Origin of the sequence: Micromonospora sp. WMMD980 (assembly GCF_029626035.1) — a bacterium.
GTDB lineage: Bacteria > Actinomycetota > Actinomycetes > Mycobacteriales > Micromonosporaceae > Micromonospora.
In genome coordinates, this window is the sequence record NZ_JARUBE010000003.1 from 1,601,899 (window position 1) to 1,827,512 (window position 225,614).

At 73.6% G+C, this 225,614-nt stretch carries 214 protein-coding genes, 5 pseudogenes and 1 riboswitch (2 of these 220 only partly in view); of the genes and pseudogenes, 127 read left to right on the plus strand and 92 right to left on the minus strand.

Going from position 1 to position 225,614, the window contains the following annotated elements:
• Positions 1-822 carry the 3' portion of an ABC transporter substrate-binding protein gene (locus O7618_RS07735; RefSeq protein WP_278105298.1) on the plus strand. 453 nt of this gene lie to the left of the window's left edge, so 822 of the gene's 1,275 nt are visible here — the last part of the coding sequence; its start codon lies off the left edge, out of view; the stop codon is at positions 820-822.
• A gap of 92 nt (positions 823-914) precedes the next feature.
• A complete protein-coding gene (locus O7618_RS07740) occupies positions 915-1,529 on the plus strand; it encodes a TetR/AcrR family transcriptional regulator (RefSeq protein WP_278105299.1) in 615 nt (204 codons plus the stop codon).
• A gap of 10 nt (positions 1,530-1,539) precedes the next feature.
• Here O7618_RS07740 and O7618_RS07745 read toward each other — a convergent pair whose 3' ends face one another.
• Entirely contained in the window at positions 1,540-1,959 is a 420-nt protein-coding gene (locus O7618_RS07745) for a MarR family transcriptional regulator (protein WP_278105300.1), read from the minus strand.
• Positions 1,960-2,039: 80 nt separating this feature from the next.
• Between O7618_RS07745 and O7618_RS07750 the strand changes: the two are divergent.
• Positions 2,040-3,831: pseudogene (locus O7618_RS07750) on the plus strand (ABC transporter ATP-binding protein).
• Positions 3,832-3,912: 81 nt separating this feature from the next.
• Here O7618_RS07750 and O7618_RS07755 read toward each other — a convergent pair.
• Positions 3,913-4,743, minus strand: coding sequence for a hypothetical protein (locus O7618_RS07755; protein WP_278105301.1), 831 nt, complete (start codon positions 4,741-4,743; stop codon positions 3,913-3,915).
• Between the two features lie 400 nt (positions 4,744-5,143).
• Here O7618_RS07755 and O7618_RS07760 point away from each other — a divergent pair, with 400 nt between their 5' ends.
• Positions 5,144-5,782, plus strand: a complete 639-nt coding sequence (locus O7618_RS07760; RefSeq protein ID WP_278105302.1) for a hypothetical protein — start codon at positions 5,144-5,146, stop codon at positions 5,780-5,782.
• Positions 5,783-5,786: 4 nt separating this feature from the next.
• Positions 5,787-6,332, plus strand: a complete 546-nt coding sequence (locus O7618_RS07765) for a hypothetical protein (protein WP_278105303.1) — start codon at positions 5,787-5,789, stop codon at positions 6,330-6,332.
• On the opposite strand, the gene O7618_RS07770 is transcribed toward O7618_RS07765, so the two are convergent.
• Both O7618_RS07770 and O7618_RS07775 read right to left on the minus strand, forming a co-directional pair.
• Positions 6,260-6,583 carry a hypothetical protein gene (locus tag O7618_RS07770; protein WP_278105304.1) on the minus strand — a complete coding sequence of 108 codons (324 nt, stop codon included), beginning with the start codon at positions 6,581-6,583 and terminating at the stop codon, positions 6,260-6,262. The two genes, O7618_RS07765 and O7618_RS07770, sit on opposite strands and share 73 nt — an antisense overlap.
• Positions 6,584-6,585: 2 nt before the next feature.
• On the minus strand, positions 6,586-6,864 hold the full coding sequence (locus tag O7618_RS07775) for a cell division protein DivIVA (RefSeq protein ID WP_278105305.1): 279 nt from the start codon (positions 6,862-6,864) through the stop codon (positions 6,586-6,588).
• Between the two features lie 210 nt (positions 6,865-7,074).
• On the opposite strand from O7618_RS07775, the gene O7618_RS07780 reads away from it, so the two are divergent.
• From O7618_RS07780 to O7618_RS07810, 7 genes are all read left to right on the plus strand, one after another.
• Positions 7,075-7,314, plus strand: a complete 240-nt coding sequence (locus O7618_RS07780; RefSeq protein ID WP_278105306.1) for a winged helix-turn-helix domain-containing protein — start codon at positions 7,075-7,077, stop codon at positions 7,312-7,314.
• A gap of 103 nt (positions 7,315-7,417) precedes the next feature.
• Positions 7,418-7,747 carry a hypothetical protein gene (locus O7618_RS07785; RefSeq protein WP_278105307.1) on the plus strand — a complete coding sequence of 110 codons (330 nt, stop codon included), beginning with the start codon at positions 7,418-7,420 and terminating at the stop codon, positions 7,745-7,747.
• The gene (locus O7618_RS07790; RefSeq protein ID WP_278105308.1) at positions 7,747-8,607 is read left to right on the plus strand and encodes an alpha/beta hydrolase; all 861 of its coding nucleotides are present in this window, start codon (positions 7,747-7,749) and stop codon (positions 8,605-8,607) included. The genes O7618_RS07785 and O7618_RS07790 overlap by 1 nt, the downstream gene beginning before the upstream one ends.
• Complete coding sequence (locus O7618_RS07795; RefSeq protein ID WP_278105309.1) at positions 8,604-9,218, plus strand: hypothetical protein; 615 nt, start codon at positions 8,604-8,606, stop codon at positions 9,216-9,218. The genes O7618_RS07790 and O7618_RS07795 overlap by 4 nt, the downstream gene beginning before the upstream one ends.
• A 129-nt stretch (positions 9,219-9,347) precedes the next feature.
• Entirely contained in the window at positions 9,348-12,257 is a 2,910-nt protein-coding gene (locus O7618_RS07800) for a M36 family metallopeptidase (protein WP_278105310.1), read from the plus strand.
• A 177-nt stretch (positions 12,258-12,434) separates the two neighbouring features.
• Positions 12,435-12,875, plus strand: a complete 441-nt coding sequence (locus tag O7618_RS07805) for a ribonuclease domain-containing protein (RefSeq protein WP_278105311.1) — start codon at positions 12,435-12,437, stop codon at positions 12,873-12,875.
• A 27-nt stretch (positions 12,876-12,902) separates the two neighbouring features.
• Entirely contained in the window at positions 12,903-13,328 is a 426-nt protein-coding gene (locus O7618_RS07810) for a barstar family protein (protein WP_278105312.1), read from the plus strand.
• Between the two features lie 121 nt (positions 13,329-13,449).
• Here O7618_RS07810 and O7618_RS07815 read toward each other — a convergent pair whose 3' ends face one another.
• The 8 genes from O7618_RS07815 to O7618_RS07850 all read right to left on the minus strand — a co-directional run bounded on the left by O7618_RS07815 (position 13,450) and on the right by O7618_RS07850 (position 23,044).
• A complete protein-coding gene (locus tag O7618_RS07815) occupies positions 13,450-14,175 on the minus strand; it encodes an HD domain-containing protein (RefSeq protein WP_278105313.1) in 726 nt (241 codons plus the stop codon).
• Between the two features lie 7 nt (positions 14,176-14,182).
• Entirely contained in the window at positions 14,183-14,698 is a 516-nt protein-coding gene (locus O7618_RS07820; protein ID WP_278105314.1) for an ATP-binding protein, read from the minus strand.
• Between the two features lie 176 nt (positions 14,699-14,874).
• Positions 14,875-16,242 carry a pectate lyase gene (locus tag O7618_RS07825; RefSeq protein WP_278105315.1) on the minus strand — a complete coding sequence of 456 codons (1,368 nt, stop codon included), beginning with the start codon at positions 16,240-16,242 and terminating at the stop codon, positions 14,875-14,877.
• Between the two features lie 20 nt (positions 16,243-16,262).
• On the minus strand, positions 16,263-17,441 hold the full coding sequence (locus tag O7618_RS07830; RefSeq protein ID WP_278105316.1) for a Gfo/Idh/MocA family oxidoreductase: 1,179 nt from the start codon (positions 17,439-17,441) through the stop codon (positions 16,263-16,265).
• A gap of 44 nt (positions 17,442-17,485) precedes the next feature.
• Positions 17,486-18,976, minus strand: coding sequence for a mannitol dehydrogenase family protein (locus O7618_RS07835; RefSeq protein ID WP_278105317.1), 1,491 nt, complete (start codon positions 18,974-18,976; stop codon positions 17,486-17,488).
• The gene (locus O7618_RS07840; RefSeq protein WP_278105318.1) at positions 18,967-20,268 is read right to left on the minus strand and encodes an enolase C-terminal domain-like protein; all 1,302 of its coding nucleotides are present in this window, start codon (positions 20,266-20,268) and stop codon (positions 18,967-18,969) included. Before O7618_RS07840 ends, O7618_RS07835 begins: the two co-directional genes overlap by 10 nt.
• A complete protein-coding gene (gene uxaC, locus O7618_RS07845; protein ID WP_278105319.1) occupies positions 20,265-21,698 on the minus strand; it encodes a glucuronate isomerase in 1,434 nt (477 codons plus the stop codon). Before uxaC ends, O7618_RS07840 begins: the two co-directional genes overlap by 4 nt.
• Positions 21,699-21,715: 17 nt before the next feature.
• On the minus strand, positions 21,716-23,044 hold the full coding sequence (locus O7618_RS07850; RefSeq protein WP_278105320.1) for a Gfo/Idh/MocA family oxidoreductase: 1,329 nt from the start codon (positions 23,042-23,044) through the stop codon (positions 21,716-21,718).
• Positions 23,045-23,283: 239 nt separating this feature from the next.
• On the opposite strand from O7618_RS07850, the gene O7618_RS07855 reads away from it, so the two are divergent.
• The 8 genes from O7618_RS07855 to O7618_RS07890 all read left to right on the plus strand — a co-directional run bounded on the left by O7618_RS07855 (position 23,284) and on the right by O7618_RS07890 (position 30,963).
• On the plus strand, positions 23,284-24,330 hold the full coding sequence (locus O7618_RS07855; RefSeq protein ID WP_278105321.1) for a LacI family DNA-binding transcriptional regulator: 1,047 nt from the start codon (positions 23,284-23,286) through the stop codon (positions 24,328-24,330).
• A 97-nt stretch (positions 24,331-24,427) separates the two neighbouring features.
• A complete protein-coding gene (locus O7618_RS07860) occupies positions 24,428-25,777 on the plus strand; it encodes an extracellular solute-binding protein (RefSeq protein ID WP_278105322.1) in 1,350 nt (449 codons plus the stop codon).
• Between the two features lie 30 nt (positions 25,778-25,807).
• Complete coding sequence (locus tag O7618_RS07865; RefSeq protein WP_278105323.1) at positions 25,808-26,788, plus strand: sugar ABC transporter permease; 981 nt, start codon at positions 25,808-25,810, stop codon at positions 26,786-26,788.
• On the plus strand, positions 26,785-27,657 hold the full coding sequence (locus O7618_RS07870; RefSeq protein ID WP_278105324.1) for a carbohydrate ABC transporter permease: 873 nt from the start codon (positions 26,785-26,787) through the stop codon (positions 27,655-27,657). The genes O7618_RS07865 and O7618_RS07870 overlap by 4 nt, the downstream gene beginning before the upstream one ends.
• The gene (locus O7618_RS07875; RefSeq protein WP_278105325.1) at positions 27,654-28,295 is read left to right on the plus strand and encodes a hypothetical protein; all 642 of its coding nucleotides are present in this window, start codon (positions 27,654-27,656) and stop codon (positions 28,293-28,295) included. The genes O7618_RS07870 and O7618_RS07875 overlap by 4 nt, the downstream gene beginning before the upstream one ends.
• Positions 28,292-29,254: a PmoA family protein gene (locus tag O7618_RS07880; protein WP_278105326.1), complete on the plus strand. Its 963-nt coding sequence runs from the start codon at positions 28,292-28,294 to the stop codon at positions 29,252-29,254. Before O7618_RS07875 ends, O7618_RS07880 begins: the two co-directional genes overlap by 4 nt.
• A gap of 114 nt (positions 29,255-29,368) precedes the next feature.
• Positions 29,369-30,352 (plus strand): sugar kinase, encoded by a 984-nt coding sequence (locus O7618_RS07885; protein WP_278105327.1) that lies wholly within the window; start codon positions 29,369-29,371, stop codon positions 30,350-30,352.
• Entirely contained in the window at positions 30,349-30,963 is a 615-nt protein-coding gene (locus O7618_RS07890) for a bifunctional 4-hydroxy-2-oxoglutarate aldolase/2-dehydro-3-deoxy-phosphogluconate aldolase (RefSeq protein WP_278105328.1), read from the plus strand. The genes O7618_RS07885 and O7618_RS07890 overlap by 4 nt, the downstream gene beginning before the upstream one ends.
• Here O7618_RS07890 and O7618_RS07895 read toward each other — a convergent pair.
• From O7618_RS07895 to O7618_RS07940, 10 genes are all read right to left on the minus strand, one after another.
• Positions 30,956-31,720: a hypothetical protein gene (locus O7618_RS07895; protein ID WP_278105329.1), complete on the minus strand. Its 765-nt coding sequence runs from the start codon at positions 31,718-31,720 to the stop codon at positions 30,956-30,958. The genes O7618_RS07890 and O7618_RS07895 overlap by 8 nt on opposite strands.
• A gap of 27 nt (positions 31,721-31,747) precedes the next feature.
• Positions 31,748-32,224 carry a hypothetical protein gene (locus O7618_RS07900; protein WP_278105330.1) on the minus strand — a complete coding sequence of 159 codons (477 nt, stop codon included), beginning with the start codon at positions 32,222-32,224 and terminating at the stop codon, positions 31,748-31,750.
• Between the two features lie 114 nt (positions 32,225-32,338).
• The gene (locus O7618_RS07905) at positions 32,339-33,259 is read right to left on the minus strand and encodes a hypothetical protein (protein ID WP_278105331.1); all 921 of its coding nucleotides are present in this window, start codon (positions 33,257-33,259) and stop codon (positions 32,339-32,341) included.
• Positions 33,256-33,996 (minus strand): phage tail protein, encoded by a 741-nt coding sequence (locus tag O7618_RS07910; RefSeq protein WP_278105332.1) that lies wholly within the window; start codon positions 33,994-33,996, stop codon positions 33,256-33,258. Before O7618_RS07910 ends, O7618_RS07905 begins: the two co-directional genes overlap by 4 nt.
• Entirely contained in the window at positions 33,977-36,616 is a 2,640-nt protein-coding gene (locus O7618_RS07915; protein ID WP_278105333.1) for a putative baseplate assembly protein, read from the minus strand. The genes O7618_RS07910 and O7618_RS07915 overlap by 20 nt, the downstream gene beginning before the upstream one ends.
• On the minus strand, positions 36,613-37,062 hold the full coding sequence (locus tag O7618_RS07920; protein ID WP_278105334.1) for a GPW/gp25 family protein: 450 nt from the start codon (positions 37,060-37,062) through the stop codon (positions 36,613-36,615). Before O7618_RS07920 ends, O7618_RS07915 begins: the two co-directional genes overlap by 4 nt.
• The gene (locus tag O7618_RS07925; RefSeq protein WP_278105335.1) at positions 37,059-37,397 is read right to left on the minus strand and encodes a hypothetical protein; all 339 of its coding nucleotides are present in this window, start codon (positions 37,395-37,397) and stop codon (positions 37,059-37,061) included. The genes O7618_RS07920 and O7618_RS07925 overlap by 4 nt, the downstream gene beginning before the upstream one ends.
• Positions 37,397-38,968 (minus strand): phage baseplate assembly protein V, encoded by a 1,572-nt coding sequence (locus O7618_RS07930; RefSeq protein ID WP_278105336.1) that lies wholly within the window; start codon positions 38,966-38,968, stop codon positions 37,397-37,399. Before O7618_RS07930 ends, O7618_RS07925 begins: the two co-directional genes overlap by 1 nt.
• A 106-nt stretch (positions 38,969-39,074) precedes the next feature.
• Positions 39,075-39,836 (minus strand): hypothetical protein, encoded by a 762-nt coding sequence (locus tag O7618_RS07935; protein WP_278105337.1) that lies wholly within the window; start codon positions 39,834-39,836, stop codon positions 39,075-39,077.
• Positions 39,836-40,039, minus strand: coding sequence for a hypothetical protein (locus tag O7618_RS07940; RefSeq protein ID WP_278105338.1), 204 nt, complete (start codon positions 40,037-40,039; stop codon positions 39,836-39,838). Before O7618_RS07940 ends, O7618_RS07935 begins: the two co-directional genes overlap by 1 nt.
• A gap of 316 nt (positions 40,040-40,355) precedes the next feature.
• Between O7618_RS07940 and O7618_RS07945 the strand changes: the two genes are divergently transcribed.
• On the plus strand, positions 40,356-41,015 hold the full coding sequence (locus tag O7618_RS07945) for a hypothetical protein (protein ID WP_278105339.1): 660 nt from the start codon (positions 40,356-40,358) through the stop codon (positions 41,013-41,015).
• Between the two features lie 369 nt (positions 41,016-41,384).
• Here the strand turns inward: O7618_RS07945 and O7618_RS07950 are convergent, their stop codons facing one another.
• The 8 genes and pseudogenes from O7618_RS07950 to O7618_RS07985 form a co-directional block, all read right to left on the minus strand.
• Positions 41,385-41,867 (minus strand): phage tail protein, encoded by a 483-nt coding sequence (locus O7618_RS07950; protein WP_091055932.1) that lies wholly within the window; start codon positions 41,865-41,867, stop codon positions 41,385-41,387.
• 1 nt (position 41,868) lies between these two features.
• Entirely contained in the window at positions 41,869-43,113 is a 1,245-nt protein-coding gene (locus O7618_RS07955; RefSeq protein WP_278105340.1) for a phage tail sheath subtilisin-like domain-containing protein, read from the minus strand.
• Positions 43,114-43,129: 16 nt separating this feature from the next.
• A complete protein-coding gene (locus tag O7618_RS07960; protein ID WP_278105341.1) occupies positions 43,130-43,813 on the minus strand; it encodes a carboxypeptidase-like regulatory domain-containing protein in 684 nt (227 codons plus the stop codon).
• A complete protein-coding gene (locus O7618_RS07965; protein WP_278105342.1) occupies positions 43,810-44,418 on the minus strand; it encodes a glycine zipper family protein in 609 nt (202 codons plus the stop codon). Before O7618_RS07965 ends, O7618_RS07960 begins: the two co-directional genes overlap by 4 nt.
• 14 nt (positions 44,419-44,432) lie before the next feature.
• Positions 44,433-44,777 carry a hypothetical protein gene (locus O7618_RS07970; RefSeq protein WP_278105343.1) on the minus strand — a complete coding sequence of 115 codons (345 nt, stop codon included), beginning with the start codon at positions 44,775-44,777 and terminating at the stop codon, positions 44,433-44,435.
• A 175-nt stretch (positions 44,778-44,952) separates the two neighbouring features.
• On the minus strand, positions 44,953-45,762 hold the full coding sequence (locus O7618_RS07975) for a DUF3153 domain-containing protein (protein ID WP_278105344.1): 810 nt from the start codon (positions 45,760-45,762) through the stop codon (positions 44,953-44,955).
• A 182-nt stretch (positions 45,763-45,944) separates the two neighbouring features.
• Positions 45,945-46,115 (minus strand): hypothetical protein, encoded by a 171-nt coding sequence (locus tag O7618_RS07980; RefSeq protein WP_278105346.1) that lies wholly within the window; start codon positions 46,113-46,115, stop codon positions 45,945-45,947.
• Between the two features lie 100 nt (positions 46,116-46,215).
• Positions 46,216-46,466: pseudogene (locus O7618_RS07985) on the minus strand (hypothetical protein).
• A 185-nt stretch (positions 46,467-46,651) separates the two neighbouring features.
• Between O7618_RS07985 and O7618_RS07990 the strand changes: the two are divergent.
• Positions 46,652-47,047, plus strand: a pseudogene (locus O7618_RS07990) (DUF5753 domain-containing protein); the annotation flags it as partial.
• A 62-nt stretch (positions 47,048-47,109) separates the two neighbouring features.
• Complete coding sequence (locus O7618_RS07995; RefSeq protein ID WP_278105348.1) at positions 47,110-48,672, plus strand: recombinase family protein; 1,563 nt, start codon at positions 47,110-47,112, stop codon at positions 48,670-48,672.
• 538 nt (positions 48,673-49,210) lie between these two features.
• Here the strand turns inward: O7618_RS07995 and O7618_RS08000 are convergent.
• On the minus strand, positions 49,211-50,575 hold the full coding sequence (locus O7618_RS08000; RefSeq protein WP_278105349.1) for a hypothetical protein: 1,365 nt from the start codon (positions 50,573-50,575) through the stop codon (positions 49,211-49,213).
• A 104-nt stretch (positions 50,576-50,679) separates the two neighbouring features.
• Here O7618_RS08000 and O7618_RS08005 point away from each other — a divergent pair, with 104 nt between their 5' ends.
• Together O7618_RS08005 and tcmP (O7618_RS08010) are read left to right on the plus strand one after the other, a co-directional pair.
• Positions 50,680-51,432 (plus strand): phage Gp37/Gp68 family protein, encoded by a 753-nt coding sequence (locus tag O7618_RS08005; RefSeq protein WP_278105350.1) that lies wholly within the window; start codon positions 50,680-50,682, stop codon positions 51,430-51,432.
• Positions 51,433-51,580: 148 nt separating this feature from the next.
• Positions 51,581-52,057 carry a three-Cys-motif partner protein TcmP gene (gene tcmP, locus O7618_RS08010; RefSeq protein WP_278105351.1) on the plus strand — a complete coding sequence of 159 codons (477 nt, stop codon included), beginning with the start codon at positions 51,581-51,583 and terminating at the stop codon, positions 52,055-52,057.
• Here the strand turns inward: tcmP (O7618_RS08010) and O7618_RS08015 are convergent.
• Both O7618_RS08015 and O7618_RS08020 read right to left on the minus strand, forming a co-directional pair.
• The gene (locus tag O7618_RS08015; protein ID WP_347405411.1) at positions 52,054-53,079 is read right to left on the minus strand and encodes an IS3 family transposase; all 1,026 of its coding nucleotides are present in this window, start codon (positions 53,077-53,079) and stop codon (positions 52,054-52,056) included. The genes tcmP (O7618_RS08010) and O7618_RS08015 overlap by 4 nt on opposite strands.
• The gene (locus O7618_RS08020) at positions 53,076-53,300 is read right to left on the minus strand and encodes a hypothetical protein (RefSeq protein ID WP_278104785.1); all 225 of its coding nucleotides are present in this window, start codon (positions 53,298-53,300) and stop codon (positions 53,076-53,078) included. Before O7618_RS08020 ends, O7618_RS08015 begins: the two co-directional genes overlap by 4 nt.
• A gap of 291 nt (positions 53,301-53,591) precedes the next feature.
• Here O7618_RS08020 and tcmP (O7618_RS08025) point away from each other — a divergent pair, with 291 nt between their 5' ends.
• The 4 genes from tcmP (O7618_RS08025) (at position 53,592) to O7618_RS08040 (ending at position 58,186) form a co-directional block, all read left to right on the plus strand.
• Positions 53,592-54,248 carry a three-Cys-motif partner protein TcmP gene (gene tcmP / locus O7618_RS08025; protein WP_278109946.1) on the plus strand — a complete coding sequence of 219 codons (657 nt, stop codon included), beginning with the start codon at positions 53,592-53,594 and terminating at the stop codon, positions 54,246-54,248.
• 1,075 nt (positions 54,249-55,323) lie between these two features.
• On the plus strand, positions 55,324-56,067 hold the full coding sequence (locus tag O7618_RS08030; protein WP_278109948.1) for a DUF2637 domain-containing protein: 744 nt from the start codon (positions 55,324-55,326) through the stop codon (positions 56,065-56,067).
• Positions 56,068-56,508: 441 nt separating this feature from the next.
• Entirely contained in the window at positions 56,509-57,450 is a 942-nt protein-coding gene (locus tag O7618_RS08035) for a replication-relaxation family protein (RefSeq protein ID WP_278105352.1), read from the plus strand.
• Between the two features lie 592 nt (positions 57,451-58,042).
• Positions 58,043-58,186 (plus strand): hypothetical protein, encoded by a 144-nt coding sequence (locus tag O7618_RS08040; RefSeq protein ID WP_228543157.1) that lies wholly within the window; start codon positions 58,043-58,045, stop codon positions 58,184-58,186.
• Positions 58,187-58,283: 97 nt separating this feature from the next.
• Here O7618_RS08040 and O7618_RS08045 read toward each other — a convergent pair whose 3' ends face one another.
• A complete protein-coding gene (locus tag O7618_RS08045; protein ID WP_278105353.1) occupies positions 58,284-58,763 on the minus strand; it encodes a GNAT family N-acetyltransferase in 480 nt (159 codons plus the stop codon).
• On the minus strand, positions 58,760-61,879 hold the full coding sequence (locus O7618_RS08050) for an orotidine 5'-phosphate decarboxylase / HUMPS family protein (RefSeq protein WP_278105355.1): 3,120 nt from the start codon (positions 61,877-61,879) through the stop codon (positions 58,760-58,762). Before O7618_RS08050 ends, O7618_RS08045 begins: the two co-directional genes overlap by 4 nt.
• A gap of 251 nt (positions 61,880-62,130) precedes the next feature.
• Between O7618_RS08050 and O7618_RS08055 the strand changes: the two genes are divergently transcribed.
• The 10 genes from O7618_RS08055 to O7618_RS08100 all read left to right on the plus strand — a co-directional run bounded on the left by O7618_RS08055 (position 62,131) and on the right by O7618_RS08100 (position 70,994).
• A complete protein-coding gene (locus O7618_RS08055; protein ID WP_278105356.1) occupies positions 62,131-62,520 on the plus strand; it encodes a zinc ribbon domain-containing protein in 390 nt (129 codons plus the stop codon).
• Between the two features lie 116 nt (positions 62,521-62,636).
• Positions 62,637-64,070 carry an APC family permease gene (locus tag O7618_RS08060; RefSeq protein WP_278105357.1) on the plus strand — a complete coding sequence of 478 codons (1,434 nt, stop codon included), beginning with the start codon at positions 62,637-62,639 and terminating at the stop codon, positions 64,068-64,070.
• Positions 64,067-65,065 (plus strand): acetamidase/formamidase family protein, encoded by a 999-nt coding sequence (locus O7618_RS08065; protein ID WP_278105359.1) that lies wholly within the window; start codon positions 64,067-64,069, stop codon positions 65,063-65,065. The genes O7618_RS08060 and O7618_RS08065 overlap by 4 nt, the downstream gene beginning before the upstream one ends.
• A gap of 6 nt (positions 65,066-65,071) precedes the next feature.
• Positions 65,072-65,746 carry a GPP34 family phosphoprotein gene (locus tag O7618_RS08070; RefSeq protein WP_278105360.1) on the plus strand — a complete coding sequence of 225 codons (675 nt, stop codon included), beginning with the start codon at positions 65,072-65,074 and terminating at the stop codon, positions 65,744-65,746.
• Between the two features lie 86 nt (positions 65,747-65,832).
• Positions 65,833-66,702 carry an SAM-dependent methyltransferase gene (locus O7618_RS08075; protein ID WP_278105361.1) on the plus strand — a complete coding sequence of 290 codons (870 nt, stop codon included), beginning with the start codon at positions 65,833-65,835 and terminating at the stop codon, positions 66,700-66,702.
• 169 nt (positions 66,703-66,871) lie between these two features.
• Positions 66,872-67,741, plus strand: a complete 870-nt coding sequence (locus O7618_RS08080) for a hypothetical protein (RefSeq protein ID WP_278105362.1) — start codon at positions 66,872-66,874, stop codon at positions 67,739-67,741.
• Entirely contained in the window at positions 67,741-68,346 is a 606-nt protein-coding gene (locus tag O7618_RS08085; protein ID WP_278105363.1) for a deoxynucleoside kinase, read from the plus strand. Before O7618_RS08080 ends, O7618_RS08085 begins: the two co-directional genes overlap by 1 nt.
• Positions 68,343-69,431 (plus strand): zinc-binding alcohol dehydrogenase, encoded by a 1,089-nt coding sequence (locus O7618_RS08090; RefSeq protein WP_278105364.1) that lies wholly within the window; start codon positions 68,343-68,345, stop codon positions 69,429-69,431. Before O7618_RS08085 ends, O7618_RS08090 begins: the two co-directional genes overlap by 4 nt.
• Entirely contained in the window at positions 69,421-70,542 is a 1,122-nt protein-coding gene (locus O7618_RS08095) for a DegT/DnrJ/EryC1/StrS family aminotransferase (RefSeq protein WP_278105365.1), read from the plus strand. Before O7618_RS08090 ends, O7618_RS08095 begins: the two co-directional genes overlap by 11 nt.
• Positions 70,539-70,994, plus strand: coding sequence for an NUDIX domain-containing protein (locus O7618_RS08100; RefSeq protein ID WP_278105367.1), 456 nt, complete (start codon positions 70,539-70,541; stop codon positions 70,992-70,994). The genes O7618_RS08095 and O7618_RS08100 overlap by 4 nt, the downstream gene beginning before the upstream one ends.
• A gap of 127 nt (positions 70,995-71,121) precedes the next feature.
• Here O7618_RS08100 and O7618_RS08105 read toward each other — a convergent pair whose 3' ends face one another.
• The 6 genes from O7618_RS08105 to O7618_RS08130 form a co-directional block, all read right to left on the minus strand.
• A complete protein-coding gene (locus O7618_RS08105) occupies positions 71,122-71,568 on the minus strand; it encodes an NUDIX domain-containing protein (protein ID WP_278105369.1) in 447 nt (148 codons plus the stop codon).
• A 269-nt stretch (positions 71,569-71,837) separates the two neighbouring features.
• Entirely contained in the window at positions 71,838-74,717 is a 2,880-nt protein-coding gene (locus O7618_RS08110; RefSeq protein ID WP_278105371.1) for a DUF3962 domain-containing protein, read from the minus strand.
• A 35-nt stretch (positions 74,718-74,752) separates the two neighbouring features.
• On the minus strand, positions 74,753-78,268 hold the full coding sequence (locus O7618_RS08115; RefSeq protein WP_278105373.1) for a signal recognition particle: 3,516 nt from the start codon (positions 78,266-78,268) through the stop codon (positions 74,753-74,755).
• Positions 78,261-79,418 carry a hypothetical protein gene (locus O7618_RS08120; protein ID WP_278105374.1) on the minus strand — a complete coding sequence of 386 codons (1,158 nt, stop codon included), beginning with the start codon at positions 79,416-79,418 and terminating at the stop codon, positions 78,261-78,263. The genes O7618_RS08115 and O7618_RS08120 overlap by 8 nt, the downstream gene beginning before the upstream one ends.
• Positions 79,390-80,766: a PD-(D/E)XK nuclease family protein gene (locus tag O7618_RS08125; RefSeq protein ID WP_278105375.1), complete on the minus strand. Its 1,377-nt coding sequence runs from the start codon at positions 80,764-80,766 to the stop codon at positions 79,390-79,392. Before O7618_RS08125 ends, O7618_RS08120 begins: the two co-directional genes overlap by 29 nt.
• 6 nt (positions 80,767-80,772) lie before the next feature.
• The gene (locus tag O7618_RS08130; protein ID WP_278103967.1) at positions 80,773-82,053 is read right to left on the minus strand and encodes an IS701 family transposase; all 1,281 of its coding nucleotides are present in this window, start codon (positions 82,051-82,053) and stop codon (positions 80,773-80,775) included.
• An 849-nt stretch (positions 82,054-82,902) separates the two neighbouring features.
• On the opposite strand from O7618_RS08130, the pseudogene O7618_RS08135 reads away from it, so the two are divergent.
• The 3 genes and pseudogenes from O7618_RS08135 to O7618_RS08145 form a co-directional block, all read left to right on the plus strand.
• Positions 82,903-83,043: pseudogene (locus tag O7618_RS08135) on the plus strand (XRE family transcriptional regulator); the annotation flags it as partial.
• Positions 83,034-83,225: a DUF397 domain-containing protein gene (locus O7618_RS08140; protein WP_278105376.1), complete on the plus strand. Its 192-nt coding sequence runs from the start codon at positions 83,034-83,036 to the stop codon at positions 83,223-83,225. The pseudogene O7618_RS08135 and the gene O7618_RS08140, both read left to right, overlap by 10 nt.
• A 441-nt stretch (positions 83,226-83,666) precedes the next feature.
• Entirely contained in the window at positions 83,667-84,806 is a 1,140-nt protein-coding gene (locus O7618_RS08145; RefSeq protein ID WP_278105377.1) for an FUSC family protein, read from the plus strand.
• An 11-nt stretch (positions 84,807-84,817) separates the two neighbouring features.
• Here O7618_RS08145 and O7618_RS08150 read toward each other — a convergent pair whose 3' ends face one another.
• The gene (locus O7618_RS08150) at positions 84,818-85,807 is read right to left on the minus strand and encodes a LacI family DNA-binding transcriptional regulator (RefSeq protein ID WP_278105378.1); all 990 of its coding nucleotides are present in this window, start codon (positions 85,805-85,807) and stop codon (positions 84,818-84,820) included.
• A 117-nt stretch (positions 85,808-85,924) separates the two neighbouring features.
• On the opposite strand from O7618_RS08150, the gene O7618_RS08155 reads away from it, so the two are divergent.
• Positions 85,925-87,160 carry an MFS transporter gene (locus O7618_RS08155; RefSeq protein WP_278105379.1) on the plus strand — a complete coding sequence of 412 codons (1,236 nt, stop codon included), beginning with the start codon at positions 85,925-85,927 and terminating at the stop codon, positions 87,158-87,160.
• Between the two features lie 89 nt (positions 87,161-87,249).
• Positions 87,250-87,582 carry a hypothetical protein gene (locus O7618_RS08160; RefSeq protein ID WP_269691438.1) on the plus strand — a complete coding sequence of 111 codons (333 nt, stop codon included), beginning with the start codon at positions 87,250-87,252 and terminating at the stop codon, positions 87,580-87,582.
• A 13-nt stretch (positions 87,583-87,595) separates the two neighbouring features.
• Here O7618_RS08160 and O7618_RS08165 read toward each other — a convergent pair whose 3' ends face one another.
• From O7618_RS08165 to O7618_RS08175, 3 genes are all read right to left on the minus strand, one after another.
• Entirely contained in the window at positions 87,596-88,300 is a 705-nt protein-coding gene (locus O7618_RS08165) for an MBL fold metallo-hydrolase (protein WP_278105380.1), read from the minus strand.
• A gap of 62 nt (positions 88,301-88,362) precedes the next feature.
• Entirely contained in the window at positions 88,363-88,725 is a 363-nt protein-coding gene (locus tag O7618_RS08170; protein ID WP_278105382.1) for a CrcB family protein, read from the minus strand.
• Positions 88,722-89,213, minus strand: coding sequence for a CrcB family protein (locus O7618_RS08175; protein ID WP_278105383.1), 492 nt, complete (start codon positions 89,211-89,213; stop codon positions 88,722-88,724). Before O7618_RS08175 ends, O7618_RS08170 begins: the two co-directional genes overlap by 4 nt.
• A 331-nt stretch (positions 89,214-89,544) precedes the next feature.
• Here O7618_RS08175 and paaK point away from each other — a divergent pair, with 331 nt between their 5' ends.
• Entirely contained in the window at positions 89,545-90,852 is a 1,308-nt protein-coding gene (gene paaK, locus O7618_RS08180; RefSeq protein ID WP_278105384.1) for a phenylacetate--CoA ligase PaaK, read from the plus strand.
• Between the two features lies 1 nt (position 90,853).
• Positions 90,854-91,273 carry a hydroxyphenylacetyl-CoA thioesterase PaaI gene (gene paaI / locus O7618_RS08185; protein WP_278105386.1) on the plus strand — a complete coding sequence of 140 codons (420 nt, stop codon included), beginning with the start codon at positions 90,854-90,856 and terminating at the stop codon, positions 91,271-91,273.
• A gap of 89 nt (positions 91,274-91,362) precedes the next feature.
• Here the strand turns inward: paaI and O7618_RS08190 are convergent, their stop codons facing one another.
• Positions 91,363-93,792, minus strand: a complete 2,430-nt coding sequence (locus tag O7618_RS08190; protein WP_278105388.1) for an adenylate/guanylate cyclase domain-containing protein — start codon at positions 93,790-93,792, stop codon at positions 91,363-91,365.
• A gap of 188 nt (positions 93,793-93,980) precedes the next feature.
• Between O7618_RS08190 and O7618_RS08195 the strand changes: the two genes are divergently transcribed.
• From O7618_RS08195 to O7618_RS08205, 3 genes are all read left to right on the plus strand, one after another.
• Entirely contained in the window at positions 93,981-96,923 is a 2,943-nt protein-coding gene (locus tag O7618_RS08195) for a LuxR family transcriptional regulator (RefSeq protein WP_278105390.1), read from the plus strand.
• Between the two features lie 112 nt (positions 96,924-97,035).
• On the plus strand, positions 97,036-97,806 hold the full coding sequence (locus O7618_RS08200; RefSeq protein ID WP_091055989.1) for a DUF5995 family protein: 771 nt from the start codon (positions 97,036-97,038) through the stop codon (positions 97,804-97,806).
• 123 nt (positions 97,807-97,929) lie between these two features.
• A complete protein-coding gene (locus tag O7618_RS08205; protein WP_278105391.1) occupies positions 97,930-100,026 on the plus strand; it encodes an amino acid transporter in 2,097 nt (698 codons plus the stop codon).
• A gap of 180 nt (positions 100,027-100,206) precedes the next feature.
• Here the strand turns inward: O7618_RS08205 and O7618_RS08210 are convergent, their stop codons facing one another.
• From O7618_RS08210 to O7618_RS08230, 5 genes are all read right to left on the minus strand, one after another.
• The gene (locus O7618_RS08210; RefSeq protein ID WP_091055994.1) at positions 100,207-100,413 is read right to left on the minus strand and encodes a hypothetical protein; all 207 of its coding nucleotides are present in this window, start codon (positions 100,411-100,413) and stop codon (positions 100,207-100,209) included.
• Between the two features lie 119 nt (positions 100,414-100,532).
• Complete coding sequence (locus O7618_RS08215) at positions 100,533-101,735, minus strand: low temperature requirement protein A (RefSeq protein ID WP_278105392.1); 1,203 nt, start codon at positions 101,733-101,735, stop codon at positions 100,533-100,535.
• A 207-nt stretch (positions 101,736-101,942) separates the two neighbouring features.
• Complete coding sequence (locus O7618_RS08220; RefSeq protein ID WP_278105393.1) at positions 101,943-102,902, minus strand: helix-hairpin-helix domain-containing protein; 960 nt, start codon at positions 102,900-102,902, stop codon at positions 101,943-101,945.
• Between the two features lie 220 nt (positions 102,903-103,122).
• A complete protein-coding gene (locus O7618_RS08225; RefSeq protein WP_278105394.1) occupies positions 103,123-103,470 on the minus strand; it encodes a TcmI family type II polyketide cyclase in 348 nt (115 codons plus the stop codon).
• 98 nt (positions 103,471-103,568) lie between these two features.
• Positions 103,569-104,429 (minus strand): BTAD domain-containing putative transcriptional regulator, encoded by an 861-nt coding sequence (locus O7618_RS08230; RefSeq protein ID WP_278105395.1) that lies wholly within the window; start codon positions 104,427-104,429, stop codon positions 103,569-103,571.
• 418 nt (positions 104,430-104,847) lie between these two features.
• Here O7618_RS08230 and O7618_RS08235 point away from each other — a divergent pair, with 418 nt between their 5' ends.
• From O7618_RS08235 to O7618_RS08270, 8 genes are read left to right on the plus strand one after another with little or no spacing between them, the layout of a single operon-like run.
• Positions 104,848-105,177, plus strand: coding sequence for a TcmI family type II polyketide cyclase (locus O7618_RS08235; RefSeq protein ID WP_278105396.1), 330 nt, complete (start codon positions 104,848-104,850; stop codon positions 105,175-105,177).
• Positions 105,174-106,907, plus strand: coding sequence for an acetyl-CoA carboxylase carboxyltransferase subunit alpha (locus O7618_RS08240; RefSeq protein ID WP_278105397.1), 1,734 nt, complete (start codon positions 105,174-105,176; stop codon positions 106,905-106,907). The genes O7618_RS08235 and O7618_RS08240 overlap by 4 nt, the downstream gene beginning before the upstream one ends.
• Positions 106,907-107,383 carry an acetyl-CoA carboxylase biotin carboxyl carrier protein gene (gene accB, locus O7618_RS08245; RefSeq protein WP_278105398.1) on the plus strand — a complete coding sequence of 159 codons (477 nt, stop codon included), beginning with the start codon at positions 106,907-106,909 and terminating at the stop codon, positions 107,381-107,383. The genes O7618_RS08240 and accB overlap by 1 nt, the downstream gene beginning before the upstream one ends.
• Entirely contained in the window at positions 107,383-108,951 is a 1,569-nt protein-coding gene (locus tag O7618_RS08250) for an acetyl-CoA carboxylase biotin carboxylase subunit (RefSeq protein WP_278105399.1), read from the plus strand. The genes accB and O7618_RS08250 overlap by 1 nt, the downstream gene beginning before the upstream one ends.
• Positions 108,948-109,658 (plus strand): SRPBCC family protein, encoded by a 711-nt coding sequence (locus tag O7618_RS08255; RefSeq protein WP_278105400.1) that lies wholly within the window; start codon positions 108,948-108,950, stop codon positions 109,656-109,658. The genes O7618_RS08250 and O7618_RS08255 overlap by 4 nt, the downstream gene beginning before the upstream one ends.
• On the plus strand, positions 109,655-110,065 hold the full coding sequence (locus O7618_RS08260; protein ID WP_278105401.1) for a cupin domain-containing protein: 411 nt from the start codon (positions 109,655-109,657) through the stop codon (positions 110,063-110,065). The genes O7618_RS08255 and O7618_RS08260 overlap by 4 nt, the downstream gene beginning before the upstream one ends.
• On the plus strand, positions 110,062-111,333 hold the full coding sequence (locus O7618_RS08265) for a beta-ketoacyl-[acyl-carrier-protein] synthase family protein (RefSeq protein ID WP_278105402.1): 1,272 nt from the start codon (positions 110,062-110,064) through the stop codon (positions 111,331-111,333). The genes O7618_RS08260 and O7618_RS08265 overlap by 4 nt, the downstream gene beginning before the upstream one ends.
• The gene (locus O7618_RS08270) at positions 111,330-112,577 is read left to right on the plus strand and encodes a beta-ketoacyl synthase N-terminal-like domain-containing protein (RefSeq protein ID WP_278105404.1); all 1,248 of its coding nucleotides are present in this window, start codon (positions 111,330-111,332) and stop codon (positions 112,575-112,577) included. Before O7618_RS08265 ends, O7618_RS08270 begins: the two co-directional genes overlap by 4 nt.
• Before the next feature lie 145 nt (positions 112,578-112,722).
• On the opposite strand, the gene O7618_RS08275 is transcribed toward O7618_RS08270, so the two are convergent.
• Positions 112,723-112,935 carry a hypothetical protein gene (locus tag O7618_RS08275; RefSeq protein ID WP_278105405.1) on the minus strand — a complete coding sequence of 71 codons (213 nt, stop codon included), beginning with the start codon at positions 112,933-112,935 and terminating at the stop codon, positions 112,723-112,725.
• A 202-nt stretch (positions 112,936-113,137) separates the two neighbouring features.
• On the opposite strand from O7618_RS08275, the gene O7618_RS08280 reads away from it, so the two are divergent.
• From O7618_RS08280 to O7618_RS08340, 13 genes are all read left to right on the plus strand, one after another.
• Positions 113,138-114,523, plus strand: coding sequence for a class I adenylate-forming enzyme family protein (locus O7618_RS08280; protein WP_278105406.1), 1,386 nt, complete (start codon positions 113,138-113,140; stop codon positions 114,521-114,523).
• A 217-nt stretch (positions 114,524-114,740) separates the two neighbouring features.
• Positions 114,741-115,004, plus strand: a complete 264-nt coding sequence (locus O7618_RS08285; RefSeq protein ID WP_091056030.1) for an acyl carrier protein — start codon at positions 114,741-114,743, stop codon at positions 115,002-115,004.
• Entirely contained in the window at positions 115,004-115,249 is a 246-nt protein-coding gene (locus O7618_RS08290; protein WP_181568697.1) for an acyl carrier protein, read from the plus strand. The genes O7618_RS08285 and O7618_RS08290 overlap by 1 nt, the downstream gene beginning before the upstream one ends.
• Positions 115,242-116,372, plus strand: coding sequence for a beta-ketoacyl synthase N-terminal-like domain-containing protein (locus tag O7618_RS08295; protein WP_278105409.1), 1,131 nt, complete (start codon positions 115,242-115,244; stop codon positions 116,370-116,372). Before O7618_RS08290 ends, O7618_RS08295 begins: the two co-directional genes overlap by 8 nt.
• Before the next feature lie 107 nt (positions 116,373-116,479).
• Positions 116,480-116,971 (plus strand): hypothetical protein, encoded by a 492-nt coding sequence (locus tag O7618_RS08300; RefSeq protein WP_278105410.1) that lies wholly within the window; start codon positions 116,480-116,482, stop codon positions 116,969-116,971.
• A complete protein-coding gene (locus O7618_RS08305; RefSeq protein ID WP_278105411.1) occupies positions 116,968-118,587 on the plus strand; it encodes a class I adenylate-forming enzyme family protein in 1,620 nt (539 codons plus the stop codon). Before O7618_RS08300 ends, O7618_RS08305 begins: the two co-directional genes overlap by 4 nt.
• Positions 118,584-119,825, plus strand: a complete 1,242-nt coding sequence (locus O7618_RS08310; protein WP_278105412.1) for a beta-ketoacyl-[acyl-carrier-protein] synthase family protein — start codon at positions 118,584-118,586, stop codon at positions 119,823-119,825. Before O7618_RS08305 ends, O7618_RS08310 begins: the two co-directional genes overlap by 4 nt.
• Positions 119,826-119,885: 60 nt before the next feature.
• Complete coding sequence (gene hppD / locus O7618_RS08315) at positions 119,886-120,989, plus strand: 4-hydroxyphenylpyruvate dioxygenase (RefSeq protein ID WP_278105413.1); 1,104 nt, start codon at positions 119,886-119,888, stop codon at positions 120,987-120,989.
• Positions 120,986-121,909, plus strand: coding sequence for a phytanoyl-CoA dioxygenase family protein (locus O7618_RS08320; RefSeq protein ID WP_278105414.1), 924 nt, complete (start codon positions 120,986-120,988; stop codon positions 121,907-121,909). Before hppD ends, O7618_RS08320 begins: the two co-directional genes overlap by 4 nt.
• A gap of 2 nt (positions 121,910-121,911) precedes the next feature.
• Entirely contained in the window at positions 121,912-122,709 is a 798-nt protein-coding gene (locus tag O7618_RS08325) for a DUF3050 domain-containing protein (RefSeq protein ID WP_278105415.1), read from the plus strand.
• Positions 122,706-123,677, plus strand: a complete 972-nt coding sequence (locus tag O7618_RS08330; RefSeq protein WP_278105416.1) for a thiamine pyrophosphate-dependent dehydrogenase E1 component subunit alpha — start codon at positions 122,706-122,708, stop codon at positions 123,675-123,677. Before O7618_RS08325 ends, O7618_RS08330 begins: the two co-directional genes overlap by 4 nt.
• Positions 123,677-124,642, plus strand: coding sequence for a transketolase C-terminal domain-containing protein (locus tag O7618_RS08335; protein WP_278105417.1), 966 nt, complete (start codon positions 123,677-123,679; stop codon positions 124,640-124,642). Before O7618_RS08330 ends, O7618_RS08335 begins: the two co-directional genes overlap by 1 nt.
• Positions 124,643-124,645: 3 nt before the next feature.
• Entirely contained in the window at positions 124,646-125,995 is a 1,350-nt protein-coding gene (locus tag O7618_RS08340) for a hypothetical protein (protein ID WP_278105418.1), read from the plus strand.
• On the opposite strand, the gene O7618_RS08345 is transcribed toward O7618_RS08340, so the two are convergent.
• Complete coding sequence (locus O7618_RS08345) at positions 125,985-126,818, minus strand: alpha/beta hydrolase (protein ID WP_278105419.1); 834 nt, start codon at positions 126,816-126,818, stop codon at positions 125,985-125,987. The genes O7618_RS08340 and O7618_RS08345 overlap by 11 nt on opposite strands.
• 57 nt (positions 126,819-126,875) lie before the next feature.
• Between O7618_RS08345 and O7618_RS08350 the strand changes: the two genes are divergently transcribed.
• A complete protein-coding gene (locus O7618_RS08350) occupies positions 126,876-127,556 on the plus strand; it encodes a TetR/AcrR family transcriptional regulator (RefSeq protein WP_278105420.1) in 681 nt (226 codons plus the stop codon).
• Positions 127,557-128,292: 736 nt separating this feature from the next.
• Here the strand turns inward: O7618_RS08350 and O7618_RS08355 are convergent.
• Genes O7618_RS08355 through O7618_RS08370 form a run of 4 tightly spaced genes read right to left on the minus strand, consistent with a single transcriptional unit; the run spans position 128,293 to position 132,252 of the window.
• Positions 128,293-129,018 (minus strand): SGNH/GDSL hydrolase family protein, encoded by a 726-nt coding sequence (locus tag O7618_RS08355; protein ID WP_278105421.1) that lies wholly within the window; start codon positions 129,016-129,018, stop codon positions 128,293-128,295.
• 40 nt (positions 129,019-129,058) lie between these two features.
• Positions 129,059-129,448: an MmcQ/YjbR family DNA-binding protein gene (locus O7618_RS08360; RefSeq protein ID WP_278105422.1), complete on the minus strand. Its 390-nt coding sequence runs from the start codon at positions 129,446-129,448 to the stop codon at positions 129,059-129,061.
• Positions 129,449-129,484: 36 nt separating this feature from the next.
• Positions 129,485-130,711 carry an MFS transporter gene (locus tag O7618_RS08365; RefSeq protein ID WP_278105423.1) on the minus strand — a complete coding sequence of 409 codons (1,227 nt, stop codon included), beginning with the start codon at positions 130,709-130,711 and terminating at the stop codon, positions 129,485-129,487.
• On the minus strand, positions 130,708-132,252 hold the full coding sequence (locus O7618_RS08370) for an AMP-binding protein (protein WP_278105424.1): 1,545 nt from the start codon (positions 132,250-132,252) through the stop codon (positions 130,708-130,710). The genes O7618_RS08365 and O7618_RS08370 overlap by 4 nt, the downstream gene beginning before the upstream one ends.
• Positions 132,253-132,564: 312 nt before the next feature.
• On the opposite strand from O7618_RS08370, the gene O7618_RS08375 reads away from it, so the two are divergent.
• From O7618_RS08375 to O7618_RS08400, 6 genes and pseudogenes are all read left to right on the plus strand, one after another.
• A complete protein-coding gene (locus O7618_RS08375) occupies positions 132,565-133,848 on the plus strand; it encodes an SGNH/GDSL hydrolase family protein (protein ID WP_278109949.1) in 1,284 nt (427 codons plus the stop codon).
• 66 nt (positions 133,849-133,914) lie between these two features.
• Complete coding sequence (locus O7618_RS08380) at positions 133,915-135,138, plus strand: cytochrome P450 (RefSeq protein WP_278105425.1); 1,224 nt, start codon at positions 133,915-133,917, stop codon at positions 135,136-135,138.
• Positions 135,135-136,058 (plus strand): annotated as a pseudogene (locus tag O7618_RS08385) (alpha/beta hydrolase); the annotation flags it as partial. The gene O7618_RS08380 and the pseudogene O7618_RS08385, both read left to right, overlap by 4 nt.
• Before the next feature lie 238 nt (positions 136,059-136,296).
• Complete coding sequence (locus tag O7618_RS08390; protein ID WP_278105426.1) at positions 136,297-137,418, plus strand: alpha-hydroxy acid oxidase; 1,122 nt, start codon at positions 136,297-136,299, stop codon at positions 137,416-137,418.
• Position 137,419: 1 nt separating this feature from the next.
• Positions 137,420-138,733 (plus strand): PLP-dependent aminotransferase family protein, encoded by a 1,314-nt coding sequence (locus O7618_RS08395; protein ID WP_278105427.1) that lies wholly within the window; start codon positions 137,420-137,422, stop codon positions 138,731-138,733.
• Positions 138,734-138,802: 69 nt separating this feature from the next.
• The gene (locus O7618_RS08400; RefSeq protein ID WP_107160278.1) at positions 138,803-139,054 is read left to right on the plus strand and encodes a hypothetical protein; all 252 of its coding nucleotides are present in this window, start codon (positions 138,803-138,805) and stop codon (positions 139,052-139,054) included.
• A 48-nt stretch (positions 139,055-139,102) separates the two neighbouring features.
• On the opposite strand, the gene O7618_RS08405 is transcribed toward O7618_RS08400, so the two are convergent.
• From O7618_RS08405 to O7618_RS08415, 3 genes are all read right to left on the minus strand, one after another.
• Complete coding sequence (locus O7618_RS08405) at positions 139,103-140,539, minus strand: glycine hydroxymethyltransferase (RefSeq protein ID WP_278105428.1); 1,437 nt, start codon at positions 140,537-140,539, stop codon at positions 139,103-139,105.
• Positions 140,540-140,557: 18 nt separating this feature from the next.
• A riboswitch (ZMP/ZTP riboswitch) is annotated at positions 140,558-140,647 on the minus strand.
• Between the two features lie 111 nt (positions 140,648-140,758).
• Positions 140,759-141,259: a hemerythrin domain-containing protein gene (locus tag O7618_RS08410; RefSeq protein WP_278105429.1), complete on the minus strand. Its 501-nt coding sequence runs from the start codon at positions 141,257-141,259 to the stop codon at positions 140,759-140,761.
• 111 nt (positions 141,260-141,370) lie between these two features.
• Positions 141,371-142,846, minus strand: a complete 1,476-nt coding sequence (locus tag O7618_RS08415) for a S8 family serine peptidase (protein ID WP_278105430.1) — start codon at positions 142,844-142,846, stop codon at positions 141,371-141,373.
• Between the two features lie 250 nt (positions 142,847-143,096).
• On the opposite strand from O7618_RS08415, the gene O7618_RS08420 reads away from it, so the two are divergent.
• Complete coding sequence (locus O7618_RS08420) at positions 143,097-143,426, plus strand: hypothetical protein (protein ID WP_278105431.1); 330 nt, start codon at positions 143,097-143,099, stop codon at positions 143,424-143,426.
• A 35-nt stretch (positions 143,427-143,461) separates the two neighbouring features.
• Positions 143,462-144,445 carry a DNA primase small subunit domain-containing protein gene (locus tag O7618_RS08425; RefSeq protein WP_278105432.1) on the plus strand — a complete coding sequence of 328 codons (984 nt, stop codon included), beginning with the start codon at positions 143,462-143,464 and terminating at the stop codon, positions 144,443-144,445.
• 5 nt (positions 144,446-144,450) lie between these two features.
• Here O7618_RS08425 and O7618_RS08430 read toward each other — a convergent pair whose 3' ends face one another.
• On the minus strand, positions 144,451-144,957 hold the full coding sequence (locus O7618_RS08430; RefSeq protein ID WP_278105433.1) for an Lrp/AsnC family transcriptional regulator: 507 nt from the start codon (positions 144,955-144,957) through the stop codon (positions 144,451-144,453).
• 72 nt (positions 144,958-145,029) lie between these two features.
• Here O7618_RS08430 and pdhA point away from each other — a divergent pair, with 72 nt between their 5' ends.
• From pdhA to O7618_RS08450, 4 genes are all read left to right on the plus strand, one after another.
• Positions 145,030-146,235 carry a pyruvate dehydrogenase (acetyl-transferring) E1 component subunit alpha gene (gene pdhA, locus O7618_RS08435; RefSeq protein WP_278109950.1) on the plus strand — a complete coding sequence of 402 codons (1,206 nt, stop codon included), beginning with the start codon at positions 145,030-145,032 and terminating at the stop codon, positions 146,233-146,235.
• Positions 146,235-147,239 (plus strand): alpha-ketoacid dehydrogenase subunit beta, encoded by a 1,005-nt coding sequence (locus O7618_RS08440; protein WP_278105434.1) that lies wholly within the window; start codon positions 146,235-146,237, stop codon positions 147,237-147,239. The genes pdhA and O7618_RS08440 overlap by 1 nt, the downstream gene beginning before the upstream one ends.
• A 110-nt stretch (positions 147,240-147,349) precedes the next feature.
• Complete coding sequence (locus O7618_RS08445; protein WP_278109951.1) at positions 147,350-148,825, plus strand: dihydrolipoamide acetyltransferase family protein; 1,476 nt, start codon at positions 147,350-147,352, stop codon at positions 148,823-148,825.
• Between the two features lie 274 nt (positions 148,826-149,099).
• On the plus strand, positions 149,100-150,374 hold the full coding sequence (locus O7618_RS08450; protein WP_278105435.1) for an Ig-like domain-containing protein: 1,275 nt from the start codon (positions 149,100-149,102) through the stop codon (positions 150,372-150,374).
• Positions 150,375-150,433: 59 nt separating this feature from the next.
• Here O7618_RS08450 and O7618_RS08455 read toward each other — a convergent pair whose 3' ends face one another.
• Positions 150,434-151,453 (minus strand): SMP-30/gluconolactonase/LRE family protein, encoded by a 1,020-nt coding sequence (locus O7618_RS08455; protein ID WP_278105436.1) that lies wholly within the window; start codon positions 151,451-151,453, stop codon positions 150,434-150,436.
• A gap of 226 nt (positions 151,454-151,679) precedes the next feature.
• Between O7618_RS08455 and O7618_RS08460 the strand changes: the two genes are divergently transcribed.
• Positions 151,680-152,039: an anti-sigma factor antagonist gene (locus O7618_RS08460; RefSeq protein WP_278105437.1), complete on the plus strand. Its 360-nt coding sequence runs from the start codon at positions 151,680-151,682 to the stop codon at positions 152,037-152,039.
• Positions 152,040-152,093: 54 nt separating this feature from the next.
• On the opposite strand, the gene O7618_RS08465 is transcribed toward O7618_RS08460, so the two are convergent.
• Entirely contained in the window at positions 152,094-152,462 is a 369-nt protein-coding gene (locus tag O7618_RS08465; protein ID WP_278105438.1) for an FKBP-type peptidyl-prolyl cis-trans isomerase, read from the minus strand.
• Between the two features lie 163 nt (positions 152,463-152,625).
• Positions 152,626-153,174: a DoxX family protein gene (locus O7618_RS08470; RefSeq protein WP_278105440.1), complete on the minus strand. Its 549-nt coding sequence runs from the start codon at positions 153,172-153,174 to the stop codon at positions 152,626-152,628.
• A 225-nt stretch (positions 153,175-153,399) separates the two neighbouring features.
• Between O7618_RS08470 and O7618_RS08475 the strand changes: the two genes are divergently transcribed.
• Positions 153,400-153,882 carry a CBS domain-containing protein gene (locus tag O7618_RS08475; RefSeq protein WP_278105441.1) on the plus strand — a complete coding sequence of 161 codons (483 nt, stop codon included), beginning with the start codon at positions 153,400-153,402 and terminating at the stop codon, positions 153,880-153,882.
• 12 nt (positions 153,883-153,894) lie between these two features.
• Here O7618_RS08475 and O7618_RS08480 read toward each other — a convergent pair whose 3' ends face one another.
• On the minus strand, positions 153,895-154,611 hold the full coding sequence (locus O7618_RS08480; RefSeq protein ID WP_278105442.1) for a helical backbone metal receptor: 717 nt from the start codon (positions 154,609-154,611) through the stop codon (positions 153,895-153,897).
• Between the two features lie 90 nt (positions 154,612-154,701).
• On the opposite strand from O7618_RS08480, the gene O7618_RS08485 reads away from it, so the two are divergent.
• On the plus strand, positions 154,702-155,358 hold the full coding sequence (locus tag O7618_RS08485) for a nitroreductase family protein (protein ID WP_278105443.1): 657 nt from the start codon (positions 154,702-154,704) through the stop codon (positions 155,356-155,358).
• 4 nt (positions 155,359-155,362) lie between these two features.
• Here the strand turns inward: O7618_RS08485 and O7618_RS08490 are convergent, their stop codons facing one another.
• Positions 155,363-156,451: a DICT sensory domain-containing protein gene (locus tag O7618_RS08490; protein WP_278105444.1), complete on the minus strand. Its 1,089-nt coding sequence runs from the start codon at positions 156,449-156,451 to the stop codon at positions 155,363-155,365.
• A 137-nt stretch (positions 156,452-156,588) separates the two neighbouring features.
• Here O7618_RS08490 and O7618_RS08495 point away from each other — a divergent pair, with 137 nt between their 5' ends.
• Together O7618_RS08495 and O7618_RS08500 are read left to right on the plus strand one after the other, a co-directional pair.
• Positions 156,589-157,449, plus strand: coding sequence for a DUF2726 domain-containing protein (locus O7618_RS08495; protein ID WP_278105445.1), 861 nt, complete (start codon positions 156,589-156,591; stop codon positions 157,447-157,449).
• 246 nt (positions 157,450-157,695) lie between these two features.
• Entirely contained in the window at positions 157,696-159,024 is a 1,329-nt protein-coding gene (locus tag O7618_RS08500) for a hypothetical protein (protein WP_278105446.1), read from the plus strand.
• Positions 159,025-159,205: 181 nt separating this feature from the next.
• Here the strand turns inward: O7618_RS08500 and O7618_RS08505 are convergent, their stop codons facing one another.
• Positions 159,206-159,553, minus strand: coding sequence for an Lsr2 family protein (locus O7618_RS08505; protein ID WP_278109952.1), 348 nt, complete (start codon positions 159,551-159,553; stop codon positions 159,206-159,208).
• 233 nt (positions 159,554-159,786) lie between these two features.
• Here O7618_RS08505 and lon point away from each other — a divergent pair, with 233 nt between their 5' ends.
• Positions 159,787-162,123, plus strand: coding sequence for an endopeptidase La (lon, locus tag O7618_RS08510; protein WP_278105447.1), 2,337 nt, complete (start codon positions 159,787-159,789; stop codon positions 162,121-162,123).
• Positions 162,124-162,181: 58 nt separating this feature from the next.
• Here lon and O7618_RS08515 read toward each other — a convergent pair whose 3' ends face one another.
• Complete coding sequence (locus O7618_RS08515; protein WP_278105448.1) at positions 162,182-163,939, minus strand: DEAD/DEAH box helicase; 1,758 nt, start codon at positions 163,937-163,939, stop codon at positions 162,182-162,184.
• Positions 163,940-164,161: 222 nt separating this feature from the next.
• Between O7618_RS08515 and O7618_RS08520 the strand changes: the two genes are divergently transcribed.
• Positions 164,162-164,695, plus strand: coding sequence for a 2'-5' RNA ligase family protein (locus O7618_RS08520; RefSeq protein ID WP_278105449.1), 534 nt, complete (start codon positions 164,162-164,164; stop codon positions 164,693-164,695).
• Positions 164,696-164,733: 38 nt separating this feature from the next.
• On the opposite strand, the gene O7618_RS08525 is transcribed toward O7618_RS08520, so the two are convergent.
• Entirely contained in the window at positions 164,734-166,929 is a 2,196-nt protein-coding gene (locus O7618_RS08525; protein ID WP_278105450.1) for a family 43 glycosylhydrolase, read from the minus strand.
• 130 nt (positions 166,930-167,059) lie between these two features.
• Between O7618_RS08525 and O7618_RS08530 the strand changes: the two genes are divergently transcribed.
• The 5 genes from O7618_RS08530 (at position 167,060) to O7618_RS08550 (ending at position 171,898) form a co-directional block, all read left to right on the plus strand.
• Positions 167,060-167,800, plus strand: a complete 741-nt coding sequence (locus O7618_RS08530) for a winged helix-turn-helix domain-containing protein (protein ID WP_278105451.1) — start codon at positions 167,060-167,062, stop codon at positions 167,798-167,800.
• Between the two features lie 103 nt (positions 167,801-167,903).
• Positions 167,904-168,944, plus strand: a complete 1,041-nt coding sequence (locus O7618_RS08535; protein ID WP_278105452.1) for a cytochrome P450 — start codon at positions 167,904-167,906, stop codon at positions 168,942-168,944.
• The gene (locus O7618_RS08540) at positions 168,941-169,735 is read left to right on the plus strand and encodes an isocitrate lyase/phosphoenolpyruvate mutase family protein (protein WP_278105453.1); all 795 of its coding nucleotides are present in this window, start codon (positions 168,941-168,943) and stop codon (positions 169,733-169,735) included. Before O7618_RS08535 ends, O7618_RS08540 begins: the two co-directional genes overlap by 4 nt.
• Before the next feature lie 102 nt (positions 169,736-169,837).
• A complete protein-coding gene (locus O7618_RS08545; protein ID WP_278105454.1) occupies positions 169,838-170,800 on the plus strand; it encodes a DUF5715 family protein in 963 nt (320 codons plus the stop codon).
• A 105-nt stretch (positions 170,801-170,905) separates the two neighbouring features.
• Positions 170,906-171,898: a linear amide C-N hydrolase gene (locus O7618_RS08550; RefSeq protein WP_278105455.1), complete on the plus strand. Its 993-nt coding sequence runs from the start codon at positions 170,906-170,908 to the stop codon at positions 171,896-171,898.
• Here the strand turns inward: O7618_RS08550 and O7618_RS08555 are convergent, their stop codons facing one another.
• Together O7618_RS08555 and O7618_RS08560 are read right to left on the minus strand one after the other, a co-directional pair.
• Positions 171,899-172,513, minus strand: coding sequence for an HD domain-containing protein (locus O7618_RS08555; RefSeq protein ID WP_278105456.1), 615 nt, complete (start codon positions 172,511-172,513; stop codon positions 171,899-171,901).
• Positions 172,514-172,586: 73 nt separating this feature from the next.
• Positions 172,587-174,038 carry a hypothetical protein gene (locus O7618_RS08560; protein ID WP_278105457.1) on the minus strand — a complete coding sequence of 484 codons (1,452 nt, stop codon included), beginning with the start codon at positions 174,036-174,038 and terminating at the stop codon, positions 172,587-172,589.
• 139 nt (positions 174,039-174,177) lie between these two features.
• On the opposite strand from O7618_RS08560, the gene O7618_RS08565 reads away from it, so the two are divergent.
• The 3 genes from O7618_RS08565 to O7618_RS08575 are packed head-to-tail and all read left to right on the plus strand — an operon-like array spanning position 174,178 to position 176,811.
• On the plus strand, positions 174,178-174,888 hold the full coding sequence (locus tag O7618_RS08565) for a DUF305 domain-containing protein (RefSeq protein WP_278105458.1): 711 nt from the start codon (positions 174,178-174,180) through the stop codon (positions 174,886-174,888).
• Between the two features lie 37 nt (positions 174,889-174,925).
• Positions 174,926-176,149 carry a sensor histidine kinase gene (locus O7618_RS08570; protein ID WP_278105459.1) on the plus strand — a complete coding sequence of 408 codons (1,224 nt, stop codon included), beginning with the start codon at positions 174,926-174,928 and terminating at the stop codon, positions 176,147-176,149.
• Positions 176,146-176,811, plus strand: coding sequence for a response regulator transcription factor (locus tag O7618_RS08575; protein WP_278105460.1), 666 nt, complete (start codon positions 176,146-176,148; stop codon positions 176,809-176,811). Before O7618_RS08570 ends, O7618_RS08575 begins: the two co-directional genes overlap by 4 nt.
• A gap of 46 nt (positions 176,812-176,857) precedes the next feature.
• On the opposite strand, the gene O7618_RS08580 is transcribed toward O7618_RS08575, so the two are convergent.
• Positions 176,858-178,252, minus strand: coding sequence for a serine/threonine-protein kinase (locus tag O7618_RS08580; RefSeq protein ID WP_278105461.1), 1,395 nt, complete (start codon positions 178,250-178,252; stop codon positions 176,858-176,860).
• A gap of 515 nt (positions 178,253-178,767) precedes the next feature.
• Here O7618_RS08580 and O7618_RS08585 point away from each other — a divergent pair.
• The 8 genes from O7618_RS08585 (at position 178,768) to O7618_RS08620 (ending at position 185,786) form a co-directional block, all read left to right on the plus strand.
• Positions 178,768-179,424, plus strand: a complete 657-nt coding sequence (locus O7618_RS08585) for an RNA polymerase sigma factor (protein WP_278105462.1) — start codon at positions 178,768-178,770, stop codon at positions 179,422-179,424.
• 16 nt (positions 179,425-179,440) lie between these two features.
• Complete coding sequence (locus tag O7618_RS08590) at positions 179,441-180,205, plus strand: hypothetical protein (RefSeq protein ID WP_278105463.1); 765 nt, start codon at positions 179,441-179,443, stop codon at positions 180,203-180,205.
• Positions 180,206-180,361: 156 nt separating this feature from the next.
• Complete coding sequence (gene egtA / locus O7618_RS08595; protein ID WP_278105464.1) at positions 180,362-181,597, plus strand: ergothioneine biosynthesis glutamate--cysteine ligase EgtA; 1,236 nt, start codon at positions 180,362-180,364, stop codon at positions 181,595-181,597.
• Entirely contained in the window at positions 181,594-182,922 is a 1,329-nt protein-coding gene (gene egtB / locus O7618_RS08600; RefSeq protein ID WP_278105466.1) for an ergothioneine biosynthesis protein EgtB, read from the plus strand. Before egtA ends, egtB begins: the two co-directional genes overlap by 4 nt.
• Before the next feature lie 9 nt (positions 182,923-182,931).
• Positions 182,932-183,678, plus strand: a complete 747-nt coding sequence (gene egtC, locus O7618_RS08605; protein ID WP_278105468.1) for an ergothioneine biosynthesis protein EgtC — start codon at positions 182,932-182,934, stop codon at positions 183,676-183,678.
• Positions 183,679-183,712: 34 nt separating this feature from the next.
• Positions 183,713-184,684 (plus strand): L-histidine N(alpha)-methyltransferase, encoded by a 972-nt coding sequence (gene egtD, locus O7618_RS08610; RefSeq protein WP_278105470.1) that lies wholly within the window; start codon positions 183,713-183,715, stop codon positions 184,682-184,684.
• A gap of 225 nt (positions 184,685-184,909) precedes the next feature.
• Positions 184,910-185,497: a TMEM165/GDT1 family protein gene (locus tag O7618_RS08615; RefSeq protein ID WP_278109953.1), complete on the plus strand. Its 588-nt coding sequence runs from the start codon at positions 184,910-184,912 to the stop codon at positions 185,495-185,497.
• Positions 185,498-185,594: 97 nt separating this feature from the next.
• The gene (locus O7618_RS08620) at positions 185,595-185,786 is read left to right on the plus strand and encodes a hypothetical protein (RefSeq protein WP_278105471.1); all 192 of its coding nucleotides are present in this window, start codon (positions 185,595-185,597) and stop codon (positions 185,784-185,786) included.
• Between the two features lie 281 nt (positions 185,787-186,067).
• On the opposite strand, the gene O7618_RS08625 is transcribed toward O7618_RS08620, so the two are convergent.
• A complete protein-coding gene (locus tag O7618_RS08625; RefSeq protein WP_278105472.1) occupies positions 186,068-187,924 on the minus strand; it encodes a polysaccharide biosynthesis protein in 1,857 nt (618 codons plus the stop codon).
• A 185-nt stretch (positions 187,925-188,109) separates the two neighbouring features.
• On the opposite strand from O7618_RS08625, the gene O7618_RS08630 reads away from it, so the two are divergent.
• Entirely contained in the window at positions 188,110-189,564 is a 1,455-nt protein-coding gene (locus O7618_RS08630; RefSeq protein WP_278105473.1) for a polysaccharide biosynthesis tyrosine autokinase, read from the plus strand.
• On the opposite strand, the gene O7618_RS08635 is transcribed toward O7618_RS08630, so the two are convergent.
• Positions 189,545-190,096 (minus strand): low molecular weight phosphatase family protein, encoded by a 552-nt coding sequence (locus tag O7618_RS08635; RefSeq protein ID WP_278105474.1) that lies wholly within the window; start codon positions 190,094-190,096, stop codon positions 189,545-189,547. The genes O7618_RS08630 and O7618_RS08635 overlap by 20 nt on opposite strands.
• A gap of 144 nt (positions 190,097-190,240) precedes the next feature.
• Here O7618_RS08635 and O7618_RS08640 point away from each other — a divergent pair, with 144 nt between their 5' ends.
• From O7618_RS08640 to O7618_RS08670, 7 genes are all read left to right on the plus strand, one after another.
• The gene (locus tag O7618_RS08640) at positions 190,241-191,440 is read left to right on the plus strand and encodes a glycosyltransferase family 4 protein (protein WP_278105475.1); all 1,200 of its coding nucleotides are present in this window, start codon (positions 190,241-190,243) and stop codon (positions 191,438-191,440) included.
• A 118-nt stretch (positions 191,441-191,558) separates the two neighbouring features.
• Positions 191,559-193,343, plus strand: coding sequence for a DUF4012 domain-containing protein (locus O7618_RS08645; protein ID WP_278105476.1), 1,785 nt, complete (start codon positions 191,559-191,561; stop codon positions 193,341-193,343).
• Positions 193,344-193,356: 13 nt separating this feature from the next.
• The gene (locus tag O7618_RS08650; protein WP_278105477.1) at positions 193,357-193,986 is read left to right on the plus strand and encodes a hypothetical protein; all 630 of its coding nucleotides are present in this window, start codon (positions 193,357-193,359) and stop codon (positions 193,984-193,986) included.
• A gap of 98 nt (positions 193,987-194,084) precedes the next feature.
• Positions 194,085-194,504 carry a protein phosphatase gene (locus O7618_RS08655; protein ID WP_278105478.1) on the plus strand — a complete coding sequence of 140 codons (420 nt, stop codon included), beginning with the start codon at positions 194,085-194,087 and terminating at the stop codon, positions 194,502-194,504.
• Positions 194,505-194,608: 104 nt separating this feature from the next.
• The gene (locus O7618_RS08660; RefSeq protein WP_278105479.1) at positions 194,609-195,880 is read left to right on the plus strand and encodes a serine hydrolase; all 1,272 of its coding nucleotides are present in this window, start codon (positions 194,609-194,611) and stop codon (positions 195,878-195,880) included.
• 145 nt (positions 195,881-196,025) lie between these two features.
• On the plus strand, positions 196,026-196,652 hold the full coding sequence (locus O7618_RS08665; protein ID WP_278109954.1) for a polysaccharide deacetylase family protein: 627 nt from the start codon (positions 196,026-196,028) through the stop codon (positions 196,650-196,652).
• A 118-nt stretch (positions 196,653-196,770) separates the two neighbouring features.
• Entirely contained in the window at positions 196,771-198,069 is a 1,299-nt protein-coding gene (locus tag O7618_RS08670; protein ID WP_278105480.1) for a serine hydrolase, read from the plus strand.
• Positions 198,070-198,083: 14 nt separating this feature from the next.
• On the opposite strand, the gene O7618_RS08675 is transcribed toward O7618_RS08670, so the two are convergent.
• Positions 198,084-199,109 carry a substrate-binding domain-containing protein gene (locus tag O7618_RS08675; protein ID WP_278105481.1) on the minus strand — a complete coding sequence of 342 codons (1,026 nt, stop codon included), beginning with the start codon at positions 199,107-199,109 and terminating at the stop codon, positions 198,084-198,086.
• 201 nt (positions 199,110-199,310) lie between these two features.
• Between O7618_RS08675 and O7618_RS08680 the strand changes: the two genes are divergently transcribed.
• From O7618_RS08680 to O7618_RS08695, 4 genes are all read left to right on the plus strand, one after another.
• Positions 199,311-200,273 carry an acetylxylan esterase gene (locus O7618_RS08680; RefSeq protein ID WP_278105482.1) on the plus strand — a complete coding sequence of 321 codons (963 nt, stop codon included), beginning with the start codon at positions 199,311-199,313 and terminating at the stop codon, positions 200,271-200,273.
• Positions 200,274-200,343: 70 nt separating this feature from the next.
• Positions 200,344-201,147: a M15 family metallopeptidase gene (locus O7618_RS08685; protein ID WP_278105483.1), complete on the plus strand. Its 804-nt coding sequence runs from the start codon at positions 200,344-200,346 to the stop codon at positions 201,145-201,147.
• Positions 201,148-201,216: 69 nt separating this feature from the next.
• On the plus strand, positions 201,217-201,723 hold the full coding sequence (locus tag O7618_RS08690; protein ID WP_278105484.1) for a DinB family protein: 507 nt from the start codon (positions 201,217-201,219) through the stop codon (positions 201,721-201,723).
• Between the two features lie 162 nt (positions 201,724-201,885).
• A complete protein-coding gene (locus tag O7618_RS08695) occupies positions 201,886-202,923 on the plus strand; it encodes a zinc-dependent alcohol dehydrogenase family protein (RefSeq protein ID WP_278105485.1) in 1,038 nt (345 codons plus the stop codon).
• Between the two features lie 56 nt (positions 202,924-202,979).
• Here the strand turns inward: O7618_RS08695 and O7618_RS08700 are convergent, their stop codons facing one another.
• Entirely contained in the window at positions 202,980-203,759 is a 780-nt protein-coding gene (locus O7618_RS08700; protein WP_278105486.1) for an alpha/beta hydrolase family protein, read from the minus strand.
• A gap of 153 nt (positions 203,760-203,912) precedes the next feature.
• On the opposite strand from O7618_RS08700, the gene O7618_RS08705 reads away from it, so the two are divergent.
• Complete coding sequence (locus O7618_RS08705) at positions 203,913-204,305, plus strand: hypothetical protein (RefSeq protein WP_278105487.1); 393 nt, start codon at positions 203,913-203,915, stop codon at positions 204,303-204,305.
• 566 nt (positions 204,306-204,871) lie between these two features.
• A complete protein-coding gene (locus O7618_RS08710; RefSeq protein ID WP_278105488.1) occupies positions 204,872-206,071 on the plus strand; it encodes an RtcB family protein in 1,200 nt (399 codons plus the stop codon).
• Between the two features lie 76 nt (positions 206,072-206,147).
• On the opposite strand, the gene O7618_RS08715 is transcribed toward O7618_RS08710, so the two are convergent.
• From O7618_RS08715 to O7618_RS08750, 8 genes are all read right to left on the minus strand, one after another.
• On the minus strand, positions 206,148-206,366 hold the full coding sequence (locus tag O7618_RS08715; RefSeq protein ID WP_278105489.1) for a helix-turn-helix transcriptional regulator: 219 nt from the start codon (positions 206,364-206,366) through the stop codon (positions 206,148-206,150).
• Positions 206,366-206,842: a DUF2975 domain-containing protein gene (locus O7618_RS08720; protein WP_278105490.1), complete on the minus strand. Its 477-nt coding sequence runs from the start codon at positions 206,840-206,842 to the stop codon at positions 206,366-206,368. Before O7618_RS08720 ends, O7618_RS08715 begins: the two co-directional genes overlap by 1 nt.
• A 49-nt stretch (positions 206,843-206,891) precedes the next feature.
• The gene (locus tag O7618_RS08725) at positions 206,892-207,311 is read right to left on the minus strand and encodes a Gmad2 immunoglobulin-like domain-containing protein (RefSeq protein ID WP_278105491.1); all 420 of its coding nucleotides are present in this window, start codon (positions 207,309-207,311) and stop codon (positions 206,892-206,894) included.
• Between the two features lie 472 nt (positions 207,312-207,783).
• A complete protein-coding gene (locus O7618_RS08730; protein ID WP_278105492.1) occupies positions 207,784-208,221 on the minus strand; it encodes an ATP-binding protein in 438 nt (145 codons plus the stop codon).
• Positions 208,172-208,792 (minus strand): hypothetical protein, encoded by a 621-nt coding sequence (locus O7618_RS08735; RefSeq protein ID WP_278105493.1) that lies wholly within the window; start codon positions 208,790-208,792, stop codon positions 208,172-208,174. Before O7618_RS08735 ends, O7618_RS08730 begins: the two co-directional genes overlap by 50 nt.
• Positions 208,793-208,799: 7 nt before the next feature.
• Positions 208,800-209,480 carry a response regulator transcription factor gene (locus tag O7618_RS08740; protein ID WP_278105494.1) on the minus strand — a complete coding sequence of 227 codons (681 nt, stop codon included), beginning with the start codon at positions 209,478-209,480 and terminating at the stop codon, positions 208,800-208,802.
• 95 nt (positions 209,481-209,575) lie between these two features.
• Positions 209,576-210,130 (minus strand): hypothetical protein, encoded by a 555-nt coding sequence (locus O7618_RS08745; RefSeq protein ID WP_278105495.1) that lies wholly within the window; start codon positions 210,128-210,130, stop codon positions 209,576-209,578.
• Between the two features lie 108 nt (positions 210,131-210,238).
• Positions 210,239-211,468: an MFS transporter gene (locus O7618_RS08750; protein ID WP_278105496.1), complete on the minus strand. Its 1,230-nt coding sequence runs from the start codon at positions 211,466-211,468 to the stop codon at positions 210,239-210,241.
• A gap of 70 nt (positions 211,469-211,538) precedes the next feature.
• Between O7618_RS08750 and O7618_RS08755 the strand changes: the two genes are divergently transcribed.
• A complete protein-coding gene (locus tag O7618_RS08755) occupies positions 211,539-212,534 on the plus strand; it encodes a DUF5937 family protein (RefSeq protein WP_278105497.1) in 996 nt (331 codons plus the stop codon).
• 42 nt (positions 212,535-212,576) lie between these two features.
• On the opposite strand, the gene O7618_RS08760 is transcribed toward O7618_RS08755, so the two are convergent.
• Together O7618_RS08760 and O7618_RS08765 are read right to left on the minus strand one after the other, a co-directional pair.
• The gene (locus O7618_RS08760; protein ID WP_278103967.1) at positions 212,577-213,857 is read right to left on the minus strand and encodes an IS701 family transposase; all 1,281 of its coding nucleotides are present in this window, start codon (positions 213,855-213,857) and stop codon (positions 212,577-212,579) included.
• A 205-nt stretch (positions 213,858-214,062) separates the two neighbouring features.
• A complete protein-coding gene (locus O7618_RS08765) occupies positions 214,063-214,656 on the minus strand; it encodes an HD domain-containing protein (protein WP_278105498.1) in 594 nt (197 codons plus the stop codon).
• A 139-nt stretch (positions 214,657-214,795) separates the two neighbouring features.
• Here O7618_RS08765 and O7618_RS08770 point away from each other — a divergent pair, with 139 nt between their 5' ends.
• The 5 genes from O7618_RS08770 to O7618_RS08790 are packed head-to-tail and all read left to right on the plus strand — an operon-like array spanning position 214,796 to position 219,304.
• Positions 214,796-215,752 carry a hypothetical protein gene (locus tag O7618_RS08770; RefSeq protein WP_278105499.1) on the plus strand — a complete coding sequence of 319 codons (957 nt, stop codon included), beginning with the start codon at positions 214,796-214,798 and terminating at the stop codon, positions 215,750-215,752.
• Between the two features lie 59 nt (positions 215,753-215,811).
• A complete protein-coding gene (locus O7618_RS08775; RefSeq protein WP_278105500.1) occupies positions 215,812-216,669 on the plus strand; it encodes a class I SAM-dependent methyltransferase in 858 nt (285 codons plus the stop codon).
• Positions 216,670-216,725: 56 nt separating this feature from the next.
• On the plus strand, positions 216,726-217,736 hold the full coding sequence (locus tag O7618_RS08780) for a hypothetical protein (RefSeq protein ID WP_278105501.1): 1,011 nt from the start codon (positions 216,726-216,728) through the stop codon (positions 217,734-217,736).
• On the plus strand, positions 217,733-218,386 hold the full coding sequence (locus tag O7618_RS08785) for a hypothetical protein (protein ID WP_278105502.1): 654 nt from the start codon (positions 217,733-217,735) through the stop codon (positions 218,384-218,386). Before O7618_RS08780 ends, O7618_RS08785 begins: the two co-directional genes overlap by 4 nt.
• 15 nt (positions 218,387-218,401) lie before the next feature.
• The gene (locus tag O7618_RS08790; RefSeq protein ID WP_278105503.1) at positions 218,402-219,304 is read left to right on the plus strand and encodes an inositol monophosphatase family protein; all 903 of its coding nucleotides are present in this window, start codon (positions 218,402-218,404) and stop codon (positions 219,302-219,304) included.
• On the opposite strand, the gene O7618_RS08795 is transcribed toward O7618_RS08790, so the two are convergent.
• From O7618_RS08795 to O7618_RS08815, 5 genes are all read right to left on the minus strand, one after another.
• Entirely contained in the window at positions 219,279-219,722 is a 444-nt protein-coding gene (locus tag O7618_RS08795; protein WP_278105504.1) for a hypothetical protein, read from the minus strand. The two genes, O7618_RS08790 and O7618_RS08795, sit on opposite strands and share 26 nt — an antisense overlap.
• Before the next feature lie 85 nt (positions 219,723-219,807).
• Positions 219,808-220,701, minus strand: a complete 894-nt coding sequence (locus O7618_RS08800; RefSeq protein ID WP_278105505.1) for a GNAT family N-acetyltransferase — start codon at positions 220,699-220,701, stop codon at positions 219,808-219,810.
• 64 nt (positions 220,702-220,765) lie between these two features.
• Positions 220,766-221,335 (minus strand): methyltransferase domain-containing protein, encoded by a 570-nt coding sequence (locus O7618_RS08805; RefSeq protein WP_278105506.1) that lies wholly within the window; start codon positions 221,333-221,335, stop codon positions 220,766-220,768.
• A gap of 287 nt (positions 221,336-221,622) precedes the next feature.
• Positions 221,623-222,309, minus strand: coding sequence for a DUF2064 domain-containing protein (locus O7618_RS08810; RefSeq protein WP_278105507.1), 687 nt, complete (start codon positions 222,307-222,309; stop codon positions 221,623-221,625).
• Complete coding sequence (locus O7618_RS08815; RefSeq protein ID WP_278105508.1) at positions 222,306-222,980, minus strand: glycosyltransferase family 2 protein; 675 nt, start codon at positions 222,978-222,980, stop codon at positions 222,306-222,308. The genes O7618_RS08810 and O7618_RS08815 overlap by 4 nt, the downstream gene beginning before the upstream one ends.
• A gap of 145 nt (positions 222,981-223,125) precedes the next feature.
• Here O7618_RS08815 and O7618_RS08820 point away from each other — a divergent pair, with 145 nt between their 5' ends.
• Positions 223,126-224,532, plus strand: a complete 1,407-nt coding sequence (locus tag O7618_RS08820; protein ID WP_278105509.1) for a hypothetical protein — start codon at positions 223,126-223,128, stop codon at positions 224,530-224,532.
• Between the two features lie 76 nt (positions 224,533-224,608).
• Here the strand turns inward: O7618_RS08820 and O7618_RS08825 are convergent, their stop codons facing one another.
• Positions 224,609-225,614, minus strand: the 3' portion of a protein-coding gene (locus O7618_RS08825; protein WP_278105510.1) for an NAD-dependent epimerase/dehydratase family protein. The gene runs 68 nt beyond the window's last position; the window shows 1,006 of its 1,074 coding nt (coding positions 69-1,074); its start codon lies beyond the right edge, outside the window — the gene reads right to left on this strand; its stop codon occupies positions 224,609-224,611.

Consider the following 225,614-nt stretch of genomic DNA (forward strand, 5'->3'; position numbering starts at 1 on the left):
GAGAAGTACCCGACGACGTTCGGCTGGCAGCCCGACTACACGGTCGAGGGCAAGATCCTGGCCAGCTGGGTGAAGCGGGAGTTCCCCGGCGCGAAGGTCTGCCACTTCGGGCAGAACGACGACTTCGGCCGCGACTCCCTGGCCGGGGTGGAGCAGGTGCTCGGCCCGGTCGCCGCGAAGCAGACCTACACCACCACCAACCAGCAGGTCGGGCCGGCGATCGGGGCGCTGCGGGCGGCCGGCTGCCAGGTGGTGATCTCGGCGAGCATCCCCGGCTTCACCGCGCTGGCCATGGGACAGGCCGCCGGGCAGGGCTTCCGGGCACAGTGGGTGGTGTCCAACGTGGGCGCCGACTACACCACGCTCGCCGCCCAGCTCGGCGACAAGAAGGTGATCCTCGAAGGCATGGTCGCCGACAACTACCTGCCCATGGTGGGCGACACCGGCAATCCGTGGATCCAGGAGTTCACGAAGATCCACCAGCGGTTCAACGCGGGCAACCCGGTCGACGGCAATGCGGTCTACGGCTACTCGATGGCGTACACGTTCGTGCAGGCGCTGCTCGCCGCCGGGCCGGAGCCGACCCGGGAGAAGCTGGTCGCCGCCGTGCGCAAGGGCGGCTTCCGCGGGCCCGGGCTCACCCCCTTCCGGTACGCGGACACGGTGCACGCCGGCTACAGCGGGGTACGGCTGAGTCGGGTGAGCGGTGGCGCGCAGACCTACTTCGGCCCGACGTACACCACCGACGACGGTGACGCCGCGGTCACCGAGTTCACCGAACCGCCGACCACCCCGCCGGCGGACGCCGTACCGACCGCCTGAGCGGGCACGCGTACCGGGCGGCCGGGTGCCGGCCGCCCGGTGGCGCGCACGTAGAGTGGCCGCCGTCGGGCGAGCACAGGGGGAGTCGTCCCATGATCGAGGTGGAGACCGACCCGCCGGCCCGGGTGGACGGCCGGGTGGCGCGGGCCGAGCGGACCCGCGCCGCGATCGTCGAGGCGCACCTGGCGTTGATCGACGCCGGTGACCTGCGCCCGACCGGTGAACGGATCGCCGAGCGGGCCGGGGTGTCGCTGCGCACGCTCTGGACCAACTTCAAGGACATGGAGACGCTGTTCGCCGCCACCGGGCGTCGGGTCGGCGAGCGGCAGGCCGCCCTGCGGCGACCGGTCCCGCCGCAGCTGCCGCTGGCCGGGCGGATCGCCGCGTTCTGCGACCAGCGCGCCCGGCTGCTGGAGGTGCTGGCGCCGTCGGCCCGCGCCTCGGCGCTGCGGGAACCGTTCTCGCCGCAGTTGCGGCGCAACCGGGAGGTGGCGATCGCCCGGGTCCGGCAGGAGATCGAGGCGGTGTTCGGCGCCGAGTTGGCACACGCCGGGCCGGGTCGGGGGCAGTTGCTGGACGCGTTGACCGTGGCGTGCACCTGGGCCGCCTGGTCGATGATGCGCGACGCCATGGGGCTCGACGTCGAGGCCGCCCGGGCGGCCATGGCCCGTACGCTCGGCGCGCTGTTCGCTTCCGGCACGCGCTGACCCCGGCGGCCTACTCCTCGCGCAGCCGGCGCAGGATCCGGGTCAACTCCGCCCGGTCGCCCGGGTCGAGCGCGCCGAAGAAGCGCTCCGCCTCGGTGGCCCGGGCCTCGCGGATCGCGCTGCCCACCCGGTCGCCCTCGGCGGTCGGGGCGACCAGCGTGGCCCGCCGGTCGTCCGGGTCGGGCCGCCGCTCGACCAGCCCTCGCTCCTGGAGGCCGTCGACCACCTCGGTGGCCGAGCGGGGGGCGATGCGCAGGTGCTCGGCGAGCGCCCCGGGTCGCAGCGCGCCGTGCCGCATCAGCACGCCGAGCGCCCGCGCCTGCCCGGGGCTGATCTCCCACGGCTCCAGCGCGCCTTTGGTCTGGTGGCGCAGCCGCCGGGCCACCGCCCAGAACGTCTCGGCCAGGCCCTCCTCGTCGCTGCCGGTCACGGGAATACGGTAGCAGCATCTCCTGTTGTTTCCTCATGATGAGGTAACCTCAGCATTATTCCCGGACAGAGGAGAACCCCTTGGCACCCACCCCCGACGGCCGCGGAGCCGGCCGAACCGTGTCCGCCGCCGAGAAGGCCCAGGCCCGCGACGTGTCGCTACGCCGCATCGGCGGCCTCTTCACCGCCCACCGCGGCCCGCTCGCCGCCGTGGTGGCGATCATCGTGGCGTCCTCGATCATCGCGATGGCCTCGCCGTTCCTGCTGCGTACCGTCATCGACCGGGCCCTGCCCGAGCGCGACCTGACGCTGCTGGCCTGGCTGGTCGCGGCGATGGTCGCGGTCGCCGCCGTGACCGCCGTGCTCGGCGTCGTCCAGACCTGGATCTCCACCCGGGTCGGCCAGGAGGTCATGCACCGGCTGCGCACCGACGTCTTCGCCCACCTCCAACGCCAGTCGATCGGCTTCTTCGTGCGCACCCGCACCGGTGAGGTGCAGTCGCGCATCACCAACGACATCGGCGGCATGCAGTCGGTGGTCACCTCCACCGCCACCTCGATCGCCGCCAACCTCACCACCGTCGTCGCCACCACCGTCGCCATGCTGGCGCTGAGCTGGCGACTCACGCTCGTCTCGCTGGTCGTGCTGCCGCCCGCGCTCTGGCTCACCCGCCGGGTCGCCCGGCTGCGCCGGGAGATCACCGCGCGCCGCCAGCGGGAACTGGCCGACCTCACCGTCACCATCGAGGAGGGGCTGTCGGTCAGCGGCGTCCGGCTGGCCAAGACGCTCGGCACCGGCACGGCCCTGGTCGACCGGTTCACCGCCTCCTCGGCCCGCCTGGTCGACCTGGAGCTGCGCTCCGAGCTGGCCGGCCGCTGGCGGATGGCCGCCATGACCGTCGTCTTCGCCGCCATCCCCGCGGTGATCTACCTGGGCGCCGGCCTGCCCGGCACCGCCGGCACGCTCACCATCGGCACGCTGGTCGCGTTCACCGCGTTGCAGGGCAACCTGTTCCGCCCGCTGATGGGCCTGCTCAACGTCGGCGTCACGCTGACCGCCTCGCTGGCGCTGTTCGCCCGCATCTTCGAATACCTCGACCTGCCGGTGGAGGTCGCCGAGCCGGCCCCGCCCGGCGTCGCTCGACCCGGCCACGGTCCGCGGCCACCTGCGCGTCGAGGACGTGACCTTCAGCTACCCGGGCAGCGACACCGCCGCGCTGGCCGGCGTCAGCCTGGACGTCCCGGCCGGCACCAGCCTGGCCCTGGTGGGCGAGACCGGCTCCGGCAAGAGCACGCTCGCCGCCCTGATCAGCCGGCTGCACGACCCGGACGCCGGCCGGATCACCATCGACGGCGTCGACCTGCGCGACCTGCGCCTGGCCGACCTGGCCGCCGTGGTGGGCGTGGTCAGCCAGGAGACCTACCTGCTGCACGCCACCGTGCGGGAGAACCTCCGCTACGCCCGCCCGGACGCCACCGACGCCGACCTCGAGGCCGCCGCGCGCGCCGCCCGGATCCACGACCTGATCGCCGCGCTGCCCGACGGGTACGACACCATGGTCGGCTCCCGCGGCCACCGCTTCTCCGGCGGCGAGCAGCAGCGCCTGGCGATCGCCCGGACGCTGCTGCGCGACCCGCGGATCCTGGTCCTCGACGAGGCGACCAGCGCGCTGGACACCGAGACCGAGCGCGCCGTGCAGCGGGCCCTGGACGAGCTGGCCCGCGGCCGTACCGTGGTGACGATCGCGCACCGCCTCTCCACGGTCCGCGACGCCGACCGCATCGCCGTCCTGGACCACGGCCGCATCATCGAGTCCGGCACCCACCACACCCTCCTGAACCACCAGGGCCGTTACGCCACCCTGCTCGGCTGACCCCCGCCCCCGTGCACTTGCTGCCCCGGCATATCCCGCGGAACTCGACATTCGAGGGGGCCCGAGGGTGTCGAGGGGGGATCAAGGTGCCGAGGGCGGGGTGGGGTGGTCGGGGGGCGGGGGGCGCGGGGCGGGTGGGGGTAGCAGCGGCTCCAGCGGGGTGAACGTCTCCACCGGGGCGCCGGGGCGTGGTCCACGGCGGGTGCTCGCCGGGCGCTCGGTCGCCCGGGGCGGCCGGTCCGGGGCCACCGGGTCGGGTCGGGTGGGCTCGGGCGGCGTGGCACGGTCGCGCTCGTGCGCATACTCGGCGCGGCGGCGGGCCAGGTCACGCTCGCACTCCAGCGCGATGCGCTGCTCCCAGTACGGCTGGAGCAGCCGGCGGACCCGCTCGTCCAGGTGCACCGTCACGTCCGGCTCGCACGCGAACGTCACCTCCCCGCGCGCGTACGTCCAGGGCGGCGGGTCGTCGGCGGCCAGTGCCGCGGTCAGCGCGGTGAGCAGCTCACGCGGGCGGTGTGGCGGCACCTCGACCGCGCAGCGCCGCGCCAGGCGGTGCAGGCGCTGCGTCGCCTGCGGCTGGAAGTAGTCGACGTACCAGCCGAACAGCTCCGGCCGGGCGGTGTCGGACGACCAGGTGAACGTGGCGCGCACCAGGAAGACGTAGACCTGCCCCTGCGCCGGCACGGTCAGCGGCGCCGGGAACCGCCGGTCGACAGTGGTCACCGGCGTCGCCGGCTCCTCGGTCCACCACAGTTGCCGCAACGTCGGCTGCGCGCCGGCCCAGAACCTCCGGGTACGCGAGCGTGCCGCGCCGCCGAGCGTCCGGGCCCGGGCGGCCCAGCGGCCCCGCCACCCGTCGACCGGCGCGCCGGGTGTCGGCCGTGCGCCGGAGCTCTCCGGCTCTCCGCTCATCGCACCCCTCTTCTCCGCGGCCGGCAGCCGTCCGCCCGGGAGCCGGGGTCGGCGGCTGCCGGGCGGGCGAGGGGTGTACGGATCGACGCGCGCGGCGATCCGCGATCCAAACTAACAACTGACGCCGGCCGCGGCCGGCAGCCGCGCGGACGTGCGCCCCGACACGTGACCGGCCGTTCGGAGGACGGGTCGGCTAGTCCTATCGACGGGACGGAAGGCCGAGAGTCTGTTACCGTGCTCATGCGGTCGGTCCCGTTGACGGGACCGACCGTCCAGACAGAACGTTGATCTCAGGGTGATGTCTTGATTCCGCTAGGTGGTGCTTCGTAGCGTGAGGCTCCGCAATCCTTCCGGCGGTGGGGGCGCCGCCGGAAGGATTCGCCGTCACTGTGGGGTGTGCATGCTGATCGCCGGATCCGTACCGGTCGCGAGCGTCATGGCGGAACTCGGCGCCGAGCGGTCCCTGTTCCACTCCGAGGCCGACTTCCAGCACGCGTTCGCCTGGACGGTGCGCCAACTCGACGGTGCCCTCCGGGTCCGCCTCGCGGTGCGGCAGGAGCAGAACGAACACCTGGACCTGCTCTGCCACGGCCCGGACGGCCGGACGGCGGTCGAACTGACCTACGTCACCATCCGCTGGAACGGCGCCGATCCGCACACCGGCGAGGAGTACGCCCTGCGCAGCCACACCGCCGCGGAGATCGTGCGCAACCGGTTCGTCGCCGACGTCGAACGGCTGGAGCACCTCTGCCGCCCCGGCCCGGCCGACACGACCGGCCTCGCCCTCCTGCTCACCAACGACCACGCGCTGTGGCGGGCGCCCGCCGCCGACCAGCCCACCCGGGACCGCGAGTTCCGGCTCCACCACGGCCGGCGGCTCACCGGCGCCCTCAGGTGGGGCGTCGACGGGCGCTACTTCCCGCCCAACGAGCGCCACCTGAGCGGCGACTACCGGCTCGACTGGCAGGACTTCACCCAGCTGCCGGCGCGCCACGGCCAGTTCCGCTGGCTCGCCGTACCGGTCGCGGGGCGGGACTGACCGCATGGGCGTCGAGGCTCGCCGGGCCGCCGGCCGCACCGTCGAATTCCTCAGGTCGCTGGCCCAGCGGCGGTACGACCGGGTCTGGACCCCCGACTTCCTGCGTCGCGCGCCCGACGTGCAGGGCTTCGCCGTCTTCCACCGTGGCGGTCTGGCGCTGGTCCACGTGACGAGCACCCCCGGCGACCCGACCCGCTGCCTCGTCCGGGCGGCCTGCGCGGCCGGCGCGGACGTGACGGACGTCGCCGAGGCGACGGTCTGGGCGGACATCAGGAACCAGTTGACCGACGCCGGTCGCTACCGCTGCGTCGTCACGGCCGACCGGCACGCCTGCCACGTGGTGTTCACCCGGGACGTCCGCACGCCGCCGATGGCGGACCCGACCGCGCCCGACGCGGTGGTGACGCTCGACCTGCTCGACGGCGCGCTGGCGACCTGCGTGCACAACGCCACCGCCGACTTCCGCGACCTGTCCGCCTACCTCGCGGCCCGGCCGTTGGAGGCGACCGAGGCGGACGTGCGGACCCTGTTCGACTGCGCCTGGGGCTGAGCCACCCGGCCCGTCCGGCGGGGCGGCACCGGCTCCTCGGCCGGCCGCAGCCCGGTGAGCTGGACGAAGATCTCGCGCTTCGCGGTGGCGACGCCACGCTGGCCCAGGACGTAACCGGTCAGCCAGGTCCAACCGGTGTACGTCAGTTCGGGACCCACCGCCACGACCCGGAACGTCAGCGCGCGGTCGCCGCCGAACTGCACCGAGGCACGGCCGTCGACACGCAGCAGGTCACCCGGTCGTGGCCGCACCGCTACCAGTGGCCCTCGTTCGATGGACGGCACTCGCGGGCGTGCATCGCCTGCCAGTCGCGCAGTGCCCGCTTGAGCCGCTCGTTCCCCACGGTCAGCCGGCGGATTTGCCGGTGCAGGTCGGTCAGCTCGTCGGCGACCTCGGTCTGGAACGCGCGTACCTGAGCGCCGTCGACGCCCCGGCGGCGCGGGTCGAACGCGCGGGTGCGGGCCTCGTGCGGGGTGAGTCGGGCCGGCAGGCCGGTGCCGTAGGGCTGGCCGGAGCGGTACACCTCGGTCACGTCGGTCCTTTCCCCGGGCAGGCCAGGGTCGGAGCGGTGGGTCGGGACGGGCACACGCACCCGCCCCGACCGGGGGAAGCCTCCGATCCTTGTTGCCACGCAAGGGGAGAGGCGCTCCTCAACTTAGCTGCCCAAGTCACCTGAGTCAAACAGTGAGTTGTTGCTAGGTGTCGTTGCGTGATCGAATTGGCTCGCCACGCAGGGGGAGCCATGCCGATTACCGCGGACTACATCCGGATCGCCGACGAGATCGTCGCCGACGTCAGGGCCAAGAAGCTCAAGCCGGGCGACAAGCTGCCCTCGATCTCGCAACTCGCCGCGACCCACGCGGTCAGTCCGTCGACCGTCAAGCAGGTCTACGTCCGGCTCGAAGCCCTGCGGGTGATCCGGCGGCATCAGGGCAAGGGTGTCTTCGTGAACGATCCGAAGCTCTGGATGCGCGAGCCGTAGGAGCCGCGGTCAGTCCACGAGGGCGGTCAGCCATCGATCCGTGTGGTGCTCGGTGTACTCGGCGTCCGCGCGCCACGCGTCGCCGTGCCCGGTCCGCCAATGGGTGGCCCAGGGTTCGACCCCGAGCGCGGCCTGGTCCCGCGGGCGCTCCCCGCTCCAACGGCTCCGCGCGACCGTCACCGAGCGCCTCTCGCAGAGCGACGAGGACGGCGCGCTGCCCACCGTCTACGCGGACGTGCCGGGCGGAAGCTACGCCGGCCCGGCCGGCCTCCTGCAGGGACGCGGCGCCCCCACGCTGGTCGGCCGGTCGAGAACCGCCCGGGACAGCACGCTCGCCCGTCGGCTGTGGGTCCTCTCCGAGGAACTGACCGGCGTCACCTGCCCCCTGGACACGGCGCACACCCGCCCCGGCGGGCCGGCATACTGTCCCTGATGGCCGTGGTCGTGCGTACCGAGGACGACTGTCGCCTGTGGGCCGACCGGGCCGGCGCGGGACCGCCGCTGGTGTTCTGCCACGGCGGCCCGGGCCTCTGGGACCACCTCGAACCGGTCGCCCGGCTGCTCGAAGCCGACGCCCGCACCGTCCGGTGGGACCAGCGCGGCTGTGGTCGCTCGCAGCGGCGCGGGCCGTACACGATCGCGCGCTTCGTGGCCGACCTGAACGCGGTCCGCGAGCAACTCGGCGGCCCCCGGGTGGCGCTGCTGGGGCACTCGTGGGGCGCGCACCTGGCGCTGCGGTACGCCCTCGACCACCCGGACCGGGTCAGCCACCTGATCTACGTCTCCGGCACCGGAATCGACCCCGACCGCGGCTGGCACCCGCACTACGAGCGGAACTTGCGGCGGCGGCTCGGCGCGCACCGCGGCCGGTGGGAGGCGCTCGGCGCCCGCGACCGCACGCCCGCCGAGGAACGCGAGTGGGCGGTGCTGCAGTGGTCGGCCGACTTCGCCGACCCCGACACCGCCCTGCGGCACGCCGAAGCCACGGCCACGCCCTGGCGGGGCGTCAACCGGGAGTGCAACCGGGCCGTCAACGCCGAGGTGAAGCGGGAGTTGCGGGAGTCCGACCTCGCAGCGCGGTGCGAGGCGCTCGACCTGCCCGTGCTGATCGTCGACGGCGCCGAGGACATCCGCCCGCGCTGGGCTGTCGACTCGCTGCACCGGGCGTTGCCGAACTGTGCCCGGGTGAGCCTGGCCGGGGCCGCCCACCTGCCCTGGATCGAGGATCCGGAGGGCTTCCGCCACGCGGTGACCACGTTTCTGGCGGGCCACCGTCCTCAGGGGGTTCGATGAGCGTGCTGGGGAACCTCGCCACCCAACTGCCGGCCCTGCTCGGTGTCCTGGTCGGCACGGCGGGCACGATGCTCGCCACCGGCCTGAACGAGCGGACCCGGTGGCGTCGGAGCCAGACCGTCCGGTGGGACGAGCGGCGACTCGACGCGTACGTGGAGTTGACGAAGGCGGTCAAGGAGATCCACGCCGTGGCGACCCAGATGCTCAGCGAGCATCGTCCCGGGGCGAGGCGGCCGGCGTTCGACCACGACGAGGGTGTGGCCCGGCTCGCCGAGGCGGACGTCCGGCACACCCTGGCCTGGGAGGCGGTGCTCCTGCTCGGCGACGAGGCCACCGTGGGCGCCGCCGCCGAGTGGCGGCACGCGGTCCGCGACCTCGAGTCGGCGGCCCGGGCACTGCCCCACCCGCCCACCGACGTGTCGGGGATGATCCAGCGGGCCGACGTGGGCCGCGACCGGTTCTACCGGGCCGCCCGGGAGAGCCTGGGTGTTCGCGGGGGTTCGGTGGAGCAGGTGCGGCACCTGCTCGGGAAGCCCGGCGGGCCGCAGCCCGCGGCACTGGCTCCGGAGCAGAGCCGCGGGCGTCCGGCGGCGTCGGGGTCGGACACGTAACTCCATCGACGCATTGTCATTAATGGATGTTTGGCTGGTGTCGGCGGCCTGATCATCCTGGTCGGATGTCGGGACGGACATCGCCGTTCGACGATGACAGGAGGGACCGTGCGCACACCATCCCGTGCGTTGACGGGGACCACCGCGCTGCTCATGGCAGCCGGCATGGTCCTGACCGCCGCTGCCGGCGGTCAGGCGGCACCCCGGGAAGAGGCCCACACCCAGGCCGCACCCGACCACCTGCCGGGCGACCGGCACGACACCAAGGCCCGCGACAACCGCAAGGGCCGCGTCGCGGCCAGCGCACGGCAGCGGGACCGGGCCGCCGCGCTCGGCGCGCGGGTCCGGTGGACCGACTTCGGTACCCCGGCCACGCTCACCTCGACCGGCAAGCCGCTCGCCACCGGACTGCCCGCCGACCCGGCCGCCGCGGCCCGGGCCTACGTGGCGGCGAACCGTGACGTGCTGGGGTTGACCGCCGAGGGCGCCGCCGCGCTGGAGCAGTTGACCGTGGCGCCGATGGGGCAGGGCGCGACGGTGCTGTTCCGGCAGCGCTTCGGCGAGCTGCCGGCCGCCGTCGACGGCATCCTGGCGGTCGGCGTACGCCAGGGGTCGGTCTGGCACGTCAGCTCCTCGCTGGCGCGTGACGCCCAGGCGCCCGCGCCGGCCACGATCGACGCCGCGCAGGCGCGACGGGTCGCGGTCGCGGACTCCGGCCGCGCCGACGCGCGGGTGTCGCGTACCTCCTTGGTCGCGGTGCCCACCGCGGACCGGGGGCCGCGCGCGGCGTGGGAGGTCGTGCTCGGCGCGGATACCACCGGCGCGGACCCGGCCGCCTACGCGACCTACGTGGACGCCCGCGACGGCGCGGTGCTGGTCCGTGCGGACCTGATCGATCACGCGGCGGACAACCCGTCGTGGGACGTCTTCCCGAACTCGCCCCGGGTCGACCGGTCCCCGGTCGACACCCGGGTGCGCTGGTGCGCCGCGCCGGCCGCCGGCTGCCGCGAGGTGGTCGGGGTGCCGGGGCACCCGGCGTGGGACGTGGACCCGGCCACGGGTGCGTCCACCACCACGACGAAGGGCAACAACGCGATCGCGGTGCAGAACTGGTTCAGCAACGACCCGTTCAGCGTCGGCACGGAGACCGCCACGCCGCGCCCGGACCGCACCTACGCCTACCCGTGGACCAACCAGTGGCAGGAGCGGCGCTGCGACCCGGAGGTGTTCACCTCGCCGCAGGCCAACGACATCGACGCGGCCCGGGCCAACCTGTTCGGCATGCACAACCGGATGCACGACTGGACCTACCACCTGGGCTTCACCGAGGACACCTGGAACCTCCAGCAGGACAACCTCGGTCGCGGCGGCCTCGGCGGCGACGCCGAGCAGGGCAACGCGCAGGCCGGCGGTGTCAGCGGCGGCCCGCCGACGTTCCCGGCGCGCAACAACGCCAACCAGATCACCCCGCCGGACGGCGTCGCGCCGACCACCAACATGTACCTGTGGCAGCCGGTCGCCGGCTCGTTCTACGCGCCCTGCGTGGACGGCGACTTCGACATGTCGGTGATCGCCCACGAGTACGGTGACGCGGTCACCAACCGCATGATCGCCGGCCCGAGCGCCGGGGTCAGCTCCCCGCAGGGCATGAGCGAGAGCTGGTCCGACCAGCTCGCCATGGAGTACCTGTACGAGCACGGGTACGCCGCGCCCGGCCGGCGCGGGTTCACCATCGGCGAGTACACCACCCAGGACCCGAACGCGGGCATCCGCAACTACAACATGAGCGCCAGCCCGCTGAACTACTCGTCGGTCGACTACGACGTCATCGGCCTTCAGGTGCACGCCTCCGGCGAGGTGTGGAGTGCCACCAACACCGACATCCGCGCGGCGATGATGCGCCGCTGGGGCGCCGGCACGCCGGCCGTGCAGAAGGCCTGCGCGAACGGCCAGCGGCCGGTGACCGCCTGCCCGGGCAACCGGCGCTGGATCCAGCTCGTCGTGGACTCGTTCCTGCTGATGGCGGTCAGCCAGGTCAGCATGGTCGACGCCCGGGACGCGATGCTCGCCGCCGACCGGATCCGCTTCGGCGGGGCCAACCAGGACCTGCTCTGGAACGCGTTCGCCACGCGCGGCCTCGGGGAGACCGCGGCCAGCGTCGGCAACGCCGACCCCGACCCCACCCCGGGCTTCACCTCGCCGTACGCCCGGGAGGGCTCGGTGCGGCTGCTGCCGCTCGGTGAGCGCGGGCCGGTGCCGGGCGCACAGCTCTTCGTCGGGCGCTACCAGGCCCGGGCGGTGCCGGTCGCGGACACCGACGCGGCCACCCCGTTGACCGACCGGGTGGACCTGGTGCCCGGCACGTACGAGTTCGTGCTCCGGGCGCCCGGCTACGGGCACACCCGGATCGGCCCGGTGACGGTCAAGGCCGGGAAGAACCGCACGCTCGCGGTGGCGCTGCGGCCCAACCTGGCCTCGGCCGGCGCGGGCGCGACGGTTGTCGGCGACGGGATCAACCTGGCGTCGATCGTCGACGAGGACGAGGCCACCAACTGGGCGTCGCTGGGCGCGCCGGTGGCCGGGCGGCAGGTCACCGTCGACCTGGCCGGCGGCCTCCAGCAGGTACGCCGGGTGCAGGTCAGCGCGATGCTGCGGCCGCCGGTGGCCGGGGACGCGGACGCCGGCACCCAGAGCCGGTACTCGGCGGTGCGGCAGTTCCGGGTCCTGGCGTGCACCGCCAAGGGCGCGGTGACCTGCGCCGACGCGGCCGACTTCCGGCCGGTGTACACGAGCCGGCCGGACGCCTTCCCGGCGGTGGCGCCGCGGCCCCGGGCGCCGGAGCTGGTCCTGCGCTCGTTCGACATCCCGCGGACCTCGGCCACGCACCTGCGCGTCGAGGTGCTGACCAACCAGTGCACCGGCGCGCCGGCCTACGCCGGTGAGCAGGACGCCGACCCCCGGGCGGCGACCGACTGCGCGACGGCCAGCCCGCAGGCGCAGAACGTGCGGATCGCCGAGTTCCAGGCGTTCGCGCGCTGAGCGCGCGGCGGGTGCGGGCGGCTCGGTCCGTCCGCACCCGCCACCGCCTGTTCACCCGGGATTCGGAGCACGGTCGCCGGGTGAGGGCTGTACGCCGGGCAGGATCCTGGGCAGACTGAGCGCCGACCATCTAACGATGATGATCGATGTAATGTCGGCTCGCTCAAGGAGGATCCCTTGACCCCGTTCCGCGCCGCCGCCATCCGCGTCCGCCGCGCCCTGGCCGCATCCGCCCTGGTCACCGCCGTGGCCGCCGCCGCGCTCGTGGCCCCCGCCACGGTCTCCACCCGGCTCGCCGAGCCCGCCGAAGCCGCCGTCCACAGCTCCTGCACGCTGTCGCGCTGCGCGGATGCCCGCACCGCGCGCTCCGGGTGGTCGGCCAAGAGCTTCCCGACCACCCGGGGCTGGTACTCGTGGAGCGGCGGCACGTGCAACTTCGCCGGCGGGCAGTTCTACAACCGGGAGGGCCAACTGCCCACCAACGCCACCTACTACGAGTACGACGTCTACCCGCGCGCCTGCAACGCCTCGCGCGACGCGTACCGGATCGTGGTGAACAAGAGCACCGGGGCGACCTGGTTCTCGCCCGACCACTACGCCAACTTCTACCGGCTCTGAGTTCCGCCTCAAGGAAAGGGCAGTCCCATGGGCGCAGCGTCTCCGCAGCCGCCGGCCTGGCTCACCCTCGACGCCGGCTCGGCGCCCGAACCGGCCGGGGTGCCGGTGCCCGGCGCGGCCACCCGCACCCGGGCGGCGCTGCACGAGACGCTCGCCGGGGCCGTGCCGCTGCCCGACTGGTACGGCCACAACTGGGACGCGCTCGCCGACGTGCTCGCCGACCGGCTCGAGGACGGACCACTCACCCTGGTCGTGCGCGACGCGACGGACCTGCTCGCCGACGAGCCGCCCGCCCAGCTCGGCACGCTGCTCGACGTGCTGGGCGCGGCGGCCGCCGGCGGCCCCGCCACCCTGCGGGTGGTGCTGCGGGACCGCCCCGACCGGCTGCCCGCCCTGCGCGCCCGCATTGCCGCCGCGCTGGGTGGCCATGTGGGCGCCCCCGAAGCCGGCTGACCTGCCGCCCTCCAGCCCGGCTCTTCTCCGGCCTGGTTCGGCTGGTCCCTGGCCGGGTTCGGCTCGCCTTCGGCTCGGTGGGTCCGGTTCGGCCTCGGCTCGGCCCGACGGCGGCGCGGGGTCAGTTGGGGTGGTCGAGGATGGCGCTGAAGCGTTCCTCGGCCAGGTCGAGCTGGGCGAAGATGTGGCGCTTGACCGGGGCGGACAGTGGGGTGTCGGGTCGGGCCACCAGCTCGCGGAAGACCGGCACCAGCGGGCGGTACTTGGCGGCCGAGCGGGCCACCTTCGGGCCGACGGTGTGGATCACGCCGACTCCGTTGTCGGTGAAGTCCGACACCTTGATCACCCGGGCCCAGGGCTCCCGGTCCAGGCTGGCCGCCACGTGCTCCCGGTACTGCGTGTCCCGGTCCCGGGCCGGGTCGTAGACCGGGTTGGTGACCGCCGCGACGAGCCGCGCCACCCGTGGGCCGAACCGGTCGGCCAGCGCGGCCAGCGCCGCCCCGGTCACGTCGTCGTCGCCGGGCGATCCGGCGCCGGCCAACTCGGCCGGGTGGTCCTCCACCGCGTCGTGCAGCAGCCCGGCGACGATCACGTCCACGTCGCGCACCTGGTAGTGGTGCATCAGCCGGATCGCCACCCGCAGCAGGTGGTTCAGGTAGGGCTCGCGGACCCGGCGGTCGTCGCGGTGCAGGTCGGCGGCGAGATCCAGCGCCTCGGTCAGCCGGCCGCGCGCGGCCTCGTCGAACGCCTCGACCTCCAGCCGGAAGCGGGCCAGCAGGCCCGGCTCGCCATGGATCTCGGTGATCGCGTGCATCGGCATGGTGGCGAGGTACGCGGGAAACTCCATGCGTCCCTTATAGCTGATCTTCGCTGCCCGTGGATGTCGGCTGGCCGACGCGCGGAAGGTCCGCGCCGGTCAGCCGCTTGACGAGGCGGACGCAGGTGCCCTCCGGGGTGCCGACGATGGTCGCCTCGTCCATCACCCGGGCCATGATCAGCCGTCCTCGGCCCCGGTCGCCGGCGTCCTCGCCGTCGGTGGGCCGCCAGCCGCCGTGGTCGCGTACCTCGATTTCCAGCCGGTCGCCGCGCAGCTCGACCCGGAGCGTGGTGATCCCCTCGGGGGCGAAGCGGTAGCCGTGCTCGATGGCGTTGGCGCACGCCTCGCCGGTGGCGATCAGCACCGTCTCGACGTCCCACTCGCCGACGCCCTGGGCGTGCAGCCAGGCACGCAACCGCTCCCGGGTGGGCGCGAGCCGGCCGGGATCGGCCGGGAGGTCGATGGTGAGGACCCGACCCGACGTCCCACCCGTCACGTCCGGCCCTCCGTCCCGTGCCCGTTCCCGGGCCGGGGCGTCCTCTCGCGCTGCCACCTGATGTCTGTCACCCTCTTCTCCCCGGTGACCGCCGATTCATGCCACCGACGTCCGGTCCGTCAAAGGTGATCATCGCGCATCCCGGCCGGTGTGTCAGCCGACACCCCCGACACGCGACGCCCGGGCCGGCGACCCGGTGGGGGGACGCCGGCCCGGACCGGGGTGGGTACGGGTCAGAGCGGCAGCCGGCCGGCCCCCGCCCAGGCGTCCACCGCCAGCGGGACCAGCGGTGTCGGCAGCGGCGGCGCGGCACGCAGGGTGGGCGTCCAACCGGCGTCGCCGCCGAGGTCCGGGTCGTGGACCGCGTTGTACGCGGCGCGCAGGTCCACCGGCCGGGGCAGCCGGTCGCCCCGCCTGACCCAGCTCCCACGCTCGGTGAGCGCGGTGCCGCCCCAGTCGTGGATGAGATCCGCCGGGTCGACGTCGTCGGCCAAGGTGAAGAAGTTGTTCTCCGCGTGGATGGCGGACTGCACGCCGACGCCGAGGGCGTACTCGAAGCCGGCGCCGCCGAGCCGGTAGTGGTTCTCGTGCACGTCGACCTGGCCGAAGCGCACCCGGGGCAGCCGTTGCAGGTCCCCGTCGAAGAGGTTGTGACGCACGGTGACCCGGAGCCGTCCGACGTCCGGGCCGACCGTGTTCGAGGAGCCGATCAGCATCAGCTTGTCCCGGCCGACGAACCGGTTCCACGACGCGGTGACCAGGCTGGCGGTGTGCGTGACGTCGAGCGAACCGTCGTGCACCTGCCAGGGACGGCCGAAGTAGAGCGGCTGGGCGTCGTCCGGGTTGTCGCCGTCGGTGAACGTGTTGTGATCGACCCACACGTGCTCGCTGCGGCGTACCGAGATCTGGTCGTACTGGGAGTTCCAGTTGCCGGTGTCGCCGTCGGTGGGGGACCAGGCGGGGAAGCAGTCCCGCGCGTCGGAGAACTCCAGGTTGCGCACGATCACGTTGGCGACCCGGTCGATCATCAGGGTGAGCCCGGTGAGCTTCGCGCCGCGCAGCCCGACGATCGTGGTGTTGGACCCGACGTTGATCTGCGTCTGCGCGGTCTGGGTGGCCACCGAACGGACCCGGGCCGCCTCCAGCGGGCCGCTCGGGTTCACCCGCCCCCAGACCGCCGGGTCGTACGCGGCCAGGTAGGCCGGCAGCGAGTACTCCGGGTCGGCCAGGTCGGCGCAGCCCAGCGGCGTGCCGTCGGGCCCCTCGAAGCCGTCGATCGTGCCGGCCACGTACACGATCTTCGGGGTGGCGTCGGTGGCGTTCGTGGTGTTGTCGCCGCCCAACGCGGCGACCAGCTCGGCGCGGGTGCGCACCACGCGCACCCGGTCGGCGGTCGCGGTCGCGCCGCCGGTGATGCCGGCGCCCTCGGCGGCCCAGCCGTCGTTCGCCGCCAGCGCCTGGCGGCCGATCAGCTTCGCCGCGAGGGTCGGCTCCGACCCCGGCGACGGGCGCGGCGCGGCGGGCGCGGCCGGCGCGGGCGCGGCGATGGTGAGCGTGAGCGCCGCCGCGAGGGTGGCGGCGGCTGCGGTTCGTCTGCGCATGACTCGTTCCGTCCTGTCGGTCAGGGATGGTCGTTGCCGAGTTCCACCACGTACGGCCGGACCGCCCAGGGCACGCCGGCCTCGGACGGCAGGGTTCCGGTCTCCGCCGCCGCCCGCAGCGCCTCGTTGACGCCCCGGATCACCCGCACCCGCTCCGGGCCGTCGCCCACCGCGCGCACCACGTCGCCGCCGAGCAGCGTCGGCTCCGGCGCGTTCCGCAGCGCGTCGAGCACCACGGTGAACGGCCCGGTACGCGCCGGCGGCGCGATCAGTGGCACGCCGGTGGCCCGGTGGTCGAGCAGGTTCGCCAGCAGCCCCTGCCGGCCGGGCACGACACGCGGGTGGGCGTCCGAGGGCAGGCGCAGCCGGTCGGTCGGGTACTCCAGCACCGCCCGCCCCCGCTCGCCGGTGACCAGCACGTCCCCGGCGACGTGCTCCTCGGCGGCGAGGGTCAGCGCGGCCAGCACCGGCGGGCCGGCGTGCGGGGTGAGCCGCAGGATCGCGGTGTCGTCCACCTCGATCGGGCGCACCCGGTAGCGCTCCACCTCGATCCGGGCCGGGCGCGTCGGCGCGCCGGTCGCCGCCTCGGCCACCGCCAGGCACTGCATCAGCGCGTGCGCCAGCGGGTTCGCCAGCGCCCCGTCGAGCGCCGGCCGGCCGTCCACCGACCGTCGGCCGGCCCACGCCGAGCGGGCGTAGTAAGCGTCGGGGCGCTGCCAGGCGGCTATCGTGGCGATGCCGGTGACCGCGCCGAGCCGGCCGGCGGCGAGCGCGCCGGTCAGCTCGGTCAGCGCCGCCGAGCCCAGCGCCTGGAAGTTGACCTGCACCGCCCGCCCGGCGGCGGCGGACGCGGCCAGCAGCTCCCGGTGCTCGGCCAGGCCGAGCACCGGCGGCTTCTCCAGCAGCAGGTCGGCGCCGGCGGCGAGGACGTCCCGGGCGATCGGCAGGTGGGTGTGCGGCGGCGTGCAGACCACCACCGCGTCGGGGCGGGACGCGGCGAGCATCTCCCGGTGGTCGGTGAAGACGCCCGTGCCGGGCGGAGTGGGCGCGTCCGGTTCGGGTTCGAGCGGGCGCACGTCGACCAGGGCGACCAGCCGCAGCCGGCCGGCGGCGTGCAGCGCGGCGATCACCCGCCGGTGCCAGCGCCCGTGCCCGTTCGCGCCGACCAGCGCCACCCGGGGCGGCACGCCGCCGCTCACCGCCTGCCTCCCGGTGCGCCGCGGCCGGGCCGGCGCGCCGCCGGTCACCGGGCGGCCGCCAGGGTGGCGCGGACGCCGTGGCGTTCCAGCGCGGTCAGCCAGCCGGTCACGTCGGCGCGGAACTCGTCGTCGTCGGCCAGTTCGGCGGGGAAGACCTCGCGGACCGCGAACACCGCGTCGACCACGCCGGCCGGGTTCTGCCGGCCCCCGGCCAGCGCGGCGCGCAGCCGGTCGGCGAGCGGGTCGTCGAGCGGCAGCGGCTCGCCGTCGTCTGCGTGGCCGTGCAGGAACCGCAGCCAGGCCGCCACCACCAGCGCGCTCCACCGCGCCGACCGGCCGGCCGCGCGCAGGTCGGCGACCGTGTGCAGGACCCGCTGCGGCAGCTTCTGCGAGCCGTCCGAGGCGACCTGGAGAGTCCGGTGCCGGATCGCCGGATTGGCGAACCGGGCGAGTACCCGCTCCCCGTAGTCGGGCACCGAGACGCCCGGCGGCGGGGTGAAGCTCGGCGCGATCTCCTCGGCGACCAGCCGCCGCAGCACCGCGTCCAGGCGCGGCAGTGCCAGCGCGTCGAGCACCGTCTCCGCGCCCGCGAGGGCGCCCAGGTAGGCGGTGGCCGAGTGCACCCCGTTGAGCGCGCGCAGCTTCAACCGTTCCCACGGGCCGGCGTCGCCGGTGAGGACCGCGCCGGCCCGCTCCCAGGCGGGTCGGCCGCCGGGGAAGTCGTCCTCGATCACCCACTGCGACCACGGCTCGGCCGCGACCGCGGCCAGGTCGCTCACGCCGAGCGCCCGCCGGGCGGTATCCCGGGTCTCGTCGGTGCTGGCCGGCACGATCCGGTCGACCATGGTGCCGGGGCAGGTGAGCAGCGCCGCGACCCGGTCGAGCGTCGCGTCGGGCGTACGCGCCAGCGCCAGGCACTGGTCCACCAGGCTGCGCAGCCGGCGCCCGTTGGCCGGCAGGTTGTCGCAGCTGACCAGCGCCAGCGGCCCGGCGTCGGCGGCGGCCCGGGCGAGCAGCCCGCGCACCAGCAGCCCGGGCACCGTGCGCGGCGGCCGGTCGGTGGTGAGGTCGGCGGTCAGCTCGGCGTCGGCGGCGAGCCCGCCGGTCACCGGGTCGAGCTGGTACGCCTTCTCGGTCACGGTCAGCGTGACCAGCCGGATCGCCGGGTCGGCGAGCAGGCGGACCACCGCGTCCGGGTCGCTCGCGGCGTGTCGTACCCCGGCCAGCGCGCCGACCACCCGGGTCGACGCGCCCCCGGCGGCGAGCGTGGTGACGCTGAACAGCGCGTCCTGCGCGGCCAGCGCCTCGACCACGTCGGTGCTGCGCGGCGCGACGCCGACGATGCCCCAGTCGCCGCCGGCCGCGCCGACCGCGGCCTCGGTGTGCACGGCCTGGTGGGCCCGGTGGAACGCGCCGAGGCCGAGGTGGACGATGCCCGCCGGCACGGTGCCGGGGCGCACCAGCGGCCGGCACTCCTCGGGCAGCCGGCGCAGCGTGGCCAGGCCGAGCCGGTCGGTATCGACGGTCAGCGCCATGCCGGTCCCTCCGGGAAGCGGAACTCGGCGATCGACTCGGGCCGCATGGCGGCGCTGTAACCGGGCGCGGTGGGCAGCAGGTAACGTCCGCCCCGGGTGCGGACCGGGTCGACGAAGTGCTCGTGCAGGTGGTCCACGTACTCGACCATCCGGCCGTCCAGCCCGGTGCTCACCCGCAGGTGGTCGAAGACCGCGAGGTGCTGCACGTATTCACACAGCCCGACGCCACCGGCGTGCGGGCAGACCGGCACCCCGAACTTCGCCGCCAGCAGCAGCTCGGCGAGCACCTCGTCGACGCCGCCGACCCGGCACGCGTCGACCTGCATCACGCCGATCGCCTCGGCTTGGAGCAACTGCTTGAAGATGACCCGGTTGGCGGCGACCTCGCCGGTGGCGACCCGGCACCGGCCGCCGGACAGCTCGGTCACCGCGCGGGCGATCCGGGCGTGCCCGAGCACGTCGTCGGCGTGCGTGGGCTCCTCGATCCAGTACGGGTCGACCTCGACGAGCGTCGCCATCGCGGCGATCGCCTCGTCCACGTCCCACACCTGGTTGGCGTCCATCATGAGCAGCGCGTCCGGGCCGATCTCGGCGCGGATGATCCGCGCCCGGCGCAGGTCGTCGTCGAGCCGCCCGCCGACCTTCATCTTCATCGCGCGCCACCCGGCCGCGTACGCGTCGCGGGTCAGCGCGCGCACCTGCTCGTCCGGGTAACCGAGCCAGCCCACGGACGTGGTGTACGAGGGGAAGCCGTCGCGCTCCAGCGCGGCCAGCCGGTCGGCGAGGCCGTCGCGGCCCTTGTCGAGGATGGCCGCCGCCTCGTCCGGGGTGAGCGCGTCGGTGATGTGGTGGAAGTCGACGGTGCCCACCAGCTCGTCGGTGGGCAGCTCGGCGAGGTAGCGCCACATCGGCTTGCCGGCCAGCTTGGCGCGCAGGTCCCAGACCGCGTTGACCAGCGCGCCGGCGGCCATGTGGATGACCCCCTTCTCCGGCCCGAGCCACCGGAGCTGCACGTCGGCGGTGAGCGAGCGCCAGAACGCCACCGGCTCGGCGGCGATCTCGGCGACCGTGCGCCCGCGCACGTGGTGGGCGAGCGCGCGGACCGCCGCGCAGGTGATCTCGTTGCCCCGGCCGTTGGTGAACGTGAACCCGGCGCCGGTCGGCCCGCCGTCGGTGGTCAGCTCCACGTAGGTGGCCGAGTAGTCGCCCCGGTTGATCGCGTCCGACCCGTCGCCGCTGGCGGCGGTGGGGAAGCGCACGTCGTGCGCCGCGACGTCGACGATCCTGGTCATGACCGCTCACCTCCGAACTTGAAGACCTGCTTGGGCAGCCGGTAGGCCAGGTCGACGATGGTCTCGGCGGCCTCGTCCTCGGCCAGCCGGTGCTCGGCGACGAGGCGGGCCAGGAAGCCGGCGTCGACCCGGCGGGCCACGTCGTGGCGCACCGGGATGGAGCAGAACGCCCGGGTGTCGTCGACGAACCCGGCGGTGTTGTAGAAGCCGGCGGTATCGGTGACCGCCTCCCGGAACCGGCGCAGCACCTCCGGCGAGTCGAGGAACCACCACGGCGCGCCGAGGCGCAGCGCGGCGTAGCCGCCGGCCAGGGGCGCCAGCTCCCGGGTGAAGGTGTCCTCGTCGAGCGTGTAGAGCACCACGGTCAGCCGCGGGTCGTTGCCGTGCGCGTCCAGCAGCGGGGCGAGGCCGTGCACGTAGTCGGTGGCCTGCGGCACGTCGCCGCCGACGTCGCGGCCGTGCCGGGCGTGCAGCCAGCGGTTGTGGTTGCGCACCGCGCCCGGGTGCAACTGCATCACCAGGCCGTCGTCGAGCGACATCCGGGCGAACTCCAGCAGCATGTGCGCCCGGAACGCCTCCGCGTCGCCCGCGTCGGCAAGGCCGCGCCGCCCCTTGTCGTAGAGCGCCGCGGCCTGCGCCGGGTCGAGATCGAGGGTACGGGCGGTCGGGTGGCCGTGGTCCGACGAAGTGGCGCCGGCGGCGGCGAACGCGGCCCGCCGCCGCCGCAGCGCCGCCAGGTAGCCGGCGTACGTGCCGGTGTCCTCGCCGGAGACCTCGGCGAGCCGGTCCACGTTGGCCGCCCAGCCGTCGAACTCCATGTCCACCACGTCGTCCGGGCGGAACGTGGTGACCACCCGCCCGCCCGGCCCGCCCCAGCCGTCGGCGGTGAGCTTGGCGTGCCGGCCCAGGTCGTCCACTGGCGACTCGGTGGTGGCGAGCACCTCGATGCCGAAGCGGTTGAACAGCTCCCGGGGCCGGAACGCCGGCTCGGCGAGGCGGGCCGCGAGCGCGTCGTAGACGGTGTCGGCGGTGGCCGGGCTCAGCGGCGTGTCCACGCCGAACACGTTCCGGAACGTCTGCTCCAGCCAGAGTCGCGACGGGGTGCCCCGGAACAGGTGCCAGTGCGCGGCGAAGCGCCGCCAGATGGTCCGCCCGTCGGTCTCGACCGGGCTGCCGTCGACGCTCGGCACGCCCAGGTCGGCCGGCGGCACGCCCTGGCTGAGCAGCATCCGGGTCAGGTAGTGGTCGGGCACGATCAGCAGCCGGGCCGGGTCGGGGAACGGGCGGTCCTCGGCCAGCAGCGCCGGGTCGACGTGCCCGTGCGGGGAGATGATCGGCTGCTCGGCGGCGAGCGCGTACAGCTCGCGCGCCAGCCCGCGTCGGCCGGGCTCGGCGGGCAGCAGCAGGTCGCTGGGGGAGATGATCGGCACGGGGGAGGGCTCCTCGGTCAGGGCAGGGTGAGCAGGTCGGCGACCCGGACGGGCGCGCCGGTCTCCAGCGAGCGGTTCGCGGCCAGGCCGGTGAGCAGCGCGAGCGCCCCGTCGTGGGCGGTGGCGGCGCGGCCCAGCGGGTCGGTCTCGCCGCCGAGCAGCACCCCTGTCATCCGGGTGTCCGCGCCGCCGTGCCCGCCCCGGGTCCAGCCGGCCACGCCGATCTCGACCGGCGGCTGCCAGAACGGCCGCAGCGTGAGCCGGGCCGCGCCCCGCTCCACGGCCGCCTCGTCGCCGTGCAGCGCCGCGCCCTTGAGCGCGGACGCGCCGCCGGGGCTGACGTGGTCGCTCTCGGTCACCTCCAGTTCGAGGCGGCCCCGGCTGCCGTTGACCATCACCCGGTAGCCCTCCCAGGGGGCGTACGCGGTGAGGTGGTAGGTCATGGTGGCGCCGGTGGAGTAGCGGGCCAGCACCGCCAGGTCGTCCTCGATGGTCACGCCGGGGGCGAACACGTTGCGGTCCCGGTGGTAGCCGTCCTCGGCCTCCGCGTCGAGGTACAGCTCGCGCAGCCGGGGGTGCTCGGCCAGCCGCAGCGCGAACGGGTCGTCGGCGGCGGCGGGCGCGCCGTGTGCCCGGTCGTAGTCGCGGGCGTAGCCGTGCCGGCGGCCGTCGGAGCCGTAGAAGAACAGCTGGCCGGCGGCGTGCACCTCGACCGGTCGGGCGTCCAGCCACCAGTTGACCAGGTCGAAGTGGTGGCTGGCCTTGTGCACCAGCAGGCCGCCGGAGGTGGCCTTGTCGCGGTGCCAGCGACGGAAGTAGTCGGCGCCGTGGCGCACGTCGAGCAGCCACTCGAAGTGCACCGAGCCGATCTCGCCCACCGCGTCGTCGGCGAGCAACCGCCGGACCTGCTCGTGCAGCGGGTTGTAGCGGTAGTTGAACGCCACCGTCACCCGCCGGCCGGTCTCGGCGACCGCGTCCAGGATCCGCCGGCAGCGCGCCGCGTCGACGGTCATCGGCTTCTCGGTGACCACGTCGCAGCCGGCCCGCAGCGCCGCCACCACGTACTCGTCGTGGGTGACGTCGACGCTGGTGACCAGCACCACGTCGACGCGTTCCTTTGCCAGCATGGCGGCGAAGTCGGCGGCGGCGTAGGTGGGCACGGCCGGGTGACCCAGCTCGGCCAGCCAGCGGTTGTGCGCGTCCATCCGCCTCTGGTTGACGTCGGCCAGCGCGACCAGTTCGGCGGTGTCGGCGTGGTCGAGCGCGAGCGCCCGGACGAACATCTCGGCGCGTGCCCCGGCGCCGACCAGGGCGTGGCGGACCCGTTTCCGGGCCGGTGGTGACATGACGTCGGCCTCCCGCAGTCCTGCAAAGGTTTGCAGCCGAAGAAACCACGTCGGTCAACACGTCGTCAACGGTCGATGGCTATCCCGCCCTATGAATCCACGTTCGCGCGCTTTTATGCACCCACCGGGAGCGCCGCTGCAATCGAGCCGTAACAATGGACCGTTGACACCGGAGCAACCGTTTGCATTAATTGGCGGCACCCACGTGACCCCCACCACATCGGACGAGGGAGCCCACCGTGCCAGCCACCATCCGGGACGTCGCCCGGGCCTCCGGCGTGCACATCTCCACCGTCTCCCGCACGTTCTCCGCCCCGCACCTGGTCAACCCGGAGACCCGGGTCCGGGTGCTGGCCTGCGCGGAGGACCTCGGCTACCGGCCCAACCGGGCCGCCCGGGCCCTGATCACCGGCCGGACGCACAACATCGGCCTGATCGTGGCCGACATCGCCAACCCGTTCTTCCCGCCGCTGATCAAGGCGGCCGAGGGGCAGGCCCGGCACCGCGACTACCACGTGTTCGTGGCCGACACCAACGAGGACCCGGTCGCCGAGGAGGACCTGGTCCACGCGCTCGCCAAGCAGGTCGACGGCGTGCTGCTGTGCAGCCCCCGGATGAGCAACAGCCTGATCGAGCAGGTCAGCCGCGAGGTCCCGGTGGTGGTGATAAACCGCCAGGTCGCCGGCCTGCCCTGCGTGATGATGGACGTCGGGCAGGGCGCGCGGTCCGCGATCGAGCACCTGCTCGGCCTCGGTCACCGGCGGATCGCGCTGCTCGGCGGCCCGCGCGGCTCCTGGACCAACCGGGAGATGCGCCGGGCCGCGGCGGCGGCCGCCCGGGCCGGCGGCGCCGAACTCACCGTGCTCGGACCCAACCAACCCACCGAGACCGGCGGCGGCGCGACGGCCGAGGCGGTACGCCGCAGCGGCGTCACCGCCGTGCTCGCCTACAACGACCTGATGGCGCTCGGCCTGATCGAGGGGCTCGACGCGCTCGGGCTGCGGGTGCCGCAGGACGTCAGCGTGGTCGGCGTCGACGACATCGCGTTGAGCCGGCTCACCCGCCCCAAGTTGACGACGGTGGCCACGCCGACCGCGGCCGCCGGCCGGACGGCCGTCGACATGCTGCTGCAACACGACTCCGACGCGCCGCGCGGCGCGCGGGGCCGGGGCACGGCGGCCGGCGACCGTCGCACCACCGCACAGGTAATGCTCCAGACCGTACTGGTCGTCCGCGACTCGACCGGGCCCGTTCCCGAGCCCGGTCGAAACGGCGCCGGGGCCTGACGAGGTGGCCCGGGTCCGCATGGCGGTGCGGACCCGGGCGGCCCGTGGACGGCCGCCGGTGACGTCGTCGCCTCCCACAGCCGAGGAGTGAGCGCAGATGCACCCCGCAACGACCCCCACCGCCGGCGCACCCGCCGGGCGGGATCACCGTACCCTTCTGACCCGACGTCGATTCGTCCGCGGCCTGGCCGCGGTCGCGCTGGTCGCGCCGCTCGCCCTGGGCGCGGCCGGCTGCGGCGGCGACGACGACGCCGCCGGCGACGGCGGCGGCCCGATCAAGCTCTCCATCTTCTGGTGGGGTGGCGACGCCCGGGCGAAGCTCACCGAGGACGCCCTGGCGCTCTACACCAAGCAGCACCCGGACGTGACGTTCGAGAAGACCTGGCAGGCCAACCAGGGCTACTTCGACAAGCTCGCCACGCTGACCGCCGGCGGCAACCCGCCCGACCTGTTCCAGATCGACGACAACTACCTGGCCGAGTACGCCGGCCGCAGCACCACGCTCGACCTGGGCAGCTACCGCGACTCCGGCAAGCTCGACGTGTCGAAGTTCCCCAAAAGCCTGCTGGAGTACGGCGTGGTCGACGGCAAGCTCGCCGGCGTGGCCGCCGGGGAGAACACCCAGGGGCTGGTCTACAACAAGACGTTGCTGGTCAGGAACGGGCTGCCGGAGCCGACCACCGGGATGAGCTGGGAGGAGCACATCGCCTGGGCGGAGCAGGTGGCGAAGAAGACCAGGGTGCCCGGCACCCAGGACCCGAGCGCCGACTACAAGGCGCTCTGGGTCTGGCTGCGCCAGCAGGGCAAGGACCTCTACCAGGGCAAGGAGCTCGGCTTCACGGTCGAGGACGTGACGAGGTGGTTCGAGCTGTGGAAGGGCGCCCGCGACTCCGGCGCCACCCCGAAGCCGGACGTCATCCACGAGGGCAACTCCAGCGACGTCACCAAGCAGCTCGTGGTCACCGGCAAGTCGGCGACCTCCTGGGTCTGGGTCAACCAGATGCCGGACCTGAAGAAGAACACCAAGGACGAGTTGGGCGTGGTGGCGTACCCCGGCGACCCGAGCGCCCAGTGGGCCCGCGCCTCGATGTACTGGTCGGTGTTCAAGGGCAGCAAGCACCGTGACACCGCCGTCGACGTGATCAACTTCCTGAACAACGACCCGGAGGCGGTCGCGCTGCTCGGCACCGACCGGGGCCTGCCGTCCAACATGGACCTGCGGACCAAGGTCAGCGAGACCGCCACCGACCCGGCCATGAAGCAGTCCATCCAGGTCGAGTCCGAGCTGGCGCAGAAGTTCGGCCCGTCCCCGCAGGTGCCGATCAAGGGACACAGCAAGGTCAAGTCCGAGCTGGTCAAGGCCGCCGAGAACGCCCAGTACGGCCGGGCCACCCCGGCGCAGGCGGCGGAGCAGTTCGTCACCGCCTGCACGGCCGCGATCGGCTGACGCCGCCGACGAGAAGAAAGGAACCGGCCCGTGGCCCTCACCACGGCGCCCGGCCGGACCCCCCGGACCGGACCGGTCGGCCCCCGCCCCACGCGGCGCGGGGCCGGCCGGGCCCGGTACGGCGAGGGCCTGGCGGGGTACGTCTTCCTCTCGCCCTGGCTCATCGGACTGATGGGCATCACGGCGATCCCGATGCTGCTCTCCCTCTGGTTGAGCTTCACCGACTACGACATCCTCACCCCGCTGTCGGAGGTGCGCTGGGTCGGCCTGGACAACTACGAGCGGATGTTCACCGCCGACCCGTCGTACTGGCACGCGGTGCGGGTCACGCTGACGTTCGCGCTGGTCGCCGTGCCGCTGAAGTTGGCCGCCGCGCTCGGCGTCGCGCTGCTGCTCAACCGCACCTGGCGCGGCGTCGGGCTGTTCCGCGGCCTGTTCTACCTGCCGTCGCTGCTCGGCGGCAGCGTCGCGCTCGCCATCGTCTGGGTCAGCATGTTCAACCGGGACGGCGCGTTCAACTCGTTCCTCGCCCTCTTCGGCGTCGAGGGCCTGCCCTGGGTCAGCGACCCGGACTGGGCCCTGCAGACGCTGATGGTGCTGGCGATCTGGCAGTTCGGCGCGCCCATGGTGATCTTCCTGGCCGGGCTCAAGCAGGTCCCCACCGAGCTGTACGAGGCGGCGGCGGTGGACGGCGCCGGGGCCTGGCGGCGGTTCCGGGCGGTCACCCTGCCCATGCTCTCCCCGGTGATCTTCTTTAACCTGGTGCTGGAGACCATCCACGGCTTCCAGGGCTTCACCGCCGCGTTCGTGCTCAGCAACGGCACCGGCGGCCCGGTCGACTCCACCCTGATGTACACGCTCAAGCTCTACATCTCCGGCTTCACCGACCTGGAGATGGGCTACGCCTCGGCGATGGCCTGGGTGTTCCTGCTCGCCATCGCGCTCGTCACGGCCGTCTTCTTCAGCACCGGCCGGTTCTGGGTGCACTACTCGGACGGAGACGACTCATGACCGCCGTGCCCGCCGCGCGGGTCCGCCGTCGCCCGGGCAACCGGCAGGCGCTGCGGCTGCTGGTCCTCGTGGCGATCGTGGCGGTGGTGCTCTACCCGCTGATCTGGATGCTCGGCACCTCGGTCAAGTCGCAGGCCGAGATCGTCAACAACATCGGCCTGCTGCCGGAGGAGTTCACCCCCGGCAACTACGTGGAGGGCTGGACCAACTTCGACGTCGGCTTCGGCCGGTTCTTCCTGAACAGCGCCATGGTCAGCCTGCTCACCGTGGTCGGCAACGCGCTGTCCTGCCTGCTCGCCGCGTACGCTCTCGGCCGACTGCGGTTCCGGCTGCGCCGGATGTGGTTCATCATCATGATCGGCACCCTGCTGCTGCCCGGGCACGTGCTGATCGTGCCGCATTACATCCTGTTCCGCAGCCTCGGCCTGGTCGGCGGCGACTGGCCGTACCTGCCGCTGCTCATCCCGCACTTCCTCGCCACCGAGGCGTTCTTCGTCTTCCTGATGGTGCAGTTCATGCGCGGCATCCCGCGCGAGCTGGACGAGGCCGCCAAGATCGACGGCGCCACCCCGTACGGCGTCTTCCGGCACGTGATCCTGCCGCTGAGCCGTCCCGCGCTGGTCACCACCGCGATCTTCTCGTTCATCTGGACCTGGAACGACTTCTTCCGGCAGCTCGTCTTCCTGTCCACGCTGGAGGACTACACCGTGCCGGTGGCGCTGACCCTGTTCATCGACTCGACCAGCCAGAGCGCGGTCGGCCCGATGTTCGCCATGTCGGTGCTGTCGCTGCTGCCGGTGTTCCTGTTCTTCCTCGCCTTCCAGCGGATGCTCGTCGAGGGCATCAACACCAGCGGGTTGAAGGGATGACCGCCGAGCGCCCCCGCCGGGACTGGCGGGACACCGTGGCCGAGGCGGCCGACCTGGCGCTGCTCGGCCTCGTCGTGGCGGTGGCCGCGCTGCCGGTGCTCACGCTCGCCCCGGCCGTCGCCGCCGCGTCCGCCGCGCTGCACGACCGGTCGGTCACCGGGAGCTGGCCGCCGGCCCGGACCAGCCTGGCCCGGTTCGCCCGAGGGCTCCCGGCGGGAGCGGCGGTCAGCGCCGTCGCGCTCGCCGTCGCCGCGCTGCTCGCCGCCGACCTGCTCGCGCTGGCCACCGGCCGGGTGCCCGGCCGGTGGCCAGCGCTCGCGGTCACCGCCGTCGTGGTCGCGGCCCTGCTCGGGTACGCGGGCCTGGTCGCCGTCGCGGTCGGGCGCACCGAGGGCCGGGGCTGGCGGTCCGCCGCCCGGCACGTGACCGGCACCTGCCTGCACCGGCCCGGCGTCTGGGCCGCCGCCGCCGGGACCTGCGCCCTGGCCACGGTGCTGACCGCGCTGGTCACGCCGGTGGCGGTGCCGATCCTCGGCGGATACGCCCTGGCCGCGCTGCACGCGGTCGACGGCCGCCGCCTGTCGCGTGCCGCCGGACCGGCGGAGGTGCCGGCACCGCTGCGGCCGGAGGCGTCATGACCGGCCGTACCCGCGCCGCCGCCTCCGCTACCGGCCCCGTCGAGCCCGGTGACCGCGCGCCGGGTGGCGCCGCCGCTGCCGAACCCGGTGACCGCGCGCCGGATGGCGCCGCCGCTGCCGAGCCCGGCGAGGAGCGCCTGGTGGTGGCCGGCGTCGAGGTGGCCCGTTACGTGGTCCGGCCGGACCTGGACCCCCGGCACGGTCCCCGGCCCTACCTGCACCCGGTGCGGACCCGCGCCGGCATTCCGGTCACCGACGTGCTTCCCGCCGACCACGTCTGGCACCTCGGCGCGTCCCTGGCCGTGCCGGACGTCGACGGCGCGAACCTCTGGGGCGGCCGCACCTACGTGCGCGGCACCGGCTACACCTGGCGCGACGACCACGGCGTCATCGTCCACACCGGCTGGCGGGAACGGGCCGTCGACCGGCTCGACCACGACCTGGAATGGCGGGACACCGACGGCCGGCCGCTGCTGCGCGAACACCGCCGGCTCACCGCCTCCCCGGCCGGCGACGACGCCTGGTGGCTGACGCTGTCCAGCACGCTCGCGTCCGCCACCGGCGCCGACGTCCACCTGGGCAGCCCGGCCACCAACGGCCGCCCCGGCGGCGCCGGCTACGGCGGATTCTTCTGGCGAGCGGTCGCCGACGCCGAACCCCACGTCTGCACCGGCGAGGCGACCGGTGAGGAGGCGGTCAACGGCTCGGCCGCGCCGTGGCTGGCGCTCACCGGCACCGCGCCGGGCGGCGGCGCGTACACGTTGGTGTTCAGCGGCCTGGGTCCGGGCGACCGCTGGTTCGTCCGCACCGCCATGTACCCGGGCGTCTGCGTCGCGTACGCCTTCGACCGGCCGGCGGTGGTCGCCGCCGGCACGCCCCGCCGCAACCGGCACCGGGTGCTCGTCGTCGACGGCCACCTCGACCCGGCGGCCGTCCCGACCCGGCTGGCGTCGCCGTGAGCGCGAGGAGTGAGCCGGGTTTGCGAGCCCCGCAGTCGCGAACGAAGGGGTCGGCGTGAGCGCGAGGAGTGAGCCGGGTTTGCGAGCCCCGCAGTCGCGAACGAAGGGGTCGCCGTGACCGGGCCGGAGGTCGCCTGCGTGGGGGAGACCATGGTGGTGCTCACCCCCGACGGCGGCGGCCCGCTGCAACACGCCACCCGCCTCCTGGTCGGCGTCGGCGGCGCCGAGTCGAACGTGGCGATGGGACTGGCCCGGCTCGGCCACCGCGCCGCCTGGGTCAGCCGGGTCGGCGACGACCCGTTCGGCCGTCGGATGGTCGCCGAGATCGCCGCCGCCGGGGTCGACGTCGACCTGGTCACCGTCGACCCGTCCGCCCCGACCGGCGTCTACCTCAAGGATCCCGGTCCGGCCGGCACCCGGGTCCACTACCACCGGGCCGGGTCGGCGGCGAGCCGCCTCGGCGCGGCGGACCTCGCCGACGCGCGGCTGGCCGGGGTGCGGCTGATGCACCTGTCCGGGATCACCGCCGCGCTCTCCGACTCCTGCCGGGACCTGCTCGCGCACGCGCTGGGCGGGCGGGTGGCGCCCGGGGCCCGGGTCACCTTCGACGTGAACCACCGACCGGCGCTCTGGCCCGCCGACCGGGCCGGACCGGCGCTGCGGGAGCTGGCCGACCGCGCCGACGTGGTGCTCGTCGGGCAGGACGAGGCCGACACGCTGTGGGGCGCCGCCGATCCGATCGCCGTGCGCGACCTGCTGCCCGGGCCGGAACTGGTGGTGGTCAAGGACGGGGCGGTCGGCGCGACCGCGCTGGCGCGTACCGGGCCGGCGGTCTTCGTGCCGGCGCTGCCGCTGGACGTGGTGGAGTCGGTCGGCGCCGGGGACGCGTTCGCCGCCGGATTCCTCGGCGGTCTGCTGCGCCGGGTCGACCTGAGATCCTGTCTGCGCCTGGGTCACCTCACCGCGGCGCCGGTGCTGGCCGCGTCGGGCGACAACGCGCCACCGCCGGACCCGGCGCGGATCGCCCGGGCGCTGGCGCTGACCGACCGGGACTGGGCGGCGCCGGGACGGCGTCACGACGGAGGGAGCGGCACATGACCGGGCACGACTTCGCACCGCTGTTCGGCGACGCGCGGGTGATGGTGATCCTGCGTGACCTGCCGCCGGAGGAGACGGTCCGGCTCGCGGAGCTGGCCTGGGATCTCGGCATCGACGTGGTGGAGGTGCCCATCCGGACGCCGGGCGCGGTGCCCGCGCTGCGCGCCGCCGCCACGGCCGGACGGCGGCGGGACCGGCTCGTCGGCGCCGGCACGGTCCGCACCCCCGCCCAGGTCCGCCAGGCGGTCGGCGCCGGCGCGGCGTTCACCGTCGCGCCCGGCCTGGACCTGACGGTCGCCGACGCGGCGCGCAGCTACGGACTCCCGCACCTGCCCGGCGTGGCCACCCCCACCGAGGCGCAGCAGGCGCTCGACCACGGCCTGGTCTGGCTCAAGGCGTTCCCGGCGGTCAGCCTCGGCCCGGCCTGGTTCCGGGCGGTCGCCGGTCCGCTCCCGGAGGCCCGGTTCGTGGCCACCGGCGGCATCGACGCCGGCAACGCGGGCGACTTCCTGGCCGCCGGCGTGCGGGTGGTGGCGGTCGGCTCGGCGCTCACCGACCCGGCGCAACTGCCGCGCCTGGCCGAACTCGCCGGTGGTCGTCCGGTCAGGTGACCGTGCGACCGGACGTGGTCACCGTGGTGCGCACCGCCTTGACGATCGCCGGGATCGAACCGACCAGCAGCACCAGCGCCCAGATCAACGCCACCACGGCGAACACCACCGCGCCGAGGTCGTCGAGGATGCTGACCAGGATCACCGGCAGCAGGCCGTGCAGGAGCTGGAGCACCACCGTGCACAGCAGCGTGGTCAGCGCCAGCAGCACCAGGCCCTTGTTGCGCAGGAAACGCGGCTGGGCGGCCAGCAGCAGCCCGCCCCAGACCAGCTTGAGCAGCAGCACCAGGCCGAGCAGCACGGCCGCGTCACCGACCGGGAAGAACCCCCACACCGCCAGGTAGGCGAGCGTGCCGAACGGGGGCGCCAGGAACAGCGAGACCATGACGGTCAGCTCGACGAACGCGACGATCAGCAGGACCAGCGACACCAGCAGCAGCACGACCGAGAAGACCAGTGTGGCCACGCCCTGCACCCGGCCCTGCACCCGGTCGGGCAGCACCAGGCTCAACGCGAACAGCCCGGTGGTCCAGAGCGCCACCACGTCGATCAGCGCCAGGTAACCGGTGCCCCGCCCGGACGGCTCGGCCACCCCACCCACGTCGCCCAGTTCGACGCCGAGCTGGCCGGCGCTGTCGCGCAGCGCGGAGCCCGCGTCCCCGCCGCCGGTCAGCGCCGCCGCGCCCAGCTCCACGGCGACCACCAGCGCGATCGCGAACAACGCCAGCAGCAGGAACGGTTTCCGCAGCTCACCCATGTCGCGCCTCCATGTCGGCGGGCCCGGTCAGGACCGGGCGACCGTGACCGTGCACCCGCCACCTCCCGGGCACCGCAGGACCACCTCGGTCTCCCGGTCCACCGCCACCTTCGCCACCGTCGCGCCGTCCGGCCCGGCGGTGACCTCGTCGGTGACCGTGACGTCCGCGTCGCCGGGGGCGCGGGCCGTCACCTCGAACGGCGTCGTGCCGCGCAGCACCAGCGTGCGCAGCGTGCCCGGGTCGGCGACCCGCAGCCGGCAGGTGGCGCCGAAGCCGACCACCACGCCGTCGGCGGTGCTGGTCGGTGCGGCGGCCGGCGGCACGCACGCCACGGTCACCGTCGCCGGGTCCACCGCCCCGGCGCCGCGTCCGAGCCGGGCCAGCGGACCCGGCCCGGACGCCGGATCGCCCGGGTCGGCGCGCCGCCCGGCCACCGCCACCACCCAGAGCACCACCAGCAACACGGCCAGCGCGACCAGCAGCACCTTCTGCCGACCGCTCACGGTGCCCTCCTGGTTCGCGACTGCGGGGCTCGCCACACCGGCTCACTCCTCGCGCTCACGGTGCCCTCCTGGTTCGCGACTGCGGGGCTCGCAACACTGGCTCACTCCTCGCGCTCACGGCCGGTCGGCCGGGGTGAAGCGGACCAGGTCCACCCCGGCGAAGTAGGAGTCGGTGCCCTGGGTCTTGCTCACCGCCACCAGCGTCAGCTCGTGCGCGCCCCGGGTCAGCTCCAGCGTGGCCACCTCCGCCTCGTCCGTGGTGGCCACGGTCGGGCTGAAGCCGAGGAACGTGTCGCCGATCTGCCTGCCGTCGACCAGCCAGATGGTGTTCGCGTAGTCGGGCGCGGTGGTGCGCACCGTGGAGAACCGCCAGGTGCCGTCCGACGGCAGGTCCACCCGCACGGTCACCCGGTCGCCGACCGCCCGTCCGAGGAAGAAGAGCTGCCGGTCGCCGGACCAGGTCACGCCGCAGCAGTTGTCCTGCGCCACCACCGCCGCCTTGGCGGCGGTCTTCGAGGTGACCTCGGCGCCGGCGACGAGCGTCTCCGCCTCCACCGTCACCGGCCGGGCCTGCGGCGTCGGCGGGGTGTCCGGCCCGCGGGTCACCAGCCACACCACCACGCCGGTCACCACCAGCAGCAGCACCGCCGCGGCCGCCAACCACGGCCACGGCGAGCGCTTCGGCGCCACCACCGCCCGCACGTCGTAGGTGACCCGGCCACTGGAGCGGGAACTCTCCTCCGGAGCGGTGTTCGCCGAGTACGCGAACCCGGTCATGTCGTAGCGCCGGGGCGGGGTGCCGGGCGGTACGACGAGCCGGACCAGGACCGACACCGACCCCTGCCCGGGCACCACCCGCTGCGGCTCGGCCACCGTGAACCAGGCGCGTTGGCTGCCCTCGCCCGGCGCGACGTCGAACACCACGGTGTCCGGCGCCGCGCCGGGGTTCGACACGGTGAAGGTCAGCTCGCCGACGTTGCGGGCGTCCAGGGTGAACTGCTCGGCGGCGGCGACGACGGTCCATTCGGTGGTCATGACGGCTCCTCGGGCGGATCGTGGGGCGGGGGCACGTGCGCCCGGCCGACCGCGCGCACCGGCCCGGCCGGCGGCGGCGTCGGGTCGACCGGGGGCGGCGTCGGGTCGGCCGGCGACGGCGGCACGGGCTCGGCCGGGGTCGGCGGCACGGGCTCGGCGGGGGTCGGCGGCACCGGCTCGGCGGGGGTCGGCGTCGGCTCGGTCGGCGGCGGGGAATCGGCGGGCGGGTCGGCGTCGGCGGCGACCACCTCGACGGTGACCGCGGCCGGCTTCTCCGCCTCGACGATCCGGCTGACCAGCGCCAGCCGGTCCGCGGCGGCCGGCGGCACGCGGACCACCAGGTGGAACGGCCGATCGGCCGGCTCGTCGAGCACGAACCCGGTCGCCCCGGTGGCCAGCTCCAGCGCGGTGCGCATCCCGTACGGCGTGCCGCGCCAGCGGGCCAGCAGCGCGCCGTGCGCGACCAGGTCACGCAGTCGGCCCAGGGGCAGCGGCAGTGGCGCGTCCGCGCGCGGCGCGGCCACCACGTGGTCCATCGCCACCCAGCGGGTCAGGTACGCCACGAACCCGTCCGGCGTCCGGTACGGCCCGAACAACGCGTCGACGTCGGCGAGCACCGCCTCGTCCGGGGCGTGCAGCGCCTCCATCACGTCCAGCAGCGCGCCCAACACGCTGCCCGGGCCGGCGGCCCGCTGGTAGGCGGCCGGCAGCAGCCGCTCAATCGCCGTTCGGCGCATCCTGCCGCACCACCTCGATGTCGTGCTCGCCGGAGCAGAGCAGCCAGGTGCCGGGGACGGTGACCACGTCGGCGGTGGCCTGGTTGGCGCTGGCCGTCCAGTCCTCGCCGTCGCCGCTGCGGTAGACGCCACGCTCGCCGCCGGCCAGCACCAGCCGGTCGCCGGCCGCGGACGGCGCGGTCGCGGCGATCGCGTCCACCGGGGAGAACCGGGTCCGGTCGCGCAGCGGCAGGCCGCAGTTGACCATCACCGGCCGCCACTGCGGCTGCCCGGTGAGGGTGTCCAGCCGGACCACCCCGCCGCTCTGCGTGGCGGCCAGCGCCAGCGGACCGCTGAACGCCAGGTCCCGGCAGGTGCCGCCGATCCAGCCGGCGGCCATCGACTGCCACTGCACGTCCGACTCGAACAGCCGGGTCCGGTGGCAGCCCTGCCCGGGTTTCTTCGGGTCCGGCTCGCCCGCGCCGCACCACAGCAGCGTGGCCGGGCCGTCGTACTGCACGGCGAGGACCCGGTTGTCCACGTTGGCCAAGCCGACGTGGGCGAACGTGCCGGGGCGGCCGGCCGCGGTGGACAGGTAGACACCGAAGCCGGCCTGCGCGGCGACCGCCACCCCGGGCGCGCCGCGCTCGGAGACGAACGATCGCACCGCGTAGAAGCCCCGGTCGGCGTCGGCCGGGTCGACCAGGATCTGCAACGGCACCGCACCGGGCAGCAGCGGCACCTCGTAGAGGCCGGCGTCGGTGGCCAGCAGCAGCGCGCCGGTGCCGTCCCGGTCGATCCAGGCCAGGTCCCGCACGCCGGCCGCCAGGTCGGTGAGCAGCGTCCAGCTCTCGCCCAGGTCGGTGCTGAGCCGCACCCGGGAGCCGCCGGCGTCGCGGGCGGTCACCACCGCCACCGAGCCTGCCCGGGGCACCACGCCGGGGCGCACCGGAGCGGGCGCCGGCGCGACCCGCACCACCGTCTCGCCGGCGAACCGGCCGGCCGGCTCCCAGCCCGCCCCGGCGTCGGTCGAGCGGAACAGCACCGGCCCGCGCCCCGCGTACCAGGTGTCCGGCTGGTACTGGTCCACGGCGAGGGTGCGGACCTGCGCGTCCGGCGCCTCGTCCACCACGAAGCGCACCGACTCGACGTACCGCACGCCCGGCTCGGCGTGCTCCAGCATCCGGTAGACGTTGGAGGCGCGCAGCGGCTCGCCGAACGCCCAACCGGTCGGGTTGAGCGGGGTGGGCAGCGGGCTCAGCGTCTGGTGCAGCCGGTCGTGGATGCGGCGGCGGACCGCGTCCACGTCCTCCTCGCGGCGCACCACCACCCGGGCCCGCACCGAGACCGCCTTGTAGCGCGCCCAGCCGGCCCGCACCCCGGTGCCCAGCGCGCGCCGCCGCTCCAGGTCGGTCTCGACCCGGCGGCGCGCCTCCTCCACCTCGTGCTCGCGCAGCACCGCCACCGGCAGCCGTCCGCCGGGGCGGGCCGCCTCCGGCACGTACGGCACCAGCACCACCTCCACCTCGCCGGGGCGGGCGAAGCTGTAGACCGCGGCGCGGGTGAACGCGCGCGCCCGGGCCACCGCGCCGGAGCCGGTGGCGAGGATCTCGAAGTCCCGGGCGGTGACCGCGCGTTGCTGGGCGAAGAACTCGTACGGCCCGCGGGCCAGCACCGACTCCAGCGACTCCAGCTCCCGCCCACCGGTGGCCGGTAGCGGGTTGTCCACCTTCAACCCGGGCAGCGGGTCGCGCAGGCTGGTCAGCACGCCGGCGGCCACGTTCCCGGCCGGCCCCCCGCCGCACCGGTACCACAACCGCACCTGCCGCCCGGCCGGCGGGACCGCCGCCACCGTGGTCGCCCCGGCCGCCCCCTCGACGGCCGGCGCGCTCCCCGGCCCGGTGTCCGGCCCGTCCGCGACCGGGCGCAGATCCAGCGCCGGGGCGAACGTGACCACCCCGGACGCCCGGTCCACCAGGTAGACCTTGGCCTGCGGGCCCAGGCCGGCGAAGCTGTCCACCGGCCGCCAGATCTCGTACGTGCGGCCCTCGTACTCGCGGGCGGCGGCGCCCAGCTCCACCGAACCGGCCGGCACCTCCACCCCGAGCAGCAGGTCCAGCGCCTCGGTGGTGCGGGTCAACGGCGCGCGGGCCGCCCGGAACGTCTGCCCGGGCTGGCCGGTGCCGGCGCCCAGCAGCTCCGCCTCGACCGGCTCGCAGTGGTGCACCCGTACCGTCACCTCGGTCTCGCCGGCGGGCAGCACCACCGGCTCGGTGGTCACGAAGACGACCGGCCGGGGGTCGGCGCCGCGAGCCGCGGCGACCCGGGTTCCGGCCGGCACCCGCACCGCGCCGCGGTCCGCGCCGGCGCGGGTCAGGCGCACGTCCGCCCAGGCCGCCGCCGGTGGGTGCCGGACCGCGCCGAGCAGGTTCAGGAACGCCACGTACGCCTTCTCCGGCAACTGGTTCAGCCGGTAGATCATCACCTCGGTCAGGTAGGCGAACGCCTCGACCAGCGCCATCCCCGGATCGTGCGCGGACAGGTCAGTCCAGTCCGGGCAGGAGCGGCGGATGCGGTCCCGCGCCTCGGTCACCAGGTCGAGGAAGGCGCGGTCGTCCAGGTGCGGCACCGGCAACGTCATGGCGTGACCTCCTCGCCCGGCCGGTCGCCGGGGTCGTCGTCGGGCGGCAGCAGGTCGACGGAGAACACCAACTGGCCAGGGGAGAGGCTGGCCCGCACCCGGTAGTCCAGCCGGATCACCAGCCGCCACGGGTCGTCCGGGTCCGCCCCGGCGTCCACGTCGAGCACCTCGATCCGCGGCTCCCAGCGCCGGATCGCCTGCCGCACGTAGTGGATCGCCAGCCCGGCGGTGGTGTCGTCGTTCGGCGCGAAGACCAGCCGGTGCAGTCGGGAGCCGTAGCCGGGACGCATCAGCCGCTCGCCCGGGGTGGTGGAGAGCAGCAGGTACAGCGCCTGGCGTACCGTCTCGTCGCCCTCGGTCATGGCCAGGCCGCCGGCGGCGGTCAGCGCGAGCCCACCGGCGCGACCGGCGTCGAAGCCGGCGCCGACGAAGCGGAAGGCCCTCACCGGTCCGCCCCCAGGAACATCTGCCGTGGGTCGCGGACCTGGTGGTGCACGGTCCCCGGCGGGGTGCCGTCGGTCAGACCGTCCAGGTGCGACAGCACCACCGGTTGCCGGTCCACCCGCAACCAGGCGCTGCAGCCCACGGTCACGGTCATCGTGTGCAGGCAGGGTTTGATCGTCGGGCCGTAGTTCGGGCAGGCGGTGATGTCGCGTCCCTCCGGGTCGGGCCGCACCAGCACCGGCACCCCCCGTACGGTGACCCACCGCTGCGACGGACGGTTCGCCACCCGCCCGTCGTGGCCGCAGGTGATCAACGAGTCGCGGTGGATCCAGCGCATCAGCCACCTCCGGAGGAACGGGCGAGGGTACGGGCCTGGGCGGCGGCGGTCTCGGCGTCCTCGGCCGCCGGGGCGTGCAGGAAGTCGACGGTCTTCGCGCGCACCACCATGGCCCGCCCCGGCGCGGAGAGCACCAGGTCGCCGGCGGCGTGCACGGTGGTCAGCTCGGGGCGCAGCTCGACGAAGCTGCCCACGTCGGTGGCCAGTCGCAGCGTGCGCCCGTCGTCGTCGATGACGATCGACTGGCCGGTGCCGGTGCGCATCGACCACCGCCGGGACCGGCCGGAGACGATCCCCGCGTCGTACGGCTCCACCGCGCCGAACAGCGAGCCGAGCACCACGCCCGACGCCGGTTCGCCGCCGGGCAGCGCCACCAGCACGGTGTCGTCCGGGTCGGGCAGCGCGACGATCCCCTTGCCCCGGCCGGCCCCCGGGCAGACCACGGCGAGCCAGCCGGCGTCCAGGTCCCCGTATGCGGGCAGCGTCACCCGGGCCCGGCCCAGCCCGTCGGGGTCGTCGATGTCGGTGACCGTGCCGAGCGTGACCGTCGCGGCCGGGGGCACGGCCACCGGGGGCGGCTCGGGCGGGGCGGTGGAGAACCGGGTCAGGTGGCCGTCGGCGTCCACCGTGTGCACCACCTCGGTGAGCACGTACACACCGGCCACCGGCTCCGGGACGCCGGCCAGCGTGATCCGCCGGCCCGGCCGCAACGCCGGATCCCCCTCGGCGGTGCCCTCGGCGGTGACCAGCGCGGCGACCCGCGCGTCCAGCCCGGCCTGGGCCAGCGCGGCCAGCTCGTCGTCGCTGCGCGCCGGCTGGTCCACCGCGGTGCGCACCCCGTCCGCGCCGACGTCGCCCGGCTCCGGGCGCAGCGGGATCCGCCGCCCGCTGCGTGCCTCGCCGGCCCGCTGGCCGAGCGGCTCGGCGCGTTGCGGGTGCCAGCCCAACGCGGCGCACTCCGCGCCGGCCCGGTCCAGGTTCTCGGTGATCCGTAGCGCGTGCACGGTCTCGCCGAGGGTCAGCGGCACCGGCTCGCCGTGCCCGTCGAGGGTGAGCAGCCGCAGCCGGTCGCCGTCCACACTCAGGTGCAGACCGGCCCGGCCGGCCACCTCGCGGAGCAGCTCCAGGTCGGTGTGCCGGTGCTGGAGCAGCCGGTCCAGGCGTGGCCCGTCGGTCTCGGCGGCCACGCTCAGGCCCAGCCCGGCGCACAGCTCGCCGGCCAGCTCGGCGGCCGTCACCGACTCGAACACCCGCAGCTCCTGCCGCTTGCGCAGCCGGTGCAGCGGGTCGTACGCCCGGATCCGCAGCAGCGCCGCGCCGTCACCGGCGTACGCCACCTCCACGGCGGTCACCTCGCCGGCGAACAGGGCCTCCGGGTGGCCGTCCAGGCGCACGTCGAGGTCGGCGCCGGGGCGTACCGGCGGGTCGAGGGCGCCCGCGCCGGGCGCGGTGGCGAGGGCCAGCTCGCACTGCGTCGGCAGGTCCAGCCGGGCGGCGACCCGGATCCCGCGCAGCCGGGTCGGGTCGGCCAGCGACCGGCCGTCCAGGGTCACCGTCGCGGCCCGGGTCATCGCCCGCCCCCGGGGGCGGCGCTCTGTCGTGCGGTCGGTGCGTGTGCGGTCAGCGCGTGCGCGGTCAGCGCGTGCGCGGTCGTCGTGCGGCGGGCGTCGGGGCGGTTCACGGCGTGCCTCCCGTCGTGGTGGCGGCCTCGGGTGGTGGCGCGGCGCCGCCGATCGCCGGCACCGCCAGCGCGGTGCCGGCCGGCACCGCCAGCGGGTCGGTGATCCGGTTGTGCTCGGCGAGCAGCCGCCAGCGCAGCGGCGACCCCAGTGCGTCGTGCGCGAGCAGGTCGAAGCGGACCCCGGACCAGCCCGGCTCGGTCGCGCCATCGGCGGCGGCGACCACCGCCGAGCCGGGCGCCACGGTCGGCGTGCTCGCCGCGGCCAGTTCCTCCTCGAAGCCGGCCTGGGCCGCGTCGGCGGTCTCCGCCACCCGGACCAGCCGCAACCGCAGCCAGGAACGGCGCGGCGTGCCGGTGATCGTGAACGCGTCGAACCGTTCCGCGATCGCCGCGATCACGCCCGGCACGTTCCAGGTCTTGCCCCAGACCAGCCGGACCAGCGGCGGGCGGGGCCAGCCGTGCTCGACAGTCGAGTTCTCGGCGAGCATCCACAGCGGCCGGGTCAGCGCCCGGACGTCCTCGGGGCGGGCCGGCGACTCCACGAAGTCGACGTCGAAGAGCAGGTCCAGCACCAGTTCGGTGCGCCCGCCCCCGGTGAAGACCAGCGGGTCGTCGGCCAGGCCGGCGCCGGTCAACGGCCCGTCCGGGCCGCCGCGGGGCCGGACCCCGGCCAGCCGGGTGACCTGCACGGTCTCCGGGTTGAGCAGGCAGTCGACCCGGGTGCCGGACTCGTCCACGAGGAAGGCGACGCGTTCCATCAGCCACCCGCCTGTTCCCGGTCCAGCACCGTGTCGCGCCATCCGGCGGCCCACACCGTCGACGGTCGGGGCGTCGGCTCGTCCGGCAGGGCCGGCCACCGGTCCCGGCGTACCGCGCCGGCCCCCGTCGGCCGGTGCGCGCCGGTCTCGTCCGGCAGGGCCGGCCACGGCTGGTGAAAGCCCCGACGGTCCCGGTCGTCCACAGTGGCCGTCGTCGGACGACCCCATGGCCGCTGCCACGCCGGCGCCGGCGCCGGCGTGGCAGCGCGCGCTCGGCCGGGGCCGGCGGTCCCGTGCGCGCCGTCGGCCACCATGGACCCGCGCCGGGCGGGCGCGAAGGAGAACGGGCGTACGCGGTCCCGCTCCGGCCGGCCGTCGGCTCCGGTGCCCGTCGGTCCGACCGTGGTGTCGGACCGGCCGTCGTGGCGGGGATGAACGTCGGGTGTGCCCGACCGATCACGGTCCCGGTCGAGCGGTGCCGGGCGGCGGGCCGGCCGCCCGGGCCGGGTGGTGTCGGCCGTGTCGATCGATCCGGCCCCGCCGGCCGACCCGGTCGCGCTCACGGGCCCGGTCGTGCTCACGGACCGGGTCGCACGGGCCCGGCCCGTGGCAGCGCGCGATCCTGCGGTGCCCGGTCCTGCGGTGCCGCTCGGTGCGGTGATGTCGCCGGGCCCCGATGCGCTGCCCGATCGCGACGTGCTGCCGGGTCCCCAGGTGTCGCCTGGGCTTGGCGTGCCGGCCGGTCTCGATGTGCTGCCTGGTCCGGTGCCGCCGCCCGGTCCTGTGGTGCCGCCTGCTGCTGTGATGCCGCCTGTTGCTGTGGTGCCGCCTGTTGCTGTGGTGCCGCCCGGCCTGGTGGTGCCGCCCCGCCTCGGCATGCGGCGGCGGGTCGCGGGGTCGCGCCCGGATGCCGCCGCGTCCGGAGCGGCGGCATCCGATCCGCCCCCCGCCGTGGTCCCGGACCACGCCGCCCTGAGCGCCCGACGCGCAGGGCCAGCCCACGCCCACGGCGGGTCTCGCCTCGCCGGCCCGGTCGACGTGCCGTCGAGCCACGCCGCCACGTCGTCCACCTCGCCGCGATCCGTCGGCGTCGCGGCCGTCGCGCCGGCGTCCCACCCCCCGTCCGGAGGAACCACACCACTCGACGGGAAACCTGTTCCATCCATCGGGTGGAGCTGAAGATCTTGGTGAGAATCCGCCCCCAGGGGGGTCATGTCGTACCAAGATCTCGGGCCGCGCGCGCCCCCGAACGGCCAGCGCCACCACCGCCACCCCGCCCCACCCCGTCCCGCACCGGTTCCCGTGGACCGTCCGGTGATCGAGGGTTTCGCGTCGGTCCCGGGGTCGGACCGGACGTCGACTCCGTGATCGACGCCGGCGGGGAGGTCGTGCAGGAGGCCGGGGGCGTGCGCGGCGACCAGGCGGAGCCAGTGCTCGGGCGGCTCGCCCGGCCGGCGTGGCGGCCCGGCCGGTGGAGCCGGGTGGAGAGGCGGGGCCGGCCGGTCGGAGAGGCGGTCGGCGGTGGCCCGCAGGGCGCGGGCCAGCCGGTCACGCGGTCGCCGGGGCGGCCGCACTGCCGGACTCCAGCTCCAGTCCCTCGTACGCCAGGGTCAGCGCCTCGATCGCGATCTCCTGGGAGAGGGTGTTCAGGTGGGCGCCCCGCCACCGCGTCGGCCACGCGTTGATCATGTTCCAGCGCAGCACCTCGGCGGTGCCGGCGGGGTCGAGCAGCACCACCGACACGTTGCGTCGGTTGACCGTGCCCTTCGCCGCCGCGTTCACCCAGTCCCACAGCTCGCGGGCGTTGGTCAGGCCGAAGTGCAGCGTCACCGGCGCGTACTCGACCTGCCCGGGCACGGCCCGGATGCGCTCGTTGCCGGCCTCCCGGTAGGCGAGCGACGGTATCGCCACCTCGAAGCCGCTGACCTCGGTGAAGTGTCCGTTGGTGACGCCGTTGATGAGCAGCTTGAAGTGGTACGCCCGGTACGGGTCGACGGGCGCGCCCGGCTGCGGGGTGGCCGTGGTCGGCATGTCAGCCTCCGATCGTCTCGGTCTCGGTGCCGCCGGCCCACTGGCTCAGCTTGAACACCACGAACTCCGCGGGCTTGACCACCGCGATGCCGATGTGCGCGACCACCATTCCGGCGTCGCGGACGTCGGCCGGGTTGGTCTCCTCGTCGCACTTGACGAAGAACGCCTCCTCCGGCGTGCGGCCGAGCAGCGCGCCGTCGCGCCACACCCGGGTCAGGAACGCGCCGATGTCGCGCCGGATCGAGCGCCACAGCGTGAAGTCGTTCGGCTCGAACACCATCCAGCGGGTGCCGTTGGCGATCGCCTGCTCGATGGAGATGGAGAGCCGCCGCACGTTCAGGTAACGCCACTCGCTGGCCTCGGCGGCGAGCGTACGGGCGCCCCAGAGCCGGATGCCCTCGCCGGCGAAGAACCGGATCACGTTGACGCCCTTGGGGTTCAGCACGTCGTGCTCCGGCCGGGTGACCCGGTACGCCAGGTCGACCGCGCCGCGTACCGGCTCGTTCGCCGGCGCCTTGTGCACGCCGCGCAGCGCGTCGGTGCGGGCCCAGATGCCGGCCACGTGCCCGCTCGGCGGGGTGAGCACGAGGTCTCCGCCGAGCGGGTCGCGGACCCGGATCCAGGGGAAGTAGAAGGCGGCGAAGTCGGACTGCCGGGGCCGGTCGCCGCCGCTGCCGGGCGCGTCGTCGTCACCGTCCTTCGGCGTACCCTCGGCGGGCTTGCCGGCCGACGGCTCGGCCGGCTTGGCGGGTTTGCCGGGCGTGGCGACCCGGGTGAGCCGGGAGACGTCGGCCACCTCGGGCGGCGGGTCGCAGATCGCCACCATGGTGCGCAGCCGCTCGGCCATGCTGATCAGGGCCTCGTGCGAGACCGGATCGTGGTAGCCGGGCGCGGCCAGGATGGAGATCTCGTCGATCGCCTCCAGCACCTGCAGGCCGCCGCGCCGCCCGCCGACGCCGGTGAGCTGGCCGCCCTCGCCGACGTTGACCACCCAGCAGCGGGTGCCGCCGTTGTCCAGGAAGCCGAACACGGCCCGGGCCAGCGGGGTGCTCTCCAGGTGCTCGCCGTCGGCGTAGAGGCGCAGGAACTCGGTCCAGCTGTTGACCGCCATCGGCCGGTCGACGTACGCGGCGCGGTTCGGCGCCACCCCGACGAAGGCGGCGGTGCTGGTGCCGACCGGCCCGATCGGACGGGCCCCGGAGGGCACCTCCTCGACGTAGATGCCGGGGGAGAAGTAGGTGGGCATCGATCCTCCTGGTAGGTCAGTCGGGGGCGTGGACGACGACCAGGTCGTCGCCGGCCGGGTCCAGCTCGGCGGTGTGCACGCGCCCCCGGCCGACCAACCGGATCCGCACCGGACGGTCCGGGGCGTCGGGGTCGTGCGGCACGCCGACCAGCCGGAACCGGCCGGCGGCGTCGGTCTCGGTGGCCTGGGCGGTGCCGACCAGCTCCACCCGCATCGCGGCGAGCGGCTGGTCCTGCGGACCGACCACCCGGCCGTCGAGCGTGCGCATGTCGAGCTGCCGCAGCCGCAGCGGCTGCCGCACCGGCGGCGCGGTCGGCGCCGGCCGGTCGATCCGCGCCGGCACGTCGAGCAGCAGCGCCGGCCGGGGCGCCACGCCGAGCGCCCGCCACAGCGCCGGGTCACCGGCGTCGAGCACCAGCTCCGGCCGGCCGGAGCCGGTGGTGGCCGCGGCGAGCACCCGGTCCAGCGCCGGCAGCGCCGCCGGCCCGCCGCCGCTGACCAGCAGCCGGACCACGAACCGGTACGGCTCGCGTGCCGCGCCGCCGGTCGCGGTCTGCCGGGCCGGTCGCAGGTCCAGCGGCCAGACCGTGAGGCCGCCGCCCGGGTCGTCACGCGGCGGGCCGACCGGGACGGGCTGACCCGCCGCCCCAGCCAGCCAGGACGTGACGTCCGCGACGGCCGCCTCGATCGCACCGGTCATCGCGGCGGCGTCCCCTGGATCCGGTACGCGATGGCCTCGTTCCAGACGTGCGGGTAGACGCCGATCTCGAAGTAGCGGGTGCACCGGTTGATCGGCGCGTTCGTGTGGTCGTGCCAGAGCAGCCACACCGGGGCGATGGTGAACAGCGCGTAGTTGAGCGCGACCAGCGGCAGGTAGAGCGGCCCGAGCAGCCGGGCCTGGAACACGTGCACGTCCTCGTGGCGCTGGCTGCCCGGGCTGGACCCGGCGCAGACCGTGCCGATGGTGGTGGCGTAGCGGGGTGAGACGCCCTCGACCACGTTGACCCGGCCGCTGCCGGCCGACACGACCCGGTCGAGCTGGTGGCCGAAGACCAGGTGCAGGGCCAGGTAGAGCGCGCCGGTGAACGTGTTGAGCAGGCTCCACGTGTGGTCGACCACGAAGAGGAAGATCCCCTTCGCGTCGGCGCCGTAGGTGCCGGCCGAGGCGGTCGCCCAGCCGAACGGGCCGCCGACGAGCAGGCCGACGACCGCGCCGACCAGCAGGCCGACGGTGCCGGCGGCGAGCTGCCCGAGAACGGCGCCGAAGACGATCTGGACGGCGGCGCTGAGGATGCCGAAGACCATGACGGTCACCTCTCTCAGACCCAGGAGCGGACGAAGCGGGGCTCGCGCCCCTGGGCGAGCTGGGTCGGCGACGCCTGCGTCGCCTGCCGGTTGCCCGGGGGCAGTTGGTTGATGCCGAGCGCGGCCGAGAAGATGACCAGGCCGTTGAAGAACGCGATGATCCACTTTTCCGGTCCGGCCCCGTCGGCGAACGCGGCGGTCAGGTAGGAGAGCAGGAGCGCGAAGCCCAGCGCGATCCACTTGCGCGCCTTGTCGCCGCTCGGCCCGATCAGGCCGCCGATGACGTTGGTGGCGAGCAGGGTGGCGGCGCTGGCGCCGGTCAGACTGCCCAGTGCGGCCCAGGTGAAGAGATCGTTCACGGCGATCCCCCTTTTCAGACGGTGCGGTGGTGCGGCCTCGGGTGGGGATGGTGCGGCGGCCGGTGGCGGTGGCCACGGGATCCGCCCGGTCGGTGGTGGGCCGGCGGGCTGTCGCCGGTGATCGGGGCCCGGCCCGACGCCCCGCCGACGCTGGCCGGGGCCGGACCGGTGGAACTCAGACCGGCGGGCCGGTGGGCGGTGCCGGCGCGCCGGACGTGGCCGGCGTCGCCGGTCCGGTGGTGGGCGCGTTCGACGGGTCGGCCGGACTCCCGCCCCGGCGGCGGCGCAGCAGCAGCACGACCACCACGGCGGCGACCAGCAGCAGCACGACCACCGCGCCGACGACCAGCAGCCAGGGGAACGAGCCACCGCTGACCACGGCGGCGGCCGCGCTGGTGGCGGGTGGCGGCGGCGCCTCGGCGACGGCTCGCAACTCGGCCGGCTTGGGCTGGTTGGCGATCACCTTCCAGCTCACCGAGCGGCCGGTTCTGGTGCCGTTGGTGTCGAGCACCCGGCCGGGGAACGTCACGGAGATCTCGAACGACATCAAGGTCATGAACGCCTGCTGGTTCCGGGGATCCTGTTCGGCCACCTTTCCGCCGTACTTCTTCGGATCCAGGGGGAGCGAGAAGCGATAGAGATCGCCATCCCGAACAAGATTCACGCTCTCGCTCGTGAATTGTGCCAGCGGCGTTCTCCGGTAGCTGATCTGAATGCCGTAGTAGTTGGGGTCCTCGTAGCGGGTCTCGGTGCCGGCGGGAAGCGTGGGAATGTTCTGCCGCAGTTCGGCGAAAGCCACCGCCACGTCCGGGTTGCGCTGTTTGAGTACGGACTTCTGCGCGGTCAGCAGGAGCTGGCCGGAGATGGTGTCGTCGGGGTTCACGGTCAACCCGAGGTTGAGCTGCATGCAGCCGCTCAGTGCCGCCACGAGGGCGAGACACACCGCGATGCTGAATATCCGGCTGCGGCGGAGTCTCGTATTCATGCGCCCAGTGTGGGTGGTCGGGGCGGGCTCTACAGTCAGCGATCAGCCGTCGCTTTGTCGCCGATCTTACCGGCGGCCGCTCCCATTCGGACGACCCCGGAAACGGGCGCGGTCGATATCCTGAAAGGTTGTCATTCCTCCGTTCCCGGCGCCGGCCGGTCCGCGACGACCGGGAGAAGAGGTCAGCCGCGGGGCTCGGTCCAAGCGGTAAAACGGTCTTCGAGGCCGGTCGGATGCCGGCCGCCGTCCAACTCGGTCAGGTCTGCGGCGGCGGCTTCCTGCAGGGTCAGGAGGTACGCCTTCAGCTCGGCCCTCCGCCCGCGGTACCTCGCCAGGAGGTTCAGCTTCGCCACCCCACACGGCCACGCGGCGCGGCAGGCGCGGCAACGCCAGGTAGGTCGGGCCGGGACATGGTCGCCGGAGCGGGGACGGTAAGGCATCAGGCGTCCGCCCTCACACGAGTGCGCCGGCACGCGGTCGGCGCTGGGACACGGGCGGCGGGGCGATCACGCGAACCCCGGCCAGCCGGAGGAACAGGGACGACGTGCGGTCGCGTTGCCGTCCGGGCCAAGCTCGTAGACATCGGCCCACAGCCAGCCGTCGTACGTCGTCCACTCCAGGACGCGGATCATCCGGACCCCGATCGGGTGGGCGAACTGCGGTGACGCCCGCCGGGTCAGGTGCAGGACGTCGCCCGCACGCAGTGGGGGCGGCTCCGGCGGCCGGCGGCGCGACGCGGTCACCGGCGGTCGCCCGGTCGCGGCAAAGACGTTGTCGCGGCCGGGGACGACAGCCAGCGCGGCGACGACAGGTTATTTCGCCGAGCCGGCGGCGGAGACGGCTGCGGGCTGGAGGTCGGCTTCTCCTCGGGCACTGCACGCTCTCCTCGCGTGAGGCGGTCACGCTGCGCGCCTTTCAACTCGCCTGGGTGCCGGGGCTGTTGCAGACCGAGGAGTATGCACGGGCCACTCTTGCTTGGGAGGCTCTGTCGCCTCATCAGGTTGACGAGTTGGTCGCCGCGCGGATCGCGCGGCAAGCCATCCTGGCCAGGGACCGACCGCCCCTGCTCATCGCCGTTGTCGACGAGTCCGCGCTTCGCCGCACCGCTACCGGTAACCGAGGCATGATGGCCAAACAGCTCAGCCACCTTGCGGAATGCGCGGCTATGCCGGCGGTACAGCTCTACGTCGTGCCCTCCTCGGCGGGCATGTACCCCGGGCTTGGCGGTCCATTCACTGTCGCCGAGATGCCAGACGGTGGACGGCTTGGACATGTCGACGGTCAAGAATCGTTAGAAGCTAGGGTCGATGTTGCCGACACGAACGTCGATCTAGGGGGACGGTTCTGATGGTACGGCGGAAGGCCCGGTCGGGGAACCAGGGCCGGTTCGACAGCAAGGACGCGCTGCTGGCCGGTGGCGTAGAGGTGCGGGCGTTGCGGTATCAGCGCGCGAGTCAGGACAAGAAGGAACAGGGCAAGAGCGTCCACGACCAGGGCGTGCTGAACCTGGCGGAGATCACGAAGCGGTCCTGGACGGACGCGGGGTCGTTCACGGACAACCACCGCTCGGCCAGCCGCCGCGCCACGAAGGAGCGGGAGCAGTTCGAGTTGTTGATCGAGCAGATCCGCGCGGGCAAGGGCGACGTGCTGGTGGTCTGGGAGATCTCCCGCAAGGAACGCGACCTCGCCGTGTTCGTGAAGATCCGCGACATGTGCCACGAGGTCGGTCTCAACTTCTGGCTCGTCGGCGGAGTGCTGTACGACCTGCGGGACAAGAACGACCGGATGATGCTCGGCTTCCAGGCGGTACAGGCCGAGTGGATGGCCGACTCGATCCGCGACAACGTGCTGCGCGGCATCGTCGGCGCCGCCGAGGCCGGTCGTCCGCACGGGAAGATCACCTACGGGTACCGGCGGATCTACGACCAGCGCACCCGCGCCCTGCTGCGTCAGGAGCCGGACACCGAGATCCGCACGGCCGTGGCGGCCGACGGGACGGTGACGCAGTACTCACGGGCGCAGGTGGTGCGGGACAACTTCCGCAAAGTCTCCGAGGGCATGCCGCTGACCGCCGTCGAGGCCGAACTCAACCGGCTCGGGATTCCCGCCTCCGAGGGAGGACTCTGGCGGCGCGGCATCCTGCGCAAGCAGGTGATGAACCCGGCCTATATCGGCAAGCGGGTGCTCCGAGGCGAGATCGTCGGCGACGGCATCTGGCCCGCACTCGTCGACGAGGAGACGTACTGGTCGGTGGTGCGGATGCTGGGCGACCCGTCGCGCACGACGACCCGGCCCGCCCGCGCGGTGCATCTGCTGTCGTACCTGGTGCGCTGCGGAATTTGCGACGGGCCGCTGTCGTCGCAGAAGGTGAACCGGCACGGCTGGACCGGGCAGGTGTACTCCTGCCTGCACAAGCGGTGCGCCGCGGTGAAGGCCGAGTTCCTGGACGAGTACGTGCAGCGCACGGTGGTGGCGTGGCTGTCGCGCCCCGACGTGTACGACATCCTCACCGCCGCCAGCGCCACCGACGAGGAAGTTGCCCACGCCCGCGCCGAAGCCCAACGGCTGCGCGGGGAGTTGGAGGACTGGCGCAAGCTGGGCGAGGAGGGCGAGGTCACCGCGATCGCCTACGCCCGCGCCGAGAAAGGCCTCCTCGCGCAGATCGCCGAGCACGAGCAACGCGCTGCCGACGCCGGGATCCCGGCCGTGCTGCGCGGGCGCATCGGTGACCAAGCGGTGCAGGCGTGGCAGGAACTTGATGACGACATCGCGGTCAAGCGGGAGATCATCCGCCTCATCGCCGACATCAAACTCCTGCGTGCCGGGTTCAAGGGCGAACGCCGCACCTTCGGCCGCCACCGCCTGGACTGGCGGTGGAAGTTTGGCCCGCAGGACCAGCGAACGGCCTGAACTCGGCGGTTGCTGAGTCAGGACATGCTGAGGGCGACTTGACCTCTGGAAAGAGTAGAGCGTCGATGGTGTCCGCCGCCCGCCCACGGGGCGGGCGGCGTGACCCCGTCGACGGAAGGTGTTCAGCTGTGCCACGCGAACGACTCAGCACCCTGGCCGTGCTGCCGGACGATGTCACCGATCCGCTGTTCTGGCGGCTCGCCTTCGACGTCGCCTCTGCACACCAACCCGACGAGCGCGGCGACTGCCGCAACCTGCGGTGCCAAGGCCAGCGCGGCATGTGCGCCGCCGCTCGCGCCGCCCGTCGTGCGATGAGCATGGCGCGGGCACCGCGGACTACCGCGCCGCACCCGCCACATGCTCGGGGCTGCGCTGCTGGGGACTCACCTAAGCGCAGCTTCGTCGGCTGGTTTACCGCGCGCTCGCCGATTGAGGCGACACGCTTCGTCAGTCGTGCGGAGACATGGCCACGCTGGCCGTATCCGAGGCGCGCGGTGGCGTGACCGGAAACGGCTGTCACAGCTAGCGATATGGCTGCTCATCTCAGGTGGCCGAGGAGTTCGGCGGTATCGATCTTCCCTGCGGCGGTCAGCGCTACAGCGATGAAGGTCGCTGCCATTCCTGCGACGGCGGCCAGGACGGCAGCGGTTCGTTGCGCGCTGTCGGTGAGCCTTGCCAATGCCACCACGAGGCGCCCGGGGGGCTTGACGAACGTCTCTGCTGTGGGGGTTCCGTCCTCGTCGAACGCCTGGACCCTGGAGGCGAGTTCGCGTAGTGACGATGTCCCTTCCGGTTCGACGAGCAGGTCCAGCACCATGCGCAGCGTTTCTCGCAGGTTGAGGGGAAGCGTCGGCTCGCACGACTCTGGGCTTTGCAGGTGTCGTCGGATCGACGCGCTCACCGCTCGCAGTACGGTAGCCGCGGGGTGCGGGGTGAACCCTCTCGGTTGCCGGCGATCCCACAGCCCGGCGGTCTGATCGAGCAGTACGGCGATGTCGACCAGACTGCCGCGGTGGGCGTCGGCAACCGCGCGGAGAGGCTCGGGCATTGCCAGCGAGTCGGCGCGCTCTTCTAGGACAGGCGGGGCCAACATCTGGCAGATCTCTACCGACAACTCCCATCCGGCCAAGCGACGGCGCAGGAAGGACGCGGCAATGTGAGCAGGCACCAGCATCGGCGTTACCGCCAGGAAGAACACGATGACGCCGAGGAGAGGAGGCAGCGCGGAGTCGGCGTCCGATGACGGCGCTGCAGCACTTGACGGCGTTGCAGCGGTGCCCAGGTCGGGTATCACCGCGACCAGGACGAGGACGGGATACATGGCGGCGAGCAATTCGACGGTATGGGCCATCGTGAACCAGAACGCGTTGGCGGCGAGCCGGTCACGCCCCCTGCTGGACAGATCGTCAGGAAAACGCAGACCAGGAAGCTTCCCGCGCGGCTTGCCGGGCTGGGCGATGTAGCGCAGCCCGTTGAGGAAGATGCGTATCGCCACCAGCACGCCGATGATGCCGGTGAGGCGACCCACTCTGTCGATCGCCTCCGCGAACTCGCCACCGGCGATGGCCCCTGGTACCAGCAGCAGGACGACGTAGGGAAGACTCACCGGCACCAGAAAGCCAATGATCGGGACCAGCACCATCAGCGGCACCCGACGCCACGACGCGCGGGCGACCAGCCGGCCAAAGATCCCAGGCCCGGCAGCGGATCGAATCAGCTCCCATGCACCTCTGCGCAGCCCTCGCCGTCGGATGGGCTCAAACGATGTGGATGAGACGCATCTCCACTGCACCGCCCAGAGCATCGAGCCACCGAAGGCGGCTGCCGCAACGATCCAGCCGACCATCAGGGCGATGATGCAGACGAGCAGGAGGGCCGCGATCACGGTCACATCGACCGTCATACCAGTCACGGTCAACGTGCCGGCCGTCCAGCTCGATATTCGGCGGTGTCGGGCCTGTCGAACTTGCGTTCGAACCAATACTCTTTGCAGTGTGAGTGTGAGCCATGGGTGACCGCAGTGCCATCGAATGGACGGAGGCGACGTGGAACCCGACGACGGGCTGCGATCGCGTGAGCCGCGGATGCGACAACTGTTACGCGTTGACGCTGGCCAAACGGCTCAAGGCGATGGGACAGCCGCGGTACCAGCGGGATGGAGACCCGCGGACGAGTGGGCCAGGGTTCGGGCTGACGCTGCATCCGGACAGCCTTGAGTTGCCACTGACTTGGAAACGTCCTCGTCTTGTGTTTGTGAACTCGATGAGTGACCTGTTCCACGCCCAGGTGCCGACGAGTTTCGTTCGCCAGGTCTTCGAGGTCATCGAGGCGACCCCGCAGCACACATATCAGGTCTTAACCAAACGAGCCCGCCGCCTACGCCGGGTAGCCCCCTCCCTGACCTGGCCCTCCAACTTGTGGATGGGCGTCTCCGTCGAGGACCTCAGCGCTGTGCACCGAATCGATGATCTTCGGACAGTGCCGGCGGCGCTGCGGTTCCTGTCGTGTGAACCATTGCTGGGCCCGCTCCCGGGCTTGCAGCTAGACGGCATCGGCTGGGTGATCGCAGGCGGCGAGAGCGGCGCCAACGCCCGACAGTTAGACCCGGCATGGGTCGTAGACCTGCGCGATCAATGCACCAGCGTCGAGGTGCCGTTCTTCTTTAAGCAGTGGGGCGGACGGACGCCCAAGGCTGGCGGCCGTGTCTTGAATGGCCGGACCTGGGACGACATGCCCCTCAGCCTAGCCGCCGCCTGCTGACAACCCACGCGCCAGCAGACGCGGCTGCGGGCGCCAATTTGCGTCCGACTACTCGGTCTTCACGCCCCGCCGCTCATGGGCAGTTTCGCTTTGCGCGTCACAATGAGAGACTGTCTCGCAACCTGTTGTGACGGGACAAGGGGGCTGGATGCCGGTCGACGGTCCGGTGCCGTGGCCGTGTGCGGAACACACGGGCGCGAAGCACGACATCTACCGCCACTACCTCGGAAAGTGGTTTCCCATCCTGCTCGCCTACTCCAACGCCTACCCCTCGGTCACCTACGCGGAGGGATTCGCCGGGCCCGGCATCTACAGCGGCGGGGAACCGGGCTCGCCTGTCATCGCGATCCGCGCCCTCGTCGAGAACGTCCCCCCGACCAAGGGCGTCGCCCGATTCGTCTTCATCGATGACGACCAGCGTTGCGTCGACATGCTGCGGAAGACCCTGCAACAAGCTTTTCCCGACCGGCCGAGGTCCAAGGATGCGATGCCCGTGACGATGGGCAAAGGCACCTGCGCCGACGATCTCGAAGCCGCGCTGGACCGCATAGGCGCCTGGGGCCAACCGATATTCGCGAACCGGAGCCTGTCAAGTCAACTGAGACATTTTCTTGATTTTGTTTAGCTTTGTGCTGCTGGTTGGTTGGGCACGGGCGAGGCGGTGGTCTGTTCGGGGTCGCTGTTGTCGGGTTTGTTGATCCATGCCCGGTCCGGGAGGCGGGGCGGGCGTGGACGGCGGCGGCCGAACCGTTGCGGGTGCGCTGCCCAGGCCGCGTCGAGGGTCTGTTGCCGCTGTTCACGGATCTGCCCGGCGGTGCCGTGATGCACCGATGCCGGGGTGTGCAGGCCGACCCCGGAGTGCCGGTGCTCGTGGTTGTAGTAGGTGTAGAACGCCTCGCAGTGCTGCCGGGCGTGCTGGATCGACCCGAACCGCTCGGGAAACGTCGGGTCGTACTTCAACGTCTTGAAGCTCGCCTCGATGTACGGATTGTCGTTCGATGTCTTCGGACGGCTGTGGCTACGGCCGATCTTCAGATCGGTCAGCAGCTGGGTGACGGTCTTGCTGGTCATCGCGGCGCCACGGTCGGCGTGCACGGTCAACTGATCGGCATCGACGCGTTCGCGGGCGGCCGCGTCAGCGATCAGCGCCTCGGCGAGCTGGCCGTCCTCGTGCGCGGCGACCAGGTGCCCGACGACGTAACGGGACCAGATGTCGATCACGGTGTAGAGGTGGAACCAGACGCCCTTCTGCGGGCCGCGCAGCTTGGTGATGTCCCAGGACCAGACCTGGTTCGCCGCGTCGGCCACGAGTTCGGGTTTGGTGCGGGCCGGATGGCTGGCCTGGCTGCGGTGTTCGCCGCTCTGCCCGGCAGCCCGCAAGATCCGGTACATCGTGGACTCCGAGCACCACCAGCGGCCCTCGTCGAGCTCGCGGGCCCACACCTGCGCCGGCGCCAGATCTTGGTACTCGGGCCGGTTTAGCAGTTGCAGCACCTGCTCACGTTCCGCCTCGGACAACGCCGACGGCGGTGGCCTGCGCGCGGTCCGCGGCCGTGAGATTAGCGGTGGTACGCGGTGCCGGTAGAGCGTCGCGCGGGAAACACCGGTCAGCCGGCAGGCCCCGGCGATGCCCCACGCCGGGGTCAGCGCCTGCTGTGCCTCGGCGAGGACGGGTTCGGCATCGGCGCGGAATCCGCGCTCTCGGAGAGCAGTTCCAAGAGCGCGTGCGCTTTTCCCATGATCTGCAACGCGGTCTCAGTCTTGGCCAGCTTGGCCTGCAAGCGGGCGTTCTCCCGCTGAAGACGGGCAAGTTCGGCGCTCTCGGCCTTCTTCGCTGCCCGCGCGGCCGATTGCCGCCGGTCCGTCAAGCCGGCCGACGCTCCGGCGTCTCGGGCCTTGCGCCAGTCGAGAATGTGTGACCCGTACAACCGTTCCCGGCGCAGAATCGCCCCGCGAGCCGCCGCGTCCGGCGCCGCGTCGTACTCGTCCAGGATCCGCGCCTTGAACTCTGCGGTGAATGTCCGCCGCTGGGGCCGGGCGTCCGGATCCAGGCTCTCGTGGGGCTTCGACGTTATGCTAATGATCTCTCCTCAGGACCGTCCAGGAAGAGTATCCCCTGGTAGACGGGCTGTCTCACATCAGCGTGACAGGGAGGGAACCTGGACTCCTGGGGCAACGCACCCGTACCATTCAAGCTGCTGCAACGCCTCGCCTCGAACGTGTCCACCGAGGTCATCGTTACGCTACTGCCGCAGCACTTCGTGCGCTTCGTCAGCAACCTTGGCGAGGCAGGCGACGACGTTTTCGGCGGCGACCCACGCTGGCGCGAAGTCGTCAACCTTCCGCCAGCAGCGAAGAGTCGCCACATCCTCACCTGCTACCGACACGCCCTGCAGGCAGCGGGCTTTGCCTATCTGCTGGACTTCGAGCTTATCCCCCGCAACGGTCAGCCCCTCTACCTCGTCTTCGGCACCGGGCACCCACTTGGCGTGCAGAAGATGAAAGACAGCCTCTGGGAAGTCGACCGCGCCCAAGGCGTGGGCTTCCGCGACCCCCGCGACGAACAGGCGGAGACGTTGTTCGCCATCGATGAACCACTGCTCGGACCGCTGACCCGACTACTGCAGCAGAGGCTGCGTGACAGTGAACCGGTCCGCGTCGAGGACCTGCGCAACTTCGCACTGCTGGAAACGGTGTACCGGCCGGAACACGTCATCAAGGCACTCAAGCCGCTCGTTGACGCCAGCACCGTGAAGATTGAGGGCGGCGGCCGGCTGCAGAGATCATCCTTCGTCTCGCTGGCACCGTCGACGTGAGCGCCCGCTACGCGCTCACCACATCGGTGCTGCTCACCGCCATGCGTCCCTAACCGGCCTGGCGACTACAGGACCTGCCGAGGCGGCGCGGACAGCGGCGTCGGCGTACGCCTGCCGAGTGCCGGTCAGAACCGTCCCGGATCTTGCGGAGACCAGCGGCCCCGCACGGAGTTCCAAAGAAGGAGATGCGCGTCCCAACAAGTGATCCCTGCCAGAAGATTCTTTCGCTTCGTCGGACCGGACTGGGAAGGACCGCGACGAACACATGCGGACCCAGTAGCACCCGGCCGGACCTTTGGCAAGACTCGGTGACCTGCCTGTTATGAATTGGTGGTTGACTCCATCGGTTTCCCGGGGCGTAATGGAGTGGCGTTCCCGCAGCGCCGGTTGGCGCGGTCGGCCACACACGCAGCGGGCAGGCACCCCCGGACGGGGTGCCTGCCGATGTTCGTGCCGACGCCGCGCGGGGCGTTGAGAGTAGGGAGGCCCCACATGAAGGATCGCCCGTCGGCGAGTTGAGCCGCCGCACCACCTGAGCGCTTCATGGCGCTGGCGGTGGTCAGTGTTGATCTGGTGAGGCTCGGCTTGGCCGTCTGCCCTCTGTCCACGCGTCGAAACGCAGCCCGCTGAGCGGGTTGTGGCGACGCCTGCTGCCCTGGTGCCTGCCCCTGCGCGGGGTGAGGCGTGCTCGTTGACTCGACCAAAGTGATTCTTTACCGTCCCCTGCTCACGTGAGGGGTCCGCCCGGCCGGGCGTCACCCGGCAGGGCCGCGCCTGCCCGGAAGCTGATCCGAGCCCGGGCAGGCGCGACCCTGGGCGATCCTTCCCATGCCCGCATCCGCAACCCACCGCCTGATCGAGGAGCAGAAATTGATGTCGCACCACACCAACCCGTCCGAGACGCCGGCTGCTGTCGCGGACCGCCGTGACACGACAACACCGCCCGCGGCCGTGCACGCGCCGCCGAAACGAAGGTGGTGAGCCGTTGGCGACACCTGACCAACAAAACCCTGGCCCACCGACCGAGGCGAGGAGGAGGCGGCAGCGGTGGGAGGACCGTGTCCAGGTGGCGATCATGCTAATGATCGGCGGCGCGGCTGGCGCGGCGTCGTTCACCCACGTGCACGACGTCGCCGCCGCGCACGGCCAGCCGGGCTGGCTGGCCTGGGCCAACGCGATCGTCCTCGAGCTGATGTCGATCGCCGCCGGTCTGGAACTGCGCCGCAAACGGCGCCTCGGCAAGTCCGTCGCCTTCCCCGCCGCCGTGCTCATGGTGGCGGTACTGCTGTCGCTGGCCGCGCAAGTGGTCGAGGCGGAGGCGTCGGTGATCGGCTGGATCGCCGCCGCCCTGCCAGCCCTCGGCTTCCTGGCGATGGTCAAGATCGCCCTCGGTCGCGCCGACTCCACCCCACCCAAACAGCCCCGGCCCGGCCGGACGGAGCCCGGACCGCCGCCCGCTGTCGACGCGCCAGTCCCGGACCTCGAACCGCCGGCCGCCGTCACCGCCGCCGCGGTCCCGGACTCCCGGACTGCGGTCCCCGCCGTCGCGGACCAACCACCGGCGGTCCCGGACCGCCGGGACACCGCGATGACGACAGACGAGGACGCTCCGGAGGTCGCCGCGCTGGTCCCGGCCGCCCGGACCGCCGCCCACACCCTCACCACCGAAGGGACACCGCTGTCCCGCAAGGCCCTCGCCCACCAACTACGCGCGGACGGGCACCAGTTGTCCAACGCCACCGCCTCCGCGCTCGTGCGCGTCCTGCGCGCCGAGACCACACCGCCCGAACGGGATCTGTCACCGCGGGAGGCCGCGTGACAGAGCTTCAACCATCGACTTCTGTCAGATCGAGCCGACGCTGCCAGACCGGCATCCACGTCTGTCAGGAGCCCCGGCAGCTGACACCACCTGACCAGACCTGTCAGCGCGTTTCCACTCGCCGCAGCGGGCGGAAACGCACCACAAACCCACCTACATCCTCGACCTTGGAGCAGCAAACGATGACGACCCCAACCGACGACCTCCGCCGGCCTCGCCGACCGGACTCACACCGGCTTGCACGAACCCGTCGCCCGGCACCCGCTGTGCCCGGCGGTTCCGCAGTCAGTGCCGACCTCCGTTCTACCGTCCGTCTTGATCCTGACTCCCATCCTGACCCCTCACGGCCGCTCACAGCCCAGGTCAGCGCCCACGTCAGCAGCCGGGGACCGCTCCAGACAGACCCTCTAGTCTCGGGTCTCCCCCCAGGGGCTTGTGCCCATGGGTAAACACCTACCGACCGCGGATCCCCTACTGCGCCTGCAGGCCAGCATCACCGCCCGCGACGACCGGCTCCTGGGCTGGCTCTACGACCACGGCGTGCTCACCACCGACCAGATCGCCGCCGCCCTGTTCCCATCCTTGGACTTCACCCAACGCCGGCTGCGCCGCCTCACCGCCCTGCGGGCGGTGGACCGGTTCCGACCCAACAAGGCCGACGGCGGCTCATACCCCTACCACTACGCCCTGGACCAGCTCGGCTACGACCACGTCCACGCCCAACGCGCACTCCCACGAGGCCGCCGCGACCAGGCCCGCCGCCGCAAACAGTCATTGACGTCCCGGCCGGACCTGCCGCACCTGCTCGGCGCTAACCAGGTCTTCATCGACCTCGCCGCCCACGCCCGCACCCACCCCGACACCGACCTGGTCCGCTGGCAGCCCGCGTCGACCTACCACGAACCAGGCTCCCTGTACCGCGCAGGCGGCGACCCCCAGATCATCATCGCCGGAGTGACCGGCTTCCCCCGCCCGGACGGCGCCGGAGTGTGGACCGAGCACGGACGGTCCGTGCCGTTCTTCCTCGAGTACGACACCAGCGGCGAAAACCTCAACGTCCTCATCGACAAGATCATCAAGTACGAGCGGTTGTACATGATGAGCACTTGGGCATGGCCGGTGCTGTTCCATCTCCCCTCGGCCCGCAGGGAGGCGAACCTGCACCACCGCCTCGCCGCCGTCCCCGACCCGACAACGGTCATCGCCACCACTACAGCTGAACTACGCACCGCCCTCGCCGCTAGCCCCGCCCACCAGATCTGGCAGCTACCCGGCCGCCCGGGCCGGCACCGCCTCATCGACCTGTCCTACACCGACACCTCCCACGACGAAGAGTTCCCCACCCACGACCAACCCGCCCCGGACGGGCGGACCGCCCGATGAGGCCAGGCGGGACGTGCGGCGCGTGCGGCGGCGTGAAGGCCCACACGCCGCCGGACCGACCTACCGGCAGCCGCCCGGGCGCGGTAGCCGCTGTTCGCGCAGAGGCGCGCACTGAGACGACGAGAGCGGACCACGCGCGTCGGCCCGCAGCTGTCAGGTCTGTCAGCAGCGCAGTACGGCGACAGAACCGCGCCCGTCCGAGTACTCACACCCGACGGCACGCAGTTGTGAGTCGCTGTGAATGGCGACCCCCTTCACTTCCGCGGCCACCGGAGGTACCGTCCGCGGCCCACCGCCGCGCTGCTCGCCGCAGCCGACGTCACCCGACCGGCAACCACGCCGATCCGCCGCCCGACTCCGGCGATCGATTTTCAGACTGCCAGCCCACCGAAAGAGGAGAAGCCATGGCCCCACACCTCACCTCCACGCCACGAGCCGTCCTGGGAGGGACATGGCCACACGCCGTGACCAGCAATCACGCGCGAACACACCACACCCGTCGCCGCCGACCCCGCCCACGCGGACAACCGGCGGCGAGGCCCCGACCGTACAACCCGACACCGAGTGCTCCGCCTTGCCGGGGACGCTGTCGATGGCCCGCTACCTGACCGACCCCGCCACCGAGACCGAGATCCAAGCCCTGGCCGCCGAGGCCGGCCTCCCGACCGTTGACCAAGCCGCCACCCTCGCCCGCCTACTCCGCCTGCACCAACCCGCACCGCCACGCGCCGCGTGAACCGCGCCTGCCCCTACACGGGGCGGGCGCGGCCCGCTTCCGCGATCTCCTACGTCTGCCGAGTACATGCGGGCTCGGCGCCTGGGCGGGCCCGTCGCTAGCCGCTGATCTGGCGCTCGTACACGGCGCGGTGCTTTCCCGGCCCCTTGTAGTCGTGGATCACTGCCACACCAGCCTCGGTGGAATCGCCGGCAACGTTGCTGAAGCCCAGAGCGAGCCATGCTGTGTGGGCGGCGTAGTTGTCGGGCTCGGACGTAAGGAACAGGCGGCGGCATCCCCAAGCAGCGCCCTGCCGGTAGATTTCGTCTACGAGCGCCCGGGTGATCCCCTCACGGCGGTGGCCGGGGTGCGTCATCACGTCTTGCAGGTAGATCTCAGTGGGGTCGACTTGGCTTCGGAAGGCGATCACGCTTCCGGCGACCTGGCCGTCGATGATGGCGAGTGGGCAGGTGTCGGCGAACAGCGTGGCGTACAGCCAGTAGTCCGATGAGCCCCGCAGCCTGATGTACGGCTCTCCCAACGCGAGCAGCTTTTCGAGGTCGGGGATGCGATCGACCGTGAGCGGGGTGATGTTCACTGGTGATGTCCTTCGGTGAGTTCGATCGAGGCGGCGAGGTCCCGCGCGGCGACGGCGGGGTCCAGGGAGTCGGTGACTCCGCGACCGACGACGAGGATGTCCCAGGAGCGTCGTCGGCTGGCTTCGACGTCGGTGGGTTCGAAGCCGCCGGAGACCGCGACCGGCAGCTTCGTCCATGACCTGATGAGCTGCGCCTGGTCGAGGGGGTGAAAGCCGGCCACGCCCAGGTCGATGTTCGTGGTGATGGCGAAGCCGTCGACTCCCGCGCGTTCCATGTCCTGGACCCAGCCCTGGACCAGTCGGCCCTCGGGCACGTCGATCATGATGGGGATGCCCAAGCGCCTGCTCGCTTCGGCCGCTGCGGACACGCTGGCGATGCTGGCGGGTCCGATGAGCAGTACGACGTCGGCTCCGGCCTCGGCCGCGATGATCACCTGGTCGCGTCCCCAGTCGGCGGACATCATCTCGGCGACGATCCACGCATCGGGAGTTCGCTGCTTGACCGCGCTGATGGCCTGGACGCCGACGCTCTTGATGAGCGGGTCGCCGATCTCGATGAATTGCACACCCGCGCTGGCTGCGGCTTGGGCGACGGCGATCGCGTGGTCGACGTCGCGGACGTCGAGTGCGACCTGAAGTGCCCGTCTGTCTCGGAGGCGCCGGAAGGCTTCTTTACCGATGCCTCCGGCTGCGCTTGTGGCTGTGCCACGGTGGTCAAGCAGGTTGGCTTCGGCGCGTACGAGCCAGTCTGCCGAGGCGATGCCCTGGCAGATCAGCGACGACTGGACGTTCGTGGGCAGCCGAAGCGCACCGGTACGGATCTCTCGGAGCAGGCCGAACAGGGCACTGCGGGAAGAGTCCTCGTCCTGCAGGGATTGTCTTCCGCACTTCAGTAGGAGTCGCTGGGCGGCTACTCGCACGTTTCGAGGGCCGTTGCGCCATGCGTCCTGGCCCCGGATGACAAGGTCGGCGGCCGAGTCTTCGTCCCCAACTCTGAGGGACAGCCCTCGAAGGAGACGTTCGCGGACATGCCAGTTGCGGTCATCGAGGAGCGCGGCCAGTAGGTGTTCAAGACCGGGTGCGGTCGACTGGCCCGCGGTTTCGGCGGCGGCGGCGCGGACTTTGTAGTCGCGGTCCGCGGTCAACGCCTCCATGATCGAGACCACCGTCTGCTGGGGGATCGCGTGGCCCGCGCGGATCCCCTCGGCGAGAGCGGCGCGGGCTCGCCAGTCGGGATGGGCCAGGAGAGTCTTCAGCTCCTGGGAAGTGCCGTCGTCAGCGGTGAGGAAGACGTAGAAGTGTCGGGCGAGGAACACCGCGTCCTCTACGGTGTCGAGCTGCGCGAGGCGGACGAAGTCCTGGACGGCCGCGAGGGGTAGCTGCGTCTCGACGCACGCCACGATGTCAGACCAGACTGCCGGGCCGAAGCGGCGCAGCACCCGCAGCATCCATCGCGGGTACTCCGCGCCCAGTGCCGTCGCGGCTGCGTTGGTGTGCAGGAGGGCTCTGGCCAGCGGTAGGCCATTGTCGTGCAGGCACCGGGAGGCGCACACCCGCAGCACCTCGGCGGTGGTGAACGCCGGGCTCTCACCGGCGAGTTCGAGCATCAGGGGCAGCGTTTCGGTGATGCTGATCGACGGTGACTGGGCGACGGCGGCCAGCAGCTCCGGCGACGTCGCGTCCAAGCCCTGCAACAGGAATTCCAGGACGCCCCGCAGGTCGCCCGAGGCGCTCGTGCGAGCAGCGAGGTCGTTGAGCAACTCGATGGTGACGGTCGAGCGTCCGTGTGCCTCGATGACCTGGGCGAGCCACCGGGCGAAGAGAAACTCACGGATGACGTCGTGATGGAACGCCAGACCCCCGGACCGGCCGGACCGCACGAGTCTCGCGATCGGAGACGCGGTGAGGTCACCGACATCGCCCGGTGGTTCCGCTTCGATCGCAGGAAGCAGCGGGTGCGGCCACGCCGCAGCGAGCTGCCTGCGGGCGAGTGCTGTCAGGTCCGCCGTCGCGCGGTCGAGGTCCAGGCTCTCCGCCTTCAAGATCGAGGCGACGCAGAACTCCACGAGCCGGTAGGCGTTGGGTTGCCCGAGCGGCTCGGTCGATTTGGCCGCTCGGATTAGGCTCATGTACAGCGGCAGGCGGGCCAGGTTACGAATCTTCGGAGGCAGGGCGTCGAAGGGCGGCTCATCGACATGCCGCTGCGCGTTCCACACCTCCCGGGCGGTGGGGACGTCCCAGCGGTCCAGCCGCAGCGAGGGCTCGGCACTCTGCGCCTGGCCCCGACCGGGCATGACCGCTGCCGACAGGACGGGGTAGGGCGCCAGCTCGATCTCCGGCGGTGTGCGCAGTACGAGCAGAAACCTCAGGTTGCCCGAGAGCACCTGTCGCAGCGTGGCGTCGAGCTGGCGGCAGATCTTGTCCACCACGGCGTACGACTGGGGGCTGTCGATGGCTACGAGCAGCGGCCGGGACAGGTCCCGGCTCTCCACTTCCAGAGTCAGCAGGGAATCCTCGCCGGCCGGTCGGGATCCGTAGCGGAGGATCTCGCGTGCCAGTTCGGTGTCCTCGGTCCACGAGTCCGCGGTCAGCAACTGAACATCCACTCCGGGCGCCCGCGACGCCAGGTGGTGGGTGAAGCTGGTCTTGCCGCAGCCCGGGGGCCCAATGATCAGATAGACGCGCGCGGTCGAGGCGAGGAAATCCGCGACCAGGCGCTGAATGTCGGCCGGGGGCATGTACGCGAGATCATCGGGTTGTGGGCCACCGAGCGCGGCGAGAACGGCGGCCGTCCGTTCTTGGGACCGGGTGCCGAGATCCTGCCTGGTGGGCCGGCTGCCGTCAGCAGGCACGGTTGAGGCGCTCGGCTCCGCAGTCGCCGACGCCTTGAGGGTCTGGGCGAACCGCTGCTTGACCTCAGTTGGTGACCGTGCCAGATCGACATCGAGCATCTGTTGGGTCTCGTAGCGCATGCGGGTGGCGGCACCGCGCTTCTCCCAGTTGGAGATGGCCGCCGGATTGACCCCCAGGTGCTCGGCGAATCCGCGCACGCTCATGCGTAGCGCCAGGCGTAATGCTTTCGCCTCGCGGCCGGTCCACCGTCGTACCGTCTCCACGGGCTATCCCCCAGGCCGTGCACTCAGCGTCATCGTGGCAGTCGGCAGCGTAGTAGACGACGGCGGGCGTAGACGAGCTGAAACTAGGACAACACTAGAACGTCCACGCGTCGTCACGCAGCAGGCCGGACCCGCAGGCTGGTCACACAGACAACCACGGCGCTGGATCGGGTAATCGGGAGCCTGCCAGACCTCCACCGCCGTGGACAGTCCTCGCGTTTTGCGAGCAGCGGTGATGGTGGAGGTGCCCCGTGGCCATTGACGTGCGAGGCGGCGTGGTGCGCGACCGCGCTCGCCGTACCGCATCCGGTCGTAGCGATGAACGGCCAGCGCAGCCGGAACCGCCTGTCTCGAAGGTCTTCACCCTTGAAGGGCTGCTGCTGTGCCGCGGTTGCGGCACGTCGCTGCAGCCCATGCGGATGCTCGGTCAGCGTGCCTACCGAGGGCCCTGCGGCTGTCGGCTGACCGCCGTGGATGCCGAGGCCATCGAACAGTTCGTCCTGGAGACGGTGGCGGCGCCAGCGCCGGGGTTGACGGCGGACGCGGCACCCGAGGAACTCGGCAGCATCTTCCGCCGCTTGTTCGTCGCCGTACGGGTCGGTGGCTGCGCCCAGGACTTGTCCATCGTCTGGCGTCTGTAGCAGCCGATCCAGCAGTTCCTGGCTGTGCGTCTGCCGGCGGAGCGGGTGACGTCGCTTGGCCAGCTCCATCACGGCCGCGAGGGTGCGTACATCGATCACCATCAGGGAGGAAAGACATGTACACGAGGCAGACAGCGCCGCCACCGGAGATCGGCGTGGCGCAGGTGTCGCCGGACTCGTCGCGGTTCGGGTACCGACCGGAGCTGCGCCGCTCACTCGGCTTCGCCGACCTGCTCTTCTACGGGCTGGTGTTCATGGTGCCGATCGCGCCGATGGGCATCTTCGGATCCGTCTACGCAGGTGCCGGCGGGATGGTCGCGCTGGCCTACGTCGTCGGCATGGTGGCGCTGGTGTTCACCGCCGCCTCGTACGCCCAGATGGTCAAGGCGTTTCCGCTGGCAGGCAGCGTGTACAACTACGCAGGCCGGGGGATCGGCGCACCGGTCGGCTTCCTCGCGGGCTGGGCCATCCTGCTGGACTACGTGCTGGTGCCGAGCCTGCTGTACCTGATCGCGGCGGTGGCGATGCACTCCACCGTACCGGTGATCCCGGTCTGGGCTTGGCTGGTCGGCTTCGTGCTGCTCAACACGCTGGTCAACTATCGGGGAATCCGGATGACCGCCCTGATCACCCGCGTGCTGCTCATCGGCGAGGTCATCGTGCTGGTGGTCTTCCTTGCCGCAGCCGGTCGTGCTCTCGCGCAGGGCAAGGGACAGGGCTTCTCGTGGACGCCGCTCTACAACCCTGACACGTTCACCTGGGCGCTGGTGTTCGGCGCGGTGTCGATCGCTGTGCTCAGCTTCCTCGGCTTCGACGGCATCTCGATGCTGGCCGAGGAGAACAAGGGCGGCGCGGGGCAGATCGGCCGGGCGATGGCCGCCGCGCTGGGCGTGGCCGGACTGCTGTTCATCACCCAGACCTGGATGGCTGCGTTGCTGGTGCCCGACCCGGGCGGCCTACTGGCGAACGGCGACCCGGACGGGACGGCGTTCTACGACGCGGCGCGGCTCGCCGGTGGACCCTGGCTCGCCACCCTGTGCGCGGTCGCCACCGCCGTCGCCTGGGGCGTGGCGAACTCTCTCGTCGCGCAGGTCGCCACCTCGCGGCTGCTGTATGCCATGGCCCGCGACCGGCAGCTGCCGAAGTTCCTGGCCGCGGTCTCGGTGCGTCACAGCGTGCCCACCCACGCCATCACCCTCACCGCCCTGGTGTCGCTGGCGATCGGCCTCTACATGAACTGGCGTACCGACGGCATCGCCCTGCTGTCCAGCCTGATCAACTTCGGCGCGCTGACTGCGTTCCTCGTTCTGCACCTCGCCGTCGTCTGGCACTACCTGGTCCGCCGCCGCAGCCGCAACTACGTCGCGCACCTGCTCCTTCCGGGAATCGGGTTCACGATCCTCGCCTACGTCGTGATCAACGCCAACGTGGCCGCGCAACGCCTCGGCTTCGTCTGGCTCACCCTCGGCCTGCTGGTGCTGGCGGGTCTGTACGCTGCCGGCCGCCGTCCCCAGCTCTCCGGCCTCGCCGGCGGACGGGAGTCGGCATGACCAGCACAGTCACCTACCAGCCGGGCGAGAACGAACTGCGCCATACCTTCGGCGCCCACCCGGCGGTCGCCGAGATCACGCCCGGAAGCCTGCTCGTCACCAGCACCGAGGACTGCTTCGGCGGCGCCGTCCGCACCGTCGACGACCTGCCCTCGCAGGTGTGCCAGGCGTTCAACCCCGTCACCGGCCCCTTCCACGTGGCCGGCGCGGAACCCGGCGACACTCTCGCGCTGCACTTAGCGGCCATCACCCCCGCCCGCGACTGGGGCATGTCCGCCACCTTCCCGCACTTCGGCGCACTGACCGGCACCCACACCACGGCGATGCTGCACCCGCCGATCGAGGAACGCGTGTGGCGGTACACCATCGACGCCGCCGCCGACACCGTCACCTTCCACGCCCGCCGCTCCGACCACGCGATCGTCATGCCCCTGGAGCCGATGCTCGGCACCGTGGGAGTCGCCCCAGGCGGCGGGGAGGCACGCTCCACGATCGTGCCCGACGCGCACGGCGGCAACCTGGACACCCCGGAGATTCGCCCGGGAGTCACCGTCTACCTCGGCGTCAACGTTCCCGGTGCGCTGTTCGCTATCGGCGACGGCCACGCCCGCCAAGGCCACGGCGAGGTGTGCGGCGTCGCGGTGGAGACCGCCATGAACGTCACCCTCGCCGTCGACCTGATCAAGGGCGTGGCCACACCATGGCCACGCATCGAGACCGACCGTCGGATCATCTCGATCGGCGCCGCCCGACCCTTGGAGGACGCGTACCGGATCAGCCAGCACGACCTGGTCACCTGGACGGCACAGCTGACCGGGCTGGAGCTGCTTGACGCCTACCAGTTCGTCTCCCAGGCCGGCCGCGCCGCACCCGGCAACGTCTGCGATCCGCTGTACACCATGCACGCGGCCCTCACCAAAGATGTCCTGGCGGGCGCGAGTCCCTACGGCGGGGTGCATCACCGGCTGCGCCACCGCGCTGAGTCGACCAGGTGAGCCACCATGAGCCACGCCGCTTTCGACACTCCGCCGGTCCGCCTCCCGCTGCGCGTCGAGCTGTTCGTGCTGACCCACAACGACAGCGGCGCTCCGCTGGCTCACCTGCCGTCTCTGTCACTCGCGCTGGCCGGAGCCATCCTCACCAACCTGGTCGCGCCGATCGAGCGGGTCCGCGTCGTCGGCGACGCCGCCATCGCCGTGCACCGGCACCCCACCGGCGACCCGGTAACCGACTGGGCGCTTACCTTCCTGACCCGCCACCACCGTGCGCTGTCGATTCGTGAGGCCGTGCGGCTGCTCGGCGAGCACGCCTACGACAAAGTCACCGCCGGGCTCATCGCCGGCGGCCTGGTCGAGCAGGTCACCAGACGCCGCATGCTCGGCCGGGTCATCGCGTACCCGCCGACAGACCCCGCGGTCATCCACCGCGTTCGTGGGCGGCTGCGCTACGGCGTCCTCGGCTACGACGACCCCGACCCGCAGACCGACGCCCTCGCCGGTCTACTACGGGCCCTGCGGCTCGAATCCGAGCTATACCTCGACGGCTTCGACACCGACCTGCGCGAGCGGCTCCGCCAGATGCTCGCCCGCGCCGGACATCACACACCCGCCACAGAAAAGATCGTCTGCGCCGTCGAAGACCTCATCGGCGAGACCGCCGTGTCGGTGTACCGATGAGCACCCAGGACACCGCCACAAGCATCGGGCAGCGACGACCACCGAGGGCGACCACGAGCGCCCGAACCGGCACCAGGGGAACGACCATGGGTACTGAGGCTATGAGCTGGGCGCCCGCCGAGCTTGATCTGAGCCGCCCGAACGCCGCGCGAATGTACGACTACTTCCTCGGCGGCAGCCACAACTTCGCCGCCGACCGTCAAGCAGCCGACGCCGTCCTCGCCGTCGCACCCCACGTCGCGGACGCTGCCCGGGCTAACCGAGAGTTTCTGCGCCGTTCCGTCCGATACGCGCTGCAGCAGGGGATACGGCAGTTCATCGATCTCGGCTCGGGCATACCGACCGTCGGCAACGTCCACGACATCGCCCACTCCGTCAACGCCGACGCGCGGGTGCTCTACGTCGACGTCGAGCCGGTAGCCGTGGCGCATGCCAGGGCGCTGCTCGGAGTCGATCCGCGAGTGGACGTCATACAGGCCGACATCTGCTTCCCGGACTCTATTTTCAACAACCCCGCCACCCAGCGGCTGATCGACCTCGGCCGCCCGGTGGCCATCCTGTTCGTCTCCGTCCTGCACTTCATCCCCGGCGATGTCAACGCCATCGTGGAACCCTTCCGCGCCGCCGCGAGTCCCGGTAGTGCCCTCGTCATCTCCCACGCGACCTCCGGCGCAGCCACCAGCCAGACCGAGGAGGTGCAGCGGCTGTACCAGCGGACTCCCACCCCGCTTCAATTGCGCACCGCGGCGGAGGTCGAGACGTTGTTCGGTCACTTCCACATGGTTCCCGCCAGCTCTACGGCAACATCCCCGACGAGCGGTGCGCCTCTCGTCCCGGTCGCCGAGTGGCGTCCCGAGCCTGACGACCAAGTCGAGACGCGGCAGTCGGTAGCCAGCCCTTTTCTCAATGCGTTCCTCGCCGGCATGGGAAGAAAGGGAGTGGCGGATCATGGCTGAGCAGCATCAACACGCCCATCCACGAGCGTTGGCCGCACGCGTAGTCGCCGGCCTGACCACCGGTGTCGTACTACTGACCACGTCTGGCCCCGTGGCCGTGTTAGCCGATCCACCGGCACTGAGGCTCGCCGCAGACAACTGCCGTCCCGCTACCCTGCCGGACCCGCGCATGGGCGACATCGTCGGTCACCAGACGCGGGCCACACGACTCTCGACTCCCCAACCAGCCGAACCCTGGCTGCGCCAGCTCGGCACTCGACTCCTCGCAGGCGAATGCGACGGCGCACACGGCAAGTTCGCGCTTATTCACTACGTCCGCTGGGTCGACGCCTCCAAAGGCGGACCAAAGGCCGAAATCGTCATGCGATGGCACGCCGACGACGCATCGGGAGCCGAGCTAGCCGTTCAATATCCACCCGGCCCCGTTCAAGTGCTACATCGATACTGGCACCCCGGCGACCTCATCCAGCTTGGCACCGGAGATCCCCTCGCCCACACCGACTACCTGTGGTGGGAGATCGATCCAGCTTATGCCGGAACTACGCAGCCCGACGAGGTCCTCGAACGGCTGGCAGACCTCGGAACCTGGTACAGCCCACAAATAGGCGGACGCCGTGCCGCCCTGGCTGTCCTCGCCGCCACCAACGGCCTCACCTTCTACGACAGGGCCACGGACCGAGCTGGGCGCCGAGGCGTCGGCATCACCGCGACCACCGCCCACGGCGCAGTGCGCTATCTCCTGATACTGCAACCCACTACGGGTGAGGTCCTGGCGTACGAGATGACCCAGCGGACGGCCTCCACCCGGAAAACCCTCGTGTACATCCTCTTCCTCTCGCACAGCCGCGCTGAACGCCGCTACTGGGAGCCCGCCCATCCCTCCGACGGCGCTCCACCTCTACGGCAGTACCTACACCCCAGCTTGAAGAGGCGGTGGATCGACCAACCCGTACAGCCGTGTATCACCCAGCCGAGCATGGCGGCCGGCGCAGGTGGTCCCGCCCAGGTGCCCTTCTACCCATACGGCGGCAGGTTCTGATGTTCATCACTCTGGCTGGCCCCACCGGCGTAGGCAAGACAACCCTCGCGCGGCGAATCGCCGAACGGCTCCGGGCGCAACTCATGCTCGATCCCTTCGCCGACAACCCGTTCCTTCCGCAGCTGTACGAGCACGCGGACATCCCGCAGACACCGCTGGCTCTTCAGGTCGAGCTGACCTTCATGGCGCTACGAGTCGCCCAGCTACGACAGATCGACGTTCTCCTCGCCCACGGAGCAACGGTCGTAGCGGACTGGTCGATGGCTCAGCAAGTCGTCTTTGCCGGAACAACGCTGTCGGCCGCGGATGCCCGGCGCGTCAGGGCCTCCTGCTCTGTCTGGGACGACGCGACCATCAGGCCAGACCTTCTCATCGCCCTTAGCGCGCCGGCACCACTTCTCCTGCGCCGCATCGCGCGGCGCAGCAGGCCGATGGAGTCGGTCCTGTCGAGCACCGACCTGGAGAAGCTCGCCCGCGCGTTCGACACGCCCCTTCATGACTACGCCAAGCGAGTCATCGAACTCGACACCAGCACCTTCGACGCCTTGAACGACCAAGACGTCACCGCACTCCTTGCCCGCATACCAGCCCAGGAGAGGTCATGACCGAAACCGACGTCGCACAGCCACGCATCGCCCACGCACCTCCCTGCAGCAGGGTCATGATCACCGCCCCCGGCCAGGTGGAGATCGTCCGCGAGCACCTGCCCGCACTCGGCCCCGACGACATCTACGCCGAATCAGTCGTTTCCGGCATCAGCCACGGCACCGAGATGGCATGGGTGGCGGGGAGTGCCGCCGCGCTCCACCGCACCTGGGACCCGCAGCGACGTATCTTCCTCGACGGCGCCGGCCGGGACTTCCCGGTAGCGCCGGGCTACGAGACCATCGCCCGGGTCACCGCCATCGGCGAAGCCGCTGTCGGCGAGGTGAGCATCGGCGACCTCGTCGCCCTCGACCGCCCGCACGGCACCGCGCACATCGTCTCCGCAGACGCCGCCATCGCCAGCCGGCTGCCGGCCGGTGTCGACCCCGAACGCGCCGTCTTCTTCATCCTGGCGCGCGTCGCCCTCGGCGGCGTCCACGACGCCCAGGTACGCCTCGGCGACACCGTCGTCGTGGTCGGACTCGGCACCGTCGGCCTTCTCGCCGGCCAACTCGCGCGGCTCGCCGGAGCCGCCAAGGTCATCGGAGTGGACCGCTACCCGCTGCGCCTGGACACCGCCGACTCCCTCGGCATCACACCCGTGCACGCCGCCACCGAGGACGACATCGCGGTCCAGGTCCGCAAGCTCTGCGGCGGGCAGGGGGCGGACCTCGCCATCGAAGCCTCCGGCTCCTACCGTGGCCTGCACGAGGCGATCCGCTGCGTCCGGGTCGGCGGCCGGGTCGCGACTGTCGCCTCCTACCACGGCGACCAGAACGGCCTACGGCTCGGCGAGGAGTACCACCGCAACCGCATCACCCTGGTCTCCTCCATGACCGTCAACGGATGCCCACAACGCGCCCATCCCGCCTGGGACCTGCCCCGACTCAGTGCCACCGCTCGAGAGCTGATCATCACTGGGCGGGTGCATGTCGACAGCCTGGTGACCCACCGCTTCCCCTTCAGCGAGGCGGCCAAGGCGTACCACCTGATCGCCCAGCGCCCCGAGGAGACCATCAAGGTGGTGCTGACCTATGACGAGTAGCAGCCACGACGTCCTCAACCCCGTCGACGACCGGTACACCCCAGCACCCTGCGGCGAACTCGAGGAAATCCGCGCCACCCTCGACGACGGCCGCCTCTCCGGCGGCGCACCCGTCCTCGCCCTCTACGAACAGGCGCTCGCCAAGCGCTTCGGTGCCCGCCGTGCCATCGCCGTCAACTCGGGAACCTCCGCGCTGCACGCCGCGCTCATCGCCCTTGGCGTCCGGCCCGGCACGGAGGTCCTGGTTCCGGCCACCGCACCCCTTCCGACAGCCATGCCGGTACTCACCTGCGGAGCCACGCCCGTCCCCGTCGACACCCTGCCCGAATCCCTCGCCCTCGACCCCGCCGACATCCAGCGCAAGCTCACCGGCCGCACCCGCGCCGCCATCACACTGCCGCTCTGGGGCTACCCCAACGACGAGCGTGCCAGCGCAGACCTCCTCGCCCAGGCCGGAGTGCCGGTCATCGAGGACGCATGCCAAGCCCACGGGACGCGAGTCGGCAACCAGTTCGCCGGCACCCACGGCGCAGTTGGCTGCTTCTCCACCCACGACCGTAAGCTCCTATCCACCGGCGAGGGCGGCTTCGTCCTCACCGACGACGAGGAACTCGGCGAGCGCATCGACTGGTACACCCACCTCGGCCACCTGCGCGGCACCACCCACGGCGTCAACTACAAGCTCGCCGGCCCTCTGGCCGCCATCGGCCTGCGCCGGCTCAAACTGCTCGACGGCCAGCTCGACCGACGCCGCCGCAACGCCCAACGCATCCTCGCCGCGCTACCGCCAGGCGGTCTGCTGCGGGAACTGCCGTACGGCGTCCAGGACAAGCCGAACTACTACAACCTCGTCCTCACCATCAAGGACCGCATCCCGCAGGTCGCTGCTGCGTTCGAGGCCGCCGGACTACCACCCGACTCGATCAGGTGGCGCTACCGGCCGCTGTACCACCAACCCATCTTCCAGCCCTACGCCAACCAGTGTCCCCACGCCGAACACCTCGCCACGGCCACCGTGCAGCTGCCAGTTCATCCTGGAATGACCGACGCGACCGTAGCGTGGATGGCCGACCGCGTAGCCCAGATCGCCCAAGGAGAAAACCGAGCATGATCCGCCATTTCACCAGCTCAGCCATCGTCTTCAACGAAGAGGGCCATGTCCTGCTCGTGCACCACAACAAGATCGACCTCTGGCTGTACCCCGGCGGACATGTCGATCCCAACGAGGACCCCGCCGAGGCGGCACTGCGCGAAGTGCACGAAGAAACCGGGATCGTTGCCGACATAATCGGGCCACAGCCGTTCCGGCACCCCGCCGTACGCAGCATCCCGAGCCCGTTCGCCATCATCGAGATGGACATCGAAGACCGCACGGTCGGACCGCACCGACACATCGACTTCGTCTACGTCTGCCAGGCAACCAGTGGCCGCCTGACGGCCCAAGCCGAAGAGGTCGGCGGCGCCCAGTGGGTGCCAGTCGAGAACATGCCGGCTCTCCGCACGCCCGCCGAACTTCCCGCACTCGTCTCTGAAGCCGCCCGGCTGATTCCCCAGCCAGCTTGAGCTACTCGGGAAGTGAGAACCAGGCGGAGGACGCCCCCCGGGATGCCGGGCGTCCTCCGCTCCGCTCCGCCAGTGACCACGAAGGCTGCCCTCTACTCACTCTCGAGCCGGCAGGGATCTGGCCGCCTCAGCTGAACTCCGATAGCAACGCGTCAGTGTTCGCGAGGATGAAATCCTTCAAGGCCTCAGGCTTCAGATCCACCTCAGGAAGACGGTCGACAGCCACCCGGTCCAGGGCATAGTCACCGCGGCTCGGATCGGTGAACTCCGGACCTGTGCGGGCGCGTTCTTCAACTCGGATGAGCCGGCAGGAGATGAAGTGCTGTACGGACACTCCCTTGCCCGACGGCGAGCTGATCAAGAACACCTGCCTGAGCCGCTCCGCCTCCGCGCCTAGCTCCTCCCGCAGCTCACGGCGCAGGGCTGCATCGAGGGATGCGTCTGTCGGTTCAAGGCCGCCACCAGGCGAAGTCCAGTAAGGGGCTTGGTCAGGTTTCGTCCTCTTGATCAACACGAGCTGATCGCGTTCGTCCCACAGGATCGCCCTTACCGACCGACGCAAAACCTCACGCATTGTTGACTCCTATTAACAGCTGCCGTGGCGCGGATGAGTCGAAGTGGCACCGTTAGGCCCTGCGAGTATGAAATCTGGTACTACGTCACAGCGTGGTTGAACTCCACCATGAGCGCTCATCCGTCCGCCCTCATGAACCTGCCGCTGCGCCTACTGCCATTGGTGGTCTGACCTGGCCCCGGGCACTGGCCGTCGGTGCTTGGCCAGGCTGGACACCTTCTGCGGAGCGAGGAGGTGTCCAGCCGTCCACGTGCGTTCTGAGAGGGTCCTCAGAGCTCGAAGTCGAAGGTGAGCTGAACCTCGCCTTCGGGTTCAGGTTGATCATCGATGTTGTCGGCGTCGTCTTCGAGAGTTTCGTCGGCGGGTAGGGCGTATTGGTTGGTGAGTCGTGCGACGTGCATGATCAGTGGCCTGCTGAGGGCGGCCCGGTAGTCGTCAAAGCAGTGGCGTTGCTGGTGCAGAAAACCGGCCCAGTTTGCGGGGTCTTCACCCTCGGGGTGAGCGGCGACGACGAACTCGAGCAGTTCCGCGTTCCAGGCGTTCTTAGAAGGGTCGAGATAGTTCCTCGCGCCCTCTAGTTCTCCATCGGGAGAACGGCCCCCTGAGGGATCGGGAGCATCGGCCTTTGCTGGGTTCTCCTTGTAATGAGGCGTAAGTTTGGCCAAGTCGATGACGATGGAGCTGTGGGTAGCCGGCTTGTCGACCGTGCTGTAGTAGGCGCGCGTCTGCTCGGTGTTTCCGGTTCCGTCGTCGTGTCGCCACAGCCCGTCAGAGATGCCGATGCTGTCGCCCTCGAAAGCCCATGACTCGGGGGTTTCGAGGCGATCGTTGCCGCAGATCCGTACCAGCCTCATTTTCTTGCCGAAGAGGCTGATTTTCTGAGGTCGCAATTCGCCGAGCTGGAGGTGGTCGGGCAGCATGTGCGCGTTCTGTACCGTAGTGAGTCGATACCGGATGTTGTGGGCTTCAGTCACGATGAGGGTCTGCGTGTTTCGGAACCGGGTTAGGGTACTTCGGATGAAGGCAGCGAGCCGCTCCTTCTGTTCGTCTTCCTTGGCAGGGCTCGCATGGTAGTTCGTGCCTGCCAGGGTCTTGAGCAGGGTCGGGTAGGGCACCCAGTCGGCCATGCCCTCGGCCTTGCCCATGATGTGCTTCTGGCCGGGCCGGATCAGGATGGCGATCGGGATGAAGATTTGGTGAGTGTTGGTGTCGTCGTTCCGCCTTTTGACGACCCAGAAGGCGAGCTGCTCGAGGTCGTCGGGGATGGCGCTCTTGAGGCGATGTTGCGGGACGAATCGGATGCCGAGTTGACGTAGGCAGTCGTCCCAGGCGGCTTCGGCCCTGTGTTGGTTGCTTGCTTCTTCTTTGTCGAGATCTTTGCCCGGGAACTCGTCGGGGCGGATGAACTGGCTGACCATGCCGGCGTCGGCACAGCCCATGCGGATAGCGAATTTCGGGTCGGTGGTGCGTGCTTTGAAGGCTTTCGCGCCGTCGAGCTCGATGAGGGCGAGTTGCAGGGTGTCGCTGACTTCTTCGGCCAGATCTTTCATCGCGGAGGCGACGACTTTCCGGTGCGTGTCGACGGCTTCGTCGTGCTTCCGGCCGCGCCTGGGAACGGAGCCCTCGCCGAGCGCTGCGCCGAGCCTGCCGAGGGGGCGGGCGTAGATCGTGAGGTTGAGGTCTCCGACTTTCCATGTCCAGGTGTGGTTGCTGGCGGGTTGCTGATGGGGCAGGTCGAGTAGCCGTTCGACGGTAGCGAGGAGGCGGTCGCGCATTCCCTTGCCGTCGCCCTGGTAGAGCAACGCGACGGAGAGCCGGCCGTCGACTGCGGCGGCCAGTTGCTGGCGTCGGATGAGGGCGTTCGCCTTCGAGATTTCAGCGTTTGCGGCGTGGGCGGCTTCCTGCTTTTCGACGAGCTGGGTTCGCTCGGCGTCGGTCTGGTCCTTTTTGTCCTTGGGGACGCTTTCGAGCTTGCTGAGGCTTCGGCTCGCCTTGCCGCCGATGAGGACGCGGGTCAGGGGCTGGTCGAGGTCGAAGTCGGGCTGCAGGCACTGGCCGATCCAGCGGATGAGGCGGCTGCGTTCGGCTGGCATGATGCCGGTGCCGACCTGGTGGTCGGGGCCGCGCATGGTGGTGTGGTAGGTGACGGCGGCAGTGACGCCATCTCGGCCGAAGATCCAGGCGTCTGACTTACCGGCGAGCTGCTCGGCAGCCGGGAGATTTTCCACGGCGCCGATCCGGGTGAGGATCTGTTCGGTGCCGCCGTTGCGCCAGCCCATTTCCCGGGTGTCTCGGTCCCAGATCAGGTGGGCGACCGCGAATCTCTGCGATGTCGGTGCGTCAGCTACGAAGGGGCTGGTCGTCTGTAGGAGGGTAGAAGCTCCCCAGCGGCCCTTGGTGTGTAGCTCGCCGCTGGTCCAGCGGCGGATGCCGGTGTCGACGTGTAGTCGCAGGGTGGGGTCGAACGCCTTTGTACGTAGCGCGATCTTGATTGTGGCGCTGTAGTACCAGGTCCGGATGTTGCTGCCTTTGCCGGTGTGGTGTTCCAGCGGCGGCCAGGAGACGAGTTCGGCGTAGCCGTTGGCGGGATTCGCCGCGACCTGCCGGAACCTTATGGATCTGCTGCCATGCTGGTATGACTGGCCGGCGATTTTAGCTGCGGCGTAGTCAGGCAGCAGGCTGAACAGGTGAGGCTGCGGGACGGCGGTGTTGCCATCGGAGAGCTCGTGGGCGAGCAGGTCGACGGTCTTCTGCGTCCACCGCAGGGTGCCCGAGTCGAGTTTCCTGATTGTCGGCATCACGAGCGCTTTGCCGTCGTCGGTGGTGGGCAGGTCATACAGCCAGGCGTTGATGAAGGTCCGCATGATTGCCGGCGGGAACGGCTTTGCTGCGAACAGCCAGGGGTTGTCTTCATCGAGGGTTGCCCAGGTAGCGGTGGAGACCAGATCGGGGGCGACGGTGCGCATCAGTGCGTTGAGGCGCCCGATCGGGACCTGCTGGGCGCGTGCGCGTGATTCCTCGCGCCAACCGGCGGTGCGCAGGTCGAGGATAGGGCGGCGCCAAGAGATGGGGAAGGTAAGCGTGTGCAGCGGGATTTTGAGATCGCCTGCTGCCACGAAGGCTGCGGTCTGAGTGCGGTCGTAGCGCATCGAGGGCCTTTCTGAACCGGTCCGAGCGTGGGCGGTCAGTTCATGTCGCGCAGGGCGCGGTAGAGCGGGTCGTAGAGGGCTTGCACCAGCGATCGGTCGATCGCCGTCTGCGCCGACTCGGGGTCGAAATAGGGAGTGAGTTCGTTCAGCATGCTGGCGAGCAGACTGGTCGCTGGTGTGTCGTCCCCGGTGAAGCCGGCCTCGCGGGGTGAGAAGGCTCCGTCGACGAAGTAGACGCGGGCCGCGACACCTCCGCGCACGAGTCGTCCGATGACCTGCCAGATGACCACGAGCTGATCCCAGGTGAAGGCCGACTTCTCATCGGGGGGCAGGCTGGTCCAGGACAGGCGACGGGTGAGGAAGCGGTGCCATTTGCGGGCGGCTTCGGCCCGAAAGCGCAGTCCGGCGTCGTCCGGGCTTCCGGCGGCCAGAGCGGTCTGAGCGAAGCGGCGGCCTGGGCCGCGGACTCGGCGGACCGCCCAGTCGTTGATCGCCTGGGTGGCGAGGGTGATGTCGTCGGGGCGATGATGCGGGCGGGCGAGAAAGTACACGCTGCCGATGGCGGCTTTACCGCCGGGAACCACGATGTTGTGCCCGCGCTCGACGGCCAGCAGCGGCGCGATCAGCAGCTGCCCACCGATGTCGGGGAACTTGGCCAGCTCGCCGCGGCGAAGGTGCAGCTGGCGGGTGTCGGCGGGCAGGTTGCTCCAGGAGTGGTCGAGGTCGGTGTCGTCGGATACCAGGACCGTGACGTTGCCGGTCCATTCCGGCAGGTTGTTGAGGTAGTGCCCGGCACGGTGTGCCTCGGCGTAGCTGCCGACCAGCAGCAGGATTCGGCGGCGTTGTGGGTCGTCGATGTCGTCTAGCTCCTGCTGCAGCAGCGAGGTCGCGCCGGTCAGGCTGCGGTCAGGTACGGCCAGTTGGTGCAGCATCTGCTCGAGCTGGGCGGGACGCTGCCGGGGGTCGGTGCCGGACAGCCTCAGGGCGGTGGTGACACCGGGCGGGTAGAGGAAGAGCTTGCGGAAGGTGCTCTTCTTGATGGCGGCGACCTCGTGTTCGTGGGGCCGCAGCACGGCGTCGACCTGGGCGTGCAGGTGGTAGCGGCTGGAGGTGCCGGCCCAGCTGGTAGCCGACATCAGCAGCACGTGTGGACCGGGTCGGTTGTCCACGGCAGGGATGTCGGCCAGCTCCAGCAGCAGCTCGCGGCCGACCCCGTTGCAGCGAAAGAACCGCAGCTCACCGCTCTGATCGCCGTCCTCGTTGCGGTCGCCGGCCTGGAACTGGAAGCCCAGCACGTTACCCATGGGGGATTCGGGAACCACCGGCATGTAGTCCTTGGGCGGCCGGCGCGACAGCACGTTGGAGGTCGAATCCAGGTTGAGCGCTGCTTCGACGCGGGGCCACAGAATGGTCATGCGGTCAAGACGATCGTGCAGCACCGCCAGCACGAGGGTGAATTCGAAGCGGTGCAGGTTGGCGTCGAGGTCACCGGCGACGGAGGCGTTGTTCGGGACCAGCTGGCGCAGCAGCTTCTTGAGCCGCTCACGGCTGAACTCGCGAACGAATACCCCGCGGGGGGCGTGCAGCAACTCGGTCGCCATCGCCACGAGCGAGTTGACCAGGTCCGTGGTCGTATCCTCGGGACCACGTTCGCGCAGGGGGGTCAGCGGCGAGTCGCGGAAACTGCCGAGAACGGTGTCGACACGCTGGAGCTCGGCACGCTGAGAAGCGAGTTTGTCCTCGTCGTGGGCCGCGGCATTCTCGTCATCGTCGCGGTTGCGCCTGCGCAGCTCGGGAAACCACTCATTGATCAGCCACTGGTGCAAGGTCATCGCGCTGAAGTAGTCCTGCGTGATCCATCGCCGCAGCGGCTCGTCGTTGATCAGCATGGAGTAGATCCGGTCGGTGGCCGTGATGACCGTGTTGAGCGCATTGTTCCAATCGTCGATCTCGTCACTCGACAACTGCAGCCGGCCCTGCGCGGCCAGCTCGGTCTGTTTGTGCTTGCCGACCTCGTCGAGCCAGGACTCTGCACCTCGGGCCACCAGCGTCGCCGCTGGCGCGAACGCGGTGTCGAGCTGCATCTGTACCCGATCGGCCTCGTCGACGATGATCAGGTCGCTGCGGCGGCAGGCCAGCTCCAGGTAGCGCATATTCTCGTCGTTGAGATGGTCGGGCACACGACTGTGCACCAGCGATGCCGGCGTAGCGACCCAGATCTGCGCGTCGACCAGGTCGCGGGCCGCACTATGCCGCGGGCACGCAGTCCACAACGGGCACCCGTGACGTTTCGGCCTGGCTGGCTTGCGGCGACGCCGGAACCCCGTGCTGGCGGGGTCGGGATCATCGTGCTCGATCTCGGACTGTTCGACATCGTCAGCGTTGTACAAACCGGTGCATGGCGCAGCGGTGATCGCCAGCGCCCGGCGTGCCTCGAACCCCCTTAGGGCGTCGAGCGGGCAGGCGCTCGACAGGTGCGCGAAACCCGGGTTGTCATGATTTAGCATGCTCTGTGTGGCAGACTCGCTGCGCCGATGCAACCGCTGAATATTGCGTTCGAGGGTGGACTTTCCCAGGATCGGCGCGGCGCGCACACCGAGGCGACGAAACTGCTCGGCGATGGTCAGCACTTCGGCGACGTCACCCACGACGATCGTGGTCCGGCGTCGGTCAGCCGGGCGCTCGCGGGTGGCGAGCTGGAAGGCCAGAATGTCGCGAATCGTGGACTTGCCGGCGCCGACCATGCCAACCAGGTTCATCAGCCTGTCGATGCGCAGCCGGGGATGGGTCTGGAACGCCCCCGCGGCTTCGTCGCGCAGCAGCAACTCGACCCGCCGTAGGCGCCTCTTCCAATCGTTGAGCCTGCGAGGCGTGCGGTTCTCCGCCAGATCCGCGGCGTTGGCGGCGGACTCCAAGGCGTCCATAGCATCGGCTGCGGCTTCCAGTTCGGTCATAGTGACGGTGATCGGCTCGCCTTTGCCTGCCGGCGCCGCCCCGATGTCATGCCCGATCCAGGGCTTGAGGCCGATCAGCTCGACGGGGATGTTCACGGAGTGGCGCTGGTCGCGGACGTAGAACAGCTGGTTTCCGGCGCCGGCGACAGGCAGTTCGCGTCGCTCCAGAGGAGGCGGCTGGGTCAGCAACCGCTCATAGCTGTCCCAGCGGTAGTGCGCGCGGGTGGGCTCGAGCGCCTTGGCCAGATCGTCGATGGTCTCGAACGTGTAGCCGCGCAGCGTGATGTCGACGTCGAGATACATGTGTAGCGAGTTGTGCCAGGTGTAGCGGCGGCTGCGGTCCCACAGGAAATGCCGGGCGCGCCGGATCATCAGCCGTGCTTCGTTGGTACGTACGTCGCCGAACGCTTCCTCATACGGATAGCCGCTGAGCAGGGTCCAGATGTCGCGCACCGGCCGGGTCGGCATGACGTGCGTGCCGAGGTAGATCGCCAGCTCAACGTCGAGCAGGTCACCGATGCCGAACCCGGCAGGCGCCTTCCACGCGCCACGGAATTCGCCGGCGAGGTCGCCGTGCCAGCTACTGCGATCACGCATCGTCGCCTCCCGCAGAGCCGTTCCTACGCAGCCGGGTCAAGGTAGTTGTCACCATGCGGAGAAACGCCTTGTCGCTGAGTAGGGTCACCTGCTCCTTGACCTCCGGCGGGCAGAAATGGTCAAAGACGATCTTGTAGTCCTCGCGGTCGTCGAACCGGTACTGCGGCACCACCAGGAAGGCCCGGTTGTACGGCGGCTCCGGCCGGAACCGGGTGGCGCTGTGCCCGAGCAGGGCAGGGTTGGCACGGTCTTTCACGTCGATGGCCCACACCTGCCGGTTCGGTAGTGTGATTCTCAGGTCATAGGCGTCGCAGCCCGGCCACATCTCCGGGACGAGGCCCTTGCCGATGAGCTTCCGTTCCAGCTCGACCTCGGCCAACCCCGGGCCGGTGATGAACATGCGCAGCGGCGCTCGCAGCAAATGCAGCCCGCCGGTCGAGCGATCGTCGATGAAGTCTTTCGGGGTGGCGTGAGCTTCGCGGCGGCAACGGTCCAGCTCGCACCGCCAGGACCGACCATCGGGTTTGAGCAGACAGTGGCAACGTGCGCACGTAGCGAAGCGTCCGTCGGTGCCTCGGTAGGCGGCCGGGGCCGGCTCGTAGCACCGGTTCACCGTCTCCAAAACAGTACCCAGCTCGGGATGCTCACCGATCAGCGTCGCCTTGTCGATACCGGTCAGCACCGGCTTGTCAATCAAAAGACGCCGGAACGCGGTGTAGGACTGCGGCGATCGTGCCGCCTCGCACTGCGCGAAGACCGTACGGATGATCTCGTTTTCGAAGAGCTCGGCGGCGGCATCGGGACCCGAGACCTCCCACTCATAGCATCGCTGGGTGGGGACCCCGGTCTGCGCGTCGACCAGGAACTCGTCCAGGCTCTCGGCTTCCGCCGGCAGGTCAAACGGCCATTGTCCGATCGGCCTGGTCGCCGCCCAGCGCGCCATGCCTGCGACGCTCGTCGGCGGCTCCATCTCGCGCAGCAGGCATTGCAGGACCAGGTGGTTGTAGGCCTTCTGCACCTTGTCCGAGTAGATCGGGTCCGGGGACCTGTCGTGACGCGACAGGTCGACTAAAGCGGTCGCGACCATGCGCAGCAGCGTCACCCCGGCGAAGGTGGACAGATCAGGCGGGCTGTTCACGGTCGGCACCACGAGCGGTCTCCTGAGAGGACGGCAGCGGCTCCGTTCCCGCCGCGCTGGGACACCACCTACTTACCGGACAGGTACGACAGTTCTCGCCAGGTGCTGCGGCGAAGGTGTTGTCCTCGCGCCACGGCTGCGCCATCTGCCGCAGGACTGCGTACGCCTTATCGAGCTCCTGCGGATCTGACGGGTCGACCATGATGAGATCCGCTCCGGCCGGCCGGAGGATCTCCAGCTCCACCCGGGAACCATCGACGGGTCCGCCGAGCAGGCCTCGCCCGAGGATGACCGTCGCGAGTGCAACCTGCGGGAACTCTGTGACGACATCCTCGCCACCACGCTGGCGGCGCCGGGTGGTCTTGGTCTCGCGCCACACCCAGGCGCCGTCGTCGCGGTAGACGAGGTCGGGCTTGGCGATCACCAGCGTCTGGGCAGCTGTGTCATGAAAGACGAAAGTCTCTTCGATCCTGAGGTCTGAGATGCTCTCTTCAAGAGGGCACACGGAGGGGTGATACGCGAGCATCCGCATCCCCGCCTCGGCTGCATCAGCGTCGAGCTCCCAGCGCGGGTCGGCCCATCTGATGTCACCTGGCATGTCCGCGCGCTGGCACGGTCCGCTAGCTTTCGCGTGCAGCGTCTCTAAATAGCGATGAACTGCCTGACCGATCCTGGCCGGAGTGGCGTACTCGTTGACCTTCGGCAGGCGCAACGTCTGCAGGTAATGCTGGGCGGGGCAACTGGCGTAATAGCGTAAGTCGGTGATCGACACCTGGCGCAGCTTCGCTCGCCGGTCCGACCGTAGTCCCAGCAGTCCCGGAGTTCGCGCCACCTCGTCGCAGGCCAGCACGAGACGGCATTTGAGACAATCACCGCCTGGGCGGCGCGTCTGGCCTTGAAGGACCTGAACCGCAGCGCGGCGCCCATGCTTCTCGTAAAGGGCGGCGGCATCCGCGATGGTTCCGTCGAGCAGGACTTTTCTCAAGCCTTCGGTGAGGTCGATGTCGGCGACCACTACGCGCGAAACCTCTTCGCGCGCCCGGACAAAAAACTTTTTCTCCCACTCATCCGGCCATGGTGCGGGACGGCCGTACGCGGCCGTGTAGGCCGCGACCGCCACCTCGGCCTCGCTGCGCTGTCGCTCTAGCATGTTCGCGAGGCGAATCAGCCGCAGTTCACGCACCGCACCGTCAGCCGAGCGGTAACGCCGACCCCAAGCCCACAGCTCGCGAACACCTTGATCGACATGCTGGACCACCCACCAGCGGGCGACCGGCAGCATCGATGGCTCTGCCTCACAGATCGACAGGTAACTGCGGGCGGCATGCTTAATGAAGGTTGCTAGTACGGCAGCCGCCATTCGTGATCATGGTGGGAATTCGAGGTTGAGGCGGCGGGCGTAGTGGGCTCGTTTGGCTCGTGCTTGGTGTCGGCGTCGCCATGTTGACCAGCGCAAACGGTAGGCGATGCTGCGGGTCGGCCGGATGAGCAGGATGTTGATCAGGCGGCGGATCTCGTTGACGGTCAGCTCGATCATGTCGGGTTGACCGTGACGGTCTGCTGTTCGGGCGTCGGCGGCGCAGATCGCGAGGACCGCGAGGGCTGCCAGGGCCAGGGTGGTGAACCGGTGCCAGGACGTCCAGCGGCGGACTTGGTGCTGGTCAAGACCGACCTGACCCTTTCCGGCCTGGAACGATTCCTCCACGACCCAACGAACTCCCGCTACCCGCACGAGCTGGGCGAGGGTGGCCGGGCCGGGTGTCCAGCAACGGTAGAAGGCCAGCTCACCGGTGGTGTTGTTGCGGCGGATCAGCAGACTGTGCCGGCCGTCGTCGTCCGAGTCGCCGTCGGCGCCGACGTCGGTCAGCCATGCCCAGTCGTAGAACCGTGGCCCTTTCGACCCGTCGCCGGCACTGCGCCGGGTCCACGCGGTGGCAGGCAGGTCGGCGGCCAGCCGGTCGGCGCGACAACGGGTCTTCCCGCCGTCGATCGGCACGAGATGATCGCAGGAGACCGCCAGGACGTAGCCGAGGCGCAGTTTGCGCAGTTCACCCCGCAGCCGAGTGTTGTTGCCGTAGGCCTCGTCCGCAGCGACCCATCGGGCCGGGACCAGGGCTTGAACAGCGGCGGTGATCATGTCGTCGGCCAGCTCGGATCGGGTGGCGAACGCGACGTCGTCCGGGACGCCGGCCTGCTCACACCGCTGTCGATCGTCGGTCCAGGACTTCGGTAGGTAGACCCGGCGGTCGATCAGGGTGTGGCCGTGTCTGCTCGCGTAGGCCAGGAACACGCCAACCTGCGCGTTCTCGATCCGCCCGGCGGTGCCGGTGTATTGGCGCTGGACACCGACGGTGTGCACACCTTTTTTCAGATCGCCGGTCTCGTCAACGACGAGGACCCCGTCGGGGTCGCCAAGCCGGTCGACGACGACCTGTCGCACGTCGTCACGCACCGCGTCGGCGTCCCACTTCGCCCGATACAGCAACCTCTGCATCGCGTCCGGCCGGCCATGCCCGGCCTGCTCCGCCAACTGCCAACACGTCTTGATTTCGATATTCGTGAGCAGCCCTGTCACGAACGCCGCCGCCGCCCGCCGCGGCTCCACCCGCCCGAACCGTCCCGCGAACGCATCGCACACCCCGGCCAGGACCTGCCGCCACCGGGCAGGGTCTACGCTGTGGCACGCGGCCACCGCCAGATCTGAAGTTATGTCCACAGCAGACAGACGATCACGCGGTGGCCGCACCTCGTCTACCGACCCCCACCAGCAACATCTCAAACGGCGGCTGCCGTACTAGACCTTCGTGAAGCGGCTGCTTCGCAAACACCGAGTTCAGCGCCTCGTCAAGCGGTTGGCGGTTGAACTCCACAGCGTCCAATACGTCCATAACGAGCCGCACCGGGACCGGCGGCTTGTCTCGACGGGGCCAAGCGGAAGGCTTAAGTCCTGGTCTCGACTTAACCGCAAGGTGCATTGCGCACCTATGTTCTCCCCCAGCCAAGACGCTCAAGGCCACACGCATGGGCGAGGTGCTACCGACGAGTTCAGGCGGCGCGGTCCAGGTCCTTGTAGACGGTGCGTCCTCGGGGGTTCTTTGACTGGGAACGATGGGCGGGTTGCCGCGTTGCTCCAGGGGTAACGGCTTCCTGTCTGACATCGCGCTCCCATGACGAGGGTGTCCGCGCGGCTAGGCACCCAGAGGCGTGATCGCAACGCTTGAGCAATTGATAACGCAGGGTAGAAGCGCTAGCAGGCCAGATTATGCGGGTAGTCACCGACGTGGTGCGTCCGTAGCGGCATGATCAGGCGCACCTCCAACTCGGCGGAAGTGGAGGCGGAGTGTTGGGTCGTCCTGGACGGCACACGTTTTGCACATTCCCTGATCACCCCCACGTACGCCAGCAACACGCACCGCCCTGTCTAACTCGTGAGCCCGATGTCAGCCATGCGATTGTCAAAAACCCGACCTACTGGCTTCTATAGACGCTTGACTACAGCCAAGGCCCAGCGCAGATCATTCAGCAGGCGGAAGACATTGTTACGCTTAACCGACGATGGGAGCGTGTGCGCGGCGAGGCTCTATCGCGTGCGCAGTCCCTGGACCTCATCAGAGAAGCGGCAGCATCATGGACATGACCGGCGCGCAGTGGCGCAAGAGCACGAAGAGCGGCAACAACGGTGGCGACTGCGTCGAGGTCGCCGACAATCTTCCCGGCGTCGTCGGCGTGCGGGACTCGAAGGACTCGACCGGTCCGGTGCTCGCCTTCGCGCCGGCGTCCTGGCGGGCGTTCATCGCTCAGGTCGCCGAGCGCGGCTGACCCACCTGGCACCGAGAGCGCCCCGGACCTGTGCGGCTCCGGGGCGCTCTGCCATGTCAGGCGGCGGACGGAGGCGGGGTTCTGGGCCGCCGACGGCAACGGCAACGGGCTGGGGCAGCTCGGCGACATCGGCTTCACGCTGTCCGGGCAGTGGCGCCGGTTACCCGACGCCCGCTCTCCACCTGGGCGGAGGTGCCGAGGCGCAGCCTGACCGGGCACCGAGACGGCGCTGGGCGGGAGGGTGTCAGCTAACTGCTGGGAGGTCCGGGCCCGCTGCTCCTGGTCGCCCGCCGACCCGCACCCCCCGTGATCTTGCGGTCTCGCTCGGACAAGCGGAACGAACGCGCTGCCTCCGTGGCCGCAACTGCGACATTGCGCGGGTGGTCGGGCCGCTCAGTGTGGTGGGCGCAGGATGGGATGAAGCGACAGGGGGAGTGGGCGATGGCGACGGCGACCAGAGGCCGGGGCGCGACGGTGCGGGCGGCGGCCGGGCGGCTGCGGTGGGGCTGGCTGCCGGTGGTCGAGGCGACGGTGGCGGCCACCGTCGCCTGGATGCTCGCCACCCGGATCGTCGGGCACCCGCAGCCGTTCTTCGCCCCCGCCGCCGCGCTGATCGTGCTCGGCCAGGCGCGCGGCCAGCGGATCCGTCGCGCGGTCGAGGTGGTGCTCGGTGTCGCCGCCGGCGTGCTCGTCGCCGACCTGGTGGTGCAGGCGCTCGGCCCGCGCACCACCTGGACCGTGTTCACCGTCATCCTGCTCACCGTCGCGCTGGCGGTGGCGGTCGGCGCCAGCTCGGTCACCGTGGTGCAGGCCGCGGTATCCGCGCTCTACCTGGTCGTGGTGTCCCCGCCGACCGAGTCGCTGATCCCGTTCCGGTTCGTCGACGCGCTGATCGGCGGCGCGGTGGCGGTGGTCGCCAGCCAGCTCGTCGACGCCCGCCGGCCGCTGGCCCCGCTGGTCGCCGAGTTCCGGCACACGTTCGCCGAGCTGGCCGACGTGCTCGACGACATCGCAACCGCGCTCGACGACGCCGACGACCAGGCCGCTTTGGCCGCGCTGGACCGGGCCCGGCACGCCGACGCCGGGGTCGAGCGGCTGCGCGGCGCGGTCCAGGCCGCCGGCGAGGCGCTCCGGCTCAACGTCCGGCGCCGCCGCCACCTCGGCCGCCTGCGCTCGGTGGAGGGTTCCATCCGCCAGATCGACTACGCCGTGCGCAACGTCCGCGTGCTGGCCCGGGCCGCGGTCACGTTCACCCGTGGCGCCGCGCCGGTCCCGGCCGACCTGGGCGGCACCGTCCGCACGCTGGCCGAGGCGGTACGCGCGGCCGGCGACGCGCTCGCCGCCGACCTCGGCGGCCAGGAGGAGGTCGCCGACGGGCACGCCACCCGCGCCGACGCGGCGGCACTGGAGGCGGTGCGGTCGGCCGGTCGGCTCTTCACCGCCGGCCCGGGCCTGCCGCTCGCGATGATCATCGGCCAGGTCCGGGCCACCGCCATCGACCTGCTGCGCGGGGTGGGCGTGGACGACGACGCGACGGTGCTCAGCCGGGTCGACGCGGCGGTCACCGGGCCGGAGCGCTGACCGGCGTCACCTCAGGCGCTCTCCCGGGTCACCAGCGTCGAGGCGAACGCGGTGCTCGGCGCCGCCGGCGCCTGCGTCAGCACGGCCGTGGCCGCGGCGGCGGCGATCCGGTCGACCGGATGGGTGGCGGTGGTCAGCGCCGGGCTGCTCATCGCCGCGTACGGCAGGTCGTCGAAGCCGGCGACCGCCACGTCGTGCGGCACCCCCACGCCCCGCCCGCGCAACGCGGCGATCACGCCGAACGCGGTCGCGTCGCTGGCCGCGTAGATCGCGTCCAGGTCCGGCCACCGGCGCAACGCCGCAAGCGCCGCCGATCCGCCCCGGGCCGCCGTGAAGTCGCCGGTCACCAGCCGGGCCGGCTCTCCCGAGGCGCGCATCAGTTCGCGGTACGCCGTCACCGACCGCTCCGCGCAGGTCAGCCAGCGCGGGCCGGTGACCATGGCGATGCGTCGGCGGCCGGTGGCGTGCAGGTGACGCAGCACCGCGCCGGCGCCCGCGGCGTTGTCCACGTCGAACGACGGCACGGTCGCCGAACCACGCCCGATGGAGACCACCCGGCCGCGCAGCCGGGCCGGCACCGCGTCCAGCGCCGCCTGCGTGGTGTTCACCAGGATCACCCCGCAGACCCCCCGGTCGGCGCCGAGCCGGCGCAGGCCGGACGGGTCGGCCAGCGGCAGCCACTCCAGTGCCACCCCGACGCCGTGCGGGCCGCAGACCCGCGACGCGGCGCTCACCACGCGGTGCACGTACGGGTCGTCGAAGACCCGGTCGTCGCGGCCCACCACGGCCACCACCAGCCGTACGCCGGCACCGCGCACCAGCGCGCGGGCGGTCAGGTCCGGCACGTAGTCGAGGCGCTCGGCGGCGGCGCTCACGCGGGCCCGGGCGGCCGCCGAGGCGAAGCCGTAGCCACCGAGCACCCGCGAGGCGGTGGCCCGGGACACCCCGGCGGCCCGGGCCACGTCGTCGAGCGTGGCGGGTCGTGCGGCAGGCGTACCCATGGTTCGCATCATGCCCGGTCCGGACCCCGGCGGGTAAGGGGCGGGCGGGCTTGTGGTGGTAGCGCTCTCAGGTGTGCGATCGTCGTCGGGAACCATTCGGGGGAAGGACGACCGCACGTGAGCGACACTCTCGACGCGCCGGCCGCGCGGCGGCCACCGGTGTCCCGGCCGGTGCTGGCCGCGCGGACCGGCGTCGCCGTCGTCTTCGCCCTCAACGGGCTCGCGGTGGCGAGCTGGTTCTCCCGGGTGCCGGCGGCCCGGGAGGCGCTCGGCCTCAGCCCGGGCCGGCTCGGCCTGCTGCTGCTCTGCATGTCGATGGGCGCGCTGCTGGCCATGCCGGCCGCCGGCCTGGTCACCCAGCGGCTCGGCCCGGCCCGCACGGTGGTCGTGGCGACCGTGCTGGTCGCGCTCGGCATGACGGTGGCCGGTCTCGCCACCGGGCTGGCCGGCTGGGTGGTCGGCGTCGGGCTCGGGCTCGCCGCGTTCGGCTTCGGCTCCGGCCTGTGCGACGTGGCGATGAACGTCGAGGGCGCGGCCGTGGAGAAACGACTCGGCCGGACGATCATGCCGCGTTTCCACGCCGCCTGGAGCCTCGGCTCGGTGGCCGGCGCCGGGCTCGGCGCCGGCGCCGCCCGGCTCGGCGTACCGATCGGGGTGCACCTGCCGGTGCTGGCCGCGCTGATCCTCGGCGGCACGCTGCTCGGCGCCCGGGCGTTCCTGTCCGCGCCGGCCGAGTCGACCGACGCGGGCGCGCCGGCGGCCCGGCGGCGTGCGCTGTTGGCCGCCTGGCGGGAGCCGCGCACCCTGCTGGTGGGCCTGCTGGTGCTGGTCATGGCGTTCACCGAGGGCAGCGCCAACGACTGGCTGGCGGTGGCGTTCGTCGACGGGTACGGGGTCGACGAGGCGGTCGGCGCCGCCGTGTTCGGCGTGTTCGTGGTCGGCATGACGCTCGGGCGCACCGCCGGCACGGTCGCCATCGACCGCTGGGGGCGGGTGCCGGTGCTGTTCGGCACCATCGGGCTCGCCGCCGCCGGCGCGGCACTGGCCGTGCTGGCCGGCTCCGGCCCGCTCGCCGTGGTCGGCGTGGCGCTCTGGGGGATCGGCGCGTCCCTCGGCTTCCCGGTGGGGATGAGCGCCGCCGCCGACGACGAGGACCGGGCGCCGGCCCGGGTCAGCGTGGTCGCGGTCATCGGCTACACCGCGTTCCTCGCCGGCCCGCCGCTGCTCGGCTTCCTCGGCGACCACTTCGGCGTGCTCAACGCGCTCGGCGTGGTGCCGCTGCTCCTGCTGCCCACGCTCGCGCTCGTGCCGGTGCTCCGCCAGCCGCCGGCCGCGAGGAGCCCGGCCGGCTGAGCGCGACCCAGCCGACTCCCACCGTGCTCCCAGGCGCCTGCCAGGCGCGCGTGCTGCACTGGGACGGACGCCGAGGAGAGGAGGCGGGCATGGGTTGGTTCAGTCGACGAGCCGCCGACCCGACGACCCCGACGAAGCTCGACCGCGAGGCGAACCGGGAGGACCTGGCGCAGCTGGAGGCGTTCGTGACCAGCCGGCGCGGGGTCGAGTTCTATCTGGAACCGGAGACCACCGCCACCGACACCACGGTGGTCGCCATCGCCCACGACGGGGAGTGGATCCGCCGCCGCACCGGTTCGCCCCGGGTCGCCGGCAAGATCGCCCAGCGGCACGCGGTGCCCCTCTACGAGGCGGCCCGCACCGGCTACCCGGAGCGGATGCGGGCCTGGAATCGGGCGCACCCGGAACGCCGCAAGCGCTGACGGTGCCGCTCCCTCAGTCGCCCAGCGCGGCGCGGGCCTGGTCCCGGCGCAGCGGCTCGTCGTGCGCGGAGACATACCACTCGACGTGCTCGGAGAGCAGGCCGCGGGCCAACTCCAGGTCCGGCCCGTCGGTCGGGGTGCGCTCGTGCAGCGGCGGCGGGTACCAGCAGTCGCCGAGCAGCAGCACCCGCGAGTCCGGCACCAGCACCACCGTCGAGTCGGGCGCGTGCCGGCCACCGACGTGTCGCAGCACCACGCCGGTGGGCAGCATCAGCTCGTCGGCGAAGGTGCGGGTCGGCGGCAGCACCGTGAAGCCGTCCCAGTCGTCCACCGCGAGCGCCCGGGCCCGGTAGCTGGGGCCGAGCCGGGGCTCGGCCCGGACCTGCTCCCGCAGGTGCCGGTGGCTCCACGGGCGGGCCGCCTCGGCGCGCAGCGGGTCGACGCCGGCCTCGTGCCCGACGATCTCCACGCCCGGCCAGGCGCAGGCGCCCCAGACGTGGTCCCAGTGGTGGTGGGTGTAGACCAGCCAACGCGGCTCGGGCAGCCGGGCGGCGGCGAGCCCGGCGCGGATCTCCCGGGCGTGCGCCGGACTGTTGCCGGCATCGACGAGCACGCTGCCCCGGTCGTCGGCGACCACCGCCACGGTGGGCCGGACCGCGCCCGGATCGGGATCGCCGGGGAACAACCAGACCCGGTCGGCCAGGTGGCGCGGCTCCATGGCGGAATCCTCTCGCAGCTCCGCCGGATGCTACCGCCGACCCGCCCCCGCCGGCAGCCCCGTCAACCGACGAACGCGGTGACCAGCGCGTACCCGAGGAAGGCCGCGCCGAGGCCCGCGACCGCGCTGACGAGCACGTTCGCGTAGGCGTACGGGCGCGGGCCGGAGCGGGCCAGCCGCAGCGTCTCGTAGCTCAGGGTGGACCAGGTGGTGAGCGCGCCGCAGAAGCCGGTGCCGACGAGCGCGGTGGTCGCCGGATCGGCCGACGCCGCCAGGACCGCCCCGAGCAGCAGCGAGCCGGCCACGTTGACGGTCAGCGTGCCCCACGGGAACGCCGAGTCGTGGCGGGCCTGCACCGCCCGGTCGGTGAGGTAGCGCAGCGGGGCGCCGAGCGCCGCGCCGAGCACGATCAGCAGAACCGTCACCGGGTCACCCCGTGCCGGACGGCCAGCAGCCGGCCGGTCACCGCGTCCCCGGCGGCGACCGCCAGCAGCGCGGCCAGCACGGTCGCCCCCAGGTAGGCCAGCGCGGTGCCCGGCGCCCCGGCCGTCACCAGGCGCTGCGCGTCGACCGCGTACGCGGAGAACGTGGTGAACCCACCGAGCACCCCGACGCCGAGGAACGGCCGCACGAGCGGGCCGGCCGGGCGGGTGGTGAGCACCGCCATCAGCGCGCCGATCAGCAGGCAGCCGGTGACGTTGACGCCGAACGTGGCCCACGGGAAGCCGGTGGGCGGGTGCGGCACGGCGGCCTGGGCGCCGGCGCGGGCCAGCGCGCCCAGCGCGCCACCGGCGGCGATCACTCCCAGCACGGCGGCCGGGTGCGCGGTCAGTTCCGCCCGGTCGGCGGGTACGCGGAGGTCGACGTCGGGGTCGACGCGGGGTTCGGGCGGTCGGTTCACGGTGCCTCCCACCAGGACGGGCATCACTGGCAGGGACCGTCGGCGACGTCGCGGTTCTCCCGGTCGGGCCGGGACGGCGGGCCCCACCGCCGCTCACCCCGAGCATAACCCGACCCCGTCCACCCCGCGCCCCGCCGGCCCCACGCGCCCCGCCAGGGAGCGGGAACCACGGTCAGGTGCTCGCCGAACCGCTGGCTCCGCTCGTCGGCGTGCCGCCGCCTGCGGCCGTTCGCTGACCTCCGCAGGCGGCGGCGCTGACCTGGCAGGACGGGCCGTACGGGCGTACGGTGATCGGCATCCCGCCCGGCGCGGCGGCGTCGGGCCCGTCGCGCAGGAGGCCACCGTGCAGGACCGCACCCCTCGTCCGGACGAGCTGGATCCCGTCGAGCGGATCGGCGTCGACGAGCTGCGGGCCCTCCAACTGGACCGGCTGCGCCGGTCGCTGCGGCACGCGTACGACCACGTGCCGCACTATCGCCGCGCGTTCGACGACGCCGGCGCGCACCCCGGCGACGTCCGCGACCTGGCCGACCTGGCCCGCTTCCCGTTCACCGCCAAGGCCGAGCTGCGGGAGAACTACCCGTTCGGCATGTTCGCCGTACCCCGGGAGCGGATCGCCCGGCTGCACGCCTCCTCCGGCACCACCGGGCGCCCCACGGTGGTCGGCTACACCCGGGCCGACCTGGACACCTGGGCCACGTTGATGGCCCGCTCGATCCGGGCCGCCGGCGGTCGCCGCGGCGACCGGGTGCACGTCGCGTACGGCTACGGGCTGTTCACCGGCGGCCTCGGCGCGCACTACGGCGCCGAGGAGCTGGGCTGCACGGTGATCCCGGTGTCCGGCGGCATGACACAGCGTCAGGTCATGCTGATCCGCGACCTCGAACCCGAGGTCATCATGGTCACGCCCAGCTACATGCTCGCCATCGTGGACGAGATGGAGCGCCAGGGCGTCGACCCGCGCGCCACCTCGCTGCGCGTCGGCGTGTTCGGTGCCGAGCCGTGGACCGAGGACATGCGCCGCGAGCTGGAGCAGCGGCTCGACATGCACGCGCTCGACATCTACGGGCTCTCCGAGGTGATGGGGCCCGGGGTGGCGGTCGAGTGCGTGGAGACCAAGGACGGCCTGCACCTGTGGGAGGACCACTTCTATCCGGAGATCATCGACCCGGTCACCGGCGCGGTGCTGCCCGACGGTGAACGGGGTGAGCTGGTGCTGACCTCGCTGACCAAGGAGGCCATGCCGGTGGTCCGCTACCGCACCCGTGACCTGACCCGGCTGCTGCCCGGCACGGCCCGCCCGATGCGGCGGATCGAGAAGATCGCCGGGCGCACCGACGACATGATGATCCTGCGCGGGGTGAACGTCTTCCCGACCCAGATCGAGGAGCTGATCCTGCGTACCCCGGCCCTGTCGCCGCACTTCCAGTGCGTGCTGGGCCGGCGGGGGCGGCTGGACACCCTCACCGTGCACGTGGAACGGCGCCCCGGCGCCGCGCTGGACGAGGCCGAGCGGGCCGGGGCGGCCCTGGTCGAGCAGGTCAAGAACACCATCGGGGTCTCCGTGGCGGTCCGGGTGATCGAGCCGGACGGGGTGGAGCGCTCGATGGGCAAGATGCGCCGCATCGTCGACCAGCGGCGGGAGCGCTGAGATGGCCGGGGACGGCGGCGGTCGCACCGCGGCCCACGACATGTTCGACGCCGACGTGGCGTCGAAGGGGCTCGGCATCGAGCTGGTCTCGGCCGGCGACGGCGCGGCGGTGGCCCGGATGCGGGTCACCGCGGCGATGCTCAACGGGCACTCGATCGGCCACGGCGGCTTCGTGTTCCTGCTCGCCGACACCGCGTTCGCCCTGGCCTGCAACAGCCACGGGCCGGTCACCGTGGCCGCCGGCGGCGAGATCAGCTTCCTGCGCCCGGTGCGCGAGGGCGACCTGCTGGAGGCGTCCGCCACCGAACGGGTCCGGCACGGGCGCAGCGGGATCTACGACGTCACCGTGCGGCGCGGCGACGAGGTGGTGGCCGAGTTCCGGGGCCGCAGTCGCATGCTGCGAGGCGGGGACCCTTCGTGACACGCTTCGCAGCGCCGGGGGCCGCTCGACACCGGGCGGCGCCCAGGTCCGGGTCGGAGTGGCCCCGTGCCCGCTCCGACCCGGACCGGTCAGGCCACCAGCCCCAGCGGGGCACCCGACGAGACGCGTCGGCCAACCGGTTCGGACAGGCGGGCGGCCCGCTCGAGCGGGTGCGCCGCCGCGGCCGGACCGGCGGCGGTCGGCGTGTCGACCGGGGCGGCCCTCGACGGTGGCCCGGCCCTGCCCGCGCCGGACCCGGCGTACTCCGGTAGGCCCAGAGCCGCGCCGGCCCCGACCGGACGGGACGGCGGGACGGTCGCCGGTCGGGCCCCTCCACCCGACCGGCGCGACCGTCCCACCGCGAGCGGGCAGCTCGCCCGCTCGTCGGCGTCCCGATCCGGGACGCCGACCCCGGTGCCCGCCGCGAGGCGCACGGCGGGAGCATCGCCCGACCACCCCGCCGGTGGTCGGGCCGCGACCGGACCCGGCCCGGTGGCCGGCGCGTCGGCGGCCCCTCGCCCGGCGCCGGCACCCCCCACGATGCCGGCGCCGGGATCGAGGCCGGCGACCGTCGCGATGCCGGCGTCGAGCGTGGCGCCGGCACCCCCCACGACGTCGGCGGTCACGAGACCGGCGCCCGTTCCGCCGGCGGTACTCCGCGTCCCGCCGGCTGCGGGCCCGGAGTTGGCGCGCGACCGGACGGCGGCAGCCGGCCGACCGTTCACACCGGGTCCGGCGTTGCGCCCGGGCCGGGCGCCGGCGAGCGGGAGCGGTCGGTCGGTGCGGTGGGCCTGGACGGGGTCGCCGCCGACCAGCCGGCGGGCGAAGTCCGCCCGCGCCGCCCGCGGCAGCCGGTGGGCGGCCACCCGGGTCACCACCGGCTCGACGATCGTCCAGCCGGCCCCGCCGGCGAGCGCGACCGGGGCGGCGTCGGTGCGGCCGAGCAGACCGGTCGCGGCCAGGGTGTGCAGCACCGGCCCGGCGTGCCCGGCCGGCCACCCGAGCATCCGTTCGACGGTGGCGGCGACGATCGGGCCGCCCAGCGCCGCACCGGCCATCAGCACCGCGCGTTGCCGGCCGTCCAGCGCGTCCAGCCGGGCGTCCACCAGCCGGCGCACCGCGGCGGGCACCCCGGCCGGCTCGTCGGCCGGGTCGGCCGTGGCGTAGGCGGCGGCCACGCCCGGGTTGCCGCCGACCAGCGGCAGCAGCCGCGCGGCCAGGGCGGCGGGACGGTTGGCCCGGTCGAGCAGGTGTCGCAGCAGGCGACCGGTCTCGCGGACGCCCAGCGGCGGCAACCACACCCGGTGTCGCCGGCCGACCGGGCCGGACCACGGGTCGGCGCGCCCGGCGCCGTGCGTGGTGACCACCGCCAGCGCCAGCCCCCGGTCGCCGGCCGTGGCGTGCAACTGGCGCAGGAAGCGGTGCAGCGCCGGCGCGGCGCGGTCCAGGTCGTCCACGGCCACCACCACCGGGCCTCCGGCAGCGCGGTCGAGCAGGAGTTCGCGGCAGGCCGTCGCGGCCCGGGCGCCCGCCGCGGCGTCACGCGGCGTGGCGAGGAACGCGGCCAGCGCGGGACTGGTCGTCGACCTCCCGACGTGGGGGAGCCGGGGACGGACGCCGGTCGCGTCCTGCGTGAGCAGCGCGCGGACCAGGTCGGCCAGCGGCGCGAGATCCCCGTCCGGGTACGGCGGGCAGTGCGTCACGCACCAGCGCACCGCGGTGCCGTCCACCCGCGCCACGGCCCGGGTCAGCTCGTGCAGCAGCCGGCTGCGACCGCTGCCGGGCGGCCCGGTCAGCGAGATCCACCGTGGACGGTGCTCCCGCAGCGCCCGGGTCACCGCGTCGGCCGCGCCCGCCAGCTCGCGGCGACGGCCGACCAGCGGGCCGCGGTGCCGGGCCGGCCGGTGCCGCGACAGCCCCGTGACCCGCCACACGTCCAGCGGGGCCGCCTTGCCGGCGAGCGTCGCGGTGGCGTGTGGACGCTGGTCCACCAGGCCGGCGATCGCCCGCCGGGTGGTCGGGCAGACCACCACGGCGCCGGGCGGCGCGTACTCCTGGAGCCGGGCCGCGGTGGTGATCACCGCGCCGCTGGCCGCGCCGTGCCCGCCGTCGCGGGCCCCGGTCAGGTCGACGAGCACCTCGCCGGTCGCCACCCCGACCCGTACCCGCAGCCGGGCGTCGCCCGGCGACCGCCGGTCCAGGGCCGCCTGGATCTCCAGCCCGGCCCGCACCGCCCGGTACGCGTCGAAGCCGTCGCAGTCGGGCGCGCCGAACAACGCCATCACCGCGTCGCCGACGTACTTCTCCACCACGCCCCGCCAGCGGCGCAGCACACCGGCCACGGTGCCGAAGTAGACCCGTTGCAGCGTCCGCACGTCCTCCGGGTCGAGCCGCTCCACCAGGGCGGTCGACCCGACGATGTCGACGAAGAGGACGGTGACGGTGCGGCGCTCCTCCGGCAGTGGCCAGCGCGCCGCGCTGACGGCTTCCCGACTCCCCACGGGCGTGGTGATCACCATCGCACCCACCCTTTCCCTGGTCCGGTGCCCGACGACCTCCGGACACTTTCACCACCGGGTCGTCGGGGGATCGGTAGGACGACGTATGTCGGGCACGCGCAACCGTTAGTCGGTTTGTCGACGCGAGGAGTACGAGTGGGGCCCTGAGGCCGTAGAACGGTGCGGGGACCTGTGACTAGGCTGCGTCCATGGCCAGCGATCCGGACACCGCACCGCTCGTCGGCCGCACCGGGACCGTGGCGACACTGCGGTCGGCGCTGCTCGACGACGTCGCCCCCGGGCAGACCGCGGCGGTGTTCCTCACCGGCGAGAGCGGGGTGGGCAAGACCCGACTGCTCGGCGAGGTGGGCGAGCGACTGCGGCAGGCCGGCGCCCTGGTCCTCACCGGCTCCTGCCTCGACATCGGCGACGCCTCGCCGCTGCATCCGGTGCGCCAGGCGCTGCGCCGCCTCGACGCCGACCTGGCCGAGGCGCGCACCACCTCGGCGGTCCGCGGCCTGCTGCAGGTCTTCGACGAGGAGACCCCGGGGCCGGACGGCGCGGGCGCGCTGCTGGAGCGGGTCGCCCAGGGGCTGCACCTGGTCGCCGGCGGCCGGCCGCTCGTGCTCGTCCTCGACGACCTGCAGTGGGTCGACCGGAGCACCCGCCAGCTCCTGCTCTATCTGCTCGCCGGCCTGGGTGACCTGCAGTTGTCCGTGCTCGCCGCGATCCGCGCGGAGTCGCTGCGCGGCGCGCACCCGCTGCGCCGGGTGCTCACCGAGCTGCGCCGCCTGCGGTCGGTGCGGGTGGTGGACCTGCTCCCGCTGGACCGGGCCGGCACCGACGAGTTGGCCGCCGCCGTCGTCGGCGCGCCGTTGCCGCCGGAGGCCGCCGACCAGATGTGGCAGCGCAGCGGCGGCAACCCGTTTGTGGTGGAGGAGCTGGCCCGGGACCGGCGCGACGGCCGCGACGGCCTCTCCGACACGCTGCGCGAGGTCTTCCTGGATCGGGTGGACGCGTTGCCGCAGCCCGCGGACGCCGTGGTGCAGGCGGTCGCCGCCGGCGTCGAGCCGGTCGAGCACTGGCTGCTGGCCCAGGTGGTCCGCCTGCCGGAGGACGAGCTGCTCGACGCGGTGCGCGAGGCGGTGGCGCACCGTCTGCTGGTCGGCGCCGACGACGGCTACCGGCTGCGGCACCGGCTGGTCGCCGAGATCCTGGCCCACGAGCTGCTGCCCGCCGAGCGGGCCGCGCTGCACCGCCGCTACGCCGAGGCGCTCACCGCCGCCCCGGCCGAGCTGCACCAGGCCCGGCTGGCCCACCACTGGCGGCAGGCCGGTGAGCCGGCCCGCGCGCTGCCGGCGACGATGACCGCCGCCCGCGAGGCGGAACGGCTGCACGGGTACGCCGAGGCGCACCGCCACTGGTCCGCCGCGCTGACCCTGGCGGCCACCCCGACCCCGGTGCCGCTGGACGGCAGCCGGCCGCCCGAGCCGGTCGAGGTGGACCGGGTCGAACTGCTCAGCCACGCCGCCGAGGCCGCGCACCACAGTGGAGAGCACGCCCGCGCGTTGACCCTGCTGGAGGAGCTGTCCGCCGACCCGGCCGGCCCGCCGGCCTGCGCGTTGCACATCCGGCGGGCCCGCTACCTGGCCGCCGCCGGCCGCTCCGCCCCGGCCGAGGAGGAATACCGGCGGGTGCTGGCCTCGGCCGACTGCACGCCGCGCGAGCGGTGCACCGCCGCCGCCCGGCTGGCCGAGCTGCTGCTGCACCTGGGCCGCTACGCCGAGGCCGGCGAGCAGGCCCGGGAGGCCCTCGACCTGGCCGCCGAGGTCCCCGGCTCCACCTCGGAGGTGGTGCTGGCCAGCGCCGCGCTCGGCTTCAGCGAGGCGTTCCTGGAGGATCCGACCGCCGGGCTGGCGGTGATGCGCCGGGCGTTGGAGACCGCCGAACGTTCCGGCCGGCCGGAGGACGTGGCCTGCGCCTACCTGCACCTCGCCGAGTTGCTCACCGGGCCGCTGAACATCCTCGAGGAGGGGGTGGTGGTGGCCCGCCGGGGCGCCGAGCGGGTCGCCGAGCTGGGCCTCGGCCGCACCTGGGAGACCCGGCTGCTGGCGGTCGCGACGAACGGGTTGTTCCGGGTGGGGCAGTGGGCCGAGGCGGAGAAGGTCGTCGCCGCCGCGCTGCGGCACCGGCCGTCCGGCGCGGACGCGGTCGAGCTGCTGCTGGCCCGCTGCCGGCTCTCCGTCGGGTACGGCGACGTCGAGGCCTCCGACCGCGACCTGGAGGCGGTCGCCACGGTGCTGGCCGGCGGCGGCGCCCGGCACGTGCTGCCGATGCTGATCCTGCGCGCCGGTCTGTTCATGTGGCAGGGCCGGCACGACCTGGCCCGACAGGCCGTCCAGCGGGGCCTGACCGAGAGCCGCTCGGACGACGTGATCGTGCTGGCCACGCTGGCCTGGCACGGGCTGCGCGCCGAGGCCGAGGCGGCGGCCAGCCGCACGGTCGAGGTGGACCCGACCGCGGTGCGCCGGCTGCGCGAGGCGATCGACCGGGTGATCCGCAAGAGCGGTCAGGCCGGCGCCCCGGTGCGCTACGTGGCCGACGGCTTCCTGGCGCTCTGCGACGCCGAGCTGAGCCGGCTCGACGACGGTCGGGGCGACCCCGAGCTGTGGGCCCGTTCGGCCACCGAGTGGGACCGGCGCAACCACCCCTATCCGGCGGCGTACTCGCGGTTGCGGCAGGCCGAGGCGCTGCTGGCCCGGCGCAGTCGGGTGGCCACCGCCGGCAAGCTGCTGCGCCACGCGCACGCGATGGCGCAGTCGCTCGGCGCGGTGCCGCTCAGCGCGGAGATCCGTACCCTGGCCGGTCGGGCCCGGGTCACCCTGGAGGACGCGCCGTCGGCCGCGCCGGTGCCCCGACCGCGGGCGACGGCGCCCGCGGCCCCGGCGGTGGACGAGCTGGCGGTGCTGACCGCGCGGGAGCGTGAGGTGCTCGCCGCGGTCGCCGAGGGGCTGACGAACAAGGAGATCGGCCAGCGGCTGTTCATCAGCGAGCGGACCATCGGCGTGCACGTGTCGCACATCTTCGACAAGCTCCAGGTCCGCACGCGGGTGCAGGCCAGCGCGATCTTCCTGCGCAACCGGCCGGAATAGACGTACGTCGGTTATACGTCGTTCTACTGATCCGGCCCGCCCACGGCGGCTGACAGGCTGTCGGGCGGCATCGGGTGGCGTCGTGGGGGACGCCGACCATCGTGGAGGAGAGATGACCGAACCGGTCTGGGGTCCCGTGCACCAGGACATCGTCGGGTTGCTCGCCGACCACCCCGCCGACGTGCCGGCGGTCGTCGACCATCTGACGAAGCTGCAGGACCTGCTGGTCCGGCTCCCGCCGCTGGAGGCGAGCTGCCCGCTCGCCGACTTCAACAAGCTCTACCTGGTCATCACCAGCACCGTGCTGGACGGTCTCTACGAGGACCGGTTCGTCGACCCGGCGTTCCTGGCCCGGCTGGACGTGGACTTCGCCGCGCGCTACTTCGAGGCGCTGCGGTTCTGGACCGACTCCAGCCCGAGCACGCCGCGGGCCTGGTCGTGCCTGTTCAAGCGGATGCGTGGCCCGGACGCCCGACCGCTGCCGTCGGCCGCCGCGGGCGTCAACGCGCACATCAACTACGACCTGCCGTTCGCGTTGGTGACCACGCTGGAGAGCCTGGAGTCGGAGCCGGTCGACGGCAGCGACCAGCACCGCGACTACCTGGAGATCAACAAGATCTTCGCCGAGCGGATCCCGGAACTGCGGCGGGGCTACCTGGACCACTGGCAGCTCATGATCGACATGGTGAACGGCGACATCGACGACTGGTACCAGGGCGAACTGGTGGAATACACCCGTAACGTGGCGTGGCGCAACGCGCAGAAGATCTGGCGTTGCCGCCACGACCCGGACGCCCGCGAGTGTGAGCGGACGCGGCTGGACGACAACGCCGCGCTGCTCGGCCGGCTGCTGCTGTCGCCCCTGGGGGCGTTCCTGCAGTAGCCGGGACGGGGGGTCCCCGTGTCCCGCCGTCCCGGCGCGGGACACGGGGACGCCGTCCCCCTCGTCGCTGGTTCGATCGGCATTCCGCCGGGTCGCGACCCGGGTACCGCCTACCGTCGGGGCATGGCGCAGGCACGGGACGGGGAGCAGCCCCGGCGTACGCGGGACCGGCGCCGCGAGGCGCACGCCGCCGCCGCGGCCCGGGCCGGTCGCCACGCCGAGCCCGGCGACGGGGCCGGCCGGGCCCCGTGCGCGCTGCCGGAGCGGGTGGAGACCCCGGCCCGCCCGGCGGTGCCCGCCGACCGGCTGCACCGCTGGCTGTTCCAGCACCGGGTCGAACCGGTCGGCCCGGAGGTGCGGGAACACCAGACGCGGTCGCACCCGTGGTGGCAGGTGATGTGCCTGACCGGCGTCGACTACTTCTCCACCCTGTCCTACCTGCCGGGCATCTCCGCCGTCGCGGCCGGCGCGCTCAGCCCGCTGGCCACCCTGCTCATCGTGGCGCTGACCCTGCTCGGGATGCTGCCCATGTACCGGCGGGTGGCCCGGGAGAGCCCGCACGGGCAGGGCTCGGTGGCGATGCTGGAGCGGTTGCTGCCGTTCTGGCGGGGCAAGGTCTTCGTGCTGGTGCTGCTCGGCTTCGTGGCCACCTCGTGGATCATCACGATCACGCTCTCCGCCGCCGACGCCAGCGTGCACCTGCTGGAGAACCCGATCCTGCCCCGGTCGTTCCCGCACGACGCCACCGCCGCGGTGGCGGTCACCGTGGTGCTGCTGCTGGTCCTCGGCGGCGTGTTCCTGCTCGGCTTCAGCGAGGCCGTGCAGGTCGCCATCCCGCTGGTGGCGGTCTTCCTCGCGTTGAACGCGGTGGTGGTGGTCGCCGGCCTGGCCGACGTCGCCGCCGACCCGGGGGTGCTGGGCGACTGGACCGGCCGGCTGACCCGGGTCGGCGGCGCCGGCGACGTGCTGGCCACCAGCGTGCTGGCCTTCCCGCTGCTGGTGCTGGGCCTGTCCGGCTTCGAGACCGGGGTGAGCATGATGCCGCTGGTCCGGGGCGACGGCGAGGACCCGGAACGGCGGCTGGCCGCCCGGATCCGCAGCACCCGGCGGCTGCTCACCACCGCCGCGCTGATCATGTCGGTCTACCTGGTCGCGACCACGTTCGTCACCATCGTGCTGATCCCGCCGGACGCGTTCGCCCCCGGCGGCCCGGCCAACGGCCGGGCGTTGGCGTACCTGGCGCACGAGCGCCTCGGCGAGGCCTTCGGCACCGTCTACGACATCAGCAGCGTGCTCATCCTCTGGTTCGCCGGCGCCTCGGCGATGGCCGGGCTGATCAACATCGTGCCGCGCTACCTTCCGTCGTACGGGATGGCGCCGGAGTGGGGGCGGGCCGTCCGGCCGGTGGTGCTGGTCTACACCGCGATCAGCATCGCCATCACCGTCGCGTTCCGCGCCGACGTCAACGCCCAGGCCGGCGCGTACGCCACCGGGATCCTGGCGATGATGGTCTCCGGCGCGATCGCGGTGACCATCTCGGCGCTGCGCGCCCGGCACCGGGTGGCCGCCGCCGGGTTCGCGCTGCTCACCGCCGTGCTGCTGTACGCGCTCGCGGAGAACGTGGTGGAGAAGCCCGACGGCATCACCATCTCCGGGTTCTTCATCGCCGGGATCGTCGCGGTCTCGCTGATCTCCCGGGTCACCCGGACCACCGAGCTGCGCGCCGAACGGATCGAGTTCGACGGGCCGGCCCGCCGCTTCGTCGACGAGTCGGCCGCCCGGGACGGGCGGCTGCACCTGATCGCCAACAAGCGGCAGAGCGGGTCGGTCAAGGAGTACCGGGTCAAGGAGCGGGCCCAGCGGTCGATGAACCCGGTGCCCGGCGCCGCCGACGTGATCTTCTTGGAGATCGACATCAGCGATCCGTCGCAGTTCAGCGACGTGTTGCGGGTGCACGGGGTGGAGGTGGGCGACTACCGGATCCTGCGGGCCCGCAGCCCGGCCGCGCCGAACGCGATCGCAGCGATCCTGCTCGCGCTGCGTGACGCCACCGGGGTCCGGCCGCACTGCCACTTCGAGTGGTCGGAGGGGAACCCGATCGCGCATCTGCTGCGCTATCTGATCCTCGGGCGCGGGGACACCCCGCCGGTGGTCCGCGAGATCATCCGCAAGTCCGAGCCCGACCCCATCCGCCGGCCGGGCATCCACGTCGGCGGGTGAGGGGGTAAGGAGGGTCCCCCTGTTAACGCCTCCGGTAGAGAAGGGGCCCCTTCTCACGCCGGCGCCGATAACCCAGCCTCCTAGGACGGCGGAGCGGGAGTGGCGAGGTGAACGTGGAGCACGGAACGGCCCGCGCTCGCGGGGCGGGCGCGGGCCGGGGGAAGTGCGGGGTGCGGCGGCCTACTTGGACGGCTCCGGCAGCTTGCAGTCGATCTTCGGGTTGGCGCCGATGTAGTTCAGCGGGCCGGCCACGATGGTGACCAGGATCGTGCCCGCCTCCGCGCAGTTGGTCTCGTCGTTGCCGTAGTAGCCGCGCTGCCCGGCCGCGATGGCGCCGATGATGAGCCAGATGACGACCAGGACGCCGAATATCGAGGTGCCGCGCATCAGTTGCCTCCACTGGGGTTGTGGTGGATTCGAGGTGGAGGCCATGTACCCCGTGCGGGTGATCCGCCAAACGGCACGCCGCCGCGACACGCGGCCGATTCCGATTACCGGTGGTCGGTTCAGTGTGGCGGCATCGGTTGCTCGGGTGGGCGACCCCGACTGCGCAGGTGATCCGCGCCGGCCACCCCGGCCAGCACCAGCATGGCCCCGAGCGAGGCGTACACCGGGGCGAGGAAGAGCAGCGCCGGCGCGACGCAGAGCAGCGCCAGCACGCCGCCGGGGCGGGACGACGACACGCGGCTGAACACCTCGTACTCGAAGGCGGCCCGGCCGGTCAGGAACAGCGCCGGCCCGCCGAGGATGACCGCCAGCCAGGCCGGCGGGGTGTGCCCGGTCGGCTCCAGCAACACCAGGTCGAAGCCGGCCGCGGTGGTCACCACCCCGGCCACCATCAGCAGGTGGGTGTACGGCGCGGTGTTCAGGAACTTGCTCGGCTGGCTCGACCGCGCGATGGCGTGCGGCAGCAGCTCACCGGACTTGTGCACGTAGACGCGCCAGAGCAGCAGGGTGGTGGCGAAGGCGGTGGTGAACGCGGCGATGTTCTCCACCTCGGAGTGGTGCAGGCTGAACACGGTGCCGGAGACCAGCACCGCGTCGCCGAGCGCGATGATGAAGAACTGCTGGTAGCGCTCGGAGAGGTGCTCGGCGGTCACCTTGCGGTGGGCGTCCGGCACGGAGCCCAGGCCGGGCACCGGGTAGGCGAGCCGGAACCCCAGGTAGTCGATGGCCAGCGCGCCGGCCCAGAACCACGTCCGGGCGGTGTCGTGCGCGGCGACCGCCCCGACCAGCCAGGGCACCGCCGACACCGCGAACCAGACGAAGATCCGGATGGCCCGGCGGCGGGTCTGCGGGTGGCGCCGGACCGTGGGCATGAGGAACAGCCCGCGTCCGAGATGGATCGCCACGTACGTGCCGGCGAAGACCAGCCCACGGGCGCCGAACGCCTCCGGGATGGCGGTGGTCATCAGCAGCGCGCCGAACATCACCGCCACCACCAGCAGTTTGATCTCGGCGCGCTGCGGATCGTAGAGGTCGGTGACCAGCGTGGTGATCGCCCACGTCCACCAGATGGCCATCAACATGATCAGCGACTCGGCGGCCCGTTCCCATCCGACCCCGCCGATCAGGTAGCGCGAGATCAGGGCGAGCGCCACCACGTACACCAGGTCGAAGAAGAGTTCCAGCAGCGTGACCCGGCGCGGCGCCTCGGGATCGCGGACCGGAGGCCGCGGCTCGACCGGCTCCGGTGTCGCGGTGGGCACGAGCTGCTCCCTGCGGTGGCGGGACCGTGCGGTGGGGCCGTCCCGCCCCTGCACCGACCGTAGCGACGCCAGTGCGCGCCCGTCGGCTTTCCGGCATTCCGGCCGGCGCCGCCGGATCGGCGAGCTGATCCGCCGGGCGGAGTCGGGGCCGAGACACGGCGGGCCGGTGACGACCGTCGGTCGTCACCGGCCCGGAGCCGGGTACGGCTACTCGGCGCTCGCCGGGAGCACCTGCTCGGCCTCGCCGCGGGCGCCGGCCAGCACCTTGGCCTGCTGCGGCCAGGTGGCCAGGCCGGGCGCGGCGCGCAGGCCGGCGGCCTTCACGGTCTCCCGCAACGTGGCCTCGTCCAGGTCGGCCAGGTGCCGGTAGGTGCGGATGCCGGCCTCCTGGAGCGCGGCGGCCAGCTTCGGCCCGATGCCCTGGATGCGGCGGAAGTCGTCCGGGGCGTCGGTGTCCGCCGCGGCCGGCGCGTCGTTCTCGCCCGAGGTCCGGGGCGCCGGGACGACGGGTGCGGCCACCGGCTCGGTGACGGCCTTCTCGGCCGGCTCCGCCACCGCACCGACCGGGGCCGGCGTCGGGTCGGCCGGGGCCGGCGCGGAAGCGGCGGGCACGGGCTCCGGCTCGGTCACCGGCTCGGTCACCGGCTCGGTCACCGGCTCCGGAGTCGGCTCGGCCCGGGTCGGCTCCCCGGCGTCGACCGTCTCCGTCGGGTGCGGCACGTCGGTGGCGACGGGCTCCGCCGTGGCGACGGCCGGCTCCGGCTCGTCGGTGTCGGCGCTCGCCTCGGTCGTGCCGCTGGCCGGCGGGAGCGTGGTGACGGCCGGCTCCGAGGTGGTGGTGAGGGGCTCCGCCGTGGTGCGGGCCGGTTCCGGTTCGGCGGTGACGACGGCCGGCTCGGTGTCGGGGTCGGGCCCGGGGGTGGTGTCCACGTCGGCCGCGGCCGGTCGGTCGGTCACCGCGGCGGGCGCCGGCGTCTCGTCGACCACCGCCGCCGGGCGGATGTCGTCGACGGTGGCGGTCATCTCGGTGGTCGGGGCGGTGGCACCCTCCACCGTGGGCGTCGACGCGCCGGCGCCGGTCCGGCGGCCGAACACCGCCCAGCCGACACCGACTCCGATGAGCAGGGCCAGGATCACGAGCAGCCACTGCCCGAAGCTCGACGGCATGGCCAACCTCCTTCTATGTACGTGCACGATGGTCACGAGAAAGCTCGGGGCAGCTTCGCACACGTGCGCGCGGGACGACAGGCAGGTCGGGCGGTGGGACGCCGGCGTGGGACCGGCCGCGCCGCCCGGTGGTCGGCGGATGACCCTGGGTACGGGAGGACGCCCCGGGACCTGGTGCCGTGCGCGGTCCCGGGGCGTCCCCGTCGGTGGCCCGTCCCGGTCAGCGGATCCGGTCGGGCGTGTGGGTGTCGGCGGAGTCCCAGCTGTAGAAGCAGCCGGCCACGGCGTCGCGGGGCGAGTGCCAGGTCGGCAGGTACGGCGCGGTGTGCGCGGACAGCCGCTCGTTGACGTGTTCGTAGAGCGGGTGGTCGCGCAGTTCGGCGGCCACGTCCGGAGCCACGTCGACGGTCTCCATCAGATGGACGCACAGGTCGTGCAGGTAGTAGAGCGACCGGTGCCGGACGCCGGTGAGCCGGGGCAGCTCGGTCGCGTCGGACTCGGCGAAGATCTGCGCCACCCGGCCCTGCGAGCCGGGCACGATCCGGCTGACCACCAACAGTCGACTCATCGCAGACTCCTCCCGCCGCGCTGCCGCCGCGTCGCCCCCGGCCGGGCGGCGGCGGTCGTCGTGCCTCCTACCGTGGTGGTGCGGGTGTCACCTCGCCGTCACGGCGTACCCCGGGGCATTGATGGGGGTGGCGTGGTCGCGCCGCGCGGGTGCGGTGCCGGGCGGCGCGGGGCGTCCGCGGTGGTGGTCGGGCCGGCGCGAGGCGGTCGCGGCTCCGGGCGACTGGCCCGCCGGATCGGGGCGAGGGTGTCGTCGAGCAGCGCGGTCATGGCCGGGGACGGTTCCAGGCGCAGCTCGCGCAGGAGCAGGTCCCGGTAGACGTAGAACGAGTGCACCGCCTCGAACGCGTTGCCCTCGGCGAGGTGGATGCGAACGACCAGGCGGTGCGGAGTCTCCCGCAGCGGCTCGGCCGCCATCGCCTCCAGCGCCGCCTCCAGCGCCTCGCCGTGGCGCCCGGCGACGAGGTGGTTGCCGGCCAGTTCCTCGAGCATGTGCAGGCGCAACTGGCGCAGCCGTTCCCGCTCCAGCAGCACCCAGTCGTCGTACCAGCCGGGGAGGAGGTCGTGCCGACCGGCGCCGGTGACGCCGCGGGGGATCGCGCCCTCGCGGACCCGGGTGGCGGCCTCGACCAACTCGTCGGTGTCCAGACGGACGGTGTGGTCGAGGCGGACGGTGTCGCCGTCGGTGCGCAGCGGGCAGCACGGATCCTGGCGCAGCCGCCAGAGCGCGGTCCGCAGCGAGGAGAGCGCCCGTTCCTCGGGGTTCTCGGGCCAGAGGAGACCGGCGAGGTGACTGCGGGTGGCCCCGGGGCGCAGCCCGATCAGCGCGATGACGCGTTGCAGGCCGCGGGGCACCACCACCGGCACCTCGTCGTGCAGCAGCTGGAACCCGCCGAGCAGGCGCAGCGCCACCCGGGGGGCGTGGTCTCCCGCCGTCGGCATCCTCGATCCACCGGACACGGCGCACCCCCCACCGCCGGGAATCTGGGTCCCGACTGTCCTGTCTGCCCGGATCTTCTCGCCCGCGACTCCGGTGTCGGAACGTCACCGCCACGGTGGTCGGACGCGCGCCGTGGCCGGGTCGATCGCCACGCAGAATATCAACGTCTGTTACTCTCAGTCAACGTCCCACTCTGCCGTTGACGCTCCGTAGCGGATTCGTAAGTCGCCTTTGATCTGCGAATAAGTGTCGTCAACCGGAAAGTGGAAGTGGACCTTCGCATAGCTCACGCACAGTTTGCGTCAACGCAGCGTCACCATCCCGGCGGCCCGGTGGTGGCCTGTTGACGGCGGGTTGACGCCGTCGGCGGCACCCTGAGCCATCCGTGCGGCGTGACCGGTCCGCCGCGCACCGGGACGTACCAGGGGAGGCCGCGGAATGGACCGTTCGCTCATCGTCGCCAAGGTGGTGCCCACCGCCGAGGACCGGGTCGCCGAGATCTTCGCCGAGTCGGACGCGACCGAGCTGCCCGGCCTGGTCGGCGTGCGGCACCGGTCCCTCTACCGGCTGCACGACCTCTACGTGCACCTGCTGGAGACCGAGACGCCCACCGAGGGCGCGGTCGAGGACGCCCGGGGACATCCCGAGTTCGTGCGGATCAGCGAGCGGCTGCGGCCGTATGTCTCGCCGTACCTGCCGACCTGGCGCTCACCGCGCGACGCGATGGCCCACTGCTTCTACCGGTACGACGCCGGGCGGCGGCCGTGACCACCACCGCGCCCCGCGACGAGCAGCTCTGGTCGCGGTGCGACGGCTGCGCCTCGCTGCTCTACCGCAAGCGGCTGCGCCGCAACCTGGACGTCTGCCCGGAGTGCGGCTCGCACGCCCGGCTGGACGCGCCGGAGCGGGTGGCGCAACTGGTCGACCCGGACTCGTTCACCCCGTTGCCGGAGCGGGCGGTCCGGGTCGACCCGATCGACTTCGTCGACGCGTTGCCCTATCCGCACCGGCTCGGCGCGGCCCGCGCCGGCACCGGCCTGGACGAGGCGGTCCTCTGCGGCACCGCCCGGCTGGGCGGGTATCCGGTCGCGCTGGCGGTGATGGACTTCCGTTTCCTGGGCGGCAGTCTGGGCTGCGCGGTCGGGGAGCTGATCACCCGCACCGCCGAGCGGGCGCTCGCCGACGGCACCCCGCTGGTGCTGGTCACCGCGTCGGGCGGGGCGCGGATGCAGGAGGGCGCGCTGTCGCTGATGCAGATGGCCACCGTCAGCCAGGCCCTCGCCGGGCTGCGCGAGGCGGGCCTGCTCACGATCAGTGTGGTCACCGATCCGACCTACGGCGGGGTGGCCGCGTCGTTCGCCACCAACACCGACGTGGTGCTCGCCGAGAGTGGCGCCCGGCTGGGCTTCGCCGGCCCCCGGGTGATCCGGCAGGTCACCGGCGCGGCGCTGCCGGACGGCTTCCAGACCGCGGAGTTCCTGCTGCGGCACGGGCAGGTCGACATGGTGGTGCCCCGACACGCGTTGCGGGGGCGGCTGGGCGCGCTGCTCGCCGCCGCCGAGGCCGGTCGCCGTCCGCCGGTGACCCGGCCGGCGCCGCGCCCGCCCGCCGCGCCACCCGTCCTCGCGCGCGCGGCCCGCGACCCCTGGGAGACGGTACGCACCGCCCGGCACCCCGGCCGGCCGACCACTCTCGACTATCTGGAGACCGCGTTCGACGGCTTCGTCGAGCTGCACGGCGACCGGCTCGGCGCGGACTGCCCCGCGATCGTCGGCGGCGTGGCCCGCCTCGACGGGCGGCCGGTGATGGTGATCGGCCACCAGAAGGGGCACACCACCGCCGAGTTGGTGGCCCGCAACTTCGGAATGGCCTCACCGGCCGGGCACCGCAAGGCGTTGCGCCTGATGCGGCTCGCGGCCCGGCTCCGGCTGCCGGTGGTGACGCTCGTGGACACTCCGGGGGCCGACCCCGGAGTGGCCGCCGAGCAGCAGGGTCAGGCCGCCGCGATCGCGGAGAACATCCTCGCGATGAGCGTGCTGCCCACACCGGTGGTCGCGGTGGTCACCGGTGAGGGGGGCAGCGGCGGCGCGCTGGCCCTCGCCGTGGCCGACCGGGTGCTCATGCTGGAACACGCGGTGTACTCGGTGATCAGCCCCGAGGGCTGCGCCGCGATCCTGTGGCCGGACAGCTCGGCCGCGCCGCAGGCTGCCCGCGCCTTGCGGCTGACCGGCGCCGACCTGTGTCGACTCGGCGTGGTCGACGAGCTGGTGCCGGAGCCGCGCCCGGCCGCGCACGGCGACCCGGCGGGCGCCGCGGAGCTGCTGGGCCGGGCGGTCGCGGCGACCCTCGCCCCGCTGCTCACGGTGCCCCCGGCCGCCCTGGTACGCCGCCGCCGTCAGCGCTTCCGCCGCTTCGGCGCGGCCCGCTCCGTCGGCCTGCCGGCGACGACCGTGCCGGGTGGGGCCGCGCCGGCCGGCGGCCGGACGGAGGTGGCGTGATGGCGGACGACGGAGCCGAACAGGTGCTGGACGGGCTGCGCCGGCAGGCCCACCGGTTGGTCGCCGACCTGGCCGGCCCGGTCCGCCGGGTGCGGCTGCGCAGCGGCGACGCGGCGCTGGAGGTGGAGTGGCACGACCCGGTGCCGGCGCCCCGGGCGCAGACGTCGCCGTCCGGCGAGCCGGTGGCGCGGACCGACCCGGAGGCGGTGCCCGCCGCGGATCGGCCGACCGTGCGCTCGCCGGTGGTGGGCACGTTCTACCGCGCCCCGGAGCCCGGTGCCGCGCCCTTCGTGGCGGTCGGCGACCTGGTCCGGCCGGGTCAGGTGATCGGCATCGTGGAGGCGATGAAGTTGATGAACGAGGTGACCGCCGGCCAGGCCGGCCGGGTGGTCGAGGTGCTTGTCACCGACGGCAAACCGGTCGAGTACGACCAGCCGCTGATCGCGCTGGACCCGGTCACCGGACCGGACGCCTGATGTTCGACAAGGTGCTGATCGCCAACCGGGGTGAGATCGCGCTGCGGGTGCTGCGCGCCTGCCGGGAACTCGGCGTGCGGACGGTGGTGGTGCACTCCAGCGCCGACGCCGACTCGCTGCCGGTGCGGCTCGCCGACGAGGCGGTCCGGATCGGCCCGGCGGCCAGCCGGCGCAGCTATCTGAACGCCGCGGCGATCGTCGAGGCCGCCCGGCAGACCGGCGCCCAGGCGGTGCACCCCGGCTACGGCTTCCTCTCCGAGGACGCCGACTTCGCCGAGATCTGCGCCCAGAACGGGCTGGTCTTCGTCGGCCCGCCGCCGCAGGTGATGGCCGCGCTCGCGGACAAGTCCACGGCCCGCGCGTTGATGAGCCGGGCCGGCCTGCCGCTGCCGCCGGGCAGCGTACGGACGTCGCCGACGGTGGCCGACGCCCAGGAGGTCGCCGCCGAGGTCGGCTATCCGGTGATCGTCAAGGCGGCGGCCGGCGGGGGTGGGCGCGGGATGACCGTGGTGCGTTCGGCCGCCGAGCTGCCCCGCGCGTACGCCCGCACCCGGGCCGCCGCGCAGGTCGCCTTCGGCGACGACCGGGTGTACGTCGAGCGCTACCTCGCCGACGCCCGGCACGTCGAGGTGCAGGTGCTCTGCGACGACCAGGGCAACGGCGTGCACCTGGGCACCCGGGACTGCTCGGTGCAGCGCCGGCACCAGAAGCTCATCGAGGAGGCGCCCGCGCCGGCGCTGCGACCGGCCACCCTGGACACGCTCGCCGAGGTGGCCCTGCGTGGCGCGCTGTCGGTCGGCTTCACCGGCGTCGGCACCGTCGAGTTCCTGGTCGACGACGCGGAACGCGCCCACTTCCTGGAGATCAACTGCCGGATCCAGGTGGAGCACCCGGTCACCGAGATGGTCACCGGCATCGACCTGGTGCACGAACAGTTGCACGTGGCCGCCGGCGTCCCGCTGCGCCTACGGCAGTCCGACGTGCGGCTGCACGGGGTGGCGATCGAGTGCCGGGTCAACGTGGAGGACCCGGACCGCGACTTCGCGCCCGCGCCCGGCCGGCTGGACCGGTTCCGGCCGCCCGGCGGCCCGTTCACCCGGGTCGACACCCACGGCCACGTCGGCTGTCTGGTCAGCCCGCACTACGACTCGCTGCTGGCCAAGGTGGCGGTCTGGGCGCCGGACCGGGACGCCGCGCTGGACCGGCTCGACCGGGCGCTCGCCGAGTTCGACGTGGCCGGTCCCGGGGTGCGCACCACCATCCCGTTCGCCCGGCGGGTGCTGCGCGACAGCGCGTTCCGGGCCGCCCGGCACACCACCGGGCTGGTCGAGCGCCTGCTCGCCCCGCCCGACACGACAGCTCCGCCCGACCCGACCACTCCGCCCGACGGTGTCGGCCCGCGGGACGCGACGGATCCGCACGCCCCGTCCGGCCCACCCGACGGAGCCGGCCCGCGGGGCCGAACGGCGCACGTCGTGCCCGACCCACGCGCCGAGGCCGACCCGGCCGCCCGTACCCCCGCTCCCGCCGTGCCCGCCGCCGGCCCGACCACCTGGAGGAACCGATGACCCTCGCCCCCGACCGCCCGCTGACCGGTGAGATCACCGAGATCCTGGTGACGCACTGCGGCCTGGACCCGGACGCCGCCGCCGGCGCGCCGGCGGCCAGCCTGGAGGAGTTGGGCATGGACTCGCTGGCGCTGCTCGAACTCGCCGCGGTGGTGGCCGACCGGTACCGGGTGAAGATCCCCGAGCAGGCCGACGGGCTCAGCATCGCCGGCGTCGCCGACCTGGTCGCCCGCCGGGCGGACCCGCCCGGGCACACCGAGAACGCGGTGGACATCGCGGCGCCGCTGCCGCTGGTCTGGGACGTCACCAACGACGTGGCCCGGTGGACCGAGCTGTTCACCGAGTACGCGGTGGCCGAGATCCTGCACCGCGACGGCGACACGGTCCGCTTCCGGCTCACCATGCACCCGGACGACAACGGGGTGGCGTGGAGCTGGGTCAGCGAACGCACCGCCGACCCGACCACCCGGCAGGTGCACGCCCGGCGGGTGGAGACCGGACCGTTCGAGTACATGCGCATCCACTGGCGCTACGAGGAGATCCCCGACGGCACCCGGATGACCTGGACCCAGGACTTCGCCATGAAACCCGGCGCGCCGCTGGACAACGCCGGCATGACCGACCGGATCAACACCAACAGCGCGGTCCAGCTCGCCGTGATCAAGGAGAAGATCGAGCGGGCGTACGCGGCGGGAGGCACCCGATGACCGACACCACCACGGCCCGGGTCGCCGCGCGCGACGTCCCCGCCGACCGGCGGCGCGGCGGGGAGCTGCGGGTGCTGCTCGGCCCGAAGACCGTCGGCAGCACCTCCGGCTTCATGGGGGTCGCCACGCTCGCGCCGGGGGAGCGGATCGCCGAGCACTACCACCCGTACAGCGAGGAGTTCCTCTACGTGGCGCGCGGCGCCATCACCGTCGACCTGGACGACGCGCCGGTGCCGGTGGCCGCCGGGGAGGCGCTGTACGTGCCGAAGGACGTCCGGCACCGGCTACGCAACACCGGCGACGAGCCGGCCGAGGTGGTCTTCCACCTCGGCCCGCTCGCGCCCCGCCCGGAACTGGGCCACGTCGACACCGAGAGCGCCGCCCCACCGCCACGGGAGCCGTCGTGACCGGCCGGCGCACCGTGGTCACCGGCGTCGGCGTGGTCGCGCCCGGCGGCGCCACCCGGGACCGGTTCTGGAAGACGATCACCGAGGGGCGGACCGCCACCCGGCGGATCAGCTTCTTCGACCCGTCGCCGTTCCGCTCGCAGATCGCCGCCGAGTGCGACTTCGACCCGGACGCCGCCGGGATCACCCTGGCGGAACGGCAGCGCGCCGACCGGTACGTGCAGTTCGCGCTCGCCTGCTCCGCCGAGGCGCTCGCCGACAGCGGGTTGACGCTCACCGACGCCGCGCGGGAGCGGTCCGGCGTGGTGCTGGGCACCGCCGTCGGCGGCACCATGGCGCTGGAGCAGGAGTACGTCCGGGTCAGCGACGCCGGCCGGCGCTGGCTGGTCGACCACACCCTCGGCGGGCCGTACCTCTACCAGGCGCTGATCCCGAGCAGCCTGGCCGCCGACGTGGCCTGCCGGCACGGCCTGCACGGCCCGGCCCAGGTCGTCTCCACCGGCTGCACCTCCGGCATCGACGCGATCGGCTACGCCCACCAACTCGTCGCCGACGGCGAGGCGGACGTGGTGCTGGCCGGGGCCGCCGACTCGCCGATCTCCCCGGTCACCGTCGCCTCGTTCGACGCGATCGGGGCCACCAGCCCGGACAACGACGACCCGGAGCACGCCTCCCGGCCGTTCGACGCCGACCGGCACGGCTTCGTGCTCGCCGAGGGCGCGGCGGTGCTGGTGCTGGAGGAGGCCGAGCACGCCCGTCGCCGGGGCGCGCACGTCTACTGCGAGGTCGCCGGCTACGCCAGCCGCAGCAACGGCTTCCACATGACCGGGCTGCGCCCGGACGGCGCGGAGATGGCGGTGGCCATCACCGACGCGCTGCGCCAGGCCCGACTCGCCCCGGCGGCCGTGTCGTACGTCAGCGCGCACGGCTCCGGCACCCGGCAGAACGACAGGCACGAGACCGCGGCGTTCAAGCGGGCGCTCGGCCCGGCCGCGTACCGGGTGCCGATCAGCTCGATCAAGTCGATGGTCGGGCACTCGCTGGGCGCGATCGGCTCGATCGAGATGGCCGCCTGCGCGCTGGCCATCGAGTACGGCGTGGTCCCGCCGACCGCCAACTGGACCACCCGGGACCCGGAGTGCGACCTGGACTACGTGCCGAACGAGGCCCGGGAGGTGCCGGTGGACGTGGCGCTCTCGGTGGGCAGCGGGTTCGGCGGCTTCCAGTCCGCGATGGTGTTCCGCCGCCTCGTCGGTGTTCCGGCATGACGGCCCGGGCGGTGGTGACCGGCATCGGGGTGGTCGCGCCCAGCGGCGTCGGGTCGGACGCGCACTGGGCCACCGTGTCGGCCGGGATCCGGCGCACCGGGCCGATCACGCTGTTCGACCCGGCGTCCTACCCGACCCGGGTGGCCGGCGAGGTGGCCGACTTCGACCCGGCCGGGTTCGTCGACGCCCGACAGCGGGTGCAGACCGACAGGTGGAGCCACCTCGGCTTCGCCGCCACCCGGCTGGCGCTCACCGACGCCGGGCTGGCGGACGTCTCGCCCGACCCGTACCGGTGGGCGGTGACGCTGGCCAGTTCGTCCGGCGGCAACCTGTTCGGGCAGCGGGAGCTGCAACGGCTCTGGGGCGGGCCGACCCGCACCGTCGGGGCGTACCAGTCGATCGCCTGGTTCTACGCGGCGAGCGTCGGCCAGCTGTCGATCCGGCACCAGTTCAAGGGCCCGTCCGGGGTGACCGTGTCCGAGGCGGCCGGCGGGCTGGACAGCCTGGCGCACGCGGTGCGCACGGTCCGGCGGGGCACCCCCGTGGTGATCGCCGGGGCCACCGAGTGCCCGCTCAGCCCGTACGCGCTGGCCTGCCAGCTCCGCTCCGGGCTGCTCAGCGACGTCGCCGACCCGCAGCGTGCGTACCGGCCGTTCGACGTCTCGGCCAGCGGCTACGTGCCGGCCGAGGGCGGCGCGGTGTTCGTGGTGGAGGAGCTGGGGCACGCGTTGGGCCGGGGCGCCCGGGTCTACGGGGAGATCACCGGCTGGGCGGCCACCCACGACGGCGCGCCCACCGACCCGGAGCAGGGGCCGGACCCGACGCACTACGCCCGCGCGTTGAAGCTGGCTCTGGACCGGGCCGCGGTCCGTCCGCACGACGTGGACGTGATCTGGCCGGACGCGCTCGGGGTGCCGGCGTACGACCGGGCCGAGGCGAGCGCGCTGCGGGCCGTCTTCGGCGACCGGCCGCCGCCGGTGACCACGCAGAAGCCGCTGACCGGCCGCGCGCACCAGGGTTCGTCGGCGTTGGACGCGGCCACCGCGCTGCTCGCGTTCTCCCGTGGTGTGCTGCCGGTCTCCGCCGGCCCGGACGAGCCGGCGTCCGGATGCGAGCTGACGTTCCTGCGCGAGCCCCGCCCGCCGCGCAGCCGGATCGCGCTGGTGGGGGCGCGCGGGTTCGACGGGTTCAACAGCGCGCTGGTGCTGCGCGGCGCCGCGCCCCCGCCGGCCGCCGGGAGCTGATCCGACGCGGGCCCAGGCGGCGGTCGGGAGTCGGTCCGACGCGCGGCCCCTCGGCGGCGGCCGGGAGCGGACCGGCCACCAGCCCGTGCGGTCTCGCCTCCGCCCGCGCCCGCTTCGCCGGCCGTGTCCCGCCGGGCCGGGCCCCTCAGCCCTCGCCGTCGGCGCGGCGGCGCAGGTTACGGCCGGCGTCCCGGGCGCGGCCCGGCAGCCAGAACCGGAGGCCGACGAGCGCCACGACCAGCACGACGAGCAGGACCAGGTAGAAACCGCGCAGGGCTTCCCCCTCCACATCGGTGGGCCGCCCCGGCCCACCGATGTCGGGGCGGCGACTGCCCAACCGTCCGGCCGTCCGCGACACGCGCAGGACGGCGCGGCCGGCGGGCCACCAAGCCGGCGTGCGCCCGATCCTGCCTGTCCGATCGAGCCTGAGCAATCCACCCAGCCGCTGTTTTGGATCTAGCCATTTGCATCTGGCGATGCGGACAAGGCCCGACGTAGGGTTCCGTCAGCTCCCAAGGGGAGCGGGCCTCACGTATCTCTAGGCTGGGCGGTGGCGGGTCGTGACCGGGGCGGAAGATCCACAGTCGACGGCGGGTTGGGTGGACGACATCCTGCTCGCCGGGGCCGCGAGCGACATCTGTCTGCGCCTCCCCGAACCGGTCGACCGGGGCACGCTGCGCCGGCTGGTCGGCGAGGCGCAGGAACGGCTGACCGGGGCCGGGCTGCGTCGCGGCGGGGCCACCGCGCTGCGCCTGCCGCCGTCGCTGGCGTACGTGGCGCACCTGCTCGCCACCTGGCGCGCCGGCGGCCAGGCGGTGCTGCTCGACCACCGGCTCACCGACCACGAGGTCGACCGGGCGCTGCACCGCCTCCAGCCGCAGGTGGTGGTCGCCCCGGTGCGCACCGGCGGCGGCGCGCTGCGCGTCTTCGTCGACGTCACCGCCGGGGTACGCGCCTGGTCCGACCGGCCGGCCGGCAGCCCGCACGCGGTGATCCAGCTCAGTTCCGGCTCCACCGGGCCGTCCAAGGTGATCGGGCGCACCGCCGCGGACCTGGCCGCCGAGGTACGCCGCTACACCGAGATCGACGGGGTGGCCCGGCCCGGCGAACGGATCATCCTGCTGCCCAGCATGGTGCACGTGCTCGGCCTGGTCGGCGGGCTGCTCTACGGCCTGCACGCCGGCGTCGAGCTGTGCCCGCCGGAGCGGCTCAGCGGCGACGAGGTGCTCGCCGCCGTCGCCGCCCAGGACACCCCGGCCACCGTGCTCGGCGTGCCGTTCCACATCGGGCTGCTCGCCTCCACCGTGCCCAGCGGGCCGCTGCCCCAGCTCGCCCGGATGACCACCGGCGGCGAGCTGGTGCCCGCCGCGGTCGCCCGGGCCTTCACCGACCGCTACGGCGTCCCGCTGGGCAACATGTACGGGATGACCGAGGTCGGCGTCATCGGCACCGACCTGTACGGGCGCCACCGGCCGGCGATCGCCCCCGCCCCCGGCATCCGGGTGCGGGAACAGGACGGCGAGCTGTGGGTGAGCTGCCCGGCGAACCCGTACGTCGGGCTCGCCGACCCGACCCGCTGGGCCGACGGCTGGCTGCACACCCGCGACGCCGGCGCGGTCGACCCGGACACCGGGCTGGTGACCATCCGCGGCCGGCTGGACTCGCAGGTGTCGGTGGGCGGCCTGAAGGTCGACCTGACCGAGGTGGAGGCCACCGTCGCCGGGCTGCCCGGGGTCACCGCCGCGGTGGTGGTCTGGGACGACGGGATCAGCGCCTACGTGCAGCACGACGGCGCGCTGACCGAGGACGCGCTGGACCGCCTGCTCGCCGAGCGGCTGGCCGGCTTCAAGCGGCCCCGCGCGCTGCACCTGCTGGAGCAGTTGCCGCGCACCACCACCGGCAAGCTGGTCCGTTCCGTTCCGGCGCTGCGGGAGGCGGTCTCGTGACCGGCCCGCTGCGTGAGCACGACCACCACCGGGCGTCCGGCGGGCGACCGGCGTACCCCGATCCCAACCCGGTCCGACCGGACGGCGCGCCACCCGCGCGCCGGACTCGCCGCGGCGTCAGCTCCCGTGCGACGCCGACGGCCCGGCCGGTCCCTGAAGGACACGGTGTCCCGACCGGGCACCGGTAACTGTTTCACCTGGAAATGAGGTTCCGCCCATGCGCGACGAGGTCCGCACCTTCGTCATCGAGCAGCTCGCCGACATGAACTACGACGTCGAGGAGATCGACGACGCCACCACCCTCGGCCCCTCCGGCGTCGACCTGGAATCGCTGGCGCTGGCCGACCTCGCCGTCCGCGTCGAGGACCGCTACGGGTTGAAGTTCGCCGACGACGAGTCGGAGAAGCTGGCGCTGATGACGGTCGGCGAGTTCACCACCATGGTGGCCGACCGGGCCGCCGCGAACAGCGACCACTCCTGATGTCCGGTCAGCCCGACCTGGGGCGAGCTGACCTGGTGAGCATGCTCGCCGAACTGACCGCGAAACCCGCCGACCAGGTGCCGGACCGGGTCGGCTCGATGGAGCTGGCCTGGCTGGTGCACCTCGTCGAGCAGCGCTACGACCGCCGGCTCGACCTCACCGACGACCAGCTCGCCGGCATCCGCACCGTCGACGACGCGCTGGCGGTGTTCCACACCTCGCTCACCGCTCCCGCAGATGGCTGAGCGGGACTCCGTACGGATCACCGGCACGCACGCGGTCAGCGCCCTGGGCAGGGGCGCCGACGCGCTGCTGGCCGGGGTGCTCACCGGCGCCCCGGCGTTCACTCCGGTGCGCCGTTTCGACACCACCGGCCGCCGGGTCACCGTGGCCGCCACCCTGCCGGCGACCGGCACGCTCGCCGAGGAACTCGTCGACGCGATCGACCACGTGGTACGGGTCGCCGGGCTGGACGCGGCCGAGCGGGCGGGCACGGCGCTGTTCCTGGCCACCCACGGCGGGCCGCCTTCGCTGCCCGTACCGGAGGGGGTGGACGAGCCGACGGTGCCGGCGCTCGCCGACCACCTGTCGTCCCGGTGCGGCCTGGGCGGGCGGACCCGGGTCTACACCACCGCCTGCGTGTCGGCGAGCACCGCGGTCGCCGACGCGGCCGTGCTGATCCGCCGGGGCGACCTGGAGCGGGTCGTGGTCGCGGCCGGCTACCTGGTCGAGCCCGACCAGTACGCGCTCTTCGACGCTGGCCGGGCGCTCGCCTCCGACGGGGCGGTACGCCCGTTCAGCGCCGGCCGCACCGGTCTGCTGCTCGGCGACGGGGTGGCGGCGGTGGTGCTGGAGTCGGCCGACGCCGCCGCCCGGCGGGGCGCGGAGACGGTGGCCACGGTGGCCGGGTGGGGGCGGGCCGGGGACGCCTACCACCCGTGCCAGCCGCACCCCGGCGGGGACGGTCTGGCGCGCGCGGTGGACGCGGCGCTGCGCCGCGCCGGGCTGGCCCCGGGCGCGGTCGGTTACGTCAACGCGAACGCCACCGGCACCCCGTTCAGCGACGCCTCCGAGGCGGCGGCGTTGCGGCGGGTCTTCGGCGAGCGGGCCGGGCGGTTGCCGGTCAGCTCCACGAAGTCGGTGCACGGGCACGCGCTGGAGGCGTCCGGGCTGCTCGAACTGGTGGTCACCGTGCTGGCGCTCCGGGACGGCAAGCTGCCGCCCACCGCCGGCTGGCTGGCCCCCGACCCGGACTGCCCGCTGGACGTCGTCCGCGACGCCCCCCGCCCCGCCGACACCGCGCACGCCCTGACCCTGAACGCCGCCTTCGGCGGCGCCAACACCGCTCTCCTGGTGAGTGCCCCGTGACCGCCCCACCGCACCACCCCGCGCCGCGATCTTGCACTTCCAGCCCCGACAAAGGCGGCACAACGCCCACACCGGGGGCACCTACTGCAAGATCGACGAGCTGGGGGGTGCTGGCCGAGGCGCGCTGGCCCGAGGACGGGGACGGTGCGGCGCCGGGGGTGCCGGGGTTCGTGCACTCGGGGTTCGCGCCGCTCGTCGTGGCGGTCGCCGAGCGGTGCCTCACCCGGCGGTACGGTTCCGGGCCGCTGCCGGGCGGGAACCGCACGGCGGTGCTGCTGGCCAGCGCGAGCGGGGACGCCGCCGGCGCGGCGCACGTGCGGGCCACCGTCGGCGCCGGTGGGCGGGTGGGGCCGCTGTTCTTCTTCCAGTCGGTGCCGAACAGCGTGGCCGGGCACGTCGCGGCCCGCTGGGGGCTGGACGGGCCGGTGGTGTGCCTGAGCCCGACCGGCGACCCGAGGACCGAGGGGGAGGCCGAGGCCGACCTGTTACGCCACGACGGCGACGCCGCCCAGGCGTTGCTGATCCTGATCGAACTGGCACCGGACGGTACGCCGGGCGAGGCGACCGCGGTGCTGCTGGGGGAGAGGACACGTCAATGAGGACGAAGGGACTGCGCGGCGCGCTGGCCGCCGACACCGAACTGGGCGCGGGCAACGTGCTCGCCCGGGTGCTGGCCCACGGCGCCGACCCGGACGGCCCGGGGCTCACGTTCGACACCGCCGTCGACGGCCACCCGGCCGAGACCCCGCTGACGCTCGGCGAACTCGACCGGATGGTCGCCGCCCGGGCCGCCTGGCTGCACGAACGCGGGGTACGGCGGCGCGACCCGGTCGCGGTCTGGGCCGGCGCCGCCGCCGACATGGTGCTGTCGTTCCTGGCGCTGACCCGGCTCGGCGCCATCCCGGCGCTGATGAACGGCAAGCTGCGCCCGGAGATCGCGGCCGAGTACATCCGCCGGCTGCGTGCCGGCGGGGTGCTCGCCGACGCCTCGCACGCCGCCGCGCTGGCCGGGCACGACCTGGGCGCACCGATGCTCGGCGAGCCGGCGACGGCCGGCACCGGGGACCCGGAGGTCGCGCCCGCGCCGTACCGGCACCACCAGGACGACCCGATCGTGATCACGCACACCTCCGGCACCACCGGGGTGCCGAAGGCGGTGCTGCACTCGCACGCCAGCCTCTTCGCCGCCACCCGGCACCTGCTGTCCATGCCGCAGGCGCAGGGCACCCGCCGGATCCTCAACGCGCTGCCCGCACCGCACACCGCCACCGTGCTCATGGTCAACCAGGCGCTCGGCAACCGGGCCGAGATGTTCCTCCTCTCCGAGCAGGGCGGCGAACGGGTGCTCGACGCGATCCAGCGGTGGCGCCCGGACGGCGTGTTCGGCTTCTCGGTGACCTGGGCCGAGCTGGCCCGCTTCGACCTGTCCGGCTACGACCTCGACTCGGTGCGGCTGTGGTTCAACACCGGTGACTGCTCGCACGAGCCACACGTGCGCCGGCTGGTCGCGGTCGGCTCCCGGGACGTGGTGACCCGCGCCGGGGTGACCCGGGTGCCCGGCTCGGTCTTCATCGACGGGCTCGGCTCCAGCGAGATGGGCCACTCGATGTTCCACGTCACGCACACCGTGGACACCGACCACTACGGCCGCTGCGTCGGCCGCCCCTATCGCTTCGCGACCGTGGCGGTGCTCGACGCCGACGGCAACGAGCTGCCCGCCGGGCAGGTCGGGTGGCTGGGCATCGACTCCCCGTCGCTGTTCCGTGGCTACTGGAACGACTCGGTCACCACCTACCGCTACCGGCTGCGCGGCTGGTACCTCACCGGCGACCTGGTGTACGCCGACGACGACGGCCGCTACTACCACCTGGACCGGGCGGTCGACTCGATCGAGACGGCCGACGGGAAGCGCTTCTTCACCGCGCTGTCCGAGGAGCGGATCCTCGCCGCCTGCGCCGACGTCACCGACTGCACGGTCGTGATCGTCAAGGCGGACGACGGCAGCGTCACCACGGACGTGCTGCTGGAGTTGGCGGCCGGCGCCGACCCGGCGGCGGAGCGCACCGACCGCATCCGCGCCGCGCTCGGCCCGGACGTGGCGGCCACGCTGCGCCGGGTGGTGCCGGTACGCGCCGACGACATCCCGGTCACCGTGACCGGCAAGGTGCGCAAGGTGGCGCTGCGCGAGCGCTACCTGACCGAGGCGCCGTCATGACCGCGCTGATCACCGGCATGGGCCTGTTCACCCCGGTCGGGCGCGGCGTGGCCGAGACGATCGACGCGCTGCTCACCGGCCGCTCCGGGCTGCGCCGGCCCCCCGAGGGACACCCGGCGCGCGACAGCCTGGAGGTGGCCGGGGTGCTGCCCCCGATCGACCCGCGCAGCGTCGCCCGCGGACCGGAGACGAAGATCCTCGACCGGGTCGTGCTGCTCGCCCTGATCACCGCCGCGGAGGCGCTCGCCGACGCGGGCATCCAGGTCGGGCGCGACGTGGACCCGGAGCGGATCGCGGTGATCGTCGGCGGGGTGGGCGGGATGTCCACGCTGGAGAGCCAGGTCCTGGCCCGGGCCGACCGGGGCCGGGCCGCGGTCAGCCCGTACCTGCTCACCGGCATCCTGCCGAACATGCCCTCGGCGCGTATCGCCATCGCGCACGGCATCCGCGGCTACAGCTCGTCGGTCGGCACGGCCTGCGCGTCCGGCGCCCAGGCCGTCGCCGAGGGGGTACGCCTCATCCGCGCCGGCGAGGCCGACGTGGTGGTGTGCGGGGCGAGCGAGGCGCCGCTGTTCGGCACGTTCGCCGACACCTTCGGCAACGCCCGGGCGCTGGCCCGGGGCTGGGACGAACCCACCGAGGCGAGCCGGCCGTTCGACAAACGGCGCAACGGGTTCGTGCTCGCCGAGGGCGCCGCGCTGCTGGTGCTGGAGCGGGCCGGGCACGCCGCCGCGCGGGGCGTGACCGGTTACGCCGAGGTCGCCGGCTACGGGACGACCACCGACGCGTACCACCCGACCGCGCCGCGCCCCGACGGCGCCGGCGCGGCCGCGTGCATGCGCAAGGCAGTGGCCGCCGGCGGGATCGCACCGGCCGACGTCGGCTACGTCAACGCGCACGGCACCGGCACCAAGCTCGGCGACATCGCCGAGACCACCGCGCTGGCCGACGTGTTCGGCCGCGGTGGGGTGCCGGTCAGCTCCACCAAGGCGCTCACCGGGCACCTGCTCGGCGCGTCCGGGGTGCTGGAGGCGGCGGCCACCGCGCTGGCGCTCGGGCGCGGCCTGCTCCCACCCACGTACCACCTGGACGACCCGGACCCGGAGTGCGAGGCGGACCACGTCCGCGCCGTGCCCCGGCCCACCCGGACCGACCACGCGCTGACGAACTCGTTCGGGTTCGGCGGCCAGAACGTCAGCCTGCTGCTGCGCCGGGTCGCCACCCCGGTGCCGGGCTGACCGACTCCACCCCCGGGTGAGGTGCCCGGGTCGCGATCACGGGGGAAGAGGGGGAAGCCCATGCACGTCAACGGCATAGACCATCTGGAGCTGTACGTGGGGGACGCCCGGCAGGCGGCCTTCTACTTCGACAACGCGGTCGGGTTCCGGCTGCACGGCCAGGGCGGCCCGGAGACCGGGCTCGCCGGGCAACGCACGCTGCTGCTGGCGCAGGCCGGCATCCGGCTGCTGCTCACCACCGGCCTGTCCGCCGAGCACCCGGCCGCCACCTACGTGCACCGGCACGGCGACGGCATCGCGGTGGTGGCCCTCGCGGTCGACGACGCCGCCGGGGCGTACGCCGAGCTGGTGGAACGGGGCGCGACCGGGGTGACGCCGCCGCGCACCTTCACCGGCGCGGACGCCGAGGTGGTGCTCGCCGAGGTCGGCGGCTTCGGCGACGTGCTGCACCGCCTCGTCGAGCGGCGCGGCGACCGGAGCGTGTTCCTGCCCGGCGCGATCGAGCCGGTGCCGGCGGCGGACGGCGACGCGCTGCTGGCCGAGGTGGACCACCTGGCGGTCTGCGTGCCGCCCGGGCAGCTCGACGAGACGGTCGCGCACTACGAGAAGGTGTTCGGCTTCGCCGAGATCTTCGCCGAGCACACCGAGGTCGCCGGCCAGGCGATGAACTCCAAGGCCGTGCAGAGCCCGTCCGGGCAGGTGACCCTGGTGCTGCTGGAGCCGGACACGAGCGCCCGGCCCGGGCAGATCGAGGAGTTCCTGCGCTGGCATGCCGGCGCCGGCGTGCAGCACCTCGGGCTGCGCACCGACGACATCGTGACCGCGGTCAGCGCGCTCGCCGACCGGGGGGTGCGGTTCGCCCGTACGCCGGGCGCCTACTACGACGACCTGGAACAGCGGGTCGGGCGGCTCGACGCGCCCGTCGACCGGCTGCGCGAGCTGAGCATTCTGGTCGACTCCGACCACGACGGGCAGCTCCTGCAGATCTTCACCGAGTCGATGCACGTGCGCCGCACGCTCTTCCTCGAACTCATCGAGCGGCGCGGGGCACGCACCTTCGGCAACGGCAACATCAAGGCCCTCTACGAGGCGAAGGAACGTGAGCTGGCCGCGGCGGGGGCGAACCCTGCCGTCGCGGCCGGAGGGGCAGGAGCAGGGGTATGACGACCATCGATCCCGGGCTGACCGTCGAGGAGGAGGCGCTGCTGCCCTCCGACGACGACGTCCGGCACTACGCCGAGCACGGCTGGTACCTGTCGAAGAAGCTGCTCACCGACGACGAGGTGGACGCCCTCGTCGCGGCGACCGACCGCTACTACGCGGGCGAGCGGGACCGGCGGCTGCCGGTGCGTCCGCCGAAGCTGGCCTACTGGGACCCGTCGCGCGGCGACGTGCAGCGGCACAACGACTACGTCCACCACGAGCACGACGGCATCGCCCGGATCCTGCGCAAGCCGCTGATCGGGGCGGTCGCCGCCCGGCTGGCCCGGGCCGTCGAGATCCGGATCTTCCAGTCCACGCTGATCTGGAAGCCGCCGGTCGCCGGCGAGCCCTCGAACATCGTGCCCTGGCACTTCGACAAGCACTACTGGGCGTCGTCGTCGTCGGAGAACATGCTCACCGCGTTCATCCCGTTCCACGACTGCGGCGAGGAGATGGGCACCATCACCATGGTCGACGGCTCGCACCGCTGGCGGGAGATCGGCGCCGACGACACCGTGGTCCGGCACTTCGCCGACCGGGACCGCGACCAGCTCGAGGTGATGCTGGCCGAGAACGCGGCGCACAACCACGCCGAGATCCGCAAGATCCCCATGGTGATCCCGAAGGGGCACATGAGCTTCCACCACTGCCGCACCTACCACGGCAGCGGCGCCAACGTCAGCGGTCGCCCCCGGCGGGCGATCTCGCTGCACCTGCAGGACGGCGAGAACGCCTGGCGGGAGTATCCGCTCTCCGACGGCACGCTCGCCGCGTACAACCACGACGTGCTGGTCCGCCGCACCCACGAGGGTCGGCCGGACTACGCGGACCCCGATTACTGCCCGGTCATCTGGCGCGACCGCGCCCAGCAGGGAGGCTGACAATGTCACGGTACGACTGGGGGAAGACGCACCCGGGCATCGAGCGGTTGGAGCGGGCGGTGACCGAGCGCCGCGACGTGGTGGTCAAGCACCCGCTCTACGCCAACCTGGACACCCACGAGGCGCTGGTCACCTTCATGGAGCACCACGTCTTCGCGGTCTGGGACTTCATGTCCCTGCTGAAGTCGCTGCAACGCCAGCTCACCTGCGTCACCGTGCCGTGGATCCCGACCGGGCCCACCGGCAGCCGCCGCCTCATCAACGACATCGTCATGGTGGAGGAGAGCGACGAGCTGGGTGAGGGCTACACCAGCCACTTCGAGCTGTACGTCAACGGCATGACCGAGGCCGGCGCCGACACCACCGCCGTGAACAGCCTGGTCGACCTGCTGCGCGCCGGTCGCCCGGTCGCCGAGGCGCTCGGCGCGGCCGGTGTGCCGGCGCCCTCGGCCGTGTTCGCCGGCACCACCTGGCGGATCATCGAGAGCACGCCGGTGCACTGCCAGGCGGCGGCGTTCGCGTTCGGCCGGGAGGACCTCATCCCGGAGATGTTCACCCAGGTCGTCGCCGTCAACGAGCGCAGCAACCGGCTCAACACGTTCGTCGACTACCTGGAGCGGCACATCGAGGTCGACGGGGAGCAGCACACCCCGATGGCCATGCAGATGCTCGCCGACCTGTGCGGCGACGACGACACCAAGTGGCAGGAGTGCGCGGACACGGTGAACGACGCGCTGGCCGCCCGCGCCCGGCTCTGGGACGACATCCTCGCCGCGATCAAGGAGGGCCGTCCGGCGTGACCGGAGCCGACCCGGCCGCGCTCTACCGGACCGTCCGGCTGATCCGCCGCTTCGAGGAGCGCGCGATCGAGCTGGTCGACGCCGGGGAGATCGTCGGTGGCATCCACCCCTACCTGGGTCAGGAGGGGATCGCCGCCGGGGTGTGCGCGGCGCTGGCCGCCGACGACCTGGTCACCGGCACCCACCGCGGGCACGGGCACGTGCTCGCCAAGGGCGCCGACCCGGCCCGGATGCTGGCCGAGCTGTGCGGCCGGGTCACCGGGCTCAACCGGGGCCGGGGCGGGTCGATGCACGCCGCCGACTTCGGCGTCGGCGTACTCGGCGCCAACGCCATCGTCGGGGCCGCCGGCGCGATCCTCACCGGTGCGGTGTGGGAGCGCCGGCGGCGCGGCGCCGACGTGGTCGGCGCGACGTTCTTCGGCGACGGCGCGGTCAACGAGGGGATGCTGCTGGAGGCGTTCAACCTGGCCGCGCTCTGGCGGGTGCCGGTGCTGTTCGTCTGCGAGAACAACGGCTACGCCACCACCATGCCGGTCGCCGGCGCGGTCGCCGGCACGATCGCCGGGCGGGCCGAGGCGTTCGGCATGCCGGCGACCGCCGTCGACGGCCAGGACCCGGAGACGGTACGCGCGGCGAGCGCCGCCGCCGTCGCGCGGATGCGCGCCGGCGGCGGCCCCGAGCTGATCGAGGCGCACACCTACCGCTTCGACGCCCACCACACCTTCGAACACCGGGTACGCCTCGACTACCGGCCGCCGGAGGAGGTGACCGCCGGGCGTTCCCGGGACCCGGTCGACATCCAGGGCGCACGGCTGGCCCCGGCGGTGCGGACGGAGGTCGACGCGTCCGTCGAGGCGGTGCTGGCCGCCGCCGTCGACTTCGCGCTGGCCGGCCCGCACCCCGACCCGGCGACCGCCCTGGACCACCTGTACGCCAGCGGGCTGACCGCCCGGACCGGAGGTGGCTGATGCCCCGGCTCTCCTATCGCAGGGCGCTCACCCGGGCGCTCGCCGACGAGATGACCCGCGACGAGTCGGTGGTCGTGCTCGGCGAGGACATCCGGGTGGCCGCCGCGAACGTCACCACCGGCCTCCTGAAGCGGTTCGGGCCGGAGCGGGTGCGTGACACCCCGCTGTCCGAGCAGGCGTTCACCAGCTTCGCCACCGGGGCGGCGCTGGCCGGGGCCCGCCCGGTGGTGGAGTTCCAGATCCCGTCGCTGCTGTTCCTGGTCTTCGAGCAGATCGTCAACCACGCGCACAAGTTCCCGCTGATGACCGGCGGCCAGTGCGCGGTGCCGGTCACCTACGTGGTGCCCGGTTCTGGCTCCCGCACCGGATGGGCCGGGCAGCACTCCGACCACCCGTACGCGCTCTTCGCCCACGTCGGGGTGACCACCGTGGTGCCGGCCACCCCGGCCGACGCGTACGGGCTGCTGGTCTCCGCGATCCGCTGCGACGACCCGGTGGTGGTGTTCGCCCCGGCCGGCGCGCTGGAGCTGCGGGAGGACGTGACCGACCCGGCGCCGGTGCCGCTGGGTCGGGGCGTGGTCCGCCGGTCGGGCGACGACGTCACGGTGGTCGCGGTGGGGCACCTGGTGCACGACGCGCTCGCGGTCGCCGAGGAGCTGTCCGGCCAGGCGTCGGTCGAGGTGTTCGATCCCCGCACGCTCTACCCGTTCGACTTCGACGGGCTCGTCGACTCGGTGCGCCGCACCGGTCGGCTGGTCGTGGTCGACGACGGCAACCGCTCCTGCGGCATCGCCGGCGAGATCATCGCAACGGTGGTGGAGCGGGTCCGGCTGGCCGCGCCGCCCCGGCGCGTCACCCGGCCCGACGGCGCCGTGCTGCCCTTCGCGCCGGCCCTGGACCGAGCCGTGCAGCCTGACCGGGACCAGCTCACCGCCGCCATCCAACTGACCCTCAAGGACGGATGAACGATGGACCCGAACTACCCGTGGCCGCCGCTCGGCCAGGCGTGGACCGACCTGCCCGAGCCCACCCGGGCGGCGATGGTGACGGCCGGCGCCGACGCCTGGGAGGAGATCTTCCACGGCCGGGCCACCTACAACAAGCAGTGGCGGCTGGCCCGCCCGCCGGTGCTCACCGCGGACGCGTTCCGTGAGCTGAACGAGGTCTGCGACCGGATCGTCCAGCTCATCCTGGACGCCTGCCGGCGGCGCGCCCGCACCGCCGGTGAGCTGCGCCGGCTGCTGGACGTGCCGGAGGGGGAGACCCGGCTGCTGGACCCGGACGAGGAGCTGCACGACGGGCTGCTGGCCGCGTACCGGCCGGACGTGCTGTTCTCCGGCGGCGTGCCGTGCATCGTGGAGTACAACATCGACAGCAGCCTCGGCGGCGGCTTCGACGCCGACACCGTGATCCAGCGGTACGCGGAGCTGTACCGCGCGCACGGCCTGCTGGACGGGGTCCGGCCCGCGCCGTCCCTGCTGGACCAGCGGTTCGTCGCCATCCGGGACAGTCTCGGCCTGCCCGACGGCGCGCGGGTGGCGCTGTTGATGGACTTCGAGGCGGAATATCCGGGGCTGGACGACCCGGAGACGTTCATCCGGATCCTCTCCCCGCTCGCCGACCAGGCCCGGCGGTTCGGCATCGACCTGGTCATCGCCCCGGTCACCGCCGCCACGCTGGACGGGGAGAGTCGGCTGGTCGTCGGCGGCGCCCCGGTGGACGCGCTGTTCCGGCTCTTCGTGCCGAACCGGGTCACCCCCAGCGCCGGGCTGGACGCGGTGGCCGGCGCGTTGGCGGCCGGGACGCTGCCGATGTTCGTCAGCAGCGCGGCCTGGCTGCTCAGCAACAAGCTGAACTACGCCTGGCTCTGGGCCGACCTGGACCTGCTGCCGGAGACCGACCGGGCGCTGATCCGCCGGTACGTGCCGCACACCGTGGCGCTCACCGCCGACCAGCTCGACCGGGCGCTCACCGAGCAGGCCGACCTGGTGGCGAAGCCGGCCGGCGGGTCGGCGGGGCACGGCGTGCTGATCGGGCCGGAGTGCAGCGCGGTGGCCTGGGAGGACGGGGTCCGGGCCGCGATCGACGCGGGCGGTCACATCCTCCAGCGTTATCACGAGGCGGACCGGGTGGCGATGGACTTCGTGCAGATCGAGACCGGCGAGACGGTGACCGCCGACGTCCCGTACAGCCTCGCCCCGTACCTGTTCGGCCGCACCGGCTCCGGCGCGCTGGCCCGGGTGGGCTATCCCGGCTGCGAGGGCGTGCTCAACCTGGCCCGGGGCGTCCTCATGACCGGCGTCCTGCTCACCGACTGACCTCGCCCGCGGTCGGCGCGGTGAAGAAGGCGGTCAGCGGGTCGATGAGGGCGGGGGGCGCGGCGGCGATGCCGTTGTGCGGGCTGCCGGGGACGCGCAGCGTGTGGGCGTGGGGGAGCGTGGCGGCCAGCATGTCGTTGGTCTCGGTGAAGAACGGCGCGGCCTTGGCGCCGCTGACCAGCAACGCCTCGGCGGTGATGCCGGCGTACTGCTCGGCCGGGCCCTCGTGCGCCACGATCTGCCGCGACTCAGCTAGCGTCATGCCCACCAGCGCGCCCATCGTCCGCCCGACCTCGGTCCGTAGGAAGAGCCGCGTGATCGCCGTGCGCACCGCCAGCGGCAGTCGCGACGCGGGGTTCTGCGGGTCGACGGCCGCGGCCACGATCGCCAGGGCCCGGGCGGTGTCGCCGGCCCGCACCGCCGCCTCGGCCGGGTCGAGAAACGCCATCGGCATGCCGCGTCCGTCCAGCCGCAGCGGGGCGTCGTAGACCGCGATCCGGTCCATCGGCAACCGCAGCGCGGCGCGCAGCACCACGAACGCGCCGTAGCTGTGCCCGATCGCCCAGCGCGTGCCGGTGTGCGCGAGCACCGCGCCGAGGTCGTCGATCTCCTGCTCCACCGTGTACGGCTCGCGCCGCGCCGCGGCGTCCGCCCGGCCCCGTCGGTTGTAGAGGTGCACGGTGAACCGGTCGGCGAGCCGGGCGACCAGCAGGCGGTATTCCCGGATGGTCACCCCGCCGCCGTGCACCACCACGAGACCCGGTCCGGTGCCCGTGCTGTGCAGGACGATGCCCGCGCCGTCCGGCGCCGTGATCCGCTGCATGACTGTCTCCTCCGACCCACAAAACCGCGAACGACGTTTGCAGTTTACAGTGGGAGGGTGAGTGGCGCACCCTCGAATTCGATCTGGAGCCGGCCGGTACGCGGCACCCGCGGCCCGGCCCCGACGCACGGCCGCGACGAGATCGCCGCGGCGGGCGTGACGCTCGCCGACGCCGGCGGTCTGGACGCCGTCTCCATGCGGGCCGTGGCCGGTGCGCTCGGCATGGCCGCCGGCTCGCTCTACCGGCACCTGTCGTCCCGCGACGACCTGCTGGACCTGATGGTCGACAGGTGTGTGGGCGAGCTGCGCCCCCACCCGGCCGACGAGGGAAGCTGGGTGGAGCAGTTCCTCCTGCTCGCCCGCCGTCAGCTCGCGCTGCACGGCCGGCACCCGTGGCTGGCCGACGCGCTCGCCGGCCGTAGCGCCGCCGGCCCGAACACGCTTGCCCACTTCGACGCCTGCCTGCGCATCCTGACGCCGGTTCCGGCCGGGACCGCCGCGAAGTTCGAGGCGATCGCCATGGCCACCGGCGTGGTCACGCTCTTCGCCCGCGCCGCGACGGCCCCCGGCCCGGTGGCGTTCGAGCACGTCGACATGGCGGCCTACCCGCACCTGGCGGCCGCGTTCGTCGCCCCCGCGTCCGCCCCGCCGCCCGGGGAGGATCTGTTCGACCGCACCCTGCGCGCCTTGCTCACCGGCCTCCTGACCTCGGACGGTCCCCACCAGAGACAGCCCTGACCACCTGCCGCCCCCGAGCGGCGGTGGCCTTGAACGGCAGTGACCTCGAGCGGCGGTGGCCTTGAGCCGGCGGTGGCCTTGAGCCGGCGGTGGCCTTGAACCAGCCGTGGCCCTGAACGCCCGGTGGCACCCGAGCGTCCCGGACCACCGATGGCACCGACGGCACTGACTGCAGTCATGCCTCGTTCGGGAACAGTGGGTTCGGTCGCCTTTGGAGCTGACATCAGAAACGACTCACCGTGTAGGCGTGCGGTCCGACGCGGACGGCGGACCGCACGCTTCGGCGTGATCCGTGCTGGTCCGCACGGTGTTCGCCGTCGACCTGCCGCAGCCACCGGCGGTGAGTCGTTCCTGATATCAGCTCCAAAGGCACTCGCGGATCCGACATCTGGCGACGCTGGCCGCCCACGTCCCGCCCGGCCAACGAAACCGGTCTGGCGTCCGCGACCGGTCTGGCGTCCGCGACCGGTCTGGCGTCCGCGACCGGTCTGGCGTCCGCGACCGGTCTGGCGTCCGCGACCGGTCTCGCGTCCGCGACCGGGGGACGGCGGGGCCGATCAGGGCGGCACGGGTAGATCTGGGCGGCGGGGCCGCTCAAGGCGGCACCGGGCGATCCGGTCGTCTGAACCGGTCCAGACGACCGGACCGGTTCGACGGCGGGGCGATCCCTGCGGCACCCGGTAAGGCCCCTCGGGGTCCACCTCGGCGTGACCGCCGACGCGGCGGGAAGGGCCAGCTACCGGTCGGAGGCTGGGACGCGCTCCGGCCGGTCGCCGGCGGGCGGGTCGGGCATGTCGCGGGCGGCCAGGACGCGTAGCGTCTCGGCGGTGGCGACCGCGTCGCTGCGGGCGCTGCCGTGGCGGCCGTCGCCGCTGTAGAGGGACGGGTCGGCGACCAGCGGGTGCTCGGTCAGGTGCACGTGCAGGGTGCCGAGGCGCTCGGCCACCGCGCGGGTGTGCCGGGAGAGCCGGCGCATCCGCTCGCCGAGGCCGGCCCGCAACGTCGCCGGCACCGCCGGGCTGTGCGACACGTCGAACATGCCCACCGTGATCACGTCCGCCCCGGCGTCGCGCAGCGCGGTGACCATCGTGGTCAACTCGGTGTCGACCGCGTCCGGGTCGAAGCCGGGCCGGAACGCGTCGTTGCCGCCGCACACCACAAGCGCCAGGTCGGGCGCGAAGGCCAACGCGTCGCTTAGTTGGGTGGCCCGGACCTCGTGCGCGCGCAGCCCGCGTCGGCCGAGGTTCAGGTAGGTCAGTTCGGGTCGCACCGTGCGCAGCTCGGCCGCGATCCGGTCGGCCCACTGGACGTCGGGGTAGCCGGGCGTCGGCTCGCACAGCCCCTCGGCGACGCTGTCACCCAGCACCACGAACCGGTGCCACGGATGCCCGCGCAGCAGGTCGGCGGCCTCACCGGGCCGCAGGCACCACGGATCCGTGGCCTCGGTCAACGTCGATGGCATGCCCGGCACGCTAGCCGACGCGCCGTCGTGGAGGAAGGCGTCAGGCGTCGCCCCGGTGCGCGGCGGCGAGTCGCTTCGGGGCACGGGCGAACCACGCCTCGGTGATCAGCTCGGTCAGCTCGGCCACGTCGATCCGGTCGAGCCGGACCAGCACCACCGAGGAGCCGTCCAGGTGCGGCACGGTGAAGTGGACCGCCGGGTCGTCGGCCAGCACCGCCTCCTTGGCGCCCGGGTCGGGCATCCGGACGCCGAGGATCGGGCCGGCGGGCGCGGCGGCGCCGAGCGCGTCGAGGTCGGCGCGGCGCAGCGGCCGTTCCCAGACGAACATCCTGTCGCGCACCCGCCAGGCCGGCAGGTCGTCGTAGGACCCGCGCTCGGTGGTCTCCGGCAGGGCGAGCGCGATGCGCCGGACGTCGTCCCAGTTGGCCATGCCGCGACGGTACGTCGACCCACCGACAACTCCCGGTCAGGCGGGAGTGGGGGCGACCGGCTCCGGCGCCGGCCGCTCCGCCGAGGTGCGGAAGAACAGCAGCAGCGGCGACACGGTGAGCACCAGACACGCCACCGACATCACCAGCAGCGCCGGGGTAAGGCCCAGCAGCGCCACCGACCAGCCACCGAGCAGCGCACCCACCGGCAGGCCGAGGAACGCCACCGAGCCGGAGATGCCCAGCACCCGGGTCTGCAACGCCTCCGGCACCCGTTGGTAGAGCGCGGCGCCGAGCAGCGGATTCACCGCGGCGATCCCGATGCCGGACAGGAACGTCACCACCAGCACCACCACCAGGTCGTCGCTGAGCGCCAGCGCCAGCAGCCGGGGCGTGCCGCTGAGCGCCAGCCCGAGCGCGAACGTCGCCCGGCCGGGCAGTCGCGTGCCGACCAGCGTGAAGAGCAGGTTGCCCAGCAGCGCGCCGGCCGAGAACACGCCCAGCAGCAGCCCGAACCCGGCCGGGTCACCGAGCACCTGGTTCACCCAGAGCGGGATCCAGACCGCGACGCTGGCGTTGGCGAACATGTTGGACGCGGACACCACGCTCAGCATGATCAGCAGCGTCCGGTCGGTACGCAGGTAGGCGAAGCCGCCGCGCAGCGCCCGCAGGTAGCGCTCGCGGGGCGGCGGCTGCGCGGGCGCGGGGGGCCGGACCAGCGTCCCGATCAGCAGCGCGCAGACCGCGAACGTGGCCGCGTCGATCCAGATCGCCCGGCTCAGGCCCACCCAGTCGATGAGCAGCCCGCCGAGCACCGCGCCGAACAACGTCATGCCCCGGGCTAGGCCGTCGTATGCGGAGGTGAGCCGGATCAGCGGCACCCCGGCCCGCTCGGCGGCCGGTTTGAACAGCACGTGCTTGACCCGGTCACCGATGCCGCGCAGCCCGCCGGCGACCGCCACCAGCACCAGCAGCGTGCCGAACCCGAGCCAGGGCGCGAGCGCCACCACCGCCATCGCGGCGGCGCTCGCCGCGTCCACGAAGACCGACGTCCGGCGTACCCCGAACCGGTCCGCCCACGGCGTGGCGAGCGCGCTGGAGAGCATGTACGGCAGCGTCTCGGCGGCCGCGACCAGGCCCATCCGGGTCGGGCTGCCGGTGGTCTCCAGCACCAGCCAGGGGATGGCGACCACCGAGATCCGGGTGCCGAGGTTGGACAGCAGGTCGGCGCCGACCAGGGTGTACAACTCCCGGCGCGGGTTCACGCCGGGCTGCCGATCGGGTGCGTGGCGGCGTGGCGGGCCCGCAGCGCCCGTTTGTCGACCTTCGCGGACCGGTTCAGCGGCAGCGCGTCGACGAACTCCACCGCGCCCGGCGCCCAGGTCTCGCTCAGCTCCCGGGTCACCAACGCGATCAGCTCGTCGCCGGTGACCGACGCGCCCGGCGCCGGCACCACGTAGGCGTGCGGCAGCTCCCCGGCCACCGGGTCCGGCACGCCGATCACCGCGGCGGCGCGGACATCGGGGTGCCCGGCGAGCACGTCCTCGATCGGCCGGGAGTAGATCGGCCAACTGCGCTGGCGGGTGAGGATCCGGTCCTGCATCCGGTCGACCAGGTAGAGGAAGCCGTCGTCGTCGAGGTGGCCGATGTCACGGGTGCGTACCCAGCCGTCGACGAGCGTCTCGGCGGTCAGCTCCGGCTGGCCGTGGTAGCCGACGAAGCTCAGCTTGGTACGGGCCCACACCTCGCCGTCGACGCCGGCCGGCAGCACCCGGCCGTCGGCGTCGCGGATCTGCACCGCGACGTCGCCGTACGGGCGGCCGCAGGAGCGCAGCCGCTCCGGGTGCTCCGGGTCCTCGGTGAGGCCGGGCTGCGCGCAGATGATCACAGCCTCGCTGAGCCCGTAGACGATGCGCAGGCACGGGCCGAACCGGTCGATCGCCTGGCGCAGCCGGGCCGGGGCGGCGGGCCCGGCCCCGACGTTGAACATGAACATCGCGGAGAAGTCGGCACCGGGCAGGTCGGGGTGGTCGAGCACCTCGTAGAGCATCGGCGGGGTGACGAACGTGGACGTGAGCCGCTCGGCGTCGACGGTGGCGATGAACGTCGCCGGATCCCACTGCTCGCGCAGGAACAGCACCCCGCCGGTGAACAGGTTGAACAGCGTGGTGACCTGGCCGCTGGCCAGCCACATCGGCGAGTGCGACAGGTGCCGCAGCAGCGGGAACCCGGCGGCCCGGTAGTCGGCCGCGAGCGCGAGCACCTGCCGGTAGAAGCTCTCCCGGTGGTGCACCAGCTTCGGCGTACCGGTGGTGCCGCTGGTCTGCAGGAACGACTCCGGCGCGGGTACCTCGGACGGCGGCTCCGCCGGCTCCTCGCCGCCGGCGGTGAGGTCCGGCCCGGCGCCGCCGGGGCCGAGGCAGAGCACCGGTACGCCGGCCAGCCCGGTCGCGAGTTCGCCGCCCAGCGGGTCGCGCGGGTCGTGCACGAAGACCTCCGGCGCGGCGAGCGCGACGAACTCGTCGATCTCCCGCCGCGAGGTGACCGGGGCGATCCACATGCTCCGGCAGCCGAGCAGGTGCAGGGCCAGTTGCAGCAGCGGGCCCTCGACCGTGTTGCCGAGCATCACCAGCACCGCGGCGCCGGGGCGTACGCCGTGCCGGCGCAGCGCGGCGGCCAGGCCGCGCACCTCGGCCGCGACCTGCGGGTAGGTCAGCCGGCGTCCACCGCCGACGAGCGCCTCCCGGTCGCCGAACCCGGCGAACAGGTCCAGCGCCTCGTGCACATAGTTCGGCCGGTCGGTCATCGGGCAGCCCCCATCGTGGTCCGCGAGCGGCGTCCGGCCAGGTCGGAGCCGGGACGTGACGGCGGGTGACAGGGTCGGCGACCGCACCGCCGCCGGTTCCGAGCCTAGGCAGGGGCGGTCCATGGCGGACAGAGCCGATCGTCGGTGCCCGGCATCCCCCGGGCATTTGATCATGTCGATCAGGTTGATTGACGCTCGTCACCGGCGGCGGCTAGTTTCCGGTCCATCGCCCGGGCCGATGGCGCCGACCGCGCCACGCCCGGGGCTGCCGAACATGGAGGATCGATGCCGACCCCGAAGAGATGGCACGTCATAGCATCCGCCGCAACACTGCTGCTCGCCGGCACCCCGGCGGTCACCGCGAGCGCCGGCCCCACCGACACCGACCGCGCCGGGCACGGGCGCGCCGAGTGGGCGGGGAGCTGGGCCGCGGCGGTGACCCGCGGGAACACCGTGGGGCTGACCAACACCGGCCTCAACGACCAGAGCATCCGGATGACGGTGCAGACCACGGTGGGCGGCCCGCGTCTGCGGGTCCGGCTCACCAACCTCTACGGCGAGCAGGCCGTCAAGGTCGGTCACGCCACCATCGCCCGGCCGAACACGGCGACCGCCGACGACCTGTCCGACGTCGACCCGGCCAGCGTCCGGGAGCTTCGCTTCTCCGGCGGCGCCTCGGCGACCATCAACAAGGGCGCCGAGCTGCTCAGCGACCCGCTGGCCTATCCGGTGGGCGAGCAGGAGGACCTGGTGGTCACCCTGTACTTCCCGGTACTCACCGGCCCGGTCACGTTCCACGGCCAGTCCCGGGTCACCAACTTCATCGGCGCGACCGACCTGACCACCGCGGCCGACGGCGCCGGCTTCACCATCAAGCCGAACTGCTGCTGGATGTTCCTCTCCGGCATCGACGTCGAGCGCAAGGCCACCCCGGGCTCGGTGGTGGTGCTCGGTGACTCCATCGGCGACGGCAACGGCAGCACGGTCAACGCCGACAAGCGCTGGCCGGACCTGCTCGCCGAGCGACTCGTCGACGCCCGCCCGGAGGGCCGCACGCCGGGTGTGCTCAACCTGAGCCTGGCCGGCAACCGGCTCAACCACGAGGGCACCGAGCCCGGCGCGGGCGGCTTCCCCGGCTACTACGAGCTGGGCCCGAACGCGCTGGCCCGGCTCAACGAGGACGTGTTCCCGCAGACCGGTGTGCGGACCGTCATCACCCACCTGGGCATCAACGACATCTGGATGAGCGGCGACAGCAGCGACGAGATCATCGCCTCGCTGCGGCAGCTCAACCGGCAGGTGAAGGCGCGCGGCCTGACCAGCCTGGTCGGGACGATCACGCCGTACGAGGGCAACGGCGGGCCGGGGGTGTGGACCGAGGAGAAGGACGCCACCCGCAACGCGGTGAACGCCTGGCTGCGCGGCGCCGGGCGGGCCGAGTTCGACGGCGTGCTCGACTTCGACGCCGTGCTGCGTGACCCGGCGCGGCCGAGCCAGCTCCTGCCGGCGTACGACGCCGGGGACCACATCCACCCGAACGACGCGGGCGCGCAGGCGATGGCGAACGCCGTGCCGTTGCGGCTGCTCGGGCTGTGACACCGGGCGGGGGCGGCGTCGACACGGCGGCCGCCCCCGCCGCCATTCCTGGGGAGGAAGAACGCCGTGGACGTCAGTGAGATCCTGACCGGCCTGTACAGCGAGCAGGGCCGGCAGAACCCCTATCCCTTCTACGCGGCCCTGCATGAGCACGGGCCGATCAACGCCATTCCCACCCGCGCCGAGCACAGCACCGTCACCGCAGTGGCCGGCGGATACGACGTGGTGGACCGGATCCTGCGCGATCCCGGGTGGTACAAGGGTTTCCCGCCCGGCTGGGAGGAGCAGGAGATCCTGCACACCTTCCTCACCTCGATGATGTTCATCAACCCGCCGGACCACACCCGGATGCGCGCGGTCTTCGCCAGCACGTTCACCCCCCGGCGGCTCGGCGCGCTGGAGCCGGTGGTGGTGCGGATCGTGGAGGAGCGCCTGGACGCGATCGCCGAGGCGGGCGCGGACGGCACCGAGGTGGACTTCGTCGCCGACTTCGCGTACCCGGTTCCGGCGCTGGTGATGGCCGAGTTCATCGGCCTGCCGGCGGCGGACCTGGCCTGGTACCGGCAGCGCGTCGACTGGATCGACGAGTACATGGACGTCGCCGGCAAGACGCCGGAGCGGCTGGCCCGGGCCAACCAGGCCGCCGAGGAGCTGCGGGTCTACTACCGGGACCTGATCGCCCACCGCCGTCGCGCACCGGGGGAGGACCTGATCAGCGGCCTGGTCGAGGTGCTCGACGCCGGCGGCGTCGACCTGACCGAGGACGAGCTGATCAGCAACCTGATCGTGCTGTTCAACGCCAGCTTCGTCACCACCGTCTACATGTTCAGCAACGGCCTGCCGCTGCTGCTCGCCCACCCGGAGGTGACCGCCGCGCTACCGGGCGACGACACGCTCGCCCGGGGCTGCGTGGACGAGGTGCTGCGGATGGAGAGCCCGGTGCACTTCCTGGCCCGCTCCGCGCCGGCCGACATCGAGTTGGACGGCGTGCCGGTGTCCCGCGACGACAACGTGCTGCTCCTGATCGCCGCGGCCAACCGCGACCCGGCCCGGTTCCCCGACCCGGACCGCTTCGACCCGCGCCGGGACGGACCGCCGTCGCTGGCCTTCGGCGTCGGGCTGCACTTCTGCCTCGGCTCGGCGGTGTCGAAGCTGGAGGGCCGGCTCGCGCTGCCCCGCCTCTTCGCCCGCTTCCCCCGGCTCGCGGTGACCCAGCCGTACACCTACAGCGGGAGTCTCTTCCTGCGCGGCGTCGACAAGCTCTTCGTCACCACCGGGGAGGCCGGATGACGCTCGATCCGCAGGTGGTCGCGTGGCGGGCCGCGCGCGCGGCCGCCGGCGTCGCGCCGCTCTACACCCAGACCCTCGCCGAGGCCCGCGCCGCCGACCTCGCCGCGATCCGCGCCGGCGCCGGCGCGGTCGAGCCGGTGGCCGAGGTACGCGACACGACGGTGCCCGGCCCGGCCGGGCCGCTGCCGGTGCGGGTCCACCGACCGGCCGGCGACGGCCCGCTGCCCACGCTCGTCTACTTCTTCGGTGGTGGCTGGACTCTCGGCAGCGTGGACACCGCCGACGGGATCTGCCGCCGGCTGGTCAACCTGGCCGGCTGCCAGACCGTGACGGTCGGCTACCGGCTCGCCCCGGAGCACCCGTTCCCGGCCGCGGTGGAGGACTGCCATGCCGCGTTGCGCCACCTGGCCGCGCGGGCCGACGACTTCCGGGTCGACCCGGGCCGTCTCGCGGTGGGCGGGGACAGCGCCGGTGGCAACCTGGCCGCCGCGGTGACGCTGCTGGCCCGCGCCGACGGCGGCCCCGCGCTCGCCGCCCAGGTGCTGGTCTATCCGAACACCGACCAGCGTCCCGGCCGCCGTCCCGCCGAGGACGAGGACCCGCTGCTGTTCAACCGGCACTCGGTCGGGTGGTACCGCGGCCACTACCTGGCCGACCTGGGCGACGCGGCCCACCCGCTCGCCTCGCCGCTGTTCGCCGAGGACCTCTCCGGCCTGCCGCCCGCGCTCGTGGTCACCGCCGGGCACGACCCGCTGCGCGACGAGGGCCGCCGCTACGCCGAGCGGCTGCGCGAGGCGGGCGTGCCCACCGAGACGGCCGACTACCCGGGCATGGTGCACGGCTTCTTCGCCATGCCCGGCGTGTTCGATGCCGGCCGTGACGCGCAGCGGCGGGCCGCGACGTTCCTGCGCCAGCGCTTCGGCCTCGACCCGACGCCGGATGAGGAGCCGGCGGATTCCGCGTCGGGGGGCCCGACGTCGGCGGGTGGGCAGCCGGCGGATCCGGCGTCGGGCGGTCCGACGTGGCCGGGCGGGTCGCCGGCGGATTCGGCGTCGGGCGGTCCGACATCGGCGGACGGGCAGCCGGCGGATCCCGCGTACGGCGCTCCGACCCTGGCGGGCGGGTCGCCGGCCGCGAACGCGACGGGCGCCCAGGCGCATGGCTGAGCGGACCGGCGGGACGCCGGCCCCGGCGACCGGCCCGGCGCCGGCCTGCCTGGACGACTTCGCGGCGCTGGCCCGGGCGGTGCTCCCGGCCGACGTGTGGGACTACGTCGACGGCGGCAGCGGCACCGAGACCGCGTTGGCCGCCAACCGGGCCGCGCTGGACCGGGTGGCGGTGCTGCCCCGGATGCTGGCCGGCGTGGAGGAGCCGTCCACCGGGACGGTGCTGCCGGGTGGCCCGGCCGCGCTGCCGGTGGCGGTCGCGCCGATGGCGTACCAGCGGTTGCTGCACCCCGACGGCGAGCCGGCGCTCGCGGCGGCGGCCGGCGCGGCGGGCGTGCCCTACATCGCCAGCACGCTGTCCAGCACGCCGATCGAGGAGATCGCGGCGGCCGGCGGGACGGTCTGGTTCCAGCTCTACTGGTTGCGGGACCGGGCGCTGGTGGCCGAGCTGCTGGATCGGGCGCTGGGCGCCGGCTGCGCGGCGGTGGTGGTCACCGTGGACGTGCCGGTGCTGGGCCGGCGGCTGCGCGACGCGCGCAACGGCTTCGCGTTGCCGCCGCACGTCACCGCCGCCAACCTGCCCGGGGGCCGGGACGACCTGGCACACCAGGGCACACCCGGCGTCTCGGCGGTCGCGGCGCACACCGGCGCGGTCTTCGCGCCGGCGCTGAGCTGGGCGGATCTGGCCTGGCTGCGCGAGCGTACCCCGGTGCCCGTGCTGGTGAAGGGCATCCTGGACGCGCGCGACGCGGTCCGCGCCGCGGACGCCGGCGTGGACGCGGTGGTGGTGTCCAACCACGGCGGCCGGCAGCTCGACGCCGCACCGGCCAGTGTCAGCGTGCTGCCGGAGGTGGTCGACGCGGTGGGTCAGCGGTGCGGGGTGCTGCTGGACAGCGGCGTGCGGGGCGGCGTCGACGTGCTGCGCGCGCTCGCGCTCGGCGCGGCCGGCGTGCTGGTCGGCCGGCCGTTGCTCTGGGCGCTCGCGGCCGGCGGCCGGGCCGGCGCGGAGGCCGCCCTGGCGCTGCTCGCCGCCGAGCTGCGCGACGCGCTCATCCTCAGCGGCTGCGCCGACCCGGCGGATGCCCGGCGGCTGCGCACCCGGATCGGAGGCTGACGTGGAACCGGTGGACCTGACCGTCGCGGCGCTGCACGGCAGCGTCGACGATCCGGCGCTGAACTCGATGAACTTCCTCAACGAGGTGGCGCAGCACTATCCGGAGGCGGTGTCGCTGGCCGCCGGCCGGCCCTACGAGGAGTTCTTCGACTCGTCGGCGCTGCACGCGCACCTGGACCGGTTCCGCCGGCACCTCGCCGACGACCTCGGGCTCGCCCCGGCCCAGGTGGACCGGGTGCTGTTGCAGTACGGCCGGACCAAGGGGATCGTGCACCACCTGATCGCCCGTAACCTCGCCGTCGACGAGCGGATCACTGTCGATCCGGAGGCGATCGTGGTGACCGTCGGCTGTCAGGAGGCGATGTTCCTGGTGCTGCGCGCGTTGCGGGCCGACCCGACCGACGTGCTGTTCGCGGTGGCGCCGACGTACGTCGGGCTGACCGGCGCGGCCCGCCTGGTCGACCTGCCGGTGCGCCCGGTGGCCGGCGGGCCGGACGGCGTCGACCTGGCCGACCTGCGCGCCGGGGTGCGCCGGGCCCGCGCCGAGGGGTTGCGGCCGAGGGCCTGCTACGTGATGCCGGACTTCGCCAACCCGTCCGGGGTCAGCATGGACACCACCCACCGGCGGCGGCTGCTCGACCTGGCCGCCGAGGAGGACCTGCTGCTGATCGAGGACAACCCGTACGGTCTCTTCCCGGCCGCCGGCACGGACCGCCGGCCGACGCTGAAGGCGCTGGACACCGCCCGTCGGGTGGTCTATCTCGGCTCGTTCGCCAAGACCGTGCTGCCCGGCGCGCGGGTCGGCTACGTGGTGGCCGACCAGCGGGTCGGGGGTTCGGACGGCACCGTCGGCCCGCTCGCCGACCAGCTCGCGAAGATCAAGAGCATGGTCACGGTGAACACGTCGCCGATCAGCCAGGCGGTGATCGGCGGCGCGCTGCTGGCGTACGACTGCTCGCTGCTGGCCGCGAACGTGCGGGAGCGGGCCGCGTACGCCCGCAACCTGGGCCACCTGGTCGACGGGCTCGGCCGGCGGTTCCCGGCCGGCGGTCCGGTGCGCTGGACCGTGCCGGCCGGCGGTTTCTTCGTGGTGCTGACCGTGCCGTTCCCGGTCGACGACGCCCTGCTGCACCGCTCGGCGCGGGAGTACGGCGTGCTCTGGACCCCGATGGCGCACTTCTACGACGCCGGCACGCCGGTGAACGCGCTCCGGCTGTCGGTGAGCGCGGTCACTCCGGCGCAGATCGACCTGGGGCTGGACCGGCTCGCCGCGCTGGTCACCGACGTCACGGCCGCGGTGGCGGCGCCGGCGTGACGTCGCAGCGTGGCGGTCGGGACACCACCCGTGTTCCCCGGCCGCCCGTCGTCCGTTGATAATGGACGGATGGTTGCCTGGGAGTACGCGTTGCTGGTCCGCCGCTATCAGGGGCAGGGCCGGAATTTCCACGTCTCGTTCGTCTGGTACGGCCCGGACGGGTCCCGCACCGACGTCACCGCGTACGGCGACACCGCTGTCGCGCACCTCAACCGGGTGGGCCGGGAGGGCTGGGAGCTGGTCACCGCCGCCGAGGACGTGAACAACGTGCAGGGCAGCACCGAGGTGCACCGCTACCACCTCAAGCGCCCGCTGCGCTGACGGTTCGCGCCCCTGCCGGCCACCCGGTCGGCAGGGGCGCGGACGGTCTCAGGCCAGGGTGACCTCGGGGTAGAGGGGGAACGGGGTGAGCAGGTCGGCGGCCTGCTTGCCGACCGACTCGGCGGTCGCCGGGTCGAGCACGTACTTCGCCTTCGACGGGGCGCCGTCCGGGCCGGTGCCCGCGCTGGTCTGGGTGAGCACGGTGTGGATCAGCTCGGCGGTGGCGTCCATCTCGGCGGCGCCGAGGCCCCGGGTGGTCAGCGCCGGCGTGCCGATCCGGATTCCGGAGGTGTACCACGCGCCGTTCGGGTCCTGCGGCACCGCGTTGCGGTTGGTGACGATGCCGGAGTCGAGCAGCGCCTGCTCGGCCTGCCGGCCGGTCAGGCCGTAGCCGGAGACGTCGATGAGCACCAGGTGGTTGTCGGTGCCGCCGGTGACCAGCGTCGCGCCCCGGCGCAGCAGCCCGTCGGCGAGCGCCTGCGCGTTGTCCACGATCCGCCGGGCGTAGTCGGCGAAGTCTGGGCGCCGGGCCTCGGCCAGCGCGACCGCCTTGGCGGCCATCACGTGCGGCAGCGGGCCGCCGAGCACCATCGGGCAGCCCCGGTCGACCTGGTCGGCCAGCTCCGGGCCGCAGAGCACCATGCCGCCGCGCGGGCCGCGCAGCGACTTGTGCGTGGTGGTGGTGACGATGTGCGCGTGCGGCACCGGGTCGAAGTCGCCGGTGAAGACCTTGCCGGCGACCAGGCCGGCGAAGTGCGCCATGTCGACCATGAAGGTGGCGCCGACCGAGTCGGCGATCTCCCGCATGATCCGGAAGTTGACCTTCCGGGGGTACGCCGAGTAGCCGGCGACCAGGATCAGCGGCGTGAACTCCCGGGCGGCCTCGGCCACCCGGTCGTAGTCGATCAGGCCGGTGGCCGGGTCGGTCCCGTAGCTGCGCTGGTCGAACATCTTGCCGGAGATGTTGGGCCGGAAGCCGTGGGTGAGGTGACCCCCGGCGTCCAGCGACATGCCGAGCATCCGCTGGTTGCCCAGCTCCCGGCGCAGCGCGAACCAGTCGGCCTCGGTGAGGTCGTTGACCTGGCGCTTCTGGGCCTTCTTCAGCGCGGGCGACTCGACCCGGTCGGCCAGGATCGCCCAGAAGGCGACCAGGTTGGCGTCGATGCCGGAGTGCGGCTGCACGTAGGCGTGGGCGGCCCCGAACAGCTCCTTCGCGTGCTCGGCGGCGAGCGCCTCGACGGTGTCGACGTTCTGGCAGCCGGCGTAGAAGCGGCGCCCGACGGTGCCCTCGGCGTACTTGTCGCTGAACCAGTTGCCCATGGCCAGCAGCGTCGCGGGGGAGGCGTAGTTCTCGCTCGCGATCAACTTCAGCGACTCGCGCTGGTCGGCCAGCTCCGCGGAGATGGCGTCCGCCACCCGCGGCTCGACGGCGCGGATCACGTCCAGCGCGCTGCGGAACGCGGTGGACTCGGCGTTGTGCGACATGCGACCTCCTGGTGACGTGCGGAAGGCCCAGGCGCTCGGCATGCGTCCTCATGACGAGGCCGCTCCCCGATGGTGCTCCATCTCCACGCGCCAGTCACGGCCCGTGCCGATCCTAGCGGTCCGCCCCGGGCCGGGCCTGCGGGCCCGGCCGGCCCGCGGGTAAGCACGGGCCCCTTCTTAACGCCTCGCGTCGAGAAGGGGCCCCTTCTCACCTGCGCGTCAGGCGTTTACGGCGTCGCGGGCCTTCTTCAGCGCCTCGGGGGCGGTCGGCGTCCTCGGCGCCGACGGGCGCAGGTCGAGCATCCGCTGGCCGATCTCCTGGAGCCGGTTACGGCCGAGCGCCTCGCGCACCTTCGGGAACCACTCCTGTTCCTCCTCCTCGACGTGGTGCAGCACGTTCTCGATCAGCACCGTCGTCTTGGCGACGAACCGCTCGTCGTCGGCGTCCATCGCGTGCAGCTCGAGGCAGAGCACGTCCGCGACGTGGTGCTCTTCGTACGACTCGAGGATGTCGTCCTCGACGTCCGGCACCAGCCTGCGGACCTCCGGGTACATCACCTCGTTCTCGAGGTAGGTGTGCACGGTCAGCGCCTCGAGGATCTGCGTGACGATCTTTCCGCGCCGGCTCGCCGGCCCGTCCTCGGCATCCTGGAAGGCCTTGAACAGGCGGCGGATCTCCTTGTGGTCCTCCTTGAGCAGGACGATCGCGTCGGTGGACACCGGTTACCTCCTAGGTCGGCTGACGGAGCCCCCCTACCCGGCGTCCGACCAGGACAAACAGACCGGGCCCGGCGATCGTCGCCGGGCCCGGTCCGGGTGGTGCGGGGAAGGTCAGCGCACCGCGTTGTACGCGTCGACCACGCCGGCGCCGTAGAACCCGTTGCGGTTGCCGCCGGAGCAGGTCGCGTCGTAGGCGTTCGGACCCGTCGGGATCAGCGGCACCGGGTTGTAGACGCCGGACGGGCAGGACTTCGCCACCGCCATACGCTCCAGGAACGACGAGAGCTGGCCCGGGGTCATGCCCGGGTGCGCCGATAGGGCCAGCGCCGCGACGCCGGTGGCGTGCGGGCCGGACATCGAGGTGCCCTGCTTGTAGCCCCACCCGTTGGTGCGGGTGACCGTGTTGAAGGTGGTGGACAGGATGCCGTCGGTGGACGTCGAGCGCGCGCCCTGGGTCCGGAACCGGGTGTCGCCGCCCGGCGCCGTCACGTCGATCACGCCCTGGCCGTACGAGGAGTAGTAGCTCTTCTCGCCGGTCGGGCCGACCGCGGCGACGGTCACCACGCCGGGCACCTCGGCCGGCAGGTCGAGGCAGGCGTTGGTCAGGTTCGCGCGGTCCTCGGGGGTGCCGTTGTTCGGGCTGCCGGTGTCGGTGATCTTGTGTGCGAGGTCGTAGTTGGAGTTGCCGGCGGACGCCACGTTCAGCACGCCCTTGGACTGCGAGTAGCGGATCGCCCGCTGCACGGCCTGCCACACCGGGCGCTGCCGCGCGTCGTTGCGGCAGTTCAGCTCCCACGGGTCGATGTAGTAGCTGTTGTTGGTCAGCCGCATGCCGTGGTCGGCGGCCCAGAGGAATCCGCAGACCGCGGCCTCCGGGAAGATGTAGCCGTCGTCGTTGACCACCTTGACGGCGGCGACCTTGACCCCGGGCGCGATGCCGGTGACGCCGACGCCGTTGACCGCGGCGGCGATGGTGCCGGCCACATGGGTGCCGTGGTCGCTGGTGGTCGGGTTCCAGGCCGCCTCGGCGGTGTCGGTGACGCCGCCGACGCAGGACGTGCTCCTGTCCTTGGCGATCTGGGTCGCCAGGTCGGGGTGGCTGCTGGAGATGCCGCTGTCGAGCACGCCGACGACGACGTCCGGGCGGCCGGTGGTCACCGCGTGGGCCTGCGGGAGGTGGATCATGTCCATGTCCCACTGCTGGCCGTAGAGCGGCTCGCGGGTCGGGTCGGCGGTGGCGTCGGGCGTGGCCACCTCCACCGTCTCGCCCTCGTCGAGGGCGGTGCCCAGGCCGGCGGTCGACGCGACCGACTGGACGCCCGCGCCGGCCACCTGCGCGGCGAAGGCCGGGTTGGTGGAGCGGACGACGAGCACGCCGATCTGGTCGTAGCTGGCCACGACCGTGCCGTCGGCGGCGGCCACCCGGGCGGCGGCCTTGCCGGTGGAGGCACCCTGCGGGGCGAGGACCAGGTAGGAGGTGTCCGGTCCGCCGGCCGCCGCCGGCGACGGCACGCCGGTCAGGGCGAGGCCGGCGCCGAGCGCCGCGGCGGACGCGCCGGCCAGTGTCTTGCGACGAAGGTTCTTCACACGTACTCCCAGGGGCCGATCCGGTCCGACGAGCAGGCTGCTCGCCGTTGCCGGTTCAGCGTCGGGCCGACCTGTGGTGTTACACACACCACAGGCCGCCGGGCGTCGCGCGTCAGACCGTCGCCATCAGCGCGGTCTCCCGCCCGGCGGCCACGAGCCCGCCCGGGTGCCGTCGGTGGGGCAGCGCGAGGTGGCATCGACCCGGCAGAATGTCCGCCGGGTCGGGGTGGCCCGTGCGGAAGGGGTGGGCATGTCGACGGTGGTACGAGGGCTGCGCGAGGCGCTGGTGCTCTTCGTGATCGCGGTGGTGGTGATCGCGGTGGCGGTGGGCGTCTGGGTGGCGATCAGCGGAGGCGACTTCACGCACCGGTTGGGTGTGGCGTTCCTCCTGGTCGGCGGCCTGATCGGGATGACCGGCGACCTGACCCTGAGCCGGATCGGCATGCTGCCGGCCCGGTCCACGTTCGGCCTCGCGCCGGAGCGGGCGGACGGCGGCGGCGGCCGGGTGCTCACCGGCATCGGCATCTTCCTCTTCGTCTCGATCCCGCTGTTCGTGGTGGGGATCCTGCTGATCACCTGAGCGGATGCCCGCGCGACGCCGCCCGGTGCCCTACGGTGTTCTGCGTGGCGTCCGCGGCGGCCGAGGAGATCCGGGTGGGGGAGCGGCTGGTCCGCGTCTCCAGCCCCGACAAGCCCTACTTCCCGGAGCGCGGGCTGAGCAAGCTGGACGTGGTGCGCTACTTCCTCGCCGTCGGCGACGGCATCCTGCGCGCCCTGCGGGACCGGCCCACCATGCTGGAGCGCTGGCCGCGCGGCGTGTTCGAGGGTGCCACGGTGGCCACCCGGCAGACGAACAAGGGCGACGCGTTCTACCAGAAGCGGCTGCCGGCGGGCGCGCCCGACTGGGTGCGCACCGCGCACATCACGTTCCCCAGCGGCCGGACCGCCGACGAGGTGGCACCGAGCGAGCTGGCGGTGGTGATCTGGGCGGCCAACCTGGGCACGCTGCGGTTCCACCCGTGGCCCGTGTCGAAGGCCGACGTGGAGCGCCCCGATCAGTTGCGCATCGATCTCGACCCGATGCCGGGGGTGGACTTCGCGCAGGTGGTGCCGGTGGCCCACGAGGTGCGGGCGTTCCTGGCCGAGCTGGGCATGGAGGGTTACCCGAAGACCACCGGTGGGCGCGGCATCCACGTCTACCTGTCGATCGAGCCGCGGTGGAGCTTCGGCGAGTGCCGGCGGGCGGTGCTGGCGCTCGGCCTGGAGATGCGGCGCCGGCGGCCAGACCTGGTCACCACGACCTGGTGGCGCGACAAGCGCGACCGGCCGGTCTTCGTCGACTACAACCAGATGGCCCGCGACCACACCATGACCTCGGCGTACTCGATCCGCCCCACCCCCGCGGCGCTGGTCTCGGCGCCGCTGGAGTGGGCCGAGCTGGACGACGCCCGGCCGGAGGACTTCGACGTGCTCAGCATGCCGGCCCGGTTCGCCGACCGCGGAGATCCGCACGCCGGCCTGGACGGCCGCCGGCACTCGCTGGAGCCGTTGCTGGAACTGGCCGACTCCGCGGGCCTGGAGTCACCGCCGGAGCGCTGACCGGCTCAGGCCCAGGGGCTCTGCGTGCCGTCGAACTCCTCGAAGACCAGCCAGGTGCGGGTGGAGAGCACCCCGGCGATGCTCTGCACCCGGTCCAGCACCACGTCCCGCAGGGTGGCGTTGTCCGGCGCGCGGACCAGCGCCAGCACGTCGTGCTCGCCGCTGAGCAGCGCCGCATGCTCGATGTAGCGCACCTGGGCCAGCTCCGACGAAACCTCCCGCCAGGTGTTCTGCTCGATCGTCAGCGCGATGTACGCCGAGGTGCCCAGCCCGGCCGGCTCCGGCGCCACCCGTGCGGTGAAGCCGGTGAGTACGCCGTCGCGCAGCAGCCGCTCCACCCGGGCGTACGCGTTGGTGCGCGAGACGTGCACCCGCTCGGCGAGCGTGCGGATGGAGAGCCGGGCGTCGGCGACCAGCTCACCCAGGATCCGCCTGTCGACCTCGTCGAGCGGCCCGGCCGAACGTCCCGTTCCGCCCGCCCCGCCCGGTGTGGCGCCGGTCTCCTGGCTCACCCCGCTCACCTCCCGCTGCCATTCGTCCCGCGTTCATCGCGGATGTTGAGTCAATCATCCCTGGGCAGGAGCATAGGGCCACCACACGTCCAGGAGGTCCCCGCCGTGACGACCACACCCCAGGCGGTCCGCAGGGCATCCCCGCGTACCCGCCGGCCGGCCACCCCGGCCGCCCCCGACCCGACGGCCGGCCTGCTGCCGCAGCACGAGCCGGTCCGGCTGCTCGACCCGGACGGCACCGCGCTACCGGCCCGTGACGACTACCCCGAGCCGCCGGTCGAGGCGCTGCGCGAGATGTACCGGCGGATGGTCGTCGGCCGCCGCTTCGACACCCAGGCCACCGCGCTGACCAAGCAGGGCCGCCTCGCCGTCTATCCGTCCGCGCGCGGCCAGGAGGCCTGCCAGGTCGGCGGCGTGCTCGCGCTGCGCGACTCGGACTGGGTCTTCCCCACCTACCGGGAGTCGCTGGCGCTGACCGCCCGCGGCCTCGACCCGGTCGAGGTGCTCACCCTCCTGCGCGGCGACTGGCACTGCGGGTACGATCCGGCGGTCACCCGCACCGCGCCGCAGTGCACCCCGCTCGCCACCCAGACCGTGCACGCCGCCGGGCTGGCCTACGGCGAGTCCTACCAGGGGCGCGACACCGTGGCGCTCGCGTTCATCGGCGACGGCGCGACCAGCGAGGGCGACTTCCACGAGGGCGTCAACTTCGCCGCCGTGTTCAAGGCCCCGGTCGTGTTCCTGGTGCAGAACAACAAATACGCGATCAGCGTGCCGCTGTCCCGGCAGACCGCCGCGCCCAGCCTGGCCTACAAGGGCGTCGGCTACGGGGTGCCCAGCGAGCAGGTCGACGGCAACGACCCGGTGGCCGTGCTGGCGGTGCTGAACCGCGCCGTCGCGCACGCCCGCGCCGGCCAGGGCCCGTACCTGGTCGAGGCGCACACCTACCGGATGGAGCCGCACACCAACGCCGACGACCAGACCCGCTACCGCGACGCCGAGGAGGTCGAGGCGTGGCGCGACCGCGACCCGATCGCCCGGCTGGAGGCCCACCTGCGGTCCCGGGGCGTGCTCGACGACGCCGCGGTCACGGCGGTCGCCGAGGAGGCCGAGGCGTACGCCTCGGCGCTGCGCCGGCGGATGGACGAGCAGCCCACGGTCGACCCGCTCAGCCTCTTCGACCACGTCTACGCCGAGCCCACCCCGCAACTGGTCGAGCAGCGGGAACTGGTCCGGGCCGAGCTGGCCGCGGCCCGCGACGAGGAGGGGGACGCCTGATGGCCGCCGTGACCATGGCGAAGGCGCTCAACGCCGCGCTCGCCGACGCGCTGCTCGACGACGAGCGGGTGGTCGTCTTCGGTGAGGACGTCGGTCAGCTCGGCGGCGTCTTCCGGATCACCGACGGGTTGCAGGCCCGCTTCGGCGACAAGCGCTGCTTCGACACCCCGCTCGCCGAGGCGGGCATCGTCGGCTTCGCGGTCGGCCTGGCCATGTCCGGGCTGCGACCCGTGGTGGAGATGCAGTTCGACGCGTTCGCCTACCCGGCGTTCGAGCAGATCGCCTCGCACGTGGCGAAGCTGCGCAACCGGACCCGGGGCGCGCTCAGCGTGCCGATCGTGATCCGGGTGCCCTACGCCGGCGGCATCGGCGGGGTGGAGCACCACTGCGACTCGTCCGAGGCCTACTACGCGCACACCCCCGGGCTGAAGGTGGTCACGCCGGCCACCGTCGACGACGCGTACTCATTGCTGCGCGCCGCGATCGACGACCCGGACCCGGTGGTGTTCCTGGAGCCGAAGAAGCTCTACTTCGCCAGCGCCGAGGCGGAGCTGCCGGCGCGCACCGCCCCGATCGGCACGGCGGTGGTTCGCCGGCCCGGCACCGACGCGACGCTCGTCGCGTACGGCCCGGCGGTGCCGGTGGCGCTGGCCGCGGCGGAGGCGGCCCGCGAGGAGGGTTGGGACCTGGAGGTGGTCGACGTGCGCAGCATCGTGCCGTTCGACGACGCCACCGTCACCGAGTCGGTCCGCCGTACCGGCCGGTGCGTGGTGATCCAGGAGGCGCAGGGCTTCGCCGGTGTCGGCGCCGAGATCGCCGCCCGGGTGCAGGAGCGCTGTTTCCACGCGCTGCACGCCCCGGTGCTGCGGGTGTCCGGGCTGGACATCCCGTATCCGGCGCCGATGCTGGAGCACACCCACCTGCCGTCGGTCGACCGGGTCCTGGACGCCGTGGCCCGGTTGCAGTGGGACGACCAGCCCGACACCCGGTGGGTGGCGGCATGAGCGAACGCACCGAGCGCAGCGAGGGCCGTGAGCGCGTGCCCGGCCGGCCCGGCATGAGCGAACGCACCGAGCGCAGCGAGGGCCGTGAGCGCGTGCCCGGCCGGCCCGGCATGAGCGAACGCACCGAGCGCACCGAGCGGCCCGACACGAGCGCGACCGTCGGGACCCGCGACTTCCTTCTGCCCGACCTGGGTGAGGGGTTGAGCGAGGCGGAGATCGTCGAGTGGCGGGTCGCGGTCGGCGACGTGGTCACTGTGGACCAGACCGTGGTCGAGGTGGAGACCGCCAAGGCCGTCGTCGACGTGCCCTGCCCGTACCCCGGTCGGGTCGTGGCGCTGCACGGCGCGGCCGGTGAGGTCCGTCCGGTCGGCCAGCCGCTGATCACCATCGCCGCGCTCGACGGCGAGGACGCCGCGGACCCGCACGCCACCTACCGCGAGGAGGAGCGGGCCGGCTCCGGCAACGTTCTGATCGGGTACGGCACCGGGCACGGCGGCCCGGGCCGCCGGCGTCGCCGGCCCCGCCTGTCGGTCGCCCCGGAGCCCCGCACGCCGGCCCCGGCGGACTCCGGCTCCGGTCCCGTATCGCCGGCCGGCTCGTCGGCGGTGACCGGCGTTTCGCCCGGCGCGTCGGCTCCGGACGGCTCGCCCGCACCGGCGGGCCGGGCCTCCGACCCGGCGCGGACCGGTGGCCCGGCCCCGGCGCCGCTGGTCATCTCGCCGATCGTGCGGCGGCTGGCGAAGGAACGCGGGGTCGACCTGGCGTCGCTGCGCGGCACCGGCCCCGGTGGCGTGATCCGCCGGTCGGACGTGGAGACGGCCCTGTCCGCCCCGGCGGCACGGCTGGCGGCGGTGCCGGACGCGCCGGACGCGCAGTTCGCCCCGACCGGCGACGGTGACGTGGTCGTCCCGCTGACCGGCATCCGCAAGGTCATCGCCGACAAGCTCTCCCGCAGCCGGCGGGAGATCCCCGAGGTGACCATCTGGGTGGACGTGGACGCCACCGGGCTGCTGGAGACGCGCACCGCGATCAACGCCGCGACCCCGGCCGCGCCGGTGAGCATCCTGGCCCTGCTGGCCCGGATCTGCCTCAGCGGCCTGCGGAAGTATCCGCAGCTCAACGCGCGTGTCGACACGGCGGGCGAGCGGATCGTGCAGTCCGCCGGGGTGCACCTGGGCATCGCCGCGCAGACCGACCGTGGCCTGGTCGTGCCGGTACTGCGCGACGCCCAGCGGCTCACCACCGCCGAGCTGGCCGGCGCGCTGGCCGAAACCACGGCGGCGGCCCGGGCCGGCACGCTGCCGCCCGCCCGGCTGACCGGCGGCACGTTCACGCTCAACAACTACGGCGTGTTCGGGGTGGACGGCTCCACCCCGATCATCAACCACCCGGAGGCGGCGCTGCTCGGCGTCGGGCGGATCGTGGACAAGCCCTGGGTCGTCGACGGTCAGCTCGCGGTCCGCAAGGTGACGCAGCTCAGCCTCACCTTCGACCACCGGGTCTGTGACGGCGGTGTGGCGGGTGGCTTCCTGCGCCACGTGGCCGACTGCGTCGAGCGGCCCGCTCTGCTGGTCGCCAACGTCTGACACCCCGCCCCTGAGCGGTCGAGGTCGGGACCGGGGAGATCTTGGTACGAGTGTGCCCCTCCGGGGGCCGTTCCGTACCAAGATCTCCGCCGGCCTCATCAGGTGGAACCGACCGGTGAGCGGCAACCCGGACGATCGGGCCGGGGCAATACCGTTCCGGTCGTCGTCCGCCCATGCTCCGCAGCCGTTTCCGAGCAATTCCGCCGAAGGTGCCACCCCGTGACGCCCGGCCTACAGAATGTAGGCGAGGGGGTTCGGAAATGGGGGGCGAAATATGTTTGTGAGGCGGCGACTGACGCTTTTCGCGATGACCGTCGCGGCCGCGCCGCTCGCGGTCGGCGCGTGCACCGCCGGCCCGAAGTCGGTGGTGCGGCACGCCGAGGCGGCGCCGCCGCCGTCGGTCACGGTCACGCCGGCCGACCGGGCCCGCGACGTGCCGATCAGCGCGGAGGTGGGCACGAGGGTCAGCAACGGCAAGGTGACCGGGGTGAAGCTCGCCGACGACAAGGGCCGCCCGGTGCCGGCCCAGGCGCGCGAGGACGGATCCGGTTGGGTGCCGGACCGCCCGTTGGCCAATTCCCGGACGTACACGGCCGAGGTGACCGTGGCCGGTGACTCCGGAAAGACCACGACACAGAAGACGACGTTCACCACGATGGCCAAATCCACCAAACCGGCCGTCACCAGTGAGTTGTATTTCCAGGACAACCAGACGTACGGGACGGCGATGCCGGTCGTGCTCGGTTTCGACCCGCCGATCCCGGAACAGGCGCGCGCGGACGTGCAGCGCCGGCTGTTCGTCCGGACCGACCCGCCGCAGCCGGGCACCTGGTCGTGGATGTCCGACGGCAAGCAGGCCGAGTACCGGGCGCCGGACCGCTGGAAGCCGGGCACGAGGATCAGTGTGCGCAGCGCGCTGGAGGGGCTGCCCATCGGCAAGGAGGCGGTCGGCGACATCGACCGGGTGGCGACCGCCAAGGTGGGCCGGCAGGTGTCGCTCGACATCGACAACACCACCAAGCAGATGACCGTCTACCAGGACGGCAAGGTGCTCCGGAAGCTCCCGGTGAGTCTCGGCAAGCCCAGCACGCCGAGTTCCAGCGGGACGATGGTGATCATGGAGAAGCACGAGCACACCACGTTCGACACCCGGGGCGAGCCGGACGGCGGCTACGTGGTCGACGTGGACGACGCGCAGCGGCTGACCTGGGGCGGTGAGTTCATCCACTCGGCGCCGTGGTCGGAGGGGGAGCAGGGCTTCAACAACACCTCGCACGGCTGCACGAACGTCTCGGCCGCCGGCGCCGACTGGCTGATGGGCGTCACACAGGTCGGTGACCTGGTGACCGTCAAGGGCACCGAGGTGCAGCTCCAGCCGGGCAACGGCTTCACGGCCTGGAACGTGAGCTGGAACGAGTTCGCCAAGGGCAGCGCGCTGCCCGTACCGGCGGGGCTGAAGCCCACGCAGAGCCCGACGCCGCATCCCGGCGCGGTGGCCGGCGGGTCCGCGCCCGCACCCACCCCGACCAGGAGAAACAGCGGCGGCTGAGTCCGGGGAGGAACGGCCACGGGCCGGCCCGCGTCCGCGCGGGCCGGCCCGACGCCGTCTCAGTCCAGGTCGACGCGGGCCACGCCGGTCGCGGTCAGGCTGCCCAGCCAGAGCTGCCGGCCGTGCTGCCGCACGCCGGTCACCATCGGGTACGCGCCGCGGGGCCCGTGCAGCGTCCGCAACACCCGCCCCGCGCCGTCGACCAGCGCGACCAGCCCGTAGCGGCGCGGCTGCGGCTGCACCGCCCCGGGCAGCAGGGCCACCACCTGGCGTACCCGGGGATGGGGCAGCAACCGCTCCATGACCGGCAGCCGAGGGCTCGGCAGCGCGATCCAGTAGGTCCCGTCGCCGACCGCGGAGACGTTGTCCGGATATGCCGGCAGGTCGGTCAGTACGGTGGCCCGCCCGTCCGGCAGGTCCACCCGCAGCAGGCGGTGGGTCGCGGTCTCGACGAGCATGAGCGCCGACTCGTCCGGGGTGAGCGCCAGCCCGTTGGGAAAGTAGAGCCCGTCGGCCACCACGTCGGTGCGCCCGGTGCGTCTGTCATACGCCAGCACCCGCCCGTTGGGGCGGTGCTCCAGCAGGTCCCGCTTCCAGTGCGAGAGCGGGAACCGGTCGGACGAGTCGGTGAAGAAGACGGTGCCGTCGCGGGCCACGGCGGCGTTGTCGGCCAGGTGCACCGGCGGCGCGGTGCCGGTCAGCTCGTGCACCGCGCCGGCCGGGTCGACGCGCAGCAGCCCTCGGTAGGCGTCGCAGACCAGCAGCCCGCCGTCGACCGGGTCCAGTTCGACGCCGAGTGGCCGGCCGCCGGTCACCGCGAGCAACGCGGGGCGGGTGCCGGGCGGGGCGTCCGCCGGCCACCACCAGAGCCGGCCGTCCTCGTCGCCGCTGATCACCCGGTCGTCCGCGTCGACCACCACGTCCTCCGGACCGCGCCCGCCGTCGGGCAGCGGCAGCACCTCGGCCCGGTCCAGCCGGGTGTCGCCGGGGGCCCAGTCCCCGGCCAGCGGCGGCGGCACCGTCGCCGGCTCGCGGACCGGGCGGATCAGCAGGGGGACGCGGGGGCGGGGGACGGCCATCGGGTCATTGTGGGCCCGCCGGCGCTCCGGCGCGGAGTACCGCCCGGCGTGTCCGCGCCGCCACCGCCGCTCGGCCCGGGTGGCCCGGCCGGCGGAGGGCGGTCGCCGCGGTGGCGGAAGGTTGCGGGAAGACCCTGAGGCGGGTCGGGGTCGGCACCCCGACGCTACCCGGAACCCCGCCTGCGAGCTGCCGGAACTGTCGGTGGGCGGGGGTAGGTTTGCCGGTATGACGGACAGCGGCGGCCGCTTCTCGGTGGCGACGGAGGTGCTCGACCACGTGGTCGAGCTGCGGCCGGTGGGTGAGATCGACATCGCCACCGTGTCGGCGTTCCGGGCCGCGCTCTGGGCGGCGCCGGCGCGCCCGCTGGTGCGCGTCGACCTGTCCGGCGTGCCGCTGCTCTCCGCCGCCGGGGTGCGGGCGCTGGCCGCCGCCCACCTGCGGGTCCGGGCCCGCGGCGGCGAGCTGGTGCTCGTCGACCCGGCGCCGGTGGTGGCCCGGGTGCTGCGCGTCACCGGCCTGCACCGGGTCGTTCCGGTGCGCGAGTCGGGCCGCGCCGGCGAGCTGCTGACCTGCGTCGCCGCCTGAGCGGCGACCGGGCCGCCGGCGCGACGCCGACGGCCCGGTGGTGCCCAGCCGGGCTCAGCGCACGCCGAGCAGGTCCACCACGAAGACGAGCGTCTCGTTCGGCTTGATGACGCCGCCGGCGCCCCGGGCGCCGTAGCCCAGGTGCGGCGGAATGGTGAGCCGGCGCCGGCCGCCCACCTTCATGCCGATCACGCCCTGGTCCCAGCCGGCGATGACCTGGCCGCCGCCGAGCGGGAACTCGAACGTCTCACCCCGGTTCCACGAGGCGTCGAACTCGTGGCCGGTCGAGTGGGCCACGCCCACGTAGTGCACGCTGGCCAGCTGGCCGGCGTGGGCCTCCGGGCCGTCGCCGACGGTGATGTCCTCGACGACGAGATCGGCGGGCGGCGCGCCCTCGATCGGGCCAACCTCGGGCTTGTCCATGAGCGGGTCTCCTCGGTGCTGACGGTGCGGTCACCGTCGATCCTGCCGGATCGCGACCGGCCGATACGCGCCGGTCCCCGCCGCACCACCGACCTCGCCCGCCGGCGCGGACGACGAAGGCGGACGTCGCCTGCCGGCGACGCCCGCCCGGGGCGACCTGCGCTCACTTCAGCCAGGGCAGGCGCTGGACCAGGGGGAGCTTCGCCCAGGCCCGGCCGAGGCCGAGGGTGTTGCCGGCGCCGACCAGGGCCAGGCCGGCGAGCAGGCCCGCGTAGATGAGGTGGTCGTCCATGAAGGGGTTGTTCTCGGGGGGCAGCACGGCCGTCCACATCAGGACCAGCAGCAGCCCGCCGGCGACGGCGGCGATCCGGGTGCCGACGCCGAGCAGCAGCGCCACGCCGATGCCGAGCAGGCCGAGCATGAACAGCCAGTCGGCCCAGGCCGCACCGGCGATGTCGTGGTAGATGTCGGCGAACGGGCCGGCCACGGCGTTGCCCAGGAAGCCCTTGGTCGGGCTGCCGCCGTTGATCCAGGCGTTCTTCGCCGGGGTCTCGTGCCCCAGAGCGAACATCTTGTCCAGGAAGGCCCAGAGGAAGACCCAGCCCAGGGCGATCCGCAGTCCGGCCCAGACGTACCGGGTGGCCTTCTGGCGGGGGGTCTCGACCGCCGGAGCGTTGGTGGCGGCGGGGGTCCGCTCGATTGTCGCGGTCATGGTCTCCACGTCCCTTCCTGTGCCTGGCACCGCGCTTCGGTGGCACCTCCATTCCATCGCCCGGGGGCGCGGCGGAGCAGGGCCGAGGGTGCCCCCGCGACCGGGTCCTTGGTCCCGTCCGGACCCGGTCCCCTCGGCCCGCCCGGGACCGGCCCGCCGCCCCTGCCCCCGGTGCCCGCCGGCGGCCTAGCGTCGCTGGTGGAGGCACGTGTCGAGGAGGTCGTGATGAGGACATGGCAGGTGGCCGACGTGATGACCAGGGACGTCGCGACCGTGGGTACGGAGACGCCCTACCGGGACGTCGTCGACGTGCTGGTGCGGGAGCGGGCCGCGACGGCCCGCCTGATGGACCGCGAGGCGGTCAAGCGGCTGCCGGTCCTCGACGACCTCGGCCGGCTGGCCGGCATCGTGACCCGCGGCGATCTGCTCCGGGTGCACCTGCGCACCGACGCGGAGATCCGCGAGGACGTGGTCCAGGAGGTGCTGCGGCGGGTCCTGGCGGTCCGCGACGGCCTGGTCACCGTGCAGGTCAGCGGCGGCGAGGTCACGATGGACGGTCGGCTGGACCGCCGTAGCGCCGTCGAGCTCGCCGGCCGCCTGGCCGGTCAGGTCGCCGGGGTGGTCGCGGTGCACAACGCCATCTCCTACGAGGTGGACGACACCACGCTGATGGAGCTGGACCCGGTGCACGCCACCCCGGTCGCGTGACCTGCTTCCGGCTCACACCGGCGTCGCGAGCTGGGCGGCGAGCAGCTCCGGCGCCTCGGCCAGCGACGGACCGTACCAGGTGAGGTGCCGGCCGGAGACCAGCACCGAGGGCACCCCGCCGAACGCCTCGGGTCCGTCGTCGGCGGTGAACCGGTAGGGCTCGTCCGGGAGCACCACCAGCTCCGGCGACCGCTCGCGCAGCCGGTCGAGCGTCGGGCGTGGATAGCGTTCCGGGTCGGTGGCCCAGGCGTTCACCACGCCGAGGCGGCGCAGCACGTCCCCGGCGAAGGTGTCCCGGCCGAGCACCACCCACGGTCGCCGCCACACCGGCACCACGGCGGTGCGCACCCGCGCCGGCGCGGGCGGGGCGGCCCAGGCCCGGCAGGCCGCCCGCAACCAGGGCGGGTCGGCGGGCGCACCGAGCGCGGCGACGAGCGTGCCGAGCTGGTCGAGCGCCTCCGGCACGGTGCGGGGGAAGGTGACCCGGACCTCGACCCCGGCGGCCCGTAACGCCTCCGCGTCGGCGAGCCGGTTCTCCTCCTCGTTGAGCAGCACGAGATCGGGCGCCAGGGCGAGGACGCGGTCCAGGTCGGGAAATTTCGTCCCGCCGACCCGCGCGACGTCCAACCCGGCCGGGTGGGTGCACCAGTCGGTCGCGCCGACCAGGACCTCCGGCCGGGTCGCCGCGACCGCCTCGGTCAGCGACGGCACCAGCGACACCACCCGCACGCCTGTCCTCCCCCCGTACCGACCCATCCTCGCGCATCGACGGACCGCTGTCCGGTGGCCGGTGTCGGCGGACCGGTCGAGAATGAGCGGATGCCTCCCCACCCGACCGGTCGGCCGGTCCCCGACTACGGCGTCGCGCCGGCCGAGGCGCTGCCCCGGGCCCGTGAGTTCGCCGACCACCTGGTCCGCCGCCGGACCGTACGCGAGTTCAGCGACCGGGCGATCCCGCCGGGTGTGCTGGCCGAGGCGTTGCGGGCGGCGGCGTCGGCACCCAGCGGGGCCAACCGGCAGCCCTGGCGGTTCGTGGTGGTGACCGATCCGGCGCTGAAGCGGCGGCTGCGGGCCGCGGCGGAGGCCGAGGAGCGGGTCTTCTACGAGCGGCGGGCGCCGGAGGAGTGGCTGGCCGCGCTGGCCCCGCTCGGCACCGACGCGAGCAAGCCGTTCCTGGAGACCGCGCCGGCGGTCATCGTGGTGTTCGAGGTGCACCGGGGGCCGCGCTCGCCCCGGCCCTACTACGTCAAGGAGTCGGTGGGGATAGCCGTGGGCTTCCTGCTCGCCGCGCTGCACCGGGCCGGGCTGGCCACGTTGACCCACACGCCGAGCCCGATGCGGTTCCTCAACGAACTGCTCGACCGGCCGGCCGAGGAACGGGGCAACCTGCTCATCCCGGTCGGTTATCCCGCGCCCGACGCCACCGTGCCGGACATCGACCGCAAACCCGCCGCCGAGGTGGTCGTCTGGCGCTGACCGGTCAACGGGCCCCGGCCGGGGCGACGGCGGGCTCCGGCGGCAGGCCCGCCACCGGCACCCCCTCGCGGACCGCCCACTCCACCGCGGCCCGCAGGTCCGCCGTCGGCAGCGGACGCCGGGCGGTCACCGCGACCGCCGCGTGCACCGAGTAGGCGACGAACGGGAACGACCGGGCCAGCGCGCCGATCGCGTCGTGCAGCCGACTGACCACGGCGAGCGCCTCCGGTTCGCCGAGCGCCGGCAGGACCAGGTGGAACTCGTTGTCGGCGACCCGGACCGCCCGATCGACCGGGCGTAGCACGCCGGTGACGGCGGCGAGCAGGGCCTGACCCTCGCGGGCGGCGCTGCGCCGGCCGAAGCGTTCCGGCGAGCCGGCCGGTTCGTCCACCCGCAGGCCGACCAGCGCCACCGGCAGGGTGCCCGAGGCGGTCACCCCGTCCGCCCCGCTCCAGCGGCGCAGGCCGCCGTCGTCGAGCATGCCGTCCGTCGTCTCGACCGGCGGCGCGCTCCGGTCACCCCGGCGGGCGAGCAGCCGCAGCGCCGAATCGGCACGGGCCTCGCCCGGCCCGGCCGGGATGTCGCGGACCCGGGCCACCGCGTCGTCGAGCGCCGCGCGGGCCGGGCCCGGCAGCCGCTCGGCGAGCCGCTCCCGCAGCCGGATCACCTCGTGCAGCGCCGCGTCGCGGCGGAACCCCCAGCGGCCCTCGAAGAGCCGGCCGGCCTCCAGGGTCGCGGCCGGCGTGACCTCACCCCGGTCGTACGCCACGAGCGTGGCGCCGAAGCGCGGCGTCAGCGCCACCACGCTCCACTCGCGGGCCAACTCCTCGGTCTCGTCCAGCGTCACGGCGTACACCCCGTCGGGCAGGTCCGGCGGGGGGCCGCCCACCATCGCGACCACGGTGACCGTCGCCCGGCCGGCGATGCGCCGGTAGACGGCGCGCTCCCGCTCGAAGTAGGGCAGCCGCTGGAAGAGCGCGAACACGACGAGCGGGCCGTCCTCGGCCTCCGCCAGCGCGGCCCGCTCGATGGCGTGGGAGACGGCGACGAGACTGCGTTTGGTGAACCGTTCCGGGCTCAGTCCGCTGTGCACCCGCCGAGCCTAGATCGCCGGACCCGTCGACGCACCGCCCGTCGGGCGTCCGGATTCCGCCGCACCGCCGAGGCGGCTGCCATGATCGACGCCCTACACTCGGACGCCGACGTAGGCGACGGACGGGTTGTGGCGAGATGACGAGAACCGGCAGCGTGGCCGCCTCCTGGCTGCGGCCGATCCCGTCCGGCGCCGCGCCGCGCCTGTCACACGCCGGTCATGTCGGGCACGCCGACCGGCGGCTCGGTGAACTGGCGCTGGGGCGTCCACCGGGGGTGACCGGCAGCCAGTGGAGCGCGGCCGGTCGAACCCGCCTCGACCTGGTGGTCTGCGCCGCCGACACCGGCTTGCCGCGGTTCGCCGTGCGCTTCGGCGCGCCCGCGTCCGACGGCTCGCCGGCGCGTCGGGCCGACCGGCTGACCGACGCGGTCTGCGCAGCCGTGGGTCTGCCGCTGCTGCGGGTCGAGTCGTCGACGCTCGGCGGCGCCGACCAGGTCCGGCGGTTCGTCGCGTACGTGCTCGACGCGCGTGCCTGTGCCGAGGGCACCGACCCGGACGGCGGGGACGCGGTCGGGTTCCGCGACATCGTAGGTCGGCTGCCGGACGGCCGGCGTGGCCCGGTCAACGACCTCGGTGCGCTGGCCCGGGCCGACGCGGTCGAGGCGTACGTGGCCGGGCGCCTGGCCGATCCGATCGTGCGCGGCCTGCACGTGCGGTGGTCGGGCGGGCCGGCGGAGGTCTGGGGCTGGGTCGAGGTGCGGCCCAGCCGGTGCCTGGTCGAGCGGGTGCGGCTGACCACCCTGGGCTTCTCCTGCGGGGTGGATCCGGGCCGGTTGGCCGAGGACCTGGCCGTGGCGGCGCTCCGGGAGCGGTTGCGTGATCTCGACGGGGTGTCCCTGGTGGACCGGGACGATCTGCGCGGGCAGGTGCATCGGCTCGCCGCCCGGCGGGACTCCTTCGACGGCGGCTTCGCGTTCGACCACCTCTGCGCCGACTGATCGGCCGTTCCGGCGGCCCTGCGGGCCCGCGATTTTTTTCCGATCTCCGGTTGAACCTTCGCCGACGGGGCTCCGTACCTAAGCGGGAATGGACGCAGATCTTCCGCCGCGCCCGGACGGCGCGGAGACGGTGCGGAGAGGCGCCGTCGGCCATTGACGCGCGACCACGGCGTCGCAGTGATCCCACCCCGAGGAATTGAGCCGGGATCGCCAGTCAGCTACCGGATCGAGAAGGAGAGCAATTCGATGCGCAGGTCCACACGGGCGCGCCGGTCATCCGGTAACGCGCGGAGCAAGCGGGTGCTGGCCGTGGTCGGCACGCTCGCCGTCTTCGGCGGCATCGTCGCCGTCACCCAGATCTCGTCCGCCCAGGACCAGCGCAGGACCACCCGAGCCGCCTCGGCGTCCTGCGTGCCCTCGAGCCCGGGGGCGACCGCCCCGGGCGGTCAGGGCAGCACCACCCGGACCTGGCAGAACGGCCGCTGGGTGCGCAACCACTGGGGAGACGGCCAGATGTCCGCGGCCGAGTGCCAGCAGACGAACGCGGGCGGTGCCGGCGCGGGCACCCCCACCGTGGCCTGCCCCGACGTCAAGGGCAAGCTGCCGCAGGTGCCCGACCGGGCCCGTGCCGAGGTGGACCGCAACCTGGCCCTGCTGGAGAGCCAGATCGCCGAGGCGAACCGGCGGCTCGCGGCGGAGGGCCGCAACGGCGGCACCTTCATCAACAACGCCATCCTCCGTCCGCTCGCGGACAAGCGGACCGCCACGCTCAACCGGATCGCCACCGCGATCGGTCGCGGCGGCCAGCGCCCGCAGGGCCTGGACAAGCTCGCCCAGTGCGCGCTCGCCGACAACGCCCAGAACGGCGGCAACAACGGCGGCGGCGCCAACAACGGTGGTGGCCAGAACGGTGGCAACAACGGTGGCCAGAACGGTGGCGGCCAGAACGGTGGCGGCCAGAACGGTGGCGGCCAGAACAACGGTGGCCAGAACGGCGGCAACAACAACGGTGGCGGCCAGAACAACGGCGGCCTCCAGGCGCTGGCCAAGGACTGCACCAACAGCCAGTTGGCGGCGCACGACGGCTTCCAGAACGGCAATCGGTGCGTGAGCACCGCCTTCGGTGAGGTCGCCGCCGCCGCGAACAACCCGTCGCTGCTCATCACCCAGTTCCCGAACCAGGTGCAGCGCAACCAGCCGTTCACCCTCCGGGTCACCACCAAGAACCTGGTGCGGGACCGCTTCCTCGCCGCCGGGCAGGGTGGTTACTACCTCGAGAGTTCGCTGCTCAACGACCAGGGCCTGGTCCGCGGCCACTTCCACACCGCGTGCCGGATGCTCGGCAGCACCCGGCAGCCCCCGAACCCGCAGGACGTGCCCGCCTTCTTCGTCGCCACCGAGGACGGCAGGGGCGGCAACCAGCCGGACGACGTGCTGATCCAGATCCCGGGCCTGCCGGACTCGGGCCTGGCGCAGTGCTCGGTGTGGGCCGGTGACGGCTCCCACCGGATCCCGATGATGGAGCGGGCCAACCAGACCCCCGCCATCGACGTGGTGCGCATCCAGGTCAACTGACCGGTTGACGACGGCCGGAGCCGCCCGGGGAGGACCTCGGGCGGCTCCGGCCGTTCTCACGTCTGGAAAATTGGTGCCGGCTCGATCCGGTCACACGAAAATTGTCGACCGGGGAGAACTCGAACGGGGCCACCCCGATTTCTCGGCGTGACCCCGGGCGCCCGACGGTGGACCGGGAGGCTCAGCGGTTCTTGTAGGCCTCCACCACGGAGACCGGGATGCGGCCCCGCTCGGAAATCTCGTAGCCGTTCTTGGCGGCCCATTCCCGGATCGCGCGGTTCTGCTCGCGGTCCATTCCCGAGGTGCTCGGGCGGGTGGCGCGCCGGGTGGTGCGGCTGCCGTCGACGGGCCCGCGGCCGATGCGCCGGCCAGCGTTGATATAGGGGTCGAGGGCCTTGCGCAGGACGCCGGCGTTCTCGTCCGAGACGTCGATCGTGTACGCCACGCCGTCCAGGCTGAACTCGACGGTCCGATCGGCCTTTCCGCCGTCGAGGTCGTCGGTCAGAACGGTGATTACTTTCCTTGCCATCGCCATTACTCCCTGTGTCGGGCGGGGTGTGGCTAAGAGTTTGGCCCACCAAGCGGTAATTTCGCAACAATACCCGCCCCGCGCCATTCGGCGGGTCGCGGAATCCGCGGACGGGGAAAAGGGGGCCGGCGTCGCGAGCGGGCCGGAGAGTGTCCTGGGTCACAAGTTGGAACAAGGGGCACGGCCTGTTACTTGAGTCAGACACGCTCAACCGACGTGATGGCAGGTGTTCGATGGCAACTCTTCCGGTACTTCCCCTGACCGACGCCGTCCTGCTGCCCGGGATGGTCATCCCGGTGACACTCGACCCGACCACCCAGGCCGCGATCGACGCGGCCCGCGCGACGGGTGACCGGACGCTGCTCGCCGTGCCCCGCATCGACGGCGAGTACGGCCCCGTCGGCGTGGTCGCCACCATCGAGAAGGTGGGTCGGCTGCCCAGCGGCGAGCCGGCAGCCGTGGTCCGTGGTCTCGACCGCGCCCGCATCGGCTCCGGCGTGCCCGGCCCCGGCGCCGCCCTCTGGGTCGAGGCGACCCCTCTCGACGAGCCCGCCCCCGCCGGCCGGGCCCGGGAACTGGCCCGCGAGTACCGGGCGCTGACCACCTCGGTGCTCCAGCAGCGCGGCGCCTGGCAGGTCATCGACGCGATGGAGCGGATGACCGACCTCTCCGAGCTGGCCGACTCGGCCGGCTACGCGCCCTGGCTCAGCCTGGCGCAGAAGACCGAGCTGCTCGCCGCGCCGGACGTCACCGCCCGGCTGGAACTGCTGGTCGGCTGGGTGAAGGAGCACCTGGCCGAGCAGGAGGTCACCGAGCGGATCACCAGCGACGTCCGCGAGGGGCTGGAGAAGTCCCAGCGCGAGTTCCTGCTCCGGCAGCAACTCGCCGCGATCCGCAAGGAACTCGGCGAGGACGAGCCGGACGGCTCCGCCGACTACCGCGCCCGGGTCGGGTCCGCCGACCTGCCGGACGACGTCCGCGCGGCGGCCCTGCGCGAGGTCGGCAAGCTGGAACGGGCCAGCGACGCCTCGCCCGAGGCGGGCTGGATCCGCACCTGGCTGGACACCGTCCTCGAGATGCCCTGGGGCACGCGTACCGAGGACAACACCGACCTGGCCGCGGCCCGGGCCGTGCTGGACGCCGACCACGCCGGCCTGGCCGACGTGAAGGACCGCATCCTGGAGTACCTCGCGGTGCGCAACCGCCGCGCGGAGCGCGACCTGGGTGTGGTCGGCGGGCGCGGCTCCGGTGCCGTGCTCGCCCTGGGCGGCCCGCCCGGTGTCGGCAAGACCAGCCTCGGCGAGTCGGTCGCCCGGGCGCTCGGGCGCAACTTCGTCCGGGTCTCCCTCGGCGGCGTGCGCGATGAGGCGGAGATCCGCGGCCACCGGCGCACCTACGTCGGCGCGCTGCCCGGCCGGATCGTGCGGGCGCTGCGCGAGGCCGGCTCGATGAACCCGGTCGTGCTGCTCGACGAGGTCGACAAGCTGGCCGTCGGCTACTCCGGCGACCCGGCGGCGGCCCTGCTGGAGGTGCTCGACCCGGCGCAGAACCACACCTTCCGCGACCACTACCTCGAGGTCGACCTCGACCTGTCCGACGTGCTGTTCCTGGCCACCGCCAACGTGGTGGAGGCGATCCCCGGCCCGCTGCTAGACCGGATGGAGCTGGTGACGCTCGACGGCTACACCGAGGACGAGAAGGTGGCCATCGCCCGCGACCACCTGCTGCCCCGGCAGCGGGAGCGGGCCGGCCTGACCGCCGAGGAGGTGACCGTCGCCGACGAGGCGTTGGCGCTGATCGCCGGGGAGCACACCCGGGAGGCGGGCGTCCGGCAGCTCGAACGGGCGCTGGCCAAGATCCTGCGCAAGGTGACCGTGGCGCTGGCGTCCGACCCGACGCCGGTCCGGGTCGACACCGGAAACCTGGCCCGCTACCTGGGCCGGCCGAAGTTCACCCCGGAGTCGGCCGAACGGACCGCGGTGCCCGGCGTGGCGACCGGCCTGGCCGTCACCGGCGCCGGTGGCGATGTGCTCTTCATCGAGGCCACCAGCATGGAGGGCGAGCCGGGCCTGACCCTCACCGGTCAGCTCGGTGACGTGATGAAGGAGTCGGCGCACATCGCGCTGTCGTACCTGCGCTCCAACGGGCGCCGCCTCGGCATCGACCCGAACGCACTCGCCGGACGGCGGATCCACGTGCACTTCCCGGCGGGCGCGGTGCCCAAGGACGGCCCGAGCGCCGGCATCACCATGGTGACCGCGCTGGCGTCCCTGGTGACCGGGCGGCCGGTCCGGCCCGAGTTCGGGATGACCGGCGAGGTGACCCTCTCCGGCCGGGTGCTGCCCATCGGCGGCGTGAAGCAGAAGCTGCTCGCCGCGCACCGGGCCGGCCTGACCGAGGTGATCATCCCGAAGCGCAACGAGCCGGACCTGGACGACCTGCCGGCCGAGGTCCGGGAGGCGCTCACCGTGCACACCCTCGCCGACGTCGCCGACGTGCTCGCGCTGGCGCTGCGTCCGGTCGAGGTGGACGCGCAGAGCCTGGGCGGTCAGCCGCTCGCCGCGGCCTGACCCGCCGCCGCCGAACCCCCGTCGCCGCACCCGGTGGCGGGGGTTCGGCGGGCGCCGGTCACCGACGGTCGCGCCGGTCCCGGCCCTCGAAGCGGCGCTCGCCCGGGTCGCCCTCGCCGTCCCGGTCACGGCGGACGGTCGCCTTGCGGCCCTTGATGGTGCTGCCGCGCAGGCCGGCGATCACCTCGTCGGCCAGCGCCTGCGGGACCTCGACGAGCGAGAACCGGTCCGCGATCTCGATCGAGCCGATGTCGCGCCCGCTGGCCCGGGTCTCGCCGGTGATCGCGCCCACCAGGTCCTGCGGCCGCACCCCGGCCCGCCGGCCCAGGCCGATGAAGACCTGCGTGGTGCCGGCGCCGCGCGCCCGTACGCCGCCGCGCCGGTCGCGGCCCTCGGGCCCGGGCCGGCCGTCCCGGTTGGCGCGGACGGCGACCTGCGGGATCTCCTCCTCGTCGGCGGTGCCGGGCAGCGTGGCCTCGTGCGCCAGCCGCACCGCGGCGAGCGCCACCTCCATCAGGTCGAACTCGTCGGTGAGCGACTCGACGACCGCCCGGAACGGCTCCAGGTCGTCCTCCAGCAGGGCCTCCCGCACCGCGGCCTGGGTCAGCTCGAACCGCCGGGTACGCAGGTCGGCGACGGTCGGGATCTTGTCGATGGTGATCCGTTGGCCGGTGACCCGCTCGATCGTCTTGAGCATCCGGTGCTCGCGCGGCTCGGCGAGGGTGATCGCCACCCCCTCCCGCCCGGCCCGGCCCACCCGCCCGATCCGGTGCACGTACGCCTCCGGCGCTGACGGGACGTCGTAGTTCACCACGTGGGTGAGCTGCTCGACGTCCAGCCCACGGGCCGCCACGTCGGTGGCGACCAGCAGGTCGGCGGTGCCGCCGCGCAGCCGGCCCATCACCCGGTCCCGCTGCTCCTGACTCATCCCGCCGTGCAGCGCCTCGGCCCGGTAGCCCCGGCCGTTCATCGTCTCGGTGAGCCGGTCCACCTCCTCGCGGCTGCGGCAGAACACGATCGCCGCGGTGGGCGACTCGACGTCCAGCACCCGGCCCAGCGCGGCCGGCTTGTGCGCGCGGGCCACCAGGTAGGCGCTCTGTCGCACCTTGGGCGCCGCCCCGGCCACCGGACGCTCGCGCTCGATCCGGATGCGGACCGGGTCGGTCAGGTGCTGCCGGGCCAGGCCGTCGATCCGGGCCGGCATGGTGGCCGAGAAGAGCACCGTCTGTCGGCTCTCGGGGGCGTGTTCCAGGATCGCCTCGATGTCCTCGGCGAAGCCCATGTCGAGCATCTCGTCCGCCTCGTCCAGCACCACGGTGGCCAGCGAGCCCAGCCGCAGCGTGCCCCGGGCGATGTGGTCGAGCGCGCGGCCGGGCGTGGCCACCACCACGTCCACCCCGTGGTCGAGGGCGCGCAGCTGCCGGCCGATCGGCTGGCCGCCGTAGATCGGCAGCACCCGGGCGCCGAGGTCCTTGCCGTAGCGGTGGAACGCCTCGGAGACCTGCACGGCCAGCTCCCGCGTCGGCACCAGCACCAGCGACACCGGGTCGCCGTCCGGACGCGCCGTGGGCATCCGCTGCAGCAGCGGCAGGGCGAAGGCGGCGGTCTTGCCGGTGCCGGTGGCCGCCTGGCCGAGCAGGTCCCGCCCGGCCAGCAGCAGCGGGATGGCCTCGCTCTGGATCGGCGTCGGCTCCTCGTAGCCGAGGGCGGACAGCGCTCCCAGCAGCTCGGCGCGCAGCCCGAGATCCGCGAAGGCGGTGGCCTCCTCGGCGTCGGCGGGGGTGGTGGGATCGGTCGGGGTCGGTGCGGCGCTCATGCGGCAAGCCTTTCATCACCGCCGGACCCGGGTCGCGGCGACCGGCGCAAACGTTCGCCACGCCACCCCGCGTCACCGGGGACGGGACGGCCAGCCGGCCACCGTCGTCACGACCACCCCGGCCCGGTGCCGGGTCCGCGTCCAGCCGGCTCGCGACCGGGGCACGTCCATCGCGCCGGGTACGACGCATCCCGGCCCACCCCCGGGGGCTAGCCTGATTCCGTGCGGACGGTGGAACTGCTCTGCTCGCCGGAGCTGGACGCGGGCGTGCGGGCGGCCTGGAGCCGGCTCGCGGCGGCTGGGCTGCCGAGCCTGGCCGGCAACACGCACCCGACGAACCGGCCGCACCTGACGCTCGCCTCGGTCGACGAGTTCCCGCCCGGCGCCGAGCAGCGCCTGGCCGACCTGTGCGCCGCCGCGCTGCCGTTGCCGGTGCGGCTGGGCCGGCTGGAGGTCCTTGACGGCAGCGCCCCGCTGGTGTGGCTGGTGCACCCGACGCCGCAACTGGTCGCGCTGCACGGGGCGGTCTGGGACGTGCTCGCCGGGGCGCCCGGCCCGCACCCCTGGCATCTGCCCGGGCGGTGGGTCCCGCACCTGAGCCTGGCGTTGCGCTTCCGGGGCGCCGACCGGCGCCGGGCCCGCGCGGTCGCCGGGGCGCAGCGGCCGGGCGGGGCCTTCGTGGCGGCCCGCAGCTATGACGGTGGCACCCGCACGGTGCGCGAGTTGACCGCCGCCTGCCCGCGCCCCGGCGGCTGAGCCGGGGCCGCCCCCGGCCCGGGACCGGCCCCGGCGACTCAGCGGTGGAACCGCAGGTAGTCGAAGTGCGCCGACACCGCCGGCGTCGCGCCGCCGTGCGCGACCAGCCCGATCCGGGGCGTCGTGTCGGCCGGGAACGTCCACACCGCGCCCCAGGTCCAGCGCGTGCCGTCCGGGCTGGAGCCGGCGCGGAACTCGTGCTCGCCGTTCGCCGGGTCGACCCGGTGGGCCAGCCGCAGCCAGGTGGTGGTGCCCGGGGTGCCGACGATGCTGCCGCCGTACACCGGCTGGCCGGCGAACGGCAGCTCGTAGCCGAACTCGACCTGCCGGGTGTTCCAGATCGCCACCGTGCTCAGCCGGGCGAAGCGGTCGTCGTCGACGTACGCGACCAGACCGGCCTGCTGGTAGTTGCGGACGGTCTCCTCGCCGAGGTCCAGCGTCACCTTGGTCTCGGCGACGTAGTTCCCGGTGGGCGCGTCGCGCAGCAGCACCCCGGCGGTGTTGCCGGTGCCGGTCAGGTCGGCGTCCTGCACCGGCCAGCGCAGCGCGCCGCCGGACACGGTGGCGGCCGGGTCCTGGCGGATCCATCGCCAGGCGGGGTCGAGCCCGTCGGCGAACTCGTCGGACCAGGCGCGCAGCACCGGGCCGACCCGGGGCGGGGCGACCGGGTGGCGGGCCGGGCGGTGGAGGCGGGCGGCGCTGACGTTGTCGAACTCCGCCGGACCGCCCTCGGCGCGGACGGCGAGCGTGCCGTTCGCGGGGCGGGGGAGCCGCAGCGTCACCCGGGCGATGGGGTCACCGAGGCGGGACGGGCTGAGCGTGGCGGTGAGCTGCCGCCCGCGTACCTCGATCGCGAGGTTGTGCCGGTTGCCCAGGTCGGTGCCGGCGGGCAGGGCGACGCCGGCGTTGCCGGCGGCCAGCCGGCCCTGGCCGACCCGCACGTCCACCGCACCGAGCCGTAGCCCGGCGGTGTCCGCGCCGGTCAACCGCAGGTCGGTCTCCACCCGCAGGTCGCCGCCGAGGCCGGTGTCCGAGGCCAGCGTGCCGGTGCCGGTCAGCACCCCGCCGGCCGCCCGCCACGAACCGGACCCGGTACGCCAGCCGCGCAGGTCGGCGGTGTCGAAGCGGGCGTCGACGCGGCCGGTGGTGACCGGCGCCGGGCGGGCGCCGTCGGAGGGACCGGCGCCGGCGTTGACGGCGGGCCAACCGTCGATCCAGTCCAGGCGGTCCAGCAGCATGGGGCGCTCGTTGACGCCGAACGGCTCGTCCAGGTAGGGGTCGGCGCGGTCGATCGCGTGGTAGGCGATCCAGTCCTGCCCGGACAGGTCGGTGAGCACCGCGTTGTGGCCGGCGCCGATCCAGCGGTTGCCGTTCTGCGTGAGCACCGGCGTGCCGCCGGCCCGGGACACGTCGAGGCGTCGGCCGTCGCGGTCCACGAACGGGCCCCGGGGGTCGCGGGACCGGCCGACCTGGACGGAGTAGCCGGTGGCCGGGCCGGCGCAGCAGTTCGCGGTGGAGACGAACAGGTAGTACCAGCCGTCCCGGCGCAGCGCGTACGCGCCCTCGAACTTGTTGTCCACCGCGACCGGGGTCGCGGCGCCGACCGCCCGCAGGCCGTCGGGGGAGAGTTCGGTGACCGAGATTCCGCCGTAGTAGCTGCCGTAGTACAGGTAGGACCGGCCGTCGGCGCCGGTGAGCTGGCTCGGGTCGATGGTCCACAGGTAGCCGCCGCCCGCACCGGGGCGCGGGGCGACCACCGGGGTGTCGGCGAACGTCCACGGCCCGGCCGGGCTGGGCGCGGTGGCCACGCCGACCGCGGTGTCGAACGTGTCGTCGGAGACGGTGGTGTCGGTGACCGTCAGGTACATCACCCAGCGGCCAGCGACCCGACGCACGTCGGGGGCCCAGAACGCCGAGCCGGGCGCGGCGTAGGCCGGGCGCTGGTCGGCGGTGAACGCGTCGCCCACGAAGGTCCAGCCGACCAGGTCGGTGGAGCGGGCGATGGGCACGCGGTGTGCCGTCCCCGCACCCTCCCGCAGCGGGTCGGAGGTGCCGAAGGCGTACCAGATCCCGTCGTCGCCGCGAACCACGACCGGGTCGGCGAAGGTGTCGGCGAACCCGGCGGAGACCGGGTTGCGGTAGCGGTCGGGCCCGGCGGCGGGCGCGGGCGCCGCGCCGGCGAGCAGAAGCGTGAGTACGGCGGCGAGCACGCCGCCGCGGTGGAGGTGTCGCATCAGGCCTGCCTCGGAGTAAACGGAGGTCACTGCGGTGCACACGTTTCTACAACGTTGGATACAACGATGTAAAGAGCTGGTGCCGGACCGTGCGGTGCCTGCCGAAACCTGTTCGTGCCAGCATGGGCCGATGACCACCCGTGCCGACGGCCGAGGACTGGCCGGGCTCGCCGCGCTGCTCGCCGACCCCACCCGCGCCGGCTTCTGCCTCGCCCTGCTGGACGGGCGTGCCTGGACCGCCGGGGAACTCGCCCGCGCCGCCGGGGTGGCGGCCTCCACCGCGAGCGACCACCTCACCCGGCTCGTGCGCGGCGGACTGCTGGTCGAGGAGCGGCAGGGCCGGCACCGCTACGTCCGCCTCGCCGACCAGTCGGTCGCCCACCTCGTCGAGGACCTGGCCGCCCGGGCGCCCACCCCGGCCACGCCGCCGCGCACGTTGCGCGCCGCCTCCGCCGACGCCGCCCTGGCGTACGCCCGGACCTGCTACGACCACCTCGCCGGGCGGCTCGGCGTGCTGCTGTACGACGCGCTGCTGGCGCGCGCCGTGCTGGACCGCAGCGGCGGCCTGGCGCTCACCCCCACCGGTACGGCCTGGCTGGCCGAGTTCGGCGTGCCCGTCGAACCGCTGCGCGCCGCCCGGCGACCGCTGGTGCGCGACTGTCTCGACTGGACCGAACGACGGCCGCACCTGGCCGGGGCGCTCGGCGCGGCGCTGTGCGCGCGCCTTCTCGACCTCGGCTGGACGGTGCGGGGGACCGGCCGCTCGGTGCGGCTCACCCCGACCGGCCGGCAGGCGCTCGCCGAGGCGCTCGCGCTCGATCCGGCCGCGCTCGCCCCGCCGGCGCGCGACAGCGGTCCCGCCCGCGCCTGACCCCGGCCCGTCCCTCGCTCCGCCCGGCCCGCCGGTCCTCCGCTCGGGCCGCGGCGACCGTCGTTCGGTCCGGACCGAACGATCGGCGGCCTACGGTCGACCGGTGGACCTACCGACCATCACGGCCGCCCCCGGTACGCCGGACTGCGGGCCTCCGGTGCGCGATGACGACGGCTGGGTGGTCACCCGGCACGCGGACGTCGTCGCCGTGCTGACCGACCCCCGCTGGACCGTGCCTTCAGTCAACCACGACTCGCCGGCGGGCACGCTGGGCTGGCTGCGCGCCTCGGTCAGCCGGTTCAGCCCGCCCGGCGCGCATCCCGCCCGCCGGGCGATCGGCGTGGCCGCGCTCGACCGCCTAAACCCGCGCGACCTCTCCCGCACCGCCGCGCGACTCACCGACGAGGTGTTGAGCGGGGTCCGCGCCGATACCGGAGGCGTCGAGCGGGGGCCCCGCCTCACCGAGGTGATGGGAGCGGTGGCCCGGCGCGTACCCGTGTGGGTGTTGGCGGATCGGCTCGGCCTGGCCGACCCGACGGCGGCCGTCCCGGCGGTGACGGCGGTGGCCGCCGCCTACCATCCCGGCGCGGGTCCGGTCGCGGTAGCGCGCGCGGACCGGGCGGTGGCCGCGCTGGTGGCGATGTCGCCACCGGCTCCGGACGAGGTGACCGCGAACCGGATCGGCCTGCTGGTGCAGGCCGCCGACGCCACCGCCGGGCTGATCGGCGGCGCGGTCCGGCACGGGCTCGCCGCGCCGGTGGACCTCCGGACCGCCGGGTTGCTCGCCGAGGTGTTGCGGTTGGACCCGCCGGTGCGCGCCACTCGGCGCGTCGCCACCGTGGCGATCGACCTGGGCGGCCGGACCATCCGCGCCGCAGAACCGTTGCTGCTGCGCTTCGACGCGGCGAACCGGGACCCGGCGGTCCACCCGGCGCCGGATCGGTTCGTGGTCGGCCGGGCGCGTGCGGCGTTGACCTTCGGGGCCGGGTCCCGGGGCTGCCCGGGAGAGCGGCACGCGCTGGCTCTGGCCGAGGGCGTGGTCGACGTGGTGCGCCGGCGTTGCCGTCGCGTCGACCTGCCGGTTCCGTACGCCCCGCACCCGACGCTGCGCGTCCCGACCCGTATCGAGGTGACCCTGCGATGACCGACCGCTTCGCCGCCTTCCACGCGCTGCACCGGCCGGGGCGGCCCCTGCTGCTGCCCAACGCCTGGGACCACGCCTCCGCCGCCGCGTTCGCCGCCCGGGGCCACCCGGCGGTCGGCACGACGAGCCTCGGTGTCGCGGCGACCGCCGGCCGCCCGGACGGGACCGGCGCGACCCGGGCGGAGACGCTCGACCTGGCCCGCCGCCTGCGGGGGATACCGGCGCTGCTCACCGTGGACATCGAGGGCGGCTTCGACGACGACCCGGCGGCGGTGGCCCGGTACGTCGGCGAGCTGGCCGCGCTCGGCGTGGTGGGGGTGAACCTGGAGGACGGCCGCCCGGACGGCACGCTGGCGCCGGCACCGCTGGTCGCCGCCAAGATCGCGGCGGTGCGGGCGGTCGTCCCGGGGCTGTTCGTCAACGCCCGCACCGACGCGTGGTGGTGGGGTGTGACGTCGCCGTCGGCCGAGGCCCGATTGCGGGCGGCGGAGTTCCGCGCAGCCGGTGCGGACGGTTTCTTCGTCCCCGGCGCGCCGGACGAGGAGGTCGGGGCGTTGGCCGCGGAGGTGGGGTTGCCACTGAACGTGCTGCACCGCCCGGGTGGCCCGGACCTGGCGGCGCTGGGCCGCCTCGGGGTGGCCCGGGTGAGCACCGGCTCGTTGCCCTTCCGTACCGCGCTGGGCGCCGCGCTGCACCTGGTCGACGCGGTCGCCGCCGGGCGGGACCCCGGGCTGCCGCCGGCTCCCGGTTACGCGGAGGTGTTGGCGTTGGCGGGCGAGCCGGATACCTGATCGGGCGCCTTCGGGTGGATTGTTCTCGGTGGCCCCCTCTCACCCTATTACGGTGGGTGCAGGTCCGACTACGCCTTGTCCTGCCGAGAGGGGGCGGAGACCATGCGAGTGCCCAATCGCAGCCCCGGTCGCCAGCCCGGTCCCGCCGTCGCGTCCACCACTCCCAGCCGTCGCCTGCCGTCGGGTGACCGGCCCGCCGACGGTACGCGGCCCGACCTGGCCGCCTACCGGACCGCGGTGGCGGAGCTGCTGGTCGAGGTGGGCGCGCTGGCGGACGCGCCGTCCACCGCCGCCCGTCAGGTGCTGCTCGACCAGCGGCTGCGTGAGCCGGCCGTCGCCGCGGTCCTCGACGCGACCCCGCAGGGACTGGTCGGCGCCCGGGAGACGCTGCTGCTGGAGATCGCCCGCCACCAGCCGGGCTCCCGCACCCCGGCGTCGGACCTGACCACCCTGGTCCGGACCTACCTGCTGTCCCGGGTCGACGTGCTGTGGTGGCGGGACAGCCCCACCCTGCTCACCGACGACCAGGTGCGCACCAGCATCGACCTGGTCGACCTGGAATGGCTGCGTCGCCGGGGCCTGCTCGGGTTCCGGTACCGGGAGCAGCCCGCCACCACGCTCGGGCACGGCTGGTGGGCGGTCCGGAGGCGGGTGCGCCCGGCAGCCGGCCCGGCCGTCGGCGGGCTGCTGATCCCCCGCGCCCGTCGCGAGATGATCGCCCTCCTCAACGACCTGGCCCGGGAGTTCGTCGCGGTCACCCGGGCCGGCACGCCGCCGCTCTGGGTGACCGGCCTGGTCCGCAGTGCCGAGCAGCAGTACCGGCTGCGCCGGCTGGGCCACCCCGCCACCATGCCCAGCGCCCACTGCCTGGGCTGGGCGGCCGACGTGGAGGTGGACTGGTACGAGCGGTTCGGCGCCCGCGCGGCCCTCGCCGGGTTGCTGCTGGCCCGGCAGGACGCCGGCGAGGTCAACGTGGTCGACGAGGGTCGGGCCTGGCACGTCTGCCTCGCCCCCGGCGCCCGTCGCCGGTTCCGGCAGGCGTACGAGGCCGAGATGGGCGTGTGACCGGGCCCCCGCCGCTGCCGCCCGGCCCGGCCGACGGGGCGGCGTACCCGGCCTGACCCGTTTCCTCGATGGACAGCGCGCGTCGTCTCTTCTAGCGTCGCGGGCATGCGGAGGACCCTCGTCGCCACCGGGCTGGCACTGCTCCTGCTCGGCACCGCCTGTGGGGAGGGTCGCGCGCCCGTCGGTCCGGCCGCCGCCGGCTCGCCGACCGCCTCCCGGCAGGACCCCGGCCAGGTCGAGCAGACGCTGGCCAGCCTGCGCAAGGTCGACGACCTGCCGCTGTACGAGATGACCTACACCGGCGACTACGACCCGACCGCCGGTGTGGCCGGCAGCACCCCGCCCAGCCCGTTCGGCTGCTCGCTCTTCGCCGCGCTGGCCGACCGCAACCGTCCGCTGTTCGCCCGCAACTTCGACTGGGAGCCGAACCCGGCGCTGGTGCTGCGCACGGACCCGCCGGACGGGTACGCCTCGATCTCCCTGGTGGACATCTCCTACCTGGGCGTCCCCGCCGACCCGACCGGCGACCGGCGGCTGCTCGACGCGCCGCTGCTGCCGTTCGACGGGATGAACGAGCGGGGCCTCGCGGTGGGGCTGGCCGCCGACGACGGCGCCCGCGCCGAGCCGGTGCCCGGGCGGCCCACCGTCGGCTCGGTGCGCATCCTGCGCCTGGTGCTCGACTCGGCGGCCACGGTGGACGAGGCGGTGGCCGTGTTCGGCAGGTACAACCTGGACTTCGACGGCGGGCCGCCGCTGCACTACCTGCTCGCGGACGCCACCGGCGCCTCCGCGGTCGTCGAGTTCGTCGACGGGAAGCTGACGGTGGACCGTCGACGGGGCCGGTGGCAGGCGTTGACCAATGTGCCCGCGGTCGGGGTGGCCGAGAAGGACCTCCGCCGGGACCACCGCTACGGGGTGCTGGCGAAGGAGTTGGACCGCACCGGCGGCGCCGTCGACGCCGCCGCCGCGTTGCGGCTGCTCGACGCGGTGCGCCAGCCGCACACCCGCTGGTCGGTGACGTACGGGCTGCGCACCGGCGAGGTGCGGGTGGTCACCGCCGGCGGCGGCGCCCGCGGCTACCGGCTGCCGATGGGCTAGCTAGCCGATCGGGTGGCCGTGCCGACGGGCGAGCGCGGTCAGGTCCGGTTCGCCGAACCGTTCGACGAGCGCCGCGAACCGGGCGACCTTGTCCGTCCCGAAACGCGCCACGGCGGCGGCGTAGCCGGCCGCGGAGACGAACGTGGGCGGGGTGGTCTTGCTGTGGAACTTGTCGGCGTACATGACCAGGTGTTCCTCGCCGGTGCCCGGCGTGTGGTCGGTCACCGGGAGTGGCAGCCGCTGCCGGAGCACGTCCTCGCGGGTGATCCCCACCCCGGTGTGCCGGGAGCAGAACCGGCCGAGCGTCTCGGGCAGACCGGCGTCGCGCAGCAGCGCGTGGCCCAGCACCCCGTGCCGGACGTAGTTCGGTCGGTCCAACCGCCCGTCGGCGTCGTACAGCCGGTAGACGCCGATGTCGTGCAGCAGGCAGCCGGCCCGGACCAGCGCGCGATCGAGGCCGGTGTCGTGCCGGTCGAGCAGTTGTTCCGCGATCTCGCAGACGATCCGGCAGTGCGTCCAGACGAGCGTGAACGCCTCGGCCGTCGGGGCGTACCGCTCGTGCAGGGAGCGGATCCGCTCGTCGGTCGGCACCGCGGTCCGGTGGTCGATCGTCACGTCGGCGCCCCTTCCACGGGCCGGGCCGGGCGCCCCCGCGGGGGCGCCCGGCCCGGCCGGGCCGTTGCGGGGGTCACCAGCTCAGGTAACCCGCCTGGGTCTGTACGTTCAGCTCGGGCACCCGGATCAGCTGGGCCAGCCAGGTGCGTGGGTCCCGCAGTTCCAGCACGTCCAGACCCTTCTGGATGTCGCTCGAGTAGATGTGCCCGTTGTACCAGTAGGCGGACCAGGAGCCGCCGGTGCGGAGTTGGGCGGCGTCCAGCGGACCCCGCTCCCAGTAGGCGATCTCCGTGGGCTTGGCCGAGTCGGTGAAGTCCCATACCGAGATGCCGCCCTGGTACCACGCCTGGACCATGATGTCGCGGCCGGGCACCGGGATCAGCGAGCCGTTGTGCGCCACGCAGTTCTCGGTGTCCGCGTTGACCCGTGGGATCTTGTAGTAGCTGCGGAACGCCAGCCTGCGGGCGTCACCGCGGCCGGTGATGTCGTAGACGGCGTCCGCGCCGCGGTTCGGCCCGACCACCTCGTTGCAGGTCGCCGCGCCGCCACCACCCAGCTCGTCGGTGAAGACGACCTTGGTGCCGGCGTTGTTGAACGTGGCCGAGTGCCAGAACGCGAAGTTCACCGTGTCGGTGACCCGCTCGATGACCCGTGGCGCCTCGCGGTTCTTGATGTCCAGCAGGATGCCGTCGCCCATGCACGCGCCGGCGGCCAGGTCCTTCGCCGGGTACGCGGTGATGTCGTGGCAGCCGGTGGTGGCGGAGGTCTGGCCCGGGATGCCCGGGTAGCCGCCGTCCGGGAAGAGGTTCGGGGTGGCCACCACGGACGCCGTGGTGGGGTTCTTCACCGGCACCTTCACGATGGAGATCGAGTCGTGGGGCGGCTGGCAGTCCGGGAACTCGGCCCGCGGGCTGTACGACGAGACGTACAGGTAGAGGTCGCGCCGGTCCTTGCCCGGCACCAGCGTGTGGGTGTGCGAGCCGCACGCCGTCTCCACCGACTTGATGTAGCGCGGGTTGCGCTTGTCGCGGATGTCGAAGATCTTGATGCCCTCCCAGGACTCCTTCACCGAGGCCGGCTGGGGGGTGCTGGCGCAGGAGTCGTCGCTGCGCGACGAGTCGGTCGACAGGAACAGCAGGTTCCCGCTGACCGAGATGTCGTTCTGCGAACCGGGGCAGAGTACCTGCGACACGATCGTCGGCCGGCTCGGCCGTGACACGTCGTAGATGACGAATCCCTCGTAGTTGCCGACGAACGCGTACCGGCCCTGGAAGGCCATGTCGGTGCCGAGCGCGGTCGTGGTGTCGAACGGGCCCTGCTTCGGCAGGTTGGCGACCTGCCGCAGGTTGGGGCTGCTGGAGATCTCGTCGACCCCGGGGACGGCGCCGTCCACGGTGGCCGGCGCGGCCTGGGTGCGGGGGATCTCCTGGGCGCCGCTCGGTGGCGCGGCGATCACGCCGGCGAGTAGCAGGCCGGCTGCGGCGAGGCTGACGGTCCGGGCGTGGGACAGGTGAAGGTTGATCATCGGCAACACCCTTCGAAAGGGGGATGATGCTTCGCCACACCTTACCTATTGGAGACTGTCATCAATGTGACCCTGGTCACATCGGGGAACTTTCGTCTATGGATAGGATCGCTGTCACCTCGACCTGAGGGAGGACCGTATGACCGGTCGCCCGGCACGCGCGTGGCTTCCCGTCACAGCTCTGGCCGCGCTCCTGGCGATCGGGGGCCCGGCGCTGGCCGGCTGCGACGACGACAACCCCCCGGCGGCGGACCGGCCCGCCCGGAGCGCCGCTGCCACCCCGGCCACCCCCAGCGCGGCCGGCACCGTCTCGGCCCCGCCGGTGCTGGTTCCCGGCCGCCCCGGGGAACCGGCCGCCACCCGCGCCGCCGGGCAGGTCCGCGACGCGGCACAGCCCCGCTACAACGGGCTCGACGTCTGGTACGTCCGGATGATGGTCCCGCACCACGAGCAGGCCCTGGAGATGGCGAAGCTCGCGCCCGACCGGGCCGCCGACCCCCGGATACGCGCCGTCGCCGACCGCGTCCGGGCCGCCCAGGGACCGGAGGTCGGCGTGCTGCGGGCCTGGCTGAGCACCCGCGACCTGCCCGCCGAGGTGGCCGGGCACGACCACGCCACCATGCGCGGCATGCAGTCCGCCGAGGCGATGCGGCAGCTCGCGGACGCCCACGGCGCGGCGTTCGACACACTCTTCGTGCGGATGATGACCGCCCACCACGAGGGCGCCGTGGTGATGTCCAGCGACCTCCTCAAGGTCGGCGTCGACCAGACCATGCAGGAGTTCGCCACCGGCGTCGCCGTCGAGCAGGCCGCCGAGATCGGCCGGATGCGCGCCCTCGTCACCCCCTGACCGGGCCGAACAGGCACCCGCCACCCCCGTACGCTGGGTGACCGTGGACCGCCTGATCCTCGGCCGCCCGGTGCGCGGCGTCGCGTTCGACGCCGCCGTCTCCGGCCTGGTCGCCGTCTTCGCCGTGCTGGGCCTGCTGGCCGAGCAGGGCGGCCTGCCGGCGTTCGCGGTCGGCCTGGCGATGGCCGCGGTGCTCTTCCTCCGGCGCACCCACCCGTCCGCGGTCGCCGTCGCGGTCGCCGCCCTGGCGTTGCTCCAGGTGATCGTCGGCTGGGGCCCGCTCGGCTACGACATCGGCGTGCTGATCGCGCTCTACAGCGTGGTCAAGTACGCCGACCGGTCGCGCGACGGCATCCTGGCCGGCGTCGGCGCCGCGGTCGGCGTGCTGCTCTCCGCGCTCTCCTGGCCCGGCCCGGCGCCGTGGTGGGCGGGCGCGCTCTACTACGGCCTGGTCACCGGCGCGGTCTGGCTGGTCGGCCTGAACGTGCGCACCCGCCGCCTCTACGTGCTCAGCCTGGAGGAACGCGCCGCCACGGCGGACCGGGAACGGGAGGCGGAGTCCCGCGCGGCGGTCGCCGAGGAACGCACCCGCATCGCCCGCGAGCTGCACGACGTGGTCGCGCACAGCCTGGCCGTGATGATCGTGCAGGCCGACGGCGTGCGCTTCACACTCGACCGGGACCCGGCGACCGCGCGGGAGGCGGCCAAGGTGGTGGCCGACACCGGGCGGCAGGCGCTGGAGGAGATGCGGCGGCTGGTCGGCGTACTGCGGGAACCCAGCCGGCCGGAACCGGCCGCGGTGGCGGACGCCCCGGCCGGCGAGCCGGCGCACCGGCGGCCCGCGCTGGTGGAGCTGCCCGCGTTGCTCGACCGGTTCCGCGCCGCCGGCCTGCGCATCGACTGCGGCGGCACCGGCACCCCGGTGGCGTTGCCGCCCGGCCTGGAGCTGACCGTCTACCGGGTGGTGCAGGAGAGCCTGACCAACGCGCTCAAGCACGCCGGGGTGGGCGCGTCGGTCGAGGTGACGCTCGACTGGGACGCCGACACCGTGGCGGTCCGGGCCGTCGACGACGGTCGCGGCCGGCCGGTGGTCCGGCCGGCGCCGTCCGGCGGGCACGGCCTGGTCGGCATGCGGGAACGGCTCGGCGTGTACGACGGCAGCCTCACCACCGGACCCACGCTCACCGGCGGCTGGCGGGTCGAGGCGCGACTGCCGCTGCCGGCGGCGGCCGGCACCGAGGAAGGGAACGTGGCGGCGTGACCGTGCGCGTGATGATCGTCGACGACCAGGCGCTGGTGCGCGCCGGCTTCCGGATGGTGCTCGACTCGCAACCCGACCTGGCCGTGGTCGGCGAGGCGATCGACGGCGCCGACGCGCTCCGGGTGCTGGACCGCGTCGAGGCCGACGTGGTGGTGATGGACCTGCGCATGCCGACCATGGACGGGGTGGAGGCGACCCGCCGGATCTGCGCCCGGTCCGGCGGCGCGCGCCCCCGGGTGCTGGTGCTGACCACCTTCGACACCGAGGCCGACGCGTTCGCCGCGCTGCGGGCCGGGGCGAGCGGTTTCCTGCTCAAGAACGTGCCGCCGGAGGAGTTGCTCACCGCGATCCGGGTGGTCGCCGAGGGCGACTCGGTGGTGGCCCCGTCGATCACCCGGCGGCTGCTCGACCGGTTCGCGGGGCAGCTCGGCCCGGCGCCGACCGAGGATCCGCGGCTGGCCCAGCTCACCGAGCGGGAGCGCGAGGTGCTGCTGCTGGTGGCGCAGGGGCTGTCCAACGCGGAGATCGCCGCCCGGGTGCACGTCGCGGAGGCGACCGTGAAGACCCACGTCGGGCGGATCCTGGCCAAGCTGCAGCTCCGCGACCGCGTCCAGGCCGTCGTGCTGGCGTACGAGAGCGGACTGGTCACGCCCGGCGGCTGACCGGGGCCGGTCCGTCGGTGACGGCGCGGACCTGACCCCGGTCCGGTCAGGGGCGGGTGACCGGCTCGCCGCCCGCGTCGCCGCCACCCCCGTCGGCCGGGGCCGTCGTGGTGGTGGTGGTCTCGGTCGGCGCGGTGGTCTGGGCCGGGGGCGCGCTGGTGGTGGGCGCGGTGCTCGGTGCGGTCGGCGCCGTCGACGGGGTGGCCGACGGGCTCGGCTGGCCCGACCCGCTCGGGGAGGCGCTCGGCGACACCGAGGTCGACGCGGACGGCCGGCTGGTCGAACCGGTCGTGCGCCAGGTGTTCTCCTGGACGCTGCTCGACGGCCCGTCGGTGACGGCGGCGTCGGCGACCGAGTTGCTCGGCGCGACCGCGGGCCTGGTGGGGTCGAGCTGGGTGGCCGGCGCCTCGGCGTCGCCGGCCGCGGCCAGCATCGCGCCCAGCGCGGTCACCGCGACCAGCACCGCGCCCGCCGCGCCGACGAGCGCGCCGCGCCGGCCCCGCCGGCGGGGGGTCGTGGCGGCGGCCGCCGACCGCACCACCGGCTGGTCGCCACGGGTCGGGGCCGGACCGGCCGCGCCCCGCAGCGCCGCCGGCACCGTCGAGGTGGGGGACACGGCCCGCGCGGCCCGGGCGGCGTCGGCCATCGCCGCGGCGCTCGGGTAGCGGTCGGCCGGGTCCTTGGCCAGGGCTCGGGCCACCAGCTCACGGACCGGCGCCGGGATCTCCGCCGGCAGCTCCGGCGGCTCGTCGTCGAGGTGCCGCACGGCGACCTGGAGCGGGTTGTCGCCGGTGAACGGCGGGCTGCCGGTGAGGCAGCAGTAGGCGACCGCGCCGAGCGCGTAGACGTCGGTGGCACCGGAGACCGGTCGGCCGGACGCCTGCTCGGGCGCCATGTAGAGGGCGGTGCCGGGCACCGCGTTCGTGCTGGTGATGCTGGTGACGTTCGTCGACCGGGCGACCCCGAAGTCGACCAGGACCACGGTGCCGTCGTCCTGCACGAGCAGGTTGCTCGGCTTGACGTCGCGGTGCACGATGCCCCGGCCGTGCGCCCCGTGCAGCGCCTGCGCCACCTGGGCCACGATCGACATGGTCTCGGCGACCTCGAGCTGCCCGGCGTCCTCGATCCGCCGGGAGAGCGGCTCGCCGTCGACGAACTCCATCACCAGGTAGTCCGCGCGGCTGCCGTCGGGCAGCTCGTCCTCGCCGCAGTCGAAGACCTGGACCACGCCCGGGTGGCGCAGCGAGGCCATGATCCGCGCCTCGGAGCGGAACCGGGCGATGAAGTCGGGATCGGAGACCAGCGCGGGAAGGAGCACCTTCACCGCCACCTGGCGGCCGAGCACCAGGTCCTTGGCGCGCCAGACGTCGCCCATGCCGCCGGTGGCGACACGGTCATCCAGGCGGTACCGACCGCTGAGTACGACGTCGGAGGTGAGCATCCCCATACCGTACCCACAGCGGTCCCGGAGTATTTCCGGCGATCTCTCCGGTCGCGACCGGCGAGTGGCTGCGGACCGATCGGCCGAACGGCCGGGGGTGGGAAGGGTGGTGGGCGGACCGTGATCGGCCGGGTACGATCGGCCAGATAATGCCGGTTGTCCGCCCGCTCCGGCATGATCCGCCCCATCTCGCATGATGTGCGGCGTCGGTGCGGTGGCCTTCGTTACCCCGACACGCCGACGGTGGGCTTAGACATTTCTCTCGCTTTTTCGCCGCTCCGGCCCCGGCCGGCCATCCGTCCGCTCGCCGTGCGTCGGCCGGGCTCCCGGTCGTACCGTGACGCCGGTACGGTATGTCCCGCCCCGGCCGCGCCGGTGGCGGTGTCCATGCGCGCAGCGGTCTCGGGGCCGGTGCCGAATCAGCTCAGCGGGGGGGCCGGGGTGCGGATGGCGGTGTGGTCTCCCGCGTCGGCGGACGACCGTTCCGAGGCGCCGGTCCGGCCCGGGTGGCGGCCGTGACCGCGGAGCTGAACGAGTCGGTCGCCGCGGCGCAGGCCGGCGACGAGGAGGCGTTCCGCTTCCTCTACCGCAGCCTGCAGCCGCCCCTGCTGCGCTACCTGACCGCGCTGGTGGGCGCCGACGCGGAGGACGTGGCCTCGGAAACCTGGCTGCAGATCTCCCGCGACCTGCCCTCGTTCACCGGCGGTGAGTTCCGGGCCTGGGCGGTCACCATCGCCCGTAACCGGGCCATGGACCACCTGCGCCGGCAGCGGCGGCGGCCCGCGGTCCCGGTGCCCGTGCAGGCGCTCAACGACCTGGCCGGGGACGCCGACACCGCGGACCGCGCCGGTGAGGCGATCGGCACCGAGAGCGCGCTCGCGCTGATCCGCACCCTGCCGCCGGCCGAGGCGGAGGCGGTGATGCTGCGGGCCGTCATCGGTCTCGACGCGGAGACCGCCGGGCGGGTGCTGGGCCGGCGGGCCGGGGCGGTGCGCACGGCGGCGCACCGCGGGCTGCGCCGGTTGGCGACGATGCTGGAGCGCGCCGCGGAGGGCGAGCCGGAGGTGGCGCGGGGCGCGACCCCGCCGGGCGACCGGGACGCCGTGCCGCCCCGCCCCCGCCCCGACCGCCCGGCGCCGCACGCGCCCAAGGCCGAGCCGGCGGAGGGCTGACGTGAGGGGGAACGGCATGCACTCTCCGGGGCCCGAGGGGCCCGCCGACCGGGCGGAGTCCGACCGGCGGTTGGCCGCCGCGCGTGCCGCGACGCCGGCCGACGCCGACCCGCTGACCCGGCTGCTCGCCGCCGCGGCGGGTCCGGCCGCCGCACACGAACTCGACGGCGAGGACCGGGCACTCGCCGCCTTCCGGGCCGCCCGCGCGGTGCCGGCGACCCCCGCGCCCGCGTCGGCGCCCCGCCCGCGTCGCCGGCTCCGGATCGCCGCCGCCCTGTCCGGCCTCGCGGCCACCGCGGTGGCCGGGGTGGCGTTCGCCGCCGTGCGGCTGGACCACGGCCCGGAACCGGTGGTCCCACCGACCTCGACGACGGCCGGCACCGGCCCGACCGGCACCGGACCCTCGCGTCCGGCGCCCGGCGGCCCGCCCGGCGAGGCGTCCGGCGCGGCACCGTCGCCGACTCCGCCGTCGCCCGCGCCGTCGCCCGCCGCCACGCCGACGGGCGGGCCCTCGGCACCGCCGCCGGTCGAGGGCCGGCTCGCCGGCCAGTGCCGCGCCTACCTGGCCAAGCCGGAAGGCCAACGGGCCAAGGCACTGACCAAGCCGGGCTTCGCCGACCTGGTGGCCGCCGCCGGCGGCGCCGACCGGGTGGAGAGCTACTGCCGGGGCGTGGGGCCGACCGCGTCGACGCCGCCGGCTCCGAAGTCGAAGTCGAAGTCGAAGTCGTCGCCGAGCGACGAGAAGCGCAAGCCCGGTCCCGACGACGAGGACGACGACTGAGTCGTCCGACACGACGAGATTTCGGACAAAAATTCATCTCCACGGGCGCGCGGATTCCGTCTGCTAGACAGAGGATGGTGGGACGCCCGGCCGGGCCGTCCCGGCCGGGTCCAGGGCGACGGTGTGGTCGCCCGTCTCCGCGAGAGGAGCCGTCACGTGGTGATGTCGCCGGAGCTGGACCGGGCCACCGTCCTCGCCGACATGGCCGCGGCCCGCGGCCACCTGGCCCGGATCTGCTTCAAGACCGGTCCACCCACACTCACCGGCGTCGAACTCGAATGGACCGTGCACGACGCCGCGGACCCGACCCGTCCGGTCGACCGTGAGCGACTGCGCGAGGCGTTGGGCCGGCACGGCCCCGTCACCCTCGACCCCACCAGCCCGGCCCACGAGCTCCGGCACGGCGGCACCGTGACCGTCGAGCCCGGCGGACAGGTGGAGATCTCGGCTCCACCGCGACCCGCGGTCGCGGCGCTCCTCCTCGCCACCCAGGCCGACATCGACGAACTGCGTGACCTCCTGGACGCCGCCGGTCTCGTGCTCGGCGACACCGGGATGGACCCGTGGCGCGCGCCGCGACCGGTCGTCGACACGCCCCGCTACCGGGCCATGCGCCGCGTCTTCGACAGGCGCGGCCCGGCCGGGCGGGCCATGATGTACGCCACGGCCGGGCTCCAGGTCTGCCTGGACGCCGGCGAGCCGGACCAGGTGGCGCGGCGGTGGGCCGCCGCGCACGCGGTCGGACCGCCGCTGCTGGCCGCGTTCGCCACCGCCGGCCGGCACGCGGGCCGGCCCACCGGTTGGGCGTCCGCCCGGATGGCCGCCTGGCTGGCGATCGACCCGGCGCGGACCCGCCCGGTGTGGTCGCCGACCGACGCCGACCGCGACCCGGTCAGCGCCTGGACCGCTTACGTGCTCGCCGCGCCGCTGCTCTGCGTCCGGGGCGACGGCCCGGACTGGACCCCGCCGGAGGGCGTGACCTTCGCCGACTGGGTGGCCGGAGCGCTGCCCCGGCCACCCACCACCGACGACCTGGAATACCACGTCAGCACGTTGTTCCCGCCGGTGCGCCCGCGCGGCTACCTGGAACTGCGCTACCTGGACGCCCAGCCGGGCCGGGAATGGACCGTGCCGGTGGCGGTGCTGGCCGCGCTCTTCGCCGACCCGACGACCACCCGCGACGCCCTCGCCGCGGCCGGCCCGGTCGCCGACCGATGGCGCGCGGCGGCTCGGCGCGGGCTGGCCGAGCGTCCGCTGGCGACCGCCGCGGCAGCCCTGTTCGACCTGGCGCTGACCGCGCTGCCCGGGCTGGACCTGCCGGGCGGGATCCACGACCAGACCCACCGAGCGATCCGGCGGCGTCGCGCCGCCGCGGAGAGGGGACACCGGTGACCACCACCGAGCGGCCGGGAACGGACGCCGAGCAACTGCGCGCAAGGATCGTGGCGGAGCTGGAGCGCACCCGCGCCCGCACCGCGTCGCTGACCGACGCGGTGGACGACGACGATCTCGTTCGGCAGCACTCCACCCTGATGTCGCCGCTGGTCTGGGACCTGGCGCACGTCGGCAACCAGGAGGAGCTGTGGCTGGTGCGCGACGTCGGCGGGCGCGAGCCGGTGCGCCGCGACATCGACGATCTCTACGACGCGTTCAAGCAGCCCCGCAAGGATCGACCGTCGCTGCCGCTGCTGCCGCCGGCCGAGGCGCGCGCGTACGTGCGCACGGTGCGGGACAAGGTCTACGACCTGCTGGACGGAATCCGCTTCACCGACCGCCGGCTGGTCGAGGACGGCTTCGCGTTCGGCATGATCGTGCAGCACGAGCAGCAGCACGACGAGACGATGCTCGCCACCCACCAACTGCGCGACGGCGTTCCGGTGCTGGCCGCCCCGCCCCCGCCCGAGCCCGGCGCGCCGGTCGCCGGCGAGGTGCTGGTGCCGGCCGGGCCGTTCACCATGGGCACCTCCACCGACCCGTGGGCGCTGGACAACGAATGTCCCGCGCACACCGTGGACCTGCCTGCCTACCGGATCGACGCCGCGCCGGTGACGAACGGGGACTACCGGGCGTTCATCGCCGACGGCGGCTACGACCAGTCGCGCTGGTGGAGCGAGGCCGGCTGGCGGCACCGGGTCGAGGCCGGGCTGAGCGCGCCGCTGCACTGGCGGCGTGACGGCGACGGGTGGGCGTACCGGCGGTTCGGCCGCTGGTCCGCGGTGCGCGACGACGAGCCGGTGGCGCACGTCTGCTGGTACGAGGCGCAGGCGTACGCGGCCTGGGCCGGCAAGCGGCTGCCCACCGAGGCGGAGTGGGAGAAGGCGGCCCGCTGGGATCCGGCGACCGGCCGTTCCCGCCGCTATCCGTGGGGCGACGACGACCCCGGCCCCGAGCACGCCAACCTGGGGCAGCGTCACCTGTGGCCGGCGCCGGTCGGCGCGTACCCGCGGGGCGCCTCGCCGCTCGGTGTGCACCAGCTGATCGGCGACGTGTGGGAGTGGACCGCCGGCACGTTCCACGGGCACCCGGGCTTCACCGCGTTCCCGTACCGCGAATACTCGGAGGTCTTCTTCGGCGAGGAGCACCGGGTGCTGCGCGGGGGCTCGTTCGGCACCGACCGGTCGGCCTGCCGGGGCACGTTCCGCAACTGGGACTACCCGATCCGGCGGCAGATCTTCAGCGGCTTCCGCTGCGCCCGCGACGCCGATCCGGCGGAGTGACCCGGCGCGATGTGCCGTCACCTCGCGTACCTCGGTCCACCGGTCACCCTGGGCAGCCTGCTGCACGACCCGCCGTACGGGCTGTTGCGGCAGTCCTGGGCACCGCGTGACATGCGGGGTGGCGGCACCATCAACGCCGACGGCTTCGGGGTCGGCTGGTACCCCGACGGCGCGGACCCGGTCCGCTACCGGCGGGCCCAGCCGATGTGGAGCGACACGACGCTGCCGGAGTTGGCCGCCGTGACGTCCGCCGGCGCGGTGCTGGCCGCCGTCCGCTCGGCGACGGTGGGCATGCCGCTGCACGAGACCGCCGCCGCGCCGTTCGCCGAGGGGCGCTGGCTGTTCAGCCACAACGGCGTGGTCTCCGGCTGGCCGGACAGCCTGGTGCCGCTCGCCGCCGGGCTGCCCGTGCGGGACCTGCTCACCCTGGAGGTGCCGACCGACTCGGCGGTGCTCTGGGCGCTGGTCCGGCACCGGCTGCGCGCGGGCGCGTCGCTCGGCGAGGCGGTGGCCGGCACGGTCGCGGCGGTCGACGCGGCGGCGCCCGGTTCGCGGCTGAACCTGCTGCTCACCGACGGCTCGACGGTGGCGGCGAGCGTGGCCGGGCACGCGCTGTCGGTGCGGCACCGCCCCGGCTCGGTGGTGCTGGCCTCCGAGCCGTTCGACGACGACCCCGGTTGGCGGGCGGTGCCCGAGGGCCGGCTGGTGGTGGCCACCGCCGCCGGGCTGGACGTCAGTGAGTTGACCACCGTCTGACCATCCGATCCACGAGCAGCAGAGAGGACAGTCGATGAGCGCGGAGCCGCTGGAGATCCACCTGGAGGAGCAGGACCTCGACCGTGCGCTGCGGGAGGACGTGCGGGTCGGGTTGACCGCGTCGCCCAGGTGGCTGCCGCCGAAGTGGTTCTACGACGCCCGGGGCAGTGAGCTGTTCGAGGAGATCACCCGCCTGCCGGAGTACTACCCGACCCGGGCCGAGCGGGCGGTTCTGGCCGCGCACGCGGACGACATCGCGGCGACGACCGGGGCGAAGACGCTGATCGAGCTGGGGTCCGGCTCGTCGGAGAAGACCCGGTTGCTGCTGGACGCGTTCACCCGCCACGGCGACCTGGGCACCTTCGTCCCGCTCGATGTCTCGGTCAGCGCGTTGCGTTCCTCGACCGAGCAGATCGCGGCCGCGTACCCGGGGCTGCGGGTGCGGGGCATCGTGGGTGACTTCACCCGTCACCTGGACCGGCTGCCGACCGGTGGCCGGCGCCTGGTGGCGTTCCTCGGCGGCACGATCGGCAACCTGCTGCCGGCGGAGCGGGCCGGGTTCCTCGCCGCCACCCGCGCGGCGCTGGAGGCCGGCGACTGGCTGCTGGTCGGCACCGACCTGGTCAAGGATCCGGGCGTGGTGGTCCCCGCCTACGACGACGCGGCCGGGGTGACCGCCGAGTTCAACCGCAACGTGCTGCGGGTGGTCAACCGGGAGCTGGGCGCGGACTTCGACGTGGCGGCATTCCGCCACGTGGCGGTCTGGGACCCGGAGCGGGAGTGGGTCGAGATGCGGCTGCGCGCCGAGCGGCCGACCCGGGTGCGGGTGGCGGAGCTGGATCTCGACGTGGCGTTCGCCGCCGGGGAGGAGCTGCGGACCGAGATCTCGGCCAAGTTCCGGCCGGCCGGGATCGCGGACGAGCTGGCCGGCGCCGGGTTCGTGCGGCAGGCATTCTGGACCGACCCGGACGGGTTGTTCGGGGTGAGCCTGGCCCGGGCCGACTGACGGCCGTGGCGCCGGCCACACCCGACGGGCGGGTTCGGTGGTGATCGGCTAGGCTGGCCGTCGCGAAGGGGAGTAGCCCCCAATGTCGTGGTCGACACACTGGTGCGTTCCGCACCCGGCCACGCGGCCCCGGTTTCCGGGGCGGGCGAGACCTTCGACTCAGGCTGTCGCAGCCGGGTCGAGGGCGTCCCTGTCTCTCCTCCCGGCTTGATCGGGAAGGTTCACATGGAGGGTTTCCTCGTCGCGCTGGTGGTCAGCTTCGGCGTCATCTTCGTCGCCGAGCTGGGGGACAAGTCCCAGCTCATGGCCCTGACGTTCGCCACGCGTTTCCGCCCGCTGCCGGTGCTCGTCGGCATCACCATCGCCACCGCGATCGTCCACCTGGCCTCGGTCGCCATCGGCGTTGGCCTCAACGCGGCCCTGCCCACGGGCTGGATCTCGCTGATCGCCGGTCTGGCGTTCCTCGGCTTCGGCGCCTGGACGTTGCGGGGCGACAAGCTCACCGAGGAGGAGAAGCGCAAGGCCGAGCGCGGCACCAAGTCCGCGATCGTCGCGGTCGGCGTCGCGTTCTTCCTGGCCGAGCTCGGTGACAAGACGATGCTCGCGACCATCACGCTGGCGACCAAGTACGGCTGGTTCGGCACCTGGCTCGGCTCGACGCTGGGCATGGTCGCCGCCGACGCGCTGGCGATCCTGGTGGGCCGGATGCTCGGCCGGCACCTGCCGGAGCGGGCCATACGCTACGGTGCCGCCGTGCTGTTCGCCATCTGCGGCCTCTGGCTCATCTTCGAGGCGATCTCCGAGCTGAACTGAGCGCGGCGATGATCGGGCGGGCTCGGCGTGGGTAAGGGTTCGGGTGGTGGTGCCGCGTCGGCACCACCACCATTCGGACGACCGGGAGGTTCCGCGCATGAGCAGGCACGACGAGCCCAACGAGTACGGCTTCGCCGGAGGCGCCACGGCGCCGGAGCCGCCGACCGGCGGCCACGCGGACGAGCAGGACCGCGCCGAGCGGGTCGCGGTGCCGGGGGACGACCTCACCGAGCCGTTCGCGGACGCGCTGGAGGAGACCGAGGACCGCGACGCCGAGCGTCGTCGCTGATCGCCACGCGCCGGCCGCCGTCCCCGCCGGGGGAGGGCGGCCGGCGCGTCCGCGTCGGGCGGGCCGTTCCTGGTAGACGTCCGGAATGCCGTCGCCGTCGTCGTCCCGGCTCTGCCGCTCGCTGATCCGCCGGTGGACGCGGTCGCGGCGCAGCAGCACGACGGCGGCAGCGAGCCGGCCAGGACCGCCGCCTTGACCTCGCGAGCAGACCGCGATGGCGGTGATCGCCAGCGGGCCGGCGACCACCGCGAGGGTGAGACGCGAGCCGTGCCGGGTGCGGGTCAGCGCTGCCCGGGCAGCGCCGGCAGGGCCGAGCCGACCGTCTCGCAGAACGCCGCCAACCGCTTGACCAGCTCGTCCGGATCGGCGTACGGGTCGAGCCGGCGCACCTCGTCCGGGTCGAGCGGAGGCACCGGCACGTGGGAGATGAGCGGGTGCAGTGGGCGGCTGTCCGACTCGTCGGCGCCGAAGAGATGTTCGTGCAGCTTCTCGCCGGTCCGCAGGCCGGTGTAGACGATCTTCACCGGGTGGTCCGCCTCGGCGGCCAGGCGGCGCGCCACGTCGGCGATCCGCACCGGCTCGCCCATGTCGAGCACCAGCGCCTCGCCGCCGCGACCGATCGTGGCGGCTTGGAGAACCAGATGGACGGCCTCCTGCACGGTCATGAAGTAGCGGGTCACGTCGGGGTCGGTGACGGTGATCGGCACGCCGGCGCGGATCTGCGCCTGGAACGCGGTCAGCACGGAACCGCGGCTGCTGAGCACGTTGCCGAACCGGACGCTCAGGTAGGTGCCGCCCGACTGCCGGGCCTGGTGGGCGGTGAGCCGCTCGGTGATCCGCTTGGTGTACCCCAGGACGCTGGCCGGGTTGGCCGCCTTGTCGGTGGAGATGTTGACGAACTCGGCGACGTCCCGGCATGCCTCCAGCACGTTCAGGGTGCCCCAGACATTGGTCATGATCGCCTCGCCGGGATGCCGCTGGAGCATGGTGAGGTGCTTCAGCGCGGCGGCGTGGAACACCACGTCGGGCTGCCGGTCGGCGACCACCCGGGCGATGCCCTCGGCGTCGCGGATGTCGGCCAGGATCAGTTCGGGGCCGTCCAGCAGCGCGCGCCCGTGCAGCGACATCTGGAGCGCGTGCAGTGCGGACTCGTCCCGGTCGAGCATCATCAGCTCGTCCGGCTCACAGCGGGCGATCTGCCGGCACAGCTCGGAGCCGATCGAGCCGCCGGCGCCGGTCACCAGCACCCGGCGGCCGGCCAGCCCGCCCCGTTCGACGGTCAGCTCGGCCACCCGCTGGGCGCGGCCGAGCAGGTCGGTGAGCTGGAGGTCACGGACGTCGGTCGCGGCGACCGGCCGGTCGAGCAGTTCCTGCACCGGGGGCAGGACCTTGAACGACGCGCCGGCCTCCAGGGTGCGGGTACGCACGTCGCGCAGCAGCCCACCGTCCGCGCAGCTCATCGAGAAGATGACGGTACGGGCGTCGGTGGCGCGGATGACGGCGCCGACCTGCTCCCGCCCGCCAAGCACGCGCAGTCCCTCCAGCCGGAGGCCGCGACTCTCCGGCGCGTCGTCGAGCAGACCGACCGGCCGGTAGTTGCTCTCCGGGTCGTGCAGCAACACCCGGACCAGCCGCTCGCTGGCCGCGTCCACCCCGTAGACCAGGCAGCGCTCGGCGTGCCGCGCGGTCGGCCGGCGGCGGTCGGCGTGGGCGCGCCAGAGACCGCGGCCGGCGGCCATCAGCACCAGCGCGACGGCGCCGCCGACGAGCGGGGTGGTCGCCGGGACGGGCCGTTCGGTCCAGGGCAGCACGGCGAGGAGTGTGCCGACGGCGGCGATCGCGACCGTGCCGGCGAGTCCGCGGGCGTCCCCGGCGCTGCCGATCGGGTAGCGGCCGTAGATCCGGGACCGGCCGAACGTGAGGACGGTGTAGAGCGCGGCGCAGGCGAGCGCGACGGCGAGCGTCCGGGCGCCCCTGGCGGCGGTCAGCTCGAACTCGTACCGGGTCCAGGCGGCGCCGAGAAATCCTCCGCACCACGCGGCCGTGTCCAGCGTTAACAGGGAGAGGGTGGCGGCGCGATGGGTGATCCGGCTGCGGAGTCGCACGACGTCTTCGGCGGCGATGGCTTCACGATCCATGGGTTGCCCTCGTGTCCTATCCGGAATAAGCAGATTCAGGTCATGCGAGCATGTTGCGTCGTTTACATTCGTCTAATCGCCTAACGTGCTGAATGGGCGATTCGATCCTGGCACGACGACTGGTGGTTTTAGGGGGCTTTCGTGCAGTTTCATCGGCAGACCGGCGTGTCGCGAGGGAGAGCGTGATGGATGTTCTCGGCTACCTGCGCCTGGTCCGACGCCACTGGTGGATCGTGCTGATCACGGTGATGCTCGCCGTCGGCGCCGCCGCCCTGGTGACGGTCCGGACGCCGCCCCGGTACCAGGCCACGGTGACCTTCTTCGTCACCACGCCGAGCCAGGGGGTCACCGACGCCTACCAGGGCAGCCTCTTCCTCCAGCAGCGGGTGAAGTCGTACGGCGACCTGCTCACCAGCGACCGGCTGGCGCAGAGCGTGGTCGCCGACGCGCCGCTCGGCCTCACCGCGGACCAGGTGCGCAGCCGGATCACCACGTCCGCCACCATCGGCACGGTGCTGCTCAAGGCCACCCTCACCGACACCGACCAGACCCGGGCGCTGAAGACCACCGAGGCGCTCGCCACCAAGTTCACCGAACTGGTCCGGAAGGTCGAGACCCCGGCGGACGGCAAGGCCCCGCCGATCAAGATCGAGGTGGTGAGCGGCCCGCGGGTGACGTCCAGCCCGGTCTCTCCGCAGCCGGTCCGCAACCTGATCCTGGGCGGGCTGCTCGGCCTGCTGGCCGGCGTCGGCCTGGCCGTGCTGCGCGGCCTGGCCGACGTGCGGATGCGCGACGCCACCGCGCTCCAACGGGTGACCGGCAGCCCGCTGCTGGGGGAGATCCCGTTCGAGTCCGGGGCGCGGACGGCCCCGCTGATCGTCGGCGACGCGGCCACCTCGGCGCGCGCCGAGGCGGTCCGCAAGCTGCGCACCAACCTGCGTTTCGTGGACGTGCACGAGCCGGCCCGGGTCATCGCGGTCACCAGCGCCCTGCAGGGCGAGGGGAAGACCACCATGGCCTGCAACACCGCGATCGCGCTGGCCGAGGCGGGCTGGCGGGTGCTGCTCATCGACGCCGACCTGCGCCGCCCGAAGGTGGCCGACTACCTCGGCCTCGACGGCGGGGTCGGGCTCACCGACGTGCTCGTCGGCGACGTCCAGGTCGGCGACGTGGTGCAGCGCTGGGGCGAGAAGTCGCTGCTGGTGCTGCCCAGTGGCGCCGCCCCGCCGAACCCGAGCGAGCTGCTCGGGTCCAAGGCGATGTCGGACCTGCTGGTGGCGCTGCGCGAGTCGGCGGACATCGTGGTCATCGACACCGCGCCGCTGCTGGCGGTCACCGACGGCGTCGTGGTGGCCGTGCAGGCCGACGGCGCGCTCCTGATCACCCAGCAGGGGCGGACCTCACGCGGTCAGGTGGCGGCGGCGGCGCGGTCGCTCAGCTCGGTGTCGGTGCGCCTGCTCGGCTGCGTGCTCAACATGGCCAAGGTGGGCAAGACGGACGCCTACCAGTACGAGACGTACAAGGTGGTCGTGCCGCCCGCCCCGGCCGCGGTCCCCGCCGACCGGGCCGAGACGGCCCGCCGGGGCGCGCAGTCGGCCGAGGAGAACCGGACGCAGGAACTCACCCGGCTGTCGCGATGAGTGCGCACAACGGCCGGATCGACCGTTCGATCTCCTCCGCGCAGCGACGGAAGTCGGCCGGGGAGCCACCGATCGGATCCCACAGGTCGTCGGCGCCGGGGGCGGCGGGTTGCAGCCGCCCCCGGGCGCGGACGGCCGCGGCCACCGCCGCCCGCACCGGGCTGTCCCCGGTCGCGCCGGCCGGCGCCGCCGCGGCGAACCGGGCGAACTGGTGCAGCGTGAACGTGCGCCCCAGCGCCGCGGGCGCCAGCGCGGCGCAGGCGGAGCGCTGCCGCCGGGTGGCGGTCAGCACCAGGTCGGCCGCGGTCAGGTGCTCCGCGCGCAGCCGGCGGGTGCGGAAGGCGGTGACGTCCGCGCCCGCCACGCCCGCCACCTCGATGGCGTACGGGTGCATGGCCGCGCCGTCGACCGCGTCGGTGCCGGCGCTGGTCGCGGTCACCGGCAGGTCGGCGAGCAGCCGGCGGGCGATGAACTCGGCCATCGGCGACCGGCACATGTTGGCCTGGCAGACGAAGAGCACCTCGTCGAGCATCCGCACCCCTCTGGTCGGCGCGGTGACACCGCGCGGCGCCGCGCCGGCGGGGGTCCGCCGGCCGCGGGTGGTCGCTGAGGGGATGCCGGCATCGTACGCGGCACCGGCGCCGATGGCCCGGCCGGCCGCGCCGGGAGCGTCACCGTGAGAATCGGCATCCTGTCGTACCACTTCCCGCCGGAGCCGGCGTTCGTCCCGGGCAGCCTGGCCGAGGAACTGGCCGCGCGCGGACACGAGGTGCGCGTGCTCACCGGCTTTCCGGACTACCCCGGCGGGCAGGTCCATCCCGGCTGGCGGCAGCGGTGGCGGCACCAGACGCACAGCGAGCGGTTGACCGTGCGCCGGGTGCCCCGGTACGCCGGCGGTGACACCTCGGCCCGGGCCCGGGCCGCCGCCTGGCTCTCCTTCGCCGGCAGCGCCGCGCTTGTCGGCCGCCGCTACTTCCGCGACGTCGACGCGCTCTACGTCTTTCAACTCCCCGCCGTGACGGCCGCCGCCACCGGCCTGCTGCGCCTGCTCGGTCGGGTGCCGACGGTGCTGCACGTGCAGGACCTCTGGTCGGACGAGTCGACCCGGCCGGGGGAACCGCGCCGGTCGGACGCCGGCCTGCGGCGGTTGTACCGGGAGGCGGGCGCGGTGGTGGTCGGCGCGCCGTCCATGCGCGATCTGGTGCTGGCCGGCGGGGCGGCGCCGGACCGGGTCCGCACGGTGCTCGCCTGGACCGACGAGCACCTGTTCCGGCCGGCCGAAGCCGGTCCGGCGGCCCGCCGGCTGGTCCGTCGGGGCGACCGCTGCGTGGTGATGCACGCCGGCACGATCGGCGTCCGACAGGGTCTGGAGACCGCGGTCCGGGCGGCGGCCGCGCTGGGCGACCGGATGGACCTGGTCCTGGTCGGCTCGGGCAGCGAGGAGGTGCGGGTCCGTGGGTTGGCCGCCGAGTTGGGCGCGGACAACGTCCGCTTCGTCGAGCGGCGCTCGCCGGCGGACATGCCGCAGTTGTACGCGGCCGCCGACTACCAACTCGTCGTGCAGCGCGACCTGCCGGAGCTGCGGGCTGTCGTGCCCGACAAGGTGCCGGCCGCGCTCTCCTGCGCCGCGCCGTTGGTCGCCTCGGCCGGCGGTGACACCGCGGAGCTGGTGGAGCGGGCCCGGGCCGGACTGTCCTGCCCGCCGGAGGACTGGGCCGCGCTGGCCGACCGGTTCTGGCTGGCGGCGGCGATCCCCCCGGAGGCCCGGGTCGAGATGGGACGCCGGGGTCGGGACGCCTACCTGGGGCAGATGTCGCTGCGGGCCGGCGTCGACCGGATCGAGGACACGCTCCGCCAGGTGACACCGGCCGGATGAGATCCGCCGCAGATGCCTGCCGGGCGCTATCGACCCGGAAACGCTGGTATCCGAAAAGCGCGCTGTGATTTGTGCTAGAAAGATGTTGTCTGTCCGATTAACGCAGAGGGAGAGCGGTGTGACGGAACGCGATGCTTCGCATCGCCGGCGCCGGCGCTCACGGCGACTCGGCCGGCGGCGGGTGCGGCGGATCCTGCTGGTCGGGCTGGTGGTCGTCTCGGTGCTGCTGACCGCCGGTGGCTGGGTCACGTTCCGGGGCTGGCAGGCCCGGTCGCACCTGGTGAACGCCGCCGGGCTCGCCAAGGAACTCAGTGTGCGGGTGCTGGACGGGGACGTGGCGCGAGCCCAGCGGACCCTCTCCGCGTTGCAGGAACAGGCCGCCGCGGCCCGCGGCGCGACCGGGGACCCGGTCTGGTGGCTCGGCCAGCGAACCCCGTACGCGGGCGACGACCTGACCGTGGTCCGCCAGATCTCGGTGGCGGTGGACGACCTCGCCCGGCTCGCGTTCCCCACTCTGCTCCGGGTCGACCTGGCCTCGCTGGTGCCGAAGCAGGGGCGGCTCGACGTGAACCGCCTGCGCGAGGTCTCGGCGGAGGTGTCCCGCGCCGACCAGGCGGTCCGGCGCAGCTCGGAGCGTCTGCGGGCGGTCCCCGTCGGCGGCCTGGTCGCGCAGGTGCGGAACGCGGTCACGGCGCTGCGGACGGAACTCGACCAGTTGGGCGATCTCACCTCGGCGGCGGACCGCGGCGCGCGCCTGCTGCCGCCGCTGCTCGGCGCCGACGGTCCGCGCAGCTTCCTGCTCGTCTCGCAGAACCCGGCCGAGTTGCGCGCCACCGGCGGCATGTTCGGCGCGTACGCGGTGCTGCGCGCGGACGACGGCCGGATCCGGCTGGCCGGCCAGGGCGCCGCCAGTCAGTTGTCGCTCGTCGATCCGCCGCTCAAGGTCGCCCCCGAGGTGCGCCGGCTCTGGTCCGACCTGCCGGGGATGTACCCCGCGGACGTCAACCTCAGCCCGGACTTCCCGACGGCCGCCGCGCTCTACCGGGAGATGGTGCGCCGGCGCACCGGGACCACGGTGGACGGCGTCCTGGCGGTGGACCCGGTGGTGCTGTCGTACCTGCTCGGCGTGATCGGGCCGGTCAGCGTGCCGGACGGTCCCGCGCTGGTCGGCGGCACCGTGGTGCGGACCCTGCTCAGCGACTCGTACCGGGACCGGGATCCGGAGGCGCAGGACACGTTCTTCGCCCGGGCCGTCACCGGGGTGTTCGACGCGATGTTCACCAAAACGGTGGATGCAAGGGCGCTTTTGACCGTTATAAGGCGCTCGATCCAGGAACGTCGACTATTGTTCTGGAGTGTCCGATCTGAGGAGCAGCGCGCGGTGGTCGGCACCCGGCTGGCCGGGCAGCTCCCGGAGCAGGACACCGTGCCGACGGTCGGCGTGTTCCTCAACGACGGCAGCGGCGCGAAGCTCGGCTACTACCTCAGGTTCTCGGCCAACCTGACGGTCGGCGCGTGCCAGCCGGACGGACGCCGGGAACTGCGACTGCGGGTCACGGTGCACTCCACCGCCCCGCGGTCGGGCCTCACCGAGTCGGTCACGGGCCTCGCCCTGTCCGGCGACAAGTACACCGCGCGGACCTTCGTCTCGGTGCACACGCCGAGCGGGGGCGCCGTCCTCAGCGGCCGGCTGGACGGGCGGGCCACCGCGATGGGCGGCGGGACCGACGGCCGCCGCCAGGTGGCGGTGGCGAACGTGGAGGTCGGGCCGGGACAGACCCGGACGCTCGACGTCACGCTGCTCACCGGCCAGAACGGCGCGGGCACGGCCGACCTGGTGCTCACGCCCACCGTCACCCCGTGGACCACCCAGATAGTCACCGCACCCAGATGTGAACAGTAGGAGGGAATCCATCATGCGGCTATCCCGCATCATCATGGCGCTCACGGTGGGCCTGGCCGTCGCGGCCGCGCCGACCGCGGCCGGCGCGGCGCAGCCGCAGCCCCCGTACGTGCCGCCGGGACCGGCGTTGACGCTCGTCGACCCGACCATCACTCTCGGCGAGACCTTTATCCTGCGGGGCACCGGCTTCGGTCCGAACGAGACGGTGGCGATCGACGTCAGCATCTCCGGGCTCCCGGCGGCCGCCCCGGCCGAGGGGACCGCGCGACGCAGCGACGGCAGCACGGTGGCGATGGCGCCGGTGGCGTACACGCCGAACCGGGCCGCGCCGCAGCCTGCGCCGACGCACTTCACCGTCCAGGCGGACGGGGACGGCAACTTCACCGTCCCCTACCGCCCGACCCGCACCGGTCGCTACACGTTCACGGCCACCGGCCAGACGACGGGCCGGACCGCCAGCACGACCGGCACCGTGCTCCCGGTGCGGCCGACCTACCCGCCGCGCCCGCCGCACCACGGCGGGCACCTGCCCGTCACGGGTGGCAGCATCGGCACGCCCCTGAAGCTCGGTGGCGGCCTGGCCGGCGCCGGCGCGGTGCTGCTGCTGGCCTCCCTGGCCTGGCGCCGCCGTCGCCTCGGCTGACCCGAGGCGAGCCGGGGCGGACCCGGCACGACGTGAGTGCCCGCCGGACCTCGTCCGGCGGGCACCCGCGTGTCCCCGGCGCACCGCACAATGACGGAATGGACCCGACCACGCCGTGGACCGATCCGGCCGGTCTGCTCACGCTGCCCGGCGGCGCCACCGTCCGCGGCCGTCGGGTGGCCGCGCCTGCCTCGCCCGCCGACTTCGCCCTGGTGCTGGCGCCCGGGCCCGCGCCCGGGTGGCCGGCCCGGCGGATCCGGTGGCCCGACTTCTGGGTCCCGCTGGACCGTGCCGACGCGCTCGACGCGCTGCGCGAGGCGTGGCGGCGCGCCTACGCGGGCCAGCGGGTCGAGGCGGCCTGCCACGGCGGTGTCGGCCGGACCGGCACCGCGCTCGCCGCCCTGGCCGTGCTCGACGGGCTGGCCCCCGACCCGGCGGTGGCCTGGGTCCGGGCGCACTACCACCGGCGCGCGGTGGAGACGCCGTGGCAGCGGTGGTGGTTGCGCGGCGTGCGCTGACGGTGCCCGCGCCGGCCACGGCCCGGAGCCGCCCGGTCGGCGCAGCGTCACCGGCCCGGTGAGCCGCGTCGAGCGGTGCGCCGCGCTCGGTATGGTGCCTCTTCATGAGAGCCCGGGTCCTGGCCGCCGTCACCGCTGTCGCGCTGCTCGTCGCCGGGGCGCCCACCCCGGTCGCCGGCGCGCCGTCGGCCGCCGCGGCCCCGGGCGCCGCCGTGCCCTGCCCGCGCCTGCCGGCCCCGAAGGTCACTCGACCGCCGCGCCCCGTTCCGCCGCCGTCGGCACCCGAGCAGCTGGTGGTGGGCGGCGAGGCACTTGCCGCGCCGGGTCTCGTCGCCCCGCCCGGCGCTCCCGCGCCGCCCGCGGTCACCGCCACCACCTGGCTGGTCGCCGACCTGGACAGCGGCGCGGTGCTGGGCGCCTGCGGGCCGCACGGGTACGGCACGCCCGCGAGCACCCAGAAGCTGCTGCTGGCCGCCACCATGCTGAACCGCCTCGACCCGAAGCGGGTGGCCCTCGCCACCCGCGACGACCTGGACATCGAGCCGGGCAGCTCGGCCGTCGGCCTGCTGGTGGGCGGTCGCTACCAGGTCGAGACGCTCTGGCTCGGGCTGCTGCTGCAGTCGGGCAACGACGCGGCGAACATGCTGGCGCGGCTGGGCGCCGGCAGCGCCCGGGCCGGGGTCGCCGAGATGAACGCCGAGGCGCGCCGGCTGGGCGCGTTGCAGACCCACGCGGTCACCCCGTCCGGCCTGGACGGGCCGGGCCAGTTCACCAGCGCGTACGATCTGGCGCTGATCGCCCGGGCGTGCTTCGTCGACCCCCGCTTCGCCCGCTACGCGCGCACCGAACGGGCCCAGATCCCGGCGCAGCCCGCCCTGAAGAAGGGCGGGTTCCAGATCCAGAACGAGAACCAGTTGATCTACCGCTACCCCGGGGCGCTGGGCGGCAAGACCGGCTTCACCGAGCTGGCCCGGCACAGCTACGTCGGCGCCGCCCAGCGCGGCGGTCGCCGGCTGGTGGTCACGCTGCTCGGCGCCGAGGCCCGGCCGGTACGCGGCTGGCAGCAGGGCGCGCAGCTGCTCGACTGGGGCTTCGCGCTGCCCCGGGACGCCTCGGTCGGCAAGCTCGTCGAACCGGGCGAGCTGGACGCCGCGACCGACGAGCCGGCGCGCGAGTCGCCCGAGGCCGCCGCGCCCGGCCGCCCCGAGCCGACGCCGTGGCGGGGCCCGGCGGGCACCGCGCTGCGCCGGATGGCCGACGGGGACTGGCAGGTGATCGTGCCCGCCGCCGTACTCCTCGCGCTCACCGTCGGCGGGGTCGCGGCGGTGCTCGCCGCGCGGAGCCGGACCCGCCGCCGCGGTCGCCGCCGCGCCTGACCACCGCCGGCCGCCCGCGCGCGTGGGAGCGTGACCGGGCGGCGGGACGGTCGCGTGGACGCCGCCGACCTGGGTATGCGCCGGGCATGGAGCACCCGGGACGGATCGTGGTGGTCTCCGCGGACATCGGCGCCTGCTGCCCGGCCTGCACGGCCTCGGGGCGCCCGACCGGGTCGCACTGACCTTCGACGACGGCCCCGACCCGGAGTCCACGCCCCAGGTCCTGGACGTGCTCGCCGCGCACCGGGTACGGGCCACGTTCTTCGTCCTCGGCGCGATGCTGCGCCGGTATCCGGACCTGGGCCGCCGGCTGGTCGGCGCCGGCCACGAGGTGGCCCTGCACGGCTGGACGCACGACAACCTGCTGCTGCGCGGGCCGGCCGGCACGGTCCGCGACCTGACCCGGGGGTACCACCTGGTCGTGGACGTGACCGGCCGGCCGCCGCGGTTCCTGCGCCCGCCGTACGGGGTGCTGACCGGCGCGACGCTGCTGGCCGCCCGGCGGCTGCGGCTGCGCCCGGTGCTGTGGAGCTGCTGGGGGCGGGACTGGACCGCGTCGGCCACCGGGGACGGCGTCCGGCGGCGGGTGCTGGCCGGGCTGCGCGGCGGCGGCACGGTGCTGCTGCACGACTCCTCGGCCGCCGCCGAGGCGGGTGCCTGGCGGTCCACGCTCGCCGCGCTGCCCGAGCTGATCGCGGAGTGCCGCCGGCGCGGGTGGCAGGTCGGCCCGCTGGCCGCCCACGGTCTGGCCGCGCGCCGAGGTGGCGGGTAGGCCCGCGGGCCGCGTGCCGAGCGGGGGGTGCGCGACACCGTACCGCGCGGCACCGGCTCCGGGATACGAATCTCGGAGCCGGCGACCCGTTCGGGTCGGCGTGGCTAGCGTGCGGGGCATGAGGACCTGGGGTTCTTCCGTGGCGCTGGCCGCCGCCCTGCTCCTACCGCTGTCGACGCCGACGACGCCGGCCGCGGCGGGGGTGCGGCCGGGCGTCTCGCCGGCCCGCCGGCTGCCGGCCGGCGCGCCGCCCTGCCCCAACGTGCCGGCCCCGGCGACCCGCCCTCCGCAGGCGCCGCCGGCGCCCGATCCGGCCGCCCGCTCGGTCGGCGGGGCCGCGCTGGACAACGCCGGACTCGTGGTCCCGCCCGTGGCGACCGCGCCGCCGCCGGTGACCGCGACCTCGTGGCTGGTCGCGGACCTGGACACCGGCGCGGTGCTCGGCGGCTGCGGTCCCCACGAGTACGGCGTCCCGGCCAGCGTGCAGAAGCTGCTGCTGACCGCGACCATGCTGCCCCGGCTGGATCCGGACCGGGAGGTCACCGTGACGGCCGGGGACGTGGCGATCGAGCCGGGCAGCTCGGCGGTCGGGTTGGCCGAGGGCGGGCGCTACCGGATCGGGACGATCTGGCTGGGCCTGCTGCTCAAGTCCGGCAACGAGGCGGCGAACGTCCTGGCCCGGCTCGGCGGCGGCCCGGACGGGCTGGCCGGTGGCGTGCGGGCGATGAACACGGAGGCGCAGCATCTCGGCGCGCGGCAGACGCACGCGGTCACGCCGTCCGGGCTGGACGGTCCGGGACAGTTCACCAGCGCGTACGACCTCGCGTTGATCGCCCGCGCGTGCTTCCGCGAACCGGCCTTCCGCCGCTACACCGCCACCCGGACCGCCCAGGTGCCCGCGCAGCCGGCGCTGCCCGAGAGGGCATTCCAGATCCAGAACGACAACATGTTGCTGGACCACTATCCGGGCGCCATCGGCGGCAAGACCGGCTTCACCGACCTGGCCCGGCACACCTACGTCGGCGCGGCCGAGCGCGGGGGGCGTCGGCTGGTGGTGACCCTGCTCGGCGCCGAGATCCCCACCCAGCGCGGCTGGCAGCAGGGCGCGGCGCTACTGGACTGGGGGTTCGGGCTGCCCCGCGACGCGACGGTCGGCCGGCTGGTGGAGCCGGGCGAGCTGGAGCGGTCGGCGGCGCCGCCGACCGGGGTGGCGTCGGCGCTGGCCGGGCACGCCGACCTGGGCGGTGGTGCGGCGCACGCCGGCACCCGGCCGGGCGCCGGGCCGTCGGTGGCGGTGGGCGCGGTGCTGGTGGTCGGGGGAGCGGTGCTGCTGGCGCGGCGGCGCCGGCACGCCGCGGCGGCGGCCATGGCGACCGGCTCGGTGCTGCGGGAGGCGGAACTTCCGGAAGGCGACTGAGGATGACCGCCCGGCTACCTTGCGGCGGGGGCGGCGGTGCTGTCCCGCAGCACCAGTTCGGTGGCCAGCTCGATGCGCGGGGACTCGATCTCCTCGCCCTGGGCGAGGCGTAGCACGGTGCGGGCGGCGAGCCGGCCCATCTCCACCAGCGGCTGCCGCACGGTGGTCAGCGGCGGCGAGGCCCACCGCGCCTCCGGCAGGTCGTCGAAGCCGACCACGGAGACGTCGTCGGCGACCCGCAACCCGCGCCGGCGCACCGCCTCGTAGACCCCGAAGGCCATCTGGTCGCTGGCCGCGAAGATCGCCGTGGGCGGGTCGTCGAGGTCGAGCAGCGCGCCACCGGCGGTGTAGCCGGAGGCGTGGTAGAAGTCGCCGGGGTGGACCAGGCGGTCGTCGGCCGGCACGCCGGCCGCCGCCAGCGCCGCCCGGTAGCCGTCCAGCCGGGCGCGGCTGCACAGCAGCAGCGGCGGGCCGGCGACGAAGCCGATCCGCCGGTGGCCCAGCTTCAGCAGGTGCTCGGTGGCGGAGAGGCCGCCGGTCCAGTTGGTGGCGCCGATCGCCGGCACGTCCGTCCCGGCCACCCCGGCGTCCGGGTCGACCACGACGACCGGCACGTTGAGCCGGCGTAGCTGCGCCTGCACCGAGGGGCTCAGGTGCGAGGTCACCACGATCACGCCGTCCGAGGCGCGGGCCCGCAGGTTGTGCAGCCACTGCCGGGTGGAGCTGGTCTCCCGGTGCACGGCCGAGATCACCACACCCACGCCGGCCGCGTGGCCGACGTCCTCCACCCCGCGGATGATCTCCACCGCCCAGGGGCTGTCCAGGTCGTTGAAGACCAGGTCGACCAGGTCCGCCCGGCGCACCGTGCGGCTGCCACGACGCCGGTAGCCGTGGTGACGCAGCAGCTTCTCGACCCGCTCCCGGGTGTCCGGGGCGACGTCGGAGCGCCCGTTGAGCACCCGCGACACGGTGGGCACGGAAACGCCGGCCTCCCGTGCGATCGCGGTGATGGTCACCCTGCGCTCGTCGTCCCCGCTCACCCGTGTTCCCTTCGCCGGTTGCCGGAACCGACCGGAAAACCGTTCCGCCCCACGGACATCTTGCCGTACGCCGAGGGCTTGACGACAGATCGGTCCGGTCCTAGCGTTCGGTCAAGTTGCGGAAACCTTCCGGAAATACGCCGGGTGCCGGGCGCTTCGACGCGCCTCGACCGGCCCACGGACCGACCAGGAAGCCGAGGCGTGTTCACCGACCTGCCCGAGGCGGAACTCCGCCAGCACCGCAGCGACCTGTGCGAACCGGCCGACTTCGACGCCTTCTGGGCCGACACGCTCGCCGAGGCGCGCTCCTGCGGCGACCCGGTCGCGGCCACCCCGGTGCCCACCCCGCTGACCGGGGTGGACGTCTTCGACGTGACGTTCCCCGGCTTCGCGGGGCAGCCGGTGCGGGCCTGGTTGCGGATGCCGCGCGGCGTAAACGGGCCACTGCCGACGATCGTGCAGTACGTCGGCTACGGCGGCGGGCGCGGCCACCCGCTGGAGAACCTGCTCTGGTCCGCCGCCGGGTTCGCCCACCTCCAGATGGACACCCGCGGTCAGGGGTCCGGGTGGAGCCGCGGCGACACGCCCGACGTGGCGGCGGCCGGCCCGCAGGCGCCCGGGATGGCCACCCGCGGGGTGGAGGACCCGCGCCGCTACTACTACCGGCGGTTCCTCACCGACGCGGTGCGGGCGGTCGACGCCCTCACCGACCTGCCCGTCGTCGACCCGGCCCGGGTCGCGGTGCTCGGGCACAGCCAGGGCGGGGCCGCGGCGCTGGCCGCCGCCGCGCTGGCGCCGGGGGTCCGGGCGGCGGTGGCGCACGTGCCCTTCCTCTGCGACATCTCGCGCGCCGTCACGCTCACCGACTCGACGCCGTACCGGGAGATCCGGGACTATTTGGCCGTGCACCGGGACCGGGAGGAGCAGGTGCTGCGCACGCTCTCCTACGTCGACGGGGTCGCCTTCGCGCGACGCGCCACCGTGCCGGCCCGCTTCTCCGTCGCGTTGATGGACGAGATCGTCCCGCCGTCCACCGTCTACGCCGCCTACCACGACTACCGGGGCGACAAGGAGTTGACGGTGTGGCGCTACAACGGCCACGAGGCGGGCGCCATCGACGACGACGCCGCCGCGATCGACTTCCTCCGCACGTCCCTGAAGTAAGGCGGGGCCCCTTGTTAACAGACGTCTGTTGACAAGGGGCCCCGCCCAACCCCGTGGTAGACACGGCAGCGTGCGCAGACGTACCGCAGCGGTCCTGGTCGTGGTGGTCGCGGCCCTCGCGACCTGCCAGCGGCCCGAGCCGCGCCCGGCGCCGTCGCCCGCCCCGACGGGCCCACGCGCCCCGGCCGACGTCGTCGACCTGGCCGCCGTCGACCCGACCGTGCGCACCGACATCCGGTACGCCTCGGCCCACAACTTCGTCGGCCGGCCGATCGACGGCTATCCCGAGCCGCTCTGCCTGCTCACCCGGCGGGCCGCCGAGGCGCTGCGCCGGGTGCAGGCCGCCGCGCTGGCCCGGGGCCGCAGCCTGAAGGTGTACGACTGCTACCGCCCGCAGCGCGCCGTCAACGAGTTCGTCGCCTGGGCGAAACAGCCGCAGGAGTCGCAGATGAAGGCCGAGTTCTACCCGGACCTGCCGAAGGACCGGCTCTTCGCCGACGGCTACCTCGGGGCGCCCACCGCGCACAGCCGGGCCAGCACGCTCGACCTGACCCTGGTGCCGGTGCCCACCCCGGCGCAACCCGGCTACACGCCGGGCGAGCCCCTGCTGCCCTGCACCGCCCCCGCCGGTCGCCGGTTCGCCGACGACTCGATCGACATGGGCACCGGGTTCGACTGCTTCGACCCGCGCGCCCACACCGCCGACGCGCGGATCACCGGCGTCGCCCGGGCGAACCGGGAGCTGCTGAAGCGACTGATGAGCGAGGAGGGTTTCGAGAACTACCCGCGCGAGTGGTGGCACTACCGGTTCGTGGACGAGCCGTACCCGGACACCTGGTTCGACTTTCCGGTGGCCCGCTCGTCGCTGCGGTAATGCCGTTGCCTCATGATCCACAGCGGTTAGGCTCCCGGTGACCGAACACCCTGCCCGGAAGGATGCCCCGTGGAGACCGAACGGATCGGCCCGCCGCTGCTGGCCGGCGAGCGGGAGACGCTGCGCGCGTTCCTCGACTTCCACCGGGCCACCCTGGCCCTCAAGTGCGAGGGGCTGACCGATGAGCAGTTGCGCCGGCGGTCCTCGCCGCCGTCGACGCTGTCCCTGCTCGGCCTGGTCCGGCACATGGCCGAGGTGGAACGCACCTGGTTCCGCCGGGTCATCGCCGCCGAGGACGTGCCGCTGGTCTGGTCGGACAGCGGCGACTTCCAGGTCGCGTACGACGCGGCCGGGGCGGACGCGGCCGAGGCGTTCGAGGCGTGGCGCCGCGAGGTCGAGCACGCCCGCCGGATCGAGCGGGAGGCCGAGTCGCTGGACGTGACCGGCCACCAGGCCCGCTGGGGCGAGGACGTCTCGCTGCGCCTGGTGATGGTGCACATGCTGCATGAGTACGCCCGACACAACGGCCACGCCGACCTCCTCCGCGAGGCCGTCGACGGCACCGTCGGCGTGTAAGGCGGGGCCCCCGGTTAACGCCTCCGGTAGAGGCGGGGCCCCTTTTCGACACCCGTCGGTCGCGGCGCGGGACGGATGTCCCGGCCGCCGGGTCCTCCGGCCCTGCCGCCCGCCCGCCGCCGCGGAGAAGCGTGGGGGGTGACAACGGCGTGAGGAGGAGCCATGAAGGCACTCGTGCACGGCGGGCCGGGCGTGAAGTCCTGGTCCGAGATCCCGGACCCCACGATCGCCGGCCCGCGGGACGCGGTCGTCCGGATCGACGCGGTCACCATCTGCGGCACCGACCTGCACATCCTCGGCGGCGACGTGCCCGAGGTCGAGCCGGGCCGGGTGCTCGGTCACGAGGCGGTCGGCACGGTCGTGGCGATCGGCGAGGGCGTCGCCAACCTGACCCCGGGCGACCGGGTCCTCGCCTCCTGCATCTCCGCGTGCGGCGTCTGCCGCTACTGCCGCGACGGCGTCTACGGGCAGTGCCTCGGCGGCGGCGGGTGGATCCTCGGGCACACCGTCGACGGCGTGCAGGCCGAGTACGCCCGGATCCCGTTCGCCGACCTGTCCACGTACCGCCTGCCGGAGGGCGTCTCCGACGAGGCGGCCGTGCTGCTGGCCGACATCCTGCCCACCTCCTACGAGGTCGGGGTGCTCAACGGCGGGGTACGACCCGGCGACACCGCCGTGGTGGTCGGCGCCGGCCCGATCGGCCTCGCCGCGATCCAGACCGCCCGGCTCTTCTCGCCCACCCACGTGATCGCCGTCGACAAGGCGCGGAGCCGGCTCGACGCGGCCAAGCGGTTCGGCGCCGACCTGACCGTGCTCGCCGACGACGATCCGCTCGACGCGGTCCGCTCGGTCACCGGCGGGCTCGGCGCGGACGTGGCGATCGAGGCGGTCGGCGTGCCGGCGAGCTTCGAGCTGTGCACCACGCTGGTCCGGCCCGGCGGACGGGTCGCCAACATCGGCGTGCACGGCGCGCCGGCCACGCTGCACCTGGAGCGGCTCTGGATCCGCGACGTCACCATCACCACCGGCCTGGTCGACACCCGCACCACGCCCAAACTGCTCGACATGCTGGTCGCCGGCCAGCTCGACACCGCGCACATGGTGACCCACCGGTACCCGCTGGAGGAGATCGTCGAGGCGTACGACGTGTTCGCCCGCCCGGCCGAGACCGGCGCGCTCAAGGTCGTGCTCACCCGGTGAGGGGTGTTGAGCGGGGCCCCTTCCTCTACCGGAGGCGTTAACCGGGGCCCCGCCTTTCACCGCAGCGGGAGCCAGGGGAGGACGGCGGCGATCTGGGCGTCCCAGTACGCCCAGTCGTGGTCGCCGGGGCCGAAATCGACGGTGAGGGGCCGGCCCAGGCGGCGCGCGGTGTCGACGAAGCGCACGTTGTCCTCGTACAGGAAGTCCTCGGTGCCGCAGGCGACGTAGAGCGCCGGCAGGTCGTCGCCGGCCCGTTCCAGCAGCGCCACGGTGTCGTCCTCGTCCGGCGGCGGGCGCTCGCCCCATACCGTGTGCCACACCGCCGGGTCGACCGGGCTGGCGGGGTGGTGGCGCCGCCGCACCACGTCGAGCGCCCCGGAGAGGCTCGCGGCCGCGGCGAACCGGTCGGGGTGGCGCAGTGCCCACTTCAGCGCGCCGTAGCCACCCATCGACAGGCCGGCGACGAACGTGTCCTCCCGCCGGGTGGAGAGGCGGAAGAATGATCGGCAGACCTCGGGCAGCTTCTCGCTGAGGAACGTCCAGTAGCGGTTGCCGTGCTCCTCGTCCCGGTAGAAGCTCCGCTGCACCTGCGGCATCACCACGGCCAGCCCCAGCGGCGCGACGTAGCGTTCGATCGACGACCGCCGGGTCCACGCCGTGTCGTCGTCGGTGAGTCCGTGCAGCAGGTAGAGCACCGGCGGGTCGCCGTCGCCGTCGCCGTCGCCGGCGGCGTCGGCCAGGCCGATCCCGGCCGCGCCCCGGTCGGGCAGCAGCACGGTCATCGAGGTGCCCATGCCGAGCGCCTCGGAGAAGAAGTCACAGCGGATCCGAGCCATGAACCGGCAGCGTACCCGCGACCCGTTGGGGGGTTGATCGACCGTTCCTATTGCCGCGGGCCACCCGGGAGGGACAGGATGGGGATGCGTGCCGGAAACGTGTTCGTAACCTGCGCGCTGCTGGTCTCTGTCACGAGGAAGTGGGAGTCAGGCATGAGCGACGTCTCGGCGGCACTGGGTGTGCGCCTCTACCCGGACCTGGTCGAGCCCGGCGGCCTCGCTCCCGCGCTCGCGCAGACCGCGACCGCCCACCAGCTCGACGTCGGCCAGGTGACCGCTCCCGAGCAGGGCCGCAGCCGGTTCACCTGCGCCGAGCTGGCCTCGAAGCGGGGCGTGGTCTGCGTCAGCCTCGGCTCCCAGGCCCGCTACTTCATGATCGACCTGCGGGTCGAGGGCGAGGTCGAGGCCCGCGGCGACGCGACCGACCTGCTCCAGGTCGCGCAGGTGGCCGACGCCTGGCGCGCCGGCGCCACGCTCGCCGAGCTCACCGCGCGTTTCCCGTTCATGGAGCAGATGAAGCGCCACCCGGTGACCCAGGCCGGCTGACCCGTTCCGCCGGCCGCCGTCGGGCCGTCGTCCGTCGTCGCGGCGGTCACGGTACGCCCCGTCCGCCCGCGCCGCCGATCCCCGTCATCCCGCACTCGCGTACCGGCGCGGCGATTCGTCGCCCCGTGGTCGTCGACGGTGGACGGGGCGCGTCGACGCCCGCTGCGGCGGTGTCCACCATCGACGGAGGAGTCGCGGAGCCGCCGGTACGGCGGTCGTGAATATCGCGTTGCCGCCACCGCCGCGGCGGCCGTACCGTGAGCGGGCAACGTCGAACTGATCCACTGAGGGAGCATCCCGTGTCGCAGCAGAATCGCAGCCGAGCCGAGCGGCCCGTGCCGCCCGCCGGCGCGCTGCTGCCCGAAACGGGCGCGGCCCGCCGGTATCGGCAGTGGCAACCAGGGTGGTGGCGCGTCTAGCGCCGGCGCGACGATCTCGCGCGAACCGCCCGCCCTCCCGACCGGAGCCGGGCGGTTTCTTTTCGTCCGCCCGTCCGGGCCGATGGAGCAACTGGACCGCGGGTTCGAGTCCCGTACGGCCCACATCCCACGAACGAGGAGACGACGATGGGTTTCACCCCGCTGGCCGGTACCCGGGCGCCGGTCCGGGTCTGGACCGACCCGTACGCGATCGAGGCGCAGGCGGCCCGGCAGCTGCGCAACATCGGCGCGCTGCCCTGGGTGCAGGGCGTCGCGGTGATGCCGGACGTGCAATTCGGCAAGGGCGCGACCGTCGGCTCGGTGATCGCCATGCGGCAGGCCGTGTCGCCGGCCGCGGTCGGCGTCGACATCGGGTGCGGCATGTCCGCGGTGCGGACCTCGCTGACCGCCGACGACCTGCCCGACGACCTCGGTCCGCTGCGTTCGGCGATCGAGGCGGCCATCCCGGTCGGCTTCGCGATGCGCGACGACGCGGTCGACCCGCGCCGGCTGCGTGGGCTGGAGCAGGCCGGCTGGGACGAGTTCTGGCGGCGGTTCGGCACGCTCGACCGGAGGGTGGCGCAGCTCCAGACGCGGGCGCAGCGGCAGCTCGGCACGCTCGGCGGCGGCAACCACTTCATCGAGGTCTGCCTCGAACGGGGTGGCCCGGACGACGGGCGGGTCTGGCTGATGCTGCACTCCGGTTCCCGCAACATCGGCAAGGAGTTGGCGGAGCGGCACATGGCGGTAGCGCGCGGCCTGCCGCACAACTCCGGTCTGCCGGACCGTGATCTCGCGGTGTTCCTCGCCGGCACGCCGGAGATGGACGCCTACCGGCGGGACCTGTGGTGGGCGCAGGAGTACGCGCGGCGCAACCGGGCGGTCATGCTGGCCCTGCTCGGCCAGGTGGTGCGGGACGCGTTCCCGCAGGTCGGCTTTGACGAGCCGATCTCCTGCCACCACAACTACGTGGCCGAGGAGCGCTACGACGGGGTGGACGTGCTGGTCACCCGCAAGGGCGCGATCCGGGCCGGCGCGGGCGACCTGGGCATCATCCCGGGCTCGATGGGCACCGGCTCGTACATCGTGCGGGGCCGGGGCAACGTCGATGCCTACTGCTCGGCGTCGCACGGCGCCGGGCGGCGGATGTCGCGGGGGCAGGCGAAGCGGACGTTCAGCACGGACGACCTGGCCGCGCAGACGACGGGCGTGGAGTGCCGCAAGGACGCCGGGGTGGTCGACGAGATCCCCGGCGCCTACAAGGACATCACCGAGGTGATGGCCGAGCAGGAGGACCTGGTCGAGGTGGTCGCCCACCTCAAGCAGGTGGTCTGCGTGAAGGGTTGAGGTAGGGCCGGCGTCGAGGGGCGCCGGCCCTACCGGGAACGACGGGCGTGGCGCGCGACGACGGGCAGCGGCGTTCTCATCGTTCCTCCCCGTCGTCGACCCACTCCAGCAGGTCGCCGGGTTGGCAGTCGAGGACCCGGCACATCGCCTCCAGGGTGCTGAACCGGACGGCCCTGGCGCGGCCGTTCCTCAGCACGGCGACGTTGGCCGGGGTGAGCCCGACGCGTTCGGCGAACTCGCCGACGCTCATCTTGCGCCGGGCCAGTTCGACGTCGATGCGCACGACGGTGGGCATCAGATCACCGCTTCCATGTCGGTGCGCAGCGTGGTGGCCTGCCGTAGCAGCGCGCGCATCACGACCATCAGCAGCCCCAGCACGCTGACCCCGGTGCTGAGCAGGACGAGCAGCGGCGGCAGGCCCGGGTCGTCGGCGTGGAAGCCGACCCGGAGGAAGACACCGACCAGGCTCACCCAGCCGGCGGCGATCGCCCAGACGATGCCGTCGACCCAGGCCAGGGACGCCTCGGTGAAGATCCGATCGTGTGTGACCAGAGTGAGGAGGTGCCAGGTGCAAACGATCACCACCTGCACGCAGAGTGCCCAGAACACCGGGACCGCGGTAGCCGGCCACCGGAGAGATGCGTCGTCCGGGTTCTCCCGGGCCATGTGCGCGAACTGCCCGGGCGGCGACATCGTCTGGAACAGCACCAGGATCCCGAACAGAAGGACGAGGAAGGCACGGAGTGCGATGACCGCGCGCTCGGTAGTCAACCTGTATCGACTACCGCTCGCAAACTATCGAAAGTCAATCGATCCACTGTCATCCGGTTGACGCCAGCGTGACCGGGACGCGCACCAGATCGACCCGGGAACCGTCCCGCGCCGACACCTGGAACACCTCCACCACGCCGGCTCCGGCCGCCGCACGCCGGTAGCGGACCGCCACCCGGTACGCCCCCCGGCAGCCGGAGCCGCACGAGGCCGTGGTGAACCCGGTGCCGACCTCCCGGCCTGCCGCGTCCAGCACCCGCACGCTCACCGTGGCCTCGAGGACGTCGGCGGTCCCGGTGACGGTGACCGGGCTGGCAACCCGGTCGCCGCTCGCCGGGGCGGTCACCACGATCGGGGGCAGCAGATCGGCGTAGTCGTCCCGGCCGGTCGTCGCGCCGGCCGGGGCGAAGGCGACCCGCCGGACGGTGGGGAACTGGGTGAGCGTCCAGACCACCTGGGCCCGTCGCATCCGGACGGCGCGGCTCCGCCGGCGTCGAACCCCGGTGGCGGAACCACTGTCGCGACGCCGCCGACGATGCGGGTCACCTCCGCGCCGGCCGGCACCAGGGTGGTCAGGCCGTCGACGCGTTCCGCCGGGGACGGGCCGGCGGCCAGTTCGGCGAGCGCCAGGCGGGACGTGGCGACGGTGGCGGGAAGCGCGTGCCGGGTGGGCGCGAGCCGGCCGGCCCGGACGAACCAGAGCTGGACGTCCAGCGTTCGGTCCGGCCCGCCGGACGAACGGAGGGTCGGCGTACCCGGACCGGCCGGCGGGCCGGCGTCGGCGGCGCGCGTCGCGGGCGGACCCGGCGCGGCGGTGGTGGCCGACGGGGCGGTGGTGGCCGACGGGGCGGCCGGCACCGGCCCGAGGGCGCCGGTGCGCGGCGGGGCACAACCGGCGGCGACCAGCAGCAGCGCGACGAGGGGTGGGATCAGGCGTCGCATCAGGTGTCCCGGGTGGCATCGAGCGGCAGGGCGAGACGGAACCGGGTGCCGTGACCCACCTCGCTGGTCACGTCGAGCCGGCCGCCGAGCAGCCGGGCGTTCTCCCGGGCGATGGCCAGCCCCAGCCCGCTGCCGGGTCCGGTGCGGGCCGGGTCGACCTTGTAGAAGCGCTCGAAGATGTGGGCCAGGTGCTCGGCGGGGATGCCGGGGCCGTGGTCGGCCACCTCGACCACCAGCTCGGCGCCGGCGCGGCGAACCTCGACGCCGAGCCGGCCCCCGCCGTGGGTGATTCCGTTGTCCACCAGGTTCGTCAGGATCCGCTCCAGCCGGCGCGGATCGGTCACCACCGGCGACGCGTCCACGGCCACCGCGACCCGGGCGCCCGGGTCAGCGGCGGTGATCCGCCGCAGCAGCGCCGCGACGTCCACCGGGCGCACCGCGAGCGCCTCCCGCCCCCGCGTCCAGACGGGAGATCTCCAGCAGGTCCTCGACCAGCCGACGCAGCCGGACCACGTCGGCCACGAGCAGCTCGGCCGCCCGCACCGCGCCGGCCGGGAGGGCGTCGATCTCGTCGGCCAGCAGCAGCTCGGCGGTGGAACCGGGGATCCGGCCCCCGACGACCAGCAGGTGGGGCCGACCGGGGGTGCGCTGGAAGTCGAGCTGCCCGGCGGCGACGGTGGCCCGCAGGCCCGCCCCCGGCGTGGGCGCGTACCGGGGGTTGGAGGCCCGGGTCCCGCCGGCGACGAGCAGCACGTGCCGACCGGCCTCCTCGAAGCTGGCCAGCAGGTCGGCGCGGCGGGCCTCGGTCAACGGCAGGAACTGGGCGGCGACCACCAGTTGGTAGCGGGCGTCGGCGGCGGCGCGTTGCAGCGAGCCGTCGAACCGGGCCTGCCGCAGCATGAGATAGGAGCCGGCTGCCGACATCCCGGCGGACAGGCCGGCGACCAGCACGAGCGCGACGACCAACCGGCGCCGCAACCGGCCGGGTGCGACAGTGCCGGCCGCCACGGCGCGCTCACCCCGTCGCCAGCTTGTAGCCGGCGCCGCGAACGGTGCGGATCAGGGCCGGCGCGCGGGGGTCGTCCTCCACCTTGGCGCGCAGGCGCTGCACCGCCACGTCGACCAGCCGGGAGTCGCCGAGGTGGTCGTACCCCCAGACCCGGTGGAGCAGCAGCTCGCGGGTGAACACCTGGCCGGGACGCCGGGCCAACTCCAGGAGCAGCCGGAACTCGGTGGCCGTGAGGGTGAGTTCGCGCCCCCGGAGGCGGGCCTCGAAGCGCGCCGGGTCGATCTCCAGCGGACCGGCGGTCACGGTGGCCTCGGGCGGCGGCGCGACGGTCCGGCGGAGCACGGCGCGGACCCGGGCGACCAACTCCGGAAGGTCGAACGGCTTGCGGAGGTAGTCGTCGGCGCCGCACTCCAGGCCGACCACCACGTCGATGGTGTCGGTGCGTGCGGTGAGCATGAGGATCGGCACCCGACTGGTGCGCCGGATCTCCCGGCACACCTCGAATCCGTCCAGCCGGGGAAGCATCACGTCGAGCACGATGAGGTCGGTCGGGCCCGCGCGCCAGACGGCGAGGGCGGCCGGGCCGACGGCGGCGGTGGTCACCCGGAACCCGGCGCGGCGCAGGCCGAGAGCCGACACCTCCCGGATGGAGGCGTCGTCCTCGACGACCAGCACGCGGCCCTCCACGATCACCGAGGGTAGTCCTGCGCAACCTCGGACGGCGTGGGCGGATCGGACGGTGCCGAGGGACCGACCGGCCCCTCGGCACCTCGCCACGTGGTTCACGCCTGCCACTGGTGGGCGACGTCGATCACGATCCGGCTGTGCGTGCCGGGACCGCTGAGCACGACGACGCGGAACGGCAGTTGGGCGCGGACCCCCACCGCGACGGTGGTGTAGCCCTCGAAGCTGCCCCCGAAGACGACGTCGCGCGACGTGCGGGAACCCAGCGCGGTCCCGGCGTGCTCACCGACGCGGTACGGCACGGTCGCGACGTGTCCGGCGTCGTACGCGGGCGCCCGCAGCGACACCGACAGCAGCGCCCCGCCGGCGGTGTAGGGGCTCAACGCGAGGCCCTGCCCCTCGGTGTACGTCTCGCCGTAGGCGACGGAGTAGCCGTTCACCGGCCCGGCGAACTCGAAGACGACCCGGTCCCAGCAGTCCTGCCGTTCGGTGGCGACGCCGACCAGCGGGGCGGCGCTCAGGGTGCCGGCCGACTTGGCCGTGCTGCCCCAGGTGATCCCGCAGTACGGCGCTGCCGCGCTCGCGCCGCTCACGCCGACGACCAGGCCGCCGAGCAGGACGACGAGCGCCAGCAGTGTTCTCCTCAGTCTCATGGTGACCTCCCGTGTGCCGGGACCCCCTTCCGGTGTCCCTGCCCCGACGGTCGACGGGCCCGGCAACAGCGCCTTCGCAGCGGCGTAACCGCCGGGTAACAGCCGGCCTCACCGGTCGTCCTCGCCGGTGACCCGCTTCCGGGCGCGGTAGAGCGGCAGCCAGGTCAGCGCGGCGCCGATCGCCCCGGCCCAGAGCGAGGCGCGTGGTCCGGCGTACTGGCCCAGCAGGCCGGCGAGCCCGGCGCCGACCGCGATGGCACCGGTCAGCAGGAACCGGAACGTGGCGTTCATCCGGCCGAGCAGCCGGTCCGGGGTCACCCGCTGCCGCAGGCTCACCCCGATCACGTTACCGATGCCGGTCCGCCAGGCCAGGGCCAGCCAGCCGAGACCGGCCGACCAGAGCCACGGTCCCCGGTCGATCATCGCCACCAGCGCGCCGGCCGGGGCGACCAGCAGCCCGGGCAGCCACAGCGTGCGTCCGGCGCCGATCCGGGCCGCCAGCGGGCGGGCGGTCGTCGCGCCGAGCAGCGCACCTACCCCGCCGACGGCCAGGAAGAGGCCGAGCGCGCCGGCGCCGAGCCCGAGTTCTCGCAGAAAGACCACGGGCAGCATGGTGGTCATCAGGTTCACCGTGAGGTTGATACCGGCCAGGGAGACGGCCAGTGGACGCAGCACCCCCCGGCCCAGCACGTGCCGCACCCCCTCGCTCAACTCCCGACCGAAGCCGCCGGCTGGCCGCGTGCCCGTGCCGACCGCCGCGCGACGGACCCGGGTCAGGACCAACGCGGCGAGCAGGTGGGTGACCGCGTTCAGGGCCAGCGCGAGGGGCGCGCCGAGCGCCTGCACGAACAGGCCGCCGAGCCCTCGGCCGCCGATCTGGACGGTGGCGTTGGTGGTCATCAGCAGCGAGTTCGCCGCCACCAGGCGCTCCCGGCCGATCAGCTCCGGCAGGACGCTCTGCGACGCCACGTCGCCGAAGACGGTGGCGACGCCGACGAGCAGCACCACCGCGTAGAGCTGGCCGAGCGTCAGCCCGCCCGCCCACCAGGCGAGCGGGACCGAGGCGTGGAGCGCGGCGCAGGCCAGGCCGGCGGTCACCAGCACGGTGCGTCGGGGGGTCCGGTCCACCCACACCCCGGCGGGCAGGCCGATCAGCAGGAACGCGGCGGTGCTCAGCACCGCGAGCAGGCCGACCTGACCGGGCGTGGCCGCCAGCACCGACACGGCCAGCACCGGTACGGCGAGCTGCCCCACCTGGAACCCGACGCTGTCGACGAGGTTGGCCGTGTAGACGTGGCGGAACGCGCGGGGCCAGCGGGCGGGTGAGGCGGTGGTCATGCCGGGAGCCTGTCCCGTGTCACCGGCGGCGGTCGACTAGTTTGAGCCTGGTCGAATCCGGGAGGCGGCGGTGCTGCGGGTCGCGTTGGGAGTGCGGGATCTCGCCGGGGTGCGCTTCGCGATCTCGCCGCTCTGGGAGGTGGTCGCGAGCGTACGGGCGCTGCGGATGCCCGAGTTCTTCCCGGCCCACCACCTCTGGCGCGACCAGGTCGCGCCGCGACTGGCCGAGGTGGACTGGCGCCTGCTCGCCGACCTGGTGCCGGAGCCGACCGTGGTGATCCCGGGCTTCGTCTGTCCGGCGCCGCCGGCCGCGCTGCCGGCGCTGGAGACGGAACTGGCCGCGCTCGTGGCCACCCCGCCGGCCGTGGTCCGCGCCGGCTTGGCCGAACTGCCGGGAGCCCGCTCGCCCCGGCTGGCCGCCTTTCACGCCGACCCGACGGCCGGGCTGGCCCGCCTGGCGTCGGTGATCGGCGACTACGCGGCGGTGGCGATCGCGCCGTACTGGCCGCGCATGCGGTCCCTGCTGGAGCGGGAGATCATGGTGGCGGCCGGGCGGATGGCGACCGACGGGCTGCGCGGCCTGCTCGACGGGATCGACAGGCACGTGTCCTGGGACGACGGCATGCTGCGCGTCGATCACCTGACCCGCGCCGGCGCGGTCGACCTGGGTGGTCGCGGCCTGGTGCTGGTCCCGTCCGTCTTCGCCGGGGCGCGGGTCTGGTCCAACCTGACCGAGCGGCCGACTCAGCCGCTGCTGCGTTACCCGGCCTCGGCCGTCGGCACGCTCTGGGAGCGCAGTGCCACTCCGGCCAGCGTGGCGCTCACCCGCGTGCTGGGTCGGACCCGCGCCACCCTGCTGCACGAGCTGGCGGTGCCGGCCTCCACCACGGAACTGGCCGGGCGCTGCGGGTTGAGCGCCGGCACGATCTCCCACCATCTCACCGCGCTGCGCGACGCCGGTCTGGTCGGCACCCACCGGGCAGGGCGCTACCTCCTGTACGCGCGGACCGGCCCATCGGAGGCGCTGATCCACGCCACCGGCTCACCAGGCTCACGTGGATCGTGATCCGTACCGTCTGGTGGTTAGTACGGCAGCCGCCATTCGTGATCATGGTGGGAATTCGAGGTTGAGGCGGCGGGCGTAGTGGGCTCGTTTGGCTCGTGCTTGGTGTCGGCGTCGCCATGTTGACCAGCGCAAACGGTAGGCGATGCTGCGGGTCGGCCGGATGAGCAGGATGTTGATCAGGCGGCGGATCTCGTTGACGGTCAGCTCGATCATGTCGGGTTGACCGTGACGGTCTGCTGTTCGGGCGTCGGCGGCGCAGATCGCGAGGACCGCGAGGGCTGCCAGGGCCAGGGTGGTGAACCGGTGCCAGGACGTCCAGCGGCGGACTTGGTGCTGGTCAAGACCGACCTGACCCTTTCCGGCCTGGAACGATTCCTCCACGACCCAACGAACTCCCGCTACCCGCACGAGCTGGGCGAGGGTGGCCGGGCCGGGTGTCCAGCAACGGTAGAAGGCCAGCTCACCGGTGGTGTTGTTGCGGCGGATCAGCAGACTGTGCCGGCCGTCGTCGTCCGAGTCGCCGTCGGCGCCGACGTCGGTCAGCCATGCCCAGTCGTAGAACCGTGGCCCTTTCGACCCGTCGCCGGCACTGCGCCGGGTCCACGCGGTGGCAGGCAGGTCGGCGGCCAGCCGGTCGGCGCGACAACGGGTCTTCCCGCCGTCGATCGGCACGAGATGATCGCAGGAGACCGCCAAGACGTAGCCGAGGCGCAGTTTGCGCAGTTCACCCCGCAGCCGAGTGTTGTTGCCGTAGGCCTCGTCCGCGGCGACCCATCGGGCCGGGACCAGGGCTTGAACAGCGGCGGTGATCATGTCGTCGGCCAGCTCGGATCGGGTGGCGAACGCGACGTCGTCCGGGACGCCGGCCTGCTCACACCGCTGTCGATCGTCGGTCCAGGACTTCGGTAGGTAGACCCGGCGGTCGATCAGGGTGTGGCCGTGTCTGCTCGCGTAGGCCAGGAACACGCCAACCTGCGCGTTCTCGATCCGCCCGGCGGTGCCGGTGTATTGGCGCTGGACACCGACGGTGTGCACACCTTTTTTCAGATCGCCGGTCTCGTCAACGACGAGGACCCCGTCGGGGTCGCCAAGCCGGTCGACGACGACCTGTCGCACGTCGTCACGCACCGCGTCGGCGTCCCACTTCGCCCGATACAGCAACCTCTGCATCGCGTCCGGCCGGCCATGCCCGGCCTGCTCCGCCAACTGCCAACACGTCTTGATTTCGATATTCGTGAGCAGCCCTGTCACGAACGCCGCCGCCGCCCGCCGCGGCTCCACCCGCCCGAACCGTCCCGCGAACGCATCGCACACCCCGGCCAGGACCTGCCGCCACCGGGCAGGGTCTACGCTGTGGCACGCGGCCACCGCCAGATCTGAAGTTATGTCCACAGCAGACAGACGATCACGCGGTGGCCGCACCTCGTCTACCGACCCCCACCAGCAACATCTCAAACGGCGGCTGCCGTATTAGAAAGGGGCCCCTCCTCTACCGAATCCGTTAAAAGGGGGCCCCTCCTTACTCGGCTCAGCCGTACACCGGATGCTCGGCCTGGAAGGCCAGCCGGTGGTCCGCGCCGGCGGCCAGCTCGGCGAGCACGTCGTCGAGGTCCAGGAACGTCTGCCACGCCTCCTGCCCGGTGATGCCGGCGAGCCGGTCCACCACGAGCTGCTCCAGGTCGGTGACCCGGCGGCCCTTCCAGACCTTGTCGGCGAGGCTGACCAGCAGGTCCTCCAGTTGCACGCCGGGGGAGCGCCAGTCGGCGTGGGTGGCGGCGAAGCGGGCCCGCTCCTCGGGCACGCCGAAGCGCAGCAGCAGCTGGAAGCCGGCCTCCTCGTGCGCCGAACCGGGGCCGGTCAGCTCGCCCGGGTGCTCGACCTTGCCGATGTCGTGCACGGCCGCACCGAACAGCACCGCCTGCCGGTCGAACGGCACCGCGGCGAAGCGGTCGGTGAACGCGGCGGTGAGGTGCCAGGCCACGTCGTGCACCAGCCGCAGGTGCGCGCCGAGCCGGGGTGGCGCGGCGAGGGCGTCCAGCAACTCGACCGCCACGCCCGGCAGCGGGAGAAGCGGCGGGTCGCCCGGGTCGGTCAGGGCACGGCGCAGCGCGTCGGAGGTCACCGGGGCGAGGGTACCGGCTGTCCCGGCCGGTCACCCCGCGTCCTGGCCGAGTGGCTGACGGTGAACGGTCCGCTCACCCGATCCCCCGGCGAGCGTCCGATCAGGAGGGTGGGGCGGACGTCCATCACGGGGAGACCAGATGACCGCATTGAACCGCCGTACCCTGCTGCGCGCCGCCGCGCTCACCGGCGCCGCCGCCGCGACCGGCCTGTCCGGTGGCCTCGTCGCCGCCGCGCCGGCCTCGGCCGACCAGGTCGTCAACGGGCCGTGGCTGGTGAGCGTGGGCTGGGGTGTGCTCCAGATCGACCCGGGCCACACCACGCCACGGTCGCTGCTGCCGGACGGGGACCACGCCAAGACCTCGCCGGACGGCCGGTACGTGGCCTGGGTGAACAACGCGTGGTCGGGTGACGGCACGCTGCTGCCCTACGTGGCGGTGCACGACCGCGTCACCGGCACGAAGCGCACGCTGCTCGCCGACCCGCCCGGCGTGCTGTACGGCGCGCCGACCTGGTCGCCGGACGGCCGCGAGATCGCCCTGGTGACGGGGAGGGACAGCGACACGCTGATCGCGGTCGACGTGGCGACCGGCGGGACCCGGGTGCTGGCCCAGGGCCACGCCATGGGTTCGCCGGACTGGTCCCGGGACGGCTCGATGATCGTCATGCACTGGCGCAGCCGCTCGGAGGGGCCGCAGCTGCGCGTGCTGGAACTGGCGACCGGCACGGTGCGGCGGCTCTACGCCCCGCTGGCGGGGGAGCGCTTCAGCGGGCCGGTGTTCACGCCCGACTCCGAGCGGGTGGTGTTCTGCACCACCCGCTGGTATCCCGACCTGCAGAGCCGGAACCAGTCTCTGGCGTCGGTGCGGATCGGCGGCGCCGGGCTGAAGAAGCTCACCGCCGAGCCTCGGTTCTATCTGTCGCCGGTGTTCTCCCCGGACGGGCGCTACTGCGCCGCGCTGTCCGTGCCGCCCACCAACCCGGAGCCGGACGGCGGCAACATCATCGTCGCCACCAGGGGTCTCGACGCCGAGTGGTGGATCGCCGGTGACGAGTACGACGACTCCTCCCGACTGGACTGGGCGCGGGCGATCTGATCCGTCCGCACCGACGCGGCGGCCGGCCGGCGGCCGCCGCGTCGGCGTATCCGGTGTGGATGTCCACGCGGTTGGGCGCGCGCGGTGCGAGGCTGGGGGAGGACGCCGCCGAGGGGGCCGGCGACCGCCGGGGAGGTGCGATGGTCGAGCCGCCGACCGGGACCTCGGCCCACCGCGCGCAGGCGCACGGCCGGCACGCCAACCATCACCGCTACCACGACGGCGCGCAGGTCGACGGGTACGTCGACGACCCGTACCATCGGGTGCGCCGTGCCGTCGCGGCCCGGCTGGTGGCCGAGGGGGTGACCGGCGGCGGCCCGGTTCTCGAACTGGGGTGTGGGTCACGCGGCATGCTCGACCCGGTCGCGTTGCCCGGGCCGCTGGTGCTGGCCGACATGGCCGAGGCCGCGCTGGGCACCGCTCGGCGGGCCGCCGGCGGTCGGGCGACGCCGGTCTGCCTGGACGCCACCCGGGGGCTGCCGTTCCGGGCGGGCAGCTTCGCCGGCCTGCTCGCCGGTGAGCTGATCGAGCACGTCTACGACCCGCTGGCGCTGCTGCGGGAGTGCCACCGGGTGCTGGCCCCGGACGGCCTGCTGGTGCTCACCACGCCCAACCTCGCGCCGGTGCAGGACCGCCTGGCGTTCCTCGCCGGGCGGGCGCCGCGCCAGGTCGACCCGCTGCACCCCTACCTGTGGCTGCACATCCGTCCGTTCACCGCGTCACTGCTGCGGCGCACCCTGCGCCGGGCGGGGTTCACCCCGCTGGCGATCCGCTCGAACGAGGTCGTCTGGCGACTGCCCGGTGGCCGGTGGGTCACCTCGCGGTGGCTGGCCCGGGCGGCGCCGGGGCTGGGCGGCTCGCTGATCTGCGCCGCCCGGCGGCGCGCCGCGCCGCCACCGGCCCGGAACAGGGCGTGATCGCGACATTGACAAAGGGCTATCATGGAGGCTCCGTCGTTCGACCGGGGGATGTCATGGCGCGCCTGCTCGGTTGGGTCGTCACCAATCTCGACGCGTTCATCGGTCTCGTGCTGGCCGTCACGGTCGCCGTCCTGGGCCTGACCAACGCGGTCAGCCAGGACGTGGTCAACAGCGCCATCCTGCTGGTCCTCGGCCTGCTCGCGCAGGCGGTGCTGCGCGACCGGCTGCGCCGCCGCACCGCCGAGCAGGAGGTCCGCCAGGTCATCGTGGACACCCGGGAGCGGCTCACCGACCTGGTGCCGCCGATGCGCGAGCTGACCGGCCCGGAGGGCGCGCTGAGCCGGGCCCGGGAGGCGATCCACAGCTCCTCCATGGTGCGGGTGCTGCACGGCAGCGAGGTCGGTCAGGCGCTGGCCGAGGCGCGTCAGCACACCGACAGGTGGGACTTCAAGGGCGGCACCGGCACCTACCTGCGCGCGGTGACCCTGCCCGAGTGCCTGCGACTGGCCCGCCGCCGCAACGCCACCCTCACCGTCGCCGTCGAGATCATCGACCCGACCGACGAGGAGGTCTGCGAGCGGTACGCGCGTTTCCGGCGCAGCCTGGAGTCGGACGAGCCGACCGGGCGGACCGAGCCGTGGACGGTCGACCGCACCCGCAAGGAGTCCTACGCGACGGTGCTCGCCGCCTGCTGGCACCTCCAGCGGTCCGGACTGCTCACGGTCGACCTGCGGCTCACCGCGCAGATGACCACCTTCCGCTACGACCTCTCCTCGTCCTGCGTGGTCGTCACCCAGGAGAACCCGCAGACTCCGGCGCTGCGCATCGACCGCGGCGAGGTCTACTACAACCGGTTCAACATCGAGCTGGACTACAGCCGCCGGCAGAGCCGGCGGGTGCCGATCGAGTCGGCCGGTCAGGTCCGGCTCGACGACGAGCCGTCGGTCGAGCAGGTACGCCGGCTGTTCGGCGCGCTCGGGCTGGCGCTGCCCCGCTCCTTCGGCGACCGGGAGGTCGCCGACATCGTGCGCAAGGCCCTCCAGGCGAGGAACCCCTACACATGACGAGCTACGCCGACCTGGCACGGGAGATCGACCGGGGCGCCCGGCCGGAGCTGCTGCGCGACTGGGTCCTCGACGTGCTCGGCGACATCGCCGACGGCCGGCGGCCACTGCGGGCGGTCCGGCATCCGCTCGGCTTCACCTGCCTGCCGGTGGAGCGCGACGGCGCGGACGGCATCTGCGTGCACGCCTGGCCGGGTGAGCCGCCGCCGGTGCGCCCGAGCACCTCGGCCATGCACTCGCACAGCTGGGACCTGCTCAGCCACGTGCTGCACGGCACGGTCCGCAACGAGCTGATCGACGTCACCGACACGTCCGACGACCCGTCCTGGCGGGTCTACCAGGTGCACAGCCTCGGCGAGGTCGACGAGGTGGCCGCCACCGACCGGCTGGTGACCGCGGTGACGGCGACCGTGGAGACGCACTCCGCCGGCGACTCGTACGCGCTGCGTGCCGGCGGTTTCCACACCTCGGAGGTGACCACCGGTGGGCCGGCCGTCACCGTGGCGCTCGGCCGGACCACTCCCGGCGCGTGCGACCTGAGCCTCGGCGCGGTGGACGGGCGCAGCCACCGCGTACGCCGGGACCGCTGCGACGCGGCGGAGACGGCGCGGATGGCGCGGCAGATCGCGCGACTGGTGGCACGGGGCTGACTGGCTGGAGGAGCCATGGACGTGGAGCCGAACAGAGGCGGGCCCGACCTGCGCGACGCGCACCGGTTCGCGGTGCAGGCGGCCCGGGCGGCCGGCCGGCTGCTACGCCGGGGCCTCCGGGAGGAGGTGCACGCCCGGGCCAAGGACGACTCCGGCGACGTGGTCACCGACCTCGACCTGGCCGCCGAGCGCCTGATCGTCGACCGGATCCGGGCCCGCTGGCCGGAGCACGGCGTGATCGCCGAGGAGGGCGGCGAATACGCCCCGGACACCACCTGGGCGTGGCTCGTGGACCCGCTCGACGGCACCAACAACGTGGCGATCGGCCTGCCCGCTTACGTGGTCGGCATCGCGCTGTGCGAGCGCGGCTCTCCGGTGCTCGGCGTGGTGCACGATCCGATCGCCGGCCGGACCTGGTCCGCGGTGCGCGGCCAGGGGGCCTTCGTGCACGGTTCCGACCCGGTGGGCTGCCGGCTGCGCGCCGCGCACCGGCCGGTGCCGGCCGCGCCGGTGTTGGCCTGGACCCAGGGGCACGGGGTACGCCGCGACGACAGCACCGCCCGGGCGTTGAAGGTCGTCCTCGACTCCACCGCCCGCCGGGTGCTGCAACTGTGGGCGCCGCTGCTGGCCTGGGTGATGTTGGCCCGCGGCGACATCGACGGAATCGTCGGCTACCGCCCCGAGTCGGTCGACCTGCCGGCCGGGATGCTGCTGGCGGCCGAGGCGGGGATGGCCGTGCGCGCGTTGGACGGCGGCACGTTCGACGACCGTTACGGCGTGCCGGCGGACCGGCGCAGCTTCGTTGCCGGCCCGCCGGAGACGATCGACCGGCTGGTCAAGCTGGTCACCGCGGCCCAGTGGATCGAACCGCAGGTGCGCCGACTCACCCCGGTCAGCCTCGGCTCGGTCGGGTGGTGAGACGACCGGCGGCGTGGCCCTGCAGCCGGTCGGCCAGGAAGTCGTCCCAGGTCCGCACACCCCGCGTCGCGTCCGGCCGAGCCAGGTTCGCCCCGTCGCGGTAGGCGCGCCCGACCCGGCCCGGAATTCGTAGCGGCGGTCGCAGCCGTCGCCGGCCGGTGGCCGTCAGGTAGCCGGCCAGCAGCTCGTCGAGGCCGAGTGTGGCCGGGCCGGCCAGGTCGGGCGCCAGCCCGGCCGGCGCGCCGAGCGTCAGCGCCCGGCACAGCACCGTGCTCACCGGCGCGACGGAGGTCGCCGGGCAGGCCACCACGTTCGGTCGGCTCTTCCCGTACGCCCGGCCGGTGCTCGTCAACGGCGCCGCCGGGGTGCTGGTGAGCGCCGGCGGCCGGCCGCTGTCGGTGATGGCGTTCACGGTCACCGGCGGGCGGATCGCCGCCGTGGACGTGATCGCCGACCCGCACCGGCTGGCCGCGCTCGGCCTCGACTGCGCCTCCGCCCCGCCGTCAGGGCACGACGACCAGGTTGGCCATGTCCACCACCGGCCGGAAGCCGAGGCGGGCGTAGAGCCGGTTCGACGTCGGGTTCGCCTGGTTGGTGAAGAGACACACCCGCGCGCCCTCGGCCCGCAGCAGCCTGCTCACCTCGGCCACCGCGTTGCCGGCCCACCCCCGGCCGCGCTGCTGCGGCGGCGTGTAGACCGGTCCCACCCGGGCGACGCCGAACGCCGTCGGGTTGGCGGCGGTGAGGTGCACCGGCCGGCCCGCCGTGTCGGTCCAGAACCAGACCCGGCCGCTCCGGATCCGTCGTAGCAGGTCGTCCCGGTCGGGTGTCTCGTGTGCGCTGGCGCCACGCGGGCGGCCCGCCTGCTCGTCGGCGTCGGCCATGAACGCGCCGAACCAGGTGCCGACCAGGTCGACCTCGTCCTCACCGGCGAGCCTCAGCGCGCCCGGCGCCGGCGCGGGCGGGACCAGCGTGTCGAGTTCGTGCAGCCGGGTGTGCTGGGCGACCTCGACACGCCCGCCGCGCAGGCGCGCCACCTCGTCGGCGCAGGCGCGGACCGCGGGCAGCGCGCCGTTGACCGCCGACACCCGCTCGCCGCGCCCGTGCCAGGTGCGGGCCAGCGCGACCGCCGCCTCCGTCGGCATCGGCAGCAGGAACGGCGGGCGCGGCGGGAACGGCGCGGCCCGCATTCCCGCGCCGACCACCGCGCCGGAGTCGTCCCGGACCACCAGCCACCAGTCGTCCGCCGGCAGCGCGATCCCATCGGCCCGGCGGGCGGCCATCCGGTACGCGACGGAGGCGACCACGGTGTTGACCACCGGGTCGGCGGCCAGGTGGTCGCCGGCGGCGCCGAGGAACTCCACGGGGTCGGCGTGGAAGTGCAGGGTGACGGTCATGCCGGCACGCTAGTTGGTGGACGAAGCCCGCCCGTAGGGGTTTTCCGCCCGGCCCGCTCGCGGCTCAGGCGGTCACCAGTTCCGCGAACCATCGGCCGCCGTTCGGGCGCAGGTCCCGCACGGCCAGTCCGGCCGCCGCGGCCGCCGGGTGCACCGCCCGGGTGTCCAGCCGCGCCCAGCCGAAGCTGGGCCCCCGCCGCCGGCCGGACACCACGTGCGCCTGGCCCTGCCAGGCGCCGCTGCCGGGCGGGTCCAGCTCGACCAGCACCACGCCGTCCGGGCGCAGCAGCTCCCGGCACCGGCGCAGCAGCCGGGCCGGGTCGCCGCCGATGCCGATGTTGCCGTCCAGCAGCACCACGTGCCGCCACCGGCCCTCGGCCGGCAGCGGCGCGAACAGGTCGGCCCGCAGCGCCACCGCGCCCCGGGCCCGGGTCAGCGCCACCGCCCGCGCGCAGACGTCCACCCCGACCGTGGTGACACCGGCCCGGGTCAGTGCCGCCGCGACCCGGCCCGGTCCACAACCCAGGTCCAGCGTCGGGCCGTCGCAGCGGGCCACCACCGCGGCGGTCGCCGCCTCCGCCGGCCCGTGCCACCGCTCCACCGGCAACCGCCGGCGGACCCCGTCCGCGTGCACCAGCCAGTGAACGCCGGACCGCCGCCGCAGCGCGTCGCCGAAGCCGTCCGCGGCACAGCTCTCCGCCCGCGACTGCGGGGCTCGCAGGCCCGGCTCGCTCCTCGCGCTCGCGGGGTCGGTGGTCGTTCGCGACTGCGGGGCTCGCAGGCCCGGCTCGCTCGTCGCGCTCGCGGGGTCGGTGGTCGTTCGCGACTGCGGGGCTCGCAGGCCCGGCTCGCTCGTCGCGCTCGCGGGGTCGGTGGTCGTTCGCGACTGCGGGGCTCGCAGGCCCGGCTCGCTCCTCGCGCTCACCGGGCACCGCCCGCCAGCAACGTCGGCCGCCACGCGGCCATCTCGCCGGCGAACCGGCCGTCGGGCGCGGAGCGGGCCACCGCCAGCGCGTCGGCCCACTCGTCCACGTCGCGCAGCGTGGGCAGGGCACCGACCCGAAGGCCGGCCCCGACCAGCGCGGCGTGGGTGAGCCGGCCGGTGTCGGCGGTGGACATCGGCACGCCGCGCAGCGCCGCCGCCCAGCGCGGGTCGCGCAGGCCCAGGCCCCACCAGCCGCCGTCCGCGGCCGGGCCGAGGACCGCGTCGGCACCGGGCGTGGACAACCGGCGTACGGCGTCGGCCAGCCGCGCCGGGGTCAGCTGCGGGGTGTCCATGCCGATCTGCACCACCGGCCACCCCGGGTACGTCTCGGCCACGTCGGCGTGCGCGTGCGCGAGGCGATCGGCCAGGCCGTCACCGCGCTGCCGGAACACCGGCCATCCGGCGACCGCGGCGGCCAGGTTCGCGCCGTCCTCGGCGTCGGCGAAGCTCCCGGCCAACGCCAGCACCGGCAGGACGCCCCGGGTGGCGGCGACCGCGTCCAGCGTGTCACGCAGCGCCGCGGCGGCGATCCGGGCCGCCTGTGTCGGAGTGGCCGGGGGACAGAGGCGGGGGTTCACCGTCCCCGGCACCGGGGCCTTCGCCACCACCAGCAGGACGGTCACCGCGGGCCGTCCACGCTGCGCAGCACCGTGAGGAAGTCCCGGGTGGCCCGGACCGTGCCGCGTACCGAGCCGGACACCTTGGACTTCGTGCCGGCGGCGCGCGGGGCGTAGCGGACGTCGCGCTCGTGGATCCGCCAGCCGGCCGCCGCGGCCCGGATCATCAACTCCAACGGATAGCCGAACGCCCGGTCGGTGACGCCGAGCGCGAGCAGCTCCGCGCGCCGGGCGACCCGGATCGGGCTGAGGTCGCGCAGCGGCACCCCACGCTGCCGCAGCAACGCGGCCACCAGCGCGGTGCCGGCCCGCGCGTGCCACGGCCAGGCGCCGGCGGACACCGGCCGGCGGCGGCCCACGGCCAGGTCGGCGGCGCCCGCCGCGACCGGGGCGACCAGCGCCGGCAACTCGCCGGGGTCGAACGAGCCGTCCGCGTCCAGCACGCAGACCAGCTCCGTCCCGGCGGCCTCCAGGCCGGTGTGCACGGCCGCGCCGTAACCGCGGCGGGCTTCGCGTACCACCCGGGCGCCGTGCCGGGCGGCCACCTCGGGCGAGCCGTCCCGGGAGCCGTTGTCCACCACGATGGCCCGGTAGCCCGGCGGCAGCGCCGTCAACACCCCGGGCAGGGCGGCGGCCTCGTCCAGGCACGGCAGCACCACGTCGATCTGTGTCCGCATGCCGCCGACGGTAGGCCGACGGCCGCCCGGCCGAGTCCCGATCGGGCTTACGGAACCCTTACCGAGCAGGCACTTCTTACCGTCCTGTGACGAGTCGGCGGTTGCCGTCCCGGCCGGCGCCGGCGGGCCGTACCGTGCGGTCGTCATGAGATCCGCACCCACGCTGCGCCGCGCCCCCGCCGTGGACCGGACCGGGCCCCCACGCCGGGGTGACCTGGTCGCGGTCGCCGTCGAGGTGGCGCTGCTCGCCGCCGCCGTCGTGATCGGGCTGGTGCTCAACCGCCGCGGCGTCGGCCTGCACGCCGACGCCGCGCCGCTCTACGCCACCTGGCGACCGCACGTCGGCTGGGGTACGCCGCTCGCGGTGGCCGTCGCGCTGGTCGTGCTCGGACCGGGACTGCGCTGGTCGCGGACCGCGCGGTGGGGGCCGCTGCTGGCCGCCGGCTGGCTGGCCGCGGTGGCCTGGACGCTGGCGCTGGCACTGGTGGACGGCTGGTCCGCCGGGCTGACCCGGCGGCTGACCCCGCAGGCGGAGTACCTGCACGAGGTGCCCGGGGTGACCGACATCCCGGCCATGCTGGCCGGCTTCACCGGGCGCATCCTGGACTTCCAGCCCGACTCCTGGTCCACCCACACGGCCGGGCACCCGCCGGGCGCGCTGCTGGTCTTCGTCTGGCTGGATCGGGTCGGGCTGGGTGGGGGCACCGCCGCCGCGCTCTGCTGCGTGCTGGTCGGGGCCACCGCCGTGGTGTCGGTGCCGGTCACCCTGCGCGCGTTGGGCGCCGCCGACGCGGCCCGGGCGGTGCTGCCGTTCCTGGTGCTGCTGCCCGGCGCGGTGTGGCTGGGCGCCTCCGCCGACGCGGTGTTCACCGGTGTGGTCGCCGCCGGGTTGGCGTTGCTGGCGGTACGCGGACCGCTCGCCGCGCTGGCCGGTGGGCTGCTGCTCGGCTTCGCGCTGCACCTGTCGTACGGGTTCGTGCTGGTCGGGGTGCTCGCGGTGGCGGTGCTGGCGCTGCGGCCGGACCGCCGCCGGGCGGCCCTGCTCGCGGCGACCGCGGGCGTCGCCGCCGTCACGGCGCTGTTCGTGCTGGCCGGCTTCCACTGGTGGGAGGGGTACGACCGGGTCGTCGAGCGCTACTACCAGGGCTGGGCGGCGGACCGCCCGTACGCCTACTGGGTGTGGGCCAACCTGGCCGCGCTGCTGCTCTCGGCCGGGCCGGTGCTCGGCCCGTCGCTGCGCCGCACCGTCGTCGCGGCCCGCGCCACCTGGCGCGCCGTCGAGGCGTCGTCGTCGGCGGTGTGGGTCGTCCGGGCGCGGCGGGTCGTCGGGCTCGGCCCGGCGGTGCTGTTGCCGGCGGCGGCCGCGCTGGTGGTGACCGTTGCCGACGTGTCCGGGATGAGCAAGGCCGAGGTGGAGCGGATCTGGCTGCCGTTCGTGGTCTGGCTGCTGGTCGCCGTCGCCCACCTGCCCCCGTCGACACGGCGCCGCTGGCTGACCGTCCAGGCGTTGACCGCCCTGCTCGTCAACCACCTCCTCCGCACCGTCTCCTGACCCACCCACCCGAGCCGGCACCCACGTTGGCCCCACCCGCCCCGCGGCCCACTCCGTGACGAGCCGGGGCGGGGTGTCAGGCGGGGTGGGGCGTCAGGCGGGTGGCGGGGGAGCGTTGGGGGTCGGTGGCGAAGGCGGTGACGCCTTCGGCGAAGGTGACCCGCGCGGTGTAGCCGAGCAACTCCCGGGCCCGGGTGGGGTCGGCCACCACGTGCCGGACGTCGGCCGCCCGGGCGCCGCCGGCCACCACCGGCGCGGGGCCGGCCATGGCCGCCGCCAGCGTCGTCGCCAGGTCGCCCACGGTGTGCGGCTGTCCGGAGCAGACGTTCACCGGCACCAGACCGTCGGGTGGCGGCGCGGTCAGCGCCAGCAGGTTCGCCCGGGCCACGTCGGTGACGTGCACGAAGTCGCGCCGTTGCCGGCCGTCCTCCAGCACGACCGGCGCGCGCCCGCCGGCCAGCGCGGAGCGGAACAACGAGGCCACCCCGGCGTACGGGGTGTCGCGGGGCATCCGCGGACCGTAGACGTTGTGGTAGCGCAACGCCCACACCGCGCCGCCGGTCTGCCGGGCCCACGCGGCGGCGTAGTGCTCCTGGGCGAGCTTGCTCGCCGCGTACGTGCTGCGCGGCTCCAGCGGCGCGTCCTCGGGCACCAGCGCCGGGGCGAGCGTGTCGCCGCAGTCGGGGCAGGTCGGGTCGTACCGGCCGGCGGCCAGGTCGACGGCGCGACGCGGGGCGGGACGGACCACGCCGTGCCGGTCGCAGGTGTAGCGCCCCTCGCCGTACACCACCATCGAGCTGGCCAGCACCAGCCGACGTACCCCGGCGGAGTGCATCGCGGCCAGCAGCGTCGCCGTGCCGAGGTCGTTGTGCGCCGCGTAGTCGGGCGCGTCGGACGGATCGAGGCCGTGCCCGACCATGGCCGCCTGGTGGCAGACCGCGTCCACCCCGGACAGCAGCCGCTCCAGCAGCGCGCCGTCGCGCACGTCGCCGACCACCGGGTCGTGCCGCCGGGACCACTCCGGCAACGTCCCGCCGTGCGCCTGCGGCAGCAGGGCGTCCAGGCAGACCGGCTCGTGGCCC

Coding starts and splice junctions, on each gene's coding strand:
- O7618_RS07740 (WP_278105299.1), top strand. CDS start 915: ATGATCGAGGTGGAGACCGACCCGCCGGCCCGGGTGGACGGCCGGGTG.
- O7618_RS07755 (WP_278105301.1), bottom strand. CDS start 4,743: ATGAGCGGAGAGCCGGAGAGCTCCGGCGCACGGCCGACACCCGGCGCG.
- O7618_RS07760 (WP_278105302.1), top strand. CDS start 5,144: ATGCTGATCGCCGGATCCGTACCGGTCGCGAGCGTCATGGCGGAACTC.
- O7618_RS07765 (WP_278105303.1), top strand. CDS start 5,787: ATGGGCGTCGAGGCTCGCCGGGCCGCCGGCCGCACCGTCGAATTCCTC.
- O7618_RS07780 (WP_278105306.1), top strand. CDS start 7,075: ATGCCGATTACCGCGGACTACATCCGGATCGCCGACGAGATCGTCGCC.
- O7618_RS07790 (WP_278105308.1), top strand. CDS start 7,747: ATGGCCGTGGTCGTGCGTACCGAGGACGACTGTCGCCTGTGGGCCGAC.
- O7618_RS07795 (WP_278105309.1), top strand. CDS start 8,604: ATGAGCGTGCTGGGGAACCTCGCCACCCAACTGCCGGCCCTGCTCGGT.
- O7618_RS07810 (WP_278105312.1), top strand. CDS start 12,903: ATGGGCGCAGCGTCTCCGCAGCCGCCGGCCTGGCTCACCCTCGACGCC.
- O7618_RS07815 (WP_278105313.1), bottom strand. CDS start 14,175: ATGGAGTTTCCCGCGTACCTCGCCACCATGCCGATGCACGCGATCACC.
- O7618_RS07825 (WP_278105315.1), bottom strand. CDS start 16,242: ATGCGCAGACGAACCGCAGCCGCCGCCACCCTCGCGGCGGCGCTCACG.
- O7618_RS07835 (WP_278105317.1), bottom strand. CDS start 18,976: ATGGCGCTGACCGTCGATACCGACCGGCTCGGCCTGGCCACGCTGCGC.
- O7618_RS07840 (WP_278105318.1), bottom strand. CDS start 20,268: ATGACCAGGATCGTCGACGTCGCGGCGCACGACGTGCGCTTCCCCACC.
- O7618_RS07850 (WP_278105320.1), bottom strand. CDS start 23,044: ATGTCACCACCGGCCCGGAAACGGGTCCGCCACGCCCTGGTCGGCGCC.
- O7618_RS07860 (WP_278105322.1), top strand. CDS start 24,428: ATGCACCCCGCAACGACCCCCACCGCCGGCGCACCCGCCGGGCGGGAT.
- O7618_RS07870 (WP_278105324.1), top strand. CDS start 26,785: ATGACCGCCGTGCCCGCCGCGCGGGTCCGCCGTCGCCCGGGCAACCGG.
- O7618_RS07875 (WP_278105325.1), top strand. CDS start 27,654: ATGACCGCCGAGCGCCCCCGCCGGGACTGGCGGGACACCGTGGCCGAG.
- O7618_RS07880 (WP_278105326.1), top strand. CDS start 28,292: ATGACCGGCCGTACCCGCGCCGCCGCCTCCGCTACCGGCCCCGTCGAG.
- O7618_RS07890 (WP_278105328.1), top strand. CDS start 30,349: ATGACCGGGCACGACTTCGCACCGCTGTTCGGCGACGCGCGGGTGATG.
- O7618_RS07895 (WP_278105329.1), bottom strand. CDS start 31,720: ATGGGTGAGCTGCGGAAACCGTTCCTGCTGCTGGCGTTGTTCGCGATC.
- O7618_RS07905 (WP_278105331.1), bottom strand. CDS start 33,259: ATGACCACCGAATGGACCGTCGTCGCCGCCGCCGAGCAGTTCACCCTG.
- O7618_RS07910 (WP_278105332.1), bottom strand. CDS start 33,996: ATGCGCCGAACGGCGATTGAGCGGCTGCTGCCGGCCGCCTACCAGCGG.
- O7618_RS07915 (WP_278105333.1), bottom strand. CDS start 36,616: ATGACGTTGCCGGTGCCGCACCTGGACGACCGCGCCTTCCTCGACCTG.
- O7618_RS07925 (WP_278105335.1), bottom strand. CDS start 37,397: ATGCGCTGGATCCACCGCGACTCGTTGATCACCTGCGGCCACGACGGG.
- O7618_RS07930 (WP_278105336.1), bottom strand. CDS start 38,968: ATGACCCGGGCCGCGACGGTGACCCTGGACGGCCGGTCGCTGGCCGAC.
- O7618_RS07935 (WP_278105337.1), bottom strand. CDS start 39,836: ATGGAACGCGTCGCCTTCCTCGTGGACGAGTCCGGCACCCGGGTCGAC.
- O7618_RS07950 (WP_091055932.1), bottom strand. CDS start 41,867: ATGCCGACCACGGCCACCCCGCAGCCGGGCGCGCCCGTCGACCCGTAC.
- O7618_RS07955 (WP_278105340.1), bottom strand. CDS start 43,113: ATGCCCACCTACTTCTCCCCCGGCATCTACGTCGAGGAGGTGCCCTCC.
- O7618_RS07960 (WP_278105341.1), bottom strand. CDS start 43,813: ATGACCGGTGCGATCGAGGCGGCCGTCGCGGACGTCACGTCCTGGCTG.
- O7618_RS07965 (WP_278105342.1), bottom strand. CDS start 44,418: ATGGTCTTCGGCATCCTCAGCGCCGCCGTCCAGATCGTCTTCGGCGCC.
- O7618_RS07975 (WP_278105344.1), bottom strand. CDS start 45,762: ATGAATACGAGACTCCGCCGCAGCCGGATATTCAGCATCGCGGTGTGT.
- O7618_RS07995 (WP_278105348.1), top strand. CDS start 47,110: ATGGTACGGCGGAAGGCCCGGTCGGGGAACCAGGGCCGGTTCGACAGC.
- O7618_RS08000 (WP_278105349.1), bottom strand. CDS start 50,575: ATGACGGTCGATGTGACCGTGATCGCGGCCCTCCTGCTCGTCTGCATC.
- O7618_RS08005 (WP_278105350.1), top strand. CDS start 50,680: ATGGGTGACCGCAGTGCCATCGAATGGACGGAGGCGACGTGGAACCCG.
- tcmP (WP_278105351.1), top strand. CDS start 51,581: ATGCCGGTCGACGGTCCGGTGCCGTGGCCGTGTGCGGAACACACGGGC.
- O7618_RS08030 (WP_278109948.1), top strand. CDS start 55,324: ATGCTAATGATCGGCGGCGCGGCTGGCGCGGCGTCGTTCACCCACGTG.
- O7618_RS08035 (WP_278105352.1), top strand. CDS start 56,509: ATGGGTAAACACCTACCGACCGCGGATCCCCTACTGCGCCTGCAGGCC.
- O7618_RS08040 (WP_228543157.1), top strand. CDS start 58,043: ATGGCCCGCTACCTGACCGACCCCGCCACCGAGACCGAGATCCAAGCC.
- O7618_RS08060 (WP_278105357.1), top strand. CDS start 62,637: ATGTACACGAGGCAGACAGCGCCGCCACCGGAGATCGGCGTGGCGCAG.
- O7618_RS08065 (WP_278105359.1), top strand. CDS start 64,067: ATGACCAGCACAGTCACCTACCAGCCGGGCGAGAACGAACTGCGCCAT.
- O7618_RS08070 (WP_278105360.1), top strand. CDS start 65,072: ATGAGCCACGCCGCTTTCGACACTCCGCCGGTCCGCCTCCCGCTGCGC.
- O7618_RS08075 (WP_278105361.1), top strand. CDS start 65,833: ATGGGTACTGAGGCTATGAGCTGGGCGCCCGCCGAGCTTGATCTGAGC.
- O7618_RS08080 (WP_278105362.1), top strand. CDS start 66,872: ATGGGCGACATCGTCGGTCACCAGACGCGGGCCACACGACTCTCGACT.
- O7618_RS08085 (WP_278105363.1), top strand. CDS start 67,741: ATGTTCATCACTCTGGCTGGCCCCACCGGCGTAGGCAAGACAACCCTC.
- O7618_RS08090 (WP_278105364.1), top strand. CDS start 68,343: ATGACCGAAACCGACGTCGCACAGCCACGCATCGCCCACGCACCTCCC.
- O7618_RS08095 (WP_278105365.1), top strand. CDS start 69,421: ATGACGAGTAGCAGCCACGACGTCCTCAACCCCGTCGACGACCGGTAC.
- O7618_RS08100 (WP_278105367.1), top strand. CDS start 70,539: ATGATCCGCCATTTCACCAGCTCAGCCATCGTCTTCAACGAAGAGGGC.
- O7618_RS08105 (WP_278105369.1), bottom strand. CDS start 71,568: ATGCGTGAGGTTTTGCGTCGGTCGGTAAGGGCGATCCTGTGGGACGAA.
- O7618_RS08110 (WP_278105371.1), bottom strand. CDS start 74,717: ATGCGCTACGACCGCACTCAGACCGCAGCCTTCGTGGCAGCAGGCGAT.
- O7618_RS08115 (WP_278105373.1), bottom strand. CDS start 78,268: ATGCGTGATCGCAGTAGCTGGCACGGCGACCTCGCCGGCGAATTCCGT.
- O7618_RS08125 (WP_278105375.1), bottom strand. CDS start 80,766: ATGGCGGCTGCCGTACTAGCAACCTTCATTAAGCATGCCGCCCGCAGT.
- O7618_RS08140 (WP_278105376.1), top strand. CDS start 83,034: ATGGACATGACCGGCGCGCAGTGGCGCAAGAGCACGAAGAGCGGCAAC.
- O7618_RS08145 (WP_278105377.1), top strand. CDS start 83,667: ATGGCGACGGCGACCAGAGGCCGGGGCGCGACGGTGCGGGCGGCGGCC.
- O7618_RS08150 (WP_278105378.1), bottom strand. CDS start 85,807: ATGGGTACGCCTGCCGCACGACCCGCCACGCTCGACGACGTGGCCCGG.
- O7618_RS08160 (WP_269691438.1), top strand. CDS start 87,250: ATGGGTTGGTTCAGTCGACGAGCCGCCGACCCGACGACCCCGACGAAG.
- O7618_RS08165 (WP_278105380.1), bottom strand. CDS start 88,300: ATGGAGCCGCGCCACCTGGCCGACCGGGTCTGGTTGTTCCCCGGCGAT.
- paaI (WP_278105386.1), top strand. CDS start 90,854: ATGGCCGGGGACGGCGGCGGTCGCACCGCGGCCCACGACATGTTCGAC.
- O7618_RS08190 (WP_278105388.1), bottom strand. CDS start 93,792: ATGGTGATCACCACGCCCGTGGGGAGTCGGGAAGCCGTCAGCGCGGCG.
- O7618_RS08195 (WP_278105390.1), top strand. CDS start 93,981: ATGGCCAGCGATCCGGACACCGCACCGCTCGTCGGCCGCACCGGGACC.
- O7618_RS08200 (WP_091055989.1), top strand. CDS start 97,036: ATGACCGAACCGGTCTGGGGTCCCGTGCACCAGGACATCGTCGGGTTG.
- O7618_RS08205 (WP_278105391.1), top strand. CDS start 97,930: ATGGCGCAGGCACGGGACGGGGAGCAGCCCCGGCGTACGCGGGACCGG.
- O7618_RS08210 (WP_091055994.1), bottom strand. CDS start 100,413: ATGCGCGGCACCTCGATATTCGGCGTCCTGGTCGTCATCTGGCTCATC.
- O7618_RS08220 (WP_278105393.1), bottom strand. CDS start 102,902: ATGCCGTCGAGCTTCGGGCAGTGGCTGCTCGTGATCCTGGCCCTGCTC.
- O7618_RS08225 (WP_278105394.1), bottom strand. CDS start 103,470: ATGAGTCGACTGTTGGTGGTCAGCCGGATCGTGCCCGGCTCGCAGGGC.
- O7618_RS08235 (WP_278105396.1), top strand. CDS start 104,848: ATGGACCGTTCGCTCATCGTCGCCAAGGTGGTGCCCACCGCCGAGGAC.
- accB (WP_278105398.1), top strand. CDS start 106,907: ATGGCGGACGACGGAGCCGAACAGGTGCTGGACGGGCTGCGCCGGCAG.
- O7618_RS08250 (WP_278105399.1), top strand. CDS start 107,383: ATGTTCGACAAGGTGCTGATCGCCAACCGGGGTGAGATCGCGCTGCGG.
- O7618_RS08255 (WP_278105400.1), top strand. CDS start 108,948: ATGACCCTCGCCCCCGACCGCCCGCTGACCGGTGAGATCACCGAGATC.
- O7618_RS08260 (WP_278105401.1), top strand. CDS start 109,655: ATGACCGACACCACCACGGCCCGGGTCGCCGCGCGCGACGTCCCCGCC.
- O7618_RS08270 (WP_278105404.1), top strand. CDS start 111,330: ATGACGGCCCGGGCGGTGGTGACCGGCATCGGGGTGGTCGCGCCCAGC.
- O7618_RS08285 (WP_091056030.1), top strand. CDS start 114,741: ATGCGCGACGAGGTCCGCACCTTCGTCATCGAGCAGCTCGCCGACATG.
- O7618_RS08290 (WP_181568697.1), top strand. CDS start 115,004: ATGTCCGGTCAGCCCGACCTGGGGCGAGCTGACCTGGTGAGCATGCTC.
- O7618_RS08295 (WP_278105409.1), top strand. CDS start 115,242: ATGGCTGAGCGGGACTCCGTACGGATCACCGGCACGCACGCGGTCAGC.
- O7618_RS08305 (WP_278105411.1), top strand. CDS start 116,968: ATGAGGACGAAGGGACTGCGCGGCGCGCTGGCCGCCGACACCGAACTG.
- O7618_RS08310 (WP_278105412.1), top strand. CDS start 118,584: ATGACCGCGCTGATCACCGGCATGGGCCTGTTCACCCCGGTCGGGCGC.
- hppD (WP_278105413.1), top strand. CDS start 119,886: ATGCACGTCAACGGCATAGACCATCTGGAGCTGTACGTGGGGGACGCC.
- O7618_RS08320 (WP_278105414.1), top strand. CDS start 120,986: ATGACGACCATCGATCCCGGGCTGACCGTCGAGGAGGAGGCGCTGCTG.
- O7618_RS08325 (WP_278105415.1), top strand. CDS start 121,912: ATGTCACGGTACGACTGGGGGAAGACGCACCCGGGCATCGAGCGGTTG.
- O7618_RS08335 (WP_278105417.1), top strand. CDS start 123,677: ATGCCCCGGCTCTCCTATCGCAGGGCGCTCACCCGGGCGCTCGCCGAC.
- O7618_RS08340 (WP_278105418.1), top strand. CDS start 124,646: ATGGACCCGAACTACCCGTGGCCGCCGCTCGGCCAGGCGTGGACCGAC.
- O7618_RS08345 (WP_278105419.1), bottom strand. CDS start 126,818: ATGCAGCGGATCACGGCGCCGGACGGCGCGGGCATCGTCCTGCACAGC.
- O7618_RS08355 (WP_278105421.1), bottom strand. CDS start 129,018: ATGCCATCGACGTTGACCGAGGCCACGGATCCGTGGTGCCTGCGGCCC.
- O7618_RS08360 (WP_278105422.1), bottom strand. CDS start 129,448: ATGGCCAACTGGGACGACGTCCGGCGCATCGCGCTCGCCCTGCCGGAG.
- O7618_RS08370 (WP_278105424.1), bottom strand. CDS start 132,252: ATGACCGACCGGCCGAACTATGTGCACGAGGCGCTGGACCTGTTCGCC.
- O7618_RS08390 (WP_278105426.1), top strand. CDS start 136,297: ATGGCTGAGCGGACCGGCGGGACGCCGGCCCCGGCGACCGGCCCGGCG.
- O7618_RS08400 (WP_107160278.1), top strand. CDS start 138,803: ATGGTTGCCTGGGAGTACGCGTTGCTGGTCCGCCGCTATCAGGGGCAG.
- O7618_RS08405 (WP_278105428.1), bottom strand. CDS start 140,539: ATGTCGCACAACGCCGAGTCCACCGCGTTCCGCAGCGCGCTGGACGTG.
- O7618_RS08420 (WP_278105431.1), top strand. CDS start 143,097: ATGTCGACGGTGGTACGAGGGCTGCGCGAGGCGCTGGTGCTCTTCGTG.
- O7618_RS08440 (WP_278105434.1), top strand. CDS start 146,235: ATGGCCGCCGTGACCATGGCGAAGGCGCTCAACGCCGCGCTCGCCGAC.
- O7618_RS08445 (WP_278109951.1), top strand. CDS start 147,350: ATGAGCGAACGCACCGAGCGCACCGAGCGGCCCGACACGAGCGCGACC.
- O7618_RS08450 (WP_278105435.1), top strand. CDS start 149,100: ATGTTTGTGAGGCGGCGACTGACGCTTTTCGCGATGACCGTCGCGGCC.
- O7618_RS08455 (WP_278105436.1), bottom strand. CDS start 151,453: ATGGCCGTCCCCCGCCCCCGCGTCCCCCTGCTGATCCGCCCGGTCCGC.
- O7618_RS08460 (WP_278105437.1), top strand. CDS start 151,680: ATGACGGACAGCGGCGGCCGCTTCTCGGTGGCGACGGAGGTGCTCGAC.
- O7618_RS08465 (WP_278105438.1), bottom strand. CDS start 152,462: ATGGACAAGCCCGAGGTTGGCCCGATCGAGGGCGCGCCGCCCGCCGAT.
- O7618_RS08470 (WP_278105440.1), bottom strand. CDS start 153,174: ATGACCGCGACAATCGAGCGGACCCCCGCCGCCACCAACGCTCCGGCG.
- O7618_RS08475 (WP_278105441.1), top strand. CDS start 153,400: ATGAGGACATGGCAGGTGGCCGACGTGATGACCAGGGACGTCGCGACC.
- O7618_RS08485 (WP_278105443.1), top strand. CDS start 154,702: ATGCCTCCCCACCCGACCGGTCGGCCGGTCCCCGACTACGGCGTCGCG.
- O7618_RS08495 (WP_278105445.1), top strand. CDS start 156,589: ATGACGAGAACCGGCAGCGTGGCCGCCTCCTGGCTGCGGCCGATCCCG.
- O7618_RS08500 (WP_278105446.1), top strand. CDS start 157,696: ATGCGCAGGTCCACACGGGCGCGCCGGTCATCCGGTAACGCGCGGAGC.
- O7618_RS08505 (WP_278109952.1), bottom strand. CDS start 159,553: ATGGCAAGGAAAGTAATCACCGTTCTGACCGACGACCTCGACGGCGGA.
- lon (WP_278105447.1), top strand. CDS start 159,787: ATGGCAACTCTTCCGGTACTTCCCCTGACCGACGCCGTCCTGCTGCCC.
- O7618_RS08515 (WP_278105448.1), bottom strand. CDS start 163,939: ATGAGCGCCGCACCGACCCCGACCGATCCCACCACCCCCGCCGACGCC.
- O7618_RS08525 (WP_278105450.1), bottom strand. CDS start 166,929: ATGCGACACCTCCACCGCGGCGGCGTGCTCGCCGCCGTACTCACGCTT.
- O7618_RS08530 (WP_278105451.1), top strand. CDS start 167,060: ATGACCACCCGTGCCGACGGCCGAGGACTGGCCGGGCTCGCCGCGCTG.
- O7618_RS08540 (WP_278105453.1), top strand. CDS start 168,941: ATGACCGACCGCTTCGCCGCCTTCCACGCGCTGCACCGGCCGGGGCGG.
- O7618_RS08545 (WP_278105454.1), top strand. CDS start 169,838: ATGCGAGTGCCCAATCGCAGCCCCGGTCGCCAGCCCGGTCCCGCCGTC.
- O7618_RS08550 (WP_278105455.1), top strand. CDS start 170,906: ATGCGGAGGACCCTCGTCGCCACCGGGCTGGCACTGCTCCTGCTCGGC.
- O7618_RS08560 (WP_278105457.1), bottom strand. CDS start 174,038: ATGATCAACCTTCACCTGTCCCACGCCCGGACCGTCAGCCTCGCCGCA.
- O7618_RS08565 (WP_278105458.1), top strand. CDS start 174,178: ATGACCGGTCGCCCGGCACGCGCGTGGCTTCCCGTCACAGCTCTGGCC.
- O7618_RS08580 (WP_278105461.1), bottom strand. CDS start 178,252: ATGCTCACCTCCGACGTCGTACTCAGCGGTCGGTACCGCCTGGATGAC.
- O7618_RS08590 (WP_278105463.1), top strand. CDS start 179,441: ATGCACTCTCCGGGGCCCGAGGGGCCCGCCGACCGGGCGGAGTCCGAC.
- egtC (WP_278105468.1), top strand. CDS start 182,932: ATGTGCCGTCACCTCGCGTACCTCGGTCCACCGGTCACCCTGGGCAGC.
- egtD (WP_278105470.1), top strand. CDS start 183,713: ATGAGCGCGGAGCCGCTGGAGATCCACCTGGAGGAGCAGGACCTCGAC.
- O7618_RS08615 (WP_278109953.1), top strand. CDS start 184,910: ATGGAGGGTTTCCTCGTCGCGCTGGTGGTCAGCTTCGGCGTCATCTTC.
- O7618_RS08620 (WP_278105471.1), top strand. CDS start 185,595: ATGAGCAGGCACGACGAGCCCAACGAGTACGGCTTCGCCGGAGGCGCC.
- O7618_RS08625 (WP_278105472.1), bottom strand. CDS start 187,924: ATGGATCGTGAAGCCATCGCCGCCGAAGACGTCGTGCGACTCCGCAGC.
- O7618_RS08630 (WP_278105473.1), top strand. CDS start 188,110: ATGGATGTTCTCGGCTACCTGCGCCTGGTCCGACGCCACTGGTGGATC.
- O7618_RS08635 (WP_278105474.1), bottom strand. CDS start 190,096: ATGCTCGACGAGGTGCTCTTCGTCTGCCAGGCCAACATGTGCCGGTCG.
- O7618_RS08650 (WP_278105477.1), top strand. CDS start 193,357: ATGCGGCTATCCCGCATCATCATGGCGCTCACGGTGGGCCTGGCCGTC.
- O7618_RS08655 (WP_278105478.1), top strand. CDS start 194,085: ATGGACCCGACCACGCCGTGGACCGATCCGGCCGGTCTGCTCACGCTG.
- O7618_RS08660 (WP_278105479.1), top strand. CDS start 194,609: ATGAGAGCCCGGGTCCTGGCCGCCGTCACCGCTGTCGCGCTGCTCGTC.
- O7618_RS08670 (WP_278105480.1), top strand. CDS start 196,771: ATGAGGACCTGGGGTTCTTCCGTGGCGCTGGCCGCCGCCCTGCTCCTA.
- O7618_RS08695 (WP_278105485.1), top strand. CDS start 201,886: ATGAAGGCACTCGTGCACGGCGGGCCGGGCGTGAAGTCCTGGTCCGAG.
- O7618_RS08700 (WP_278105486.1), bottom strand. CDS start 203,759: ATGGCTCGGATCCGCTGTGACTTCTTCTCCGAGGCGCTCGGCATGGGC.
- O7618_RS08705 (WP_278105487.1), top strand. CDS start 203,913: ATGAGCGACGTCTCGGCGGCACTGGGTGTGCGCCTCTACCCGGACCTG.
- O7618_RS08710 (WP_278105488.1), top strand. CDS start 204,872: ATGGGTTTCACCCCGCTGGCCGGTACCCGGGCGCCGGTCCGGGTCTGG.
- O7618_RS08715 (WP_278105489.1), bottom strand. CDS start 206,366: ATGCCCACCGTCGTGCGCATCGACGTCGAACTGGCCCGGCGCAAGATG.
- O7618_RS08725 (WP_278105491.1), bottom strand. CDS start 207,311: ATGCGACGGGCCCAGGTGGTCTGGACGCTCACCCAGTTCCCCACCGTC.
- O7618_RS08745 (WP_278105495.1), bottom strand. CDS start 210,130: ATGAGACTGAGGAGAACACTGCTGGCGCTCGTCGTCCTGCTCGGCGGC.
- O7618_RS08750 (WP_278105496.1), bottom strand. CDS start 211,468: ATGACCACCGCCTCACCCGCCCGCTGGCCCCGCGCGTTCCGCCACGTC.
- O7618_RS08770 (WP_278105499.1), top strand. CDS start 214,796: ATGACCGCATTGAACCGCCGTACCCTGCTGCGCGCCGCCGCGCTCACC.
- O7618_RS08775 (WP_278105500.1), top strand. CDS start 215,812: ATGTCCACGCGGTTGGGCGCGCGCGGTGCGAGGCTGGGGGAGGACGCC.
- O7618_RS08780 (WP_278105501.1), top strand. CDS start 216,726: ATGGCGCGCCTGCTCGGTTGGGTCGTCACCAATCTCGACGCGTTCATC.
- O7618_RS08785 (WP_278105502.1), top strand. CDS start 217,733: ATGACGAGCTACGCCGACCTGGCACGGGAGATCGACCGGGGCGCCCGG.
- O7618_RS08790 (WP_278105503.1), top strand. CDS start 218,402: ATGGACGTGGAGCCGAACAGAGGCGGGCCCGACCTGCGCGACGCGCAC.
- O7618_RS08800 (WP_278105505.1), bottom strand. CDS start 220,701: ATGACCGTCACCCTGCACTTCCACGCCGACCCCGTGGAGTTCCTCGGC.
- O7618_RS08815 (WP_278105508.1), bottom strand. CDS start 222,980: ATGCGGACACAGATCGACGTGGTGCTGCCGTGCCTGGACGAGGCCGCC.
- O7618_RS08820 (WP_278105509.1), top strand. CDS start 223,126: ATGAGATCCGCACCCACGCTGCGCCGCGCCCCCGCCGTGGACCGGACC.